This window comes from Pseudomonas sp. TE3644 (assembly GCF_056278815.1).
The window spans coordinates 3764570-3989733 of the sequence record NZ_JBWBQF010000001.1 but is presented as its reverse complement, the minus strand read 5'-3'; the positions used below and the strand labels follow the sequence as shown (position 1 = coordinate 3989733).

The window sequence follows — 225164 nt, the reverse complement described above, 5'->3', positions numbered from 1 at the left end:
TGACCGCGTCCCTGGCCACGCTGAGCAAGCTGGCCGCCGTGCCGGCCAACCGCGACAGCGCCGAGGCGTTGCTGGCGGCGGCCAAGGCTGTGAATGAAGGCGACGCCGCGCTGGCCCTGGTGGCGGCCTGGTTCAAGGGCACCGTGGGCCACGGCCAGCAAGCGGTGCTGATCACTTACAAGGATGCGCTGATGTACCGCCCCGCCAGTGACGGTTTGATCGTGCCCACCTATTGCGGCAATGGCCCACTGTGGTGGACCGCTGCAGTACCCGATGCCAGTGCATCCATCTATGGCCCGAGGAATGCCGCATGAGAAAGCCCGTATTTGACGCCAATGGCGATGTGACCGCAGACGTGGTCGTGGTAGGTTCCGGCGTGGCCGGGGCGTTGATCGCCAATCAGCTGGTGGCCGAAGGGCACTCGGTGCTGATCCTGGAAGCGGGCCTGCGCATCCAGCGTGCCCAGGCCGTGGAGAACTGGCGCAACATGCCGTTCGACAACCGCATCGGCTCCGACTTCCAAGGGCTGTACCCGCAGGCCGAGCACGCGCCGGCGCCGCTGTACTTCCCCAAGAACAATTACGTGGGCCTCAGCGGGCCCAGCGGCAGCAGCTTCCAGCAAGGCTATTTGCGCACCCTGGGCGGCACCACCTGGCACTGGGCGGCGTCGTGCTGGCGCCACTTGCCGGTGGACATGCGCATGCAGTCCGAATACGGCGTGGGTCGCGACTGGCCCATCAGCTATGACGAGCTAGAACCCTATTACTGCCGCGCCGAAGAAGCCATGGGCGTGGCCGGGCCCAGCGACCCGGACATGCAGAGCCCGCGCGAGCGCAGCCAGCCATACCCCATGGACATGGTGCCGTGGGGCTACGGCGACAAGCGTTTCGCCGAGGTGGTCAACGCCCACGGCTACAAGCACATCCCCATCCCTCAGGGCCGCAGCACGCGCCCGTGGAAGGGCCGGCCAACCTGCTGTGGCAACAACAACTGCCAACCGATCTGCCCGATCGGCGCCATGTACAACGCTATCCACACCATCGAGGAAGCCGAGCGCAATGGCGCCCTGGCGCTGACCGAAGCGGTGGTCTACAAGATCGACACCGACGAGGGCAATCGCGTCACGGCCGTGCACTGGTTGAGCCCCGATGGCACGTCGCACAAGGCCAGCGGCAAGGTCTTCGCCCTGGCCTGCAACGCCCTGGAAACCCCGCGCCTGTTGCTGCTGGCGGCGAATGAGCGCAACCCCCACGGCATTGCCAACTCCTCCGACCAGGTGGGGCGCAACATGATGGACCACTCCGGTTTCCACTGCTCGTTCATCGCCAACGAGCCGCTGTGGATCGGCCGTGGCCCGGCCCAGAGCAGCTGCATCGTCGGCCCGCGTGACGGCGAGTTCCGCGCCAAGTACTCGGCCAACAAGATGATCCTCAACAACATCACCCAGGTTGCCAAGGCCACCGAACAAGCCCTGGCCCTGGGCCTGGTGGGCAAGGCGCTGGAAGCCGAGATCCGCCGTCGTTCCACCCATGGGGTCGACCTGTCGATCAGCCTGGAGCCGTTGCCCGACCCCAACAACCGCCTGACCCTGAGCACCACCCGCAGGGACCCGCACGGCCTGGCCTGCCCGGACATCCACTACGACGTCGGTGACTACGTACGCAAGGGCGCGGAAGCGGCGCATGCGCAGCTGGAGCACATCGGCAGCCTGTTCGGCGCCACCGAGTTCAACATCACCACCAGCCTCAACGCCAACAACCACATCATGGGCGGCACCATCATGGGCAAAGACCCGCGCGACTCGGTGGTAAACGGCGACTGCCGCACCCACGACCACGCCAACCTGTGGCTGCCGGGCGGCGGCGCCATGGCCTCGGCCAGTGTCGTCAACACCACCCTGACCATGGCGGCGCTGGCGATCAAGGCCGCCGACGACATGAGCAAAGCACTGGCGCGGGGTTGAGCGAATGACCTTCTCGATCAAAGCCCACCTGCTGGTGGCACTGCTGGCGGCAACGGGCGCAGCCCATGCCGAAGAAACCGTGCCCGCGCCTGCGGTCACGCCCGTGGGCGGCGTGCTGTCCCAGGAAGAACAGGGCCGCCGCCTGGCGGTAGCCGGCGACTGCATGGCCTGCCATACCGTGCCCGACAGCGGTAAATCCTTTGCCGGCGGTTATGCGATCAACTCGCCGTTCGGGTCGATCTACTCCACCAACATCACCCCGTCGAAAACCGCCGGTATCGGCCACTACACCGAGGCGCAGTTCGCCCACGCGGTGCGTGACGGCGTGCGCGCCGACGGCAGCTACCTGTACCCAGCCATGCCGTACACCTCGTACGTGCACATGAGCGACAGTGACGTGGCGGCGCTGTATGCCTATTTCATGCACGCGGTGCAGCCGGTGGACACCCCGGCGCCGACCACGGCGCTGAACTTCCCGTTCAACATTCGGCTGTCCATGGCCGGCTGGAACCTGCTGTTCCTCGACAGCCGCACCGCCACGCCGGCGTCCATGCCCACCCCGGAACTGGTGCGCGGCGAGTACCTGACTAACACCCTGGAACACTGCGGCGCCTGCCACACCCCGCGTAACCCGCTGATGGCCGAGATCAAGGACAAGGCCCTGAGTGGCGGCATGGTGGGGCCGTGGTTTGCGCCCAACATCACCTCCGACAAGGTCAGCGGTATTGGCGGCTGGAGCAACGATGAGCTGGTGCAGTACCTGCGCACCGGCCACGCCGAGGGCAAGAACCAGGCGGCGGGCGGCATGGCGGAAGCGGTGCAGAACAGCCTGCAGTTTTTGCCGGACAGTGACCTGGCAGCCATTGCCGCTTACCTGAAAAGCACCGCCCCCGTGCGCAGCGAAGGTGAAGTACGCCCCGCCTACGAATACGGCGCCCAGCACAGCGGCGAAGACCAGGTGCGCGGCATGGCCCCGTCCAACGCCCACGACAGCGTGAAGACCGGCGCGCAGCTGTACAGCGGCTACTGCGCCAGCTGTCACCAGCCGGGCGGGCAGGGCAGTGCCAACCAGGCGTACCCCTCGCTGTTCCACAACACCGCGACGGGCATGGCCAACTCGGCCAACCTGGTGGCGGCGATTCTGTACGGGGTGGACCGCCAGGAGGCGGGGCATCATGTGCTGATGCCGCGGTTTGATGAGGTGAGCTATGTGGCGCAGTTGGACGATCAGCAGATTGCCGACATTGCCAACTACGTGCTGCGCAATTTCGGCAATCCGTCCCACCCGATCACCGCACATGATGTGAGGGTGGCGCGGCAGGGCGGGGAGAAGCCGTTGCTGGCGGTGGTGCAGCCTTACATCATTCCGGCAATGGGCGTGGGGGTGCTGATGCTGTTGGGGTTGATATTCCTCTGGCGCCGCCGCCGCTAACCTGTAGCAGCTGCCGCCAGGCGGCGTCCGGCCCCGCCACGGTGTCAGTCCCCTGCGCGGTGCCCTTGACGCGGCCTTGCGGCCGCTGCTACAGGTGAGCGTGGCCTGCTGATGGAATGACACCGTGGACTACTTCGCCGCACTCACCGCCTTCGTCGAGGCCGCCGACGGCAACAACTTCAGCCGCGCCGCCGAGCGCCTGAATATCAAGGCCTCGACGGTGTCGCGCTACATCAAGGAACTGGAGCACGACCTGGGCATCGCCCTGTTCAACCGCTCCACCCGCACTTTGCATTTGACCGAGGGTGGCCAGACCTTCCTGCACCACGCCCGCCGCGTATTGGCGGAACTGGAGCAGGCGCGCGCCGCCACCTCCGCGCTCAACCAACAACCGCGCGGCCTGCTGAAGGTCAGCGTGCCACCGGCCTTCTCCCGCCACCATGTGCTGCCGTGGCTGGGCGACTTCCTGCAAACCTACCCGGACATCCGCGTCGAGCTGGTGCTGGATGAGGCACGGGTCAACCTGATCGACGCCGGCATGGACCTGGCGATTCGCATCGGCACCTTGCCCGACTCTGGCCTCAAGGCGCGCAGGATCGCTGATCAGCAGTGGATGCTGTGCGCGGCCAGGGATTTTGCCAATCTCCCGAAGGGTCCGGACGCGCTGAGTAACTACCCGGCGATACTGGGCAGCAGCGATGAAGTGGTGCTGCGCAAGGGTGACCAGCAAGTGACGGTCACCCTGCAAGGCGCGCTACGCCTCAACGATCTCGATGCCCAGCGCCTGGCCGCCGAGCAGGGCCTGGGTGTGGCCCTGCTGCCGCGGTGGCTGGCCGCCGACGGCCTGCGCAGCGGCCGCCTGCAACGCTGGCTGCCAGACTGGGACATCCCCGGCGGCGAGGCGGCGCTGTGGTTTGTCTACCCGCCCAAGCGCATCGTGTCGTCGAAGGTGCGCAGCTTTATCGACTTCATGCTCGAACGCATCGGCACGCCGCCCTACTGGCTTAACTGAAGCGGATGTCCAGGGCGCGCAGGTGGGTTTGCAGGCCGGCATCCTGGATCGGGATCAGGTAGGCCTCGCGGTCCGACTCGTTGTAGTGCGCGTGCCAGTAGCCGGGTGGGGTGACGAAGGCCAGGCCAGGGGTCCAGTCCACCCGGGTGGGGTTGCGGATCTGCCCGTGTTCGTCCAGTTCAGTGCCCACAAGGGTGTAGCAACCGGCGGGCGCGTCGATGATGAAGTCCAGGGCGATGGACTGATGGCGGTGGGGCTTTTGCACCGAGCCTGGCGGCAGTATCCCGTACATGGCCCACAGCACGTGGGTGACGGTGCGGGTCTGCGGAAAATGCCGGTTACCCAGCAGGATGCTGATGCGGCTGCGGTCCTGGGCGCGCGGGTCGTCGGCGGCTTCGCGCAGCTTGGCGTTGGCGACTTGGGCGGGGTACAGGGTAGCGCTGAAGCGGTCCTCGGCGGGCCGGACGCCCAGGTAGCGCAGCAAGGGCTCGTCGTGCACGTAGTAGAAGCGCGCGTCGGTGCTGGCGGTCAAGTGCGTGGCCTGCAGGCCGGGCAGGGCGATGAAGCAGCCCGGGTGCCAGTCGAAGCGCTGTTCGCCCTGTCGCAGGTGGCCGGTGCCGGCGATCACGTAAAGCACCTGTGACGTGGCGTTGGGCGCCAGTTGCAGGGAGTCGCCGGCGTTCAGGCGAATGAAGTTGGCGCACAGGCCGGGGCCGGTGGCGGGGCCTTCGCAGCCCAGGGCGTGGCTGAGGTCCAGGGGCACCACCCGCGATTCGCCATCCGCGCACAGGGCGGCGGGGAAGCTCTGGTAGGGAATGCGGCTGATCAGGTTGGCGCTGATGGGGTTGGCGGCCTTGCTGTACTCGAAGTACTCGGCGTCCAGGGTGGCATCGGGCTTGACGGCGCTGTTCATGGGGAAGGCTCTTGTTGTGGGGGATGGGCCCACTATACGAACGGGCGCGGCACCGATTAACCACCCGGGCGGCACAGCAGTTATGCGAAAAACGGCAGTTCCTTGCCCATTGGGGTAAGCCTTGTAGCCGCTGCCGCCAGGCGGCGCTGGCCGGTGTGAACCCTGCACATTTTCAGCGTGGTTCAGGGCCAGCGCAGCCTGGCGGCAGCGGCTACGGGGTGTTCAGGCCTTCCAGGCCGAGCCGCGGATCACCTCGCAGAAGTTGCCGCGCACAAAGCGCGGGTCCTTGTCCGCCAGCACGTCGGCCTTGACGTTGCCGAAGGTGCTTTCGGGCTTGTGCTGGATGCCGTCATAGAACGCCTGAATGATGTCTTCCTTGAACTGTGCGCTGCGCGGGTGGGCGCTGACGATGGCCTCGCGCTCGGCGTCGCTGTACTGCGGGTAGGTCAGGCCCAGCACGTCCATCTCCACGCCGGCAGTCACCAGCGCCACCACCGGGTGCATGTGCTGCGGGATGCCCGGTGTGGTGTGCAGGGCGATGGCGGTCCACACGGTGTCGATGTCGTGCGGGTTGACGCTGTGGCCCTTGAGGAAGTCGCGGGCGGCGTTGGCACCGTCGACTTCGAAGCGCTCGCAAGCGCTGCTGCAGCGGTGGGTCAGGCCCATGTCGTGGAACATGCAGCCGGCGTACAGCAGCTCGGCGTCGTACTTCAGCCCGCGCTTCTGCCCGGCCAGCGCGGCGAAATAGTAGACGCGGCTGGAGTGGTGAAACAGCAGGTCGGTGGTGGTGTCGCGCACCAGTTCGGTGATTTCCCGGGCCATGGCGGTGTCGGGGATGCGGATGCTGTCGAGGCTGAAGGTCATGGGGTGTCTCCGGGGGCTTGAGGGGGTAAAGCCAGTATCAGCTCGTCGGTGTCTGTCCTCAATTGGCGTAATACGTCATATACTGCCATTTCCCTTCTGCAGCGGACGTGACCATGACACCCGTACGCACCATCGCCGTGGTGGCCTTGCCCAACGTGCAGTTGCTCGACGTCAGCGGCCCGCTGGACGTGTTCGCCGAAGCCAACCGCGAGGCTGGGCGTGAGCGCTACCGGCTGATGCTGGTGGGCTGTGGCAGTGGCCCGGTGACCAGTTCGTCGGGCACCCGGCTGTTGCCCGAGGCCACCACCGATCAGCCCCTGACCGGCATCGACACCTTGCTGGTGGCGGGTGCGCCCAGCGCGCCCCACGCCCACTTCAGCCAGGCGCTGTTGGACTGGCTGCGGGTGCACGCGCCCCAGTCTCGGCGCTTCGGCTCGGTGTGCACCGGGGCCTTCGCCCTGGCGGCGGCGGGATTATTGGATGGTCGGCGGGTGACCACCCACTGGGTGGCCGCCGACACCCTGGCCCAGCGCTACCCGCAGGTGCAGGTGGACGCCGACGCCATTCACGTGCGCGACGGCAAGCTGCGCACGGCGGCCGGGGTGACGGCCGGGCTGGACCTGGCACTGGCCCTGGTGGAAGAGGACCTGGGCCAGGATATCGCCCGGCGCGTGGCCAGCCAGCTGGTGATGTTCTTCAAGCGCCCGGGTGGGCAATTGCAGTTCAGCCGCAAGGGCGAGTCGCTGCCCACGGGCCGTTCGGCGTTGCAGCAAGTGCAGCGCTATGTGGCGGCGCATCCGGGGGAGGATCACAGCATCAAGGCGCTGGCCGAACGTGCCGGGCTGAGCCCGCGGCATTTCGCCCGGCTGTTTCATCAGGAAGTGGGCGAGACGCCGGCCACCTGGGTGGAGCAGGCCCGCGTGCAGGCGGCGCGCGAGCGGCTGGAGCGGGGCCATGAAACGCCCAAGCAGGTGGCGGCCCAGTGCGGCTTTGCCAATGCCGATACCTTGCGCCGCGCGTTCAGCAAGGCCATGGGCGTAAGCCCCGCCGAATACCGCAAGCGCTTCGCCGTGCGCGACTGACCCCAGTAGCCGCTGCCGAAGGCTGCGCTGGCCCCATGCCTCGCTGGAAATCTCCAGGGTTTACATGGGCCAGCGCAGCCTGGCGGCAGCGACTACAGGCTGCAAGAATTTTGTGCGATGGGCGGCGCCAGCCTATGATGACCCACTGCGCGCGCTGATCGACAGTGAACCTCTGCTGGCCGGCAAGGCCGAAGTCACTGTCCCTTACACCACCGCTGCCTACTGCGCAGTGAAAACGGAGACTCCATGATCAAACGAATGGCCCTTGCGTTGCTGCTGGTGTCGGGCCTGGCCCACGGCGCCGACCCTGTTCTGCAAACCGACCTGCCGCTCAGCTACCTGGAACAGGCCCCGGCGGTGACCCGCGACAAGCCGCTGGTGATCTTCCTTCACGGTTACGGCAGTAACGAAAGCGACCTGTTCCAGCTGCGCGACCAGTTGCCCGACGGCGATACCTACCTGTCGGTTCGCGCCCCGCAGACGCTGGAGGCGGGCAGCTACCAGTGGTTCCACAAACAGGGCGACGGGGCTTACGACGGCGTTACCGCAGACCTGGCCAGCAGCCGGCAGACCCTGCACGACTTCATCGCCAAGGCCATTGCCAAATACCACACCGATAAGTCGAAGGTGGTGCTGGTGGGCTTCAGCCAGGGCGCGATCATGAGTTATGAGCTGGGCTTGCGTGAGCCGCAGTCGATTCGTGGGATTGCGGTGTTGAGTGGCAAGATCTTGCCGGTGCTGCACAGCGAACTGAAGCCGAGCCCCGCGTTGGGCTCGCTGGCGATCTTCATTGGCCATGGGGTGGATGATCAGCGTTTGCCGTTCGCCGATGCCAGCGAGGCGCAGCGGATTCTCCATGAGCTGGGACTGACCCCGGACTTTCATGCGTATGCGGATTTGGGGCATTCGATCAGCAAGACTGAGATCGAGGACCTCAGCGCCTGGTTGGGCGACGTACTGGCGCCCAATTCATAACCTGTAGCCGCTGCCGCCAGGCTGCGCTGGCCGGTGTGACCCCGGAAATCTTCAGGGGGCATAGGGCCAGCGCAGCCTGGCGGCAGCGGCTACAGGGTATCAGTGGCGCACCGGGATAGCGTGATGATGCGCCGTTACCGCCTCATTGGCCTTCGCCACTTCCCACGCATCACGCGGCTCATCCAGGTCGCGGTTCAACGTCTCCGGCGTCTTGAACGTGGTGTACAAGGTCGTCACCGTCAACAACGCCAGGTAGCACGCAATCGGCACCCAGGCACCAATTCCGGCATTCACCTCACCCTCATGGGTGGCCATCACCACGGCAATGATCCCGGCGCCAATCATCGGTGCAATCCCGCCAGCGATCACCGCCGACACTTCCCGCGCAATCGACACGCCCATGTAGCGGTGACGTGAGCCGAACAGCTCCGGCATCAACGCCGCCTGGGTACCGAACATGCCCCAGGTACCAATACCCAGCGCAATGGAAATGGCCACGATGCTGGCGGCGATATTGCCCTGGCTCAGCACCCACCACACCGGGAAGGCCAGGGCCAGTTGCAGCAACGCGAAGGCGCGGTACACCTTGACGCGGCCGAAGCGGTCGCTGAGTTTGCCGGCGATGGGCACGGTGATTGCGCCCAGGCTGGCGGCGCAGATCAGGGTCAGCACGCCCACCGGGCCCTTGAGGCCGACCACGCCGACGATGTAGCTCACCGCCAGCGCCTGGTAGATGGACGAACCGCCGTTCTCGGCCAGGCGCAGGCCAATGCCCAGCAGCAGGGTGGGTTTGGAGTGGGTCATGGCGCTTTTCAGCGGGTTGGCGCATTCACGCTTCAGTGCCTTGAGGCGAATGAAGGTAGGCGACTCCTTGAGCTTGAGGCGCATGTACAGGCCCAGGGCGACGATGACCACGCTCATGAAAAACGGCACGCGCCACAGGTCAGTCTGGGTGATGTTGTCGTTGCCGCTGACCACCAGGAAGTACACCAGCGCCGCCAGAATCGTGCCCAGCTGAATACCCAGGAACGGCAGCGCCGCGTAAAAGCCGCGTCGGCCCTTGGGCGCGTACTCGGTCATCATCACCGCCGCCCCCGCCTGTTCGGCGCCGGCGCCCAGGCCTTGCAGCAGGCGCAGCACCACCAGCAGCACCGGTGCCAGGTAGCCCACTTGATGGAAGGTGGGCAGGGCGCCGATCAGGGTGCTGGAAATGCCCATCAGCAGCACCGTGGCCGAGAGCACGAACTTGCGCCCCACGCGGTCGCCGATCATGCCGAACAGCACCCCGCCCAGCGGCCGGATGGCAAAGCCCAGGAAGTAGGTGCCGAAGCTGGCGATCAGGCTCATGGCGCGGGTCTGTTCGGGGAAAAACAGCGGGCCGAAGATCAGCGCCGAGGCCAGGGTGTACAGGGCGAAGTCGTAGTACTCAAGCGCGCTTCCCAGGGAACAGGCCCAGGCGGCACGGTGCAGGTCTTTCTTCACCTGCGGGTCAACGGGTTCAGCGGCTTCGGACGGCGAGTGGGCGAGGGTCATGTGCTTCCTCCAGGCGCCTTCATGGCGTCTTGTTATGGATAGGCAACCGGGTGGGTTACAGGTTCAACCGCTGGATTTCCTGGAGCATGGCCTGCTCCATCACATCGATGGGCGCGTCGTGCCCGGTGTACAACTCGATCTGCCGACAGGCCTGGTGCACCAGCATGCGCGTGCCTGCCACGGTGCCGCAACCCAGGGCGCGGGCCTGGCGCAGCAGGGCGGTCTGCACGGGCATGAAGGCCACGTCCATGACGATCAGGTGGCTTTGCAGGCGGCCGTCCAGCGGGTTGCTGTCGGGTTGCTTGAAGCCTACCGAGGTGGCGTTGATGACGATGTCGTAGGCTTTGGCGTCGAAGCGCTCGATGCTGCCGCCCCAGCGTGCGTCCAGGGATTGGGCCAGTTCGCTGCCGCGCTCGGCGCTGCGGTTGAATACCGTCACCTGGGCGCCGGCCTTGCGGCAGCCGTACACCACGGCACGGGCGGCGCCACCGGCACCGATCACGGCGATGCGTTTGTCGGTCAGGCGGGTGACTTCCTGCAGGGCGCGCACGGCGCCCAGGTAATCGGTGTTGTAGCCGGTCAGCACGCCGCCCACGTTATTGATGGTGTTGACCGCGCCGATGATCTGCGCTGCCTCGTCGATGGCGTCCAGGTGCGGCATCACCGCCTGCTTGTAGGGCATCGACACGTTCATGCCGCGCACGCCCAGGGTGCGGATCGCGCCCACGGCGGCCACCGGGTCTTCCACGCCGAAGCAGACAAAGGTGTAGTCCAGGCCCAGGGCCGCGTAGGCGGCATTGTGGATCTTGGCCGAGAGGGAAAACGGCGAGCCCATGATGGAACCGCACAGGATAGGCAGGGATTGAGGCATGGAAGGCATCCTTGTTTAAAGTGATTCAGACGACGCTGGTCAGGCCGCCGTCGACGAACAGGGTCTGGCCATTGATGAAGTCGGCGGCGCTGGAGGCGAGGAACACGGCGGCGCCGCACAGCTCCTCCACCTTGCCCCAGCGCCCGGCCGGGGTGCGCTTGACTAGCCAGTCGTCGAAGGCCGGGTCGTCGGCCAGGGCCTGGTTGAGTTCGGTACGAAAGTAGCCGGGGGCCAGGGCATTGATCTGCAGGCCGTGGCCAGCCCAGTCGGCGCACATGCCACGGGTCAGCATGCGTACGGCGCCCTTGCTGGCGGCGTAGGGGGCGATGGAGGGGCGGGCCAGTTCGCTTTGCACCGAGGCGATGTTGATGATTTTGCCGCGCTTGCGGGCGATCATGTGCCGGGCCACGGCCTTGGAGACGTTGAACACGCCGTCCAGGTTGGTGCTCATCAGGCGGTGCCAGTCCTCCGCACTGAAGTCCTGCAACGGTTGGCGGTGTTGCAGGCCGGCGTTGTTGATCAGGATGTCGAGCGGGCCGAGGCGGGCTTCCAAAGCGTCGATGGCCTGGGCCACGCCGGTATGGTCGGCCACGTCGAACACAACGTATTCGGCGTCCAGGCCTTCGTCGCGCAGCAGGGCGCAGGCGGCCTGGGCGCGTTCGCTGTCACGGCCGTTGAGTACCACCTGCGCGCCGGCCTGGGCCAACCCGCGGGCCAGGGCCAGACCGATGCCGCGAACGGAACCGGTGATCAGCGCCCTTCGGCCATTGAGGCGAAAGCTGTCGATCATGTGAGTCTCCCGGTATTGGATTTATGAGTAAGGGATGAGCCTACTGTCCACCCCTGGCACCGGGGCGCGCCAATCGTATATGGTGATGGGGTGATCACCGTTGGTGATCACCAGACAGGGAGTGGTCCATGGAACTCAAACACTTGCGCGCCTTCGCCGCCGTCGCCGAAGAACTGCACTTTGGCCGCGCGGCGGAGCGCCTGCACATCGTCCAGCCGGCCTTGAGCGCGCAGATACGGGCGCTGGAGGAGGACGTGGGCGCGCAGTTGTTCGAGCGTGATCGCCATGGCGTGGAGCTGACCGAGGAGGGCGCGCTGTTCCTGCCCGAGGCCCTGGCCACCCTGCGCCAGGCCGGGCGCGCGCGCGAGGTGCTGCAACAGGCGGCAGCCGGTGAGGTGGGCGTATTGCGGCTGGCCTTCGTGTCATCGGTGCTGTCGCAGTTATTGCCGGACCTGGTGCGGCAGATGGAGCAGCGTTACCCGCGTATCGAGCTGGAGCTCAAGGACATGCCGTCACTGCTGCAGGCCCGGGCGTTGCAGGACAATGCCCTGGACTTCGGCCTGGTGCGGTTGCCGTTGAGCGTGCCGGGCGTACATACGCGCATGCTGTTTGAAGAGTCGCTGGTGGTGGCGCTGCACGAAGGGGACCCGCTGTGTGCCCTGCGTCGGGTGCAGCCTCAGGATCTGGCCGGGCGGCCGGCGCTGGTGCTGGCGCGCAAGTTCGCGCCGGGGCTGCATGATCAGATGCTGGTGGGGTTCCACCGGCGCAAGGTGACGTTGACCATTGCCCGGGAGATGGGCGAGTTCACCACCTTGCTGGCGTTGGTGGCGGCGGGGTTGGGGGTGGGGATCGTGCCGGCGGGGGCGGCCTCGGCGTTGCCGGCCGGCGTGGTCACCCGGCCGCTGGCGCTGGCCATGAGCGGCGCGGGCATCGGCGTGGCCTGGACGGGGCTGGAGAGCCCGCGCAAGCGGGCGTTGATGCAGGTGTTGGATGAGCTGTATCCCTGATTTGGCCCCGCTGCCCAACACCCCACGCCCATACCTAACGCCCCACGCCCACCCCGTAGCCGCTGCCGCCAGGCTGCGCTGGCCTCATGCCTCACTGCACATCTCCAGGGTTCACACGGGCCAGCGCAGCCTGCGGCAGCGGCTACGGGGTGGGGGTGAAATTCATCGCTACGCCGTTCATGCAATAACGCAACCCCGTCGGCGCCGGCCCATCATCAAACACATGCCCCAAATGCCCGCCACATCGATGGCAATGCACCTCGTTGCGCTCCATCCCCAGCGAGCTGTCGCGGCTGGTGTCCACTGCCCCCGCCAACGGCGCGGTAAAGCTGGGCCATCCCGTCCCGCTGTCAAACTTGGCTTCAGAAGCGAACAACGGCAACTGGCACCCCGCACAGGCAAACCGCCCGCGGCGGTGCTCATTATTAAGCGGGCTGCTGAACGGCCGCTCCGTACCCTCACGCCGCAACACATCAAACTGCTCATCGGTCAGCAACTGATGCCACTGCGCATCGCTGTGCTGCACTTCGAACGTCTGCGCCGGCGCCGCCATGGCCAGGCGCTGACGCCCCACCACCAGGCCCACGGCGGCCAGTGAACCCAGGGCGGCGGCCTGGAACAAGAAACCTCTTCGCGACTGCATGCTGGCTCTCCTGCTGGGCCATTGGATAGCCAAAGTGTCGGCCTGGGCGTTTCCCCAAGTCCTCACGCAGGGTTAAACGTTTTGTGACACCTTTCGCATTTCCCCTGCATTTCGTCAGGAAACAGTGGGCGGTAGACGTAAATCCGCAGTCACAGTCCTAGAATCTGAACATCCAGGGATCAAGGAGGCCGTCATGGACATGTCAGCCGAGCAACTTGCCAGTGTGGTGACGCTCAAATCGTCCGCGCCCACGGGCAGCGGATGCATCGACAAGGTATTACGGGCGCTGCGTACCCATCTGGGGATGGATGTAGCCTTTGTCTCGCAGTTTCGAACCAGCGATCGGGTGTTCGTCAACGTCGACACCGACGGTGAAGGCCCGATCAAGCCAGGCGACACCCTGTCCCTGGACGTGGGCTACTGCCTCAAGGTGGTAGAGGGCGACCTCCCCGAGCTGATCGCCGACACCGCCGAATTCCCCGTGGCCATGGCCCTGCCGGAGACCCTGGCATTGCCGATCGGCTCGCACATGAGCGTGCCCATCCACCTCAGCGACGGCCGCCTTTACGGCACCTTCTGCTGTTTCGGCTACAGCGCCGACAACACCCTGGGCCACCGTGACCTGCTGGTGATGAAGGTGTTCGCCGAACTGATCGCCGACCGCATCGAGGGCGACCTGACCCTGGTCCGCGACCGCGTGGCCAAGCATCGGCGCATCTCGGCGGTATTGGCGGGCAACCAGCCGGCCATTGTCTACCAGCCGATCTTCGACTTTCAGGGCATGACCATCTGCGGCTGGGAATGCCTGTCGCGTTTCAACGTCGAGCCCATCCGCAGCCCGGACCAGTGGTTCAACGAAGCCGCCGACGCCGGCCTGGGCGTGGAACTGGAATGCCACGCCATCGCAGCTGCGCTGAAAAACATGGACGCGCTGCCCTCGGGCACCTACCTGACCCTCAACTGCTCGCCGCAGCTGATCACCAGTGGCCGCCTGATCGAACTGCTGGGCCTGTGCCCGGCCAGCCGCATCGTGCTGGAAGTCACCGAGCACGCCATCGTCAACGACTACCGCACCTTGTTGCTGGCCCTCAAACCCCTGCGCCAGATTGGCGTACGCATCGCCATCGACGACGCCGGCGCCGGCTACGCCAGCATGCGCCACATCCTGCAACTGCGCCCGGACATGATCAAACTGGACATCAGCCTGACCCAGGGCATCGACCACGACCCACAGAAACGCGCCATGGCCTCGGCGTTGATCGCCTTTGCCCGCGAGACCGGCAGCACCATCGTCGCCGAGGGGGTGGAGACCCGCTCGGAGCTTGAGGCGTTGCGGTTGTTGGGGGCCAACAAGGTGCAGGGGTACCTGCTGGGGCGGCCGTTGACGTTGCAGGATGCGTTGGCGTTGGTGGAGCGGGTGGCGGTTAATTGCCTGGATAGTCCCATCGCCAGCTCAGCCTGAACTGATCACCCGTAGCCGCTGCCGAAAGGCTGCGCTGGCCGGTGTGAACCCTGGAGATCTCCAGCGGGCCACAGCGCCAGCGCAGCCTGCGGCGGCTACGTGCGGGTGTAGGTAGGGCATTTAGCACGAGCTTGTAGGAAACATCTGTTATTGCTTCGGTGCCTTGTTTCCAGGGGAAACTCTCCTTACCCTCCTTGCTGTCGCTGAATACTCAGCGATCGGGTTTGGTAGCCCGATTCAGATCAAGGCGCTCAAGGATACTTTTCATATGGATAAGCTGACGCCTGTTTCACCCGCTGCAACCCTCCAATCCCTTCTTACCGCAAGCTGCGCATTCGGCGCCCACGACGAAAGCGGCGAACCCCTGTTCCAGGTACGGGCAGGCGTCGACGCCGAAACGGCGTTGTCGCAGGTGGCGCTGCTGCTCAAGTGCGCTCATGAAACGGCTTATGAATTGACTGACAACGGCTGCGAAAATCCCGGGCTGGTCTGGTCAGTGGTTCAGTCACTCGAGAGTGCGCAGGCGCTGGTGGATTCGGTGCTGAAGGGCACGCCACGGTTGGCGTGATCTTGTCGCCTTCGGCAGTGGCGACGGTGTGGTTCGGATGTGGGATTTACAGATGTCTAAGTGTTCTTCTGATCGTGACGTGACTCTGGAAACTCAACGGGCGGATGATGGCATGAAGGTGTTGAAGGCTTTGCCAGATAAGCCTGGTCATGCTTTGGCAGATTTGTTGCGACAATGCAATTTGAGGGCGTCTGAGCCTGAAGAGCTGGCCCTGTGGCACGCTATCCGTCCGGTGGGGCTGGAGGTCTGGTAGATACGCACCGTGGCAAATTCAGGCTGCAATGTATTGCCCCCGCACTCCCACAAAGCCGTGTAGCTGCTGTCTTGAAACCGCGTTGCCTGCATCGCGACTAAAGTCGGCTCCTACGCGGATGGCGTAGGAGCCGGCCTTGGCCGCGATGCAGGCGACACCGTCCGTAGCAGCAACTGTCTTGTGGAGGTCACCACTGTGGGAGATTCTACGGTTTTGGGCAAACATTGAGTTCAACCTAGCACCCTGTAGGAGCGGCCTGTGGCCGCGAAGGCCCCACCGCGAACTGCCTGACATACGGCGGCGCCCGCTCCTACAGGTGCCAGGCTAAACCCGATTTGGGGCCTTGCACTGTGGGAGAAAGGGGGGCGCCTAGCCCTTGCTCGCGATGGCGCCAGTGAGTGCCCCTCGCGAGCAAGCTTTGCGCCCACAGGGTGACTTTCAGGCCATGAAGGCCGCTTCCAGCAGCTGTTGGGTGTAGGGATGCTGCGGGTCGGCAAACACCCGCGCCGCCGGGCCTTGCTCCAGCACCTGGCCCGATTTGATCACCACCAGTTGATGGCTCAACGCCTTGACCACCGCCAGGTCATGGCTGATGAACAGGTACGTCAGGTTGTACTTGAGCTGCAACGAGCGCAACAACTCCACCACCTGCCGCTGCACGGTGCGGTCCAGCGCTGAGGTCGGTTCATCCAGCAAAATCAACGCCGGTTTGAGCACCAGCGCCCGGGCGATGGCGATGCGCTGACGCTGACCACCGGAGAACTCATGGGGGTAGCGGTGGCGGCTGTCGGGGTCCAGGCCCACTTCCTTGAGGGCTTCGATGATGGCCTGTTCCTGCTCTGCAGGCGTGCCGATGCCGTGTATGCGCAAGCCCTCGCCAACGATCTGCGCCACGCTCATGCGCGGGCTGAGGCTGCCGAACGGGTCCTGGAAGACGACTTGCATCTGCCGCCGGAACGGGCGCACTTGTTCGCGGCTGAGGCCGTCCAAGGGCTGGCCGTGGAAGCGGATGGCGCCCTGGCTTGAGATCAGCCGCAGGATGGCCAGGCCCAGGGTGGATTTGCCCGAGCCGCTTTCGCCAACGATGCCCAGGGTTTGCCCGCGTGGCAGGCTGAACTGGATGCCGTCCACCGCCTTGACGTGGCCCACGGTGTGTTTGAAGAAGCCCTTCTTGATGGGGAACCAGACCTTGAGGTCGTCAACCTCCAGCATCGGCTCGCCCGCCACGGTGGCGGCGGGTTCGCCGCGTGGTTCGGCGCCCAGCAGTTCGCGGGTATAGGGGTGTTGCGGGTTGCTGAACAGCTGTTCGCAGTCGCCCTGTTCGACGATGCAGCCTTGCTTCATCACGCACACGCGCTGGGCCACGCGCTTGACCAAGTTGAGGTCGTGGGTGATCAACAGCAGGGCCATGCCCAGTTTCTGTTGCAGGGACTTGAGCAGCTCCAGAATCTTTAACTGTACGGTGACGTCGAGCGCCGTGGTGGGCTCGTCGGCGATCAGCAGTTGCGGCTCGTTGGCCAGGGCCATGGCGATCATCACGCGCTGGCGCTGGCCGCCGGACAGTTCGTGCGGCAGGGCCTTGAGGCGCTGGCGCGGGTCGGGGATGCCGACCATTTCCAGCAGTTCCAGGGTGCGCGCGGTGGCGGCCTTGCCGGTCAGGCCCTTGTGCAGGCCCAGCACTTCGTTGATCTGCTTTTCGATGCAGTGCAGCGGATTGAGCGAGGTCATGGGCTCCTGGAAGATCATGGCAATGTCGTTGCCACGGATCTGGCGCAGGGGCTTTTCGTCCATGTGCAGCAGGTCCTGGCCATTGAACATCACCGTGCCGCTGGGGTGGGTGGCGATGGGGTAGGGCAACAGGCGCAGGATGGAGTGCGCGGTCACCGATTTGCCCGAGCCGCTTTCGCCCACCAAAGCCAGGGTTTCGCCACGGCGGATGTCGAAGCTGATGCCTTCCACCACGCGCGCCGAACGCTGGTCGTTGTCGAATTGGACCGACAGGTCGCGGATTTCGATCAGGTTGTCAGGGTGCATGTCATTTCCTTGGATCGAACGCGTCGCGGGCGGCTTCGCCGATGAACACCAGCAAACTCAACATCAGCGCCAGCACGGCGAAAGCGCTGATGCCCAGCCAGGGCGCCTGCAGGTTGGACTTGCCCTGGGACACCAACTCACCCAGCGACGGCGAGCCGGCCGGCAGGCCGAAGCCCAGGAAGTCCAGGGCGGTGAGGGTGCCGATGGCGCCGGTGAGGATGAAGGGCATGAAGGTCATGGTTGAGACCATGGCGTTGGGCAGGATGTGCTGGAACATGATGCTGCCATCGCGCATACCCAGGGCGCGGGCGGCGCGCACGTATTCCAGGTTGCGGCCGCGCAGGAACTCGGCGCGCACCACGTCCACCAGGCTCATCCACGAGAACAGCAGCATGATGCCCAGCAGCCACCAGAAGTTGGGCTGCACGAAACTGGCGAGGATGATCAGCAGGTAGAGCACCGGCAGGCCCGACCACACTTCCAGGAAGCGCTGGCCGGCCAGGTCCACCCAACCGCCGTAGAAGCCCTGCAAGGCGCCGGCGATGACGCCGACGATGGAGCTGAGCACGGTCAGGGTCAGGGCGAACAGCACCGAGATGCGGAAGCCGTAGATCACCCGCGCCAGCACGTCGCGGCCCTGGTCGTCGGTGCCCAGCCAGTTCTGCGCCGAGGGCGGCGCGGGGGCGGGCACTTTCAGGTCGTAGTTGATGCTCTGGTAGCTGAACGGGATGGGCGCCCACAGGGTCCAGCTGTCCTTGGCCTTGAGCAGTTGCTGCAGGTACGGGCTTTTGTAGTTGGCTTCCAGCGGGAACTCGCCGCCGAAGGTGGTTTCCGGGTAGCGCTCGAACGCCGGGAAGTACCACGCGCCGTCGTAGTGCAGGGCCAGGGGTTTATCGTTGGCGATCAGCTCGGCGCCAAGGCTGGCCACGAACAGGAACAGGAACAGCCACAACGACCACCAGCCGCGCTTGTTGGCCTTGAACCGTTGCAGGCGGCGACGGTTGATAGGGGATAGGGTCATCTCAGTGCTCCCTGCGTTCGAAGTCGATGCGTGGGTCGACAACGCTGTAGGTCAGGTCGCCGATCAGTTTCACCAGCAGCCCCAGCAGGGTGAAGATGAACAGGGTGCCGAACACCACCGGGTAGTCGCGGTTGACCGCGGCCTCGAAGCTCATCAGGCCCAGGCCGTCGAGGGAGAAGATCACTTCCACCAGCAGGGAGCCTGTGAAGAAGATGCCGATAAACGCCGACGGGAAACCGGCGATCACCAGCAGCATGGCGTTGCGGAACACATGGCCGTACAGCACGCGGTTGTTGCTCAGGCCCTTGGCCTTGGCGGTGATGACGTATTGCTTGCCGATCTCGTCGAGGAAGCTGTTTTTGGTCAGGAAGGTCATGGTCGCGAAGTTGCCGATCACCAGCGCCGTCACCGGCAGCGCCAGGTGCCAGAAGTAGTCCAGTACCTTGCCGCCCAGGCTCAGCTGGTCGAAGTTGTTGGAGGTCAGGCCGCGCAGCGGGAACCAGTCCAGGTAGCTGCCGCCGGCGAACACCACGATCAGCAAAATGGCGAACAGGAACGCCGGGATGGCGTAGCCGACGATGATCGCCGAGCTGGTCCACACGTCGAAGTGGCTGCCGTGGCGGGTGGCCTTGGCGATGCCCAGGGGGATGGACACCAGGTACATGATCAGCGTGCTCCACAGGCCCAGCGACACGGATACCGGCATTTTCTCCAGGATCAGGTCGGTGACCTTGGCGTCGCGGAAGAAGCTGTTGCCGAAGTCGAAGTGGGCGTAGTTCTTGATCATCAGCCACAGGCGTTCGGGCGCCGACTTGTCGAAGCCGTACTGCTGCTCGATTTCCTTGATCAGCGCCGGGTCCAGGCCCTGGGCGCCGCGGTAGCTGGAGCCGCCCATGGACACTTCCGAGCCGCCGCCGCTGAAGCGGCTGGTGGCGCCTTCAAAGCCTTCGATCTTGGCGATGGCCTGTTCCACCGGACCACCGGGGGCGGCCTGGATGATGATGAAGTTGATGATCAGGATGCCGAACAGGGTCGGAATGATCAGCAGCAGGCGCTTGAAAATATAGGCCAGCATCTCAGCGCTCCTTGCCAGGCGAATCGGTGGCGGCAGGCGTTGGCACCACCGGGGTCACGTCGGGCTTGGCCCACCAGGTGGTGGTGCCCACGTCATAGCGCGGCGACACGGCCGGGTGGCCCAGGTGGTTCCAGTAGGCCACGCGCCAGGTCTTGATGTGCCAGTTGGGCACCAGGTAGTAGTTTTGCAGCAGCACCCGGTCCAGGGCGTGGGCGTGGGTGATCAGGCTTTTGCGCGTGTCGGCGTTGATCAGGCTTTCGGTCAGCGCGTCGACGGCCGGGTCCTTGATGCCGATCCAGTTGTAGCTGCCGCTGCGGTCGGCGCTGCTCGACTCCCAGTATTCGCGCTGCTCGTTGCCGGGCGATTCGGACTGCGGGAAGCTGGACACCATCATGTCGAAGTCGCGCGAGCGGCGGCGGGTGACGTACTGCGAGGCGTCGACGCGGCGCAGCACCAGTTCGATGCCAAGGTCGGCGAGGTTGCGCTTGTAGGGCAGCAGCACGCGTTCGAACTCGGGTTGGGCCAGCAGGAACTCGATGCTGACGGGCTTGCCGGTGGCGTCGACCATGCGGTCGTTGACCACGTGCCAGCCGGCGTCCAGCAGCAGCTTGTAGGCCTGGCGCTGCTGGTCGCGGATCATGCCGCTGCCGTCGCTGACCGGGTTCTTGAAGGGCGTGGTGAACACCCCGTCGGGGATCTTGCCGCGCAGGGGCTCCAGTATTTTCAGCTCATCGGCGTCAGGCAGGCCGGAGGAGGCCAGGTCCGAGTTCTCGAAGAAGCTGTCGGTGCGCGTGTAGGCGCCGTTGAACAGCTGGCGGTTGCTCCACTCGAAGTCGAACAGCAAGCCCAGCGCCTGGCGCACGCGCACGTCCTGGAACAGCGGGCGGCGCAGGTTGAAGATAAAGCCCTGCATGCCCACCGGGTTACCGTTGGGCAGCTCTTCCTTGATCAGGCGCTTTTCACGCACGGCCGGGGTGTCGTAGGCGGTGGCCCAGTTTTTCGCGGTCATTTCCAGCCAGTAGTCGAAGGCGCCGGCCTTCAGGGCTTCCAAGGCCACGTTGTTGTCGCGGTAGTAGTCGGTGGTCAGCACGTCGAAGTTGTACTGGCCGCGGTTGATGGGCAGGTCCTTGGCCCAGTAGTCCTTCACGCGCTCGTAGCGGATCGAGCGGCCGGCGTTGACCGCGGCCACTTTGTACGGGCCGCTGCCCAGCGGGAATTCGAGGTTGGCGCGGGTGAAGTCGCGGGTGGCCCAGTAGTGCTTGGGCAGTACCGGCAATTGGCCGAGGATCAGCGGCAATTCGCGGCTGTCGCGGGTCTTGAAGTTGAAGCGCACGTGCAACGGGTCTTCGGCCACCACGTCGGCCACGGCGGCGTAGTAGGTGCGGTACACCGGCGAGCCGTCTTTCATCAAAGTATTGAAGGTGAACACCACGTCTTCGGCGCGTATCGGGTGGCCGTCGTTGAAGCGCGCCTCGGGGCGCAGGGTGAAGCGCACCCAGCTGTTGTCCGGGGCTTTCTCGATGGTCTTGGCGATCAGGCCGTATTCGGTCAGCGGCTCGTCCAGGCTCTGGCGGGTCAGGGTGTCGTAGATCATGCCGATGTTGCCTTCGGGCACACCCTTGCTGATGAACGGGTTGAGGCTGTCGAAACCGCCGGAGCCTGCGGTGCGGAAGGTGCCGCCCTTGGGCGCGTCGGGGTTGACGTAATCGAAGTGCTGGAAGGTGGCCGGGTATTTGGGGGCTTCGTTGTACAGGGTGGCGGCGTGCTCGGGGGCGGCGCAGGCCAGCCCCGACAACAGCAGGCCGCAGGCTGTTGGCAGCAGGGCGCGTAGGCGCGTCATGGGTGACTCTCCACAGGCTTTGCCCACCACGTGTTCAGCCCCAGGGTGTAGGGCGGCGTGGTGACGAAAGCGAAACGGTTGCGATAGGCCAGACGATGGGCGTCCAGGTACCAATTGGGGATCATGTAGTGGTTGAACAGCAGCACGCGGTCCAGGGCGCGGGTGGCGGCTACCTGGTCATCGCGGGTCTGTGCGGCCAGCAGGTCATCGAGCAGGTGGTCTACCACCGGGTCGTGAATGCCGGCGTAGTTCTTGCTGCCCTTGACGCTGGCCTGGCTTGAGTGGAAGTACTGCCACTGTTCAAGGCCGGGGCTCAGGGTCTGGTTGAGGGTCATCAGAATCATGTCGAAGTCGAATTGGTCCAGCCGCTGCTTATACTGGGCGCGGTCCACGGTGCGCAAGCGCGCATCGACGCCGATGGCGAGGAGGTTTTCGACATAAGGTTGCAGGATCCTTTCCAGCCCCGGGTTGACCAGCAGCAACTCCAGGCGCAGCGGCTGCCCCTGGGCGTTGCGCAGGCGCTGGCCGTCTAGCTTCCAGCCGGCGTCGGCCAATAGACCCAGGGCGCGGCGCAGGGTTTCACGCTCGATGCCACGGCCTTGGGTGGTGGGCACGCTGAAGGGCTGGGCGAACAGCGCGGCAGGCAGTTGTTGGCGGTAGGGCGCCAGCAGCAGGAACTCCTTGCCGGCGGGCAGGCCGGTGGCGCTGAACTCGCTGTTGGGGTAGTAGCTGGTAGCGCGCCGGTAGGCGCCGTTGAACAGCGCGCTGTTGGTCCATTCGAAGTCCAGCAGCAGGCCGAGGGCTTCGCGCACGCGCACGTCGGCGAGGGCCGGGCGGCGGGTGTTCATGAACAGGCCCTGGGTTTGCGTGGGGATCTGGTGTTTGATCTGCGACTTGATCACGTTACCGCGCAGCACGGCCGGGTAGTGGTAGCCATTGGCCCAGTTCTTGGCCTGGTGCTCCAGGTAAATGTCGAACTCGCCGGCCTTGAAGGCTTCGAAGGCCACGTCGTTGTCGCGGTAGAACTCCACCTCCACCCGGTCGAAATTGTACTTGCCGCGGTTCACGGCCAGGTCCTGGCCCCACCAGTCCTTCAAGTGCTCGAACACCAGGCGCCGCCCGGGCATCACTTGGGTGATGCGGTAGGGGCCGCTGGTGACGGGGGGCTCGAAGGTGGTGGCCTGGAAGTCGCGGTCTTTCCAGTAATGCTCGGGCAGCACCGGCAGTTCGCCCATGCGCAGGATCAGCAGCGGGTTGGCGCTGCGCTTGAACACAAAGCGGATGCGCTGGGGGCCGAGCACGTCGACGCGCTGCACTTCCTGCAGGCTGGTGCGGTACAGCGGGTGGCCCTGCTTGAGCAGCGTGCGGTAGGAGAAGGCCACGTCGCGGGCGGTGATGGGCACGCCGTCGTTGAAGCGCGCTTCGGGGCGCAGGTTGAACACCACCCAACTGCGGTCGTCGCTGTATTCGACGCTTTTGGCGATCAGGCCGTAGCTGGACGTGGGCTCGTCGCCGGACGGGTCGTACTGGCCGGTGCCCACCATCAGGGTTTCGTTGAGCTCGCTGACGCCGTACTGGATGAAGTTGGGCGTGCTGACCGGGCTGGTGCCCTTGAAGGTGTAGGGGTTAAGCGTGTCGAAGGTGCCGAACGCCATCACCCGCAGGGTGCCGCCCTTGGGCGCCTGGGGGTTGGTCCAGTCGAAATGGCTGAAGCTGGCGGGGTACTTGAGGGTACCGAACTGGGCGTAGCCATGGCTTTGGAACACCGTCGCGCCAGCGTGACAGCTCAAGACCAGTCCAAGTGTGAGCAGCAGGGGCGAACGCATCAAGTCAGAGATCCGGTTTGTTACCGGTACAGTAACAGTTTGTCTCTGCTTGAAGAAGGGTTCGCCGGCTTTACTCGCTGGCGGCCGGAGGTTGGGTAATGGCCTTGACCTTGGCTTCGATGTCCAGGCGTTCTTCCTGGCTGAGCACACCGCGGTCCCACAGCTCCATGGCCGCGGACAGAACCCAGCCGTGGTAGAAGGCGCGGGACACGTCGCGGGTCTCGGCGCTCAGGGCTTCGAGGACGGCGTCCAGGTGGGCCAGTTTGCGGGCTTTGAGGGCTTCTGGGGTTTCATCGGTCATGATCAGGCCTTGTAAGGTCTGTAGCCGCTGCCGCCAGACTGCGCTGGCCCCCGAGTACACTGCAGATGTTCAGTGAAAGTCAGGGCCAGCGCAGCCTGGCGGCAGCGGCTACGGGATGGTGGGGTTCAGCGGTCGCGGTACACCACCAGGGTCTGGCCTGGCTTCAGCGCGCGAGCGGTGTTGGGGTTCCAGCGCTTGAGGTGGTTAACCTCGACGTTGAAACGCTGGGCCACCACGTACAGCGAGTCACCCTTGCGGATCTTGTAGCGGGTCGCCACTTGGCGGTTCTTGGCGCTGCTGCTGGCGCTGGCCACGGCGGTGGACTTGCCACGGCCCTTGGACACGCTGCGGGTGTTGTCCTGCATCACCAGGGTCTGGCCGACCTTCAGGTGCATGCCCGACAGCTTGTTCCAGCGCTGCAGCTCCTTGACGTCAACCTTGTTGGCCTTGGCGATCAGGCTCAGGTTGTCGCCACGCTTGACCTTGTAGCTGCGGCGTCGAGCGGGCAGCTCGGTGCGCGCCACATCCTCGACCAGCTTGCGCTTGGGCGCCAGGGTCAGCAGCTCTTCGGGGCCCATCTTGGCCAGGCTCTCGGTCAGCAGGTGGGCCTTGGCGGTAGGCACCAGCAATTGCTGGGGGCCGTCCACGGTGACGCGCTGCTTGAGGGCCGGGTTGAGCTGGAACAGCTCGTCCTCGTCGATGTTGGCCAGTGCCGCGACGCGGCCCAGGTCCATCTGCTGATTGACTTCCACCACCTCGAAATACGGCTGGTTGGCGATGGGGTTGAGGTTCACGCCGTAGGCCTCGGGCGACATCACCAGCTCCGACAGTGCCAGCAGCTTGGGCACGTAGTCGCGGGTTTCCTGAGGCAGGGGCAGGTTCCAGTAGTCAGTCGGCAGGCCCAGTTTCTCGTTGCGCTCGATGGCGCGGCTGACCGTGCCTTCACCGGCGTTGTAGGCCGCCAGTGCCAGCAGCCAGTCGCCGTTGAACATGTCGTGCAGACGGCTGAGGTAGTCCAGCGCGGCGGCGGTGGACGCCGTCACGTCGCGACGACCGTCGTAGAAACGGGTTTGACGCAGGTTGAAGTAGCGGCCTGTGGACGGAATGAACTGCCACAGCCCCGAGGCATCGCTGCGCGAATAGGCCATGGGGTTGTAGGCGCTTTCGATCACCGGCAACAGCGCCAGCTCCAGCGGCATGTTGCGTTCCTGCAGGCGCTCGACGATGTAGTGCATGTACAGGCTGCCACGGTCGCTGGCGTTTTCCAGGAACGAGGGGTTGCTGACGAACCACAGGCGCTGCTGCTCTACCCGCGGGTTCACGGCGATGCCGTCCTGCAGCTGGAAGCCCTGGCGCATGCGTGCCCATACATCCTGGGGCGCCTGCTGCTGGGCTTGCTGCTGGTTCTCGAACAGGGGTTTTTGCTTGATGCGTGCGTTCAGGCTGTGCAGCCTGACGCTTTCGGCATCCGGCACCTGGCTCGTGCTTTGGCACCCCACCAGAACCACAGGCAGGGTCAGCGCGATGGCTTGGGCCAAACGCGTCAATGCGTCGCAATTGAAGGGCTTTCGAGTGGTGGACGACATTGGCTGGGAAGGTGATCCGGGCAAAAATGTCGGGCGATTCTAGAAACTGCCCACCCCCGGGTCAACCTTTCAGAATTTTTTGACGTAAGCCGCGAGGCTTTAGAACTTATCTTTCCATGCCCTCAAGGCAGCAAAAACGGACTCGGGAGAAGGGTTTACAGCGCCTGTCCGTTCGTCTGCTTTTTCTTTGACGGCCGGTTCAAGCACCCTCAGGAAGGGGTTGGTGAGCCGTTCCAGGCCGATTGATGATGGCAACGTGATGCGATTTTCGTCGCGCAGGCGGGTAACGTCAGCGAAACGCTGGGCAAGGTGTTGGTTTTCGGGTTCCACCGCGCGGGCAAAGCGCAGGTTGCTCAAGGTATATTCGTGGGCGCAATAGACCGCCGTGGCTTCGGGCAGGCTGGCCAGGCGTTGGAGCGAATGATGCATCTGCGCGGGTGTGCCTTCGAACAGGCGGCCGCAACCGCCGGCGAACAAAGTGTCGCCGCTGAACAGCAGCGGCGCGTTGCCGGCGTGGTAATAGGCGATGTGGCCCAGGGTGTGCCCGGGCACGGCGAACACCTGGAAGTCCAGGCCCAGCACCTGCAGCGTGGCGTTGTCGTCCAGCGCCACGTCGCGGGCCGGAATGTTCTCGTGCGCCGGGCCGTAGACGGTGGCGCCGGTCAATTGCTTGAGCTCGGCGACGCCGCCCACATGGTCGTTGTGGTGGTGGGTGACCAGGATGTCGGTCAACTGCCAGTCCGGGTGCTGCGTCAGCCAGGCGCGCACGGGCGCCGCGTCGCCCGGATCGACCACCGCGCAGCGTTTGCTTGCAGTGTCTTGTAACAACCACAGGTAGTTATCGGTGAAGGCGGGCAGTGCGTCGATCTGTATCATGGCGCGATTCGCTAAGCGTTGAATAATGGTGCATCTTAGAACCTGTTGGGGCTATTGGTGAACCTCTTCGGTGGGAGATGGCAATGACCGATAAAGCTTTTGCGCAGGCCGACCCGGAATGGCTGGCGTTGATTGGCCAGGCCCGGGACTGGTTCGAGGGGCCGTTGGGCCAGTTCCTGCTCAAGGAAGAACAGACCCTGCTGGAGGAAGAACTGGGCCGCTTTTTCGGCGGCTACCTGGTGCATTACGGGCCCAGCGCCCAAGTGCCGCCCCAGGCACCCCAGGTGCAGCGCAACGTGCGCCTGGGCGCGCCGTTGCCGGGGGTGGAGATTGTCTGCGAAGAGCAGGCCTGGCCCCTGAGCGAACACGCCGCCGATGTGGTGGTGCTGCAACACGGCCTGGATTTCAGCCTGTCGCCCCATGGCCTGCTGCGCGAGGCGGCCAGCGCCGTGCGCCCTGGCGGCCACCTGATCATCGTCGGCATCAACCCCTGGAGCGCCTGGGGCCTGCGCCGCGCGTTCGCCCATGACGCCCTGCGCAAGGCGCGCTGCTTTTCCGCGTCCAGGGTGGGCGACTGGCTGAACCTGCTGGGCTTTGCGCTGGAGAAACGCCGGTTCGGGTGCTATCGTCCGCCGCTTGCGTCACCGGCCTGGCAAGCACGCCTGTCAGGCTGGGAGCGCCGCGCCGGGCAGTGGCAGAGTGCCGGTGGCGGCTTCTATATATTGGTCGCGCGCAAACTGGTGGTGGGCCTGCGCCCGCTGCGCCAGGTGCGTCGCGAACCCATGGGCAAGCTGATCCCGTTGCCGATGGCCAAGGTCAATCGGCGCAACAGCGAACCCTGACATCGACGGATAGGTAGTAATGAGCGATAGCGTTGAAATCTTCACCGACGGCGCCTGCAAGGGCAACCCGGGCGTCGGTGGCTGGGGCGCCCTGCTGGTGTGCAAGGGCGTGGAAAAGGAACTGTGGGGCGGCGAGGCGGCCACCACCAACAACCGCATGGAGCTGATGGCGGCCATCCGCGGCCTGGAAGAACTCAAGCGCCCCTGCGAAGTGCTGCTGGTGACCGACTCCGAGTACGTGATGAAGGGCATCAACGAATGGATGGTCAACTGGAAGAAGCGCGGCTGGAAGACGGCCGCCAAGCAGCCGGTGAAAAACGCCGACCTGTGGCAGATGCTGGATGAGCAGGTGGGGCGGCACACAGTGAAGTGGAAGTGGGTGCGCGGGCATACCGGGCATCATGGCAACGAGCGGGCAGACCAATTGGCGAATCGTGGGGTGGATGAGGTGCGGGCGCTCAAGCGCTGATCTTGTAGCCGCACCTGTCCTGAAACCGCGTTGCCTGCATCGCGACTAGAGTCGGCTCCTACACAGATCGTGGTAGGAGCCGGCCTTGGCCGCGATGCAGACGACGCGCTCGACAAAGATACACCCGCCCCCGTAGCCGCTGCCGCCAGGCTGCGCTGGCCAGTGTGAAGCCTGAAGATATTCAGCGAGGCCCAGGGCCCGCGCAGCCTGGCGGCAGCGGCTACAGAGCCCGTTCTGCTGCAGCCACTGTCTTGAAACCGCGTTGCCTGCATCGCGACTAAAGTCGGCTCCTACGCCGATCGTGGTAGGAGCCGGCCTTGGCCGCGATGCAGGCGACGCGGTCGACAAGGATACACCCGCCCCCGTAGCCGCTGCCGCCAGGCTGCGCTGGCCAGTGTGAACCCTGAAAATATTCAGCGAGGCCCAGGGCCCGCGCAGCCTGGCGGCGGCTAGCAGCCACTGTCTTGAAACCGCGTTGCCTGCATCGCGACTAAAGTCGGCTCCTACACAGGGCTAGCGTGCCTTCAGGGCGCGCTCCATCCGTGCGATGCCTTCCTCCAGCAGGGTCCGTGGGCAGCCGAAGTTCAGGCGCACGAACTGGCCGCCCGCTTCATCATCAAAATCAGTGCCTGGGCTCAGCCCTACCTTTGCCTCTTTCAGGAAGAAGGCATGAGGGTCACTCAGCCCCAGTGCGCTGCAATCCAGCCACGCCAGGTACGTCCCCTGCGGCAAGGTCATGCTCACCCCCGGCAAGCGCGTGGCCACGGCATCGGCCAGGTAGTCGCGGTTGGCCTGCAGGTAGGCGATGGCCTCGGCCAGCCATTGCGCGCCGTGGTTGTAGGCCGCCTCGGTCGCCACCAACCCCAGGGTGCTGACGCTGTCCACCATGCCCAGGCGCGCCACGTTGAAACGATGGCGCAACGCTGGGTTTTTGATCACTGCAAAGGCATTTTTCATGCCGGCGATGTTGAACGCCTTGGTGGCCGACATCAGGGTGATGGTGCGTTGCGCGATCTCGTCGTTGAGGCTGGCAATAGGGATGTGCTGGCGGCCATCGAAGAGGATCTGCGCGTGGATCTCGTCGCTGATCAGCAACGTGTCGTGGGCCACGCAGGCATCGGCGATGGCCTGCAGTTCGACGCGGTCGAACACCTTGCCCATCGGGTTGTGCGGGTTGCTGAGGATCATCGCCCCGGCCTGGCCGAGGGCCTTGTCCAGTGCCGCCAGGTCGGTGGGGTACTGGCCGCTGGCGTCCACGTGGAACGGCAGGTCGATGCGCGGCAGCTTCCAGTGCCCGGCGGCGTTGAGCAGCGGACGGTAGTTGGGCGTCTGCACCACCACGCCGGTACCAGGGGCCAGCAGGCCATTGAGCGCCATGTTCACACCACCTTCAACGCCCGGCAGGAACACCAATTCCTCGGGCGCCACCTCCCAGTCGAACACCTCGCGCAGGGCCTTGACCAGGGTGGCGCGCAGGCTGTCCTGGGCCACGCTGTAGCCCAGCATCGGGTGCATCAGGCGGTCCTGCAGGGCCTGGATGATGCCGGGGGCGACGGCGAAGTCCATGTCGGCCACCCACATGGGCAGCACGTCGGCGGGGAAGCGGCTCCATTTGGTGCTGCCGGTGTTGTGGCGGTCGTGGACGGTGTCGAAATTGAAGGTGTTGGCCACGAGGGTCTCCATGGGGCAGTGGCGGGGCAGGGCGATAATATGCGGTATTTGCGGCGGTGGTGCACGTTTGTCGAGCCTGTACGGCGGGCATCGCGGCCAAGGCCGGTTCCTACACGGACGGCGTAGGAGCCGACCTTGGTCGCGATGCAGACGACGCCATATCAAGTCAGTTGCTGCTACATCGGTTGCAACGCCTGCTCGGGATTGGGTGTTCGGGGCCCATGCCAGCCATCTCGCCTCCACTTATGCTAAAGTGCGCGGCTGTCCCCGCTGTTGAAATGACGAGAGTGTTGCACCCATGGCCACGAGATACGTAGTCCTCGATACCGAAACCACCGGCATGCCGGTGACCGATGGTCACCGCATCATCGAGATCGGTTGTGTCGAAGTCATCGGCCGGCGCCTGACTGGGCGCAACTTCCATGTGTACCTGCAGCCGGATCGCTCAAGCGACGAGGGCGCGATCGGGGTGCACGGCATCACCGACCAGTTCCTGATCGGCAAGCCGCGCTTTGCCGAGGTGGCCGAGGAGTTCTTCGAGTTCATCAAGGGCGCCGAGCTGATCATCCACAACGCGCCGTTCGACGTTGGCTTCATCAACAACGAATTCGCCTTGATGGGCCAGCAGGACCGTGTCGATGTCACCACGTATTGCACGGTGCTCGACACCCTGGCCATGGCCCGTGAGCGCCACCCCGGCCAGCGCAACAGCCTCGACGCCCTGTGCAAACGCTATGGCGTAGACAACTCGGGCCGTGAGCTGCACGGCGCGTTGCTCGACTCCGAGATTCTGGCCGACGTGTACCTGGCCATGACCGGTGGCCAGACCAGCCTGTCGCTGGCGGGCAACGCCAGTGATGGCGCCGAAGGCGGCAGCAACCAGGGCAGCGAAATCCGTCGCCTGCCGGCGGATCGTCGCCGTGCGCCGGTGATCGTTGCCAGCGAGGCCGAGTTGGCCGAGCACGAAGCGCGTCTGGCGATCATCGCCAAGTCTGCCGGTGCGCCGGCGCTGTGGAGCCAGCTGGTGGAAGCCGAGCAGGGCGCCACAGCCTGATGGCCGATTGCCCGCGATTGTGCGCGGGCGACCTTTTGTTACAAGCTCGTGCCCTCCCGGCTGACGCACCCGCCGGTCAGCTTCTACCCTGAGACCATGGGCCGCCTTTTGCGGCCGTCTCGGGGCTGCCTGTGATGTACAAAGACCTCAAGTTTCCCGTGCTGATCGTGCACCGCGACGTCAAGGCCGATACCGTGGCCGGCGCACGGGTGCGCGGCATCGCCCAAGAGCTGGAGCAGGAAGGCTTCAGTATCCTGCTGGCCACCGACGACGCCGAGGCGCGGCTGGTGGCGGCCACCCATCACGGTCTGGCCTGCATGCTGATTGCCGCCGAAGGCGCGGGCGAGCATACCCATCTGTTGAAGAACATGGTGACGTTGATCCGCCTGGCGCGGGGGCGGGCGCCGAACCTGCCGATCTTTGCGCTGGGCGAGCAGGTGACCCTGGAGAACGCCTCCGCCGATGCCTTGAGCGAACTGAACCAGTTGCGCGGCATCCTTTATCTGTTCGAGGACACCGTGCCGTTTCTGGCCCGCCAGGTGGCCCGGGCGGCGCGCAATTACCTGGACGGGCTGCTGCCGCCCTTCTTCAAGGCGCTGGTGCAGCACACGGCGCAGTCCAACTATTCCTGGCACACGCCGGGCCATGGCGGTGGCGTGGCCTATCGCAAGAGCCCGGTGGGGCAGGCGTTCCATCAGTTCTTTGGCGAAAACACTTTGCGTTCGGACTTGTCAGTGTCGGTACCGGAGCTGGGCTCGCTGCTGGACCATACCGGCCCGCTGGCCGAAGCCGAAGCACGGGCTGCGCGCAATTTCGGCGCTGATCACACCTTTTTCGTCATCAATGGCACCTCTACCGCCAACAAGATCGTTTGGCACGCCACCGTGGCGCGGGGCGACCTGGTGCTGGTGGATCGCAACTGCCACAAGTCGGTGCTCCATGCGATCATCATGACCGGCGCCATCCCGCTGTACCTGGCGCCGGAGCGTAATGAGCTGGGCATCATCGGCCCCATTCCCCTCAGCGAATTCAGCGAGGCGTCAATCCAGGCCAAGATCGACGCCAACCCGCTGGCCCGCGGGCGGCGGCCCAAGGTCAAGCTGGCGGTGGTCACCAACTCCACCTATGACGGCCTGTGCTACAACGCCGAGCTGATCAAGCACACCCTGGGCACCAGCGTGGAGGTGCTGCATTTCGACGAAGCCTGGTACGCCTATGCGGCCTTTCACGAGTTTTTTGCCGGCCGCTACGGCATGGGCACCACGCGGGGCGCGGACAGCCCGCTGGTGTTCAGCACCCACTCCACCCACAAGCTGATGGCGGCCTTCAGCCAGGCCTCGATGATCCACGTGCAGGACGGCGGCGTGCGGCAGCTGGATCGCGACCGTTTCAATGAAGCCTTCATGATGCACATCTCCACCTCGCCGCAGTACAGCATCATTGCGTCGCTGGACGTGGCTTCGGCGATGATGGAAGGCACGGCCGGGCGCTCGCTGTTGCAGGAGATGTTCGACGAGGCGTTGAGCTTTCGCCGCGCCCTGGCCAATCTGCGGCAGTCGTTCGCGGCCGAGGACTGGTGGTTCAGCATCTGGCAGCCGCCGGGCGTGGAGGGTACCGAGAAGGTCGCCACCGAGGACTGGCTGCTCGCGCCCCAGGCTGACTGGCACGGCTTTGGCGAAGTGGCGGAAGACTACGTGCTGCTGGACCCGATCAAGGTCACCCTGGTGATGCCAGGCCTGACCGCGTCGGGTGCCTTGAGCGACCGGGGCATTCCGGCGGCGGTGGTCAGCAAGTTCCTGTGGGAGCGCGGCCTGGTCGTCGAGAAAACCGGGTTGTATTCTTTCCTGGTGCTGTTTTCCATGGGCATCACCAAGGGCAAGTGGAGCACCTTGCTGACCGAGTTGCTGGAGTTCAAGCGCAGCTACGACGCCAATGTCGAACTGCTGCAATGCCTGCCCTGCGTGGCCCGGCTGGATCCGGTGCGGTATCAGGGCATGGGCCTGCGCGACCTGTGCGACCAGTTGCACGCCTGTTACCGCAGCAACGCCACGGCCAAGCACCTCAAGCGCATGTACACGGTGCTGCCCGAAACCGCCATGACTCCGGCCGACGCCTACGACGCGCTGGTGCGCGGCGAAGTGGAAGCGGTGCCCATCGATGAGTTGCCCGGACGCATCGCAGCGGTCATGCTGGTGCCTTATCCGCCAGGCATCCCGCTGATCATGCCAGGGGAGCGCTTCAGCGAATCGACGCGTTCGGTGATCGACTACCTGGCCTTTGCCAGGGCATTCGACCAGGGTTTCCCCGGCTTTGTCGCCGATGTGCACGGCTTGCAACACGAACACGGCCCTTACACGGTCGATTGCATCAAGGAGACCGAGCAGTCATGAGTACGGTCAACCCGGCCATTTCGGTGCGCCTGGCCGATGAGGCCTTCGCACCTTATGTGCTGGACAGTGAATACGGCTTTCAGGTGCAGGGGTATGCCTGCCCGCAGATCGGCCTGCCGGTGGCCAAATGGCCGGTGCAACCGGTGGCGCCGTACCAGAAATGCTATGGCATCGATCCGGACGAGTTCAGCAGCTACCGCGACAAGGACGACAGCGCCATTTTCGTCGCCTGGCTGGACGGGCGGGCGGTGGGGCATGTGGTGGTCAGCACCAACTGGAATGGCCTGGCCCATGTGGACGAGCTGGCGGTGCACGCCCCGGCGCGGCGCCACGGGGTGGCGCGGGCGTTGCTTGATGTGGCCAAGTGGTGGGCGCGCAAGAAGCGCTTGCCGGGCATCATGCTGGAGACCCAGAACAACAATCTGGCGGCGTGCCGGTTGTATGAGGGGTATGGGTTTGAGCTGGGTGGGCTGGATCATTTGCGCTATCGGGGGATTGATCCGCAGACCAGCGAGGTGGCGATGTTCTGGTATCTGATGTTCTGAGCACCACCTTCTATCCCAAACCCGAACGCCATCCGTAGCCGCTGCCGTAGGCTGCGCTGGCCCTATGCCTCACTGGAGATCTTCAGGGTTCATGCGGGCCAGCGCAGCCTGGCGGCAGCGGCTACAGGATGACTTGGGCTTTTTGGGTCACGATTTCCAGCAGTGCCTTGGCCGCAGCGCTGGGCTCGCTGCCTTTCAGCACCAACGCATGATTGATCCGCAGACCCGTGAGGTGGCGATGTTCTGGTATCTGATGTTCTGAACACCCCCTTCTATCCCAAACCCGAACGCCATCCGTAGCCGCTGCCGTAGGCTGCGCTGGCCCTATGCCTCACTGGAGATCTTGAGGGTTCATGCGGGCCAGCGCAGCCTGGCGGCAGCGGCTACAGGATGGCCTGGGCTTTTTGGGTCACGATTGCCAACAGCGCCTTGGCCGCAGCGCTGGGTTCGCTGCCTTTCAGCACCAACGCATGATTGATCCGCAGACCAGTGAGGTGGCGATGTTCTGGTATCTGATGTTCTGAACACCACCTTCTATCCCAAACCCGAGCGCCATCCGTAGCCGCTGCCGTAGGCTGCGCTGGCCCTATGCCTCACTGGAGATCTTGAGGGTTCATGCGGGCCAGCGCAGCCTGGCGGCAGCGGCTACAGGATGACTTGGGCTTTTTGAGTCACGATTTCCAACAGCGCCTTGGCCGCAGCGCTGGGCTCGCTGCCTTTCAGCACCAATGCATGATTGATCCGCAGACCAGCGAGGTGGCGATGTTCTGGTATCTGATGTTCTGAACACCACCTTCTATCCCAAACCCGAACGCCATCCGTAGCCGCTGCCGTAGTCTGCGCTGGCCCTATGCCTCACTGGAGATCTTGAGGGTTCATGCGGGCCAGCGCAGCCTGGCGGCAGCGGCTACAGGATGACTTGGGCTTTTTGGGTCACGATTTCCAACAGCGCCTTGGCCGGAGCGCTGGGCTCGCTGCCTTTCAGCACCAACGCATAATTGATCCGCAGAGCCGTGAGGTGGCGATGTTCTGGTATCTGATGTTCTGAACACCACCTTCTATCCCAAACCCGAACGCCATCCGTAGCCGCTGCCGTAGGCTGCGCTGGCCCTATGCCTCACTGGAGATCTTCTGAATTCATGCGGGCCAGCGCAGCCTGGCGGCAGCGGCTACAGGATGACTTGGGCTTTTTGGGTCACGATTTCCAACAGCGCCTTGGCAGCAGCGCTGGGCTCGCTGCCTTTCAGCACCAACGCATGATTGATCCGCAGACCCGTGAGGTGGCGATGTTCTGGTATCTGATGTTCTGAACACCCCCTTCTATCCCAAACCCGAACGCCATCCGTAGCCGCTGCCGTAGGCTGCGCTGGCCCTATGCCTCACTGGAGATCTTCTGAATTCATGCGGGCCAGCGCAGCCTGGCGGCAGCGGCTACAGGATGACTTGGGCTTTTTGGGTCACGATTTCCAACAGCGCCTTGGCCGGAGCGCTGGGCTCGCTGCCTTTCAGCACCAACGCATAATTGATCCGCAGACCCGTGAGGTGGCGATGTTCTGGTATCTGATGTTCTGAACACCCCCTTCTATCCCAAACCCGAACGCCATCCGTAGCCGCTGCCGTAGGCTGCGCTGGCCCTATGCCTCACTGGAGATCTTCTGAATTCATGCGGGCCAGCGCAGCCTGGCGGCAGCGGCTACAGGATGACTTGGGCTTTTTGGGTCACGATTTCCAACAGCGCCTTGGCCGCAGCGCTGGGCTCGCTGCCTTTCAGTGTCAACGCATAGAGCGTCACCGGCACCGCCGGCGAAATCGGGCACACATCCAGCCCCGCCTCGCGCGCACCCGCCGCGGTAAACGGATCCACCACCGCCAACCCTTCACCGGCTTCCACCATGCTGCGCATCATCTGGTAATTCTGCACCCGCATCTGCACCTTGGGCGCCGGGCGCAGCGCTTCGAGCTTGGCATCCAACCGCAGGCTGATCGGGTCCTGGCCTTCCAGGCCAATCATCGCCTGGCCCGCCAGCTCCTGAATGCCGATGTATTTATGCTTGGGCGACAGCCAGCCATGGGGCGCCAGCAGTTGCAGCTTGCCTTCGATCAGCGCCGTGCAGTCGATGTCGGGATGATTGGGGTGGTGCAGGCTCAACCCCAGTTCACCTTCACGCAGCAACAGGCTGCGGACGATGGCCGCCGTGGGCTGGCTGAGCAACTGGCAGGGGGTGTCCTGGAAGCGTCGACGTAGGGCGGCCAGGCTTTGCGGTAGCAAACGATGGGCCAGGGCTTCAGTACAGATCACCCGCAAGGGCGTTTCCTGATGCAGCCGCAATTCAGCCGCCAGGCGGCGAATCTGTTCCAGCGGGCCGTCCAGCTGGTCCAGGCCATGGGCCAGCGCCAACGCTTCATCCGTGGGCTGCAGACGCCCGCGCACCCGGGCGAACAGCAGCAGGCCGCTCTGGGTCTCGGCCTCTTGCAAGGCGGCGCTGATGGTGTCCTGGGGGAGTTGCAACAATTCGGCGGCAGCGCTGAGGCTGCCACCGTGCATAAGCGCCTGAATCACTTCAATGTGGCGTAGTCGCATGAGTGGAGTCCGTGCCCGGGGAGGGGAGCGTGCATGCTCGAACGGCCATTATGCCGGGCGATCCGCGCCCACCGCCAGCGGCGCGGGTGCAGCTCAAGGGATGCGCACGATCTCGACGCCGCTCTGCACCAGCTCGAAGCGGTCTTCGCCCAGGTGGTTGACGCGATCGCCAATGGCCAGGCGATAGGTGACCTTGGGCGCCGAACCGCCGCTGCCATCAGCCTCCAGTGTGGCTTCCTGGAACTCATGCACCGGGTAGATCCGACCTTCGGCATCCCGCGCATGAAACTGTCCAACGAGTACTGCAGCCATTGAATTACAACCTCTGAATATATCCACGTGTGAAACTTGCGCCCTGTAGACCACTGTTTTACCTGGGAAGTTTTACCGTCGATGAAAAAAAACCATCTCCCGGAACACAACGCGGCAAAGCCCGCCAGGCTCATCTATACCTACACCTCCTGTTAGCGGAAATGTTGGAGCAGTCATGAGCAAGGTGTACTCCGTCGCCGTTCTGGTCGGCAGCTTGAGAAAAGCATCCATCAATCGCAAGGTGGCCAACGCCTTGATTAGTCTGGCGCCGCCGAGTCTTTCGTTGAAGATCCTCGAAATTGGCGACTTGCCGCTTTATAACGAGGACATTGATGGTACACCACCGGCGGCCTATAGCACCTTCCGCAATGCGCTCGGTTCGTCGGATGCCGTGCTGTTTGTCACGCCCGAGTACAACCGCTCGGTGCCGGCGCCGCTCAAGAACGCCATCGACGTGGGCTCGCGGCCTTACGGCAAGAGCTCCTGGGGCGGCAAGCCGGGGGCGGTGATCAGTGTGTCGCCGGGGGCGATTGGCGGGTTTGGCGCCAACCACCATTTGCGTCAGTCGCTGGTGTTCCTGGATGTGCCGTGCCTGCAGCAGCCGGAGGCCTATCTGGGCAATGCCGGGTCGCTGTTCGATGACAGCGGGGCGTTGTCGGAGAAGAGCAAGCCGTTTTTGCAGGGCTTTATCGATGCCTACGCCAAGTGGGTGGAGCAGTACCACAAAGCGTAGCGACGTCGCCTGGCGGCAGCGGCTACAACAACACAGGGGCTGTGCTGCATGGTGGCTGGCGTATAAACTGGCGCGATGCGCTGATCGATACCGGTATCGGCGCCAGAGAAAGAGAGTTGAAATGGGCGCACAGTGGAAAGCTAAACACAGAGAAGCAGCAGCCAACGCCAAAGGGCGCATTTTCGGCAAGCTGTCCAAGGAAATTTCGATTGCCGCGCGGGCCGGTACTGACCCCGACACCAACGCGCGCCTGCGCCTGGTGATCGAGCAGGCCAAGAAAGCCTCCATGACCCGCGAAACCCTGGAGCGCGCCATCAAGAAAGGCGCGGGCATCGGCGGCGACGCGGTGCACTACACCCTGGTCAAATACGAAGGCTTCGCCCCGCACCAGGTGCCGGTGATCGTCGAGTGCCTGACTGACAACGTCAACCGTACCGTCTCGCAGATCCGCGTGCTGTTCCGCAAGGGCACCCTGGGCGCCGAAGGTTCGGTATCGTGGGACTTCAACCACGTGGGCATGATTGAAGCCACCCCGGCCAGCGCCGACGCTGACCCGGAAATGGCGGCCATCGAAGCTGGCGCGCAGGATTTCGAAGCAGGCGAGGAAGAGGGTTCGACCCTGTTCGTCACCGACTTCGCCGACCTGGACGCCGTGTGCAAGGCCCTGCCAGAGCAGGGCTTTACCGTGGTATCGGCGAAAATCGGCTACATGCCGAAGAACCCGGTGTCGGGCCTGAGCGATGAGCACATGGCCGAAGTCGAAGCCTTCCTGGAAGCCATCGACGAGAACGACGACGTTCAGAACGTGTACGTAGGCCTGGCAGGCTAATCCTGCTTTGCTTTTGTGGGACCGGGCGAAGCTCGGGAAGGCCACGCCGCCGATTGCGCGGTGTACTTTTCCCAAGCTTCGCCCAGTCCCACAAGGGGGGGTGTCAGTGTGTCAGGGCCTGGGCGATCGCGTTGAAGTCCGGGCGCGCCAGCACGTCCGGCTGTACGCACGCCTGCTGCAATTCAACCCAACGCTGTTCCACCCCCTCGCACCGCTCGATCAATTCCCCCAGCCAGATTCCGAACGCCCGCACTTCAATGCGCTGCAGCGCCGCCGCCACGTGGCTGCCATCCAGCGGGTAGAACGACGCCGCGCCGAAATCCCCCAGCAGGCAATCGCCCTGCGCGTTGTACATCGTGTTGTGCCCGTACAGGTCGCCATGGTTGATGCCATGACGATGCAGATGCGCGGCCACCGATGCCATGCCACGGGCCATGATGTGCAAGGTCTGCGGCGTGAAGCGCGTGTTTTTGTCGTACACGTCACGGCTGCAGCTGTCCAGGCTTGGCAGCGCTGCCAGATTGCTGAAGTCCGGACCGATCAGGTCCATTACCAGCCCTGCCACACCCTGAGGATGATCCTTGAGCTTGCCCTCGATGCGGATCAGGTTCGGGTGCAGGCCGGCGGCAATGCAGGCGTTCATCTCGTTGAGCGGCGTGCCGTCGCTGGTGATGTCGCCCTTGTACAGCTTGACCGCCACCGGCTTGTCGCCCCATTGGGCCTGGTGAATGACGCCCGAGGCCCCTTCGCCCAGCTTCTGCTCCAGCTGCAACTGTTCCCAGGCGATGTTGGCAGTGATGCCGTCTTCGTCATGGGGCGTGGTGAAGTCCGCGGTCATGGGGTTGCCGGCCCAAGCCAGCCAGGCAAGGCTAGGCAGGGTCAGTAGCCAGTCGGGCAGGGCGGTGAGGCGGTTGGCCGACAGGCGCAGCAGTTCCAGCCTGTGCAGCTTGGCCATGCTGGCGGGCAGGGCGCTCAGGCGGTTGCCCGACAGCATGAATTTCTGCATCAGGTGGCAGTCGCCGATGGCGTCCGGCAGCGTCTGCAGGCAGTTGTCCGTCAGGATCAGCCAGCGCAGTTTGGGCCCCAGCGCCTCGGCCGGTACCTGCGCGATGCGGTTACCCCGGAAGCCCACCATGCTCAGGTTGGCGCACTGGCCGATGCAGGCCGGCAGCTCGGTGAATTGGTTGTTGGAGCAGAACAGAATCTTCAGCCGCGTCAGGCGATGCAAGTCCTCGGGCAGGCTGCTCAGGGCGTTGCCCGTCAGGTCCAGCACCTCCAGGGTGTCGGCCAGCTCGAAGATCTCGCGGGGGAACTCGGTCAGGCCGCAGGCCAGGTTCAAGCGGGTGCTGCCGGCCAATTGGCCAGCCTTCAGCAGGGCAAGGGTATCCATAGGGCTCATCTTGAAAATTCGCGATGCCCATCATAGCGGCCATACTCAGGTTTCGCCCGTCCCATAACAACAATCCAGGACAGGATTCATGAACTATCAGTCATGCTACGAGCAGTCGCTGGCGCAGCCGGCGGCGTTCTGGGCCGAACAGGCCCGCCGGGTGGCCTGGTACCGCGCGCCCACGCAGATCCTCACCCCACTGGCCGATGGCACCCATGAATGGTTTGCCGATGGCCGCCTGAACACCAGTTACCTGGCCCTTGATCACCAGATAGAACAGGACCGTGGCGAGCAGACGGCGCTGGCCTATGACTCGCCCGTCAGCGGCAGCCAACAGCGTTTCAGTTTCCGCCAACTGCGCGACGAAGTGGCGCGGCTGGCCGGCTGGATGCGCAGCCTGGGGGTGGAGAAGGGCGACCGGGTGATCCTGTACCTGCCGATGATCCCCCAGGCGGCCATGGCCATGCTGGCCTGCGCGCGGTTGGGGGCGGTGCATTCGGTGGTATTCGGCGGTTTTGCCGCCAACGAACTGGCGCTGCGCATCGACGATGCCCAGCCGGCGCTGATCCTCACCGCCAGTTGCGGGCTGGAGTTCGATCGGGTGGTGCCCTACAAGCCGTTGCTGGACAAGGCCCTGGAACTGGCCCGGCATAAGCCGGCCCATGTGGGTGTGTGGCAGCGGCCGCAATTGGCCGCCAGCCTGGTGCCGGGCCGCGACCTGGACTGGCAGCGTGAGGTGGTCGACGCCCAGCCGGTGGCCCCGGTGGAACTGGCCAGCGGCGATGCCCTGTACATCATGTACACCTCGGGCACCACCGGCCGGCCCAAGGGTATCGTGCGTGACAATGGCGGCCATGCGGTGGCCATGCGCTTCGCCCTGGAGCAGGTCTACGGCATGCAACCCGGGGATGTATGGTGGGGCATTTCCGATGTCGGCTGGGTGGTGGGCCATTCGCTGATCGTCTACGGCCCGCTGATGGCCGGTTGTACCAGTGTGATGTATGAAGGCAAGCCGGTGCGCACGCCGGATGCCGGCAGCTACTGGCGCATCATTGAGCAGTACAAGGTGAACGCGCTGTTCTGCGCACCCACGGCCATGCGCGCGATCCGCAAGGAAGACCCCGACGGCGTGCTGTTGCGCCGCCATGACCTGGGTTCGCTGCGCTGCCTGTACCTGGCCGGCGAGAAGCTGGACTCCAGCACCCACGCCTGGCTCCAGGACATGACCGGCAAACCGGTGCACGACCACTGGTGGCAGACCGAGACCGGGTGGCCGGTGACCGCGCCCTGCGCCCAACTTGAAGGCTCGGGCGCCCGCGCCGGTTCCAGCAACCGTGCCGTGCCCGGCTATGCCGTGCGAGTGATGGACGAGGAGGGGCGGCCACAGGGCGCCGGGCAGCAGGGCGACATCGTCATCGCCCTGCCATTGCCGCCTGGCTGCTGCCAGACCTTGTGGCGCGATCATGAGCGTTATCTGCAAGCGTACCTGCGCACTTACCCCGGTTATTACCAAACCGGGGATGGCGGCTACCTGGACGATGATGGCTTCGTTTACATCATGGGCCGCACGGACGATGTGATTAACGTCGCTGGCCACCGGCTGTCCACCGGCGAGATGGAAGACCTGGTGGCCGCCCACCCGGCGGTCGCCGAGTGTGCAGTATTTGGCGTGCACGACGAGATCAAGGGGCAGGTACCGTTGGCGCTGGTGGTGGTCAAGGACGATGCTCGTATCGAGGCGGCGCAATTGCAAGGTGAGCTGGTGGCCCAGGTGCGTGAGCACATCGGTGCGCTGGCTTGCCTGCGCCGGGTGGAAGTGGTCAAGCGCCTGCCCAAGACGCGCTCGGGCAAGATCCTGCGCGCGGTGCTGCGCAAGATCGCCGACCACGAGGTGTTCGCGCCGCCGTCGACCCTGGACGACCCGGCCATCCTCGACGAGATCGCCCAGGTGCTACACGTGCGTTGACAGGTTGAAGCCTTCCTGCGCCGTTGGCGTGCTGAAGTAACGGCTGATCAGCTCGAACTGCTCGTCGCTGGCGGCAAACGCATGCTCGCCAGCGGCGTTGCGTGCCCGAAGGCGGGCCTTGCACACCTCATCAGGCACGTTGAGCACGTGCATGACATGGTCGACGCCTGCGGCCTGGAACAGGCTGCGCATCCAATCACGGTTGGCAGGGGTATTGGCGGGGAAGTCCAGCACCACGTTGATCCCCAGTGTCAGCAACTGTTGCACGTGGGTGCCGATGGCGTCGCGCAGCAGGGCGGCGCAGCGTACGTAGTCGCTGACGCTGTGCATCTGGTCTTTGTATAAACGCGCCAGCCAGATGTCCTCGCTCAGGCGCACGGTGTTGGGCGCCTCGGCCAGGCGCGTGGCCAGGGTGGATTTACCGGAAGCGATCTTGCCGCAGAGCAGGTGCAGGGTGGCCATCAGCATTCATCCGTGAGTAGTGCAATCGCGTAGCCGCTGCCGAAGGCTGCGCTGGCCCTGCGCCTGGCTGGAGATCTCCAGGGTTTACACCGGCCAGCGCAGCCTAGCGGCAGCGGCTACGGTCTGGGTATGCAGCGGGTTAGAGGTGATGCTCCTGAAGCTGCCCCAACCGGCTGCGCGTGCGCGCCAGGTCAATGGCCTGGCCGGCCAGGCTTTCGGCCAGCGGCCGGTCGCTGATCAGCATCAGGCGCTTGTCCTGATCGTACAACACATCGATCAGGTTGATGAACCGCTGTTGCACGGCAATCGAGCAATCATCCAGCAACGGCAGGTGATCGATGATCCAGGTGTCGAAGCGTCCGCTCAGGTCCAGGTAATCCATCACCGCGGTGGGCTGTTCGCAGATGTCATCGAAGGTGAAGTGAATGGTGCGTTCGTGGCTCATGCGCGCGCGCAACTCACGCTTGCCCACCGCCAGCGCAAAGGGTGGCAGATCACCGGCCGGCAGGTTCAACGCCTCGCGCTGCTGCGCGGTGCCCGGCCATACGTAATGGCCCAGGGTGAACTGCTGTTCGCTGGCGGCGCTGGGCAGTTCGCGATAGTCCTGCGCGCCACCCACTTCCATCACCTGCATCTGCGCGTTGATCAGGCGGATCACCGGCAAAAAGCGCTCGTGATAAAGCGGGTTGGGCAGCAGGCCTTCGGGCGGATAGTTGGATGTCACCACCAGGAAAATCCCGCGGGCATCCAGCGCCTTGAACAGGCGTGTGATCAGCATCGCGTCGCCGATATCGTGCACGTGGAACTCGTCGAAACACAGCAGCCGGCAGTCGCTGAGCAGTTCGTCCAGCGTGGTCTCCAGCGCATCGGGCTGCAGGCGGTTGCGGAACATGCCTTCGTGCAGGCGCGCGAAGAAGTCGTGAAAGTGCAGACGGCGCTTATGGGCCATCGGCATGGCCTGGTAGAAACCATCCAGCAGCCAGCTTTTGCCGCGCCCCACCGACCCGTACAGGTACAAACTGCGCGGTTGCGCCGCCTCTTCCTGCAGCAACGGCTCCACGCGTTCGGCCATGGTGTCGATGACCTGCTGCTGACCGTGGCTGAGGGTGAAGCCCTGCTGCTGGGCCTTGTGCTGGAAGTACTCGGTAATCTGCGCCCCACGGCCCAGAGGGCGACGGCCCAGGGCGTTGCCCAGGCGGGACTTGAACCAGGATTTCTTTGGCGGTAACGCGGCCAAGGGGCATTCCTCATGCAGAACGGAAAGGCCCACGGTGGGCCGTGGCGGGTATTTAAGCAAATGGGGCGGGGTGGGGGCTAGCGGGGGGGGGGAAGGGGTGGGCGGTTGTCGGACACCCTGTAGCCGCTGCCGAGAGGCTGCGCTGGTCCTCAACCTCGCTGAAGATCAACAGGGTTCCTACTGCCCAGCGCAGCCTGGCGGCAGCGGCTACGGTCTGCTAGGAATAAACCGGCAGTAGGTGGTATCCCACAACGGGTAATGGCGACGCGTCGTTGCTGATATGCCAGATATAGACCACCGATACCTGGGTTATTTTGTCTGCTGGCCGGAGCGCAAGCGTGTCAGACGATAGCCTGAAAAAGTCGTGCGCGATTTGATGAACCGTTCCCCCGCCACCCAGATCGAAATTCATCCTTCCAAGTGCAGCGGTCAGATAGTTGAATCGTGCAGTCGAAACGATACCTGCGAGGATGGAGATGCGAGTGGCATCGTTAAACAAGAGCATCTTGTTCCAGTCCTCTGCCAACTGCTCGACACTGGCGCCTGTGCCTTTGAGCTCAATGGCAAAGTCGATTGGACAGTTCACGGGCCCCACGGTAAGGTCCATGCGGCGCCTGCTGTTGGGGTATCGTTTTTCCTTGGCTGAGATAAATGAAGTCGAGAGCAGGTCAATCAGTACTTCGCGAAGTGCCTGTCGAATGACAAATTCATCGACGACGTGATCGTCATCGGCGCCGGAATCGAAATGTACCGCCATGACCTTGGCAGCCAGCCGTGTCGCCACCTTTCGCCATTTCAATTCCAGTTTCGCAAGGGGCGCGAGAGCCTGCGTTTCAATCGAGTTCATCGTGATACCCCCATGCGAGTAGCTCAGGCGCCAGCCCGCAGATAGTTGCCACGCGCTGCCATGAAATCCGCGCATCGTGGCCGGGGCGTCCCTGAGGGCAGAAGAACACCTGATTGACGGTGTAGTTGTCGATCCATGTGTCGGTCCCGTGGGGGTAATGTTCGAACCACAGCAGTGGCCCCTGAAGGTCAAGTGCCCGGATCACCGCATCACGAATATCCGCTACCCCAAGAGTGATGGATCTGCCGTAGTTGTCTGCCCGCTCACTACAGACCACGCAAGCCGCCCCGTCGGATTTCCTCAGTGCAACAAGCACGCAGCAGGTGGACACGATGAGGGGGTGAGGCCGCTTGAATTCGAAGTGTCTGCATTCCTTGCACCACTCCACGTTGTCGAACGGCATGTCGATGGTTTCAAAGTGGTTATCGAAGAGATTCACGTTGATATCCTGTCTCGGTGACTAGGATACAAGGGTATCGTTGATGGCTCTGATTACCCATGCCGACAGGGTCTGAAATGTTTGTAGGAATTGTTTCCCTAGCGTCGGTATTACGTATCTCTACAGTAAGTTGCACTTTGTGTAACTTACTGTAGAGATACGGGATGCGCCAGGCCCCGTAGCCGCTGCCGCCAGGCTGCGCTGGCCCTCAGCCTCGCTGAAAATCTGCAGCGCTCATACTGCCCAGCACAGCCTGGCGGCAGCAGCTACAACTGCGTCAACCCCGTCAGCGTATCGGCAATCTTCTTGGTGCGCTGCGACGTCCCCTCAGTCATGCGGCTGGAATTCTCCAGGTCCCCCAGCAGCTGCTTCAGCGTACCCACCGAGCTGGACTGCTCCTCGATCTGCGACGCCACCTTCTGAATCGCCCCCGACAGCGCATCGATGTCCACGCCAATCTCGCCGGCATTTTTGCGGGTGATTTCCGCCAGTTTGCGCACCTCGTCGGCCACCACGGCAAAGCCACGCCCTGTTTCGCCGGCGCGCGCTGCTTCGATGGCGGCGTTGAGGGCCAGCAGGTTGGTTTGCCCGGCGATTTGCTGGATGACCTGGACGATGGACTGGATGCGCAGGCTCGACTGCGCCAGGTCGCGGGCGCTGCCGACGACCTCGTCGGCGTGGCTGGACAGGCCGCTGACGGTGGTGCCGGCCTGGGCGGTGACGCTGTTCTGGTGGTCGATGGTGCCGGCCAGGTCGTCCATGGACAGGTGCAGCTCACTGGAATAGTGCTGCAACTGCCGGGCGATTTCTTCCTGCTGGTGGGTGGCCTGGGACAGCACGGTGCCCAGGTCGGCCAGGCCGTTGAACACCGGCAGCACGTTGGCGTCCAGGCCCTGGATGTCGAGGGTGCTGGTGTAGTGGTGGTCCTTGAATGCTTCGATCTGCTTGACCACCACGCGGTTCAAACCGGCCAGTTTCTGGATCTGGCGGCGCAGGAAGAAGGCCTTGAATTCGCCGTAGTGGCTGGCGAAACGGTCGATGTAGTCGTCGCTGAAGCGGGCGCCCTTGGCCACTTTGAAAAAGAAGATGGCCGTCAGGGTCTGGTTGAGGTTCAGGCCCAGGATTTCACCGAAGGTGGAGAAACCGGCCACGGGCACGTTGCCGAACACGCCGGTCATTTCCCCCAGTTTGCCGGCGTTGTTGGCGCGGCGCAGGATGCAGTCGTTGAGCAGGCCCACCAGCGGCTGGCCGCCCTTGCCCTGCAGGAAACGCTGGAAATCACGCTGGGTGGCATCGCGCAAAGAGGTGCGCTTGACCATCACCAGTTCTTCGCCCGGCGCCACGTCGCAGAACAGGTGCACGGTCTCGCGGGCGTAGTCGATGCGGGCGATGGAGCGCACGAACAGTTCCTCGCCCACGCGGATGGCAAACGAGTATTCGGCCAGGTATTTCTCCAGTTGCGCGGGGGCGCATTTGAAGGCGTCGCACAGGGCTTGGACCATGGTCTTGATATTGCCGGCGGCATCGAACACCTGGTGGATAAAGCGTTCTTCCAACGAGGCGGTCAGCACGCTGAACGACAGCTGCGTGGGCTCGAAATTCTGGCTCTTGAACACGCCGAACCGCACCTGCGGCGCGCATTTGAGAAACACGATCTGCGCATGGTTCTGGTAGCTGCGCTGGCCGTCGTGCAGCAGGGTTTTCTGGAAGTCGTCCTTGCCGCCGGCCGAGCCACCCACGAACAGGCAGGGGAAACGCCCCGACTCGTACAACGCTTCCATGAAGAACGATTCGGATGCCGACAGGCCGTCGAACAGCACGTAGGCCAGGGTGTCGCGGCTGTCGATGGGCATGTTCAGGCGGGTGCGCTTGAGTTCGCCCACCAGCTTGTCGATGCGTTCGCGCATGGGCAGGCGCTTGCCGCTGCCACGGATGTCTTCGCTGAGCAGCGGCACGCTGACCAGTTCCGCGCCGGCGATGACGCTGGCGTCGAACAGTTGCAGCACGATGCGATCCCAGTTGCCCTGGGCGCTGCAGTACAGGCTGTCCCCCGCGCTGCACAGCTCGCCTGAGGTGGTGCACAGGCTCAGGGTGGCCTGGGGGAAGCGCTGACGCAGCTGCCGCGCCACGGCGTCCAGGTCCAGGTGCGGCGAGACGAAACCGGCGATGAAGGTAGGCACAAGGTGCACCCCCTGCAGGTTTTGGCTCAGCGCGCTGAAGGTGCTCAGCACGGTGGCCGTCCCAAGGGTAGTCGATGCGGCCTGGCGGAAAATTCGGAAAGGGTTCATCGGGTTCGGGACCTTGGGGGCGGCAGGTTTAAGAAGGTACGCCTGATCAGTGCATCGACCTGTTCGGCCCGGACTTGATGGGAGCAGTACCAAGGTATGACAGGCGGCGGCTGAATCGTTTCATTTGGCTGATCATGACGTTAATGGTCACGCGCAAGTCACGCATCAGCTCTGATACGAAAAGGGTTGGAATGCTGGCTGCTCAAGGTGTGCGCACGTATCAATATGCTGACCAAAGTGGCAACTTCCGTCTCGAATGCTAGCCTGCAATTCACGGATGAACACCTCGAAAGGACTGAGGACGTGAAGGGACAAGCGATCGCCGCCCTGATCAGCCTGATGCTGAGTGGGGCGACACTGGCCACGGAACTGCAGGTACAGGTGCGCGTCAACGTGCAGCATGGCTGCGTGTTGCTGGGCCAGACCCGAGACGCCGGTCCGCAGCAACTGGGCGTGCTCGATTTCGGCAGCGCGGCGCGCTTGGACGATCCGGCGGGCCCATTGTCGGCGCAACTGCCAGGTAGCCGCTTGCCACGCCTGGAGTGCAACCCCGACACCGCCTATCAGGTGCAGGTGGACGGCGGCCAGCATGGCGGCGTGGGTGATGTGCGCTACCTGGCCGCCGAGGGCGCCAACCTCATCCCTTATCGAATTTACAGTGACCCGGCGCGCCGCGTGCCCTTTGTGGTCAATCAGCCCCTGAGCGGCCGCGTACCGGCCACCGGTACCATCGAACTGCCGCTGTATGCGCGCATCGAGCCGCTGGCCCAAGTCCCCAGGGCCGGTCAATACACCGATTTGCTAAAAGTGACGGTGACCTGGTGAAGTGGCTATGGATCGTGCTGGCCGCGTTGTGGATGGACGACGCGATGGCGGCCATGACCGGCCAGATCCAGGCCAGCCTGGTGATCACCGCCGGCTGCCAGGTCAACAGCGCCGGCAGCACGTTGCCCAGCGGGCAGGTCGGCACCCTGGACTTCGGCGACCAGGGCCCCACCTGGACCGCGCCCATCGGCGCCAGTGTCAGCAACGACAGCAACGCGTTGCAGGTGGCCTGCAACCCTTCGGTGACCGGCTTCAGCGTGACCATTGACGGCGGCGCCAACGGCGATGGCACCACGCGGCGCTTGAGCAACGGCAGCCGCACCATCCCCTATCAGCTGTATCAGAACGCCGCAGGCACCGAGCGCTACAGCATCGGCGAGCAAAAAACGTTCGCCGTCAGCAGTGGCGGGCAGATCCCCATCCCGATTTTCGGCGCCGTGGTAGCCAACACCAGCGCACTGCCGGCCGGCACCTACAGCGACACCCTGCGAGTGACTTTGGACTGGTAACACAAGGAGTGAATCATGCACGCACAGGCATCACGTACGGCCCTCATGTTGCCCGCCCTGGCCTTGCTGGCGGCGCTGACCCCATCGGCACAGGCCGCCACCACCGTGACCGGCCAGGTCACCGCCAGCCTGGTGCTGACCAGCAGTTGCCTGGTCAACGGCGTGGCGGGCAGCACCAACATCAACTTCGGTAGCCTGAACTTCGGCACCACCAGCAGCCTGTTCACCCAGGCCAGCAGCCAGGTGCTGGGTGGCGGCGGCGGGGCCATGTCGATCCTCTGCTCGGCGGGCACGGTGCCGGTGGTCAAAGTGCGCGCCGGCAGCCATGACGGGCAGGCTACCGGCGGCGCCCGGGCGCTGGCCGACGGCGCCGGGCATTTCGTGCCGTATGACTTCTTCACCGACACCGGCTTCGCCAACCTGCTGGCCATCGACGGCACCATCAGCCTGGCCACCAGCACCGGCGTGGCGCAGACGGTCAACCTGTACGGCCGGGCGATCGGGGTGGCGGGGCTGCCGGCGGGCACTTACACGGACACGGTCGCCGTCGAACTGACGTTCTAGCCGTGCGTACGGCAGCGGCTGTGCTGGCGGCGCTGGCACTGGCGGCCCCCTGGCCGCTGGACGCCGCCACCTCCAGCATTTTCCAGGTCAATGCCACGGTCAGCAGCGGCTGCCTGGTGGTGGGCGGGGGCAGCAATTACGGCACCCTGAATTTTGGTACTTGGTCGGCCTTGTCGACCAGCACGGCATCGGCGGCGCTGCCGGGCAATGGCGTGACCTTGCAGTGCACGCCGGGGGTCACCCTGAACATGAAGGTGGACGGCGGCCAGAACAGCGGCGCCTCGCGCAACCTCAAGGCCGGCAGCTCGCTGGTGGCCTACCAGCTGTTCCGCGACGCGGCCTACAGCCAGAGCCTGGGCATCGGCCAGACGGTGACCGTGGCCTACAGCAATTCAACCAACATCAGCCTGCCGATCTACGGCCGGTTGAGCCTGCCGGGCAACGTGCCGGCGGGCAGCTACAGCGATGTCTTGCAAGTGGAGTTGTCCTGGTAAGCGGGGCAGCCGTCGATTTTTGCCTGTGGAGTGCGTGTATGTGGCGTCGGTGGGGGAGTGCGGTGTGTGCGATGGTGTTGCCGTTGACGGTGCAGGCGGCCAGTTCGGTGTTGATCTGGCCGATCGACCCGGTGCTGGAAGCCGATCAACAGGCCAGCGCGCTGTGGCTGGAGAACCGCGGCACGGAAGCGGCCAACCTGCAGATTCGCGTGTTTGGCTGGAGCCAGACCGGCTTTGATGATCAGTACCAGAACCAGCGCGACGTGATCGGCAGCCCGCCGGTGGCGCACATCGAGCCTGGGCAGAAGCAACTGGTGCGCCTGACCCGCACCCGGGAAATCCCGCCGGGCCAGGAGATGGCCTACCGCATCATCATCGACGAAATTCCCGCCGCGCAGCCGCCGGGCGACGCGCAGGGCAAGACTGCGGCGGCCATTCGTTTCCAGATGCGCTATTCGGTGCCGTTGTTCGCTTATGGCGCGGGGTTGTGGAGCAAGCCCGACCCCAGCCGCGAGCGCGACCCCAAGGGCGCGGGCACCCCGGCGCTCAGCTGGCGCAAGGTGAGCGAGGACGGCAAGCAGTTCGTCGAGATCCGCAACCAGGGCCCGGTGCACGCGCGGCTGACCGATGTGGCGGTGCAGCAGGGCAGCCAGAATCGCCCGTTGGGTGAAGGGTTGCTGGGCTATGTGCTACCGGGCGCCAGCATGCGCTGGCCGTTGCCCGAGCCCGCCGCCCAGGTGTCGGTGTTGCAGGGCCGGGTCAATGGCAGCGACAAGCCCCAGAGCTTGGCGCCTGCACACTGAGTGCGTGCGTTTGACAGCGGAGGTCGTCCATCTTTATTCGGACTGGCGCAGGAGCGCACCCGACACGCACCTGGCTGGGTTTGGGCTGGCTGCTTTATCCCTTCGCGTGCCTTGCAGGGGAATTACCGCCGCCGCCCAGCGGCATGGAGGCCGTGCCCGATGCAGCCTTGTACCTTGAGCTGGTGGTCAACCGCATGAGCACCGGCCGCGTGGTGCAGGTGCAGCAGCGCGCCGGGCAGTTGTACCTGCCCCTGGCCGACTTGCAGGCAGCTGGCTTGAAACTGCCTGGCATTACGGGGCCGGAGGTGGCGCTGGAACAGGTGCAGGGCCTGCACAGCGACTACGACAGCCAGGCCCAGCGCCTGCTGCTGGACGTGCCGCCCGACTGGCTGCCGGCCCAGCGCATCGGCAGCAGCCAGGCCTACCCGCGCACCCAGGCCATGAGCAGTTTCGGCGCCTTGCTCAACTATGACCTGTACCTCAACGATACCGATCAACAGGGCCGCTACCTGGCGGCCTACAACGAACTGCGGGTATTCGATACCTGGGGCACGCTGTCGAGCACCGGGCAGTTTCGCGAAAGCCTGTCGGGCGATGCCTACGCCAATACCAGCCGCTTCCGCCGTTATGACACCACGTGGCGCTACAGCGATGATGAGCGCCTGCTGACCGTGGAGGCCGGCGACCTGGTCAGCGGCTCGCTGCCCTGGAGCAATTCAGTGCGCCTGGGCGGGGTACAGCTGTCGCGCGATTTCTCCGTGCGCCCCGACCTGGTCACCTACCCGCTGCCAGCGTTTGCCGGGGAGGCGGCGGTGCCGTCCTCGGTGGATCTGTTCATCAACGGCTACAAAAGCACCAGCGCCGAGTTGCAGCCGGGGCCTTACACCCTGACCAACATCCCTTACATCAACGGTGCCGGGGAGGCGGTTGTGGTGACCACCGATGCGCTGGGCCGGCAGGTGTCCACCACCTTGCCGTTCTACGTCACCAGCACGTTATTGCAGAAGGGCCTGATGGATTTTTCGGTGGCGGCGGGCAGCGTGCGCCGCGACTACGGCCTGAAGGATTTCGCCTACGGGCCGGGGGCGTCAACGGGCAGTGTGCGCTACGGCCTCAGCGACATTTTCACCCTGGAAGCGCACGCCGAGGCGGCGCAGTCCCTGACCCTGGGCGGCGTGGGCGGCAACCTGCGACTGGGCAATCTGGGCGTGCTCAACAGCGCGATCAGCCAGAGCCGCTTCGATGGTCTCAGTGGCCAGCAATACAGCCTGGGCTACCAGTACAACAGCCCACGGCTGAGCTTCAACTATCAGCGCCTGCAACGCCGTGACGACTACGCCGACCTGACCCTGGTGGACGCACCCTACACGCGCATGAGCCAGCGCAGCCAGCAGGTCACGCTCAGCCTGAATCTGGAGCGCTACGGCAGCCTGGGCGCCGGTTTTTTCGACGTACGCGCCGGTGACGATTCCCGCACCCGCCTGCTCAACCTGACCTGGAGCAAATCGCTGTGGGGCAGCAGCAGTGTCTACCTGTCGGCCAACCACGAGATCGGTGCCAGCAGCTGGGCGGTGCAGGCCCAGGTGGTCATCCCCATCGACCTGCGTGGCAACCTCAGCCTTGGGATGGAGCGTAACCAGCAGGGCCAGACGCAGCAGCGGGTCAACTACAGCCACGCCGTACCCACCGAAGGCGGGCTGGGCTACAACCTGGGTTATTCAAGGGGCGATCAGCAGACCTATCGTCAGGCCGACCTGACCTGGCGCCTGCAATCGGTGCAACTGCAAGCGGGCGCTTATGGCACCAGCGAGCAGACCACGCGATGGGCGGACGCCAGTGGATCGCTGGTGTGGATGGACGGCGGGGTGTTTGCGGCCAATCGCATCGACGATGCCTTCGTGCTGGTGAGCACCGATGGCTTTGCCGGCGTGCCGGTGCAATATGAAAACCAGCGGGTAGGCAGCACCGACCGTGGCGGCCATCTGCTGGTGCCCTGGACCAGCGGCTATTACCGCGGCAAATACGAGATCGACCCGCTGAACCTGCCGGCCAATGTGCGCAGTGCGTCGGTGGAGCAGCGCGTGGCGGTGCGTCGTGGCAGCGGGTATCTGGTCGAGTTCCCGCTTGTGCCCGTGGTGGCGGCCAGCCTGGTGCTGGTCGATGCCGGGCAACAGCACCTGGCGCTGGGCAGCACCGTGGTCGATGAGCACAGCGGCAGCCGCACGGTGGTGGGCTGGGATGGACTGGTGTATCTGGAGAACCTGCAGGCACACAACCGGCTTACCGTGTCCCTGGCCGATGGCGGTCAATGCCAGGTGCAGTTCGATCTGGACATCCATCAGCAGGGCGATGTGCCCTTGCTCGGGCCGTTGGTGTGCCAATGAAAGCCTGCCTGGCCGCTGTGCTGGCGCTGTTGTGCGCCAGCGGCGCCAAAGCGGCGTGTTCGGTGACCACGCCTGCGGCGCCCACCTTTGGCCAGGTCAGTTCGGTGCTGGTGCGCACCACGGTGCAATCGACCTCCACCAACAACGCGGCACTGACCTGCACGGGCTCGCTGCTGTCGCTGCTGGGCAGCGGCGATCATTTTTACCTCACCGTCAGCTCCAACCAAACCGGTTTGCAGGTCGGCGGCAGCGGGCCGGTGATCGGCTACACGCTGTACGCCAACAACAGCACCAGCTACCCGATCGCCCGTGGCGCCCAATTCGATTTCGCCCGCAATTCGCTGATTGACCTGTTGGGCCTGCTGGCCGGCTCAACGCCCAAATCCGTACCGTTGTACTTGCAGACCATCGTCGGCAGCAACGTGCCCGCCGGCCTTTATACCGAGACACTGACCCTGGCCTGGAGCTGGAACTACTGTTCAGGCATCGGCATTGGCGCCATCTGCCTGGGGCGCGACATTGGTTCCGGCTCGATGAACATGGTGGTCAACCTGCAAGTCACCAACGACTGCCAGATCACCGCCCCCAGCATCAACTTCGGCAGCGCGCCGCTGGTGATTGGCTTTGGTACGGTCAACAGCACGGTCAGCGTGTCCTGCACCCTGGGCAGTGCCTACACGGTGGGCCTGAGCGATGGCGGCCAACCGATCAGCGCCGGTGGGCGGCGGCGCATGCTGTCCGGTACCAATTACCTGGCCTACGACCTGTTCAAAAGCGCCGGCAGCGTGCGCTGGGGCAACACCGGCGCAGCGCGGCGCAACAGCAGCGACGCCGAGGTGAACCCCGGCAATGGCACGGGCACGGGCAGCCAGGTGTTCAATTTCAACGGCAAGGTGTACACCGACCAGGTTACGCCGCCGGTGGGGGCGTATGTGGACAATGTGACGGTGGATGTGGCGTTCTAGCGCTGTAGCCGCTGCCGACAGGCTGCGCTGGCCGGTATGAACCCGGCAGATTTTCAGCGGGGCTGAGGGCCAGCGCAGCCTGGCGGCAGCGGCTACGTATTATTCGACAAATAGGTTTACATAATTACCATCAAAAACAGGGTGTTGGAACTGGGTAAACGGGCTGTTCCGCTTTTAGGCATGACACAATCAGACGCCTCTAAGAAGTGTTTTACCCCACCTGTCGATGGGCCTTCATTTGTCTGAACTGTTAAGCCTCAAAGAAAATGCCTTGGTCCCTCATCCCGCTGGAATGCTTAGTTTCGGAACGGTGCCAGACATGCCGAGTTTCGCGCTGCCGGGTGGGGAAATTTATCTACGCGTGGGTGTGCACCGGGCAGAAAACCGCGGCTATGGTGTGCGACACATCTGGGAGGCTCATTGCTCGGACCTCAAACGGTACGGATGCACCAGCATTGAAGGCGTTGCCGCACATGTTTCTCGGATGATCGTGGTGGGGGCACCCCTGTTCTGTGAGTTTCGAGAGATGAAAGGCAACCATCGGTTGGCGGTCATGAAAACGCCAGCGGGCTCCCTGGTATTGGAGCCTCGACATGAGCGGCGAGGGTTTGGCTATTACGTGGTTACCTGGTATCCGAAGCGGCGATTGGACGGCACTTTGGTTGGCCGAATCTCGAGGGCATCCGGTCAGGCATAAAAAAAGCGTCCCGAGGGACGCTTTTGGATTTGAGAGGAGTAGTCGCAGCGATTCTTTAGCTCCTGGTCGTAATCGACCGTGGGGTCAGGATCCGATGAGAAGACTCATCGTCACTACTTCAGAGAGTGCCAGTATCTCTGCTGCCAGAATTCTGGGGGGGCGTTACTGGAGCCCATGCCCAGAGATGCGCAATTGCAGTCCTCAAATCGTATTTTCAACCCACATGATCTTAGAGTCAATCACTCAACCGTTTCCAACTGTAGCCGCTGCCGACAGGCTGCGCTGGCCGGTATGAACACGGCAGATTTTCAGCGGGACTGAGGGCCAGCGCAGCCTGGCGGCAGCGGCTACAGATTCTGCATTTTCGGGGCAATGGTGATGGGCGCCACCATGGCGTAGTTGTACCCCGGCCCCGACCAGTAGTCGGCCTGCAACTGCCCTTCACGCCGCGTACCGCGCGGCAGCAGGTTGTTGTTGGGCCCAGGTGGGCGGATGTAGAAGGTGACCTTGGCGCCCGCAGCATCCTGGTACAGCACCATGGCCGCAGGCCCCTGGTCGGTGCTCAGCAGGCGGGCGCCCACGGCCTTGAAGCCTGCGCCACTGAGGTCGGGCAGGCGTTTGGCGTTGCTGAAGTAGCGGTCCAGCCATGGCTGCAAGGTGTCAACGTCGCTGACCTTGAAGTCGGCCGGCATCACATCTTTTTCAGCAAACAGGCGGTAAGCCTGCAGGGCATCGCTCATGGGCGCGACGGCCGGGTGGCGCGCCTGATGGGCTTGCCAGCCGCCCAGGCCACCCAGGCCCACGGCCAGCACCAGCACGGCAGCGCGGGCGAAGTGTTGCTGGTAGCGATGGCGGCGGCGCTGGCGCAGGTTGGCCGGGTCCAGCGCCGGGTTGTCAGCCAGCGGCGCGCTGCCCAGTACCGAGCGCAGCAGGCGCGCATCGTGCTGCCAGCCCTTGACCTCGCGGGCCACCTCCGGGTGGCTGGCCAGCCAGGTTTCCAGGCGTTGGCGGTCGGCGGGGTCCAGGCGCAGGTCCACGTAGGCATGCAGGTCGTGTTCGGTGGGGGGCAGAGTGATCATTTCAATATCCGCAGGGCAGGGCGATGAATCTCGCCTTCGGTGAGCAGGCGCAAGGCCTGGCGCGCACGGGACAGGCGCGACATGACCGTGCCGATGGGCACTTGCAGCACGGTGGCCGCGTCCTTGTAGCTCAGGCCTTCGACCGCCACGGCGTGCAGCAGTGCGCGTTGTTCATCCGTGAGGCGATCAAAGCCTTGCAAGGCTGACTGGGCCATGACCGTGCGCTCCACCGAGGGCTGATGATCTTCGCGACCGGTGAAAAACTCCAGCAGGCGTGCATAGCGGCGGCTGCGCCGGTGGTTGTCGACAAACTGGCGGTACAGAATCTGAAACAGCCAGGCGCGCAGCTCGCCCTCGGCGTGCTTGTCGCCTCGCCGGCTCAGGGCTTTTTCCAGGCAGCTTTGCACCAAATCGTCAGCGCTGCTGGGGTCGCGGGTCAGCGACAGGGCGAAGCGTCGCAGGCGCGGCAGCAGGGGACGCAGTTGTTCATCGAAGTCGTTCATGTAAGGCCTGCAGCAGGGGGCGCTGTCTCAAGACTAGGCTCTGTATGAAATGTATTCCAGCGAAGGCCAGGCAAGGCGAAAACAGGCGAGGAAGCGGAGTTTACGGGTTGTAAATGAGCATTCCGAGCCTGTTTTCAACGCAGCATGGGCGAGCTGGGATGCATTTCGTACAGAGGCTAGCAAGACGAATGACGCGGCGTTTTATTCCACGGCACCTAACCTCAATTTATTCCGCAGCGCAGTGGGAATAAAACGCGCTGGGTTTCGTCTCATAGCACCCCACCTATTCGGAGTCGCTCATGCCTGACCCAACGCCCCCACCTTTGACCCTGTTCGACAAGGCCGTGCGCCTGCTGGGCATCGGCGTCATCCTGGCCGTGGCCGTGGCCGCTTTCGCGTACGTCAGCGGCCGCCTTGACCCTGACCGCCTCAAGCCGCGCGACCTGGTCAACGCCCTGCAGACCAACAACGGCGTGCACCCCGGTTACCGGCGCAACCACGCCAAGGGCGTGTGCGTGATCGGCTACTTTGAAGGCAACGGGCAGTTGCAGGGGCTGTCCAGCAGCCCGGTGTTTGCCCAAGGTCGCACGCCGGTGGTGGGGCGCTTTGCCTTGCCCAGCGGCAGCCCCTATACACCGGACACCGGCGTGCCGCTGCGCAGTTTTGCCCTGCGCTTCAGCCTCGCCAACGGCCAGCAATGGCGCACTGGCATGAACAGCATGCCGGTGTTCCCGGTGGGCACCCCCCAGGCGTTCTACGCCATGCTCAAGGCCGGCACGCCGGACCCGGCCACCGGCAAGCCCAAGCCCGATGCCATGCCGGCCTTCTTCGCCTCGCACCCCGAGACCGGCCCATTCCTGGCCTGGGTCAAGGGCGCCAAGCCCTCGGCCAGCTACGCCACCGAGACCTACAACAGCATCAATGCCTTCTACCTGAGCAACGCCGACGGCCAGCGCCAGGCCGTGCGCTGGGCCGTGGTGCCCGAGGCGACCGACAGCACACCGGCAGGCGCCGACGCCGGTGCCGACTTCCTGCAGACCGACCTGGCCCAGCGCCTGGCCGGTGGCCCGTTGCGCTGGACCCTGCGCATGACCCTGGCCGAACCCGGTGACCCCGTGGACGACGCCAGCAAGGCCTGGCCCGCCGGACGCAAGACGGTCGACGCCGGTACCCTGGTGGTTGAACGCATGCAGCCGCAGATCACCGGCCAGTGCCGTGACATCAATTACGACCCCACTATCTTGCCCAGTGGCATCGAAGCCTCCAACGATCCGCTGCTGGCAGCGCGCTCGGCGGCCTACGCCAGCTCCTACCTGCGCCGTACTTCGGAAGTCGATCAACTCAGCGCCAGCGCGCCTGCCGGGGAGGCCAAGCCATGAAAGCCCGTCCTGAACATTTCGCCCCGGCTGCCCGGGTGTTGCACTGGTTGATGGCGATCATGCTGATTGCCATGCTGTTTATCGGCGTGGGCATGGTCAGCAGCGTGTCCGAGCGGCATGAGTGGTTGCTGCACCTGCACAAGCCGCTGGGTATTGCGATTCTGGCGTTGGTGATTGTGCGGCTACTGGTGCGCTGGTGCACCCGCCAGCCGCCGCTGCCGGCGGATTTGCCCGCCATCCAGAAACTGGCGGCCAAGCTGTCGCACTGGTTGCTGTATGCCTTGATGTTCCTGCTGCCGCTGGTGGGCTGGGCGATGATTTCGGCAGCCGGAGACCCGGTGATGCTGGGCGCTTCGTTGCACCTGCCGCCGATTCTGCCGGCTGAGCCGCACACCTATGCGCTGCTGCGCAAGGCCCATGGGCTGTTGGCGTATCTGCTGTTTGTGACGGTGCTGGCGCACTTGGGGGCGGCGCTGTATCACGGCTGGATACGGCGCGATGGGGTGTTGCAGAGCATGACATCGGGCGATAAGCCTTAGGGTCGCTGGCTTCGTAGCCGCTGCCGTCAGGCTGCGCTGGCCCTCAAGTACACCCGAGGAAGCCGGGTTTGCAATACGGGCCAGCGCAGCCTGGCGGCAGCGGCTACGGGGTGTCAGCGCAGCTCGTGCACCAGCTTGCCGATCACGCTCAGCACATCCTTGCCCAACTGCGCCGAGCGCTTGCCCGACCAGCCGGTGACGGCATCCGGGTTGTCGTCATGATCCTTGAACGGCATCTCCAGGGTCAGCGACAGGCAGTCGAACCGCGCGCCCACGGCGTTGCAGGCCAGGGTCATGTTGGCCTGGCCCGGTTCGTCGCGGGTGTAGCCGTGCACCTGCTGGAAGTCTGCGGTCTGCTCGCACAGCAGGTCGCGGAAACGCTGCTCCAACCCGGCAATGCGCGGGGTGTACTGCGGGTTGCCTTCGCAGGCCGCGGTGAATACGTGGGGGATTTCCTCGTCACCATGCGCATCGATGAACAGGTCCACGCCGAATTTCTGCATCTGCTGCAGGGCAAAGAACACTTCGGGGCTGAACTCGGCGCTGGCGTCCTGCCAGGCCCGATTGAGGTCCTTGCCCATGGCGTTGGTGCGCAGGTGGCCGTGGAACGCGCCGTCGGGGTTCATGTGCGGGATCAGGTACAGGTCGGCTTCGGCCAGCAGGGCGTTGAGCTCGGCGTCATCGTTGTTCTTCAGGCGCTCGATGATGCCTTCCATGAACCATTCGGCCATGTGCTCGCCAGGGTGCTGCTGGGCAATCAACCAGACCTTTTTCTTGCTGGCGGCGCCATCGCCCTTGCGCAGCAATTGCAGGTCGCGACCCTCGACGCTCTTGCCCACGGCCAGCAGTTGCAGGCCTGCGTGGGTGATGGCCTGGTTGATCAGCCAGTCGTGCCGCTCGCGGCTGTAGGGTTCGAAATAGGCGAACCAGGCCTGGGGCTGCTCGGGTTCGAAGCTGAAGTTCAGGGCCTGGCCGTCGAACTGGCTGGGCACGCGGAACCAGGTGACGTGGTCGTAGGAGGCAACCACGTTGTAGCCAGCCCAGGCATTGCGGTACGACGACTGCCCGGCGTTGGTCAGGCTAAAGCCATGAACCTGCCCGGGCACCAGGCCGTCGACCTTGAAATGAAACCATTGGAAATGGTCGCTGCGGGTATCGGCGCGTATCGCCAGGCGAGCCTGAGTGGCATCGCTGGCGTCGATCACCTGAATATTGCCGCTGTCGAAATCGGCGCTGAAGGTCAGGGGGGCCTCGGCCATGTTCGCTTCCTTATTAGAGTCTGGTACGGCCAGTACTCTACACCCTCAGCCCCGATGCGTCAGATCCAGGCGGCCAGCCCGCCGATCAGCAGCGCGCCCAGCACTGCCATCGCCCAACCCAGCCCGCCGTGACCACGGCGCTGCTGGTGCCAGTCGCCCAGGCCCAGGTGGCGCGCGGCCGGCAGCAATTGCCGCCAGCGCAGCTCGGTGCCGTGGAAGGCCTGCAGGTGCGTGGCGTCGGCGTCCAGCCAGCGGCGGAAATCGATGCGTTCACTCGCGGTGGTTTGCGGGTTCTGCAGCTTGACGTACCAGGCGCTGGCCGCCTGGCTGCCGACCTGGCTGCGGCATTGTTCCAGCACTTGCAGCATGGCCTTTTCCACCTGCGCCTGGCTGATGTCCAGGTGCAGGGCGATGGCCGGGTAGGGCAGGTCATCCAGGCGGCTGAGCAGGAACACCTGCTGCACGCGGCGCGGCAGTTTTTTCAGGCGCAGGTAAAGTGCGTCCTGGCCTTGATCGACCGGCTGGTGCTGGAAAAGATTGTGCAGAGGCGAGAGCAGATGAGTCATCGAAACGTCCTCCTGGCCGCCAAGGGCCTGGTCGATTGCGGGCTGCGAGTGCATCCGTGAGGGGGCGTCTTCCCTGACGCTGGCCGCAGCTTAATGTCTTTGAGAGTCATTCTCAAGTGTAAAGTTCCATCTGTTACGCTAAATCGCTGATTTGCTAGCTGAAAATTAGCGATGGGCGCTTTTCACCAGCAAGAGTCCTTTGCTATCATGCGCGCCATCGAATTCAAGCAACACCCGTCTTCATTAGCCTGAAGAAACCAAAAAAAAGACCCGGCAAAAAGCCGGGTCAAAAACCGTGATTAGCCTGATGAGGAGATAATTCGAAAGTCCGACCTAAGGCCTTTCGGATTACCCAACCGATCTCGCGATCAGTTGGCTCAATAATAATCGTTATCATTTGCAAGTCAAATGATTTCTCGCTGTGCTGTCGAATTTTTTCTCGTTCAGTCCAGCGGCAGTTCGGTGGTGCGTTTCACTTCGCTCATGGCGATGTTGGAATGCGCTTCCTGCACATGCGGCTTCTGCAACAGATGGTCGCGCAGGAAACGTTCATAGGCCGCGATGTCCTGGGCCACCACCTTGAGCATGTAATCCATCCCGCCCGCCATGGTGTAGCACTCCAGTACCTCCGGGTAGCCGGTGATCGCTTCTTCGAACTCGGCCAGATAGCGCCGGCCATGCCCCGACAGCTTGACGTTGACGAACACCGTCATGCTCAGCCCCAGCTTTTGCGGGTTGAGCAGGGCCACCTTGCGCTCGATTACACCTTCTTCCTGCATGCGATGAATGCGCCGCCAGCACGGTGACTGCGACAGCTCCACCCGCTCGGCGATATCGGCGGCCGACAGGTCGGCGTCGTGCTGGATCAGGCGCAAAATCCGGCGGTCGAGGGCGCTTAGCTTGGACTGCATGATCAATTCCCTTTTCTTGTTTTTAGCGAAACGTTCATGCGCCATAACAGCAGAAACGCCCGAATTTAGAAAGAAAAAGCCGCACGCCTGAAGGCATATTTTTAGCCACTGACTGATGAGTCTATGGCCACCATAAAAATAACAGGAGTGCCGCATGTCCCTAGCCGACGTCCGCCTGGACGACAAGTACCGTCTTGCCACCGGGCACCTGTACCTCACCGGTACCCAGGCGCTGACGCGCCTGCCCATGCTGCAAAAGCAGCGTGACGAGGCCTTGGGCCTCAACACCGCCGGGTTCATTTCCGGCTATCGCGGCTCACCCTTGGGTAATCTGGATAAAAGCCTGTGGGAAGCGCGTGACTATCTGCAGAAGAACGCCATCCATTTTCAGCCGGGCATCAACGAAGAGTTGGGTGCCACGGCCGTTTGGGGCAGCCAGCAGGTCAACCTGTTTCCCCAGGGCAAATACGATGGCGTATTTGCCCTGTGGTACGGCAAGGCACCGGGCGTCGACCGTTGCGGCGACGTGTTCAAGCACGGCAACTCGGCCGGCGTGGCGCCCAAGGGCGGCGTGCTGGTGCTGGCCGGTGACGACCACGGTTGCAAATCATCGACCATCGCCAGTCAGAGCGAGCACGCCTTCATCGCGGCGATGATCCCGGTGCTCAACCCCAGCAACGTTCAAGAGATGCTCGACTACGGCATCATCGGCTGGGAACTGTCGCGCTACAGCGGCTGCTGGGTGGCAATGAAGACCATTGCCGAGAACGTCGACTCCTCGGCGGTGGTGGAGGTCGACCCGCTGCGGGTGCAGACCTGCATCCCCGAGGACTTCGAACTGCCCGAGGGCGGGCTGCACATTCGCTGGCCCGATCCGCCGCTGGCCCAGGAGGCGCGCCTCAATACCTACAAGATCTACGCCGCACGGGCCTTTGCCCGCGTCAATCAGCTCAACAAGGTGGTGCTCGATTCGCCGCAGCCACGGTTGGGCATCATCACCACCGGCAAGTCTTACCTTGACGTGCGGCAGGCCTTGATCGAATTGGGCCTGGACGAGGAGCTGTGCGCTCAGGTTGGCATCCGCCTGCTAAAAGTCGGCATGAGTTGGCCGCTGGAGCCGGTGTCGGTGCATGACTTTGCCCAGGGCCTGGACGAGATCCTGGTGGTGGAGGAGAAGCGCAGCGTCATCGAAGACCAGCTTACCGGCCAGCTCTACAACTGGCCGGTGGACAAGCGCCCGCGCGTGGTGGGCGAGTTCGACGAGCAGGGCCGTTCATTGCTGCCCAACCTCAGCGAGCTGACTCCGGCGATGATCGCCCGGGTCATCGCCAAGCGCCTGGCGCCAATCTACAGCAGCCCGCAGATCGAAGCGCGCCTGCGTTTCCTGCAGGACAAGGAGCAGGCCTTGCAGGCGCCGTTGCACAACGTGCAGCGCACCCCGCATTTCTGTTCCGGCTGCCCGCATACCAGCTCCACCAAGGTACCCGAGGGCAGCCGCGCCCTGGCCGGCATCGGCTGCCACTACATGACCATCTGGATGGACCGCGAGACCGATACCTTCACCCAGATGGGTGGCGAGGGCGTCACCTGGATCGGCCAGGCGCCCTTCACTGAAACTGCCCACGTGTTCCAGAACCTGGGCGACGGCACCTACTTCCACTCTGGCCACCTGGCCGTGCGTGCGGCGGTCGCTTCCGGGGTCAATATCACTTACAAAATTCTCTACAACGATGCAGTGGCCATGACTGGCGGGCAGCCTATCGACGGTATCTTGCGGGTCGATCAGCTGAGTCGTCAGGTGTTCGATGAAGGCGTGCAGCGCATTGCCCTGGTCAGCGACGAGCCGGACAAATATCCCAGCCGGGCGGGCTTCGCACCGATCACTACGTTCCACCATCGCCGTGATCTGGACGCGGTGATGCGTGAATTGCGCGAGTTCAAAGGCGTGTCGGTGATCATCTACGACCAGACCTGCGCCACGGAGAAACGCCGTCGGCGCAAACGCGGCACCCTGCCCGAACTCAATAAGCGCGCCCTGATCAACCCGGCGGTGTGCGAAGGCTGTGGCGACTGCGGGGTGAAGTCGGGGTGCCTGTCGGTGCTGCCGCTGGAAACCGCCCAAGGGCGCAAGCGCGAGATCGACCAGAGTGCCTGCAACAAGGATTTCAGCTGCGTGGAAGGCTTCTGTCCCAGCTTCGTCACCGTGCATGGCGGCCAGCTGCGCAAGCCGCGGTTGCCCAGCCGTGACCAAGCCTTTGCTGCGCTACCGGAGCCCACTTTGCCGCGCCTGGACAAGCCCTTCAACATCCTGCTGCCTGGCGTTGGCGGCACCGGCGTGACCACCGTGGGCGCCTTGCTGGGCCTGGCGGCCAACTTGGAAGGCAAGGGCTGCAGCGTGCTGGACCAGGCGGGCTTGGCGCAGAAATTCGGGCCCGTGGTCACCCACATTCGAGTCGCGGCGTGCCAGGACGATCTGTTTGCGGTGCGCATTGCCGCAGGTGATGCTGACCTGCTGCTGGGCTGCGACCTGCTGGTGGCCTCTGGGCCGGATGCCTTGGCCAAGCTAAGCCTGGACAAGTCCCACGCCGTCATCAACAGCCAGCAAACCCCGACGGCGGCGTTCACCCGTGACCCCGATGCGCAATTCCCGGCGGCGGCCATGACCCAGGCGATCAGCGATGCGGTGGGCGCCGACAAGACGCACTTTGTCGATGCCACACGCTTGGCGGTAGGGCTGCTGGGCGACAGCATCGCCAGCAACCTGTTCATGCTCGGCTATGCCTACCAGCTGGGCCTGATCCCGCTGACGGCTGAGGCGATCAACAAGGCGATCGAGCTCAATGCCGTGGCGGTGGGTCTCAATCAGCAGGCGTTTATGTGGGGGCGCAGGGCGGCCCATGATGTGCAGGCAGTGGAGGCCGTGCTCAAACCTGCGGTTCAGGTGCCCGTGGAGCTTTCCCTCGATGAGCGCCTGGCAGCCAACGCCGCGACCTTGCGTGACTACCAAAACCAAGGCTATGCCGATCGGTACCTGGCGCTGGTTAAGCAAGTGCGTGAAGCGGAGAGCCGTCAGGTTCCTGGCCAGCCCCTGGCATTGACGGAAGCCGTGGCACGTTACGCGTTCAAACTGATGGCCTACAAAGACGAATACGAAGTGGCGCGGTTGTACAGCAACGGTGAGTTCACCCGTCAGTTGCAGGGGCAATTCGAAGGCGATTACCGCCTGGAATTTCACCTGGCGCCGTCGTGGCTGGGCAAGAAGGGCAAACGCAGTTTTGGGCCGTGGATGCTCAAGGCATTCGGGCTGCTGGCGCCGTTCAAATTCCTGCGCGGCACCGTATTGGACCCGTTTGGCCACAGCCAGGAGCGGCGCCAGGAGCGGGCGTTGATCGAGGGGTACAAGGCTGATATTGCCCTGATCCTCGAACACCTGACCCCAGCCAACCGCCACACAGCGCTGAGCCTGGCGCGTTTGCCGGAGCAGATTCGTGGGTATGGGCATGTGAAGGACAAAGCAGCGGCGGCCGCCGAGCAAGAGGCCCAGCGCTTGCGCCAATGCTTGCACGATGGCGAGCCTGCAGTAGTCAAACTCTACGAAGTAGCGGCATGACCGTAGCCGCTGCCGCCAGGCTGCGCTGGCCCTTGTGTACGCTGTAGATCCTCAGCGGGGCATAGGGCCAGCGCCGCCTGCGGCAGCGGCTACAGGGTTGCGGCAGTCATGCTAATGTGGGGCTGAGCGAAGGTTGTAGCCGCTGCCGCCAGGCTGCGCTGGGCCTTGTGTGCGCTGTGGATCTTCAGCGGGGCATAGGTCCAACGCAGCCTGCGGCAGCGGCTACAGGGTTGCGGTAGTCATCCTAATGTGGGGCTGAGCGACGGTTGTAGCCGCTGCCGCCAGGCTGCGCTGGGCCTTGTGTGCGCTGTAGATCCTCAGCGGGGCATAGGGCCAGCGCAGCCTGCGGCAGCGGCTACAGGGTTGCGGTAGTCATCCTAATGTGGAACTGGGCGAAGGTTGTAGCCGCTGCCGCCAGGCTGCGCTGGGCCTTGTGTGCGCTGTGGATCTTCAGCGGGGCATAGGTCCAACGCAGCCTGCGGCAGCGGCTACAGGGTTGCGGTAGTCATTCTAATGTGGGGCTGAGCGAAGGTTGTAGCCGCTGCCGCCAGGCTGCGCTGGGCCTTGTGTGCGCTGTGGATCTTCAGCGGGGCATAGGTCCAACGCAGCCTGCGGCAGCGGCTACAGGGTTGCGGTAGTCATCCTAATGTGGGGCTGAGCGAAGGTTGTAGCCGCTGCCGCCAGGCTGCGCTGGGCCTTGTTTACGCTGTGGATCTTCAGCGGGGCACGGGGCCAGCGCAGCCTGCGGCAGCGGCTACAGGGGTACGGGAGTCATCTTGCTGTGGGACCGGGCGAAGCTCGGGAAGGGTGCGACGCGATTTTGCTGGTTTGCCCCTTCCCGAGCTGCACCCGGTCCCACAGCGGCTACGGGGCCGCCATCTCCGCCAGCACGCTGCCTTCGGTCACCATCTCGCCTTCCTGGCAATGCACGGCGCCGATAATGCCCGCGTGCGGTGCACGAATGCTGTGTTCCATTTTCATGGCTTCCAGCACGATCAGCGGCGTACCGGCCTCCACCTGTTCACCCACACTCACCAGCACCCGCACGATGCTGCCGTTCATGGGCGCGTTGAGGCTGCCCTGGTGACCGTGGTCGGCGTCAGCTTCGGCGATGGGGTCGAACAAGCTGACCGGGTGGACGTCGCTGCCCCACCGCACGAACAGGGTATCGCCCCGGCGCCAGCTCGGTGCGCCGGCTTGGCATTGCACATGGACCACCTGGCGCTGATTGCGGCAACGCAGATGCACCACTGTTTCGGCCGGCAACCCCAGGCGCAGGCCCCGAGATGACGACCATGGATCACCGTCACCAAGCGGCAACCAGGCGGTGGCAGCGGCCTGCCAGAACGCCTCGGGCAGTGAGGAGGGCGGCGGTAGCAGATCAGCCTGATGCCGCGGGATAAACCCGGTATCCAGCTCGGCCGCCGCAAACGCCGGATGGCCGATGATGCGCCGCAAAAACGCCAGGTTGGTACGCACGCCGCCCACCGCAAACTCGTCCAGCATGCTCAGCAAACGCAGCCGTGCCTGCTCACGGGTTTCGCCCCAGGCAATCAGTTTGCCCAGCATGGGGTCGTAGAACGGCGACACGCTGTCGCCTTCAGCAACCCCGCTGTCCACCCGCCGCCCAAGGCCTGGCGCAGATTCTTCATACAGCGCCAGTGTGCCGGTGGCCGGCAGAAACTCGTTGTCAGGGTCTTCGGCATACAGCCTGACTTCAATCGCGTGACCCACTAGGGGCACTTGGGCTTGGGTGATCGGCAGCGGCTCACCCTGGGCCACGCGGATCTGCCAGGCCACCAGGTCCAGGCCGGTAATGGCTTCAGTGACCGGATGCTCTACCTGCAGTCGCGTATTCATTTCCATGAAGAAGAATTCGCCACGGGCATCCAGCAAAAACTCCACCGTGCCCGCGCCCACATAACCGATCGCCAGCGCGGCCTTCACCGCCGCCTCGCCCATGGCCTGGCGCAGTTCAGCGCTGAGGCCTGGGGCAGGGGCCTCCTCGACCACTTTCTGATGGCGGCGCTGGATCGAACAGTCGCGCTCGTTGAGGTACAGGCAATGGCCGTGCTGATCGGCAAACACCTGGATTTCCACGTGCCGAGGTTGCAGCACGTACTTCTCCACCAGCATGCGCGCATCGCCAAAGGACGATTGCGCCTCACGTTGCGCCGAAGCCAGGGCGTCGGCCAGTTCGGCCTCGCGCTCCACCACTTTCATGCCCTTGCCGCCGCCCCCAGCCGTGGCCTTGAGCAGCACCGGGTAGCCAATGCGCTGGGCGGCGGCGCGGAACGTCTCCAGGTCCTGAGCCTGCCCGTGGTAGCCGGGCACCAGCGGCACGCCAGCGGTTTCCATCAGCGCCTTGGCGGCAGACTTGCTGCCCATGGCGTCGATGGCGCTGGCCGGAGGGCCGAGAAAGATCAACCCGGCGTTCTCGATGGCGCGCGCAAACGCCGCATTCTCGGACAGGAAGCCATAGCCGGGATGGATCGCCTGGGCACCGCTGCCCAGCGCCGCTGCAACGATCTTGTCGATATCCAGATAGCTCTCACTGGCCTTGCTACCCCCCAGGTCCACGCGCCGGTCGGCCTCGCGGCTGTGGCGGGCGTCGCGGTCAATGGTGCTGTGCACGGCCACGGTGGTCAGGCCCATGGCCTTGGCGGTGCGCATCACCCGGCAGGCGATTTCGCCGCGGTTGGCCACCAGCAGGGTGTCGATTGAACGGATGCTCATGGGCGCGGCTCCTGTGCTTGCCAGGCGGGCGGGCGTTTTTCCAGGAAGGCGCGCAGGCCCTCCTGGCCTTCGCCACTGACGCGGATGCGAGCGATGGCGTTCTCGCAATAGCGGCGCACGGCAGCGGTGGTTTCACCGTGTGCGACCTCGCGCAGCAGTTCCTTGCAGGCACGCATCGCCTGCGGACTGTTGAGCAGCAGGGTGTCGATCCAATGCGCCACACGCTGCTCCAGATCCTGGGCAGCAAAAGTCTCGGCCAGCAGCCCCAGTTCGCGGGCGCGCCGGCCGTCGAAGCGCTCGGCGCTCAAAGCGTATTGACGGGTGGCACGCTCGCCGATGGCCTTGACCACGAACGGGCTGATCACCGCAGGGGTCAGGCCGATGCGCACTTCCGACAGGCAGAACTGCGTATCCTCAGCGCCGATGGCCAGGTCGCAGCAACTGATCAACCCCAGGCCGCCGCCAAAGGCCGCCCCCTGGACCACCGCCAGCGTCGGCAGCTTGAGCTTGCCCAGGCTGTACATCAGCTCGGCCAGCTCACGGGCATCGTCCAGGTTGGTGTTGAAATCCAGCTGCGCCGCCTGTTGCATCCAGGCAAGGTCGGCGCCGGCACAGAAGTGCTTGCCGCGCGCGCGGATCAGCAGAAACCGCAGGGTGCCGTCGCTGGCCACCGCATCCAGAGCCACGATCAGCTCGCGAATCATCTGCGCGTTGAAGGCGTTGTTTTTCTCCGGGCGCGCCAGCCACAGGGTGGCGAAGCCGCGCGGGTCGTGCTGCAGTTCGAGGGTGCTGAAATCGTTCATGATCACATCCGGAAAATGCCGAAACGGCTGGCTTCGATGGGCGCGTTCAGCGCGGCCGACAGGGCCAGGGCGAGGATGTCGCGGGTCTGGGCCGGGTCGATGACGCCGTCGTCCCACAGCCGGGCGCTGGAATAGAAGGGGTGGGCCTGGCGCTCGTACTGTTCGAGGATGGGCTGCTTGAGCGCCGCTTCCTCCTCGGCGCTGAAGCGGCCACCGGCGCGTTCGCTCTGCTCACGCTTGACCTGCACCAGCACGCCTGCAGCCTGTTCGGCGCCCATCACGCCGATGCGTGCGTTGGGCCACATCCACAGCAGGCGCGGGTCGTAGGCGCGGCCGCACATGCCGTAGTTGCCGGCGCCGAAGCTGCCGCCGATGATCACCGTGAACTTGGGCACCTTGGCGCAGGCCACGGCCGTCACCAGCTTGGCACCGTGCTTGGCGATACCGCCGGCTTCGTATTTCTGGCCCACCATGAAGCCGGTGATGTTCTGCAGGAACAGCAAGGGAATGCCGCGCTGGCAGGCCAGCTCAATGAAGTGCGCGCCTTTCTGCGCCGCTTCTGCGAAGAGAATGCCGTTGTTGGCCAGAATCGCGATCGGCATGCCGTGCAGGTGAGCAAAACCGCACACCAGCGTGGTGCCGAACAGCGCCTTGAATTCATCGAACACCGAGCCATCGACCAGGCGGGCCATCACTTCGCGCACATCGAATGGCTGCTTGGCGTCCGCCGGAATCACCCCGTACAGCTCATCGGCCGGGTACAGCGGGGCGCTCGGCGTCTGGCACTGCAACTGGCCCTGCTTGCGCCAGTTGAGGTTGGCCACGCAGCGGCGGGCGATGGCCAGCGCGTGTTCATCGTCGTTGGCAAAGTGGTCGGCCACCCCCGAGACTTTGCAGTGCACGTCGGCACCGCCCAGTGCCTCGGCAGTCACCACCTCGCCGGTGGCAGCCTTGACCAGCGGCGGGCCGGCAAGAAAGATGGTCGCCTGTTCGCGGACCATGATGGTTTCGTCCGACATGGCCGGCACGTAGGCGCCGCCTGCGGTGCACGAACCCATCACCACGGCGATCTGTGGAATGCCTTGGGCGCTCATGGTGGCCTGGTTGAAAAAGATGCGGCCGAAGTGTTCGCGGTCCGGGAACACCTCGTCCTGACGCGGCAGGTTGGCACCGCCCGAGTCCACCAGGTACACGCACGGCAGGCGGTTTTCCTGGGCGATGGCCTGGGCGCGCAGGTGTTTTTTCACCGTCAGCGGGTAGTAGCTGCCGCCTTTGACCGTGGCGTCGTTGGCGATGATCATGCATTCCACGCCTTCGATGCGACCGATGCCGGCGATCACGCCCGCAGCCGGCACGGCTTCGTCGTACACCTGGTGAGCGGCCAGTTGGCCGATTTCCAGGAAGGGCGAGCCGCTGTCGAGCAGGCGATTGATGCGCTCGCGCGGCAGCAGCTTGCCGCGCGCGGTGTGGCGCGCCTGGGCCTTGGCGCCGCCGCCTTCGTGGACCTGGGTCAGCAGGCTGCGCAGGGCCTGGACCTGTTCGAGCATGGCCGCCTGGTTGGCGATGAAGTCGGCGGCGCGAGGCGATAGCCGGGTGTGCAGAATAGCCATGGGGCGCGCTCCGTCAGCGGGTTTCGTTGAACAGTTCACGGCCAATCAGCATGCGCCGGATTTCGCTGGTGCCGGCACCGATCTCGTAGAGCTTGGCGTCGCGCAGCAGGCGGCCGGCGGGGAATTCGTTGATGTAGCCGTTGCCGCCTAATATCTGAATGGCCTCCAGGGCCATCTGCGTGGCGCGCTCGGCGCTGTACAGGATCACCCCGGCAGCGTCCTTGCGCGTGGTTTCGCCGCGCTCGCAGGCCTGGGCCACGGCATACAGGTAGGCGCGGCTGGCGTTGAGCTGGGTGTACATGTCGGCGACCTTGCCCTGGATCAGCTGGAACTCGCCGATGCTCTGGCCGAACTGCTTGCGGTCATGGATGTAGGGCACCACCAGGTCCATGCAGGCTTGCATGATGCCGGTGGGGCCGCCGGACAGCACCACGCGCTCGTAATCCAGGCCGCTCATCAGCACCTTCACGCCGCCGTTGAGCACGCCGAGGATGTTTTCCTCTGGCACCTGCACGTCGTCGAAAAACAACTCGCAGGTGTTGGAGCCGCGCATGCCCAGCTTGTCGAATTTCGGGCTGCGGGTGAAACCGGCCCAGTCGCGTTCCACGATGAAGGCGGTAATGCCGTGGGCACCCTTGTCCAGGTCGGTCTTGGCGTAGATCACGTAGGTGTTGGCGTCGGGGCCGTTGGTGATCCAGGTCTTGCTGCCATTGAGCACGTAGTGATCGCCGCGCTTGTCGGCGCGCAGTTTCATTGACACCACGTCAGAGCCGGCGTTGGGCTCGCTCATGGCCAGGGCGCCGACGTGCTCGCCGCTGATCAGCCTGGGCAGGTACTTGAGCTTCTGTTCATGGCTGCCGTTGCGGTTGATCTGGTTGACGCACAGGTTGGAATGCGCGCCGTAGGACAGGGCCACCGAGGCCGAGGCGCGGCTGATTTCTTCCATGGCCACCACGTGGGCCAGGTAGCCCAGGCCGGCGCCGCCGTACTCCTCCGGTACCGTGATGCCCAGCAGGCCCATGTCGCCCAACTGGCGCCACAGGTCGGCGGGGAACAGGTTGTCGCGGTCGATTTGCGCAGCGCGAGGGGCGATCTTGTCGGCGGCGAACGCCTGCACCTGGTCACGCAGCATGTCGATGGTTTCGCCCAGGGCGAAATTCAGGGTCGGATAGCGCATGGGTGGCCTTTGTCGTTGATTGTTCTTGTGGGTTTTGTGCTTACCTTTACGTTAACGTAAGCCTGCGGTCGAAAACTGTCAACTCAGTGGCAAGCTGTACGGAAGTCGCCCCTGTAGCAGCTGCCGAAGGCTGCGTCACGGACGCCGCGCAGTGGCTGACACACCGCGCCGCCTGCGACGCAGCCTTCGGCAGCTGCTACAAAGACGCCGATGCGATCTTGAAATCGGTCAGATCCCTTCGAAAAACTGCTCGATCTGCTTACGCTCCAACAGCCCAAGGTGCGCGGGCCGCCAGCGCGGCTGCTGATCCTTGTCGATCAGCAGCGCCCGCACGCCTTCCAGCAGATCACCGTGGGCAAACCATTGGCGGTCCAGGTGCATCTCCATGGCAAAACAATCCTCAAGGCTCATGTGGCGGCCGCGGCGCAGCATCTCCAGGGTAACGGACATGGCCAGCGGCGAGCGCTGTTTCATCAGTTGCGCCGTGGCGTCGGCCCACAGGTGGCTGTCGGCAACCGTGACCTGGTGCAACTGCTCGACCATGCTGGCGATGTCGGGCAGGGCGAAGAAGTGGTCGATGGCTGGGCGCAGGCGGTCCAGCGGGGCATCGGGTAGGGTCTGCACACCCAGTTTGGCCAAGGTGCCCTGCAGGTCCTTGAGCGGGTTGTCGCTCCAGCTGATTTTGTCCAGGCGTTCGTCCAGGGTGGCCAGCTTGGCGCTGTCCACGTACCAGTCGGCCAAGCCGCAGTACAGGGCGTCGGCAGCCTGGATCTGGCTGCCGGTGACACCCAGGTAAATGCCCAGCTCGCCTGGGATGCGCGGCAGGAAGTAGCTGCCGCCCACGTCCGGGAAATAGCCGATGGCAACTTCGGGCATGCCGATGCGGCTGCGCTCGGTGACGATGCGCAGGTCGGCGCCCTGGGCCAGGCCCATGCCGCCGCCCAGGGTGTAGCCGTCCATCAGCACCACCACCGGCTTGCGGTAGTAGTGCAGGCACAGGTCCAGGGCGTATTCCTCGGTGAAGAAGGTTTCGTGGCACTGGGTGCCGTCGATGTAGGTGTCGTACAGCCAGCGGATATCGCCGCCGGCGCAGAAGCCACGGCCGCTGCCGCGCAGCATCACGGCGTGGATGTGCGGGTCGCTGGCGTAGGCGTCGAGGTAGGCGCGCAGGGTGCGGACCATGTCCAGGTTGAGCGCGTTGAGATCGTTCGGGCGATTGAGGGTGAGGTGACCTATATGGTTGCGTACCTCACCGATGACCTGCTGATCCAAAGTGCCGAACGTCGGATTGCGGGTGCCAAACACCGATGCGGTCATCGCGTACTCCCTGTTATTGTCATGAATTCCAATGGCTTGCGCGGGCTGAAGGCCGCCGGTTTCGGGGTGCCCTTGCACAGCATAGACGTGATCCCGACAGTGCGTCAGGGATGTTGGGCGCAGCGGCCCAAGGCGTGGATAAATAACGAGAACAGCTGCGGCCGTGAGCGGTTTCCAGAGCGGCGCAGCCATGGCGGCTGCACCTGATGAAGCCACAGCAATACCGTAGCCGCTGCCGCCAGGCTGCGCTGGCCGGTGAGAATCCTGAAAATCTCCGGCGTGGCACAGGGCCGGCGCAGCCTTCGGCAGCGGCTACGGTGTTGCGTCAGGGTTACTTGAGCAACTGCGCGAAGCGGTCGATGGCCAGGGTGTAGCCCTGGGTACCGAAGCCTGCGATCACGCCCACGGCCACCAGCGACACGTACGAGTGGTGGCGGAACGATTCGCGCTTGTGCACGTTGGAGATGTGCACTTCCAGCACCGGCACTTCACAGGCGATCAGCGCGTCATGGATGGCCACCGAGGTGTGGGTCCAGGCGCCAGGGTTGATGACGATGCCGGCGACGCGACCACGGGCCTGATGAATCCAGTCGATCATCACGCCTTCGTGGTTGGTCTGTTTGCATTCCACGGCAAAGCCGTGCTCTTCACCGCGGCGGGTGGCCATGGCTTCGACGTCGGCCAGGGTCTCGTGGCCGTACACGGTCGGCTCGCGCAGGCCGAGCATGTTCAGGTTGGGGCCATTGAGTACCAGGATGATCTTGGACATTGTGTGTTCCTTGTAATGGGCAGGCGAGGTTGCATACAGCAGGTGCAGGCGCAGCGCGCGAACGGCGCTCAGGATAACGGGAAACGCACGGCAATACGAACCGTCGGAGGGATGACAGATTTTTCATCTGGGAGGGCGAAAGATGTTATATCATAACCAGCATTGCCCGCCGACACTGTCCCAGACCATGCCATTGCCCGTCACCTTTTCCCCGTTTGTCACAGGGGGCCGCCCTTGATCACCTGCCAACACCTGCAATGGGGCCCGGCCGCGCGCCCGCTGACCCCGCCGTTGGACGTGCACCTGCCCACCGGCAGCCTGACCGCCGTGATCGGTGGCAATGGCTGCGGCAAAAGCAGCCTGCTCAAGTGCATCGCCGGCTTGCAGCGGCCCTTGGCAGGTAGCCTGAAGGTAGAAGCACGCACCGGTGGCATCGGCTACCTGGTGCAGCAACAGGCCATCGACCGCCAGTTCCCGATCAGCCTGGGCGAATTGGTCAGTGGTGGTTTCTGGGGCAGCCGCCTGTCCCGCGTCGAGCGCCGTGTGCGCCTGGGCCGGGCCCTGGATGACTGGCGCCTGGACGGCCTGGAAAGCCGCCACCTGCAAGCGCTGTCGGGCGGCGAACTGCAGCGGGCACTGCTGGCGCGTTTGAGTTTGACCGAGGCGCCGTTGCTGTTGCTGGACGAACCCGATGCCAGCCTTGACGAGGCCAGCCAGACCTTGCTGTGGCAGCAGATGCTGCAATGGCACCACCAGGGCCGCACGCTGGTGCTGGTGTGTCATGACCTGGCGGCGGTGCGTGAGCGCATCGACCAATGCCTGCTGATCGCCCCCGAAGGCTGCCGCCTGGACCAGAGCACCCACCTGATCGCCGGCGCCAGCCTGCGCAAGGTGGCCTGATGCTCGCGCACCTGTGGCAACCCTTCGTTGAATTCGCCTTTATGCGCCGTGCCCTGTTCGGCGGCCTGCTGCTGGCGGCCAGCGCCGCGCCCCTGGGCGTGTTCCTGGTACTGCGACGCATGAGCCTGATCGGCGACGCCATCGCCCACGGCATTCTGCCGGGCGCCGCCACCGGTTTCTGGATCGCCGGCCTGTCGCTGCCGGCCCTGACCCTGGGCGGCCTCACGGCGGGGCTCGCCGTGGCCGGCCTGGCGGCGTGGATCAGCCGCAACACCGGCCTGCGTGAAGACGCCAGCCTTGCGGCCATCTACCCGATTTCCCTGGCCTCGGGGGTGTTGATCCTGGGCCTGGCCGGCAAGCGCCTGGACCTGCTGGGCCTGCTGTTCGGCTCGGCGCTGGCGGTGGACAAAACCACCCTGGACGCCATGGTCTGGGTGGCCATCGGCAGCCTGGCCGTGCTGGCGCTGATCTACAAGGCGCTGGTGCTCGACAGCCTCGACCCCTTGTTTTTGCGCAGCGTCAGCCGTTTCGGCCCGCTGGCCCACGGCCTGTTCCTGGGCCTGGTGGTACTGAACCTGGTGGTGGGCTTCCAGGCCATCGGCGCGTTGATGATGGTCGGCCTGATGATGCTGCCGGCCACTGCCGCGCGCTTCTGGAGCCGCCGCCTGCCGGTGCTGCTGCTGTGCGCCGCGCTGATCGGCTCGGTGTCGGTGTGGCTGGGCCTGCTGGTCTCTTATTACCTGTCGCTGCCCAGTGGCCCGGCGATTGTCGTGGTGGCCGGTGCCGGCTACCTGTTGTCCGTGCTGTTCGGCCCGGTGCATGGCGTGCTGCGCCGTGACGGTTCGCCCATTCCTCAGTGAGTCAGACCATGCGTGCGTTGATTGTCCTGTTGTCCATCCTGCTGCCCGTGTTCGCCCAGGCCGCCGACAAAGTCCGGGTGGTGACCAGTTTCAGCATCCTGGCCGACATGACCCGGCAGATCGGCGGCGATTACATCCAGGTCGAGAACGTGGTGGGCCCCGACCAGGACGCCCACGTCTACGAAACCTCGCCCGATGACGCCCGCCATGTGCAGCAGGCCGACCTGATCATCGAGAACGGCCTGTCGTTCGAGCCGTGGCTGGACCGCCTGGTGACCAGCAGCGAAACCACCGCCAAGGTCATCAAGGCCAGCCAGGGCGTGCTGCCGCGTACCCTGGACGAAGAAGGCCAGACCGTGCCCGACCCGCACGCCTGGAACAGCCTGGCCAACGCCGAGGTGTACGCCGGCAATATCCTGCGCGGCCTGACCCAGGTCGACCCGGCCCATGCCGCCCAATACCAGCGCAACCATGACCTGTACGTGGCGCAGATCCGCGCCTTGCTGGCCGTGGCCAAGCAGACCTTCGACAGCCTGCCCGAGGGCAACCGCCGCATCGTCACCTCCCATGATGCCTTTGGTTACCTGGGCCAGGCCTACGGCATCCAGTTCCTGGCGCCGCAGGGGTTGAACACCGAGCGCGAACCATCGGCCGGTGAAGTGGCGACCCTGATTCGGCAGATTCGCGCCGATCACATCAAGGCGGTGTTTATCGAGAACATCGAGGATGCGCGGTTGCTCAAGCAGATTGCCGAGGAGAGTGGGGCACGCATTGGCGGCACCTTGTATTCCGATGCCTTGACCGCCACGGGCCCGGCCAGCACCTACCTGGGCTTCTACCGCGCCAACATCGAGACCCTGGGCAAAGCCCTGAAGGACTGACCCCTGTAGCCGCTGCCGCCAGGCTGCGCTGGCCCCATGCCGCGCTGAAGATCTCCAGGGTTCACACTGGCCAGCGCAGCCTGCGGCAGCGGCTACAGGCGCACGCTACACCAGCTTGGCGTGGATCTGCTGGGTCAGCATTTCCACCCGCTCGGTCAATTGGCGGGTGGTCTCGGTCAGCTGGGTGTTCTGGTCCATCAGCTGCAACAGCAGCGCCGTGTTCTTCTCCGCCCGTTCCTGACGCTCGACATTGGCCTTGGCCAAATCCTCTCGATGCAGCGCATCCGCCTCCGACTGCGCCTTGTCGCGCGCCGCCTGGCGGGTCTGCGCCAGCAGAATCAACGGCGCCGCATACGCCGACTGCAAACTGAACGCCAGGTTCAGCAGGATGAACGGGTACACGTCGAACGTGGTCAGCCCCGTGACGTTGGCCAACACCCACAACGCCACCACCAATGTCTGAGCCCCCAGAAACGTCGGCGTGCCGAAGAAGCGCGCGAACGCTTCGGCCTTCAGCGCGAAGGTGTCATTGCCGAACGTGGTGTTGAGGTGGGCGTGCTCGCGATGGAATCGCAGGTGGTCTTTGAGGGAGGAAGACATGGGGGCTCCAGCAGCTAAAGGGCTCAAACCCCATCTAAGCACAGCCCCGGCGCGGGCATCATGAAGCCGTGAGTGATGCATTACGCCTGCCGCCTGCAAGGCCGATCATGCAGTTTGCATGACGCTTTCTTAGTCCCCGTTAGTAAGTGCTTGAATTAAAAGACAACAAATTTCCGTCGCCGCTGGCATGCCAGGTGCACTACTCCTAGTGCATGACTTACTGACTGTTTGCCAGGAGCACCACAATAATGAACACCAACGCTGAACTTGCTACTGCCGCCGAGGGGTCAAACCACTCGGGCGTTTCATGGGCAGCGATATTCGCCGGGGCCGCCGCCGCCGCCGCGTTATCGCTGATTCTGGTCGTGCTGGGCTTCGGCCTGGGCTTTTCCGCCGTGTCACCGTGGGCCGGGGAGGGCGCCAGCGCCAAGGCGCTGGGCGTAGGCGCCATCGTGTGGTTGGCGCTGACGCAGATCATTGCTTCCGGCATGGGCGGCTATCTGGCCGGGCGCTTGCGGGTCAAATGGGCCACCGTGCATACCGATGAAGTGTACTTTCGTGATACCGCCCATGGCTTCCTGGCATGGGCAGTTGCCACCCTGGTAACGGCCACATTGGTCGTCGGTTCGGTCAGCAGCGTGGTCAGTGGCGGCGTTCAAGCCGGTGCCAGCGTGGCCTCCGGTGCCGTGACCGCCGCCAGCGCGTCGGCCGGTGCCCAGGCCTCAGGCAACAACGATTACTTTGGCTATTTCGTCGACACCCTGTTCCGTGACGACCGTCCTGTTGCCGTCACCGATGACGCTGCGCATGCCCAGGTAACCCGCGTGTTCGCCCGTACCATCGGCAACGGTGGCCAATTGAGCGCCGAAGACCGTGCCTACCTGGCCCAACTGGTCGCTCAGCGTACCAACCTGACCCCCGAGCAAGCCCAGCAGCGCGTCGATCAGGTCTACGGTCAGGCTCGCCAAGCCGTTGAAGACGCCAAGGTCGCTGCGCAGAAAGCTGCCGACGCTGCCAGCAAGGCCGCGGCCTACGCCTCGCTGTGGATGTTCATCACGCTGCTCATCGGTGCCTTCTTCGCCAGCCTGGCTGCGACCTACGGTGGCCGTCGTCGTGACGCCGTGATCATCGTCCAGCCGGTGCCTTACACCGCCACGGCCCCCATCCGTTAATTCAGGAGAATCACCATGCGCTCATTACTGCTGTTTTTCCTCGGTGTGCCGATTCCGGTCATTATCCTGATCGCGCTGTTCATGCACTGATCGCCGTCCGCCGCACCCAACCGCCCCCTGCCCATGGCACGGGGCGGTTTTTCATGCCGCAACCTGGCGGCAGCGGGTACGGGACGGGCGTACCATTTATTTTTGTGGGGATATTGAGCTTTGCGGCAGTCTTGGCTAGGATCAGCCCAGGGTGTTGGCACTTTGATATCACTTGCCATCCTGACGAATAACAATACATCAATGACACGACGCTGCAGTGGCCCCAGGGGCCAGCGCTCGACATGTACGTCTGTCTGCTCAAGGTCGAGCATTATCCTCAACCTTGCGCACACGAGATGCTGACCATGTTCTTCAACTCAAACCTGCGGCAGGCCAATGCCGACCTGGAACACCGTCTGGCTCAACAGGACAGCCTGCTGGCCGCCATCGAGCGCTCCATGGCGGTAGTGGAATTTGACCTGGAAGGCGTGGTGCTGCGCGCCAACGACAACTTCCTCAAGACCCTGGGTTACCGCGCCGATCAGGTGCTGGGCCAGCACCACCGCCTGTTCTGCAGCCCCGAGTATGTGCGCAGCGCCGAATACCGGCAGCTGTGGTCGCGCCTCAAGGCCGGTGAGTTCATCGCCGAAACCTTCCAGCGGGTCGATGCCCACGGGCGGATGATTTGGCTGGAGGCCAGTTATAACGCCGTGCGCGACACCGAGGGGCGGGTGGTGAAGGTGGTCAAGTACGCCACCGACGTGACGGCGCGGGTGCAGTGCGAGAACGAGTCCCAGGGCAAGCTGCATGCCATCGACCGTGCCATGGCGGTGATCGAGTTCGAGCCCGATGGCCGCATCCTCAGCGCCAACGACAATTTCCTGCGCCTGACCGGCTACACCCTGGCCGAGATCAAAGGCAAGCACCACTCCCTGTTCTGCCCGCCCGGCCAGGCCAATGACAAGGCCTATCACGACTTTTGGCGGCGCCTGAACCAGGGCGAGTTCTTCAGCGGCCAGTTCGAGCGCGTGGGCAAGCGCGGCCAGGTGCTGTGGCTGGAGGCCACCTACAACCCGGTGTACGATGCCAACGGCAAACTCGGCAAGGTGGTCAAGTTTGCCTCTGACATCACCGCGCGTATCCTCAAGCAGACCGAAGACGGCCAGAGCGCCGCCCGCGCCTACCACATTTCCCGCGACACCCGGCGCGTGGCAGAGCAGGGCACCGAGGTGATTCACCAGGCGGCCGGGCAGATGCGCGAGATCGCCAGCAACATCGACCATTCCTCGCAGATCCTCGGGCACCTGGGCGAGCGCTCCGAGCAGATCAGCACCATCGTCAACACCATTCGCGGCATTGCCGACCAGACCAATTTGCTGGCCTTGAACGCCGCCATCGAAGCGGCGCGGGCCGGGGACATGGGGCGCGGTTTTGCCGTGGTGGCCGATGAAGTGCGGCAACTGGCGGGGCGCACCAGCGGCTCCACGGCCGAGATTTCGGCGATGATCGAGCGTATCCAGCAGGAGACGCGCTCGGCGATTGCCAGCATGGATGCCACCCGGCATCAGGCTGGGCGCAGCGTGGAGTTGGCGGATCAGGCGGGGGAGGTGATTGTGCAGATTTGCGATGGGGCCAGCCGTGCGGTCGAGGCGGTGAGTGTGTTTGCCGGGGATCAGGGTTGATACCGCGTCGCCTGCATCGCGCCCAAGGGCGGCTCCTACGCCGAGCTGTGTAGGAGCCGCCCTTGGGCGCGATGCAGACGACGCCGTATCAGGAGGCCGCCACCAACGGCTGCACATACTGCGCAAACCTTACGTTACCACTCTGATCCACCAGCTTCTTCAACCGCTCGTTGAACGCCCGGTTCACCCCATACTGCCCGCCGGAAATGGTGCGGAACTGCGCGGTCAGCGATATCCCGTTGAGGTTCATGCTGTCCACCCCAAACACCTGCAACGGCCCCTGCAGGTTGTGCTTGAGCACAATGTCCTCGCTGATTGAACGCCCGGCTTCGCGGATCAGCTCCAGCGCGGTGTCGATGTCGCTGTCATAGCTCACCTGCACCGAGAAAAACGCATAGGCAAACTGCCGTGACTGGTTGGTGACCGCCTTGATCTGCCCGAACGGCACCGAGTGCACGAAGCCCTTGCCATCGCGCAGGCGCAGGGTGCGGATGGTCAGGCTTTCCACGGTGCCGGCGTGGCCGGAGTCCAGCACCACCCAGTCGCCGATGGCGATGGTGTCTTCGATCAGGATGAACAGGCCGGTGATCACGTCCTGCACCAGTTGCTGAGAGCCGAACCCGATGGCCAGGCCCACCACCCCGGCACCGGCCAGCAGCGGCGCAACGTTGATGCCCAGGTTGGCCATGGTGGTGATGGCGCAGATCACCACCAGGACGATCTTGGTGGCGTTGCGCAGCATGGGCAGGATGGTCTTGACCCGGGTGCTGGGCTCACGGCTGGCGCGCTTGCCTACCGCCGGTTTCAGGGCTTCCTGGATGGCGGTGTCGATCACCACCCACAGCAACCAGGTCACCAACAGGATCAGGCCGATGCTGCTCAGTGAGTCACTGATGGCCCGACCCACGCTGTTTTGCGCGGCGAAGGTGAGGATCGATACGCCCCAGATGCGCCCCAGCAACTCGATGAACGCCACCGCCATGACGATGCGCGACAGGGCGTGGGCCAGGTTGCGCAGCAATTCCACATAGGGCCGCAGGCGTTGGCGCGGCGCGTCCTCGGCGGGGCGGAACAGGTGCTGCAGCAAGGTGCTGAGGAACACCGTGCCCACCAGCAGCAGGGTGGTCAGCAGGGCGCTTTGCAGGGCGCGCTGGCTTTCGGCCCCCGCGCCGATCAGGTGCACCATGGACACCAGGATCATCAGCAGGATAGGCAGGTACCAAAGCCCGGAGAAAATCCGCAGCGATTCTTGCACGGCGCGGTGCTCCAGGCGCTGCTTGAGCGAGCGGTCGCGGATCAGGTGCGCCACCGGGCGGCGCATGCGGATCACCAGCACGGCGAAGGCCAGGGTGGCCAGCAGGCCGCACACCACCGCCAGGGTCGAGGTGATGTTGCCGCCCAGCTGGCGGGCGATCTGCGGGCTGTTGAGGGCATCGCCCAACGCCGCCAGGAAGCCGATCACGAACAGCCGCCGTGGCCCGCGTCGACGCAGGATGCGCACCGCGGTGCGTCGGTGGCCGGCGTCGAACAGCACGATCAGGCACAGGATCACCGAGCTGGACACCAGGCCGCTGCTGGTGGCGTAGGCCAGGCACAGGGCCAGGGCGCGGGCCACCGAGCCGTCCAGGTTGTGGCTGATGGTGAGGGTCAGCGGCAGGCTGATCAGCGCCGGTACGGTGTAGGGCAGCAGGTATTCCAGCAGCCCTTGCACCCGAGGGCGCTGGTGGATGAAGCGCTGGCGCGCGGCGCGTCGGGCAATCAGCCGGCCCAGCACGCTCAGCACCCCGAAAATGCCCACCCAGCACAGGGTCAGCAGGGCGAAGTCGCCGACAAGGCTTGCGGCCGAGCGGGCCGAATGCTGACTGACCAGGTCGCCCACCTCATCGGCGGCGCGGTCGGCGCGCAGGCGCCAGTTGTCCACCAGGTGGCCGTCCAGGTCCAGGCTGTCCTGCACATCATCAATGCCCGAGGACAGGGTGCTGAGCAGGCCACCCTGCACCAGCACCTCCGGTTTCGCCGGCGCGGGTGCCGCGGCCGGTGCGGTGGCCGCCGTGGCGAGCCCCAGATTGACACTGAGCACAAGGCCCAGAACCCATAGCAGAATTGACTTGGCCTTCATGGATAGCACCCGGTTTCTCCTTGCTTGCCGACAGGGGTCTTAGGAACTGATCAATAAAAGCCGCGCAAGTTCGCCTGCCATGCGACCGCGTCGTCTTCATCGCGGCCAAGGCCGGCTCCTACCACGGACGGCGTAGGAGCCGACCTTGGTCGCGATGCAGACGACGCGGTTTCAAGACAGTTGCTGCTACGCAGGCCCCTGTAGCAGCTGCCGAAGGCGGCGTCACAGGCAACGCGGCCGCAGGGCTTGCATTTTTCCGGGACGGCCACCAAGGTAAAGGGCACCTACTGTCCCCGCGAGATAAGGCCATCTCCAATGTCTTCCAGCACTACCGCACTTCAGGCGGAGCCTGACAAGCAGGCGTTCTTCTCCACCCGCGTCGCCTTCTTCATCGCCGGTTTCACCATGTCAGCCTGGGCCCCGTTGGTGCCTTTGGCGAAAATCCGCGCCGGTCTGGACGACGGTATGCTCGGCTTGCTGCTGCTATGCCTGGGCCTGGGTTCGATCCTGACCATGCCCGTGGCCGGCTACCTGACCGCCCGCGTGGGCTGCCGCCGGGTGATCCTGACCGGCGGCGCCGTGGTGTGCCTGGTGATGCCATTGCTGGCCACGGTGGCCAATCCCTGGCTGCTGATGGCCGCGATTTTCTGCTTCGGCGCCGGTATCGGCGCCGTGGACTGCGCGATGAACATCCAGGCCGTGCTGGTGGAACGCGCCAGCGGCCGGGCGATGATGTCGGGCTTCCATGGCCTGTTCAGCGTCGGCGGCATCGCCGGGGCGGCAGGCATGACCGGCCTGCTCAGCCTTGGCCTGGGCGCCTTGCCGGCGGTGTTGTGCGTGGTGGCGCTGACGGTGGTGTCGCTGTGGGCCGCCGGTCCGCACCTGTTGACTCACGGCAATGGCGAGCCCGGCCCGTTACTGGCGCGGCCACGGGGCATCGTGCTGTTTTTGGGCGTACTGTGCTTTATCGTGTTCCAGGCCGAAGGCGCGGTGCTGGACTGGAGCGCGGTGTTCCTGGTGGCTGACCACGGCATGGACCCACGCTACGCCGGCCTGGGCTATGCGGCCTTCGCCACCACCATGACCCTGGGCCGCCTGACCGGCGATATCATCGTCACCCGACTGGGCGGTGCGCGGGTGGTGATCATCGGGGGCGCGGTGGCAGCCGCTGGCCTGGCCCTGTCGATTCTGGCGCCGTCGTGGCCGCTGGCGCTGATCGGCTACGCGCTGGTGGGTGCGGGCTGTTCCAACATCGTGCCAGTGCTGTTCACCGCCGTGGGCCGCCAGAAAACCATGCCCCAGAGCGTGGCCATCCCGGCCATGACCTCGCTGGGCTACGCCGGCATCCTGATCGGCCCGGCAGCCATCGGCTTCATCGCCCACGCCAGCAGCCTGTCGGTGGCGCTGGGGGGCATGGTGCTGTTGCTGGCATTCGTCGCCGCCAGCGGCCGGGTGCTGCGCACGGTGTGAACGGTGGCGGTGCCCCGGTGGTCTAGAGTCCTGACACCCATCCACCGGGGAGATCCGCCATGTTGCTCGAAGGCTCCTGCCATTGCCGCGCCGTCACCTTTACCCTTGAAAGCCAGCACCCGTACCCCTATCAGCGCTGCTACTGCTCGATCTGCCGCAAAACCCAGGGCGGTGGCGGCTATGCCATCAACCTGGGCGGCGATGCCGAGTCGTTGAAGGTCAAGGGGCGCAAGCACATCAGCATCTATCACGCGCGCCTGAACGAGACGGACGTCAGCAGCGCCGAGCGGCATTTCTGCAGTCAGTGCGGCAGTGGGTTGTGGTTGTTCAGCCCCGAGTGGCCGGAGCTGATTCATCCGTTCGCCAGTGCCATTGACACGCCGTTGCCGGTGCCGCCGGAGCATACGCATTTGCTGCTGGATTCGAAGGCTGCGTGGGTGGAGGTGCAGGTGAAGAAGGGCGACCAGCAGTTTGAAGGGTACCCGCAGGAGTCGATTGCCCAGTGGCATGAGCGGTTGGGGCTGGTTGCGGATTGATGCAGGATTTGTGGTGGGGTTGATGGCCTCATCGCGAGCAAGCTTTGCTCCCACAGGTTGTACGCCTCAAGTGCGTTGTCTGCTGTGGGAGCAAAGCTTGCTCGCGATGAGGCCCGAAAGAGCGATCAATTCACCGAATTCTGCCGCCACTGGCGCGGGCTTACCCCGAACCAGCGCTTGAAGGCCCGGGAGAAGGCACTGGTCTCGGAATAGCCCAGCAACGGCGCCAATTCCGAAATCGACAGGTTCTGCTGGCGCAAGTACTGCTGCGCCAGCGCCTGCCGGGTCTGATCAACCAACTGGCTGAAGCTCAAGCCATACTCGCGCAGGCGCCGCTGCAGCCCCGAATCGCTCAACTCCAACTGTTCGGCAATCAACTCCAGCACCGGCTCACCTTGATGCAGCACCGTGCGAATCACCTGCCGCGCCTGCTCCAGCACGTCCGGCCCCTGGTCGGCATCGCCCAGTTGGCGGATGGCGTCCTTGACCAGCATCAGCAGCACCGGGTCATGCCCGGGCATCAGCTGGCCTTGCAGTTCACGCTTGGGAATCAGGATGCCATTGCAGGCCTGGTCGAAACGCACCGGGGCATCGAACACTTCACGGTGCTCTTGCCAGTCCATGGGGCGGGCATGTTCAAACAGCACTTCGCGAGGTGCCCACTGGGGCCCCAGCACATGGCGCACCAGGTTCATGGCCATGCCCATGGTCAGTTCAGCGTCCTGACGCTTTTCCAGGATGGCGCCGTGGCGCACCTGATAGTCGAAACGGTAACACTCGCCCTGGTCCACCAGCTGGATCAGGGTGCTGTGCTGGTGGAAGGGGAAGGCCTGGGCAAAGTTGATCAGGGCCTCTTCCAGGGTGGCCGAACACAGGCCGACGTAACCGAGCAAACCCAAGGCCTGGGGCTTGAATTGCTCGCCGTAGCGCAGGCCGAAATTGTCGCAACCGGTTTGCCGCGCGGCTTCTTCAAGCACCTGGCAATAGTTGGGCAACGCCAGGCTGAGCGTGGGGTGGCGCAGTTGTTCGGCGTCGATGCCCGCGCGGCCGAACACGCGGTCCAGGTCGCCGCCGTGGTGGGTGATGAACTGGTCCAGGCCATTGGCCGCCGCCGACAGCACTCCACGGTTGTTCGCCCGGGAGCCTGGGTGGGCGGCGGGGGAAAACAGGGAAGGGGTCATGGTGGTTACCTTTTCAGCGGGGGCATCATGAAGAAACTTCAAGCAAGAGTTGTTCCGGGTTCATGTTCCCGCGGGTCTAGAGCGCTTCCCGGTCGTTAATCAGCGCAAGCTGGCCAGCTAGATGGGAAGTCTGGTAACCACCCCTGTAGCAGCTGCCGAAGGCTGCGTCCGGCCCCCACGCGGCGTGTCTGACGTATCGCGGGGTTGGTGACGCGGCCTGGCGGCCGCTGCTACATGGTGCACGCAATGCGGGCCGTGCCCCGCCTTCGCGCACCATCGCCCAAACTTGACCGCAGGGCACAAAACCCGGTTTTACCGGTCAAGTCTTGTAAGCAAATGCTTCGATATGCTGGCTGCCAGGCATCCTCTCGAAGGTACGACACAATGAGCAGCACGCAACTCAAACCGACATTGGGCACCCTGCATCTGTGGGGCATCGCCGTGGGCCTGGTGATTTCCGGCGAGTACTTCGGCTGGAGCTACGGCTGGGGCACCGCCGGCACCCTGGGCTTTCTGGTCACCACGTTGATGGTGGCGGTGATGTACACCTGCTTCATCTTCAGCTTCACCGAACTGACCACCGCCATCCCCAACGCCGGCGGCCCGTTCGCCTACAGCCTGCGTGCGTTCGGCGTGGGCGGCGGGATGATCGCCGGCATGGCCACGCTGATCGAGTTCGTGTTCGCGCCACCGGCCATCGCCATGGCCATCGGCGCCTACCTGAACGTGCAGTTCCCGGGGCTTGATCCCAAGTGGGCCGCCGCGGGCGCCTACGTGGTGTTCATGACCCTGAACATTGTCGGCGTCAACATCGCCGCCACCTTCGAGCTGGTCGTCACCGTGCTGGCTGTGCTGGAACTGCTGGTGTTCATGGGCGTGGTAGCGCCGGGCTTCAGCTTCAGCAACTTCGTGCTGGGCGGCTGGGCCGGCAGCGACACCTTCAGCTTCGGCGCGCTGTCCGGCGTGTTCGCGGCCATCCCGTTTGCGATCTGGTTCTTCCTGGCCATCGAAGGCGCCGCCATGGCCGCCGAAGAAGCCAAGGACCCGAAGAAGACCATCCCGCGTGCCTACATCAGCGGCATCCTGACCCTGGTGGTACTGGCCATCGGCACCATGATCTTTGCCGGCGGCGTGGGCGACTGGAAGGCCCTGTCCAACCTCAACGACCCGCTGCCACAGGCGATGAAAACCGTGGTGGGCAACAACTCCAACTGGATGCACATGCTGGTGTGGATCGGTCTGTTCGGCCTGGTGGCCAGCTTCCACGGCATCATCATGGGCTACTCGCGCCAGTTCTTCGCCCTGGCCCGTGCCGGCTTCCTGCCAGCCGGCCTGGCCAAGCTGTCGCGCTTCCAAACCCCGCACCGCGCCATCCTGGCCGGCGGCGTGGTGGGCATCGCTGCCATCTTCAGCGACGGCCTGGTCAACCTGCAGGGCATGAGCCTGACCGCCGCGATGATCACCATGTCGGTGTTCGGCGCTATCGTGATGTACATCATCAGCCTGCTGAGCCTGTTCCGCCTGCGCAAAATCGAGCCCAACCTTGAGCGCAGCTTCCGCGCCCCGGGGTATCCTGTGGTACCGGGCATTGCCCTGGTGCTGGCGCTGGTGTGCCTGGTGGCCATGGTGTGGTTCAACGGCCAGATCGCCTGTGTGTTTGCCGGCCTGATGATTGCAGGCGCGGTGTTCTGCAAGATCTCGCTGGGCCGTAGTGCTTCCCGTGCTGCCCTGGCCGGCAATGCTTGAGAAAGGAGTCGTGACATGAGTGGATTCGTGCATACCGTGGGTGGCCAGGTCTGGCGCTTCGACAGCCTCAAGGAGTTGATGGCCAAGGCCAGCCCCGCACGGTCCGGTGACTACCTGGCCGAAGTCGCCGCCGGCAGCGATGCCGAGCGTGCGGCGGCGCAGATGGCCCTGGCGGACGTGCCGCTCAAGCGCTTCCTCAACGAGGCGCTGATCCCTTACGAAAGCGATGAAGTGACCCGGCTGATCATCGACAGCCACGACGCTGCAGCCTTTGCCCCGGTCAGCCACCTGACCGTGGGCGGCTTTCGCGATTGGCTGCTGGGCGATACGGCCGACGAGGCCGCCTTGCGCGCCCTGGCCCCGGGGCTGACCCCGGAGATGGCCGCCGCGGTGTCGAAGATCATGCGCGTGCAGGACCTGGTGCTGGTGGCGCAGAAGATTCGCGTGGTCACCCGCTTCCGCAACACCGTGGGCCTGCGCGGGCGCCTGTCGACCCGCCTGCAGCCCAACCACCCCACCGATGACCCGGCCGGCATCGCCGCCAGCGTGCTCGATGGGCTGCTGTACGGCAACGGCGACGCCATGATCGGCATCAACCCGGCCACCGACAGCCTCAGCGCCATCAGCGACCTGCTGAAGATGCTCGACGGGGTGATTCAACGTTACGAGATTCCCACCCAATCCTGCGTGCTGACCCACGTCACCTCGTCCATCGCCGCCATCGAACGCGGCGTGCCCTTGGACCTGGTGTTCCAGTCCATCGCCGGCACCGAGGCAGCCAACGCCAGCTTCGGCATCAGCCTGGAACTGCTGCGCGAAGGCTACGAGGCCGGCCTGAGCCTGAAACGCGGTACCGTGGGCCAGAACCTGATGTACTTCGAGACCGGGCAGGGCAGCGCGCTGTCGGCCAACGCCCACCACGGCGTCGACCAGCAAACCTGCGAAACCCGTGCCTACGCCGTGGCCCGGCATTTCAAGCCGTTCCTGGTCAACACCGTGGTCGGCTTCATCGGCCCCGAATACCTGTACAACGGTAAGCAGATCATTCGCGCAGGCCTGGAAGACCACTTCTGCGGCAAGTTGCTGGGCGTGCCCATGGGTTGCGACATCTGCTACACCAACCATGCCGAGGCCGACCAGGATGACATGGACATGCTGCTGACCCTGCTGGGTGTGGCGGGCATCAACTTCATCATGGGCATCCCCGGCTCCGACGACATCATGCTCAACTACCAGACCACCTCGTTTCACGACGCGCTGTACGCGCGCAAGACCCTGGGCCTGCGCCCGGCGCCGGAGTACGAAGACTGGCTGGCACGCATGCAGATCATGACCCAGGGCGACGGCACGTTGCAGTTGGGCAAAGGCCTGCCGCCGGCGTTCCGCCAGGCGCTGGCGCAGTTGCACTGAGGAGTGTTCATGACGGACGAACGCCACACACCGGCCCAGGCCGACCCCTGGCAGCAACTACGCAGCCTGACCTCGGCGCGCATTGCGCTGGGCCGTGCGGGCACTAGCCTGCCGACGGCTGCGCAACTGGACTTCCAATACGCCCACGCCCAGGCGCGGGATGCCGTGCACACGCCGTTCGACCGCCAGGCCCTGGCCGCCAGCCTCAATGGCCAGGCCTTGCTGCTGCACAGCGGCGCGGGCGACCGACACGTCTATTTGCAGCGTCCGGACCTGGGGCGGCGTCTGGATGCGCCGTCGGCTGCCTTGCTGGATGAACACCGCCAGCTCAATCCCGATGGCTACGACCTGGCCGTGGTCATCGCCGACGGCCTCTCATCCCTGGCCGTGCACCGCCACAGCGTACCCATGCTGCAGCGCATCGACGAACTGGCTGCCGCCGAAGGCTGGCGCCAGGCACCGGTGAGCCTGGTGGAGCAGGGGCGGGTGGCGGTGGCCGATGAGATCGGCGAGCGCCTGGGCGCGCGCATGGTGGTGATGTTGATCGGCGAGCGCCCGGGCTTGAGTTCGCCGGACAGTCTGGGGTTGTACTTCACCTACGCGCCGCGCGCGGGCCTCAATGATGCAGCGCGCAACTGCATTTCCAATGTGCGGCTGGAGGGCATGAGTTATGCGATGGCGGCGCACAAGCTGCTGTACCTGATGCGCGAGGCGTGGCGGCGGCAGTTGTCGGGGGTCAATTTGAAGGATGAGGCGGTGGTGCCGGTGATTGAAGGGCAGCAGGGGCCTGGGAATTTTCTGTTGGGCCCAACCCTGTAGCCGCTGCCGCCAGGCTGCGCTGGCCCTGTGCCCCGCTGAAAATCTACAGGGTTTACACTGGCCAGCGCAGCCTGGCGGCAGCGGCTACAGGTCAACGACCGTAGCGGCGCACCACACTGGTATTCCCCAGAATATGCCCCTTGATCCGCCCCAGCAGATCATCACGCGTCAACCCCGCCGGCAACGCATCCGCCGCCAGGTCCAGCGCATAAATCTGGATCACGTAATGATGCGGGTTCTCTCCCACCGGCGGGCAGGGCCCGCTGTAGGTGGTCATGCCCTTGCTGTTGGTGCCGCCCACCCCTTCGAGCTTGCCCTTCAGGCTGGCATCGGCGCCCAGGTCATGGGTAGTTGCCTTCAGACCGTAATGCACCCAATGATCCACCCCCAGCCCTTTCTGGCCATCGGGGTCATGAATAACCACCGCGAAGCTTTGCGTACCTTGGGGCACGTTGCTCCAGCTCAGCGCCGGCGAGACATTCTCGCCGCCGCAATCCCCGGTGTTGGCCGCGTTGGCCTGGCGCAGCAGGGCGTTGTCGTCGCCGTCCGGGGTCTTGAGGGTGAAGGGCGCGGCCTGGGCCAGCATCGGCAGGCACAGGCACACGGCTAGCGTGATCGAGCGAGGCAGCATGGGCAGTTCTCCTGATAAGCACTGCCTGCCAGTTTAGTCAGCCTGAGCGAAAGCCTTCAGCGAATCGCCCGCCAGGCGGTAGCGAATCCACTCCGGCTGCGCCGCCGCGCCAATGGATTCATAGAACTTGATCGCCGGTTCGTTCCAGTCCAGCACGCTCCATTCCAGGCGGCCGCAACCGCTGTCCTGGGCGATCTGCGCCAGGTGCTTGAGCAGTGCCTTGCCGGCGCCCACGCCACGATGCTTGGAAGATACGTACAGGTCTTCCAGGTAAAGGCCCTTGCGGCCCAGCCAGGTGGAGTAGCTGAGGAAGTACAGGGCAAAGCCCACCGGTTCGTCGTCCAGCGAGCAGACCAGGGCACGGGCGTAGCCTTCCGGGTCTTCCAGGCTGCGGCGGATGTCGTCGACGTTGGCGATGACTTCGTGCTCGGCTTTCTCGTAGATGGCAAGCTCGGTGATGAAGCCCAGGATCAGTTCGGCATCGGCAGGCGTGGCGGGGCGAATGTGCAGGGTCAAGGGTCCGTTCCTCAGGGCGGTGGCAGGTAGCCGGCCATTATGCCCGATTCTGCCGCCGTCAGCGGGCGCATGGTCCGCATCGCGGCGCCGATCGTGGTAGGAGCCGACCTTGGTCGCGATGCAGACGCCGCTGTACAAAATCATGTATGGCAGCAACCTTTGCTGGCTGCACCGTCATACTCGTCATGCAGCTTCACCCAATCCATGATCTGCACCTCATTACGCCCCTTGGGCGTCAGGTCCAGCAGGTTGTAGGCGCCCACCAGCATGTCCAGGCCGCGGGCGTAGGTGGAGTAGGTGTGGAACACCTGGCCATGCTCGTCCTTGTAGAACACGCTCAGGCCCGGCATCTCGCTGGTGGCCTCGAAGGGTTCGTAGTTGTAGATCATCTGCCCGTCGACTTTCTGCTCGGCGCTGGCGGCTACCTGGTAATCCTCGTCGAAGTCGTTGCCCAGCGATGACACCCAATCGAAGTGCCAGCCCATGCGCGCCCGGTAGGCTTGCAGTTGCGCCAGGGGCGCGTGGGACACGGCGACCACCGCCACATCGTGATGCGCCAGGTGCAGGTTGGGGCCGTCCAGGTGGTCGGACAGCAGTGAGCAGCCGGTGCAACCCTGGTCCCATTCCGGCGCGTACATGAAGTGATAAACGATCAACTGGCTGTGTTCGCCGAACAGCTCGGCAAGGCCCAGAGCACCTTCGGGGCCCTGGAAGGTGTAGCGCTTGTCGACAAGCACCCACGGCAGCTCGCGGCGCTCTTGCGCCAGACGATCGCGCTCGTGGGTCAGGGCTTTTTCGTGTTCCAGGTGGGCGAGGCGGGCAGTCAGCCATTGCTGGCGCGAGACCACGGGGTGAGGGGCAGTTTTCATGGGGCGTACTCCTGATTGTCGCGGAAAACAGAGACGCAATGCCCAGTTATAACAGCCCCCAGGTGCAGCGGCGGATCAGCCGACGAGCGCAGTGGCGTTGTCATCATTCTGTAACTGATTTGCCATATACATCGCGGTGCGTTTATCCCTGTCATGAGTACCCCCCGATGGTCGTGCGAAAATCCCTGAAAGCCCAAATGCTGACCCTGATCGGCGGCAGCCTGCTGGCCATGCTGCTGATCGCGCTGTCCTGCTTTCACTTGTTGGCCAATGGTGTAAGGGACTATCACCAACTGATCGAAGGCCCGTTGCGCACTTCGCAACTGATCGACGAAGCCAACCTGCAATTCAAGATCCAGGTGCAGGAATGGAAAAACGTGCTGCTGCGCGGCAAGCAGCCCACGGACCTTGCGCAGTACTGGGGCCAGTTCCAGGACCGCCAGCGCGAAGTGCAGGACATCCTCGGCCGCCTCGCCGCCCAGCCGGGCATTGATGCCGGGCTTAAAACCGATATCCAGCGCTTGCGCGACGAACACCGTGCCCTGGGCGATGCCTACCAGCGCGGTCGTGATGCCTTCGTGGCGGCCGGTGGCGATGCCGCCACGGGTGACACGGCGGTGAAGGGCGTGGACCGCGCCGTCAGCGAGCAGATGAGTGCCCTGGTCAGCCAGATCCGCAAGGCCGGTGAGCAGCAGGCCGGCGCCATTCGTGATTCGGCCGACACCACGGTGTGGGGCGGCTTGCTGGTGCTGGTGGTGTCCGGCCTGTTGATCGGCCTGCTGAGCCTGGTGCTGGTCAGCCGTTACCTGGTGGTGCCCATCCAGCAACTGATCGAGTACGTGGCTGACCTCAGCCGCGGCCAGTTCAACCAGCGTGTCGACAGCCGTCGTCAGGACGAACTGGGCCGCCTGGCCGTGGCCGCCAATACCCTGCGCGACTTCCTCGCCGAGACCTTCACCGGCCTCAAGCGCAACGCCGGTGACCTGGATGGCGCCAGCGCTGACCTGCATGGCATTGCCGGGCAGATGTCGCAAGGCACCCATGACCAGTTCAACCGCACCGACCAAGTGGCCACGGCGATGAACGAGATGTCGGCCACCGCTCAGGAAGTGGCCCGGCACGCCGTCGACGCTGCCCAGGCGGCCGACCAGGCCGATGCCTCAGCCCACCAGGGTGAGCAAGTGATGCGCGCCACCATCGAGACCATCACCCACATGCGCAGTGAAATCACCACCACCGCGCAGGTGATCGGCAACCTGGAAAACGACAGCGCGCGCATCGGCAAGGTGCTGGAAGTGATTCGCGGCATCGCCGAGCAGACCAACCTGCTGGCCCTCAACGCCGCCATCGAGGCGGCCCGGGCCGGTGAAGCGGGGCGCGGCTTTGCCGTGGTCGCCGACGAGGTGCGCAGCCTGGCCCAGCGCACGGCGGCGTCGATCATCGAGATCAACCAGATCATCAATGCCGTGCAGGCGGGCGCCAGCGACGCGGTGAAGGCAATCCAGAGCGGCCAGTCGCGCAGCGAAGAGGGCGTGGCCCAGGTGACCCAGGCCGGCGACATGCTGCGCCAGATCACCTCGGCCGTGGAAGCGATCCGCGACATGAACCGGCAGATCGCCACGGCGGCGGAAGAGCAGACCTCGGTGGCCGAGGACATCTCGCGCAACCTGACCGACATTACTCAGATCGCCAGCACCAACCAGGACAACGTGCAGCGCACCGAAGTGGCCAGCCGCCGCCTGCATGACCTCTCGCGTCAGCTCAACGAGGTGACGGCGCGGCTGGGGGCGTAACCCTCAACGGGCGGCTTGCAACTCGGCGATGGCCTGCCACAGGCGTTCATCGTTGAAGTCGTCGATCACCAGGTGGGCCCCGGCTGCCAGCAGCGCTTCGCGGCTCTGGCTGGTGGTCAGGCCGACGCTGAAGATGCCGGCCTTGACCGCCGCGGTCAGGCCCGGTACCGAGTCTTCGAAGGCCATGGCGTCGGCGGCGCGGGCGCCCAGGCGCTCGAGGCCGGTGAGGTAGGGCAGCGGGTCGGGCTTGGCGCGCGGCAGTTCCTCGGCCACCACCACACTGTGGAAACGCTCGACCACCGCCAACGCCCCCAGCATATGGTCGGCGTTGGCGCGCGGTGCGTTGGTCACTACCACCTTGCCAATCCCCTGTGCTTCGGCGAATTCCAGTAAACGCAGCAAGCCCGGCAGCGGCGCCAATTGCGGTGACAGCTCGCGGAAGCGCGCCTCTTTGCGGTCGGCGAACTGCTGGTGTTCGGCCACCGAACGCTCGGGGAACAGGTTACGGCACATGGCCGGGTTGGCCTGGCCGCTGCACAGTTGTTCGAAATCTTCTTCGCTGAAGTCGCGGCCTTCTTCGGCCAGCAACTGCTGGATGGCCAGCAGGTGCAGCTTGTCGGTGTCAGTCAGGGTGCCATCGAGGTCAAACAGCAAGGCGGTGAGCATCGCGATATCCATTCAGGGGTGGCTGAAAGCTTTAAGCCGGTCATCGTACCAGTTGATTTCCCTAACGTCAGGGCAAAGCCTGCCGATAGCCCTTTGTCGCAGATCAGTTTTTAGCGATGTTAATTCGCTATTATGCGCTCGACCGTTCGTTGCCTGACCGGCCCTGCAGGAGTGACACATGCTTCAACACCCTTACGCACAGCCTTCGGCGGCAAAGCGTCTGGACCCGATCAGCGGGTTGCCGGATCGCGAACAGTTCGCCACCGACCTGGGCGTACTCGCCAGCCAGTGCCCGGGCCAGCCGCGCACCCTGGTGCTGATCGACGCGCTGGACATGAAATGGGCCCACGACATGACCCTGGCCATGGGCCTGGCGCCGTTCGAAGGCATTATCCGTTGCATTGCCCGACGGTTGAGTGAACAGCTGGAAGGTATGGCACGGCCGTACCATATTGGCGTCAAGCGCTTCGCCTTCATCATCGCCCCGGGCGTCGACGACTTCGTCAGCTTCATCGAAGGCCTGGTCGATACCCTGCGTCAACCCGCTTCCCTGGACAACCTGCCCATCCGCCCGACCGTGCGTGCCGGCAGCGTGGATTTCATGCTGGACCCCGAAGCCCTGCGCGACGTGCTGCGCAAGGCCATGTACGCCACCGAGCAGGCACTGCTGGCCGGCCAGCGTTGGGCCCCCTATGACGCAGTGCGCGACGCGGCCTACCGACGGGCGTTCTACCTGACGGCGGACATTGGTGAAGCCTTGGCCGGCGGGCAGTTGAGTCTGCGTTTCCAGCCGCGCTTCGCGATTGCCGACGGCGCCCAGGTCAGCGCCGAAGTGCTGCTGCGCTGGGACCATCCACGATTGGGCCGGGTGTCACCGGGCGAGTTCATTCCGGTGCTGGAGCGCAACGGCATGATCCATGAGGTGACCCGCTGGGTCATCAACAACGCACTGAGTCGACTGGCCCAGTGGCAGGAGCAGAACCTCAGCCAGCTGTCGATCAACCTGTCGCCGATGGATTTCGACGGCCATGACGTCAGTGGCACCTTGCGCCGACTGTGCCATGCCCATGGCATCGACCCGCAGCGGCTGGAAGTGGAAATCACCGAGGGCGAGTGGCTACGCTCCAACCCGCGTGTGCTGGGCGAGCTGGAGCAGATTCGCGGGCTGGGCGTGGACGTGGCGATTGACGATTTCGGCTCGGGGTACAGCAACTTCTCTTACCTGCACGAGATCCCGGCCAACGTGGTCAAGCTTGATCAGTCGATGGTCACCGGGATCGAGGACAACCCGCGTTGCCAGAAAATCGCCCGCTCGATTCTCAAGCTGGCGCGCGAGCTGGGGTATCGCACGGTGGCGGAGGGGGTGGAGACGTTCCGCTGCCTGCAACTGGTGCGTGAATATGGCTGTGACGAGGCCCAGGGGTATTTCTTCGCCCGGCCGATGGATGAAGCGCAGTTTCTGGCGTGGAGCCAGAGCGGCGAATTCCCGCTGGCGTATTGAATGTAGCCGCTGCCGCCAGGCTGCGCTGGCCTGTGTGAACCCTGGATATCTCCAGTGGGGCGTAGGGCCAGCGCAGCCTGGCGGCAGCGGCTACAGGGCGGCGCGGTATTTGCTCAGCGGCGCAGGTAGGCGCCGAAATCGATTTCGCCAGCGCTCAGGATCGCCTGCACGCGGTTATGCACGTTCAACTTGCGCAGAATTGCCGATACATGCGCCTTCACCGTGGTCTCGGCAATCTCCAGATGCCAGGCGATCTGCTTGTTCGACTCACCCTTGGTCATGCGCTCCAGCACCTGCAATTGCTTGCGGGTCAGCGCCTCCAGCAACGCCACTGACAGCCCGGGCGTCGGCGTGCCCGGCTGGGCCACACGGCTGGCGCCGCTGCGAATGATGTCGGCGGGCAGGTACACGTCGCCGTCCAGCACCTGAGTAATGGCGCTGGTCATCTGCGCGCGTGGGGAGGACTTGGTGATGAAACCGGCCGCGCCATAGGTGATGGCCTGCAACACCACCTGCTTGTCCTGCTCGGCCGACACCACCACCACGGGGATGGTCGGCGCTTGGTTGCGCAGGTTGATCAGGCCGGCCAAGCCGTGCATGCCGGGCATGTTCAGGTCCAGCAGGATCAGGTCCAGGTCCTCATGGGCCTGGGTCAGCGTCAGGGTGCTGTCCAGGTCGGCGGTTTCCAGCACTTCGCAGCCGTCGAAGGCGTCAAGCAACACCCGCGCCATGGCTTCGCGAAACAACGGATGATCGTCGGCAATCAGGAATCGGTACATGGGCGTCGGCTGTTCTTGTTGTGGGCAAAGGGCCTGGAGCAGGGTATCACAGGGTGCGCACGAGTTTGCCGGGGGGGCCGGATGTCGAGGTGCCGGCGTGGGCGAGGTTGGCAACGAACAGGCCGAGGGCCAGCCCGATCAGGGCCTGGCAGAGCAGGGAGGCAAGCAAGCGGATCATGATGGGCAGGCTCTTTCTAGTTATGCCCGCATTACAGGCGCCAGGGCCCTGTTTGCAAATACTGCTTTGGGCGCACAGTACCAGTACCAAAGTAGTAGTGAGGCGCGCGCAGGCGGGCTGCGCTTTGCCCCGGCAATGCTTTACCCTGACCCGAACTGTCCCTGCCAGAAGAACAGCCCATGACCCCCGCGATCAGTCAGTTGCGCAAATTCGTCTCCCCGGAAATCATCTTCGGCGCCGGCTGCCGCCATCACGTCGCCAATTACGCGAAGAACTTCGGCGCCCGCAAGGTGCTGCTGGTCAGCGACCCCGGCGTGGTCGCCGCAGGCTGGGTAGCGGATGTGGAAGCCAGCCTGGCCGGGGAGGGGATCGATTACTGCCTGTACAGCAAGGTATCGCCCAACCCGCGGGTAGAAGAAGTGATGGCCGGCGCCGAACACTATCGCGCCGAGCACTGCGACGTCATCGTGGCGGTGGGCGGCGGCAGCCCCATGGACTGCGCCAAGGCCATCGGCATTGTCGCCGCCCACGGCCGGCATATCCTGGAGTTCGAAGGCGTCGACACCCTTCGCGTGCCCAGCCCGCCGTTGATCCTGATCCCCACCACGGCCGGCACTTCGGCAGACGTGTCGCAGTTCGTGATCCTGTCCAACCAGGAACGGCGCATGAAGATCTCCATCGTCAGCAAGGGCGCGGTGCCCGACGTGGCATTGATCGACCCGGAAACCACCCTGAGCATGGACCCGTTCCTGTCGGCCTGCACCGGCATCGATGCGCTGGTGCATGCCATCGAGGCGTTCGTGTCCACTGGCCACGGGCCGCTGACCGATCCTCATGCCCTGGAAGCCATCCGCCTGATCAACGGCCACCTGGTGCAGATGATCGCCAACCCCCACGACCTGGCCCTGCGCGAAAAGGTCATGCTGGGCAGCATGCAGGCCGGCCTGGCGTTTTCCAACGCGATCCTGGGGGCGGTGCACGCCATGTCCCATAGCCTGGGCGGCTTTCTCGACCTGCCCCACGGGCTGTGCAACGCGGTGCTGGTGGAGCACGTGGTGGCCTTCAATTACAGCGCCGCGCCCGAGCGTTTCCAGGTGATTGCCCAAACCTGCGGCATCGACTGCCGTGGCCTGAACCACGCGCAGATCCGTCAGCGCTTGGTGGACCACCTGATCGCCCTCAAGCACGCCATCGGCTTCCACGAAACCCTGGGCCTGCACGGCGTGCGCGTGGCGGACATTCCGTTCCTGTCGCACCATGCCATGCACGACCCGTGCATCCTCACCAACCCGCGCCACTCCAGCCAGCGCGACGTCGAGGTGGTGTTTGGCGAAGCCCTCTGACCCGCGCCAGCAAGCCCTGGCCGGGCTGCTGGGGCTCACCAACCACTCGGTGCGCAAAAGCCACTACCCGGAACTGGCCGCGCGGCTGCAAGAGCTGGAAACCGAGCGCAATCGCTACCAGGCCCTGTCCCTGCGCCTGCAGCAACTCAATGACGAGCTGGAACGGCGCGTTAGCGAGCGCACCGAAGAACTGCGCGAAGCCCGCGACGCCGCCCAGGCCGCCAACCTCAGCAAGGACAAGTACCTGGCGGCGGCCAGCCATGACCTGCTGCAACCGCTGAACGCCGCGCGGCTGTTGATCTCCACCTTGCGCGAACGCGATCTACCCAGCGCCGAGCAGGGCCTGGTGGAGCGCACCCATCAGGCCTTGGAAGGCGCTGAAGACTTGCTCACCGACCTGCTGGACATCTCGCGGCTGGACCAGGCGGCCATCAAACCCGACTTCGATGTTTACCGGCTGGAAGAGGTGCTGGCGCCGCTGGCTTCCGAGTTCCAGCCGGTGGCCGAAGCGGCCGGGCTGGGGCTGAGCCTGCGCTGTGGGCGCTTTGCCGTGCGCACCGACCTGCGCCTGTTAACCCGCATTTTGCGCAACCTGCTCAGCAACGCTTGCCGCTACACCGAGCAGGGGCGGGTGCTGTTGGGCGCCCGCCGCCGTGGCCAGCATTTGCGTATCGAGGTATGGGACACCGGGCGCGGCATTGCCGCTGACCAGTTGCAGGCGATCTTTCTGGAGTTCAACCAACTGGAAGTGGGCCGCGCTGCCGAGCGCAAAGGCGTGGGGCTTGGGCTGGCGATTGTCGAGCGTATTGCACACATTCTCGACAGCAGCGTGCAGGTGCGCTCAACGCCGGGGCGTGGTTCGGTGTTCAGCATCCTGGTGCCGCTGGCCGAGCGACCGCCGGCGCCCAGCCCGGTGCCGCAGCAGCGTTTGGGAAACCCGCTGCCGGGGCGGCGCTTGCTGGTGCTGGATAACGAGCCGGATATCTTGCGCAGCATGGCGGATTTGCTGGGGCAATGGGGATGCACCGTGGTTACGGCCACCGATGAAACCGCGGCCTTGGCGGGGTTGGGCGGCCAGGCCCCGGAACTGATCATCGCCGACTACCACCTGGACCATGGCGTGACCGGGTGCGAAGTGGCCAAGCGCTTGCGCGAACACTACGGCCAGGGGATCCCCGTGGTGGTGATTACCGCAGAACGCAGCGACCAGTGCCGCCGGCAGTTGCAGCGGCTGGGCGCGCCGTTGCTGAACAAACCGGTGAAGGCCGGGAAGTTGCGGGCGGTGTTAAGCCAGTTACTAGGCTAAATCCAACCCGTAGCCGCTGCCGCCAGGCTGCGCTGGCCTGTGTGGCCCCTGAAAATCTCGGCTGAGACACGCGCCCCGTAGCCGCTGCCGCCAGGCTGCGCTGGCCTGTGTGGCCCCTGAAAATCTCGGCTGAGACACGCGCCCCGTAGCCGCTGCCGCCAGGCTGCGCTGGCCTGTGTGAACCCTGGAAATCTCCAGTGAGGCATCGGGCCAGCGCAGCCTGCGGCAGCGGCTACGTGAAGGGTGGCGGTTATCGGGTGTAGATACCGGAGCCCGCCAACCGCGCGCGGTCATGCGCCACCGTGAAATCCTGCAGCGGCCCCTTCGGCACCACCCCCGTCGGGTTGATGGTGGCATGGCTGGCATAGTAGTGATGCTTGATATGCTCGAAATCCACCGTCTGCGCCACGCCCGGCCACTGGTACAACTCGCGCAGCCAGTTCGACAGGTTCGGGTAGTCGGCAATCCGTCGCAGATTGCATTTGAAATGCCCGTGGTACACCGCATCAAAGCGAATGACGGTGGTAAACAGCCGCACATCCGCCTCGGTCAGGTATTCACCGGCCAGGTAGCGTCGCTCGCCCAACAGACTTTCCAGCTCGTCCAGCTTGGCAAACACCTCGTCGAACGCCTGCTCATACGCCCCTTGGGAGGTGGCAAAACCTGCGCGATACACGCCATTGTTCACCGCCGGATAAATAGCATCGTTCAATGCATCAATGGTCGGCCGCAACGCTTCTGGGTACAGGTCCAGCGTATTGCCTGTCAGCTCATTGAAGGCGCTGTTGAACATGCGGATGATCTCCGCCGATTCATTACTGACGATGCGGTTGAGCTTCTTGTCCCACAGCACTGGCACTGTGACGCGGCCAGTGTAGTCGGCGGTCTCGGAGGTATAGCGCTGGTGCATGAACTGCAGCCCATCGAGCGCGTCGCCCGTGGAGCCAGTGGCCTTGTCGAAGGTCCAGCCGTTCTCGCGCATCAGCCAGCTGACCACCGACACGTCGATCAGGCTTTCCAGGCCCTTGAGCTGACGCACGATCAGCGTGCGGTGTGCCCATGGGCAGGCCAGGGACACATACAGGTGGTAGCGGCCGGCTTCGGCCTTGAAGCCGCCTTCACCGCTGGGGCCAGGGCGGCCGTCGGCGGTCACCCAGTTGCGGCGTTTGGCGGCTTCGCGCTGGAAGGCACCGTCTTTGCTGCTTTCGTACCACTGGTCGTGCCAGCGCCCTTCGATCAACAGGCCCATGTGCTGGACTCCTCGCAAGACTTGATAAGCGTTGGAGTCCAGTTTACGGGCAACCGTTCGAATGAATAGCGCAAAACACCGGCAGTTTCTATCGACTAAATCGATCTGTCGCGTGCGTCCCAGTACTGACGGGCCTGTTCAAAGGCTTCGTCGCGGGTTTTGCCCAGCCCGCGCAACGCCAACGCCATGGTCGAGATCAGCGCCACTTCGCCGTAGCTGTCCTGCGCCTCGCCACGCCACACCGCCAGCATGTGTTCCGGCTCCAGGCTGGCCGGCTTCACATGGCGTTGAGCCGACAACTGCGGCCATTCCTCGTCCCAGCTCTGTCCGGCGGTGGTGCCGTACAGATGGCTGGGGCTGTCCGGATTGACTTCGATCTCGCCGCCATCGCCCTTGATGACGATGGCATGGTCGCCCAGCAGGCCGCTGGCATCGCGGTGCACCGCCTGGTAGCCGGGGTGGAAAATGCTCTGCAAGCCGCAGCGCGCCCCCAGCGGGTTGAGGATGCGCGCCAGTGAGTGGATCGGCGAGCGCAGGCCCAGGGTGTTGCGCAAGTCGATCATGCGCTGCAGTTGCGGCGCCCAGTCCACCAGCGGCGCGAAGGCCACGCCGTGGTTGTCCAACGCCGTGCCCACCGCGTCCCAGCCGCGGGCCAACGGGATGCCCAGCGTGCCCAGCAACTGCTCGGTGTACAGGCGCCCGGCGGTGTGCGCACCGCCGCCATGCATCAGGATGCGCAGGCCATTGCCAGCCAGGCACTTGGCCGCCAGCAGGTACCAGGGCAGGTGGCGCTTCTTGCCGGCGTAGCTGGGCCAGTCGATATCCACGTTCAGGGCCGGGGCCTTGAGCCGGGCGCGCAGGGCTTCGGTGAAGCCGGCCAGCTCCTCGGCGCTTTCCTCTTTGTGGCGCAGCAGCATCAGGAAGGCGCCCAGCTGGGTGTCCTCGACCTGCTCATCCAGCAGCAGGCCCATGGCCTCGCGCGCTTCTTCGCGGGTGAGGTTGCGCGCGCCACGCTTGCCCTTGCCCAAAGCGCGGACGAACTGGGCAAAAGGGTGCTCGGCAGGGGTTTCCAGCAACAGGGCAGGGTAGTCGGTCATATGCAATTGGTCGGCTTGGGCAGGCCCGCCAGCTTGGCGGCAAGTTTGGCGGGAGTGCCGTTGAACAGGCGGTTCAGGTGCGGGCTGTTGCCTTTGTCCACGCCCAGCTTCAGCGCGGTGTACTTGATCAGCGGGCGCGTGGCCGGCGACAGCTGGAACTCCTGGTAGAACTGGCGCAACACCTCCAGCACCTCCCAGTGCTCAGGGGTCAGTGCGATGCTTTCCCGCGCGGCCAGGGCCTCGGCAACGGGTTTGGACCACTCGGTCAAATCTTCCAGAAAGCCGTTCTGATCCAGCGCGATGCTGCGGCCTTCGACAATCAGTTCACTCATAGCCAGGTGTTGACCTTGTCGAAATCAATGGAAAGCTGCACAAAGCCCGGATAGTCCACCACCTGCGCCTGGGTGCTGATGGCGCGGGCGCGCACGTCTTCATCCAGCGCAAACAGCCGGCTGCCCAAGTGCGCCAGGTCGTCGTTCAACAGTGCGTACACCGCATCACCGGTCAGCAGCACGCCGTCCTCAGCACCCAGCAGCCGTAGGCAACTGGCCAGGCGGCTGTCGGTAAACGGCGAGTGGGACAACACATGCAAAGTAGCCATCAGAGGGTAATCACCTGATCAAAACGGTCGACAAGGGCGGCCAGGGCATCGTCTTCCAACACCTCGGCTTCCAGGCTCAAGGCTGCCGCGCCAAGGCCGCGCTCGCGCAGGCTGCTGCCCGCCACGAACAACTCCTCGACGCCGAACATCGGCAGCGCCTGCAGGTTGGCGGTCAGGTCCTTCTGCTGCACCTGCCCCGGCGCCTGGCCCGGCAACAGCTGAAACACGCCGTCATCGAGAAACAGCATGCCCAGTGGCAGATCAAACGCGCCGCCCGCCAAGGCGATATCCAGCGCTTCACGCGGGCCCGGGCCCGACCAGGGCGCCTGGCGGCTGATAATCAACAAGGATTTGGCCATGTCATACCCCTCCAAAGGTCACGAGGCGATCGGCCAACTGCGCGGCTTCATGCAACTGCCCCAGCCCCGACAGCTCCCACGGCGCCGGCAGGTTGGCGGCCGGGCGGTTCCAGCGCTGGGCTTCCTCGGCATTGAGCACACCACGGCGCAGCGCAGCGGCAATGCACACCACGGCGTCCAGCTTGTGCTCGGTAACAAAGGTGCGCCACTGGGCGGCCACGTCCACCTCGTCCTGCGGGGCAACCACGTTGCCCGAGGCGCTGTGCACCCCGTCCTGATAAAAGAACAGACGGACAATCTCATGGCCGCCCGCCAGCGCCGCCTCGGCAAACCGCAGGGCGCGGCGCGAGGAGGGCGCATGGGCGGGGGAAAAAACAGCAATGGCGAACTTCATGGCGCGGCTCTATCAGCAAATCTGCCGGAATGATAAAGCCTGGGCGCCAAAAAAGCCCGCCGCACGCGCCTCAGCGGGCGGTGTTGTCACGCAGTTCAGGCAGGAACCAGTTCAGCACCAGGGCGCAGATGCCCCCGGTGGCCACGCCCGACTCCAGCACATTGCGCAGCGCCGACGGCATGTGCGCCAGAAACTCCGGCACCTGAGCAACGCCCAGGCCCAACGCCAGCGACACGGCAATGATCAGCAGCGCACGACGATCCAGATGGATGCTGGCCAGGATATTGATCCCCGAAGCCGCCACCGCACCAAACATCACCATCGCTGCACCGCCCAACACCGGCTCCGGCACCGCTTGAATCACACCGGCCACCGACGGGAACAGCCCCAGAATCACCAGCATCCCGGCAATCCACACGCCAATGTGGCGGCTGGCAATACCGGTCAACTGAATCACGCCATTGTTCTGGGCAAAGATCGAGCTGGGGAAGGTATTGAACACACCCGCCAGCAGCGAGTTGGCACCGTTCACCAGCACGCCACCCTTGATGCGCTGCATCCACACCGGGCCTTCCACGGGCTGCTTCGACACCTTGCTGGTGGCCGTCACGTCACCGATGGACTCCAGCGACGTCACCAGGTAAATCACCAACATCGGGATAAACAGCGCCCACGAAAAACCCAAGCCAAAGTGCAGCGGCACCGGCACCTGAAACACCGCCGCTTCATGCATGCCGGTGAAATTCAGGCGGCCCATGTAACCGGCCAGGGCATAGCCCACCGCCAGCGCGATCACGATCGCGCAGCTGCGCATCCACACCACCGGCACGCGGTTCAGCACCACGATAATCGCCAGCACCACACCCGACAGCAGCAGGTTGTCGCCATTGGCAAAGGTGCCATTAGCCATCGCCGAGAAACCACCGCCCATGCTGATCAGACCGACCTTGATCAGCGTCAGGCCAATCATCAGCACCACAATGCCCGTCACCAGCGGCGTGATCAGCCGCTTCACAAACGGCAGAATCCGCGAAATACCCATCTCCACGAACGACCCGGCAATCACCACACCGAAAATCGCCGCCATCACGCCCTCAACCGGCGTGCCTTGCTTCACCATCAGCGCGCCACCGGCAATCAGCGGCCCGACAAAGTTGAAACTGGTGCCCTGCACAATCAACAGTCCCGCGCCAAACGGCCCGAAACGCTTGCACTGCACAAAGGTGGCAATACCGGAAATCACCAACGACATCGACACAATCAGGTTGGTGTCATGGGGCGACACCCCCAGCGCCTGGCAAATCAGCAGCCCCGGCGTAACGATGGGCACGATGATCGCCAACAAATGCTGCAGCGCGGCCAACAACGCAATCAACGGGCGGGGACGGTCTTCCAGGCCCAGCACCAAATCTTGGCTGGCGGGCGGGGAGGGCTGTTGCTGAACAGTCATGGCAGGGCCTTGCGAAAAAAAGAGCGCAATTCTACGGATAAGCATCCCACAAGGCCACTACCGCTGCGCGGGGTGCTTATCCTCGTAGCCGCTGCCGCCAGGCTGCGCGGGCCCCAAGCCACGCTAAACATCGCCAGGGTTCACACCGGCCAGCGCAGCCTGACGGCAGCGGCTACAGGCGAACCCGCACCCACAAAAAAGCCCGCCGAAGCGGGCTTTTTCAACTCAACCACTCAATCAGTCATCACGGCTCATCAGGCCGAACAACTGCAGCAAGCTGACAAACAGGTTGTAGATCGACACATACAGGCTGATGGTCGCCATGATGTAGTTACGCTCGCCACCCTGAATGATCGCGCTGGTCTGGAACAGAATGCACACCGACGAGAACAGCACGAAGCCTGCGCTGATCGCCAGCTGCAGCCCGCTGATCTGGAAGAACAGGCTGGCCACGGTCGCACCCAGCAGCACGAAGAAGCCTGCGGTAATGAAACCACCCAGGAAGCTCATGTCCTTGCGGGTGATCAGCACGTAGGCCGACAGACCGCCAAACACCAGCGCCGTCATGGCAAACGCCGAACTCACCACCTCGGCGCCGCCCTGCATGTGCAGGTAACGGTTGAGGATAGGGCCCAGCAGGTAACCCATGAAACCGGTCAGGGCAAAGGTGGACACCAGGCCCCAGGCCGAGTCACGCAGCTTGGTGGTGAGGAAGAACAGCCCGTAGAAGCCGATCAGCACCACGAAAATGTTCGGGTAGCCCACGTGCATCTGCTGCGACACGTAAGCCGTCACGGCACTGAAGGCCAGGGTCAAGGCCAGCAAACCGTAGGTGTTGCGCAGGACCTTGCTGACCTCTAGCTGGTCGGCCTGCTGCCTGCTATTGACTGCGTAATCCTGTTCGCGCATGGCGAGACTCCTTTGGGTTGAAACCGCGTTTGAAACGTTCAGATGCAAAGATCATAACAGACATGTGGAAAGGGGAAATGAAGAGAGTTTGACAGTGTGTTTCAATCGGGTATTATGCACGCCGCAACAGAGCTGGAAGCGTGGCCGAGTGGTTTAAGGCAACGGTCTTGAAAACCGTCGATGGGCAACTATCCTAGAGTTCGAATCTCTACGCTTCCGCCACACATTTCTCGTTAAAGCCCCGATTATTCGGGGCTTTTTCGTTTCTGGGGCAAGGCTTCGGACCTTTCTGAACCTCAAGTGTTCCAGAACTAAAAGCAATGTGTTCCACAACTATGCCTATTTTGACGGCTTGGCCGTGGTTCCCACGCGTCGATAGACCTTCTTCGTGATTTCGCTTTTCGTATGTCCCAGCAGCAGGCTCGCGTCCTCGAGGTTCTTGATTTCGGATGCTGCCTTGGGCCGAATATCTCTGAACTGAAAGGCTCCGATCCTGGTAGCTAGCAGGGCGTCGCCGTCCGCTTCGGCCGCCAACCGTGCCTGTTCCCGAGCTTCGTCCCAGCGCCGGCGCAACATCGGTGCTGACATCCGTTTACCGTGCTTGCTGATCAGCATGTACTGCGATGGATGGTGGGCATTGCGCTCGGTTATTAGTTGGATGAGCACACCTAAGGTATTTGGGGTTCCGTCTTCGCCCTGCATTACGATTCTCAATTTCTGACTGGTTTTGTTCTGCTGTACCAGAAGGTATGGGGCTTCAACGTCATCCTTGCGCATTAACAGCACGTCTGCTGGCCGCTGGCCTGTCAGATAAGCGAGGTCCATCGCCTCCTGCAGCTCAGGCGCTGCCTTGTCATATACAGCAGCCCAAACGGCATCGTTGGCGTAGTAGTCCCGCGGGGTCTCCTTGTTCTTGCGCACGCCCTGGCATGGGTTCTCCTTTACAGTGAGGCCCCATTCACGTGCCATGTTGAACACATGAGATAGGGTGGCAATCTCCCGGTTGGCGCGGACCTTGGCTGTCCGTGCATCCCGGTATTGGGCGATCATCGAGGGCGTGATGCCATCGATCGGTGCCTTGTCGAAACCCGCACGTAGGTGCTTGAGCTCCGCCAGGTTATCTTTCTGGGTGCGTGGGGCCTTCTTGGGAATGATGTCTCGCACATACCGATCAAAGATTGCCTTCATTATTTTGAGGTCAGCAGGTTTCTAGGTTGCTTCCAGCTCCGCCCATTTCATCCGGGCGAGGTCCAGGTCTTTACCCAGTGGAATATCCCGGCCAGTGGCATCTCGGTAGTAGTAGGACGTCCAAATCTTGCCGTTCTTGCGTTTTCTGGACCGTTGGTACATCCGGGGCGGTAGGTGTCGGTGTTCTGAATTACGTGGTCGCATCAATTGATCCGGGAAAAGTCAGGGACCCAGGCCGGTTCGGTTGCAGGCCCGGGCGCTTCAAAATAGGAAGGCGGAATGATGCCGAGCTTCATGCGGGCATAATGTCGCCCTACCAGGGGACGTTTGCCTCGGCTCTCGACGTAGAGCCACTGGCGATCATCAAGCCAGCGGCGCTGCCAGCCGCGCGCTTTGTAGCCCGTAATCTCGTACAGCTCCTCGTCCGACAGGATTTCAGATGCCATTTGTATGCTCCATGCCGCCGTCGGCGGCAGGTTGTGGTGATTGGCTGTCTCCAACGCACGGCTGGTGAACCTAGGTGAGTAAGGTGTTCACCTTCATCTGCGCCGGGTACGTGGATCAAAGTGGGCAATGTGGTGGAGGCTGTCAGCGTCGTCGCCCACGACAATGCGTTCCATTCCGTCCGTAATTACCTCGAGGGTCTTGAGTGGGATCGAGTGCCCCGGCTTGATACCTGGCTCACGGATATTTTCGGGTTGGCTACGACTGACTACAGCACCAAGGTAAGTAAGCGCTGGATGATCTCGGCCGTGGGCCGGGTGATGAAGCCAGGCTGCAAGGCGGACTCCGTGTTGATCCTTGAGGGGGTTCAGGGGGCTGGCAAATCCACAGCCATGCACGTGTTGGGCGTTCATGGACACCCCGATCGCGTTGGGCGACAAGGACTGCTTTCAGGCGATCCGTGGCAAGTGGATCGTCGAGCTGGGTGAGCTGGATAGCTTCAATAAGGCTGAGTCAACGAAGGCCAAGCAATTTTTTTTCGGCGTCGATCGATACCTACCGCGAAAGCTATGGCCGAAGAACAATGGATGTGCCACGCCAGTGTGTTTTCGTGGGTACGACCAACTAGGACGAGTACCTGAAGGATGCCACGGGCAACCGACGTTATTGGCCGGTGGCGTGCACGAAGGTCGACCTGGATGCGGTTCGCGAAATCCGTGATCAGTTGTGGGCCGAGGCGATGTATTGCTATCAGGCCGGCGACATCTGGTGGGTCAACCGGGATGAGGCGCCGATGTTCACCGAAGCCCAGGAGGAACGCTTCGTAGTGGATGAGTGGGAGGGGCCGGTTCTACGATGGCTTGAAGAGTCGGAGATCGGCGAGACAGCTACAGGCACGGACATACTGTCTGGGGCGCTGAAGCTCAACTTCGGTCACTGGGGCAAGCCTGAGCAGATGCGCGTCGGCGCGATAATGCGCCGGTTGGGATGGCGTAAGGTTCGACTGCCGGCGCTCCCCAGGAGCGGGGTGCGGCCTTGGGCTTACAAAAAAGCCGGTGGACTGGGGCAGCGACACAGCCTTGGTACAGGACCGATTTGAGGAGCCCTGTATCGATGATTAAGCGGATCGACGCAATGCTTAACTGGGCCGAAGATTCATAGCGAACATCCTGCAGGTTCGGATGTTGGGGGCGGGAACATGATTGCCATGTTGATAGCGTGTAAGGGGGAGCTGATTCGCGGCACGCGCGGCAATCGCGTGCTGCTGGACGAGTCTGCGGATATCGAGCTGATCGTCAACAAGCACATGCCGCCCAGGCTCGCCCTGGCGGTGAACGAGCATAACTGCAACCACGAAAGCTTCCTGATGCAAAAGCTGGTGCACTGCGCCTGCAGCGCCAAGACGTATTACCTGCGGCTGCATGAGGCGCATGACTTCATCGAAGGGATGCTGATGGGGAAGGCGGCGTGAAGGGCCTGCCATCTGCGCGTGGTGCGGTCCAACCGCCTTGCGGTGTCCCACGTCGGTCGGATGAAGCGGGACAGGTGCAGGCCGCGCGGGTGGTGGGCTGTCCGACTGTCCTGCCTCCCCGAGCGTGATGCGCATACGAGCCTCCGCGCGCGTTTCTTAATATTCTCTCTCTACGGGGGAATAGATTTAAAAGGTAGGACGGTGGGGCAGGGCCCCAGAATCAGGGCGCTTTAACTGTCCCACCTTGATCTTAAAGGTGGGACAGCCCAGACAGTGCCGCAGGCGCAATAGCCGGAATGGACTTATTCGCCGATATTGGCCAGACGTTCACCCTGTATTCCTCGGGTGGCAGTGTCGGGGGGGCTGCCAGTAAAATCGACCTGTAAAAAGTAGTGATCTTCGATAGGTGCGACTGCGGTAACCAGTAGCGATAGTTCGGTTTACACGGAGATCTTCGGAAGCCGCTTCTTGCTCTGCGAATCCATCTGCCTCCAGTGGCGAAACATGAGCGCCGCAGTGAACGCAAACACGATCACACCCACCACGTTCATGATCATCAGAAATACGCTGGCTTGAGTCACCGGTGGATTATCACGTATAGCCTGGATGATCTCGCTGCATGCTTTGGCAATCAGCACCGCAAGCGACAGATACATCCATATCCGGAATAGCTTGTTTCCTAGCTTTGACATTTTTCCTTGCCATGCTATCGCGATTGAACCCAGCTCATGACGTCGCTCCTCTGGTAGCGCCAAGTATTTGAACAGCAGGTCGATCAGCTTTACGCAGAGCCCAAGTACAGCGATAACCAATCCGATTGTTGCCATATTTTAACGTCCAAGTGATTGAGGCGAATTCAGATTATGGCACTCGCGTTATTGATTACAAATCAAAATGCCAATGCAATCTTAAACTCTGGTTTAACTTTACATCGAGCCATCTAATCGTTTGGGGAGTGAAATTGACGGATTCGCAACAAGCACTGAGCGAGATGCCCCTCTGGATGGTCATCGTTCTGTCCCTCGTCGGCGGGATCTCAGGGGAAGCGTGGAGAGCTGATAAGGCGGGAGCTGGCGGGTGGGCACGCATGGGTTGGCTGCGGGTTATCCACCGTGATGTTGTTACACGCGGCTGGGGTTTCACTGTTCGTGGCGGGTAGCCTAGGCTGCTTGACTGCGATGGCCGGGGCCGACGTCGCCATTGGGCTATCCATCCCAGCAAATCTCCGGCCGAGCACGCCGCGAAGGCGAGGCTCGCCGCTTTCAATCGCTCAACGGCTGACGTGCGCCTGGAAGTGCCCGGCCGTACTGACTTGTTTACCGAGCAGGAGATTAATGCGCAGGCGTTCAAGGAAGGGTTGGACGGCACCTATCTCGTCGACTCAGTCGAGCAGGTTTACACCCAGGCAGGCTGGTCAACTGCTGTCGAATGCAACGGCGGTAAGCAGGGGAAGGCAACCGCTGCGGGCAAGAAAGGTAAGAAACCAGGAGAGACCAAAGTCTTGGCTCTCTGAACACCCCCAACTTCAACGAAGCGCCGCCGAGCGGTTTTTTTTCGTCTGGAGAAAGGCAATGCACTTGACGGCAACTCGCGGAGTCCGAAATTTCAACCCTGGGAATATCGACTACAACCCTCGCAACTCATGGGAAGGGCAACTCGGTTTAGAGATCGGTGTACCCAACCCACGCTTCGGGCGCTTTGACAATGCAGAGAATGGCATGCGGGCCCTGTGCAAGCTGTTGCTCAACTATCGAGGCAAAGATGGCATGCCCGGTGTCGGTGGCCCAGGCATCGATACAGTGCGCGAAACCATCACACCCTGGGCTCCAGGAAACGAAAACACACCGGGGCTTATGTTGCGGCCGTTGCCCGTCGCCTCTGCGTCAATCCCGACGACATCATCGACATTTGGCGCCCGGCCACTCTGAACAACGTTATGCTCGGGATCATCATCCATGAGAATGGCGTTAACCCGTACCCACCGGCCGTGCTCACGGAAGGGCTCAGCAGGCCCTTGAAATGACCTCAGAACACGGGAGCGCCACCGGCATCGCAATCCTGGCGCTGATGCTGATGGGCTTTAGCGGCACTACAGCTTGGGTCTGGCAGGCCAACAGATACGAGAAGCAGTTAGCAGTTCAGCGCGTGAACTACGAGTTTGATCTTTCCTCCATCTCCAGTGCCGGCGCGGCAATGCTGCAGGCCGAGCAGGTGAAGCGGCTTGCGCTGGAGAGCGAGCTGGCGGCTAACGACCAGGAACACCATAAGGACTTGCGCAATGCTCCACAAATGCAGGCTCGCCTGCGTGATTGCCTCGCTACTTCTGATTTGCGGCTGTCACTCATCCTCTACCCGGCCGCAACCATTGGTGGCCGTAGCGCACAGTCCGGTGCCCTGCCGGCAGTTTGGTTCATGGAACCACAAGAGCCGAACTTGCCCCAGCGCATGCTCAACGAATTGTTGGTATTACCGGAGATGGCGATCGAGGATTGATAGCTCTGGTGGCATGTCAGGACTACGCTCGCTTAGTATCTGAGTTTACTCGATGAAGGGGTAGCAAGTGTTTAAACTCACCAATGGGCATTAAATGTTTTCAAGATTTGCTGGAGTAAGCGAGTAAGTTCAATGGCGAGAATTAACCAAAGCCGTGCCATGGATGCTCCGTTAGATTTTAGTTGGTTCTGGAGAAGGGTGGTTGCGAGCTTAAGGTAATCGTCGATATCGGCTTTGGTCAAGCTATTTTTATGTGGTGCTAGGTCGGGCGTCAAAAGATGTCTCCTGGTATCAATTGATAGCAGTTTCTCGCCGGTATCTAAAGGGTACCTAATGGGTATCTAATGGATGTCTAATGGGTATCTGATGGGTATCTGATGGGTATCTAATGGGTATCTAATGGATATCTGAGGGGTGTCTAATGAATCCTCGTAACATATCTGTCCGGAACTCAAGTCTATTGGGTGACAGGAGCAGGTTTTGGGCACGTCGGAACGTATGCTGCCGGAAGAAAAAAATAGGCTGGCCGGGCGTCGATCCTGTGAGGGGAGTGCTCCTGAGAAAAAGTTCAAGGCCGGCTGCCAGTACGTGCCAATATCTTGCATGGCCTTTGCTCGCGTAGATGATGCCTGTACGTCCGGCTTACGCGCTGTGCGAAATGCATCCCAGCTCGCCCATGCTGCATTGAAAACAGGCTCGGAATGCTCATTTGCAACCCGTAAACTCCGCTTCCTCGCCTGTTTTAGTCTTGCCTGGCCTTCGCTGGAATACATTTCATACTGACGCTAGCACATAGCTTTACAGTGATTAGGAAACACCAACGATAGTCGCATCATCCGAATTGAAGTCGATGTAATGCCAGCCGTTGTAGATAGTGCTGCAGCTGTATTTCATTTTGGTAGCGTCTTCGAAGTCAAAGCTCCAGCCTTTGGTGTTCTTGAAATTGATTCGGTAATTGTAAATCGTCCCTCGATCATAGCTGACATACCCTTCAGCTATACCTAGGTTCTGTACCTGCTTGGAAGGCGTGACCGGAGACGCCCCGGGTACCCAGTTCACAGGTAGAAATGCCTCCGAAAGCCCCGCCGCCAGAGCGTTGGCGTGCTCGACAACTTCATGCTCAGTGTATCCAGCATCAATGGGGTAACCAATTTCATACTTTCGACCCGCTGCAGAAGCGAGTTCAACGACGAGGTGCTGCTCGGTAGTGCGAACTTGAATGGACATATATCCTCCTTAATATAAAACCATGCCTTCGCGGCGAATGGAGAATAGTCACCTGATCGATAACTGTCAAAATAGGATTTTAAAGGGCCAGCCGGGCCCTCGTGGGGTGCGCATTTGCGAGTATGGGTAAGGCTCGGAGGTATCCGGTTGGTAAAGATCGAGAGCGCAGCAATATCGACGCTGGTTTGTTGAATCGCTACCAGACGATCGTGAATTGAGGCGGTGAGGTGAGTCGTAGAGAGATTGTGATCGCTGCGTTCATCGGTGAATTGTATGTAAGCGATTACACTATAAGGTTTGGGAGAACGTCCCACAGTCAAGGTCGTCGTGTGAAGCTGGACGCGACACCCCCGCCTTCCTGTGGGAGCCCATTCGTAATAATGCGTCCAGGCGCAAGTACCTAACAGCTTCGTGAAAAACTACCGCCCAAGCGCCTCCCTGATCTGCAGCAAACCCTCACGCCAATCCCCATATTCAGCGCTTTCCTGCCAAAGCTCCGAAAGCTCTGAATCAGCCGCTAACACACGATCAATCGCCGCCTGCGCTTTCTTCAGCAGCGCTGCATCGGGTTTGCCTGGCCGACTTGCAATCCATTCATCGAGCGACTCTTCCGAGAGACCGGGGATTCTGGTTGCTGAGCAACACCAAAGCCGCCGCTGCGGCTATGCCGCGATCTGCATCCGGTGCTTCCAGGTATTCATCTGCTGCAATCACGCCTTACAGGGCGGACTCAATCAGTTGAAAATCTTGCGTCTCGTTGAGTTCAATCGCGAAGTCGGCTGTTTCGTCATTGCCAAATGCATGAATAGACCACGTACCCATCGATATTGGGACTCCGCGGCCGAACAGGATTGACAGGGTTTCGCCTGCCGAAGCCAAATGCAGCTCAAGTTGGTCTGAGCAGCAACGTTCCGGGGAACACACCATGTCCGTCACCGAAGTCGCCAAGCACCTGAAAAAGGCCAGGCACGTCGTCATCTTCACCGGTGCCGGCGCATCCGCCGAAAGCGGTATCCCCACCTTCCGCGATGCCCTGACGGGGCTCTGGGAACACTTCGAAGCCTCCACACTCGCCACCGCCGAAGCCTTCCGCGCAGACCCCAGCCTGTGCTGGGGATGGTACGAATGGCGTCGGCACAAGGTCATCCAGGCGCGGCCAAACGCGGCACACGTTGCCATCGCAGAGCTCGCCAGACACGTGCCCAGGCTCACCGTCGTCACGCAGAACGTCGACAATCTTCACGAGCGCGCAGGTAGTCAGGCAGTGATTCATCTGCATGGCAGCCTGCACTCGCCACGATGCATCGACTGTGGTGTTGCGCACGAAGCTCCATTGTCTGTCGACGTTCTGCCAGAGGCAGGTGTTCGTATTGAGCCGCCACGATGCACTATGTGCGATGGCTTGGTGAGGCCAGGTGTGGTGTGGTTCGGCGAAATGCTCCCAGAACGTCCTTGGGCAGATGCTCTTGCCGCTGCAGAAGCGTGCGACCTCTTTGTATCTATTGGTACTTCGGGGGTTGTCTATCCGGCGGCAGAGTTGCCACTTCGCGCCCACGGCAGGGGCGCGACGGTTGTGCACGTCAATCCTGACCGTGTAGAGGTCCGCAATCAGGAGTTCTTCCTGGAAGGGAAGGCGTCAGATGTCATGACGGCGCTGGTTAATGAAGCTTTTGGAGCGCTGCTTTTCCCTCGACCATGACGATGTGCGTGCACGACGCGTTCACTGCAAGTAGGTGCTTGATCCTTTGATCTCGCCAGCCGCCCACTTCCTGTCGAACTCTTGCTTGGCCGAGTTTTTGTGGTCTACGCATGCAACCATCTGTGTGTCTGTACGCCAGTTGTCGCAACCTGGAGGGTCTTGGTAGAAGGCATACCAGGCCTGTTGCCTGGCCTGTTCGGCTTCGCCGCGCAGTCGGGCTTCCCTGATGTATGCATCGTTGGCTGCCTGCGTCGCTCGAGCCGCAGCTATCCTGTTTTGCCGGGCAGCTTCCACGATACGGGCCTGCTCGATTTGAGCGTGTTGGTTGATGGCCTCGATGCTCGCAATTTGCTGTTTTGCAGCGTCCTGGACAACGTGCATCACGGCGTAATAGCCCACGATTGCGATCAGCATCGGGGCAAGGATCTTGAGCATCAGCAGCTCTGGGACGATCGATCGGCGTCGTGCCATGGTTGAATTCCCTGAGAAAGGTGGCGCAATGCTACCTAGCTAGGGGAGGCGATGCCAAGCCCTGTATCTCTAACATCCGGGACGGGGTCAGGTGCGTACAACTCAATGGGTTTCAGGCGAATCGGATTGTTCAAGCGCTACCGCCAGGTAGCCTTTGTACTGGCGCCGTGGTGTTGAATCATCCAGTTTCTGATAATCCAGGTCTTCCTTGTCAAGCCCGTCCAAGCCTTGAATGCCGCCAATTAGCCCAGGCCAATTTTCGCGACCGACGGAGTCAACCACATGCGGGAGAAGGTATGCATCCAGTGGCTTGAGCGTTGGGTCGAGGATTTCGGCACTGAGCGCGCTGAGGTAGCCGTCTTTGGTAGTCTGGCCCCAGTTAATGCTGAAACCGGCCCGATGACTCAGCTCTGTGTAGATGAGAAGAATAGTCCTACCGTTACCATCCAGGAATGGGTGTGCCAAAGCAAGTGTTCCCATGACCTCGCCGGGGCGATCTCGAAAGCGCTCGGGCCTTCCAGCAAGGTAAATGGCGTACTCGGCTGCGCGAACAATGTCCGGCGAGTCTGCAAACTCGGTATACCCTGGCTCACCTTTACGGCCCTTTGTGATTCGCAGGTCTGGGGTGAGCACGGTTCTGTCCTGGCCGGCCCAAGGGTAGATATCGGAGAAGAGAATCCCGTGGACCCTTAGTATAGCCTGGTAGTCGATGGTTCCGAGGTCGGCCAGGTAAGCTAAAGCGGATTCGATATTAGATTCGAACGAAGAGTGCTCAAGTCGTTTGACCACATTTAGATCGGTGAGCTTGAAGCGGTTGCGAAGGTACCCTGCAGTTTCAAAGTCGCCGAAAGGGTCGAAAATCACGCTTGGAGATTCCTCGTGGCTTTGCGCTTGTCGGCTTCTTTTTCAGAGAGGTAGCGTACCTGCAGAGCGAGTACATCTGAGGTACTCATTACGCCTTTGCGTTTCAGGTTGACGAGCAATTGCTCTACCGTATCCAGGACGACAGTGTCGCCAGACAGTGAAGTGATACAGGTGGCCATCTGGCTGATGTCGTCTCGGATCGCGGACACCTTGTGGGCTTTAGCCAGCTTATGGACTTCACGGGCAACGCTTCTGGGGGCTGGTTTGGTCATGGACGGCGCTCCTGTTCGGTACAATTTCATTGTACCGTACTACAAGATCTTTGTATTTCTGCAGGTCGCGACCCACTGTACGGCGGTGCTACCGTGCGTCCGGTGAGCGGATGGTGGCTAGGGTGTCCCCCGGCGCCCCGAGTCACTCAGCAACAGCCGCCCCGAGCCGCCCGCGCTTGGCCAGAGACTCCTTACTCACCATGCAATACAAAGCCCCCGCCAGCACCAGCCCCACCACCCAACTCACATCCGCCCCCAACCAACTCGCCACAAACCCGCTGTAAAACGAGAACTTCATAAACGGAATCGTGCCGATAATCGAAACCGCATACACCCCCAGCGTCCGCCGATTAAACCCCCCGTACTGCCCCTTGGCGTCATACAACTCACCCACCTCATAGTGCCCGCGCCGCACCCAGTAATAGTCGGCCAAATTGATCGCACTCCAGGGAATCAGCAAATAAAGCTGCCCAATCAAAATGTCCGCGAAAAACGTGTCGAAGCGGTACTGCGTTGCAATGGCAATCAACGTCGCCGCCACGCCCAACCCAGCCATCACCAACGCCTTTGACGCAGCCGTGACAGACCGCAACCGACCAAAGGCCCCGAAGATCGTCACCGAAGACATGTAGGCGCTGTACAGGCACAGCACGTTGTACTGAATCACCCCCAGCGCAATCACGCCCAACGCCACAGGTGCCCACGGCCCGAACAGCACGGCAATGGCCGTGGCCGGATCACCCCCCAGCGCGGCAGGAATGGCAACCGCCAGCAATGCGCCGAGCGCCATCATCGCGAACGACCCCAGTGCGCAGCCGCAGTAAGTGGTCCAGAAGGTGGCGCGGGTATTGACGTTGGCCGGCAGGTAGCGCGAATAGTCCGCCACGTAGGGGCCGTAGCCCAGCGTCCAGGAGGCCGCCTGGGCGATGACCAGGTTGAAGGCGGTCAACGAAAAGGCCTTGCCGGTGACCGTGGCGGTCGCGGCGTCGCTGGGGTGCAGCAGGATCAACACCAGCGCAGCGCCAAACACCAGGGTGGAGATCAGACTCATCCACGCTCCCAGCCGGTGGATCAGTTCATAGCCGACAAAGCCGATAACCAGGGTCAGGACGCCGACCACCACGATCGCCTGGTTGTCGCTGATGTGCAGCAGGGCCTTCAAGGCATCGCGCATCAGCACGCCACTGGCGGCCAGGAACAGCACTGCGGCGACTACCATCACCAGCAACGGAATGGCAGCGCCATAGACACCAAATTGCGCGCGGCTTTGAATCATTTGCGGCACGCCCAGGTGGGGCCCCTGGGCGGAGTGGGCGGCCATGAAGATGGTGCCGACGAGGTTGCCAATCAGCAGGCCCAGTATCGTCCAGGCCAGGCTCAGGCCCGAGGCGATGCCCAGGGTGCCGACCATCAGGGCGGTGATCTGGAAGTTGGAGCTGAACCAGATGGTGAACAATCGAGCTGGCGTGCCGTAGCGCTCAGCGTGAGGGACGAACTCGATACTGCGTTTTTCCAACTGCACGACCGCCTCCTGATCCATTTTTTTGATTATGCGCAAACGGGCAGGAGGGCGTCGGCCTGACGACGAACACTTCGTAGTTAGTAACGACGATGCCGTTAAGCATTTCAGCGGGGCGGGCAGGGACGGTGATGTTGGACGTGGCGGCACGGATCTGCGGCGCTAGCCCGGCCCTGGCCGGGCTAGCGCCGCTAAAGCGGATTACTCACAAGTGCCGCCCTTGTGATGCGACCCGGTGCCGCCAACCGGATGGGTGCCCGCAGGGCATGCTGATGCAGACAGCGAAACGAGTGACAACAGAGCCACCAAACCAGCGATTGCAAATTTTTTCATACAGCCTCCTTGCACTGCGACATGCAGTAAAAGGCTATCGGCTAAACGGATTTGATCTTGATTGGGCAGGCGCGTGTTGCGTGCACCTGGGAGTGTATCGGCCACATCGCGATTATATCCCTGGACTGGCGGCGCAAAAAAAGACGGACCGGATATCTGCCTTTGGCGCGAAACCGTGTAGCCGCTGCCGCCAGGCTGCGCTGGCCAGCGTGAACCCTGAGGACTTTCAGCGCGGCTCAGGACCAGCGCAGCCTATCGGCTGCGGCTACGTGACCCCACAGCGGTCACAGTCTTTTGTGGATTGAGCGTTGCCCACGACAAGGACGCCGCAGTATGTGATCAGGGCCGGGTTATCTTCTCCGCAGGTAGAACCTGCATCACCAGTTTTGCGAACGACAGAACACCAAGGCGTACGCGCTCGCGTCACGGCCACACAATGCCAGCCGATGCTGTTTTGCCGGCCTTGAGATCGAGCGCCGCCTGGCGGCAGCTACATCTGTTGCGCCGTGCAATGGCCGTCGAGATCCGCGTTGCCAACCTTATGTGCTCGACATCCCCGCTAAGTGACGGGCATTCATTCCCCAAAACGGGTCTTGTCCTGATGAGTTACTGTGAATATTGGTTACAAATCCCGCGCTAGCCCCTACAGACCACTCGCGCTTGCGCGACTATCCTGTATACCTCGCACTTATCTGTTGGCCTCACCATGCTCAAACGCTGCACTCTCCTTGACCACGCCCAATGGCTAGGCCTGCGCGCTGAGCTTTGGCCTGACTGCGGGCCAACCAACGACCGCGACAAACACGTCATGCTCAGTGCGCCGCAGCGGTATGCAGTGCTGATTTTCACTGACAGCCATGGAGTTACCCACGGATTTGCCGAGGCCTCAATGAGGGCAGATTACGTCAACGGCACCGGCTGCTCACCTGTGGCCTTTCTCGAGGGTCTGTACGTTCTACCGGCCAGCAGGGGCCGGGGGATAGCACGTGAACTTGTGGGCGGTATTCAGCAATGGGCAGAGGAAATGGGCTGCTCGGAGTTAGCGTCAGACGCGCTGCTGGAAAATCAGGGAAGCCATGCGATGCACGAGGCTTTGGGGTTTGTGGAGACGGAGAGGGTAGTTTACTTTTTGAAGAAGCTGGGGAGTGGTTGAGGTACTGGCAACCGATTGGGCCCCGGGGCGCGATCGGGCGGGAAGTGCGGGACAGGTTGGCCTTTATTGCGTCGCGCCGGCCTTGTCAGCATCATTCGCCCCCATCGGGCAATTTGTTACCCGCAAACCACCCAACCCACTGAAAATTAAAATAATTGTTAGCAATCCCCCGAACTTTTTCATCTGGCGCGGTCTATTTGATCAGCTACTTGTCGAAATTGACACACTTGGATTCATGGTCACCAGACCGATCCAGATCCAACTGCTAATCAGAGACCTGCCAGATCATGAAATCCTACAGACTGCCGTTGGTGCTTGCCGCCTTGCTCTCGTTGGGTACAGCGGGTGCCGCATCCGCCACACAAATGAACGCGCCACTGTCACCGCCGGCCGCCCAGGCGCCTGCGGCGAATACTCAACCTGCCAACCCTTGGCCGAATCTGCTCAGCATGGGCGGGCAGCAGCCCGCCACGCTGCTGGCCCATGACGACCACTATCGTCACGACCGCCACTGGCAATCGCGTCGCGAAGAAGCGCGGCGCGCGCAGTGGCGCCGTGAGCAGGCCCGTCGGGAAGCTGAGCGCCGTCGCGAGTGGGAGCGCCGTCATCATCATCGTTGGGGCTGACAGTTACGGCACCCCGTAGCCGCAGCCTTCGGCAGCGGCTACAGGTTACGCAAGGGCCGGGTTGGTGTTGTGGGGCAACCACACTTGCGCCACCAACCCGGCCCCCTGCACATTTTTCAGCTCCAACCCCCCACCATGAATCTCCGCGATGCGCCGGGCGATACTCAGCCCCAGGCCGTAACTGCCTGACGCCGGATTGTCCTGCCGCGCCCCGCGCAACGAGGCTTGGCCGATGTGCTGTAGCACCGGTTCCGCAATGCCGGGCCCTTGATCCTTGATCAAGATTCGCACTCCCGACTCATCCCGCGCCAGCGATACCTCAACCTTGCAGGCATAACGCAACCCATTCACCAGCAGGTTCTGCAGGCACCGCTGTATCAGCACCTCGTTGGCGAATATCACGCCGCCACGTCCGTCCACCGGCAATGGCTCGATGGCGGTCCTGAGGTCGGCACACAACCGCGCCACCAGCCCATCCAGGTCCACAAACTGGCAAGGTTGCTGCTCCGCAGTCTTCAGATAGTCCAGCACCTGCCCGATCATCCGGTCCATCTGCACGATGTTGTGCTTCAACCGCTCGCGCTGCTGACCTTCCGGCAAGGTCTCCACCCGCAGACGCATGCGCGTCAGCGGCGTGCGCAGGTCGTGGGACACCGCGGCCAGGAAGTAACTCTGGTCCTGGATCATGGCGCTCAGGCGCTGCTGCATGGCGTTGAAGGTGCGGGCCGCGCGGCGAACCTCCACCGGTCCTTCAATCTCCAGCGGCGGCTGATCAAGGTTTTCCCCCAGGCCACGGGCGGCTTCGCTCATGCGCTCCAGCGGGCGCAGGCACAGGCGCACGGCCAGCCAGCAGACGCCCAGTACGGCCAGGATGCGCAGCAGGTAGACGCGCAGTGCGTAGTCGGCGATCAGCGTCCAGGCCGATTCGCCGCTCCAGCCTTGCAGTTCTTCGGCGTCCACCTGCAGCCAGCCACCTTCGGCCAGCGGCACCACGAACAGCACGTGGGCGATGGCGGTGCGCAGGCCGAACAGGCTGCGCCACACCACGGGCTGGCCTTGCTGGTCGGTGAGGTGCACGTCCAGGACCTGTACGGGCTGCGGTCGCCCCAGTTCATGATGCAGCGATTGCTCCAGCAACAATTGAGTACGGCGGCGTGCGCGGTGATCACCGCTGACGCGATCGCTGGGGGTTGCCAGACAGGTGACCTGGTAGCCCGTGGGCAGGCGCATCGCTTCAAGCGCCGGGCACTGCGGCGCGTCAAGCAGCGCAGCGGTGCGGCTGGCCATCAGGCGCACGGGGGCTTCCAGCACTTGGGCGAAGCGCACGTCGAACCAGATGCTGCTGGACAGCAACTGGATGGCCAACGTGCCGCTGACCATGATCACCAACAACCGGCCGAAGAGGGTTTTGGGCCACAGCCGATACAGGCCCGCGCGCAGCGGCACTTACAGGTGCTCGCTGTCGGGCGTGACGCTGAACAGGTAACCCTCGTTGCGTATCGTCAGGATCTGCACCACATCACCATCGCCCTGCCTGAAGTGCTGGCGCAGACGGCTGATGCACATGTCCACGGAGCGGTCTTCGGGCTGGTAGTCGCGCCCCAGCGCGCTGCGGGTCAGTTGGTCGCGTGACACCACCTGGTTGTGGGCGCCGAGCAGCTCGCGCAACACACGATAGTCCGAGCGCGGCAGGGTAAGGGCAGGGCCCTGGGGTGGCAGCAACTGGCGTTTCACCGGGTCCAGCCGGTAACCGGCGAACGACTCCAGTGTAGTGGCGGCCTTGATCGATGCCGCGACCTTGCCGGGCCGGCGCATTACGGCCTTGATGCGGGCCACCAGTTCGCGCGGTTCGAACGGCTTGGCCAGGTAGTCGTCGGCACCCACCTCAAGGCCGATGATGCGGTCGAACGCCGAGCCCTTGGCGGACAGCATGATCACACCCAGCTGCGAAGAGCTCTGCAACTGGCGGCACAGGCTCAGGCCGTCCTCGCCGGGCAGGGTCACGTCCAGCACCACCAGGCTGACTGGGTGTGCAGCCAGCAACGCCCACATTTCCCGGCCATCGGCCGCTGCCAGGACGTGGTAACCGGCCTCGCTCAGGTATTCGCACAACAGCTCGCGAATTTCATCGTCGTCATCCACCACTAGCAGCGTCTTGAGCCTCACAGGCACGGTCGGGGTTGGGGCAGTCCACTGCTCATTACATTCCATTACATATCCATACACATCGAAGGTAGAGCTGAAAGTCGATTTGCCTAAAATCGTATCAAAAATCATACGCATCTGCGACGCATTACCAAATAACACCTGGGGCAACATGACTGACTTCTCTTGCTTTACCTCGGCGGGCGCGCCTTCCCGGCGGCGTGCCTTGATCATGGCGATGGGGCTTGGCGCGATCAGCGTGCAGGCCTGGGCGGCAGGCCCTTCGGCGCTCGAACTGCAGGCCACCACTATCCAGGACAGCGAGCTGCCGGCCGCCGACGGCGCTGACCAGTTGGGCTACACGGTGAAGACCACCACCAGCTCCACCGGCATGAAGCTCACCCCACGGCAGACGCCGCAGTCGGTCAGCACCATCACCCAGCAGCAGATGGCCGATCAGCAGATCACCAACATCGAGCAGGCGCTGGACACTGCGCCGGGCGTCAGCATGAGCAAGTCCGAGGTGGGCGGGCGTACCGAGTACCGCGCCCGTGGCTATGGCATCAGTAACTGGAAGGTCGATGGCCTGCAGTTCCCCGGCGGATCGGACTTCAGTGGCGGCGGCAACGCCATGAACATGGACATGTACGAGCGCATCGACGTGGTGCGCGGCGCCAACGGATTGCTGGGCGGCACTGGCGACCCTTCGGCCACCATCAACCTGATCCGCAAGCGGCCGGGCACCGAGTTCGGTGGCAAGGTCTACGCCACCTATGGCAGCTGGGACAAGCGTCGCCTGGGTGCGGACCTGAACGTGCCGCTGTCGGCCGACGGGCGTTTGCGCTCGCGCTTCGTGGTTACCCAGCAGGACGCCAACTCCTTCCGCGACCAGCAGTCGGATCGCTCCCGCGCCGCCTTGGCCAACTTCGAATTCGACCTCAGCGACGCCACCACCCTGGGCGCCGGCTACCAGTACGAGTATTACAAAATCGTCGGCGGCGGCTGGGGGGCCAACATCCCGATCTGGTACGGCGATGGCTCCAAGACTGACCTGCCGCGCAGCACCAACGTGGTGCCCAGCTGGAGCTTCGGCGAGTACACCACGCGTACCACCTTCGGCTCGCTGCAGCATCGTTTCGACAATGACTGGACCCTGGACGTACGTGCCGCGCAGAGCACCACCGACGTGCTCAACCATCGCGGCCTGGCCAAGGTCAACTCGGCGGGCGGCGGTACCTATGGCGGATATTGGAACCAGGACGGCAGCGGGGCGGTGCTCAATGGCCTGCACAGCTCCACCGACACCACCCAGCAGTCGGCACAGTTCGACCTGACCGGTCCGTTCCAGCTGTTTGGTCGCACCCACCAGGCGATGTTCGGCTACAACGACAGCCGCACCGTGGCCTGGTCGCCGCAATACCGTTGCAACATGGTCAGTGGCAGCCGCACCAGCGCCAGTTCCCTGGGCTGTCAGTTCCGCGCCAACAACGGCTTCCCGATCTCCAATTGGCTCAATGGCGTCGACGACGATTACGCCATCAATGCCTACAAGACCGGCTTGCACAGCAAGACCACCACGCGCCTGCAGGGCATGTACGCCGCCACGCGGGTGAGCATCAATGATCCGCTGTCGGTGATCGTCGGCGCCCGTACCAGCACCTACTCGGCCACCACCCTGAGCACCGCGGGCGTGCGCAGCAACCAGCAGAACCATGGCGTGGTCACACCGTACCTGGGCGCGGTCTACGACCTCAACGAGACCTACTCGCTGTACGCCAGCTACACCGACATCTTCACGCCGCAGAGCGAGGAAAGCGAAAGCGGCAACAAGATCGAGCCCATTCGCGGCCAAAGCTACGAGGCCGGCATCAAGGGCGAATGGTTCGACGGTGCACTGAACGGCCAACTGGCGTACTTCCGCACCAACCAGCAGAACAAAGCGGTGAGCGACGGCGCCAACCTGACGCCTACCGGCGCCCAGGCGTACAAGACCGGCACCGGCGTCGAGACCGACGGCATCGACCTGGAACTGGCCGGTGCGCTGACCCCGAACTGGAACGTCTACGGCGGCTACACCTACCTGCATTTCCGCCGCACCAACGCCGATGGTCTGAGCGATCCGTCGCACCTGTTCAAGGCTTCGACCACCTATCACCTGTCTGGCCCGCTCGACCGCCTGACCGTGGGCGCCGGCGTGACGGCACAAACCAACATCCGCGCCACTTCGACGCCTGCTGGCGTGCCCACCAACGGCGTGAGCCGCAGCGCCTCGGACGTCAACTGGTCGGGCTACGCCCTCTGGAACGCCATGGCGCGGTACGACATCAACCAGGACGTGAGCCTGACGCTGAACGTCGACAACCTGTTCGACAAGACCTATTACACCCGCTACGGCTTCTATGCCGGCGCGATCTACGGCGACCCGCGCAGCCTGTCGCTGACCCTGAGTTCTGCGTTCTGACCTTCTGTATTCCACCTTCCCCAAGCTGGCATGAGCAATGAACGCATGACCGAAGCCCGCCTTGTGCGGGCTTTGTTTTGATACGGGCGCAGGCGTAGCCGCTGCCACCAGGCTGCGCCGGCCCTGAGCCTCGCTGAACATCTTTAGGGTTCACACCGGCCAGCGCCGCCTGGCGGCAGCGGCTACAAGGCAAATGGCAGCACAAAGCCCCATCCCGCTACCACGCAACCCCCACCGGATGCTTCGTACTTTCGGGCAGTATCCCTACCCAATGGGAAGAAGGCATAATGCCACTGCCGTTGCTGTGCCCCGCAATCCCCGCTCGCTCAACAATGCCCCCCAGTTTTCCGCGTGAGGTCCGCACTACATGCAGTTCAACGACGCCTCGGATGCCATGTACCGCCTGCTCGTGCAGAGCGTGGTTGACTACGCCATCTACATGCTCGACCCCGCGGGGCACGTGATCAACTGGAACGCCGGCGCCGAGCGGGCCAAGGGCTACAAGGAACACGAGATCGTGGGCCGGCACTTTTCGGTGTTCTACACCGCCGAGGACCAGGCCGCAGGGCTGCCCGCCCAGGGGCTTGAAACGGCGCGCAGGGAAGGGCGCTTCCATGCCGAGGGCGTGCGTCAGCGCAAGGATGGCTCGCACTTCTGGACCAGCGTGGTGATTGACGCCATTCACGATGACGATGGGCACATGGTCGGTTTCGCCAAGGTAACGCGCGATATCACCGAGCGCCGCCATAATGAGTTGCAGTTGATGGAGGCCAAGGTGCTGGCCGAGCAGTACAGCGCCGAGATGGCATCGCTGTCGCAGTTCCTGGATTCGGTGATCTCCAATATCCCTGCCAGTGTGATCGTCAAGGACGTGCAGACCGACCGCATCCTGCTGGCCAACCACCAGGCCGAGGCGCTGTTCGTGCCCAACGGGGCAAGCATGGTGGGCCGGTTGATGAGTGAGGCGCTGTCGCCGGAAACGGCCGCCTACATCGAGCAGCAGATGGGCCAGGAGCTGAGCATCGGCGCCATCAAGACCGTCGAAACGCAAGTCACCACTAACCGCGGGCCGAGGACACTGCGAAGCCGCACGGTGTTGAATCAAGACCCGGGCAATGCTTCGGAGTACGTGTTGTTCGTGGCCGAGGATGTCACCGTCGAGTTGGCCGCCAACGCCAAGATCCGCCACATGGCCCACCACGATGCCCTGACCGGCCTGCCCAACCGCGTGTTGTTCCACGAAAAGCTCAAGGAAGCGCTGCTGCAGGCCGAGAGCACCGGCAGGATCACCGGCACCCTGTGCCTGGACCTGGACGATTTCAAGAACGTCAACGACTCGCTCGGCCATGGCATCGGCGACAAGTTGCTGCGCGCGCTGAGCGGCCGTCTGCAGGGTGAGTTGCGCGACGGCGACACCTTGGCGCGGTTGGGCGGCGATGAGTACGCCGTCATCCTGCCAGAGCTTGAAACCGCCGAAGCGGCCGAGCTTTGCGCCCAACGGTTGGTGCACGCCGTGCGGCCGCCGTTCCTGATCGAGGGGCACAGTTGCTCGGTAGGCGTGAGCATCGGCATCGCGCTGTCCCCCCATGACCACGACAGCCCGGAGCAACTGATGGGCTACGCCGACATGGCGCTGTACGAAGCCAAACGCAACGGCCGCAATCGTTTTGAACGCTTCAAGTTCCAACTCGACGAGGCAGCGCGCCATCGTCGCACCATGGAGACTGACCTGCGCACGGCCCTGCACCTGGGGCAATTGCAGTTGCATTACCAGCCTATCGTGACCCACGGTGGCGACGAGATTTCCGGCTACGAAGCGCTGCTGCGTTGGCGCCACCCCACCAAGGGCACCATCATGCCAATGGACTTCATCGCCATGGCCGAAGAGACCGGGCTGATCCACGAGGTGGGCAACCGCGCGCTCAACCTGGCGTGCCAGGAGGCCGCCAGTTGGGGTACCCAGCAGACTGTGGCGGTGAACCTGTCGCCGGTGCAGTTCAAGAACCCGGGGTTGGCCGATACCGTGGCGCTTGCGCTGAGCGACTCGGGGTTGGACCCGGCGCGCCTTGAACTGGAGATCACCGAGTCGGTGTTGCTGGAAGACAGTGAAGGCAATATCGACACCTTGCGGGCCATCAAGGCGCTGGGCGTGGCCATTTCCCTGGATGACTTCGGCACCGGTTATTCGTCGCTGGGGTACCTGCGTTCGTTCCCGTTCGACCGCATCAAGATCGATATGTCGTTCGTGCGGGAAATGGCTGACAGCAAAGAGGCGCTGGCGATCATCCGGGCCATTACCGGGATGAGCAACAGCCTGCTGATCAAGACCACGGCCGAAGGCGTGGAGACGGTGGAGCAGATGGAGCAGTTGATCAGCGAAGGCTGTTCGCACTTCCAGGGCTATTACTTTGGCCGCCCGGTGCCTGCGGACGAACGCCGCAAAGCCGCCGCATAACGTGTAGCCGCTGCCGCAGGCTGCGCTGGCCGGCGTAAACCCTGCAGATCTTGGGTGGGGCAGAGGGCCAGCGCAGCCTGGCGGCAGCGGCTACGCAAACCTGTAAACCGCGTTGGCTGCATCGCGGCCAAGGCCGGCTCCTACGCGGTCCGTGGTAGGAGCCGGCCTTGGCCGCGATGCAGGCAACGCGATCTACAGCCCGTAGCTGCTACCGCAGGCGGCGTCGCTTTGAACACGGTGATCTACGCTTGCACCGTCTGGGTGCCGAAATGCTCGGCGATTTTCACCGCGCTCATCGGCCTGCCCAGCAAATAGCCCTGCAACACGTCGCAGCCCAGGTCCGTGAGCATCTCGCGTTGCTCGGCGGTTTCCACCCCTTCGGCGACAATCTTCAACCCCAGCGTCTTGCCCAGTGCCACGATCGCCGAGACGATGGCCTCGTCTTCGTTGCCTTGCGACAGCTCGGTCACAAAACCTCGGTCGATCTTCAGCTCGTTGGCAGGCAAGCGCTTGAGGTACAGCAGGCTCGAATACCCGGTGCCAAAATCGTCGATGGAAATGCCCACGCCCAACGCGGCCAGTTGGTCGAGCACGATCAGCGCGGCTTCGGCGTCGCGCATAGCCGTGGTTTCGGTGATTTCCAGGGTCAGGGAGTGCGCAGGCAGGCCGTTGCGTTGCAGCGCCGTGCGTACCACCTCAACCAACTCCGAATGGGCCAGTTGCACGGTGGACAGGTTGACCGCGATGCTCCAGTCGCGCTTGCCCTGCGAATGCCATTCGGCCATTTGCCGACAGGCCTCGTTGATCACCCAATTGCCGATCGGCACAATCAGCCCGGTACGCTCGGCCAGGGGCAGGAAGCGGTCAGGCGGCACCATGCCCATGTCCGGCTTGTTCCAGCGCAGCAGGGCTTCGACGCCGGTCATCGGCCCGGCCGGGGCGATGATCTTGGGTTGGTAGAACAGCACGAACTCGTTCCTGGCCAGCGCCTTGCGCAGGTCTTGCTGCATCTGCAATTGCTGGTGGGCATTGGCGTTCATGGCCTTCTCGAAGAAGCAGTAGCCGTCGCGCCCCTGTTCCTTGGCGTGGTACATGGCGGCGTCGGCATTGACCATCAGTTCATGCCCGCTGCCGCCATCGGCGGGGAATACCGCAATGCCGATGCTGACCGACAGGTGCACCGTGTGCTGCCCCAGCCGGTAGGGCTGCTTGATGTCCTCCACCAGGCTCTGGGCCAGTACCGCTGCATCTTCCGGATCGCAGTGGTCGGTCAGCAGCACGAACTCGTCGCCCCCCAGGCGCGCCACGGTGGCTTCGTCGTGCTTGGCGGCGAGCAGGCGGTTACCCACTTCAATCAACAACTGATCGCCGGTGTGGTGGCCATAGGTATCATTGATCGCCTTGAACCCGTCCAGGTCCATGAACAGCATGGCGAACTCGCTGCGTTGCCGGGTGGCTTTGTGGATAGCCTGTTCCAAGCGATCGTTGAGCAGGATGCGGTTGGGCAGGTGAGTGAGGCTGTCGTGCAGGGCCAGCTTCACCAGTTCGCTGTTGGCCCGGTCCAGCGAGCGGGCCAGCAGGCTGGTGCGGATGTCGAGCATCGAGACCACCAGCGCAATGGCGCACACGGCCAGGGTGATCACGATCACCACCACCACCAGCCATTTGCTGTCCAGCCCGCCATTGACGGCGCCACACACGCTGCCCACCGGGAATTGCGCAGCCGCCATGCCGGTGTAGTGCATGCCGACGATGGCGCAGCCCATGATCAGCGAGGCCCCGAGCCGCGCACGGTTGACGTGCCGACCCTCCTTGAGCAGACGGATTGCGATCCACAGCGCCGCCCCTGACGCCAGGATGGCGATGAGCACCGACAGAATGAACAACGAGGGGATGTACTGGACTTCGGGGTTCATCAGCAGCGCTGCCATGCCGGTGTAATGCATGGCGGCAATGCCGATACCCATCAGCACCGCCCCCAGCAGCAGACGCGGCAGGGGCATTTGCTTCTGGCAGGCCAGCCACAGGGCGAACGCCGAGGAGGCGACGGCGATCAGCAGTGACAGCCCCGTGAGCTTGAGGTCGTAGCCCAGTTCGATGGGCAGTTGGAAGGCCAGCATGCCGATGAAATGCATCGACCAGATGCCCGTGCCCATGGCGAACGAGCCACCGGCCAGCCATAGGGCTGCGGCACGGCCTTTGGCGCGTGCCACGCGCCCGGTCATGTTCAGTGCGGTATAGGACGCCAGGATTGCCACAATCAGGGAAAACAGGACGTACAGGTTGTTGTAGCTGCTTACGTACATTGGCGCTCCCTGTGCGTAATCCACTCAATGTGCTATCGGCGGCACGGCGCGGTTCTGAACCAACCGGTGGGCAGGTCAGTCGGGTTTTTTCTGCTTCAGCGCGTCGCGGTTTTCTTCCCGGAACCTGGCGCACAGGATACGCATCATCAGGTTGGCGCGCTCGACTCCCTCCGGGCCTTCCAGCGCGCGCCTGGCTTCGTGGGCGAGGTTGCTGAGCGAGCGGTATTCACTGTTTGGGCGGGGCATGGGTCACCTTGGAGGTTGTGCAGTTACCCGGAGCACGGCGATCGAATGCTCGATGGCGTTTACGCTAGCACTTGGTGGGGGGGATTGCATTATTGGGGTATGCAGTTTGTGAAGGTGCCCTCAAGCACACCGCAAACCGCTGTTGCTTCCGTGAGGCCTTTGATCTTGATTGTATGCCCCGTTAGAGCCCAGGTCCGACCGGAGACGTCGATCAAGCGGACGACGGCCCGGAATAGAGGCGTCTCCGGTTCCGTCTCCTTCAGCTACGCTGAAGGCCGCTTGATCGACGCCTTCGGTCGGCCCTTGGCTCTAACGGGGCCTAAGATCAAAAGCAAGAGCAAGAGCAAGAGCAAGAGCAAAAGCAAAAGCGGGCGGCACCCCATGTAGCCGCTGCCGAAGGCTGCGCTGGCCTGTGTGAACTCATCAGATCTTCAGTGGGGCACAGGGCCAGCGCAGCCTGGCGGCTATAGGGTGTCAACTGCCCGGCGAGCAGTTCAAGCCGCCGTTGTTAGTGGCCAGCACCTCGGTGTGGCGGCGCAGTTGCAGGCTGACCTTGTCTCCGATGCGCTGCTCATGGATGTTATAGACCTCACCATCCTGAAAGTTCGCGTAGCTGATATTGGCATAGCAATACTGCATTTTTCCGTTGGTCTCACGGCGCTGCACAATCACCACCACGTCATGGGACCCGGCCGGGATCTTGAAGGTCCTGCCGTCTTCCGTGGTCTTGCCGTCCAGTTTCTGGCCGAGCACATCGTCCTGGTTATCGTGGCTGAACCGCACTACCGAAAAATCCGGACCGGGCGGTGGTGGCGGGGCGGCGCAGGCACACAGTGCCAAGGTAATACCGCAAAGGGCTGTTTTTAGAGTGTGGCTGGCTATCGACATGGGCACTTCCTTCCCGGGGCTGGGGTTGCTCAGTGAATGTTAGCCTTAAACGCCATCATTGCTCGACACAACGGCACGTGAACTATGGATTCAGGCCAGCCAGTCCAGCGTCATGAACAGACGCGCGGTGCCGGCGGGCACCGCAGGCGAGCGGTGGATGATGCCGCGGCCCTCGTTGCCCTCCCAGCGTTCGCCCTTGAACAGCGCGACGCTGCCGGTGTGCAGTTGCCGAGGCGCGATGATGGGTTCAGCCGCCGGATCCCCCAGCTGCTCGCGCGCCATGGCGCCTTCCTCCAACCACTGACTGCCAACGCCTGCGTAGGTGGTGATCAACCGCAACGACACCCAGTCCACGTGGTAGCGCGGGCACATGGCCTTATCCAGGGTGCGAACGCGCAGCCCCACGCGCCGCGCGCCTGTCAGGCAGGTGAACGCGTGGGTCAGCCAGGCCACGTCGGCGACGAATCCCGCGTGCCCTTCGATATCGCGCAGGCCGGCCGCCAGGTCGTCAAGCAGGGGCGGGTGGTCGTCGTTCACGGTCAGTACGTGGGATTCGCTGATGGGCATGCCGTTGGCGATGACGCTGTCGGCAAAGCCCGCTATGTGCAGGGGCAGTTGTCGCTCCCAGATGGCCAGATTGACGTCGTCCTCCAGCACCTGGGTCAGAACGGACAGCTCGGGACTGTTGAGTTGTCGTGGCATATGTGTACGATCCAAAGGTTATAACGTTGCGTTAAGGGTGGGCAGCGGTAGCTGCCCACTCGACGCTTATCAGAAGGTAGTGCGCAACCCGACTTCAAAGCTGCGCCCCGGGGCCGGCGCAATGTCGCGCAGGATGGAGCTGGCGTAGCGCACGGTCTGGTTGGTGAGGTTTTCACCCTTCACGAACGCCAGCCACTGGCTTTGCCCGACACTGAAGTGGTAGCCGGCACTGGCGCCCAACGTGGTGTAGCCGTCGGTGCTGGTCTCGTTGGCCGGCACGTGGTGCTGGGCGCTGGCGTGCTGGATATCCACGCGTGCCTGCCATTGGTCCTTCTCCCACAGCAGGCCGCTGTTCAGGCGCAGCGGGGCGATGCGGGGCAGGTCCTCGCCGGTGTCCAGGTTCTTGGCCCGGGTGTAGTCGCCGGACAGTTCCAGCGCCCATTTGCCGTAGGCATTTTCGCCCAGCGTCCAGTGATCCTGGGCCTCGACACCGGCAAAGCGCGCACGCACGCCCGAGTAGGTGTATTCGGGGATGCCGCTGGCGTCTTCCTGGCCTTCGTCATTAAGGGTGCGACCAGTGCCCAGCAGGCCGATGTAGTTGGAGAAGTGGCTGTAGAACACGCCGACGCTGCCCTTGTGCACGCCGTTGTCAAACCGCAGGGCCAGGTCGCTGGACACCGCTTTCTCCTTGGACAGGCTGGCGTCGCCCACCTCATAGGTGCCGGTGGCCACGTGGGCACCGTTGGCGTACAGCTCGTAAAAGGTCGGGGCGCGTTCGGTGTAGGCCAGGGTGGCCGCCAGCGACCAGATCGAGGTCAGCTTGTACACCGCGCCGGAGGACAGGCTGCCGGCGGTAAAATCGCTGCTGTGGTCGGCGGCTTCGAAGCGCTCGTTGCCCTGGGCGTCGGGGGACACGCGGGTGTGCTCCAGGCGTCCACCCAGGTTCAGCTTCAGGCGGTCGGTGGCCTGCCAGTCTTCGAGCAGGAACAGCGCGGTGGCGTCTGTGTCGGTCTGCGGCACGAAGGCTTCTTCGCCCAGGGCCTGGAACTCGCTGCGGTTGACCTGCACGCCGACCACGCCCTCCACCGGGCCGATGGGTTGATGCCGGGCCTCGATGCGCGCCTCGTAGCCCTTGTTCTTGAAGGTGGTGCCAACCTCGCCGTCCTCGATCTCCATGTGCTTGTAGTCGGTGTAGCCGGCGTTGACCTTCACCGAGCTGAACGGCCCGTCCAAGTCGCGCACTTCAGACGCGAAGGCGTAGTGGTCCTGCTGCATGCGAATGCGCACGTCTTGCTCGGCCGGTGAGCCGTAGTTGCCATCGTAGGTGCTGTAGGACACCCCCGCATAGCCATGCTCCCACGTGTAGGAGCCGCCGATGGCGCCGCCGTCCTGGCGGCCGTCGCTGTTGCCCAGGTGGTGCTTGCCGCCGTTGTCGTCGGCGTCTTCGCTGGCGCGCTGGCTGGCGCTGTGGGCGTAGCCGGGGATGCTCAGGTCGTTGAAGCTGCGCGCGCTGGCGTCCACGTGCAAGGCGAAGGTGCCATTGCCCACTTCCAGCTTGCCGGCGCTGCTGCGCGTGGTGTCGGCACCGCCGTAGCGCAGCTCGCCGGCGCCGTGGATGCCCTCGATGGCTTCGGTGGGGATGCGATTGTCGAAGGTGTTGACCACGCCGCCGATGGCGCTCCCGCCATACAGCAAGGCGGCCGGGCCGCGGATGATTTCCACGCGGTCGACGTTGATCGGGTCCTGCGGCACGGCGTGGTCGTAGGACAGCGACGAGGCATCCAGCGCGCCCACGCCGTTCTGCAGCAGGCGGATGCGATCACCGTCCTGGCCGCGAATGATCGGGCGGCTGGCACCTGGACCGAAGTAGGACGAGGACACGCCCGGCTGGCCATTGAGGGTTTCGCCCAGGCTGCCTTTTTGCGCCAGCGTCAGGCTGTCACCTTCCAGCACGGTGCTGGGGGCGGCCAGTTCGGTGCTGCCCAAGGGGTTGGCGGTGATGACCTGCGATTGCAGTTCGATCGCCTGCACCGGGGCGGCGATGAACAGGGCGGCGGCTAGAGGGGTAAGGCGCAGGTACGGAGTGTTTCGTGGGGAACGGTGCATCAAGGAAGGCTCTGTCAGCTATTTATGTATATGTTATATCATAACATTTTGTTCAGGCTGAAACTTTTCCTTCACCCATGGGTTGCCCGGCCTGATGCTCTAGGCCGGGCTTCTTGCGCCTTGGTTAATGCGCGGTCAGCGCATCGGCTTTCTTCACTTCTACTTCGACCTCGACCTTGCCAGCCTTCTCGAACTGCAGGGTCATGGGGAAGTGCTCACCGGCCTTCAGCGGGTGTTCGACCCCGCTCAGCATCACGTGGTTGGCACCGGGTTTGAAGGCCACCTCACCGTGGGCCGGGATCTCCACGGCGCCCATGTCCTTCATGTCGGCGGGGCTGCTGCCTGCTGCCTGGAAGTGCAGATCGGCCTTGTGCGCACGGGGCGTGCTGACTGACAGCAGGCGGTCTGGCTGGCTGCCATGGTTGTGAATGGTGAAGTAGGCCGCAGCGCCCTGCAGGTCCACGGGCAGTTCCCGGGACCAAGGGTGGTCGACGGACAACTCCCCGGCCTTGAAGTCGTGGGCAACGGCGGGGAGGGCGAGGGCGAGCAGCGTGGCGAGACCTAGCGTGCGTATCGACATAGTGAATTCCCTGTTCTGGTGGGCCATGCGGGTGATGGTTCCAACAAAACTAGGCGGCAAACGGCGTCTGGGCAAACGCCACCCGCGAAAATCCTGCGCGCCTGTAGCCGCTGCCGCCAGGCTGCGCTGGCCCTCGCGTGCCTGGAGATCTTGAAGGTGCACACCGGCCGGCGCAGCCTGACGGCAGCGGCTACCGGGCGGCGTCAGAACCTTCCTGTCAGCGGGTACTCCACCGCCAGGCGAATCTGATCGCCATCGAGCTCCGCCTGCGCCGTGTTGCCCCGGTGCACATTGTGCTGCAGTGACACGCGCATGCCCTTGGCCACGCCGTCCTGCACCACATAGCGTGCCTCCAGGTCCCGTTCCCAGTGCCTGCCGTGGTCGCCGTAGCCCAGGTAGGCATAGCCGCCGTCAGGATCGACGTGGCTGCCATCGATATGATCGCCGCGCAGGTAGGCGGCGCTCAGTGTCAGGCCCGGCGCCAGCAGCAAGGCATAGCGCGCTTGCCAGGACCGTTCGTTGGGCGCGTTGAAGTCCGACATCTGCACCGCGTTGGTGAGGTAAATCGCCCCGCTGGTGACGTAGTCGAACGGCGTGTTGCCGTGCACCTGCTGATACCCCAGGCTGACACTGTGGGGCCCGTGGGCGTAGGTGGACATCAGGCTCCACGTGGTGTTGTCGATCTGCCCCGACAATGCCTTGCCCTGGTCGGTGGTGCGGTACAGGTTGAGGTTCCAGGCCAGCGAGCTGTTGCTGTCGATGACCTGCGTGACCGTCCCGCCCAGGTAATGCTGGTCCCAGGTGTCCTCATAGCGCGAGGTGAACAGGCTGGCGCGCAGGGTATCGCTTGGCGTGTAGACCACACCCGCCAGGTCAAGCGCATTACCCTGCCTGGCGCCGGAGTAGTTGACCACAAAGCCCTGGTCATGACTGCTGGCGTTGCGCGCGGTGCTTTCGGTGAAATGACCGGCGACGATCTTCACCTGCTCCAATTCCTGGCTGCTCAGGAACAGTCCCGTCGCCGTCTCGGGCAGCAGGCGGCTGTCGGATGAACTGAACACCGGCGTGCTCACCCGCTGCTCGCCGTAGGACAGCACCGTGGAGGACACGCGCAGCTTGAGGGCCGCGCCGCCGCGGCTGAATTCATCCTTGGGGTGGCCGTCATTGTCCACGGCCAGCAGGCGCGCCTTGCCGGCGCGGCCGCCGCCGCTGTCCAGCTGCCGGGCGTAGTAGGCATGGGCGTCTACCCCCACACCGATCACCCCCTGGGTGAACCCGGATTGCAGCGTGCCCATCAGCCCATAGCCCCATTCCTCGGCGTAGCCGTTGCGCTGTGCGCGGGGCTTGTAGGCATTGCGGGCCGCGCCATTGCTGGCGCCGTGACGGTATTCGCGGTTGTCGTAGACGGTGCGGTTGAGCAGGCTCCAGGTGCTGTCCTCGATGAAACCGTTGGCTTGCGACTGGGCAGAGTCGCCGAAGGCGAACGGGCTGGCGAGGGCCAGCAGGGAAGCGAGGCGGGGCAGCATGATGCAATCTCCATTTGAACGGTACACGGGCAGGGTGTACCGCCGGGAAACACATCAACGCGCCTTGGGAAAAGCACGGCACGGCCGTGTGCGGCGCCAGCGCAGACGGCAGGGGATGTCCTTCCCGGACACCCCGCCGGTCAGTGATGTTGCGTTGGCCGGCAGGTCTCCTGACTGATGCGTCATGGCCCGGCCCCGCCTTCCCGGGTAGGCCCAGTGGCATGAATGGAGCGGGCTCGGCATCTACAGTTGCGGGGGCAGTTTCGGTTGGCGCCAGCTGCGGCGCCGCGAATTCCCTATTAATCCCATTTGGAAACCGGCGGCGCGATGGTAGGGGATCAACGGCTTGGGATAAACCGCTAATGGCGTGCGCAAGGCAGATTGGCCCTTTGCAAGGGGGGCTTTATTATTTCAAAACATTTCACCGGCTGAGCTTAGGCGCCGGGGTAGGGCGCCAGTAGTCGTTTTACCGTCAGCGCCAAGGGCACAGTGAAGACGAAGTGCGACATGAACCCACCAATGATGGTCGCGGGGTCGAAGTAGTCCGGATGGTTGTCCGAGGCGATCGAGATGGCCACGTGCATGGCAACCCAGGCGATGATGGCGTAGAACAGCGCAATGAACGTCGCTTCATAGCCACGACGACGGAAGTACGGCCACACCGCGGCAAACAGAACGCCCCAACCGATGGCGAACGCGAAGTGAATGACTGTGCCCAGTGCGTAAGCCCAGATACCCAGCCCTTCCTGCACGCCCTTGCCGAACACCAGCCCCGTGGCATTGCGCGGGATACCGGCAAGCGGCATCAAGTGCTGCACGCCCACCCAGACCAGTGCTTCGTAAATCCAGATGCACACCGCCCCGGTAAGCCCGCCGATGGCGCCGGCGCGGATCAGTGTGGCAAGGGGGTATCGTTCGGTGCTCGACAGCGAGGCCGTGTGCTGACCGTTCAAGCGCAAGCTCGTCTCTTGACTCATGGATTTCACCTTCTTTGTTTTTGTAGAATTGGGGAAAGGCGTGGAGAAAGGTGACTGTATGCTTGCGTCTGCCACTGCGCGTGTGGGAAACGCTTAACGAGGCATCTGTTTTGCTTATGCTGCTGCACGCTGCGGCGATGCGATTGCCAGGCAGTTGTCGCGCGCCGGAGGCTGGCGAATCAGGTAGACTCCCCGCCCCCCATCCAGCTTAGGAACCCCCATGAAACAACGTATCGTGGACGAGATCGCCCAACACCGCCGTGACGGCGAAAAAGTGGTGGAATTGCACCTGTGGTCCAAGGCGGCCGTGGACGCCGTGACTCGCGCCAAGGAATACGTGGACGGGGAATTCATGGGCATCCCGGTAAAATTGCCGGAAGCCGCCGGCCAGATCGCCGGTATGGACTACATCGTTATCGTCGAAGGCTGATCGGCAACCCTGATAACTGCCTGTGGGACCGGGCGACGCTCGGGAAGCGGCCAGCAGGATTAGCCGGCCGTTCGCTTCCAAAGCTTCGCCCGGTCCCACAGGCATATGTTCCAGCGCACCTCTTCATCAAGGCACAGCGCCCGCGCAGCCCCGCCTTGCATTCCCCCGCCAATCCCGTCACCATTGCGAATAGTTGTCATTAGCAAGGGCGATATCCGCAGTGGATACCAGTCTCACCCCGCATTTCCAAGCCCGTCAGCAAATGCTGCATCGCCTGTTCGGCGATCACCACGGCTGGCTGTTTGAGCGGTTGCGCCTGCGGTTGCATTGCCGTGAAGACGCGGCTGACCTGGCGGCCGAGACCTTCGCCCAAGTGGTTGCGCTGCCCGATCCGTTGGCGATCCGTGAACCGCGGGCGTTGTTGAGCACCATTGGCAAGCGGCTGATCTTCGCCCGATGGCGCCGCAACGACATCGAGCGGGCTTACTTGGAGTCCCTCGCTGCCTTGCCGGAGGCCTGCGCACCGTCGCCCCAGGAGCACTGGCTGGTCATGGAAGCGCTAATGGAAATCGACCGTCTGCTCGATGGTCTGTCGTCCAGGGCGCGGGCCGCTTTTCTCTACAGCCAGATTGATGGCCTGACCTATGCGCGCATTGCCGAAGAACTCGGGGTGTCGGTCACCCGCGTGCACCAGTACGTGGTTCAGGGCCTCACAGCCTGCTACCGGGCAGCGCCATGAAACCGCTGCCGCCGGGCGCCGCGCAGGCTATCGAATGGTATGCCCGGCTGGCCTCGGGCGCGGCGGACGAGCAGGCGCAGCATCAGTTTCAAGCCTGGCTTGCCGCCGATGTCCAGCATGCGCACGCCTGGCAGACCTTGCAGCAGCAGTTGAACCGTACCCTGGCGCCATTGGCCCAGCAGGAGGGCGTGGTACAGGCGCTGCGGGGCGCCGGGGTGGGCCGTCGACGCCTGCTGCGCGGCGCGTTGGGCGTGGGCGGCATGGCCTTGGGCGGGCAGTTGCTGACCGTGCGCGGCGGCCCACTGCATGCGCGTCTGGGCGCCGACTTGCGCACGGCCACGGCCGAGCGTCGCAGCTTTACCCTGCAGGATGGTTCGACGTTGCTGCTCAACGCTCAAAGCGCCGTGGACGTTGATTTCGGTCCCGGGCAACGGCGCGTGCAGGTACTGCGTGGTGCGGTGCAGGCGCAAATCAGCCGTGCCCCGGGGCGGCCCTTCGTGCTGGCCTGCGCGTTCGGCGAAGCCTGGCTGGACGGTGGACGCTGCCTGTTGGCGCTGCAGCAACGCCAGGCGCAACTGTGGTCGCTGGACACCACCCTGCAATTACGCAGCCCGGGCCACACCCAGACTCTGACGGCTGGACAGGGCCTGGCGTACGACGGGCACGCCTGGCAACCGATTGCGGCGCAGCACACTGATGAGCGCCGCTGGCCCCACGGTCTGCTGGAAGTGCATGACCAGTCCCTGGGCAGCGTCATCGACCACCTGCGGCCCTACCACCACGGCATATTGCAGGTATCGACGGCTGCCGCCGCCCTGCGTATCTCCGGGGTATTCACCTTGCAGGACAGCAAAGGCGCGCTGGAGGCCCTGGGCGAGGTGCTGCCGCTGCGCATGGCCACTTACCTGTCGGTGTGGACACGAATAGACCTGGCCTGAATTTATTTCACGGTTGCCCTGAAAAAAGCCGACACCTGGGTCACACACCCCATAGACACGCGCAAAACGCGTACCCGTATGGCCCATCATCGAGTTCATCCATGCATTCCAAAGCCCTATACGCCCTGCTGATCGGCAGCGGCCTGGCCCCCTTTACCGTCCAGGCCGCCGAAGCGCTGTACGACTTCAACCTGCCGGCCGCAACGGTGTCCACCACCCTGATTGCCATCGGCCAGGTCAGTGGCCAGCAGGTGCTGTTCATCCCCGGTGACGTACAGGGCCGCCAGGCGCAACCGGTACAGGGCCGCCTGGGCGCCAGTGCGGCCGTACGGCAAAGCCTGCGCGGCACCGGCCTGACGATGTTGGTCACCCCCAGCGGGGCGCTCAGCGTGCAACCGCTGAGCCGCGACAGCCTGACCCTGGACGCCACCAACATTGATGCCAGCGGCCAGGGCAGGGGCGATGATGACGGCAACGGCTACGTGGCACGTCGCTCCAGCGTGGGCACCAAGACCCCTACCGCGCTGGTGAAAATCCCCCAGTCGGTGTCGGTGGTCACTCGGGATGAACTGAACGATCGCAAAAGCGATAACCTCTCCGACGCGCTCAAATACACGCCGGGCTTCAGCAGCCAACCCAGCAGCTTCAGCCGCACGGCTGATGACTACACCCTGCGCGGCTTCAACGTCGGTGCCGGTACCGGTGGCATTCTGCGCGATGGCATGAAGCTGCAGTCCAACCCCTACGACGGCAGCGTCGAGGCCTATGGCCTGGAACGGGTGGAAGTCCTCAAAGGCGCCTCGTCGGTACTGTACGGGCAATTGTCGCCGGGCGGCATGATCAACACCGTCAGCAAGCGTCCCACTGACACGCCGCTGCATGAAGTTGGCCTGGAGGTGGGCAATTACGACCGTCGCCAGTACACCGTCGACCTGGGCGGCCCGCTGGATGACCAGGGCCAGTTCAGCTATCGCCTGACCGGCCTGTGGCGCGACAGCGGCACCCAGGTGGACCACGTAGGCGACGACCGCCGCTACATTGCCCCGGCGTTCACCTGGAAACCCGACGAGGACACCTCGCTGACCGTGCTGGCCAGCCATCAGGACAGCTACACCGGGTTTTCCCCGCCCATGAGCTACGCCCTCAGCACTTACAGCAATACCCCCGGTTACAAGATCGGTCGGGACCAGTTCGTGGGCGAGCCGGGCTATGACCATTTCAACAACCGCATGGACACCCTGGGTTACCTGTTCGAGCACCAGATCAACGACCACCTGAGCATCAGCCACAGCCTGCGGTATTTCCAGGCCAACACCAACTGGGACTACCTGATTCCGGTGTCGGTCAGCGGTAGTCAACTGCTACGCCGCTACAGTGCCCGTGAAGAGCGCTCCACCGGCTGGACCACCGACAACAACCTCAACTTCACCTTCCAGCAGGGGCGCTGGCAGCATGACCTGTTGGTGGGCGTGGACTATTACCACAAGACCTACGACTCACACCGCTTCATCAGCGCCAGCGTCGCCCAACTGGCGCCTTCGTTGAACCTGGCCAACCCGCAGTACACCGGCGTGGGCGCCAACACCGCAGCCGACAGCGGTTCGGACCTGCACAGCAGCCAGATGGGCCTCTACCTGCAGGACCAGATTACCTTCGACGGCAAGTGGTTGCTGTTGCTGGGCGGCCGCCAGGACTGGGCCGACAGCGTTACCACCACCTTCGCCACCGACGCCCGCGCCACCCGTGGCGACAAGAAAGCCACGGGCCGCGTAGGGCTGGTGTACCTGGCCGACAACGGCCTGGCGCCCTACGTCAGCTACAGCCAGTCGTTCCAGCCGGCCAGCGTCAGCAACCCGGCCTACGGCAATGCCTTCGCGCCGCTGGAGGGCGAGCAGTACGAACTGGGCCTGCGTTACCAGCCGCCCGGCAGCGACAGCATGATCAGCGCCGCGGTCTACCAATTGGACCAGGACAATTCGTTGAGTCTGGACAGCAGCATCAACACCTACGTGCAGTACGGCAAGACCCGCTCCAAGGGCGTGGAGCTGGAAGCCAAGAGCAAGTGGGGGGACAACCTGGACCTCAGCGTCGGCTATGCCTACACCGACACACACGTGCTGCAGGACCAGACTGCCAGCAACGTCGGCAAGCGGATCGAAGGCGTGCCGTATAACAGCGCCAGCCTGTGGGCCAGCTATCGCCTGGCCGCGGTGGGCCTGGACCAGGTGCGCATAGGCGGCGGCGCTCGTTACATCGGCACCACTCGCACCACGCCCAGCGTCTATGACGGCAAGATCCCGGCCTACACCCTGGTGGATGCGCTGATCAGCTACGAGGTGGATAGCCACTGGCAGTTGCAGGCCAAGGCGCAGAACCTGTTTGACAAAAAATACCTGTACTGCAATACCACCTGCCGCTATGGCGACGAGCGCAGCGTGATCGGCAGCGTGACCTATCGCTGGTAAAGGGGCACTACGGGGTGGCAAGTCTATCGCGGCGCCTGTGACGCGGGGTGTCGGCCGCCGCCGTAGCCGCTGCCGCCAGGCTGCGCTGGCCCTATGCCTCGCTGTAAATCTTCAGGGTTCACGCCGGCCAGCGCAGCCTGTCGGCAGCGGCTACAGCTGCAGCAAGCCCTGGAGGGTGGCGAGTTCCCATGTCGACAGCAGCGCCATGGGGTCGTAGCGATCGCCGCTAGCCAGTGTCCATTGCCTGCCGTCAGGGCTGATCGCGCCGGTGCAGTGGCACAGTGCGGCACCAGTGTGCATCAGGCTGATCCGCCAGCCCTCTACCTCGATCAGCAGCAGGCCTGGAGTGCCCTGAGGAGTGCCCTGAGTGTCAGCCCGCACCATGGCATGGCGGCCAAAGGTGATCTCGCGCAATGCCTGCGTGACCTCGCGAACCGTGAGCCGCCCCTGAATATCGACAGTGTGGCGGTGGCCTGTCACCGGTTATCCCTTGATCAGTGATTACCCGTGAGAGGATACACGACGCGCCAGCGCATTTTCATACATGCGCGTGCGCCGGTGCCCTTGGGCGTAACCACCGCGTGCCGACACCGTGCCGCCCTGGATGTGGTCCAGGTACTTGAACAGGCGCCGTGGTGACAGTGTGGCGATGGAGAAGCCAGCTTCCACCATGCGGTCCTGCAGGGTGTACCCAGGTACCCGGTCATCCATGCAGAAGTGCAGGCCTTGCTGTTTCATGGCCTTGGCATTCCACAAGGTGCAGAAGCTTTTCAAATGCACTTCCTTCCACGCCTTGGGTTCACGGCTTGGCAAGTGCAAGGATTGCAGCAGGCGGCGATAATGATGTTTGCAATAGCGTGAACCGAATCGCCATGCGGTGCGCACCAGACCCCGATCAAGTTGCTCGACACAGCCAACGGCAGCCACGTCAGGCGATTCACACATTTTCAGCATAAGATCGAAGACTTCATTGTTATAAATGAAGGTGTCGGTATGCATTAAAAGAATATAGTCGGTATCAATGCGTTCAAGTACAAGATCCAGTGCCTTGCCGTGGGCAACATGCCCCGGCTCGCCTGCAGGCTGTACCCGCTCGATCAGGTTGATCCAGTCCAGGCCCCGCAAATACTGGGTGCTCTCGTCGGCCGAGTTGTTGTCCACTACCCATACTGGCACATTGCGCCCGGCCAATTGTTGTTTCAGTAATTCAAGGCAGGCCTGCGTCATTTCGCAGGTTTTGTAGTTCACCATGGCAATGCTGAAACGGGGCGCTGTATGTATCGGTTGAGTATGCATATGTTATCGCCTTGATACATCGCTGCTATCGATGTGTCTGAAGGAATGACCTGGCGGACTTGCTCGCGTCGTTGGGCAAGAATGAGGTCATTTGGAGTGAGATAACTATCGCGACTGCAACGTGAAAATTTTGTCATGCTCAGGGCAAGAATATGTGAGTGTGGCAGAAGTTACGTAACATTATGTAAATATATGTTTCAAAGTTAGTCCAAGTAGCCGCCCCACGGGGCGGCTGCACCCTTACAGCTCCTTCTTCATGTGCTTTTCAATCTGCTCAAGCGACTTGCCCCGGGTTTCCGGCAGGCACAGGAACACAAACGCCAGCGACCCCACATTGATCACCGCAAACGCAAAGAACGTCGGGTTGCCCAAGGTGCTGATGGCTATGGGGAACACAAACGCCACCGCCGCATTGAACAGCCACTGCAACGACACCGCCACCCCGGTCAGCAGCCCGCGTACCTGCATGGGGAACAGCTCCGACATCAGCAGCCAGTACACCGGCGCGATGCACATCTGCATGAACAGCAAAAACACCAGAATACAGCCCAGCGCCGCGTAGCTTTGCACCAGGTTCTGCGGCATGAACTGCAGTACACAGCCCAGGGCGGCCTGGGCCACGATGACCACCACAAGCCCGGTCATCAGCAGGTGCCTGCGGCCGTAGCGGCCGATCGCCCAGATGCCCAGCAAGGTGGCAATCACCGAGACCACGCCGTTGCCGATGGTGGCGGTCAGCGCGGCGTTGGTGCCCATGCCGGTATGTTGCAGGATGATGGGCGTGTAATACATGAACGCATTGACCCCGGTGAACTGGGCGGTAAAGCCCAGCCCCACGCCAATCAGCAGCAGCTTGAGCACCCAGGGTTGGCGCAGCAGCTCGCGGGCCGTCGCGTGGCGGCCGGACTGTTTGTCGTGGGCCTTCATGTCGTCGACTTCACGCTTGGCTTCGGACGGGGTGTCGCGCAATTGCTCCAGCACGGCGCGGGCTTCGTCGAAACGGCCCTTGGACGCCAGCCAGCGCGGCGAGGCGGGCACAAAGAAAGTGCCCACCAGCAACAGCAGCCCGGGTACGGTGGCAATTGCCAGCATGTAGCGCCAAATGCCGGGCGCATGCAGCAGGGCGGCCATCGCCGCGCTCAGCACATAGGCCAGCAGTTGGCCGCTGACGATCATCAACTCGTTGCGGCTCACCAGCCGGCCACGTCGCGACGGCCCGGCGATTTCCGCGATGAACACCGGCACCGTGGCCGAGCCACCACCCACGGCGATGCCCAACACCAGGCGCGCGCCGATCATGAACGCAATCGAAGGGGCCAGCGCCGTGCCCAGGGCGCCGACGATGAACAGCACCGACAGCAGGCGCAGGGTCAGCCGTCGGCCGAAGCGATCGGAGATGTAACCGCTGGCCAGTGAGCCGAAGGCGGCGCCCACGATCAGCGATGAGGTGATCAACCCTTCGCTGAACGGGTTCAGGCCCAGCCCGCCCTGGGCGGGCGCCAAGGTCATGAAGGGCAGGGCGCCGGCGATGATGCCCGTGTCATAACCGAACGCGAGTGCGCCCATGGTGGCCACCAGCACACAGATCATGACCAGGCGGTGCGGCGCAGGCCGCTGTTCGGCGGCTTCGCCCGTGGTGGGTGACGCAAGGGTGGAAGACATGAACGGCGAACCTCTCTGCAAACGACGGGGTGTCAGGGATGCTGACCTGCTTGTTAGGGCCGTCGCAGAGCGGTTGGTTCCTTTTTTGTAGCCACTGCCGCCAGGCTGCGCTCGCCTGTGCCAGGCCTGGATGTCTTCAGTGAGGCCTAGGCCAGCGCAGCCTGGCGGCAGCGGCTACAGGACCGCGGCGTCTGCATCGCGGCCAAGGCCGGCTCCTACCACGCGCGGCGTAGGAGCCGACTTTAGTCACGATGCAGATGACGCCATTCCAAGACGGCTTGCAGCACGGGCTCTGTAGCAGCGGCCGCGAGGCCGCGTCATAGGCGCCGTGGTCAATCAGGCACACCGCGTCAGGCCGGACGCAGCCTGGGGCAGCGTGGGAGCGGGTTCTACCCGCGAAAACCACGCCGCGGTGGTTCAGTCACCCCGCGTTAACTTCTTCGCGGGTAGAACCCGCTCCCACAAAGGCAGTTGCGGATATAGCGGGCTGTTACTTGCGCATCACCAAATCCAGCACCGCGTCGCGGTCCTTGATTTTCTGCAGCACGATTTCCGAGCGAATATCGGTCACCCCGGCCGTGCGATTGAGCGTGTTGACGATGAAACTGGAGAAGTGCTTGAGGTCGCGCGCCTGTACGCGCAAGGCATAGTTGCTGGCGCCGGTGATCACGTAGGCCGCCACCACTTCGGGCCACAGTTGCACCTTGGTGATGAAGGTCTCGTGCCAATCTTCCACGTCCTGGCGCAACGACACGTGCACGATGGCCTCGAACTCCACCCCCAGTTTTTCCGCATTCAATACCGCCTGGTAGCCGCTGATCACGCCGTCCTCTTCCAGCAGGCGCAGTCGTCTCAGACAGGCCGAAGGGGACAGGGCCACTTTCTCCGCCAGGTCCTGGTTGCTGATACGGCCGTCCTGTTGCAGCACGTGAAGAATTCGCAGGTCTGTCGCGTCTAGAGTCATTGTTGAAATTATTCTGTGTCTTGGCTGGGAATTGTCGAATTTACTGCGACATGTTCCGCGATTTGCCCTGCGCTTTGCACGAAAATTCTCCGGTGGTTGGGGCACTATTTTGCCAACACTAGGAGCCCACCATGACCCCTGCACCGCGCTATTGGGACATCAGTCCGGTACTCGACCCGTCCACCCCGGTGTGGCCCGGGGATACACCGTTTCAGGAGACGCGCGGGGCTGTCATCAGCGACCAGTGCCCGGTCAATGTCGCGCGCATCACCCTGTCGCCGCACACCGGCGCCCACGTCGACGCGCCGTTCCATTTCATGGCCCAGGGCGCTGCCATCGGCCAGGTTGACCTGGACTTGTACATGGGCCCCTGCCGGGTGATCCATTGCATGGGCGCCGGTCCCCTGGTGACGCCCGAGCATCTGGCCGGCCACCTCGATAACCTGCCGCCGCGCGTGCTGTTGCGCACCTATGCCCAAGCCCCACAACACCAGTGGGACGAGCAGTTCTGCGCCGTGGCGCCGCACACCGTGGAGGTGCTGGGCAGCCTGGGTGTGCGCCTGCTGGGCATCGACAGCGCGTCGATGGACCCCCAGCACTCCAAAACCCTGGACGCCCATCACGCCACGGCGCGCCACCGCATGGCGATTCTCGAAGGCGTGGTGCTGGACGATGTCGCCCCCGGTGACTACGAACTGATTGCCCTGCCGCTGCGCTTCGCCAACCTGGACGCCAGCCCCGTGCGCGCGATTCTGCGGGCGCTGCCCCACATGCACTACCCTCACAAGGACCTCCCATGACCCACCGCGATACCTGCCTGGCGCTTGACCAGGACGATGCCCTGGCGCACCTGCGTGACCAGTTTGCCTTGCCCGAAGGGGTGATCTACCTGGACGGCAACTCCCTCGGTGCACGCCCCGTGGCCGCCGCTGCACGGGCCCAGCAGTTGATCAGCGAAGAATGGGGCAACGGCCTGATTCGCAGTTGGAACAGCGCCGGCTGGCGTGACCTGCCCGAGCGTCTGGGTAACCAGCTGGCCGACCTTATCGGCGCCGGCGAAGGTGAGGTGGTGGTCACTGATACCACCTCCATCAACCTGTTCAAGGTACTCAGCGCCGCCTTGCGGGTGCAGGCCGGTCGTGCCCCGCAGCGCAAGGTGATTGTCAGCGAAGCCAGCAACTTCCCGACCGACCTGTACATCGCCGAAGGCCTGGCCCAATTGCTGCAGCAGGGCTACAGCCTGCGCCTGGTCAATAGCCCGCAGGAGCTCGCCGAGGCCATCGACCAGGACACCGCCGTGGCCATGCTCACCCACGTCAATTACAAGACTGGCTACCTGCACGACATGACCGCGCTGACCGCGCTGATCCACCAACGTGGCGCCCTGAGCATCTGGGACCTTGCGCACTCGGCTGGCGCCTTGCCCATCGACCTGCATCAGGCCGGCGCCGATTACGCCATCGGCTGCACCTACAAATACCTCAACGGCGGCCCCGGTGCCCAGGCGTTCGTGTGGGTGTCGCCGGCGCTGTGCAACCTGGTCAACCAGCCGCTGTCCGGCTGGTTTGGCCACGCGCGGCAGTTCGACATGGCCACCCACTATGAGCCGCGCCAGGGCATCGCCCGTTACCTGTGCGGCACCCAGCCGCTGGCCTCGCTGGCGATGGTGGAGTGCGGCCTGGCCGTGTTCGCCCAGACCAGCATGGCGGCATTGCGCAAAAAATCCCTGGCCCTGACCGACCTGTTCATCGAGCTGGTCGAACAGCGCTGCGCCGCTCACGGCCTGGTGCTGATCACCCCCCGTGAGCACGACCGGCGCGGCAGCCACGTCAGCTTCGAACACCCCGAAGGCTATGCCGTGATCCAGGCCTTGATCGAGCGTGGCGTGATCGGCGACTACCGCGAACCGCGCATCATGCGCTTCGGCTTCACCCCGCTGTATACGCGCTTCTGCGACGTGTGGGACGCCGTGCAGATCCTGGGCGAAATCCTTGACCAGCGCACCTGGGCCGAGCCGCGTTTCCAGGTACGCCACAGCGTGACCTGATACATCGAACCACCCACACCACCCCCGAAGGCGAGGGGTGGACGGGAGTGCTTGAACTTGAACATCTGCCAATAATAATCACACCGGAACATTCAAGAATGAAGTCGACGCTCCCCCCTTTCAGGCCGGCATTAGCCCTGGCCCTGGCGAGTTGCATCAGCCCGGTTTTGCAGGCTGAGGAAAACCCAGGTTTCATTGAGGACAGCCACCTGACCCTCAACACCATCAACTTCCTGTTCTACCGCAACAACCTCAACAACAGCGGCGGCCAGAACTACCGCAAGGAATGGGCCGAAGGCCTGACCCTGAACTTCGCCTCCGGCTACACCCAGGGGCTGGTCGGCTTCGGCCTGGATGCCTACGCCCAGTTGGGCCTGCGCCTGGACAGCGGCAAGGGCACCGCGGGCACCGGGCTGCTGCCCATTGGCGACGATGGTCGTGCCCAAGGCGATTATTCCGAGGCGGGCGGGGCGCTGAAAATGCGCATCTCCCACACCGAGCTCAAATACGGCAACCTCACGCCGCTCAACCCGGTGTTCGGCACCGGCAGCGCGCGGCTGTTCACCATGCAGGCCAACGGCTTTCAACTGACCAGTGACGAACTGGCCAGCCTGCACCTGGACATGGGCCACTTTACCTCTGGCAACGACGGTGCCTCGACCAACGACAGCGGTGCCCTGAAGGCGTTGTACGCCGGGGTTGAAACGCTCAGCGTGGATTACCTGGGTGGGCGCTACAACGCCACCGACCGGCTTAGCCTGAGCCTGTACGGCTCGGTGTTCGCCGACATCTGGCGCCAGTACTACGGCAACCTCGACTACACCTGGCCGCTGGCCGACAACCAGAGCCTGAACCTGGACTTCAACCTCTACCGCACCACGGACGAAGGCCGACGCCTGGCCGGTGACATCGACAACACCACCTGGTCGCTGTCGAGCAGCTACCGCCTGGGACCGCAGCGCTTCACCCTCGCGTACCAGCAGGTCGACGGCAACGAGCCGTTCGATTACCTGGGCTTCGACCAGCAAAGTGGCACCTCGATTTTCCTCGCCAACTCCGTGCAGATCGTCGACTTCAACGCCCCCAACGAGCGATCCTGGCAGGTGCGCTACGACCTGGACATGGCCGCCTTCGGCGTGCCGGGGTTGACCTTCATGTCGCGCTACGTCAGCGGCGACCACATCGATGACAGCCACTACCAGGGTGGGCAGAACGCCGCCTACGGCCGTTACGGCAGCGACGGCAAGCGCTGGGAGCGCGATATCGAGGCGCGTTACGTGGTGCAGTCAGGCAAGGCCAAGGACTTGTCGCTGCGCCTGCGCCAGGCGTCGTTGCGCTCCACCACGCAAGTGGCCCGCGCCGACACCACCGACAACGACGAAGTGCGCCTGATCATCGAATACCCGTTGAGTATTTTCTGACCCGCCCCCACTCGCGCCCACCCCCTTCACCCAAGCAAGAGAAAGAACCATGACGCAAGCACGTGGCTTCGAAACGATATCCAACCGCGAGCAAGGCCTGCACCGCCAGCTCAGCGCCGGGCAGATGAGCATGATCGCCATTGGCGGCGCCATCGGCACCGGGTTGTTCATGGGCAGCGCCTTCGCCATCGGCTACGCCGGGCCCAGCGTATTGCTGAGTTACGCCATCGGTGCCTTCATCACCCTGTTGCTGATGGGCTGCCTGGCGGAAATGACCGTCGCCCATTCCACCTCCGGCTCGTTCGGCGCCTACGCCGAGTTCTACATCAGCCCGCTGGCCGGGTTCCTGGTGCGCTACGCCTATTGGGCGGCCATTGTGCTGGCGGTGGGCACCGAGGTCACGGCCATTGCCCTGTACATGAAGTACTGGTTTGCCAACGTGCCGGAATGGGTATGGATACTGTCCTTCTCCAGTGTGCTGGTGCTGCTCAACGCCATCAGCGTGAAAACCTTCGGCACCGCCGAATACTGGTTCTCCACGGTCAAACTCACCGCCATTGTGGGCTTTATCCTGCTGGCGGCGTACGTGGTGTTCGGCAGCGGCAACCCGGCGTACGGCGTGCACAATTACACCGACCATGGCGGCTTTTTCCCCCACGGGTTCAGCGGCATGTGGGTGGCGGTCATCATCTCCATCTTCAGCTTCCTGAGCGTGGAAATGATCGCCGTGGCCGCCGGTGAAGCCCAGGACCCCAAGCGCGCGGTCAAGCAGGCGTTCCGCGCCACCATCGCGCGGCTGGTGATTTTCTACCTGCTGACCCTGGCGCTGATGCTCGCCATCGTGCCGTGGAGCGACGCCGGCAACAGCCAAAGCCCATTCGTGACGGTGATGCAGAGCATCGGCATTCCGGGCGCCACCGGGGTGATGAACTTCGTGATCCTGATCGCGGCGCTGTCGGCCATGAACAGCCAGCTCTACATCACCACCCGCATGATGTTCAGCCTGTCGCGGGCCGGCCATGCGCCCAAGGGCCTGGGGCGCTTGAGCAAGTCCGGGGTGCCGCTCAATGCCCTGTTGCTGTCGTGCGCAGGCATTGCCCTGGCCACGCTGATGAGCGTGTTCTACCCGGAGGACTCGTTCAGCCTGATGATGGCCATCTCCATGTTCGGCGCCATCTTCACCTGGTTCATGATCTTCCTCACCCACTACTGTTTCCGTCGCTACCACGACCGCAAGGGCGGCGAGCCGCTGGCCTTCCGCATGCGCCTGTTCCCCTACAGCACGGGCGCGGGACTGGTGCTGATGGGGCTGGTGATGGTCACCACCTTCTTCACCGACGCGTTCCGCATGACGCTGGTGTTTGGCGTGCCGTTCCTGCTGTTGTTGACGGTGGCGTACGCGGTATTCGTCAAGAAGGGCCGCGCCGCCGGTGCCGTCGAGTTCAGAGGTACTTCAGCCAAGTGATGTCCCGGCGTCGCGCCTTTACCTGTGCGAACCATCGCACCGCCGGGTACAGCGCGACCGCCAGCAGCACCGAGGTCAGCCACACGGCCTGGACATGGTCAAAGCCAAAGTGGCTGCCCTGGTTCAGGCCCAGCAGCGCCACGCTGATCAGGTACAGCGCCTTGAGCACATACAGGTGCAGCAGATAGAAAAACATCGGCGCCGCCCCGAACACCGCCAGCATCGCGGTCCAGCGACGCTGCCCGGCCCGCTCGAACCCTCGCAACAGCAACAGCCCCACACCCAAGGTCAATGCCAGGAACAGCAGCGAAGGCGGGTATTTGGTGATGTTGAAAAAGCTCATCACCGTCTGCACATCGCTGGCGCCCGACACCCACGGTGCCTCGCCATAACCATTGAGCCAACGCAGGGCGACGAACCCCAGCAATGCCCCGACGCCGGTCAGCAGCAGGTTGCGCTGACGCCGGGCGGGCAGGGTGTCCGGGCTGAACCATGGCCCCAGGCAATAGCCGATGGCGATCACGCCAATCCACGGCAGCACTGGGTACGAGGTGCGCAGCCGCAGGCTCTCGGACACCTCGATCCAGCCACGATCATGCAGGATTGCCCACGGCACATGCATCGCCGAGCCAACCGGGAAGTGCAGGGTATCGAGCAGGTTGTGGCCAGCGACAACCGCCAGCCCCAGGCCCAGCATGACCGGGCGTGGCAGCCACACCAGCCCTGCCAGGCAGATCATGCTGACGCCGATGGCCCAGATCACCTGCAGGTAGATCACGCTGGGCGGCAACTGGAACGTCCACGCCAGGTTCACCAGGGTGAACTCCAGCACCACCAGAAACAGCCCCCGCTTGAACAGGAAGGCCGAGGTGTCGCGCCGGCCCTGATGCTTCTCGCCATACAGGTAGGCCGACAGCCCGGTCAGCAACACGAACACCGGGGCGCACAGGTGCGCCAGGGTGCGGCTGAAAAACAGCGCAGGCTCTGTGGTGTCAACGTTCATGGGGTCGCTGACCTGGCGGTGCAAGAAGAACGTTTCGCGCACGTGGTCCAGCAGCATGAACAGAATCACCAGGCCGCGCAGGGCGTCGATGGAGGTAAGACGTTGGCGTAGGGTGGGGGCAGGAGGGGACATGAAGGGCAACGATCCGGCTCAAATGGGAATGTTATCATATATCTTTATGGCCTAACGATCACCCCACACTTGTAGCCGCTGCCGAAGGCTGCGCTGGCCCTCTGCCTCGCTGCAGATCCAAAGTGGTCACCCAGGCCAGCGCAGCCTGACGGCAGCGGCTACAGGGCGCCGCCATTCGCCCTTCCGTGGGGCGAACGCGCCCGTGATGCTCCCCAATGTGGCATATTTTTTCCTTCGCGGCGGCTCTACACCGCGGTTTATGGCGGCCACCACAGACTGGCAAGCAATATGCAATAGCTGACCAATCGATCAGTTTTTTGCGAGTGTGTTGCCATGTCCACGTCCACCCCACGCCCCCTCGACATCGTCATCATCGGCGCCGGCATCGGCGGCTTGTCCGCCGGTATCGCCTTGCAGCGCGGCGGCCACCGCGTGCGGCTATTTGATCGGGTGCCGCAACTGACCCCGGCGGGCGCTGCCATCTCCATCTGGCCCAATGGCGTGAACGTTCTGGAAAAACTGGGGCTGGGTGACGCCATCAAGGCCGCCAGTGGTGAAATGGACGCCATGAGTTACAGCACCTCGGCCGGCGAGTTGCTGACGCGCTTCAGCCTGCAGCCGCTGTACCAGGCCGTTGAACAACGCGCCTGCCCGATCGCACGCACCGCGTTGCAGGGCATCTTGCTGCAGGCCTGTGGGCCCGAGCATGTGACGTTGGGCGTGACCTGCGAAGGTGTTGAACCGTTGGCCGATGGCGTGCGCGTCAGCTTCAGCGACGGCCAGCAGATCGACGCCGACTTGGTGGTGGCCGCCGACGGCACTCACTCGCGCCTGCGCAACTACGTGGTGGGCCGCGAGGTGCAGCGTGAGTACTGCGGTTACGTGAACTGGAACGGACGCATCGACGCCGCCGAAGACCTGGCCGCCAACGGGGAATGGACGCAATTTGTCGGTGAGCACAAGCGCGTGTCGTTGATGCCCATGGGCAACGGCCAGCTGTACTTCTTCTTCGACGTGCCGTTGCCGGCCGGCACCCCCAACCAGCGCGACGCCTACCGTGACGAACTGGGCGCGCATTTCAGCGGCTGGGCCGCGCCGGTGCAGCGCCTGATCGAGCGCATGGACACCGCCATCGTCAGCCGCGTGGAAATCCACGACATGCCGCCGGTGCCCAGCTTCGTCAAAGGGCGCGTGGTATTGGTGGGCGATTCCGCGCACCCCATGGCCCCCGACCTGGGGCAGGGCGGCTGCCAGGCGCTGGAAGACGCCTGGGTGCTGGCGCGCTGCCTGGCGGCCGACACCCCCGACGCCGCCCTGTCCCAGTACGACGCCGCCCGCGCCGAACGCACCGCGCAGATCATGCTGCGGGCGCGCGAGCGGTGTGACGTGACCCATGGTCGGGACGCCGCGAAAACCCAGGCCTGGTACGAAGAGTTGGCGCAGGAAACCGGCGAGCGAGTGATTGCCGGCCTGGCCAAGACCGCCGCAGGCGGCGGGGAATGGCTGGCCTAGCACACTACTGAGGGCCGAACAGTGTGGGACCGGGCGAAGCTCGGGAAGGGGCCCGTCCGGGGTACCGCGTTGCCTGCTTCCCGAGCTTGCGCCCGGTCCCACAGTGTTCGCCGCCCCTCTGTAGAACCGCGTCGTCTGCATCGCGACTGAAGTCGGCTCCTACGCGGTCGGTGGTAGGAGCCGGCCTTGGCCGCGATGCAGGCGACGCGGTAGCAACAACTGTCTAGCAGCAGCCGTCAGACTACGGCTACATCAGGGTCGATTCCGTGCCCATGGCCGGGACGCCGCGAAAACCCAGGCCTGGTACGAAGAGTTGGCGCAGGAAACCGGCGAGCGAGTGATTGCCGGCCTGGCCAAGACCGCCGCAGGCGGCGGGGAATGGCTGGCCTAGCACACCACTGAGGGCCGAACAGTGTGGGACCGGGCGAAGCTCGGGAAGGGGCCCGTCAGGGGTACCGCGTTGCCTGCTTCCCGGGCTTGCGCCCGGTCCCACAGTGTTCGCCGCCCCCCGGTAGAACCGCGTCGTCTGCATCGCGACTAAAGTCGGCTCCTACGCGGTCGGTGGTAGGAGCCGGCCTTGGCCGCGATGCAGGCGACGCGGTACCAGCAACTGTCTAGTAGCAGCCGTCAGACTACGGCTACGCAAGGGTCGTGTTCAGGCGGCCAGCAGCCTGGCGATACCAAACGTCGTGGCGCTGGCGAGTGTGGTCATGGCGAAGGCCGTGCCGATCAACCATTTGATCAGGGTCGATTCCGTGCCGGACAGGTCGGCCTTGGTGGCCCCATGTTTTTCGATTGAATCGGTTTTGCCTTCCAATCGAGTCAGCTTTTCGCGAATGTCAGGCAATGCGTCTTCCAGTTTTCCAACGCGCTTTTCCATGGCATCTCCTCTCGGTGGCTGGCCACCGCGGCGTTTGTGGCTGCCGAGGGTGTCACGCTCGCTGCCCAGGGCGTCGAGCTCTTTGATCAGCAACCGGTAGTCTGTGTGTCCATTCATGTGGGGGGGCGTCCTTGTTGCCTCTCGCAGGCTGGGGGAAAGCGTACGGCTGCCCGGCTGGGCTAAGCAATACCACAGGTGAAAACCAGAAGCGTCCTACGCTGAGTCCTACGGAAACGTATCCACTCCATCACACTATTTTCACATTCGCTGCGATAGGGTAATCCTGCTCCGGTAAGAAATGAAAAAGCCCGCTCCCCCCCATCGCGGGCTTTTTCATGCCTGCAGAAAAGTCAGGCCTCGGGTTTGGGCACCGGCAGCATCCCCTGGCCCTCATTGATCAGCAGCATGCTCTGCGGCGCGCTCAGGGTCACGCCCATGTCGCGCAGGCGCCCCAGGATGGTGAACAACAGGTCGCTGCGCGCACCCGACACCGAGCGCGGGCTGCCCACGTAACCGGTAGCGCTGATGATCAGGCCATTGCTGGTCAAATCCTTGAACGACACCGACGGCGCCGGCGCATCCAGAATCGCTTCGTGCTCGTTGAGCGCTGCCAGCAGTAGCTCGCGAATCTTCAGCACGTCAGTATCCAGCGGCAAGGTCAGGGTAATGCCCACCACGCCCAGGGCGTTGCCCATGGTCACGTTGCGCACGTTTTGGGTGATGAACTGCGAGTTGGGCACGATCACCGTCGAACGGTCGGACATCTGGATCTCGGTGGCGCGCACGTTGATGCGGCGGATATCGCCTTCAACGCCGGCCAGGCTCACCCAGTCACCCACCTTCACCGGGCGCTCGGTCAGCAGGATCAGGCCCGAAATGAAGTTCTGCACGATGGCTTGCAGGCCGAAACCGATACCCACCGACAGCGCACTGACCACCCAGGTCAGGTTGGTCAGGCTGATGCTCAGCGTGGACATCACCACGATCGCCAGCAGCACATAGCCCAGGTAACCCACCAGGGTCACCAGCGAGGCACGCATGCCGGCGTCCATGTTGGTTTCCGGCAGCAGGCGTTCGGCCAGCCAGTTCTTGACGATGCGGATGCTGACCAGGCCGCCTACCGCGATGGCCAGGGCCAGCAGGATGTCGCTGGGCACCACTTTCAGGCCACCCAGGGATTTGCTGCCCAGGTCCAGCAGGCTGATGCTTTCCAGCAGCTCGCTGGGGTTGGAACCCGATGGCATCAAGGCGAACAGCAGCGCGGTAAACACCAGCAAGGTGCGGCCCACGCCCGCCAGCAAGGTGGCGGCCTGTGCCTGGTGGCGCTCCGACAGGCCCAGCGCCGAGGCCAGTGCCAGGCCGCCCGGTTGGCGCGGCGACAACAGGGTTTCGCACAGGTCGCCGAAGAAGGCCACCAGCAGGTAGGCGGCGGTGCCCACCACGCTCATCCACAGCAGCTTGACGGTGAGGAAGTACGCCAGCGTCAGGTAGCCGCTGACCAGCGCCAGCAGCGCCAGGCCCACCCAGGTGCCGATGATCAGCGGGATCAGGGCGACGAAGCCGGTCGGGCGTTCCAGGTCGAAACGGCTGTGGGAGCGGTGGTAGCGCACCAGCGCAAAGAACGCAGTCAGCGAAACCACCAGCGCGGTCAGGCCATTGACCGCCACGGTCAGCGCCAGGCTGCTGGCGATCACGCTGTTGATGCGTTCCTGGGTGCCGATGATCATCAGCGCCAGGGCCAGGATTTTCGGGAACGGGCCCAGGGCGGCGGCCAGATCATCCGGCAGGTTCGGCAGGCGCCACGACGGGCGGCGCACCATCAGCATGGCGCGGCCCAGGCCGACGATAAAGGCGCAGAACACCACCAGGGTCATCACCTGGTCCAGCAGGTTCAGCACGTTGGCGCTCAGTTGGGCCGTGTTGGTCACGCCCCAGCGCAGCACCGAGGCCGACGCAGCGATGGTCACCACGGTGGCCAGCCCCACGGTCAGTGCCAGGGCGCTGCGGCGCAGGCGGCCTTCAGGCAGCCAGCGGATCATCGCCCAGGCCAGGAAACGCTCCAGCAGGCGGCGGCCCACTACCCAGATCAGTACCGACAGCACCAAAGCACCGAGGAAGAACCAGCGCGCGCCGGGCGCCATCACGGCCGCACCGGCGCTGCCCACGTCCTGCGCCAGGGTGTTCAGGCGGCGCAGGTCATCATCGGTAGGGCGGATCAGGCTGGACCAGAACGCCGGGCTCAGCGGGCTGGCCGAACGGGTGCTGATCTGCGAGTTGAACAGGCTGCGACGCAGGTTGACGATCTGCGAGGCCAGGTCGCGGGCCGACTGGCTCAGGGTGCTGAGCTGATGCTCGTCATCCACCAGATCGTTGCGCTTGGCCGACAACGCCTGGCGCTGCTTGGTCAGCTCGGGCGCCTCGTCCGCCTGCGCCGGGCCAATCACTTTCAACTGATCGTCCAGGTGCTCGACGCTCACCGTGCGCTCGGCCGACAGGTCATCGGCCTGCTTCTGCACTTGCTGCGCAGCCTGGCGCAAGGTGGACAGCAAATCGTCGTTGGCGCTGACGGTGACGCGCTGGCGGATCAGGTCCAGCTGATCGTTCAGGGCATCCAGCGTGGCGCCGTCGGCCAGCGTCGGCAACGGGCCGGCGGCTGCGGGCGTGGCGGGCGCGGCCTGGGCGGCGAAGGGCAGGGCCACGCTCAATAGCAGGGTGAAAACTAGGGCAGTAAAACGGTTGAACCTGGGGTGCTGCATGGATGGTGCCTCGTGTTCGGTGTGCGGCCAGACGTGCATTGACCACGGTTGACAGCTGGAAATTCCCGGGGGGCTACTGTGTCATTTTCGCGCGCTGGGCAGAAGCCGTTCGCGATCAGGGGTGCTCGATCACCATCACCGCCGTGGTGTCGGGTTCGAGCGCTTCAAACAGGTGTGGTACGTTGGCCGAATAGCTCATGTAATCGCCGGCATTCAAGCGCACCGGGTCGTGGGCCGGGCCTACGTTGGCGCTGCCCGTGCACAGCAGCACGTGTTCCAGGGTGCCGGGCGGGTGCGGTTTGGACAGCTTGGCGTCACCCGGCTGCACCTTCAGGCGGTACAGGTCGCGCTGCACGCCTGCCGGGCAGTCGGCCAGCAGCGTTGCTGCGTAGCGGCCGCTTTCGTTGTGCACGGTGTCGCCTTCATCCGCGCGAATCACCCGCAAGTGCTGCTGCGGTTGCTCGAAGAAACGCGTCACTTGCAAGCCCATGGCCGTGGCCAGTGCCCACAGCGTTTCAATGCTCGGGTTGCCGATGCCGGTCTCCAGTTGTGACAGGGTGGATTTGGCCACGCCTGCGCGCTTGGCTAGTTCGGTGACGGACAATCCGGCCTGTTGGCGCTCTCGTTTAATCGCCGAGGCCAGCAGGTCGAGACGGCTTGAGTTGTTCGGTATATCGGTCATTCGTTCTTTAAATCATCCTGAAAGGCATTGACGCCCCGATCGCGGGTTGTTCATTATGCCGCCCCTTTGTTCGATATACCAATCGATCGGACGACGTGTTTCCAGGAGGACGTGCATAAATGAAGTCGCAAACCCGTGGTGTGCTGGAAATGACCTCGGCCATGGTGATCTCCGGCACCGTGGGCTGGTTCGTGCTGATGTCCGGGCAGGCGGCATTGGATGTGGTGTTTTGGCGTTGTCTGTTTGGGGCGTTGGCCATGTTGGCGGTGTGCGGGGCGCTTGGGGTGTTTGGACGCTATCGGCCCAGCGGTCGGCAGGTGGGCCTTGCGTGCCTGGGCGGGGTGGCGCTGATTCTGAATTGGGTGCTGCTGTTCCGGGCTTATGGGCACTCGTCCATTGCTATCGCTACCGTCGTTTATCACACCCAGCCGTTCATGTTGGTGGGGTTGGGGGCGGTGTTCCTGCGCGAGCGGGTTTCCGGTACGGCGTTGGTGTGGTTGTTGGTGGCCTTTGTCGGGTTGCTGTTGATCGTGTTTGGCGGCGGCGCCGGGGCGGTTGGTTCCAATTATCTGTATGGCGTCGCGTTGGCCTTGGGCTCGGCGTTTTTCTATGGGGTGGCGGCGTTGATTGCCAAGGGGCTGAAGGGCATGCCGGCGCCGTTGCTGGTGTTGATTCAGATGGTGGTGGGGGTGGTGATCCTGGCACCGTTCGTGACGGTATCGGCGGTTGGGCAGGGGGCGTGGGGGTATCTGGTGGTGATCGGCGTGGTGCATACCGGGGTGATGTCGACGTTGCTGTATGGGGCTATCCAGCGGATTCCGACGGCGTTGGTGGGGGCGTTGTCGTTTGTTTATCCGGTGGTGGCGATTGCGGTGGATTGGTTGGGGTTTGGGCATGCGTTGGGGGCAGTGCAGTTGCTGGGGGCGTTTGGGATTTTGCTGGCGGCGGCGGGGATGATGGTGTTTCAGGGGCGCGTGCGTACATATGAGGAAATAAAGATGTCGGAAATTTCCTAGGAAAACTCTTACAAGATCGGCGATAATCGAATAATTCGCTTACATCTTCTCGGTTGCGCCTGCCTTTTGTGCTGACTAACCTGCCTGCGCCGCCGATTCGTCAGCGGTCGGGTTTGGTCACCCGTAGTCGATAAGTGAATCCGCATTGCCATGTTATGGCAGTGGTGCGCGGGGCATCTTAGGATGCGCCGGGTTTGCTTATCGTCTCGGTTGACCAACCCTCGCACTGCTGCCACCCCTTTGTTTGGTCACATTGACTGGCAGCTCCGTCAACACGATAAGAGCTCAATCATGGTCAAACCCACCCCCGATCCACCCGCCCACCCGGCACACAGCTTTGATGTGAACACACAAGGCTGGCAACGCCGATCTCACAGGCCATGGTGCGTTGCAACAAAAATGTGGGACCGGGCTTGCTCGGGAAGCGCCGCGCGGGCGGCGCTCGATCTCCAGCGCGACAAAAAAACCAAGGCATGCACCTATAAGCCACACTGCGATCCCACGACAGGTCTATCGGGTGTTCTTCGAAGCGGCCGGCTGGAGGTTGCGTCATGGCCACCAGGTGCCAGCCGATGTTGTTCTGTCGCCCTTGAGATCGAGCGCCGCCCGCGCGGCGCTTCGCGGGTAGAACCCGCTCCCACATTTGTTGCAACGTACCATGGCCTGTGGGAGCGGCGTTGTCAGCCTTGTTTGCCCGCTTTAGATTTTGTTTCCAATAAAAGGATTTTGACCATGAACGACCTCCTGCAAACCCGCGCCTTGCCATTCGGCATGCGCGACTCCCAGCAGCAACCCTTCTTCAGCGTAAACCCGGGCATCAGCCTGGAGGATGCGCTGGGCCACCTGTCGCACCTGTTGCTGTGTGCACACCAATCGGCCTACGAACTCACCGACGGTGAAAGCCCGGAAAAAGGCCTGGTGTGGTCCACGCTGCACCACATCGAAGGCGCACGCGGGTTGGTGGATGCGTTGATAGCGGTGAGGTAACCCTCTGCGCAACCAGTGCCGCCCGCTGCGGCAGGCCTTGGATTGGATTGGGGGCTGACAGGTGCATGCCGATGGTTTTCCAGCGCCCATGAGATCGCGCGCCGCCCGCGCGGCGCGCGATCTGTGCCGACGTGGCCAGGCGTGATTTGTGCCTAGGTGGTTACAGCATCGCGCTCCGGTACCAACCGGACTTCGACCCGTTGCCCAAGTGCCCGCGCGGCATTAGCCAAAGTGGCGAGCGTCATGCCAGCATCATTTTGATCCAGTGCCCGATCCACAGCAGGCCTACTGGTGTGCATGCGCTCTGCCAGTGCCTTCTTGGTGCTTTTTTCAATCGCCAAACTGGGTACTTGGCAACCCTCGAGCGCAAGGCTTTAAGGCATGCGCAGTTCTGTGGGGAAGGCGACTCGATAAAACCGGCCGTTGTGCGATGCCATAGGGAGAGAGTGTTCTAAGCTGATGCCCGTAGCGGGTTGGTTTAACAGTGTCTGAGCTGACGGCCTCACCGACCAAACGGTAAGCTGACTGCGGTGGCTGCACAAGGCAATTGGCCTAGCAGGAGTGAATTTCAGAAATGTCCTACTCGTGGTACGTGTGGGGCCGGTGAAGCATGGGAGAAGCCCAGCAGGGAGGCCGCCGGCCCTTTATGTGGATAGTTGAGTCCAGGATGGTATCCTCAAGCATCAGCTGGGTAATTATTCCCCCACACACGCAAGGAGCGGCAGCGATGAAATTGACAATCAGTGAACGGGATCTCCGAATAGCCAAGCTGTTCGTGTTGGCGGTCCTGATGGCAGGCGTGGCCGTTGGCGTCGTCAATGCTCAGCCCCAGGCCATTCTGGCCAGTACCAGCGGTTTGTTCTTTTTCGGGCTGCTGCTCTACGCCCGCAAGCGCCGGGCCGCATAGCCCGTAGCCGGTGCCGCCAAGCTGCGGCCACGGTGATGCCAATGCCCACACAGCGCCACGAATGGCTAACCGCAAAGGCATAAGCTTATTCCCCTTTGACTGTTGTTTTTCCTCACTTTTTCCCCTGAAATCAGCCCCTTTTCACAAGGACCACAGCTGATGACGGAACGCTTCGAATCGCTGGTCCTCGGGCTCGGCGCCATGGGCGCCGCTACCGTGTACCAACTGGCAAAACAAGGCGTCAAGGTGGCCGGCATCGACCGCCATCACCCACCCCACACCCAAGGCTCCAGCCACGGCGACACGCGCATTACGCGGCTGTCGGTGGGCGAGGGCGCGCAGTATGTGCCCATCGTGCGCCGCTCCCATGCCATCTGGCGCGAGCTGGAAGCGCTGTCGGGCCAGGCGCTGTTCGAGCAGTCCGGCGTGCTGGTGCTCACCTCCAGCCCCGACTTCGACCCCGCCGACAAGACCGACTTCACCCTGCGTACCATCGGCCTGGCGAAGACTTACGGCATCGAGCACGAATTGCTCAACGCCGAGCAGATTCGCCAGCGCTTCCCGCAGTTCGCCCACGTGCGCGATGACGCCATCGGCTACTTCGAGCCTGAGGGCGGGTTTGTACGCCCCGAGCGCTGCATTGATGTTCAGCTCAAGTTGGCCGAACAGCATGGCGCCACGCTGTATAAAGGCGAAACCGTTACGGCCATTGCGTCGGATGCGCAGGGCGTCACCGTCACCACCAACCAGCGCACGCTGCAGGCCGACAAGCTGGTGATCAGCGCCGGCAACTGGACCGGTGGCCTGCTGGGCGATCCGTTCCAAGGGCTGCTCAGCGTTTATCGCCAGCAGCTGTTCTGGTTCGAAGTGCAGGAAGGGGCCGGGCTGGAAGGCGCATCGCCAACCTTCATCCTTACCCACGGCCGTGGCGACAACAAGGTCAATTACGGCTTCCCGGCACTGCCCGGCGAAGGCACGTTGAAGATTGCCACCGCCCAGTACCACACCGCCTCGCAGCCCGAAACCATGGACCGCACCGTGTCCGACAGCGAAGCGCACAGCATGTACGAGCACCAGGTGCACGGCCGCATCGCCGGGGTCAACGCGCGGGTGGTGAAGTCCGCCGTGTGCGCCTACACCGTCACCCCGGACCGCCATTTCATCATCGACCAGCACCCCACGCTGCAGCACACCCTGGTGGTGTCGGCGTGCTCGGGCCATGGCTTCAAGCATTCCGCAGCGCTGGGCGAAGCGTTCGCGCAGTGGTGCATGCGCGGTACCAGTGACCTTGATCTGTCGTCTTTCTCCCTGAAACGCTTCGAAGGAAAACCATCGTGAAACGCTTCGTTCTGTCTGCGGCACTGTTGATGGCGGCCATGGGTTCGGCCTATGCCGAAACCCTCAAGATCGCGGTAGTACCCATCCCCCATGCCGAGATCCTGGAGTTCCTCAAGCCGGAGCTGGCCAAGGAAGGCGTGACGCTGGACGTGAAGGTGTTCGCCGACTACGTGCAGCCCGATCGCCAGGTGGACGAAGGCGCGCTGGATGCCAACTACTTCCAAAGCAAGCCTTACTACGAGGCTTACAAAAAGGACCGTCCCGAGAGTGACCAGGTACCGATCGTGGCGGTGCACATCGAACCGTTTGGGGCCTACTCGAAGAAGATCAAGTCGATTGCCGAGCTGAAGGACGGCGCCACCATCGCCATCCCCAACGACCCCACCAACTCGGGCCGCGCGCTGCTGCTGATCGCCAAGCAGGGCCTGATCACCCTGAAAGACCCCAGCAACATCATGGCCACCCGCAAGGACATCGTCAGCAACCCCAAGCACCTGAAGTTCCAGGAGCTGGAAGCGGCCATGCTGCCACGCGTGCTGAACCAGGTGGACCTGGCGTTGATCAACGCCAACTACGCGCTGGAAGCCAAGCTTGAGCCGCACAAGGATGCGCTGTTCATTGAAAGCTCGGACTCGCCGTACGCCAACTACCTGTACGTGCGCCGCGACAAGGCCAATGACCCGGCGGTGCAGAAACTGGGCAAGCTGCTCAACTCGCCGCAGGTGAAGCAGTTCATCCTGGAGCGCTACCACGGTGATGTAGTGCCGGCGTTCTAACCTCTGCACCGCGTCGCCTGCATCGCGACCAAGGTCGGCTCCTACCACGCACCGTGTCCACGACGCGGTATCGTGACCGTCAACCCGTAGGAGCCGACCTTGGTCGCGATGCAGGCGATGCGGTCTCGCCATTTTCCACGCGTACCCGCACGAACGACACCCACCCCCGCCTGCGGTTAGCCTCCCACCCATCGTTCGATGACAGGAGGCTTCAATGAAGTCGTGGGGTGAAATCAGTCTGTGGATGGACCAGCTCCAGCAGCCGCCCACCGCGCGCCCGGCGCTGGCGGCGCAGGTGCAGGCCGACGTGGCGATTATCGGCGCAGGCTACACGGGGCTGTGGACGGCCTACTACCTCAAGCGCCTGGCGCCGCAATTGCGCGTGGTGATGGTGGAGGCCGAGGTGGCCGGCTTTGGCGCCTCGGGCCGCAACGGCGGTTGGCTGATGGGCAACCTGCTGGGTGAGGACCGCATGCTGGCGCCGCTGCCGGCCGCGCAACGCCGCCAGTCCTTCGACCTGCTGCACGGCATCCCCGACGAAGTCGCCCAAGTGGTGGCCCGCGAAGGCATCGACTGCGACCTGCGCAAGGGCGGCGTGCTGTACTGCGCCGCCCGCTACCCCGAGCAACTGACCAGCCTGCGCAGCTACCTGCAACACCTGCGCGAGCTGGGCCTGGGCGAGGATGACTACCGCTGGCTGGACGCGGGCGAACTGGCCGGCCAGGTGCGCATGGTCAACGCCTACGGCGCCGTCTACAGCCCGCACTGCGCCACCATCCACCCCGCCAAACTGGCCCGTGGCCTGGCCCGCGTCGTCGAAGCCATGGGCGTCCAGATTTACGAAGGCACCCGCGCGCTGGACTGGCAACCGGGCCTGGTCACCACCGCTCACGGCAGCGTGCGCGCCGACTGGGTGGTACCCGCCGTGGAAGGCTACGCCGCCGAGCTTCCGCCCCTGGGCCGCCACCAGCTGCCGGTGCAAAGCCTGATGGTGGCCACCGAACCGCTGCCGGCTTCGGTGTGGGAGCAGATCGGCCTGAACCAGGGCCAGGCCTTCAGCGAGTTCAGCCGCCAGGTCACTTATGGCCAACGCACACAGGATGATCGCCTGGTATTCGGCGCCCGCGGTGGCTACCGCTTCGGTGGCCGGCTGCGCACCGATTTCACTCTCAACCAGGAGGAGCGCGGCCTGCGCCAGTTGCTGATGGGCGACCTGTTTCCGGCATTGCGCAAGGTACGCCTTACCCACGCCTGGGGCGGCAACCTGGGCATGGCCCGGCGCTTCCGGCCGCATATGCTGCGCGACGCCCGCAACCGTATCGCCCTGGCCGGCGGCTACGGCGGGGAAGGGGTGGGCGCCAGCAACCTGGCCGGGCGCACCCTGGCCGACCTGATCCTGGGTCAGGACAGCGCCTTGTTGCAGCAGCCCTGGGTGTTCACCGATTCACCGATCAGCAGCCTGCGCAGTTGGGAGCCCGAGCCCTGCCGCTGGCTGGGCTACAACGCGATCATCCGCAGCTTCACCAGCGAAGACGCATTGTTGGCCAACCCTCACACCCCCGCCTGGCGCCGTCGCCTGGCCCAAGCCCTGGCCAACCGCATGGAAGGCCTGATGGCCTGGAAAGTCGGTTGACCGCTGAAATGGAGCGCCGCATGACCATCACGCATTTGAACAACACCCACACCGTGGCCCTGGCAGAAAGCTTCCCGGTGGCCGTGCCCCTGGGCGAGCCGGTGGCCACTGTCTCGGTCACCAGCATCGAACGCAGCGACGGCGTGGAAACCGGTGTGTGGGAATGCACGCCGGGCCGCTGGCGCCGGCAGATCGCGCAACAGGAGTTCTGCCACTTCACCACGGGGCGCTGCACCTTCACCCCGGACGGCGGCGAGACGATGCAAATCGTGGCCGGCGACGCCCTGATGATGCCCGCCAACACCCATGGCATCTGGGATGTACAAGAAACAGTAAGAAAAACGTACGTGCTTATCTTCTGAACTGCCGTCCCCCTTTAGGTCTGGTAAATCGAGGTGCTCATGCTCAAGACACTGTTGCCGCTGATGTTCGTGGCCTGTACCACGCAAGCCGCTGAAGTCGTGCACATCTACAACTGGGGCGAGTACATCGCCCCCGATACGCTGCAGAATTTTCAAGGCACCACCGGGATTGGCACCCAGTACGATGTGTACGACAGCAATGAGACCCTGGACGCCAAGTTGGCGGCCGGCCATTCGGGTTACGACGTGGTGTTCCCGTCGGCCCACTTCATGGCCAACCAGATCAAGAGTGGCGCGCTGAAAACCCTGGACCGCAGCAAGCTGCCGAACTGGAAAAACCTCAACCCCCTGCTGATGAAGGCCCTGGAAGCCGATGACCCCGGCAACCTGCACGGCGTGCCGTACCTGTGGGGCACCACGGGCATCGGCTACAACGTGGACAAGGTGCGGGCGGCGCTGGGCAAGGACATCCCCATGAACACCTGGGACGTGCTGTTCAAACCCGAGATCCTGGCCAAGCTGCACGGCTGCGGCGTGGCGGTGCTGGACAACGGCCCGGAGCTGCTGCCCATCGCCCTGCGCTACCTGGGCCTGCCGCCGCACAGCAAGAACCCGGCGGACTACAAGAAGGCCGAGGCGCTGTTGATTCAGATGCGCAAGAACGTCACCTACTTCCACAGCGCCAAGTACATCGGCGACCTGGCCAATGGCGACGTCTGCCTGGCCGTGGGCTGGTCGGGCGACGTGATGCAGGCGGCCAACCGCGCGGTGGAGGCGGGCAATGGCGTGAAGGTGAAATACGAGATTCCCAAGGAAGGCGCGCCGTTCTGGATCGACCTGATGACCATGCCGGTGGACGCGCCCAACGAGGCGGCGGGCTATGCCTTCATCAATTACATGATGGAGCCCAAGGTGGCGGCCAGCATCAGTAACGCGGTGCGCTATGCCAACGGCAATGCTGCGGCCGACAGCCTGGTTGATCCCAAGCTCAAGGCCGACCCGGCGGCCTACCCGCCGCAGGAAGTGATGGACAGGATGTTCATCCTCGAGGCCATGCCCCTGGACATCGACCGCCTGCGTACGCGTATCTGGAGCAAGGTCAAGAACGGGGTGTAACACTGGCCTGCTTGGTGGTGCTTGCTCTGACGCCATCGCGGCCAAGGCCGGCTCCTACACGGACGGTGTAGGAGCCGGCCTTGGCCGCGATGCAGGCGACGCGATTAGAAGGCCTTAAACCTTAAACCTTGAACTTGAGCACCACCTGGTTCAGCTGCACCGCCAACCGCGACAGCTCGCCACTGGCCGCCGACGTCTGGTTGGCCCCCGCCGAGGTCTGAATCGACAGATCACGAATACTGGTCAGGTTACGGTCCACTTCCCGCGCCACCTGCGCCTGCTCCTCGGTCGCCGACGCAATGCTCACGTTGCGTTCATTGATCTGCACGATCGCCGCCGTGATCTGCGTCAGCGCATCCCCCGCGCTTTGCGCCACATCCAGGCTGGCCCGCGCTCGCTCGCTGCTCAGGCCCATGGAGGTCACCGCCTTGCCGGCACCGGCCTGAATCGAGGCAATCATCTGCTCGATCTCGGCGGTGGACTGCTGGGTACGATGGGCCAAGGCACGCACCTCATCGGCTACCACGGCAAAGCCACGCCCGGCATCACCGGCACGCGCCGCTTCAATGGCCGCGTTGAGGGCCAGCAGGTTGGTCTGCTCGGCCACGCCACGGATCACGTCCAGCACGCCGCTGATGTCCTTGAGCTGCACCGCCAGGCCGTCGATTTCCACGGCGGTGGCACCGACCGACTCGTACAGCGCGTTGATCACGCCCAGGGTTTCATCGACACGCTGGCGGCCATGCTCGGCCGACTGGCTGGAGTCCCGTGCGGCAGTGGAGGCCAGGGCCGCGTTGCGCGCCACCTCTTCCACGGCGGCGCTCATCTGGTTGATGGCAGTGGCGGCCTGGTTGATTTCGTCGTTCTGGCGCTGGATGCCGTGCAGGGCGTCTTCGGTGACCGCGGCCATTTCTTCCGAGGTGGACGCCAGGTGGTTGGACGAGTTGCCCAGATCGCTCAGGGTTTTCTGCAGGTTGCGCTGCATCACCGCCAGGGCGGCCAGCAGGCGGCCCGGCTCGTCGCGGCCGGTCACCGGGATGGGCTGGCTCAGGTCGTTGGCGGCAATCTGCTCGGCCACGGCCAATGCCTGGGCGACCGGGCTGACCAGGCTGCGGGTGAACACGGCCGCCAGCGCCAGGGTGGCAGCCAGGGCCACCAGGATGGCGGCAATGGTGACCGTGCGCGCCTGGGAGTAGGCGTTGGTGGCGACCACGTCAGACTCGGCCATCTTCAGGTTGGCCTGGCGCGCCAGTTCATCGATGTCGCTACTGAACTGGTTGCCGGCCACGGTCTGCTCGCCGTTGGGCTGGCTGAGGGCGGTGGCCAGATCATTGTTCTTTTGCGCCAGGGCTTGCAGGAAGCGGGCGTGCACGTCCAGGTACTTGGCCATCGCCGTTTCCAGGTTGGCGTAGGCCTGCTGGGCGTCTGCGCTTTGCAGCATGCCCTTGAGTTTGCTGACGTCGGCCTGCAGGGCATCACGGCCGCGGTTGACGTTGCTGCGGGCCGCTTCAGCGGACTGGGCATCCGTCGCGATGCGCAGGTTGGTGTTGGCCAGGCGAATGGTCAGCAGGTCGCTCTTGACCCGGCCGATGGTTTGCACGGCCGGCAGCACCTGGTCCTGCAGGGTTGAGCGCGAGCTTTTCAGCTCGGCGAACTGCAGCAGCGAAAACAGCCCCAGGGCGGTGATCAGCAACGCGAAAAAGCCGAAGCACAACAAGGAGCGGGGGGCGATGTTGAGGTTTCTAAGGTTCATGGCGCGGACTCAGGATGATGGCAAATAGATATTACGCTATTCGCATGAATCGATTTAGCCTGAACCTGCGGTTTAGAGCCCTTGACGCCGTGTTTACGCCGCCAAAACCTCGACATGCGACCCAATGCCGCATCCATGTGCCTTGTGGTGGCATCCATCTCTTTGTGGGAGTGGGCTCTGCCCGCGAAAAGAGCAGCACAGTTAACCCGTTACTTCGCGGTGTCTTTTTCGCGGGCAGAGCCCGCTCCCACTGGATAGATGTAGCCGCAGCTTCCATCAAGGCCGGCTCCTACCCCGACCGGCGTAGGAGCCGACTTTAGTCGCGATGCAGACCACGCGGTTTCAAGCCAGTTGCCGGTACAAAGAGGGGAGGTCAGGGGCAGGACAACTCGGTGCCATCATCCCTGAAGTAGCAATACCGTCCGCGGTCCTTGCTGAAGTGATAATTATCGCCAATCGGCTGGCTGGCCCGATCGCGCAGCACCTGGTTCAGTTTTTCGCACGAAGGCGTGCCATTGTTGGCCCTGAACATCGAGGCCTGCTCCTTGTCGCATTTGGCCCGCAGGTCTTGAGTGATGGCCAAGGTGCGCGCCTCGTAGTCGCTGTACAGCTTGGCCAGGCGATCACAGGTCTTGGTGCCCTCATTGTCGCGAAACATCGAGGCTTTTTCCTTCTCGCACTTTTGCTGCATCTCTTCCAGCCGGGTGGGCGGTTCGGCCAGTGCGAGGGTCGGTAATAACAGTGCCGTGGCCAGCCATACAACTTTCATGCAAACGTGACTCCTGTCGAAGAACAAGGCGAAGGTCAACCACTGTGGGCCTGTCGCCAAGTGTCCCACAGCCGGCTGTCTGCCAGCCATGAAAAAGCCCGGCTTCAGGGCCGGGCTTCCTGTGCGCATCCATCAACTTTGCCGCGGCGGCTCGTCCTGCGGCTCCGAATGGTGCGCGGGGTTGTCGATGGGTGGTGGGTGAGGGGGATCGGTCTGCGGGTCTTCGACATCCGGCGAGTCGGGATCAAAGCCCAGGTCGTCGTCTTTGCCACCGGCCGTCTGGGCGTATCTGCGGGGGTCGTGCGTCATTTGAACTCTCCATGGCCGGGCGCGGAAGGCGCCCTTTGTGGATGTGAAGGTCCACGCTCGCGCAAGTGCCCGCGATCGGACAAGCGGCGCGCTATCGCTGTTGCGAACATGGCCAAACCTATTAGGATGATGGCTATGTGATATCGATTTCTTCACGAGGATGTGGCCATGAACACCCGCACGCGCAAATCCTTCCAGATTGCCCCCGGTATCAAATTGGACTTTGCCAGCGCGGACCTGGGCTCCGGCATGCTGACGGTGCTGATTTTTGGCGGCATTCTGTGGGCGATTTTTCAGTAATACTGCCCGCGTCACCCGGGTTTCTGCACCCTGACCGCCCAAGGGCGGTTTTTTATTGGCAGGGCACTGCGGCGATACGCTTCTGGAGCTATTGCGTTTTCCATGGCAAGGTACGCGCCGAAGTCGGGGTTGCCTGACTCCCAGGTCAGCTTGAATGCCCTGGGAACACCCCGTGCATTGCCCTGAACAGACGTGGAAACCCGCATGCCAGACCCAACGGCCACCGCGCCGCACGCAGCCGAGCCTGCGCTAAAACGCAACCTGTCCAACCGCCATATCCAGCTGATTGCCATTGGCGGTGCCATCGGTACCGGCCTGTTCATGGGCTCGGGCAAAAGCATCAGCCTGGCTGGGCCGTCAATTCTGTTCGTGTACATGATCATCGGCTTCATGCTGTTTTTCGTGATGCGCGCCATGGGCGAGCTGCTGCTGTCGAACCTTGAGTACAAGTCGTTCATCGACTTTGCCAGCGACCTGCTGGGCCCCTGGGCCGGCTTTTTCACCGGCTGGACCTATTGGTTCTGCTGGATCGTGACCGGCATCGCCGACGTGATCGCGGTGTCCAGCTACGCGCATTTCTGGTTCCCGGACGCGCCGCAATGGGCTCCGGCGCTGGCCTGTGTGGGCTTGTTGCTGTCGCTGAACCTGATCACCGTGAAGCTGTTCGGCGAGATCGAATTCTGGTTCGCCATGATCAAGCTGGTGGCCATCGCGCTGCTGGTGATCACCGGTATCTACCTGGTGGCCAACGCGCCGGCTGCGGTGGCGGGCCACGGGCCAAGCCTGGCCAACCTGTGGAATGACGGCGGGTTACTGCCCCATGGCTGGATGGGCTTCTTCGCCGGCTTCCAGATCTCCATCTTTGCCTTCGTGGGCATCGAGCTGGTGGGCACCGCGGCGGCGGAAACCAAAGACCCGCGCCGTACCTTGCCACGGGCGATCAACTCGATCCCGGTGCGCATCATTCTGTTCTACGTGCTGGCGCTGGTGACCATCATGGCGGTCACGCCGTGGCGCGAAGTGGTGGCCGACAAGAGCCCGTTCGTGGAGCTGTTTTTGATCGCCGGCTTCCCGGCTGCGGCGGCGTGCATCAACTTTGTGGTGCTGTCGTCGGCGGCGTCGTCGGCCAACAGCGGCATTTTCTCCACCAGCCGCATGCTGTTCGGCCTGGCCCTGGAAGGGGATGCGCCACGCTCGTTCAAGCGCCTGTCCAAGCGCAGCGTGCCATCCAATGGCCTGCTGTTCTCGTGTGCCTGCCTGTTGCTGGGGGTGGTGGTGATTTACCTGGTGCCGGACCTGATGCATGCGTTCACGCTGGTCACCACCTTGTCGGCGCTGCTGTTCATGTTTGTTTGGACCATTATCCTGGCGTCGTACCTGGCCTACCGCAAACAGCGTCCGGCCCTGCATGCCGCTTCGGCCTACAAGATGCCCGGCGGCAAGCTGATGTGCTGGGTGACCCTGGCGTTTTTCGCTGTGGTGCTGGGGCTGCTGACGCTCAAGGACGACACGCGGCAGGCGCTGTGCTTCACGCCGTTGTGGTTTGTGATCCTGGGGGTGGCTTACCCGTTCGTGCGGCGCAAGGCGGTTGCGGGCGCGACAGAGGCCGCCTGACACGCAGATCCTGCGCTGACAGAGCCCGGCTATCGGTGCGAAATAGCCAGTCTATTAGCCCGATGGCCCACAGGCGTCTAGGCTGTTTCTACCGCCGTCATCGCATGTCGAGGCGGTGGGAACCTGATAAGGAGAACAAGATGAGCCAGACGCTTACCACCAACGCTCGCCCGACCGTGCGAGCGACCTGATTGCAACTGCCGGCACGCGCCGTCGTGATCCCCTGATTACGCCACGGGCTGCCCCCTATGCCACTGAATTTGCACTTGCCGCACGGGCCCCACGGCCTGCGCCGTTGCATGACCACGACCATAAGGTAGATCAATCATGGCAACCGAATCCAAATGCCCGTTCAACCACGCCGCCGGTGGGGGTACCACCAACCGTGACTGGTGGCCCAACCAGCTCAACCTCAAGATACTGCACCAGCACAGCGACAAGTCCGACCCGCTGGGCGGCGATTTCGACTATGCCAAGGCTTACCAGAGCCTGGACTTCAACGCAGTGAAACAAGACCTGCTGGCCGTGATGACCAATTCCCAGGACTGGTGGCCGGCCGACTTTGGCCACTACGGCCCGCTGTTCATTCGCATGGCCTGGCACAGCGCCGGCACCTACCGCACCGGCGACGGCCGCGGCGGCGCAGGGGCAGGGCAGCAACGCTTCGCACCGCTCAACAGCTGGCCCGACAACGTCAGCCTGGACAAGGCGCGGCGGCTGATCTGGCCGGTCAAGCAGAAGTACGGGCGGGCGATTTCCTGGGCCGACCTGATTGTGCTCACGGGCAACGTCGCGCTGGAGTCCATGGGCTTCAAGACCTTCGGTTTCTCGGGCGGGCGCCCGGACGTGTGGGAGCCCGACGAGGACGTGTACTGGGGCAACGAAAAAACCTGGCTGGGCGGCGACGTGCGCTACGGCAATGAAGGCGAGAAGGCCCAGCCCCCAGGCGATGGCACCCTGGTGGCCGAACCCGACCTGCACGGCAGCGAAAGCAGCCGCACCGACGGCGGCCGCCACCTGGAAAACCCTCTGGCCGCCGTGCAAATGGGCCTGATCTACGTTAACCCCGAAGGCCCGGACGGCCACCCTGATCCGGTCAAGTCGGGTTCCGACATCCGCGAAACCTTTGGCCGTATGGCCATGAACGACGAAGAAACCGTGGCGCTGATCGCGGGCGGCCATGCCTTCGGCAAGACCCACGGCGCAGGGCCTGCCGACAACGTCGGCGCCGAGCCCGAAGCGGCCGGCCTGGAAGCCCAGGGCTTTGGATGGAGCAACAGCTTCGGCAGTGGCAAGGGCGCCGACACCATCACCAGCGGTCTGGAAGTGACCTGGACCTCCACGCCTACGAAGTGGAGCAACGAGTACCTGGAGAACTTGTTCGGCTTTGATTGGGAACTGACCAAGAGCCCGGCCGGCGCCCACCAGTGGACACCCAAAAATGGCGCCGGTGCCGGCAAGATCCCCGATGCCCATGACCCCGGCAAGCGCCGCGCGCCGACCATGCTGACCTCGGACCTGGCCCTGCGCTTCGACCCGATCTACGAACCCATCGCCCGGCGGTTCCTGGCCAACCCGGATCAGCTGTCGGATGCGTTTGCGCGGGCCTGGTTCAAGCTTACCCACCGCGACATGGGCCCGCTGGCCCGTTACCTGGGCCCGGAAACCCCGACCGAAGAGCTGCTGTGGCAAGACCCGCTGCCCAAGCTGGACCACGCGCTGGTGGACGACAACGACGTCGCCGCGCTCAAGGCCAAGCTGCTGAACTCCGGCCTCAGCGTGGCGCAGTTGGTGTCCACCGCGTGGGCGGCGGCTTCGACCTTCCGCGGTTCCGACAAGCGCGGCGGTGCCAACGGCGGGCGTCTGCGCCTGGCCCCGCAGAAAGACTGGGAAGCCAACCAGCCGGCACAACTGGCCAAGGTGCTGAGTACCCTTGAAGGTATCCAGCAAGGCTTCAACAGTGCCCAGGCGGGGGGCAAGAAAATCTCCCTGGCGGACCTGATCGTGCTGGCGGGCAATGCGGGTGTCGAGCAGGCGGCGAAAAATGCCGGACACAGCGTGACGGTGCCGTTCAAGCCGGGCAGGGTGGATGCCTCGCAGGCGCAGACAGACGTTGAGTCGTTCGCCTTCCTGGAGCCCATCGCCGATGGTTTCCGCAACTACCTCAAGGGCAAGTACACCGTAGCCGCCGAGCATCTGCTGGTGGACAAGGCGCAGTTGCTGACCCTCACCGGCCCGGAACTGACCGTGCTGATTGGTGGACTGCGGGTGCTGGGGGCCAATGTCGGTGAAAGCCGTCATGGCGTGTTCACCCAGCGGCCGGGCACGCTGACCAATGACTTCTTCGTCAATTTGCTGGACATGGGCGTGGAGTGGCGGCCGCTGAGCGCGGACAACGATACCTTCGAAGCCCGAGATCGCAGCAATGGTGCGGTGAAGTGGACGGGGACGCGGGTGGACCTGGTGTTCGGTTCCCATGCGCAGTTGCGCGCCTACTCGGAAGTCTACGGCAGCGCCGATGCGCAGCAGCAGTTCGTCGACGACTTCGTGGCCGCTTGGGACAAAGTCATGAACCTGGACCGTTTCGACCTGCGTTGACACCTCTGTGGGACCGAGCGCGCTGTAGCCGCTGCCGCCAGGCTGCGCTGGCCTGTGTGAACCCTGACCATCGTCAGCGAGGCACAGGGCCAGCGCAGCCTGCGGCAGCGGCTACGGTCGCCCCCTTTCCTGTGGGACCGAGCGCAGCTCGGGAAGCGGCCAACCCGCCCTCTGCGCCGAACCCTTCCCGAGCTTCGCCCGGTCCCACAGAGAATGCGCGCTGTAGCCGCTGCCGCCAAGCTGCGCTGGCCGGTGTGAACCCTGAAGATCTTCAGCGGGCACACGCCCAGCGCAGCCTGCGGCAGCGGCTACGGCTACCCCCTTTCCTGTGGGACCGAGCGCAGCTCGGGAAGCGGTCAACCCACACCTCGCGCCGTACCCTTCCCGAGCTGCGCTCGGTCCCACATAGGATGCGCGCTGTGGCCGCTGCCGCCAGGCTGCGCTGGCCTGTGTGAACCCTGGATATCTTCAGCGGGGCACAGGGCCAGCGCACTACGGTTGCCCCCTTTCCTGTGGGACCGAGCGCAGCTCGGGAAGCGGCCAGCACGGCCATTGCGCCGGACCCTTCCCGAGCTGCGCTCGGTCCCACAACTCATCCGCGCTGTAGCCGCTGCCGCCAGGCTGCGCTGGCCTGTGTGAACCCTGAAGATCTTCAGCGGGCACACGCCCAGCGCAGCCTGCGGCAGCGGCTACGGCTACCCCCTTTCCTGTGGGACCGAGCGCAGCTCGGGAAGCGGTCAACCCACACCTCGCGCCGTACCCTTCCCGAGCTGCGCTCGGTCCCACATAGCATCCGCGCTGTAGCCGCTGCCGCCAGGCTGCGCTGGCCGGTGTGAACCCTGGATATCTTCAGCGGGGCACAGGGCCAGCGCAGCCTGCGGCAGCGGCTACGGTCGCCCCCTTTCCTGTGGGACCGGGCGCAGCTCGGGAAGCGGCCAACCCACACCTCGCGCCGAACCCTTCCCGAGCTGCGCTCGGTCCCACATAGGATGCGCGCTGTAGCCGCTGCCGCCAGGCTGCGCTGGCCTGTGTGAACCCTGGATATCTTCAGCGGGGCACAGGGCCAGCGCAGCCTGCGGCAGCGGCTACGGTCGCCCCCTTTCCTGTGGGACCGGGCGCAGCTCGGGAAGCGGCCAACCCACACCTCGCGCCGAACCCTTCCCGAGCTGCGCTCGGTCCCACATAGGATGCGCGCTGTAGCCGCTGCCGCCAGGCTGCGCTGGCCGGTGTGAACCCTGAATATGCTCATTGGGCCGCCGGCGTATTGCATCTGATACCCACCCCCGTGCACCCCGCATCCCCTCGCTGCCCATCCCCTCAACAATGTAACAAACAAGAAAAACTCCCAATTGCGTTTGCGATTGTTATTGAGAGTAATTACCATCAACGCGCCGCAGCACGTTATGCCTCGTTGCACAGCGCTGTAATAGCGCGGGTATTCGCACCTCGACGCCTTGCCCAACCGTCTCGCTCACGCCTGCAACAGCCTGGCCGGCAGACAATTACCCTTGAAAAGTGGTGGGGGCCACTGGCAGGGGCGGAAAGGGGTGAATGCCTTGAGGCCGCATGAAGCGGCGAATCACTCAAAGGCTGCGCCCGGAGCGCAGGACAAAAGACATCTGTCCAACAGATCTTGCAAAGGAAGTGGTATGAACGGAAGTAAACGTAGTGGTGCCCTGCGACGCACACAGGGCCTGATTCTGGTTGGCCTGCTGGCCCCGTTCCCGCTCAGCGCCTTGGCTGAGACCGTGGCCCAGACCCAAACCCAGGCCGCCGCGCCGCTGGAACTGGACACCCTGACCATCGAGGGCAACAAGCTCTACGACATGCCCCCGTCCGAACAGACCGGCGGCTACACCGTGCAGGGCGCCACCGTGGGCACCAAGACCCCGGCACCACTCAAGGACATTCCGCAGTCCATTTCCACCTTCACCAGCGAGTACATCAAGGACCGCAAGTTCGTCCACCTGGATGACCTGGCCAAGTACACCGCCGGCCTGCGCGTGCTGACCAACGACAGCGGTCGTTCGTCCATCTACTCGCGCGGTTATGAGTACGACGAATTCCAGATCGACGGCCTGCCAGCGCCGATGACCAGTATCTTCGGCACCGTGCCGTCGCTGGTCGCCTACGACCGCGTTGAGGTGATGCGTGGCCCGTCGGGCCTGTTCAGCAGCACCAGCGAGCTGGGCGGCATCGTCAACATGGTGCGCAAGCGCCCAACTTCCGAGTTCCAGGGCAGCGTCGAGGCCAGCTACGGCACCTTCGACACCAACCACGAACAGGTCGACGTCTCCGGCCCGCTGGACTCCGAAGGCCGCGTGCGCGGTCGCTTCATCGCCTCGCGTGACGCCAGCAACGGCATGGTGGACTACAACGCCAGCGACAGTGAAACCTACTACGGCGCGCTGGACATCGACCTGGACGACGCCACCCAGCTGTCGTTCGGCCTGAACCATGAAGTGAAGAACATCACGCCAAACAACGGTTACCCGACCGACCTCAACGGCAACCTGCTGAACTTCAGCCACTCCAAGTTCCTGGGCGCCGATTGGAACTACTTCGACGGCAAGACCACTGACTTCACTGCCGAATTGACCCACCAGTTCGACAATGGTGGTAACGGTCGCATCGCCATGCGTACCTCGGACCGCGATACCGATTACCTGTATGCGTTCACCCGTGCCGGGGTCTCCAGCGCCGGCACTGCCACCGAAGGCTACACCGGTCGCGAATTCACCGAGAACACCGTTTCCCTGGACGCCAGCTACAGCCAGCCGTTCGAAGCCATGGGCAACGTCAGCGAGTTTGTGGTGGGTACCGACTACAAGAACTATCACAACTACTACAAGAACGCCGCCGGGGTGCTGGGCACGATCAACGTCAACAGTTATGACCCGACGTCGTTCGCCAAGCCGAGCAACATCTACGCCACCAGCACGGCCACCCAGGTTGGCACCCAGTCCGAAGAATATGGCCTGTACTCCAAGCTGACGTTCCGCCCCATCGCCGACCTGGCGCTGATCGGCGGCGCACGGTTGAGCTACTACAAGGGCAGCGGCTATACCACTACCCTCAGAACCGGTGCGCAGACCGACTACGACCAGACCATCAGTGCCCACGTGACCCCGTACGGTGGCGCGGTCTACGACCTGGACGCAAACAACTCGCTGTACTTCAGCTACTCCCAGGTGTTCAAGCCGCAGACCGAGACCAACCAGGCAGGCAACGTGCTCAAGCCGCGCACGGGCGAGCAGTATGAAGCCGGTATCAAGGGCAGCTACTTCGGTGGCGACCTGAACACCCGCGTGTCGGTGTTCCAGCTGACCGACAAGAATCGTGCGACCAGCCCTGAAGATGACCCTACCGCCACCTATGACGTGGCGTCCGGCAAGACCCGCATCCGCGGTGCCGAGTTTGAAATCAGCGGCAAGCTGCTGCCTAACTGGGACGTCATGGCCGGCTACACCTACATGGACACCAAGGTGCTCAGCGGCGATACAGTCACCACCTTCCAGACCATGCCCAAGCACTCGGCGTCGTTGTGGAACAAGTACACCGTCGCCAGTGGCCCGCTGGAAGGCCTGGCCATCGGCAGCGGCGTGACCGCCATGAGCGATTTCTACATGACCACCAGCACCTACACCGTCGCCGCCCCTGGCTATGCTACCGTCGACGCCAAACTGTCCTACCCGATCACCAAAAAGCTGACCGCCACCCTGGACGGTACCAACCTGCTCAACCGCGACTACTACTCGCGCGTAGGTTCGGCGGCCACCTTCAACTTCCTCGGCCAGTCCCGCGCGTTCAGCGTCGGTGCCCGGTACGAGTTCTAAGAGGAACCCATGGACAAGCTCCTGGTACGCAAGGACCTGGGCTGCGAGTCGTGGTGGCAGGCGCTGGCCGAGCAGGGTACCCCCCTGGTCGGTCCGGCGCACGCCGGGGAGCACGTCGTGACATTCGTCTGGCGTGACCCCCGCGGCACCGCGGACACTTCGCCAACCCGACGCGTCTGGATCAACATCACCGGTCTCACTGACCACCACCGCCAATGCGCCCCGCAGAGTTTGGCGCGCATCGACGGCACCGACATCTGGCTGTGGCAGACGCGCATCGACGCGAACTGGCGCGGCAGCTACAGCTTCATGCCCAGCGACGAGGACCGCGATTTCGACGGTATCGACGCTGACGGCACTCCCGATTTGAGCGCGTTGCGCCCCTGGTGGCGGGCCATGTTCCCGCGGGCGCAGCACGACCCCCTGAACCCCATGCGCCCCTGGACCGGCGGCCGCGGCCTGGGCGTGTCCGGCCTGCACATGCCCGGCGCGCCGGCGCACCCGGCCTGGCATGCGCTGGACCGTGGCCAGGCGGCCCCGGTTACCCTTGAAGAACACCCATGGCACAGCGCGCGCCTGGGCAACAGCCGCCGCGTGTGGCTGTTGAGCACCGGCCGTGACCATGATGCCAGTCGCCCGCTGGCCGTACTGCTGGACGGCGCCTTCTGGACCGCCAGCCTGCCGCTGGCCGGCCCCTTGCAGGCACTGACCGACGCGGGCGAACTGCCGCCGGCGGTGTACCTGCTGGTCGACAGCATCGACACCGCCCACCGCAGCAGCGAACTGGCTTGCAACGCCGACTTCTGGGAAGCCTTGCAGGACGAACTGCTGCCCCAGGTCATGACCTGGCAAGCCCATTCAAGCGACCCGGCCACCACCGTGGTGGCGGGGCAGAGCTTCGGTGGCCTGGCCGCCCTGTACGCAGGCTTGCAATGGCCCCGGCGCTTCGGCTGCGTGCTGGCCCAGTCCGGCTCGTTCTGGTGGCCGCGCGACAACCCCGCGCAGCAACTGCCCCAGCGCGTCGACGACGGTCTGGGCCACGGCCAGCCGCTGAAACTGTTTATCGAGGCCGGCCTGCGCGAGCCCGTGATCCATCGCGCCAACCAGCGCATGGTCCAGGCCCTGCGCGACGCCGGCCTTGCGACCCAGTACCGCGAGGTCAACGGCGGCCATGATGCCCTGTGCTGGCGTCAGGGCCTGCTCGATGGCCTGCGCGCCCTGTGGACCGATCTTCCGACAGCGGGCTAGCCCGCTGCGCACTCTCACGACAAGGAACACACCGTGGAGCAACTCAATCCCTTCGACGACCCGCAACAGGGCTGTCACGTGCTGATCAACGCCCAGGGGCAGCACAGCCTGTGGCCCGACTTCTGCGACGTGCCACCGGGCTGGACCATCGTCCATGGCCCGGCCAGCCGCCAGGACTGCGGGCAATGGCTGGAAGACAACTGGCGCGACCTGCGCCCTGCCTCCCTGCGCCGCGCCCTGGGCGCGGACGTTTCTTGAATTGGAGTCACGGATGAACCTGTCAAACCCCGAGCCTGTGACCGCCATGGCCGACGCTACCCAGCACGAAATGCCCCTGGTGGCCGCGCAGTCCGGCATCTGGATGGCCGACCAACTGTCGCCCCACCACAACGCCTACGCCGTGGCCCACTACGTGGAGCTCAACGGCGCGCTGGACAGCGACCTGCTGCTGCACGCCATCGAAGCGGGCCTGGCCGAAGTCGACACCCTGCACATGCAGGTGACCGAGCGCGACGGCCAACCTGTGCAGTGGTTCGACTTCAGCCGCGCCCCGGCACGTCCCACCTGCGCCGACCTGCGTGGGCAGGCCGACCCGGTTGCGGCCGCCACGGCCTGGATGCGCACCGACCTGCAGGGCGACCTGCGTGTGGCCAGCGGCGGTCTTGAGTGCATGAACCACCTGATGCAGGTGGGTGACAACCGCTGGTTCTGGTACCAGCGCTACCACCACCTGGCCGTGGACGGCTACAGCTTCGCCGCCATCACCCGCCGCATCGCCGAACACTACAACGCCTTGCGCCACGGCGAACCCGTGGCACCCACGCCCTTTACGCCGTTCCGCCAGGTGGTGGAGGAGTATCAGGCCTACCACCAGGGCGCCGTGTGCGAGCGCGACGCGAAATTCTGGCTGGAAAAAGGCCGCCAGTTGCCGCCGCCCGTGACCCTGTCCAGCGCGCCGCTGGGTGGCCAGACCGCCAGCAGCCGCGTGTCGCGCCACACCCTGAGCCTGGACACCCAGGCCTTCGACAAGCTGATGGCCGCCCAGGCGCCCACCGTCAGCCGTGCCGACATGGCCCTGGCGTTGGTCAACTTATGGCTGGCGCGCCTCAGCGGCCAGACCGATTTCACCGCCGGCTTTATCTTCATGCGCCGCATGGGCTCGGCCGCCGCCAGCACCAGCGGCGCGGTGATCAACGTGCTGCCCATGCAGGTGCAGGTCGCGCCGCACGCCACCCTGGCCGAACTGGCCCAGGGCATCGGCGCCGAACTCAAGCGCCTGCGCAAGCACCAGCGCTACGACGCCGAACAGATCCAGCGCGACCTGGGGCGCATCGGCGACGCCGAGCCGCTGTACGGCGCGGTGCTGAACCTCAAGCTGTTCGATTTCGCCCTGGACCTGGACGGCATTGCCGGCATCACCCACACCCTGGCCTCGGGGCCGGTGCGTGACGTGGAAATCGCCCTGTTCCTGAATGAACGCGGCGAAGTCTCGCTGGAGCTGCTGGCCAACAGCGAGCGTTACGACGACGCCACGCTGGTACGCCACCTGCGTCGTCTCAACCTGCTGTTGACCCAGTTCAGCGGCAACCCGGCGCTGACCTGCGAAGCCGCCAACCTGCTGGACATCCAGGACCTGGCACTGCTGGCGCGGGCCAATGCCACCGATCACCCGCTGACCGACGACACCCTGGTCAGCCTGATGGCCGCCCAGGCGCTGCTGACGCCCCATGCGCCGGCGCTGTCGGATGCCCAGTACCAGTTCGACTATCAACAAGTGCGCGAACAGGTGCAGGCCCTGGCCCAGCACCTGGTGGGGCAGGGCGTGGTGCCGGGCGATATCGTCGCCGTGGCGCTGCCGCGCTCGGTGTTTTTATCGCTGGCGCTGATGGCCATTTTGGAGGTGGGCGCCGCCTACCTGCCGCTGGACACCGGCTACCCGGACGACCGCCTGCAGCTGATGCTGGAGGATGCCGCGCCGCGCCTGCTGATCACCGACAGCGCCTGCCGTGAGCGTTTCGCTGCCGTCGCCAGTTGCCCGACGCTGATGCTGGAAGCGCCGCTGACCCTCGACCCGCACGGGCCATTGCAGTTTGAAGGCCCCACGCCGGAACACGCGGCCTACATCATCTACACCTCCGGTTCCACCGGCCGCCCCAAAGGCGTGATCGTCGGCCACGAAGCCATCGTCAACCGCCTGCTGTGGATGCAGCATGAATACCCGATCGGCAGCGAAGACGTGGTGCTGCAGAAAACCCCGTGCAGCTTCGACGTGTCGGTGTGGGAGTTCTTCTGGCCGCTGATCACCGGTGCACGCCTGCACATGGCACCGCCCGACGCGCACCGCGATCCCGAAGCGCTGCAACGGCTGTTCAGCGAACAACGCATCACCACCACGCACTTCGTGCCGTCGATGCTGGCCGCCTTCGTCAGCGCCTTGAACGATGACGCCGCCATTGCCCATTGCCGCACGTTGCGCCAGGTGTTCTGCAGCGGTGAAGCGCTGCCGACCGATCTGTCCAATCTGTGGCAGCGCCGCACCGGTGTGCCGTTGCACAACTTGTACGGCCCGACCGAAGCAGCGGTGGACGTCAGCTACTATCCGGCCCACGGTGACGCCTTGGCGGCGGTGCAGGGCGCCAGCGTGCCGATCGGCCTGCCGGTGTGGAACACCGGCTTGCGCATCCTCGACCGTCGCCTGCGCATGGTGCCGCCGGGCGTGGCCGGTGACCTTTACCTGACCGGCGTGCAACTGGCCCATGCCTACCTGGGCCGCGCCGACCTGACCGCCAGCCGCTTCGTCGCCGACCCTTACGGCAACGGCGGGCGCATGTACCGCACCGGCGACGTGGCGCGCTGGCTGGACAACGGCGCGGTGGAATACCTGGGCCGCAGCGACGACCAATTGAAAATCCGCGGCCAGCGCATCGAATTGAGCGAAATCGACCACGCGCTGCTGGCCCTGCCCGGCGTGGAACAGGCCGTCACCCATGCTCGCGTGCTGGGCGAAGTGCAGGCCGGCGGCGGTGACGCTCGCCAACTGGTGGGTTACCTGGTGGCCCAGCAAGGCCGCGAGCTGGACCTGGTGGCCCTGCGCACTGCGCTGATGGATCGCCTGCCGGCGCACATGGTGCCCGTGGCTTTGGTGCAGATGGACAGCTTCCCGCTGGGCGCCACCGGCAAACTCGATCGCAAGGCCTTGCCGTTGCCTCAGGCAAGCGCCCAGGCTCAGGGCCGTGCGCCGATGCCCGGCCTGGAAACACAGATTGCCGAAGCCTTCGCCGCTGTGCTGGAGCGCGACACGGTCAGCGCCGAGGACGACTTCTTCGCCCTGGGCGGGCATTCGCTGTTGGCCATGACCCTGGCCGCCACCCTGCGCCGCGAGTTGCAGCGCCCGGTGGCGGTAGGGCAGGTGATGATCGCCTCCACGGTGCAGCGCCTGGCGCAACTGTTGTCCACCGAACAGAGTGAAGACGAAACCCGCCGCGCCGGTTTCGAGACCGTACTGCCGCTGCGTCAAGGCAACGGCCCGACGCTGTTCTGCTTCCACCCGGCGTCCGGGTTCGCTTGGCAGTTCAGTGTGCTGCAGCGTTACATTGACCCGCACTGGTCGCTGGTAGGCATCCAGTCGCCACGGGGCAACGGGCCGTTGCACACCTGCGCCGACCTGGATGCAGCGTGTGATGCGCACCTGGTCTCGGTGCGTGCCTTGCAGCCTCACGGCCCGTACCACTTTGCCGGCTATTCCCTGGGCGGCACCCTGGCTCAGGGCGTGGCGGCGCGGTTGCAGGCCGAAGGTGAAGAAGTGGCCTTCCTGGGCCTGCTCGACACCTACCCACCGGAAACCCAGAACTGGGACGAGCGCCAGGGCCGCAACGTGCTTAAGCAGGAAGTGCTGGACGAAGTGAACCGCGAGCGCGAGTTGTTCCTGGCGGCGCAGCAGGGGTTGCAGGATGCGGCCATGGCGGCCGGTGGGGGTGGCATGTTCGATGATATCGAGGCCAACTACGCCGACTCGGTACGGTTGCTGGCGACGGCACGCAGTTCAGCGTTCAAGGGTGAGGCGACGTTGTTTGTGGCCGAGAAGACCTTGCCTGAGGGGATGGACGTGCAGCAGACCTGGGGGCCTTTCGTCGGCAGCCTGAAGGTGCATCGTTTGCCGTGCGCGCATGTGGATATTATTTCGCCGGCGTCGATGGGGCAGGTGGGGCCTTTGCTTAATCGGGTTTTGAAGGGGTTGTGATGTGTGGACGGCACCTGGGTTTGGGTGGGGTTGTGGCCGCCAGGTGCCAGTCGGGAGATTTTCGGCGGTCATGAGATCGAGCGCCGCCCGCGCGGCGCTTCGCGGGCAGAGCCCGCTCCCACGTTTGTTTCGGGCCAGTTATGCCTGCAAGATCACCTCGGCCGCCTTGTTTGCACCACCAAAAATCTGTAGTGAAAAAACAAAGCGGCCGTGGAGATGGCACAGACAAAACTGGCCCGAAACAAACTGTGGGAGCGGGCTCTGCCCGCGAAGCGCCGCGCGGGCGGCGCTCGATCTCAAGAGCGACAAAAAACCATCGACAGGCACCTGTAAGCCACACCACACCTCCCAAGCCGTTACCGCCCCAACGGCACAATCATCGGCGTGCCCGCCACCGGGTCCGCGATAATCACGCACTTCAACCCATACACCGCCTCAATCAACTCAGGCGTCACAATCTCCCCCGGCTTGCCGCTGGCAATCACCTTGCCCTCGCGCATGGCAATCAAATGCGTGGCGTACCGGCACGCATGATTCAGATCATGCAACACCACCACCAACGTATGCCCATGATCACGATTGAGCTCGCGCAGCAGTTCCAGCAGGTCAATCTGGTGGGTGATGTCCAGCCAGGTGGTGGGCTCGTCCATCAGCACCAACGGCGTCTGCTGCGCCAGCACCATGGCAATCCACACGCGCTGGCGCTGGCCGCCGGACAGGGTGTCCACGGCCTTGTCGGCCAACTGCGCCACGCCGGTGGCGGCCATGGCGGTCTGCACGGCCTGTTCATCCTCGCTGCTCCAGCGGCTGAACAGGCTTTGGTGCGGGTAGCGCCCGCGGGCCACCAGGTCGCGCACCAGGATGTCGCTGGGCGCGGTGGAGCTTTGCGGCAGCAGGCTCAGGCGCCGCGCCACCTCTTTGGTGGGGTAGTGGCCGATGGTCTGGCCGTCCAGCCACACCTGGCCTGCACGCGGTTGCAGCAGGCGGCTGAGGGTGCGCAGCAAGGTCGACTTGCCGCAGGCGTTGGGGCCGATGATCACGGTCAGTTCGCCGTCGGGGATGTGCACCGACAGGTCGCGGGCGACGATCTTGTCGTCGTAGCCCAGGGTCAGTTGCTCGGCCCAGAGGCGCGAAGGGCTGTTCACGGCAGTCATCGCTTGCGTGTTTCCCGAATCAGAAGGCCAATCAGGTAAAGCCCGCCCAGGCTGACGGTGATCAGCCCGACGTGCAGTTGGTAGGGCAGGAACAGCCGTTGTGCCGCCAGGTCCGCCGCCATCAGCAGCGCCGCGCCGGTCAGCCCGGCCAAAGGCAGGGTCAGCGGCTGCGCGGGGCTCAGGCGCCGGGCGATTTGCGGCGCAGCCAGGGCCACGAACGAGATCGGCCCGGCCACGGCGGTGGCCGAGGCGGTCAGCACCACGCCCAGCAGCAACAGCAGCAGGCGCGAGCGCTCCACCGGCACGCCCAGGGCGTTGGCGGTGTCGTCGCCCATTTCCAGCAGGCGCATGCGCAGGCTCAGCATCAGGCTGAACGCCAAGGCTGCAGCGATGCACAGCAGCGCCGGCACGGCCTTGGCCCAGGTCATGCCATTGAGGGTGCCGGCGTTCCACAGCCCGGCGGAGAGTGTGGCCTCCATCGAGCCATTGACCACCACCCAGGTGTTGAACGACACCAGCATGGCACGCACGCCCAGGGCGATGATGATCAGCCGCAGGGTGCTGATGCCGTCGCGCCAGGCCAGGCGATAGACCACCACGGCGGTCAGCAGGCCGCCGATCAAGGCGGCTGAGGCGGTGCCCAGGGTGCTGCCGTTGAACATCACCAGCGCCACCAGCACACCGCTGTAGGCACCGGTGTTGAAACCCATGATGTCGGGGCTGCCCAGTGGGTTGCGCATCAGTGACTGGAAGATCGCGCCGCTGACCCCCAGCGCCGCGCCCAGGCCCAAGGCGGCCACCACGCGGGGCAGGCGCCACTGCATCACGATCATCTGCGTCCCATGGGGCGCCTGGCCGGTGAGGGCGTCCACGACCTGGCCCAGGCTCAGCGCCAGGCCGCCGCTGGCCAGTGCCCAGGCCGCCAGCGCCACACACAGCACGGCCAGGCCGGCGGCAGTGAGCAGCGGGCGTTTGCTATGCAAGGTGCTCATCAGCTGGCCCCCAGGCGCTGACGCCGCGCCAGCCAGATCAGCACCGGCGCGCCGATGAAGGCGGTGACCACGGACACGCGCATCTCATTGGTGGCGATCACCCGGCCCAAGGTATCGGCGGCCAGCAGCAGGGTGGGCGTCAGCAGCAGGGTGAAGGGCAGTTGCCGGCCATGCGCAGGCCCCGCCAGCCAGCGCGCCAGGTGCGGCATCATCAGGCCGACGAACGCGATGGGGCCGACGGCGGCGGTGGCCGAGCCGCACAGCAGGGTGATCGCCAGCAGCCCGAGCAGTTGCGTGCGCAACACCCGCGTGCCCAGGGCGGCGGCCATGTCCAGGCCCATGCCGATGCTGTCCAGCGCCCGGCTCAAGGCCAGGGCCAGCACCACGCCCAGGCCGATGGGCAGGGCGGCGGCCTTGATCAGTTGCAGGCTGCGCACGTCCAGCGAGCCGGCCTGCCAGTAGCGCACCTGGTCGAACACCAGCGGGTTGAGCAGGGTGATGCCGCTGCCGATGCCTTCCAGCACGGCGGTCAGGGCCACGCCCATCAGCGTCAGGCGCATGGGGCTGACACGGCCGCCACCGGCGAAGCCGCCCAAGGTCACCAGCAGATTGGCCAGCAGCGCGCCCACCAGGGCGCACACCACGTATTGATCGGGGTCGTTGACGCCCAGCCAGGTCATGCCCACCACCAGCGCAAAGCTGGCGCCGGCGTTGATGCCCAGGATGCCGGGGTCGGCGAGGGGGTTGCGGGTCAGGGTTTGCATCAGCGCGCCGGCCACGCCCAATGCGGCGCCGGCCAGCAGCCCGGCCAGGGTGCGCGGCAGGCGGGCGTCGGTGATGATCACGCAGTCGGCGCTGGTGCAGGCGCCGCTCAGGGCATCGATGACCTGGGACAGCGGCGCCAGGTGGGCGCCCACCTGCAGGCTGGCCAGTATGGCAAGGATCAAGGCCAGCGCCGTGAGCGACAGGCGCAGGGAAGCCCTCATGAGCGGCCCTGCCAAAGAGGTGCGAACATCGTGAATCGCCTTAATGTATCGATACAAATACGAAGCATTCGTTTATACGCATGATTAGCGAATGCTATCATGCGCCCCGCCTGATAGGTAGTTCGCCTATCGATACAGGGGAGTTTCATGGCCAGACCGTCGCTGTTTATCAACCTTTCGTTACTCAAGACCCACGCCGCGTTTCGCAACGTGTTCCTCGCACGTTTGCTGTCGCTGATCTCGCTGGGGTTGCTGGCCATTGCCGTGCCCGTGCAGATTCAGGCACTGACGCATTCGCCTATCCAGGTGGGACTGGCCGTGACCCTGGCCGGCACCGGCATGTTCGTGGGGCTGATGTTCGGCGGGGTGCTGGCTGACCGCTACGAGCGTCGTCGGCTGATCCTGCTGGCGCGGTCCACCTGCGGCATTGCTTTCGTCGGCCTGTGCCTGAACGCGACCCTGGCCGACCCATCACTGCTGGCCATCTACGCGTTGTCGCTGTGGGACGGCTTCTTCGGCGCCATCGGCGTGACAGCGTTGCTGGCGGCTACCCCTGCGTTGGTAGGCCGTGAGCACATGGTGCAGGCGGGCGCCATCAGCATGCTGACCGTGCGCCTGGGCTCGATCCTGTCACCGCTGCTGGGTGGTTTGCTGATTGCCGCCGGTGGCGTGGCCTGGAACTACGGCCTGGCGGCCTTCGGCACGCTGATCACGGTGCTGTTGCTGCTGCGCCTGCCCGCCTTGCCACCGCCCCCGACGCCTCGCGAGCACCCGCTGCGTTCGCTGGTCAACGGCATCGGCTTTCTGTTCGAGAACCGCGTGGTCGGCACCGTGGCGCTGATCGGCGGCCTGCTGACCCTGGCCAGCGCCGTGCGCGTGTTGTACCCGGCGTTGGGCGTCGACTGGCACCTGAACGCCACCGAACTGGGCCTGGTGTACGCTGCCACGCCCCTGGGCGCGGCCATTGGCGCCATCACCAGCGGCCGCCTGGCGGCCACGGCGCGGCCGGGGCAGCGCATGATCGCCACCGCTGTGCTGGCCTTCGCCACCATTGCCTTGTTCAGTGTGGTGCCGTCGTTCTGGCTGGCGCTGCTGTGCCTGGCCGGTTTCGGCTACTTGAGTGCGGTGAATGCGCTGTTGCAGTACGCACTGATCCAGGCCCAGACCCCCGACCACCTGCTGGGCCGCGTCAACGGTCTGTGGACCGCCCAGAACGTCAGTGGTGACGCCCTGGGTGCAGCGTTGCTGGGTGGCCTGGGCTCGTGGCTGCTACCGGCCAATGCGGCGTTGGCCTTCGGCCTGGCCGCGGTGGCAGTAGGCTTGGTGCTGGCGCTGACCATGCGCCAGCTGCGTCACGTTCAGTTCGAGGCCGCAGCCGCCTGAACCTTGCCGCCGAACTGGGCCTGCAGGCGATCCAGCAAGTGGTTGGCGCTGTAGTAATCCAGGCGGAAGGTGTCGGCGCCCAGCGCGTACACGTGCTGGCCGTCGATGGCCGGCAGGTGGGCCAGCAGGGTGTTGCCTAGCAGTGCCTGGGTGTCGGCCGGTTCTGCGGCGAACATCAGGAATGACTTGCCCGTCAATGCATCGGCCATGTGCTCGCCACCGGCCTGGATGATGTCCTTGCGCTTGCCCATGCTCTGGCTGGTGGCCACGGCAGGGGATGGCTCCGCCAGTGTGAAGCCCAATTGCTCCAGCATCTGCCCCTGAGGCGAGGCGGCGGTCCAGATATTGGCCTGGCGCGCGGCCGGGTTGTAGACGAACGCTGACACCGGTTGCGGCGGCAGGGTCAGGCTTTTGCGCAGTTGCGCCTGACGCTCGGCAAACGCTTCGATCAGCTTGCCGGCCTGGGCTTCGTGACCGGTGGCCTGGCCCAACAGGGTTTCCAGCTGCTGCCAGCTTTTGTCGTCGTAATTGACCACCAGCGTTGGGGCGACGGCTGAAAGTTGGTCGTACAGGGCCATGGCCGAGTCACCGCCGGTGGCGCTGATCAGGATCAGGTCGGGGGCCTGGCTGGCCACGGCTTCGGCGTTGGCCTCACCGATGTACAGGCGCTTGACGTCACGGGCCTTGGCGATGGCGCCCCATTGACGCAGGTAGCCCTGGTCGTCGGCCACGCGGTTGTTCGGCGTGGTGGCACCGCTGGCAACCACGGGCGCGTCGATGGCCAGCAGGGCGCCGGTCAGGGTCACGCTGGTGGAGACGATGCGGGTGGGCGCGTGGTCCAGCACCACGCTGCCGTGCTCGCCGTTGATGGTGCGCGGCCAGCCGGCGTCGGCGCGGGCGGTGCCGATCAGCAGCGGCAGGCAGGCGGCCAGTACACACAGGCTGGCGCGCAGGGAAGGGCGGGGAAGTCGAATGGGCATGGGGCGGTACATCCCTGATGAAGAATAAATCTCATTTTTATCAATGAGGTAAGGGGGCGCAAGGGCGAGTGTGTCGGTGGCAGGTATCAAAAGAGATACATTTCGCGGCGCGCACTCTGTAGCCGCTGCCGCCAGGCTGCGCTGGCCTGTGTGAACCCTGGAGATCTGCAGTGAAGCGCAGGGTCAGCGCAGCGTGGCGGCAGCGGCTACAGGGTGATGGCAATCATGCTGGCCTGCGTATCCGCTGTGTAAATGTGGCCATTTGCCTTACTGCTAACGCTCAACACTCGTTTGACAACACCTCTCGCTATCCATAACCTTAACATGATTGATAGCAATTCTCATTAAGAGTCACGAGGCCATGGTCATGACGACACAGCACCTGGAAAACGAACGATACCGTACCCACAGCGATAGCCAGGACGCACGCTTCCTCTTCCGCTTCGGCACGCGCACCCTGCGCGGCCAGGGCATTTTCAGCAGCATCAGCACCGCCGCCGGCAGTGGCGGGGTCAGCTCCAGTGCGTTCCTTGCCGAAGTCGGCGCCGCATTGGCCCAGGCCCGCAAGGCCGGCATCGACAACCCCATTGTCATGGGCGCCATCCCCTTCGACACCACCCAGCCTTCCTGCCTGTACATCCCCCGCGAATGCGCGTGGGTAGAAGAACAGCAGCAGGCCGGCGTCGCCCAGGATGCCGCGCGCCCTGGCGTGCTGGCCCAGCGCAGCATTCCTGATGAAGCGGGCTTCAAGGCGGCGGTGAATCAGGCGATTGCCAACTTCCGTTCCAGCCCGATTCGCAAGGCGGTGCTGTCGCGTCAACTGGACGTGCAGTTGAATGCACCGGTGGATGTCGACCAGGTGCTGGCCAATCTGGCCGCACAGAACCCGTCGGGCTACCACTTCCGCGTGCCCATGGCCGACGGCGCCGAACTGATCGGCGTAAGCCCTGAACTGCTGGTGCGCAAGACCGACGACAAGGTGTTCACCAACCCCTTGGCCGGCTCCGCCAAGCGCCGCGCCGATGCCACCCAGGACCGTGAAGTGGGTGAGGCACTGCTGGTGTCCGAGAAAGATCAATACGAACACCGTCTGGTGATCGAAGACATCCGCCGCGTGCTGGAGCCGGTGTGCAGCCAGCTGGACGTGCCCGCCGGCCCGTCGCTGCTCAGCACCGCCGCCATGTGGCACCTGTCCACGGCCCTGCAAGGGCAGCTGCGCGACCCGGAAACCTCGGCGCTGCAACTGGCCTGCCAGATCCACCCTACGCCCGCCGTGTGCGGTGCGCCGACGCAACTGGCGCGCAAGCTGATCGACCTGGTGGAGCCGGTGGAACGCGGCCTGTTCAGCGGCATGGTCGGCTGGTGCGACAGCCACGGCAACGGCGAGTGGGTAGTGACCATCCGCTGCGGCACCGTGCAGCACGACCGCATCCGCCTGTTTGCCGGCGCTGGCATCGTCGAGGCCTCGTGCCCCGAGGCCGAATGGAAAGAAACCCAGGCCAAGCTGGGCACCATGCTGGCCGCCTGCGGCCTGGACGCTCAGGCGGGCTGCCAATGAGCATCGCCTTTTCGCCATGGCCCGCTGACCTGGCCGCCCATTACCGCGCCCAGGGCCACTGGCTCGACCGGCCCATGACCGACATCCTCGCCCAGCAGGTGCAGGCCCGCCCCGACGCGCCGGCGATCATCTGCGGCGAGCGCACCCTGAGCTACGCCGAGGTCGATCGGCAGTCCGACAACCTGGCCACCTACCTGCACGCCAGCGGCCTGCGCGCCCATGACACGGCGCTGGTGCAACTGCCCAACATCGCCGAGTTCTACGTCACCTTTTTTGCCCTGATGAAGCTGGGCGTGGCGCCGGTCAACGCGCTGTTCAGCCACCAGCGCCAGGAGCTGCTGGCCTATGCCCGGCAAATCCAGCCCAAGGCGCTGATCGCCTCCAGCCGCCATGGCCTGTTCGGCAACGATAACTTCCTCAACGAACTGCGTGACGTGGCGCCCGGCCTGGCCACCGTGTTACTCGACGGCGCCGACCTGCAGCACCATCTGCAAGCCCCGGCACGGGACTTCGTGGCCACGCCTACCGAAGGCGGCCAAGTGGCGTTCTTCCAGTTGTCCGGTGGCAGCACCGGCACGCCCAAGCTGATCCCGCGTACCCACAACGACTACTACTACAGCCTGCGCCGCAGCGTCGAACTGTGCGGCCTGACCCCGGCCACGCGCTTCCTCAGTGCCTTGCCGGCCGGCCACAACTACACCCTCAGCTCGCCGGGCGCGCTGGGTGTGTTCATCGCCGGTGGCTGCGTGGTAATGGCCAGCGACCCCGAGCCGCTGAACTGCTTTGCCCTGATCGAACGCCATGGCGTGGACTGGGTGCCGCTGGTGCCGCCGGCCGTGGCCCTGTGGCTGCGCGCCGCGCCCGAGCATCGCCAGCGCCTCAAGACCCTGGCTGTGCTGCAAGTGGGCGGCGCCAACTTCTCCGAAGCCCTGGCGCGCCGTGTGCCCCAGGAGCTGGGCTGCAAGCTGCAGCAGGTGTTCGGCATGGCTGAAGGCCTGGTCAACTACACCCGCCTGGACGATGACAGCGACCGGGTGTTTACCACCCAGGGCTGCCCGATGAGCGCCGACGACGAGATCCGCGTGCTCGACGAAGAGGGCCAGCCGGTGCCGCTGGGTGAGCCAGGCATGCTCGCCACCCGTGGCCCGTACACCTTCCGCGGCTACTACCTGGCGCCTGAGCACAACGCCCAGGTGTTCGACGCCGAAGGCTTCTACTACTCGGGCGATGTGGTGCAGCAGGACGCCGACGGCTACCTGAAAGTGGTCGGGCGGGTGAAGGACGTGATCAACCGCGGCGGCGAAAAGATCGCCGCCGAGGAAATCGAAAACCTGCTGCTGCATCACCAGGCCGTCACCCACGTGGCGCTGGTGGCCATCCCCGATGAGCTGATGGGCGAGAAAAGCTGCGCCTGCGTGGTGGCCAACGATGCCAGCCTCAAGCCCTCGGACCTGCGCAAGTACCTGCGCGCCCAGGGCGTGGCCGACTACAAGCTGCCCGACCGCTTCCAGTTCATGGCCGAACTGCCGCTGACCGCGGTGGGCAAAATCAACAAGAAGCAGCTGCGCGAAACCCTGCGCGCGGCCCTCGACAACGCATCCGCATAAGGCTTTACCCATGGCTATCCCGAAACTCGCCAGCTACCCCATGCCCACGGTCGCAAGCTTCCCGGCCAACAAGGTCAACTGGGCCCTGGACCCCTCGCGCGCGGTGCTGCTGATTCACGACATGCAGGAATACTTCCTGGACTTCTACGGCGAAGACAGCCCGCTGGTGGCGCAACTGGTCGCCAACGTGGTGGCCCTGCGCGCGTGGTGTCACGCCCAGGGTATCCCGGTGGTGTACACCGCGCAGCCGTCCGAGCAAAGCCCGGAAGACCGCGCCCTGCTCAACGACATGTGGGGCCCGGGCCTGACCACCGCCAGCCGCCAGGTGCAGCAGGTAGTGGCGCCGCTGCGCCCGCTGCCCCAGGACACCGTGCTGGTGAAATGGCGCTACAGCGCCTTCATCCGCTCGCCCCTGGAGCAGATGATCAAGGAAGGCGGTCGCGACCAGCTGATCATTTGTGGCGTTTACGCCCACATCGGCTGCATGGTCAGCGCCACCGAAGCGTTCATGCGGGACATCAAGCCGTTCTTCGTCGGCGATGCGCTGGCCGACTTCTCCGAAGAAGAACACCGCATGGCCCTGCGTTACGTAGCCACCCGTTCGGGCTACGTCACCGACGTGCAGAGCATCGTTGGCCAGCAGGCGCCGACCCTGGACCTGGCCTGGCTGCTGGGCCAGGTGCAACCGTTCCTGGACGCCGATGACGGCGAGCCCGAGGCTGACGATAACCTGATGGACTTCGGCCTGGACTCGGTGCAGGTCATGACCCTGATCGGCAACTGGCAGCGCCAGGGCCTGGACGTCAGCTTCGCTGACCTGGCCAGCAAACCGACCTTGGCCGGCTGGCTGGACGTGCTGCTGGCCAAACAGGCCGCCTGACCTTTCTTCAACACGCCGCCCCGGCATGGGGCGGCTCGCTGCGAGTGAATTCCATGGATTTTTCCAACAAGTGCGTATGGGTGACCGGCGCTGGCCAAGGCATCGGCCTGCAGGTGGCGCTGCGCTTCCAGGCGGCCGGTGCTGAAGTCATCGGCTTCGACCGTGCCTTCACCCAGGCCGAGTACCCGTTCCAGACCGTGGTACTGGACGTCACCGACGCTGTAGCGGTGGAGCAGGTGTGCCAGGAAATCCTCGGCCAGCACCCGCGCATCGACGTGCTGGTCAATGGCGCCGGCGTACTGCGCCTGGGCAACAGCGACGAGCTGTCGGTGGCCGACTGGCAGGCGTGCTTCGACGTCAACGTCTCCGGGCCGTTCTACCTGTTCCGCCAACTGGTGCCGGTGTTCAAGGCCCAGGGCAAGGGGGCGGTAGTCAGCATCGCCTCCAACGCCGCCCACGTGCCGCGCATGCAGATGGCCGCCTACTGTGCCTCCAAGGCAGCCATGGTAGCGCTCAACAACTGCATCGGCCTGGAACTGGCCGGCCATGGCGTGCGCTGCAACCTGGTGTCGCCAGGCTCCACCGACACGCCGATGCTGCGCGACATGGTCGGTGGCCCACAGGGTTTCCCGCGGTTGGTGGCGGGGTTGCCGGAGCATTACAAGCTGGGGATTCCGCTGAACAAGATTGCTACCACCGATGAGATTGCCAATGTGGTGTTGTTTTTGGCGTCGGATCTGGCCAGTCACGTCACCATGCAAGACCTGGTGGTAGACGGCGGCGCCACCCTCACTGCCTGAGGTTTGTGGGGGCTTCGGGCGCATGGCTTGGGGCTTTTTGGTGTTCATGAGATCGAGCGCCGCCCGCGCGGCGCATCGCGACCAAGGTCGGCTCCTACATCTGTTTCGGGCCAGTTATGTCTGTGGCATCACCTCGTCCGCTTTGTTTTTTCACTGCAGATTTGTGGTGATGCTAACAAGGCGGTCGAGGTGATCTCACAGGCAAAATTGGCCCGAAACAGATGTAGGAGCCGACCTTGGTCGCGATGCGCCGCGCGGGCGGCGCGCGATCTCATGAACGCCACAAAAACATCGGCTGGCGCCCGGTGAATCCTCCAAAAAACCAACGACTAGCGCCTGGAACCCCCACCCAACGCCTCACCCAACCCCTCCGGCACCACCGCCGCTTCCTGCTTGCGCTGCTCCCTGAACGGCTCCACGCACTGCGCCACATACCCCACCGGATAATCCGGCCGATCACCAATCCCCACATCATCCCCCAACCGATAATCGGGCAAGTACAGCGACGTCCCCAGCAACCGATCCCACACGCTGAAAAACAGCCCGAAGTTCACGTCCCCCACACGCCCGTACTTCAAATGGTGCAAGCGATGCACCGGCGCCCAGGCAAACACATGCCGCAACCCGCCGATGCGCATGTCGACATTGCTGTGCTGCAGCAACAGCTGAATGCCCACCGCAAACCCCAACAGTGCCGCCAACTGCGGCGACAGGCCCAGCAACAGCAACGGCAACACGCCGCCCAGTGCTTCCAGGGTCTGATGCAACGGGTGCTTCATCAAGCCGTTGAAGCCATACATGCGCTGCACGCTGTGGTGCACGCTGTGCAGGCGCCACAGCAGCGGGATGCGGTGGCTGGCGAAATGCACCAGGGTAATCCCCAGGTCGGCGATGGGCAGCGCCAACGCCAACTGCAGCCACAACGGCCAATGGCTGGGCCACAGCCCCGGGTTGGGCAGCAAAAAGGCCAGCAGCGGGATGGTGATCACCCCCAGGCCGTTGATGCCTTCGTTAACCACCGCGTGCAGCAGGTCGCGCGGCTCGTCGTTGTGGCTGGCGTTCCATTCCTGGCGGTAGGGCAGCAGGCGTTCGGCCAGGGTGGCGATCAACACCGCCACTGCCAGCAACCCCAGCAGCATGGGCAAGGGCCAGCCATCACCCACCAGCCAGAGGCCGGCGGCCAGGAAACCGAGAAAGAACAAGGGGGCATAAAGCCAGGAAAACAGCGTGCGCATAGAGGTACTCCGCATTTACCGATAAGGGCACACCCTAGGGTGTGCATCGTCCGTGGCGCTTGAACAAACGGCGCAAGCGGCGGACGTTAGCGGAGGGGCACAAGGCAAAGCTGTAGGAAATTTCCCAAAGATGAGGGACAACCCGTAGCCGCTGCCGCCAGGCTGCGCTGGCCCTCGGGTTCGCTGGAGATCTCCAGTGAGGCTTGGGGCCAGCGCAGCCTGCGGCAGCGGCTACGGGATTCACACGCGATTGTCTTTCATGGCCTGAGCGATGTAATCGGCCTGGCGGATGGCCAGGGTGACGATGGTCAAGGTCGGGTTTTCCGCCGCGCTGGTGGTGAACTGGCTGCCATCGCTGATGAACAGGTTGGCCACTTCATGGCTTTGGCCGAAGGCGTTGCACACGCCATCTTCCGGCTTTTTGCTCATGCGGCAGGTGCCCAGGTTGTGGGTGGAGGGGTAGGGCGGCACGCGGTGGGTCTTGAGCGCGCCCACGGCCGAGTACAGCGCCTGGCCCTGGGTGAAGGCGTGCTCGCGCATGGCCAGGTCGTTGGGGTGGTCGTCGTAGTGGACGTTGGCCACCGGCATGCCGAACTGATCCTTGACCTGGTCATTGACGGTGACGCGGTTGCTTTCGCGCGGCATGTCCTCCCCGACGATCCACAGGCCGGCCAGGTGCGTGTACTGCTCCATCACCCTTGTGAAATCCGGGCCCCAGGCGCCAGGGTTGAAGAAGGCGCCCAGGAAGGACGGGCCCAGGGAGATCGTCTCCATTTCATAGCCGCCGACAAAGCCGCGCTCGGGTTTGAACTTGACTTCGTCGCTGATGATGCCGGCCATGATGGTGCCGCGGTAGAAGTGCACCGGCTCGCTGAACTCGGCGAACACGGAGCCGGTGGTGTGGCGCATGTAGTGCTTGCCCACCATGCCTGCGCCATTGCCCAGGCCCTGGGGGAAGCGGCTGCTGCTGGAGTTGAGCAGCAGCCGTGGGGTTTCGATGGCGTTGCCGGCCACGGCCACCAGGCGGGCTTGCTGGCGCTGCAACTGGCCGGTGGCGTCGGCGTAGACCACGGCGCTGACCAGGCCCTTGTCGTTGTGTTCGATGCGCACTACTTGCGAGGACGGGCGCAGGTCGAGCTTGCCGGTGGCTTCGGCGGCGGGAATTTCGGTGTACAGGGTTGACCACTTCGCGCCCATCTTGCAGCCCTGGAAGCAGAAGCCCAGTTGCTGGCACGAGGCGCGGTTGGCGCGTGGGCGGCTGTTGATGGCCATGTGGCCGGTGGAGCACTCGGTGTAGCCCAGTTTCTGCGCGCCGTTGTACAGCACCTTGAAGTTGTTGTTGCCGGGCAGGCCGGGGATGTCGTTGGTGCGGGTCACGCCCATCTTGTCTTCAGCGCGGGCATAGTACGGCTCCAGTTCCGCCAGGGTCACGGGCCAGTCCAGCAGGTTGGCGTCCTTGATGGCGCCGTAGGTTTGCAGCGCGTGGAACTCGTGTTCCTGAATGCGCAGGCTGGCGCCGGCCCAGTGGGTGGTGGTGCCGCCCACGGTCTTGCAGATCCAGGCCGGCAGGTTGGGGAAGTCCTTGGCCACCCGCCAGGTGCCGGACGTGGTGCGGGTGTCGCCCCAGGCCAGTTGGGAGAACGACGGCCATTCGTCGTTGATGAACGTGCCCTGGTCCTGGCGGGCGCCGGCTTCAAGCAGCACCACGGGGATGCCTTTCTGGCACAGTTCGTTGGCCAGGGTACCGCCGCCTGCGCCGGAGCCGATGATGACCACCACCGAATCGTCGTCATGTTTGAAGTTAGCCATGTGCGTGCATCCTCAGGAGAAGGGATTGGGGCTCGCGGAGGGGGGCGGGTTGGGCAACCACGTCAGGTCGTTGAACCCGCGCATCAGGTAGCCGCCCTTGGGGAACGAGGCGCCTTCATAGCCGAAGTGCAGGTAGGCCAGTTCGTTGCTGTACAGGCTGTTGACCGCGTTGCCGCGCACCAGGGCGAAGAACGGCGTGTCCTGGATGTCCTGGAGGATGGCGAATTGGCGGGCGGCGTCGGCCTTGCGCCAGTCGCCGCCGGCTTTCTGGTCGAGGGTGGCGATGCCTTGCCTGAGGGTGTCGGCAACCCCGGGGTCGGTGCTGGCCTTCTGGTCCAGCGCCTTGACGGGGAAGGCGTAGACCGCGTCTTCCATGGTGTCGTGGGGGTAGATGCGCCTTACCATCAGCAGCAGCTTGTCGCCGCTGTCGCTGTCCAGCGTGGTCATGGGCAGGGCCCAGCTTTGGCTGGGGGCCATCAGGGCGATGGGCCCGGTGGTAAACAACAGGGTGCCCAGCAGCAGGCCGCCGCTGCCTTGAAGAAACCGGCGACGATCAAGAGTCAGGTTACTCATGGCGATGTCTCTCTTATTGTTGTTGTACGCCCCCATAGTAGTAACCCCAGCGGGGGCGGGGTAATAGGCGCCTACTACGTTGGAATAAGCTTAGAGCGTAGTAGGCGCCTATTACCCGACGCGGCCGCGAGCTTTCTAGAATGGGCCACCTCATTCGAGAACCCTGCCATGTCGTTCATCAGCGAAACCCAGCCGGGCGTATGCCTGACCCCGGATGCCGAAACCCAGGCCTACGTGTTCAACCACAGCATGATCCGGGTCAAGGACCCGCAGCGCTCGCTGGACTTTTACACCCGCGTGCTGGGCATGCGCCTGCTGCGCCAAGTGGATTTCCCCGAGGCGAGGTTTTCGCTGCTGTTCCTGGCCATGACGGCGGGTGAAGACGTGCCGGAAGAGCGCGGGGCGCGGCAGGTGTATACCTTCGGTCGGCAGTCGGTGCTGGAACTGACGCATAACTGGGGTACCGAGAGCGACGACTCGCAGTACCACAACGGCAACAAGGACCCGCGCGGGTTCGGGCATATCTGCTTCAGCGTGCCGGACATCGAGGCGGCGTGTGCGCGCTTCGATCGGTTGCAGATTCCCTTCGTCAAGCGCTTGGACAAGGGCATGAAGCATGTGGCGTTCATCAGTGACCCGGATGGGTACTGGATCGAGATTGTGCAGGCGGATTTGTTGGCGGATCTGGGGCAGTAAGGCCCGCGATGGCGCACTGTAGCCGCTGCCGAAGTCTGCGCTGGCCCGTGTCCTCACTGCAGATATCCAGTGTTCATCAGGGCCAGCGCAGCCTGACGGCAGCGGCTACAGGTTGCTCAGAACACCGACCAGTCGATCCGCTCGCTCAGCAGCTCCAGCGCCTTCATCCCCGCCAGCGAATTGCCCGCCGGGTTCAGCTCCGGCGACCACACGCACACCGTGAACTGCCCCGGCACCACGGCGATGATGCCGCCGCCCACGCCGCTCTTGCCCGGCAGCCCCACGCGGTAGGCGAAGTTGCCGGCTTCGTCATACAGCCCGCTGGTGGCCATGATCGAGTTCACCTGCTTGGTTTGCCGCGGTGTCAGGATCTGCTCGCCGCTGTGCTTGCAGAACCCCTCGTTGGCCAGGAAGCAGAACGCCTTGGCCAAATCCACGCAGTTCATCTGCAGCGCGCAGTGGCTGAAGTAGCTGCGCAGCACCGCTTCCACCTCGTTGTGGAAATTGCCGAACGATTGCATCAGGTAGGCCATGGCCGCGTTGCGCGAGCGGTGCTGGTACTCGGACTCGGCCACCTTGCCGTCCACCAGCACATGGGGGTTGCCCGACAGCCTGCGCGCAAAATCACGCATCGACAAAGCCGGGGCGGCGAAGCGCGACTGGTTGATGTCGCAGATCACCAGCGCCCCGGCGTTGATGAACGGGTTGCGCGGCCGCCCGCGTTCAAATTCCAGCTGCACCAGCGAATTGAACGGCTGCCCTGAAGGCTCATGGCCCAGGCGCTCCCAGATCGCCTCGCCGGAGTGTCCGATGGCCTGCACCAGGCTGAACACCTTTGAAATGCTCTGCACCGAGAACGGCACGTAGGCGTCGCCGGCGCAGTGCAGGCTGCCGTCGTTGCCGTACACGGCGATGGCCAGTTGGTTGGCCGGCACCTCGGCCAGCGCCGGGATGTAGTCGGCGACCTTGCCCTGGCCGATCAGGGGGCGCACTTCGTCGAGGATCTGGGTCAACAGCGTTTGCATGAAAGGGCCTGTCATGGATTGGGTGGCGCAGAGCAGACGCCGCCCGCGTGCGGCAAAGCACACCGTAGCCGCTGCCGCAGGCTACGCGGGCCCTATGCCCCACTACCGATCTTCAGGGTTCACGCCGGCCAGCGCAGCCTGGCGGCAGCGGCTACGGTATGATGGGTCATCTCCAACCAGAGCCTTCGCCCTCAATGCCCAGTATCACCCTGTTCCAGACCCCGCCGCCCGAGTCGTTCCACAGCCAGATCCAGCAACTGGTGATCGACAACCTCACCGCCATCAGCGCCGTGGCGCTGCCGGCCAGCAACGCGCTGTACCCGCTGTACCAGTACGGCGTGGGCTTCGAGGTGCACCAGTACCTGAAGGCCATGGACGGTTCGCTGGGTTTCCCGGTGGAAGTGGTGGCGGGGCTCGACGATGAAGATCCGTCCCAGCTGCTGGGCTTTGCCCTGTACCTGCCGCTGACCGGCGACCCCCAGGCCTGTTCGCTGCTGTACCTGGCGGTCAAGGACAGCCATCGCCGCCAGGGCATCGCCAAGGCCATGGTGCAGAAAATGCTCAGCCGCTACCCCCACGCCGAGCTGGGCTGTGTGGTCAGCCAGGTGGCGTGCGGGCAGGCGTTGGGGTTTCAGGTGGTAGGCACCCGCGGTTCGCAGGTGTTGATGAACACCCGCGATCATCAATCCGAAGGCTTGAAGCCAGTGCTGGACACCGACGCGATCTACCGCACGGTGGAAGTGCGGCAGATCCACGCCTACCTGCTCAAGCAGCATGGCGAGAAGGCCATGGTCAACGCCGAGAAGCAGCGTGACCGCCACCTTGACCAACTGGCCCGTGAAGCCCAGGCCTTCGTCAAGGTGCACCTGGGCCTTTAAAAGCGCGGCTTCACGGTTTTCCAGTCAGGCTTGTAGCGTTGCATCTGGCGCACGTCGTCACGCTGGCGGATGCCACAGCTCACGAACTGGTCGTGCAGCTTGCCCAACTGGTCGTGGTCCAGCTCCAGGCCCAGGCCCGGGGCGCGGGTGATCTTCACGCAGCCGTCGACGATGGGCAGCTTGCCGCCCTTGATCACTTCCTCGTCCGGTTCCTGCCAGGGGTAGTGGGTGTCGCAGGCGTAGTCCAGGTTTGGCACGGCGGCGGCGACGTGGGCCATGGCCATCAGGCTGATGCCCAGGTGCGAGTTGGAGTGCATGGACACGCCCAGGCCGAACACCTGGCACATCTTGGCCAGCGTCTGGGTGTCGCGCAGGCCGCCCCAGTAGTGATGGTCGGCCAGCACGATCTGCACGCTGTTCAAGGCCACGCTGCGGCGGAACTCGTCGAAATCGGTGACCACCATGTTGGTCGCCAGCGGCAGGCCGGTGCGCTTGTGCAGCTCACTCATGCCGTCCAGGCCCGGGGTCGGGTCTTCGTAGTACTGCAAATCATCGCCCAGCAGTTCGGCCATGCGAATGGCGGTTTCCAGTGACCAGTTGCCGTTGGGGTCGATGCGCAGCGGGTAGCCGGGGAAGGCCTTTTTCAGCGCCTTGATGCACGCCACCTCGTGCTCGGGCGGCAGGGTGCCGGCCTTCAGTTTGATGCTCTTGAAACCGTAAGCCTCGATCATGCGTCGCGCCTGGGCGACGATCTGCTGCTCGCTGAGGGCCTCGCCCCAGTTGTCGGGCTTGTAGGGCGAGTCGATGTGCTGGGCATACTTGAAGAACAGGTAGGCACTGAACGGCACTTCGTCCCGCAGGGCGCCGCCCAGCAGGTCCACCAGCGGCACGTTGAGGTAATGCGCCTGCAGGTCCAGAAACGCCACTTCGAACGCCGAGTAGGCATTGCTCACCGCCTTGCTGGCGTGGGAGCCGGGGGCCAGTTCGGCGCCGGCCAGGCTGCTGGTGCGGTTGGCCGCCACGGTGGCTTCCACCAACTGGCGCAGGTGGTTGAGGTTGAACGGGTCGAGGCCGATCAACTGGTCCTGCAGTTGTTGCTGGATCGCCAGCGCCGGGGCATCCCCGTAGCTTTCGCCCAGGCCGATGTAGCCGTTGTCGCTCTCGATCTCGATGATCGAGCGCAGGGCGAAGGGTTCGTGGATGCCGCTGGCGTTGAGCAGTGGCGGGTCGCGGAAGGCGATGGGAGTGACGGTCACGCGCTTGATTTTCAAAGGATGGCTCCTGACAGGTCGATTCACACCACCAGCGCCGCTGGCTTGCGATGGCCAGCGCGGGGCGCGCGGTGGGTGGGGGTAGTGCGGGCGAAGAAGATCACCACGGCGGCCACCAGCGAGGTCGCGGCCAGGCCGTACAGGCCGCCTTCGATGCTGCCGGTGGTCTGCTCCAGGAAGCCGAAGGTGGCCGGGGCGACGAAGCCGCCCAGGTTGCCGATGGAATTGACCAGGGCAATCACCGCCGCCGCGATGCGGGCGTCCAGGTAGCCTTGGGGAATGGGCCAGAACAGCGCCGAAGCGGCCTTGAAGCCGATGGCGGCGAAGCAGATGGAGACGAAGGCGAACACCGGCCCGCCAGTGGTGGACATGAACATGCCCACGGCGGCCACCACCAGGGTCACGGCCACCCAGGCCTGCTGGTGCTTCCACTTGGCCGCCAGGGCGGCAAAGCCGTACATGGCGACGATGGAGATCAGCCAGGGTACCGAGTTGAACAGGCCCACCTCGAAGTCGCCGAGGTTGCCCATTTTCTTGATCATGCTGGGCAGCCAGAAGGTGGCGCCGTAGATGGTCAGGGCGATGGAAAAATAGATGAAGCAGAACAGCGCGATCTGTCGGTCGGCCAGCAATTTGAACATCGACGGCTTGCTGACCTGTTGTGCCTCACGGGCGCGCTGCTCTTCGGCGATGGCGGTTTCCAGCGCGTGCTTTTCTTCATCGCTCAACCAGCGCGCTTCACGCGGGTGCGATTGCAGCCAGAACCACACAAAGCCGCACAGCACCAGCGAGGCGCCGCCCTCGATCAGGAACATCCACTGCCAGGCGTGCAGGCTCAGGGCGTTGATGCTCAGCAGCGCGCCGGACACCGGCCCCGAGATGACCGAGGCAATCGCCGAGCCGCTGAGGAAAACGGCCATGGCCTTGCCGCGTTCGGCGGCCGGCAGCCATTGGGTGAAGTAGTAGATGATGCCGGGGAAGAACCCGGCCTCGGCAGCCCCCAGCACAAAGCGCAGCACGTAGAAGCTGGTCTCGCCGCGCACGAAGGCCATGGCCATGGCCGCCGCGCCCCAGGTGAACATGATGCGCGTCAGCCAGGCACGGGCGCCGTAGCGTTGCAGCAGGATGTTGGAAGGCACCTCGAACAGCGCGTAGCCGATGAAGAACAGCCCGGCGCCCAGGCCATAGGCCGCAGCGCCAATGCCCAGGTCGGCTTCCATGTGGCTGCGCACGAAACCGATATTCACCCGGTCGATGTAGTTGACGATGAACATCACCACGAACAGCGGCAACACGTGGCGCTTCACCTTGGTGGCCGCGCGCTCGAGGACCGTACTGGCGGTGGCTGGCTGGAGGGTTTTCAAGGGCGACTCCCGGTATTGTTTTTGTGGGGACAGGCCGATGATGGACGCCTGGATTGTTCCCGTCTAATCTAACCTGGCACTTGATTGATACCAGGATTGAATCAATGTTCGAGCTGACCCAGTTGCGCTGCTTCACCACCGTGGCCACCGAGCTCAACTTCCGTCGCGCCGCCGAACGCCTGAACATGACCCAGCCGCCGCTGAGCCGGCAGATCCAGTTGCTGGAGCACCACCTGGGCGTCGAACTGTTTACCCGCAGCACCCGCAGCGTGGCCCTGACCGCCGCCGGCCGTGCGTTCTTCGTCGAAGCGCAGAACCTGCTGGAGCGCGCCCAGCAGGCTGCGGTGGCGGCGCGGCGGTTTGCCGAGGGCGATATTGGTTCAGTGGCGATCAGCTTCGTCGGCAGTGCGGTGTATGAGTTCCTGCCCAAGGTGATAGCCGAAGCGCGGCTCAAGCAGCCCCACGTCAAGATCGACTTGGCCGAGATGAACACCTACACCCAGCACGAAGCCCTGCGCGCCCGACGCATCGACCTGGGCATCGCCCGCGCGCCGCTGCTGGAGCCGGGCTACGCCACCGAATGCCTGGTGCGCGAGCCGTTCGTGTTGGCGGTGCCGCGCAGCCATGCCCTGGCCACGAGTGATGAAGTCCGGGTGCAGGACCTCGACGCTCAGCCGTTCCTGATGTACTCCCACGCCGCCTACCCGCCGTTCAACGAACTGCTCACGGGCATGCTGCGCTCGGCGCGGGTGTCGCCGGATTATGTGCAGTGGCTGGGCTCGTCGCTGACCATCCTGGCGCTGGTCAATGCCGGGCTGGGGTTGGCGCTGGTGCCGCGATGCGCCACGAGTGTGGTGTTCAAGAATGTGGTGTTCCGCGAGATTGATCTGGGGGAGGGCGTGCAGAGTGAACTGCACCTGATCTGGCGCGAGGACAATGACAACCCGGCGTTTGCGATGTTGTTGGAAGGCATACGCGGTGCCGCCGAAAACCTGCAAGCCGCCCCACCGGTGTAACGCCCTAAAATCAAAGGCGGACCAGGCAACCTCACAGACATAACTGGCCCGAAACAGATGTAGGAGCCGAGCTTGCTCGCGATGCGCCGTGCGGACGGCGCGCGATCTCAAGCGCGCCACAAACCTCAAGACATGCCCCTCTGATAGACAACACAGTCCTGTGGCCGCTGCCGCCAGGCTGCGCTGGCCCGATGCCTCGCTGAAAGTCTCCAGTGTTCACGCAGGCCAGCGCAGCCTGGCGGCAGCGGCTACGGGACTGTGGTGTGGCTTAAAGGTGCATGTCGTTGCATTTACGGCGGTCTTGAGATCGCGCGCCGCCCGCGCGGCGCTTCCCGGCCAGAGGCGGATGGCCGCCCCGCCGTTCCTACATCTGTTTCGGGCCAGTTATGTCTGTGAGGTTGCCTGGTCGCGCAAGGCTGAGCAGTGCCATCAGCGCCAGGCCGGCGATCAGTGCTGCCAACACCGTGATGCCGGTGTTCAACCCATGCAGGTCAATCAAGTGCCCTGCCACCACCGGCAGCGCCCCGGCCGGCACGTAGCCGCCCATATTGAACACGCCATTGGCCTCGGCGCGGCGGTTGGCCGGCACATACAGGGCGATCAGGCTCAAGCCACCCAGTTGTCCCAGGCCTTGCCCGGCGCCGGCCAGCAGTGCCGACATCACCAGCCACGGCACCGACACTTGCTGCAACGCCACCCACAGGCTGGCCATGGCCAGCACCGTGGCCACGCCGCTGAGCAGGAAGATGCGCGGCACCGCCAGGCGCTGCACGCTGAACTGTACGGCCACGCCAACCATGAACATGGCAAACGCAGTACCGCCAGCGATCAGTGGGCTGCCCACGTGGGCGAAGGCGGCGAACAGGCTAGGGCCCAGGCTGAGTACGAACGAGGTGGCGGTGATGCCCGGCCCGAAGAAGGCGATGCCGCGCAGCACATGGCCCAGGCTTTCACGCGGTACCGCTGGCAGGCGCAGCTTCAGGGGTTTGGCCGAGGGCTGGCGACGGGGCAGGGCCAGTACCACGGCCATGGCCAGGGCCAGCAACGCCAGTTCCAGGTTGAACACCACGGCCAGGGGATGCTGGCTGTAGTGGGCCATGACCCCGGCCAGCAACGGCCCGGTGCCGGCGCCCAGCACCATGGCCACGGAGGCCAGCAGCGAGGCCTGGCGTTTTTGCTGTTCGCCGGCGTGGTCGACGACATTGGCCATGCCGGCGGAAACGATGATGCCCACGGCAACGCCGGTCAGCAGTCGCGCGACCATCAGCAGGGCGACGCTGTCGGCCAGCTGGAACAGTACGGCGGCGACCATCGCCAGCAGCAGGGCTGGCACCAGCAGGGCTTTGCGGCCGAAGTGATCGGACAGTTGCCCGGCCACCAGCAGGGTGCCCAGCAGGCCGAGGATGTAGCAGGTGAAAATCGTCGCCAGGGTGCCGGCACCGAAGCCCATCTGCTGTTGCCAGTAGCCGTACAGCGGGGTGGCGGCGTTGGAGAGGATGAATACCGCAGTCACCACCCAGGCGGCGCGCAGCAGCCGGGTGGTGGAGGCGATGGGGGGCGCGGCGAGGGCGCAGGGGGAGGCGGTCATGGTTGCAGCACCGTTCAGGCTATCGAGGCTGCCGATGCTAGTGGTTAAGCGCTTGTGGTTAAATTCCCCAAGGCTGCGCCTGGCTTGTGCAAAAATTCACAAGGCATCCCGGTTGTCTGTACCGGCCTCTCGCGAGCAAGCTTTGCTCCCACAGTGTTGCACCCACCACCGTGGTTGGCTTGGCACTGTGGGAGCAAACTTTGCTCGCGATGGCGTCAGCAGGTCCCACCACGGGCTTCGACGCACTCCACGATAAAATCCATCACCGCACGGATTGGCGCCGCGTTGCGCACATCTTCATGCACCGCCAGCCACACCTCGCGGATCAGACAGGGCCCGTCCGGGTCCAGCGCCACCAATCTATGTTCCGCCGCCATGAACGAAGGCAACGCCACTACCCCGGCACCGCCCTCGGCGGCAATCGCCTGAATGCGCAGGTCGTTGCTGGTCAGCGTGACCGGGCGGCCCTTGGCCTGCTCCTGCATCCACTGCACGTACACCGAGCCTTCCATGCTCTCGTCATAGCCGATGAATACGTAGTCGCTGGTGCGCGCCAGGTAGTCGGGGCTGGCGTACAGGCGAAACTCCAACTGACCCAGCCGGCGCGCCACCAGGGTGGGTTCACTGGGGCGCATCAGGCTGATGGTGATGTCGGCTTCCCGCCGCGCCAGCGAGGCGCGCGCCTTGTCGCCCACCAGTCGCAGTTTCAACAACGGATGGCGCTGGCTGAGCTCGCCCACGCGCGGGGCGATCAGCGTGCCGATGAACGCCGGCGGCGAGGACACCACCACCTCGCCCTGCACCTGGTCCTGGCCGCCACCGGCAAAGCGCTCCAGGGCGAACGAGGCATGGTTCATCTGTTCGCCGAACTCGCTGACCCGCACGCCCTCGTCGGTCAGCACATAGGCCCGCTGCCGTCGATCCACCAGCTTGAGGCCCAGCGCGGCTTCCAGCGCGGCGATGCGCCGGGCTACCGTGGCGTGGTCCACGCGCAATAGCCGTGCGGCCGCGGACAAGGAGCCGGCGCGGGCAAACAGGCAGAAGTAACGAAGGTCTTCCCAGTCGAACATGACGGTTTCCACAATGAGCGAGGCGAAATCATAGGCCCTTGTGCCGCCAACACAAACCGTGGGTGCAGGTACAATGGCCCATCGTTCACTTTATTCAGGAAAGGTCCATGGCCTCGTATTCGCAACTCTTCGCCCTCGGCCTGCCGTTCGACACCTTCGTCGCGACCGGGCTGCCGGCGGAAATCGCCACGGTGACCCAGGCGCGCCAGTCATTCGCAGGCCTGGATGAACAACGCCTGGCGGCCATCAAGGATGACTACTACCTGCTGGCCGCTGGCGAGATGTGGTGCCCCGACTGCCAGCTCAACCTCACCGCGCTGCAGGCGCTGAGCCTGGCGCAGCCGCGCGTGCACCTGGGCATCATCAGCAAGTCCCGCGCCGAGCACGACCTGCGCGAACGCCTGGGGCTCGAGAAGGTGTCTATTCCGCTGGTGGTGGTGCTGGATAGCCACTTTGAACAGGTCGGTCTATTTGTCGAACGCCCCCGTCTGGTCGTTGAAGGCGACGACGAAGTCCTTGCCGCCTACAAGGCCGGCCAGCACCAGCAGGCCACCGCGGATGACGTGCTGGCGATCATCGAGGCCGCCCAGGCGCGCCGATAATCCGGCAAACGCGGGCTAAAAGCCGCCGAACGGTGCTTATCCCTTGAAAAAGCTGGCCGATACTCTCCTTACCACAAGGAGGTCCTCGGCCCATGTTCAACACCGCACTGAAAAAACAGCTTGCCGAACAAACTGCCGAATTGAACGAGCTGCGCCAGCTCGTCGACGGCCTGCAACGGGAAATGCTGACCCTGAGCGTCGATGCGCAACTGCGTATCGACGGCTGCAACGAAGGGTTCGCCAAGGCACTGGGTTATTCAGTGGGGCAACTGGTGGGGCGGCCCATGGCCGAGATCGTCCCGGCCTACGTCTCGAAGCTGCCGTGCTACCACGGCCTGATGGCGGCTATCGGCAATGGCACCTCGGTGACCGACAACTACCGCTTCCTGCGCGCCGATGGCTCGCTGGTGTGGATCCGGGCCCACTGGCAGCCGGTGACCGATGAGCGCGGCAACACCCTGCATGTGCGCTGCTTTGCCAATAACATCACCGCCAACATCGAAAAGTCGGCCGAGAGCACCTCGTTCATGGAAGCGCTGCTGCGTTCCACGGCCGTTATTGAATTCGACCTCAAGGGCACAGTGCTGTCGGCGAACGATCAGTTCCTGCGCGCCATGGGTTACACCCTCAGCCAGGTCAAGGGCCAGCATCACCGGCTGTTCTGCACCAGCGAAGAAACCAGCTCGCACAAGTACACCGAGTTCTGGGCCACTCTCAACCGCGGCGAGTTCGTGGCCGGGCGCTTCAAGCGTATTGATAGCCATGGCCATCCGGTGTGGTTGGAGGCCACGTATAACCCCGTGTACGACCCTGAGGGTAACCTCAGCAAAGTAGTGAAATTTGCCACCGTGGTCAGTGACCAGGTGGCCCGCGAAGAAGAGGTCAATGCGGCGGCCCACACCGCCTACGGCATCTCCCAGCAAACCGACGTCACCGCCCAGCGCGGTGCGGTGGTGGTCAACGATACCGTGCAGACCATGCGCAAACTGGCCGAGGACATGCAATCGGCGTCCACCGGCGTCGAGGCGCTGGGCAAACAGTCGCTGTTGATCAGCTCGATCATCCAGACCATCAGCAGCATTGCCCAGCAGACCAACTTGCTGGCGCTCAATGCGGCCATCGAAGCGGCGCGGGCCGGGGAGCAAGGGCGTGGGTTTGCTGTAGTGGCCGATGAGGTCCGGCAGTTGGCGGGGCGCACCAGTACTGCCACTGAGGAAATCGCCGCCGTGGTGCAGCAGAACCAGACCCTGGTGGAAGGCACCGTGCGGGAAATGGCCAACAGCAAGAGCCAGGCCGAGCAGGGCGTGCAGCTGGCCAGCCAGGCCGGCGAGGTGATTGTCGAAATCCAGGAAGGCGCGCGCAAGGTGGTGGATGCGGTGGGGCGCGTTTGCGCATCAGTTGAGCTGAAGCCCCCCGTAGCCGCTGCCGCAGGCTGCGCTGGCCCTGCGCCTCGCTGCAGATCTCTAGTGTATGGGATGGCCAGCGCAGCCTGGCGGCAGCGGCTACAAGCCGCCAAACCTGTAGCCGCTGCCGCAGGCTGCGCTGGCCCTGCGCCTCGCTGCAGATCTTCAGTGTATGGGGAGGCCAGCGCAGCCTGGCGGCAGCGGCTACAAACCGCCAAATCTGTAGCCGCTGCCGCAGGCTGCGCTGGCCCTGCGCCTCGCTGAAGATCTTCAGTGTATGGGGAGGCCAGCGCAGCCTGGCGGCAGCGGCTACAGGTGTTTTCAGCGGAAGTATTTATCGACGTACTTCTGGATTTCCCCGCGCATGAACCGCCCCGACTCATCGGCGCGCTCTTCCCAGCCGAACACGCACGCCGTGACGATCCCATCGAACCCAGTCTTGGCCAGCGCGCCGAAGAACACGTCCCAGTCAATCTCGCCCTGGTGCATGTCCATGTGCTGGTGCACCGTCACTTTCGCCCCCGGCGGGTTGACGATGTAGCGCAGCCCGGACGATGCCTTGTGGTTGTAGGTGTCGGCGATGTGCACGTGGGCGATCAAGTCACCGGCGTCGGCGATCATGCGCGCCATGTCGTCGCCGAAGTAGAAGGTGTGCGGCGCGCAGTAGAGGAATTTGACGTTGGGCGAGCCCACCGTCTTGATGATGTCCAGGGCCGGGTTGAGGGTTTCGCACCAGTCTTCGGGGTGCGGCTCAACGTTGAGGGTGATGCCTTCGCGCTCGAAGATCGGCGCCAACTCTTCCATCGAACGCCACCAAGCGGCTTCGCTGGACTCATGGCTGTGCACACCGCCGCAGCAACTGACGGTGTGCCCGCGGTCGGGCGACGGGCCTCGGCCAAACTCCGAGTTCATGGTGGGGCAGCCCAGTTCCACGGCGGCCTCGATGGCGCGCTTCCAATGCTCTACCGCCGTGCGCCGTTCGTCTTCATGGGGGCTGGCCCAGCGGTACATCGGCAGCAACGAGGCCAGTTGTACGCCATGGTCGCGCAGGGCCTTGCGCAGCTCGGCGATGCGCTCCTTGTGCGCGCGCGGGTGCACCCACCAGGGCAGCAGGTCGTCGCGGGGCGAGAGTTCGATGTACTCGTAGCCCAGCTCGGCAGTCTTGCGGCACAGTTCGGGCAGGCTGAGGTGGCGGTGCATGTAAGGGTCGAGGGCGATTTTCATTGTTGTTTTCCTTGAGATATCAGTAGGTGACCCAGGCAGCGTCCTGGTCGGCCGATTCCACGCAGCGCTGCACCCAGCGCACACCCTCGACACCAGCGTCGATGCCGGGGTAGCGCACGGGCGCCTGTGTCTCACCACGGTCGGCTGCGTCCATGGCCAGCGCGAACCGGGCATACAGGTTGGACCAGGCTTCGAACAGGCCCTCGGGGTGGCCGCCGCCGATGCGGTCCTCGTGCAGGGCCTGGGGGTGCAGGTAGTTCATGCCGCGTTCCAGCACCTGGGCGGGTTGGCCCTGGACTTCGAAGCGCAGCTGGTTGGGCTGCTCGTCCCACCATTCCAGGCTGGCGCGCGAGCCGATGACGCGGATCTTCTGGCCGTGCATGGAACCTGCGTTGACGGCGCTGGACCAGACCATGCCCATGGCGCCGCCCTCGTATTCCATCAGGGTGTAGGCGTTGTCTTCCAGCGGCGCGCGGCTGGCGACGAAGCTTTGCCGGCTGCACATCAGGCGCTTGATCTTCAGGTTGGGCAGCATCACTTCCGACAGGTACAGGGGGTGGGTGCCGACATCGCCGAGCACGTAGCTGGGCCCCGCCTGGCGTGGGTCCGTGCGCCATTTGGCGGCCGGATTGCTGGCTTCCTCGGCGGCGCAGTGGAAGCCGTGGGCGAACTGCATGTGCACCATGCGCACCTGGCCCAGTTCGCCGGCGGCGATCATCGCCCGGGCCTGTTCGATCAACTGGTGGCCGGCATAGCCGTAGGTCACGCCGACGATGCGCGAGCGAGCCGTGGCCAGGGCGCGCAGGCTCTCGGCTTCTTCCAGGGTAAAGCACAGCGGTTTTTCGCAGACCACGTGCAGGCCCGTTTCCAGCGCCGCCTTGGTGATGGCGTAGTGGGTGCCGTTGGGCGTGGCGATGGACACCGCCTGGATGCCGTCGCTGCGCTGGGCCTCCTGCTCGAACAGGCTCAGGTAGTCGGGGTAGCAGCGGTCGGGGTCCACGCCCAGTTGCTGGCCGAAGGTGCGGCCGCGCTCGGGGTCGATGTCAAACGCCCCGGCCAGCAGTTCGAAACTGTGGTCGCGCAACGCCGCCGAGCGGTGGATATAGCCGATCTGGCTTTGGGCGCCGCCGCCCACCATGGCCCAGCGGATCGGCTGGTCGATGCGTTTGCTGCCGTTGATCATGATCGTTGTCCTTGTTCAGAAACCGGTGCGGGCCAGGTAGGCGCGGCTGGCGGCGACGTCGTCCAGGCTGCTGCCGGCGTTGCGCGGGTCGCGTTCCTGTTCAATGGTGATGTAGCCGTGGTAGTCGATGTCTTCCAGGGCCGTGCGCAGGGCGGGGTAGTCGATAACGCCCTGGCCGATGGGGCACATCACGCCGCGGGCACAGGCGGCGAAGAAGGTGATGCGCTCGCCCAGCACCTGGTCGAATAGCTGCGCGTCGATGTCCTTGAAGTGCACGTAGTCCAGGCGCACGGCGTAGGTGCGCAGGGCCGCGACCGGGTCCATGCCGGCGTAGTACAGGTGGCCGGTGTCCAGGCACAGGCCGGCGACCTCGGCGGGAATGTCCTGCACCAGGCGCGCCAGTTCGTCGGCGAACTCCAGGTAGCCGCCGGCATGGGGATGGATCACGGCGCGGATGCCGTAGTGCTGCCAGGCCACTTCGGCAATCTGGCGGATGTGGCTCATCATCTGCTGCCATTGGCCGTCATCCAGCCGGGGCGCGCGGTCCGGGTGGCCGGCGCTGTAATCGCGGACCTCGTGGCCCCAGTCGATGATGACCAGGTAGGGGCCGGGGAAACGTTGGCCAGGTTGTACGGGCAGCGGCGGCAACTGCTTGAGCAGGGTGCAGATGTCGTGGGTCTGGCGCAGCAGTGAGGGCAGGTTGGCCGGGTCGACCAGGTTGTCGAAAATCGTGCCGGCGACCACGCTCAAGTGGTGTTCGGCCAGCGCGGCGCCGACCACTTCAGCGTCAAGCGGCAGGTAGCCGTAGGGTCCCAGTTCAATGCCCCGATAGCCGGCGGCCGCAGCTTCGCCGAGTACTTGGCGCCACGGTGGCAGGTGAGGGTTGCGTACATCGTCCACGCCCCAGCAGCAGGGCGCGGTACAGAGGTGGACCGGCATGGCAGCACTCCAGTGTTGTTGTTATGAGTCGCTTGAAACTGATCCTATGCGGCGCTGGTGAGGCGCGCCATGCCACCCTGAACTAATCTGTCAAAACCTTTCACGAACCCATTTGGGAATGTCAAAACATGTCAGACGTACAGCGCCGCCCCACCATGGCCGATGTGGCCCGCGAGGCAGGGGTCAGCCTGTCCACGGTGGACCGCGTGCTCAACCTGCGCGCGGACGTGCGCAGCGACACAGCCCAGCGCATCGCCGAGGCGGCGGCCCGCGTGGGTTTCCATGCCAAGGCGGTGATCGAACAGCGCCTGCTGACCAACCGCCCCACGGTGCGCCTGGGCTTTTTGCTGCACAAAAGTGGCGTGGCGTTCTATCAAGGGCTGGCGCAGGCCCTGTCCAGCGCGGCGGCCAACTGCGCCCATGCGCGCATCCGCGTGGTGATCGCCTACCTGGACGAACTGGATCCGGCCAAGGTGGCGCAGCGCATCCTGGCCTTGCGTGAGCAGGTGGATGGGTTGGGCGTGGTGGCGGTGGACCATCCGGCCATCCGCGAAGCCGTGGCGCTGCTGGGGGAGAGCGGGGTAGCGGTGGTGGCCATGGTGTCGGCGCTGTCGGCTTCGGCGGGGGCCGGTTACGTGGGGTCGGATAACCGTCGCATGGGGCGCACCGCGGGCTGGTTCATCTCACGCCTGGCACCCCGACCGGGGCCGGCCACCGTGGTGCTGAGCAGTCAGAGTTTCCAGTGCCAGGAATTGTGTGAGTTCAGTTTTCGCAGTTACCTGGCCGAGCATTCGCCGGAGTGGGAGCTGCTGGCCTCGCGTTTGACGCTTGAGGACGATGAGTTTGCCTACGGCAACACCCTCGACCTGCTGACTGGTGAGCCTGACCTGGCCGGCCTGTACGTGGCCGGTGGCGGGATTGCAGGTGTGGTGCGCGCACTGCGTGAACTCAAGGCGCGGCAGCTGCGCCTGCCGGTGGTGGTCTGCCATGACGTCACCGCGCTGACGCGCGATGCCTTGCGGGAGGGGTTGGTGCAGGCGGTGCTGTCGCACCCCGTGGTGGCACTGGCGGAGCGTAGCGTTGAGGTGCTGGTGCAGGCAGTGACCGGCGTCAACCCGGTGGCCGGGCAGGTGTATGGCGTGGCGATGCAGATCGATGTGGCCGAGAGCATCTGAGAGGCCACCTACAACTCAAGGCGAACAAACAAAGGCGGACGAGGTGATGCCCCAGACATAACTGGCCCGAAACAAATGTAGGACCGGGCTGTGCCCGGGAAGCGCCGCGCGGGCGGCGCGCGATCTCATAAACGCCACAAAACCCCAAGACATGCACTCCAACACCCACCACAATCCTGTAGCCGCTGCCGCCAGGCTGCGCTGGCCCTTTGCCTCGCTGAAAATCTCCAGTGTTCACGCAGGCCAGCGCAGCCTGGCGGCAGCGGCTACAGGATCGTGGTGTGGCATAGAGGTGCATGTCGAAGAGTTGATGGCGGCCTTGAGATCGAGCGCCGCCCGCGCGGCGCTTCCCGGCCAGAGGCCGGTCCTACATTTGTTTCGGGCCAGTTTTGTCTGGGGCATCACCTGGTTCGCCTTTGTTTTCAGGGCTTGGGCGCTGCCCCGCCCCCCCGATTATTACCATCCCCACAACAGTGTTTCTCCCACCTTCAAATGACAAGTTGTCGCAGGCACGTCATTTTTTGGTATGCTTACATTCAGTAACTAACTGATTAGTTAATTGCGTTTAAGTGGTCGTCGACGACATGCTGGTGAGTCGCATCGCCAACGTCGATGCGCAGACCTTGCAAGCCCCTGGTGAACATTGTCACGGATTCAGCTCCAAAAGCTGGGACCTCCACTATTCTTAAAACTCCCCGCAACGTTCATGCGTCAGTAGGATCATGTACATGACTAACACTCGAACTTCGGCAAACGTCGCTCGCTGGCCCCTCTGGGTCGTCGGCCTCGGCATGCTGGTCTTTGCTCTTCTCTACATAGGGTTGGGCGGTTACCTCGCGTCCGTCGGCGGCAGCTGGTACTTCGTACTGGCCGGTGTCGGCATGCTGGTATCGTCGGTATTGCTGTTCAAGCAACGCCTGGCCGGTGCCTGGCTGTTCGCCGCCGTCATGGTGGCCAGCGTTATCTGGGCCGTGGCTGATGCCGGCCTGAACTTCTGGCCGCAAATCTCGCGCCTGTTCGCCCTGGGCATCCTGAGCCTGCTGGTAGCGTTGGTTTACCCAACCCTGCGCAAGCTCAATGGCCTGGCTGGCGGCAACGGCGGCTACGCGCTGGGTGGCCTGCTGGCCATCGCCGTGGCCGGTGGTGCCTATGGCATGTTCATCCCGCACGATTCGGTATCGCCAACCGGCGACGGCCCGGGCCTGACCAAGGTCGACCCGGCGCACGCGCAGAAAGACTGGAAACACTACGGTAACGACGAAGGTGGCAGCCGCTTCGCCGCGCTGGACCAGATCAACCGCAGCAACGTTTCCAAGCTGACCCCGGCCTGGACCTACCACACCGGTGACGTGGCCATCAGCGATGGCAACGGCGCAGAAGACCAGGACACCCCGCTGCAAGTGGGCGACAAGGTGTTCATCTGCACCCCGCACAACAACATCATCGCCCTGGACGCCGACACCGGCAAAGAGCTGTGGAAGCGTGATGTGCATGCCCAGAGTAAGGTCTGGCAGCGCTGCCGTGGCCTGGCGTACTTCGACGCCACCACCGCTGTTGCCGCGCCTACCGATGGCAGCACCCCGGCCGCCGCCGTATCGGTTGCCCCAGGTGCCATGTGCCAGCGTCGTCTGCTGACCAACACCATCGACGCACGCCTGATCGCAGTGGACGCCGACACCGGCGAGTACTGCAAAGACTTCGGCAACAACGGTCAGATCGACCTGAAAGCCGGCCTGGGTGACGTACCTGACTCCTACTACCAACTGTCCTCGGCACCGCTGATGGCCGGTACCACTGTAGTAGTCGGCGGCCGTGTGGCCGACAACGTCCAGACCGACATGCCTGGCGGCGTGATCCGTGGTTTTGACGTGGTGACTGGCGCCATGCGCTGGGCCTTCGACCCGGGTAACCCGGAAGACAAGAAAGCCCCTGCCGACGGCAGCACTTATGTGCGCAGCACGCCGAACAGCTGGGCGCCGATGTCGTACGACCCAAGCATGAACACTGTGTTCCTGCCGATGGGCAGCTCGTCCACCGACATCTACGGTGTTGAGCGTACCGCCCTGAACCACAAGTACGGTGCTTCGGTACTGGCCTTGAACGCCACCACCGGCGAAGAGAAGTGGGTCTACCAGACCGTCCACAACGACCTGTGGGACTTCGACCTGCCGATGCAGCCTAGCCTGATCGACTTCGCCAAGCCTGACGGCACCAAGGTTCCGGCCGTGGTGATCGGCACCAAGGCTGGCCAGATCTACGTGCTGGACCGCCACACCGGCAAGCCGCTGACCAAGGTTGAAGAAGTACCGGTCAAGGCGTCCAACATCCCGAACGAACCGTACTCCCTGACTCAGCCTAAATCGGTTGGCATGCCGCAGATCGGCGCGCAAACCCTGACTGAATCGGACATGTGGGGTGCTACGCCGTTCGACCAGATGCTGTGCCGTATCCAGTTCAAGAAAATGCGTTACGACGGCCTGTACACAGCGCCGGGTACCGACATTTCCCTGAGCTTCCCAGGTTCGCTGGGTGGCATGAACTGGGGCAGCCTGTCGACTGACCCGGTGCACGGTTTCATCTTCGTCAACGACATGCGTCTGGGCCTGTGGAGCCAGATGGTGCCGCAGCAGAAAGACGCCAAGGCCTCGTCCGGCGGTGAAGCACTGAACACTGGCATGGGCGCTGTACCGCTCAAAGGCACCCCATACGCCGTGAACAAAAACCGCTTCCTGTCGGTAGCCGGCATCCCTTGCCAGGCACCGCCTTTCGGCACCCTGACCGCGATCGACATGAAGACTCAGAAGATCGCTTGGCAGGTTCCGGTCGGTACAGTGAAAGACACTGGCCCGATGGGTATCAAAATGGGCCTGTCGATGCCAATTGGCATGCCGACCCTGGGCGGCACCCTGTCCACCCAAGGTGGCCTGGTGTTCATCGCAGGTACCCAGGACTACTACCTGCGTGCGTTCAACTCGGCAACCGGCGAAGAAGCCTGGAAAGCCCGTCTGCCAGTCGGCAGCCAGGGTGGCCCGATGACCTTCGTGTCGCCGAAAACCGGCAAGCAGTACGTCGTCATCACCGCGGGTGGCGCACGCCAGTCGCCTGATCGCGGCGACTACGTGATCGCTTACGCGCTGCCAGACAGCAAGTAAGACGCTCCGCCAAAACCCGCTGTCGCCCTCAAGGCGGCAGCGGGTTTTTTCATGCCTGTAGCCGCTGCCGCCAGGCTGCGCTGACCCTGATGTTCGCCCCGGATCTTCAGCCAGGCATAGGGCCAGCGCAGCCTGGCGGCAGCGGCTACGGTATGATGGGCATCTGACATTGGCATTTTTCGCGAGGCATTCCATGACCAGCCGCACCGTCGCTGCGACCCATCCGGCCTACCGCGATGACATCGCCGACCTGATTACCCGTCGTCCACTGCCGGGCCCCGGCCTTGAGCAGGTCGACCCGTTCCTGTTCCTCAACCACCACGGCCCGCAGGTTTACGCGCCGAACAACAACGGCCTGCCGTTTGGCCCGCATCCGCACCGCGGTTTCGAAACGGTGACCTTCATACTTACCGGCAACCTGGCGCACTACGACACCGGCGGCCACGAAAGCGTGATCGAAGCCGGTGGCGTGCAATGGATGACCGCAGGCTCCGGCCTGATCCACGCCGAAGTCTCGCCGCCCAGCTTCAAGCAAAGCGGCGGGGCGCTGGAGATTCTGCAGCTGTGGGTCAACCTGCCGTCGCAGTTGAAAATGACCGCGCCGCGCTACAGCGGGGTGCAGGCCGATGGCATCCCGGCGCTGTCGATTGCCGATGGCAAGGGCGTGCTTAACCTGATTGCCGGCGAATTCGACGGCACCCAGGGGCCGATTCACTCGCTGACTGGCGTGTTCATGAGCACCGTGCGCCTGCAAGCCGGCGCACGCGTGGACCTGCCGGCACCGGCCAGGCGCAGCGTGTTCTTGTATGTGGTCAGTGGCCAGGTCAGCGTCGGTGGCACAGCCGTAAAACCCTGGCACCTGATTAGCCTGAACCACGATGCCGACAGCCTCACCCTGGAAGCCAGCGACGATGCCGTGCTGCTGTTCGGCCACGCCGACCCGATCGACGAGCCGGTGGTGGCCCATGGGCCGTTCGTGATGAACACCCGGGGCGAGATTGAACAGGCCATCCGTGACTACCAGGCCGGCAAGTTCAATGGCGATGGCAAGCTGTTGGAAGTGGGTGCCTGACTCACATCTACACCCATACCCGTAGCCGCTGCCGCCAGGCTGCGCTGGCCCTTTTTATCGCTGAAGATCTTCAGGGTTCACACCGACCAGCGCAGCCTTCGGCAGCGGCTACAGGTGTATCGACAGTTCCCGAGCTGTTGAACGCAGTGCGTCCACATTCATGAAACCCTTCTTCATCTGCGGCAAAAATCGCCTGCGCAGCCTGCTTTACGCCAGCTGGCCCGGCGCGAAAACACCTGGCTTTAAACCGCGCCGTCTGCATCGCGACTAAAGTCGGCTCCTACGCCGCCCGTGGTAGGAGCCGGCCTTGGCCGCGATGCAGGCGATGCGGTCTGTCAGGCAATGCGCGGCGCCCGTGACGCGGCCTGTCGGCCGCTGCTACAGGGAAAGGCTATCCTTTAGAGAACGCGTCCACCGGATCAGTCCCATGCCCTTGCCCGACCTGCCCACCTCGGCCTGCGACCTGATCGACGCCAGAATCAAGGAGCTGGCTGACTGGCGCGGCGAGGTGCTGGCGCAGGTGCGGTCCTTGATCAAGACCGCCGACCCGCAGGTGGAAGAAACCTGGAAATGGCGCGGCGTGCCGGTGTGGGAGCATGCCGGGATACTGTGTACGGGCGAAACGTACAAGCAGGTGGTCAAGCTCACCTTCGCCAAGGGCGCTGCGCTGCCTGACCCTTCGGGTCTGTTCAACGCCAGCCTTGAGGGCAATACGCGCCGGGCGATCGATATCCATCAGGGGCAGGCGTTTGATGAATCCGGGCTGATGGCACTGATACAGGCGGCGGTTGCGCTAAACGTCGGGAAGGCGCGGGTGCGAGCAAGTAAGAAGTATCCTGATACACTTTGAGTGCCCGTGTTACTTTTGTTCTGTTGCGCCTTTATTGAGCCGCCGATAGTATTTTTCGACGCTGGAAACAGGGCGGTGCGCTAACTCAGGTAGTGTGGTTTGAATGTGGTGCATGGATGAAGTCGCCAGGAAGGTGGCGTCACGCTGTCGGTAGGGTCTGTGGTATTCGCGATGAATACTGCAGTTTCATATCGGTGCCTGTCGCAATATTATCGTGAGCGAATTGAAGTGGGTGAGTGTAAGGGAATATCGGTAGTACTGCCGGTCTACAATGTCGTGGGTTTTATTGAGGAAGCGCTTGACTCACTCTTGCAGCAGACAGTGCTGCCTCATGAGATCATCGTCATCAATGATGGCTCAACCGACGGTACGCTGGAGTTGTTGCAGTCGAGGTACGCAGGATGTGATCTGTTGAAGATCCATAGCCAGAGTAACCAGGGTGTAGGGGCTGCAAGGCGCAAGGGCTTGAGCTTGGCCCAAGGCGACTTTGTCTATTTTTGCGATCCTGATGATGTTGTGCGCACGGACATGTTTGAAGGCTTTCAGCGGCAGTTGCTTATCGATGAAGGTCTCGAACTTTATTACTTCTCGATGAGGGCTTTTGTTGACGAGGGTGGGGGGCGCACATTTCTTCGAAGAAATACTGCTTCTGTCCGCCCCGGCTGGTTGGAATCGGGCAAGTGTCTGTTGCAGGATTTGGTTGTTTCGCAACAACACAGCGCGTCCACTTGTCAGTTTATTTTCAAGCGTTCAGTATGCCAGAAGTTTCCTGTCCGCTTTGTTGGTCGCGTTCACGAAGATCATTGGTTTAGCATGAATATCTATCTCTACAGCGGCAAGACATTTTCGCTGAGCGACAGTTTATATTATCAACGCGTGCGGCCGGGATCCCTCACACGTTGCACCAAGGACCAGGCGTATGTAATGGCCGCCAATGAAGCTTATAGAGACACACTCAGTGCCCTGAAGCTGCACGTGGATACGTTTTACAAGGGCAGGGAGGTTGCGCTGAGCTACATGGAGCAAAACGTGAAGACCATCCTGATGCTATGCGTGAAAAACGATGTGCCAGTGCCTGGCAGGTTTTTTTCGCTCACGCGCAGGGACGTCAAGGCGTGTGGTGTGAAGTTGCACAATCGTGCTGTGCTATTGCTGCCAGAGCTGTTCTACCACTATCAGAAGCTCAAGCACAGGGTTCGCCTGTTCAAGCGCGGGCTACGCAAATCCTGACGTCCATAACACCGTAGCCGCTGCCGCCAGGCTGCGCTGGACCTTTTTATCGCTGAAGATCTTCAGGGTTCACACCGACCAGCGCAGCCTTCGGCAGCGGCTACAGGTGTATCGACAGTTCTACGTCATCGGCAAACGGCAGCGACAGGTAACCGCCGTGCGCCGAGCGCACTCGCTCCAGATATTCAGGGCTGTGATTGGCGTTATCCGCGACGATCAGCGCGCCAGGTTTCAGGCGGCTCTGTAGCAGGTCCAGGATCGCCGGGTACAGGGGCTTGGCGCCGTCCAGCAACACCAGGTCAATCTGCTCGGGCAGGTCGCTACTCAGCGTCTGCAAGGCATCGCCGACGCGGATTTCCACCAGGTCCAACAGCCCGCCGGCCTGCAGGTTCTGCCGGGCGATGGCCACCTTCGATGGCTCAAACTCACAGGTAATCAAGCGGCCGCCACCGTTGTCGCGCAGCGCCGCCGCCAAGTGCAGGGTGGACAGGCCGAACGAGGTGCCGAACTCGACGATGGTCTTCGCCTGGCTGCTGCGTGCCAGCATGTACAACAGGCGGCCGGTCTCGGGCGATACCGGCAGGGCGAAATCCTTCAGGCGGCTGTACAGGTCCAGGTAGTCGGTCTTGCTGTGCATCAGGGTGTGCAGTTCGTCTGCAGGCAGGTCCGCAAGCTCCGGGCGCTTGGCCTCGGCTTCGGCAAACAGGCGGGCCAGGAGGGCAGGGAGCGGGGCGGTGGTCAGGGTGCTCATGGTGTCTCCGTATACAGGTGTCGAGAGGTGGGATTAGAATGCGACGAATTCATCACATTTTCTAATCGCATTCCCAGGCCCCCATGAGCGAACGCCCCGCACCCCCGATTTCACAGCGCAAACAGCCGCGTCAGGCCCGTTCTACAGAGCTGGTGGCGGTCATTCTGCAAGCCGCTACTCAGGTTTTGGCCCAGGAAGGCGCCCAGCGCTTCACCACCGCCCGGGTGGCGGAGAAGGCCGGGGTGAGCATTGGCTCGCTGTATCAGTACTTTCCCAACAAGGCGGCGATACTGTTTCGGTTGCAGAGTGAAGAGTGGCGGCAGACCAGTGATTTGCTGGCCGGGATACTGGCTGACACCCGCATGCCGCCGTTGCAGCGGTTGCGGCATCTGGTGCATGCGTTCATTCGCTCCGAGTGCGAGGAGGCCGCTATGCGAGGGGCCTTGGACGACGCCGCGCCGCTGTACCGTGACGCGCCTGAGGCACGGGAGGCGAGAGCGGCGGGTGAGCAAGCGTTCTATGGATTCGTCGCTGAAATGTTGCCGCAGGTGGATCAGGCGACGCATGAGTTGGTCAGCGACCTGATTACCTCGACCTTCAGTGTCGTGGGCAAGCGATTCTCCGAGGTGCCGCGCACGGAGCGGGAGATGGCACTGTATGCGGAGGGCATGGCAGACATGTTTTGTGCCTATTTGGTGAGTCTAGGGGCTGACCCTACCGAGGGATGAACTGTCGATGCTTGCAACATTCGCCAACAATTAAGTACTGCTGGGTGAATTCTGCTCCGCGTGCGATGAGGTCATCGCCGGCCTTGAGGAGTCCCAGCGAATCATGCAGGCAATGCTCGCCTTTAACAAACAGGTCAACGAGGCGACGTTCAATCCTGGTTTCATTACCAGTGTGCGCAAGAAGCTGGATCTTGGGCAGCGTGAGGCTGCAGAGTTGTTTGGCGGTGGCGTCAACGCGTTTTCCCGTTACGAAAATGGCAAAACCAAGCCGCCGGTTGCGTTGGTATTGCTCTTCCAGCTTTTGGATCGCCATCCCGAATTGCTCAAGGAAGTGCGTTCGTGAAACGTGCAGGCACATGAATGAATGGCGCTGCGCCTGCCTCAGAAACACCGTAGCCGCTGCCGCCAGGCTGCGCTGGCCCTGATATTCACTGCAAATCTTCAGTGTACTCAGGGGCCAGCGCAGCCTGGCGGCAGCGGCTACGCGTACAGCGGCAGCAGGATTACTTGATCAGCGGTACGCCGCTCAGTTTTTCCAGCTCTTGGAAGCTGATGTCCGCCACGATTTCGCGCACTTTCAGGCCGTCGGTGGTGACGTCCAGGATGGCCAGGTCGGTGTAGATGCGGCTCACGCAACCAATGCCGGTCAGCGGGTAGGTGCACTCGGGCACCAGCTTGCTTTCGCCGGTCTTGGTCAGGTGGTCCATCATCACGAACACTTCACGTGCGCCGGTGGCCAAATCCATGGCGCCGCCAACGGCCGGGATCGAGCCCTCGGCGCCGGTGTGCCAGTTGGCCAGGTCGCCCTTGACCGACACCTGGAAGGCACCCAGCACGGCGATGTCGATGTGGCCGCCGCGCATCATCGAGAACGAGTCAGCGTGGTGGAAGAACGCGCCACCGGTCAGCAGGGTGACGTGCTGTTTGCCGGCGTTGATCAGGTCGTCGTCTTCTTCGCCTTCGGCCGGGCTTGGGCCCATGCCCAGCACGCCGTTTTCGCTGTGCAGGAACACTTCCTTGTCGCCCAGGTAGTTGGCCACCAGGGTCGGTACGCCGATGCCCAGGTTGACGTAGGCGCCTTCTTTGATGTCTTCGGCCACGCGTTGGGCCATTTCGTTACGCGAGAGTTTTTTCATGGTCATGGCAGGCCTCAAACGGCTTTGGCGGACGAGGAAACAGGGTAGGTCGGCACGGCGACCACGCGCTGGACAAAGATGCCCGGCGTGATGATGTGCTCAGGGTCCAGTTCACCCAGTTCGACAATTTCGTTGACCTGCGCGATGGCGGTCTTGGCGGCCATGGCCATGATCGGGCCGAAGTTGCGTGCGGCCTTGCGATACACCAGGTTGCCCCAGCGGTCGCCCTTGTACGCCTTAATCAGCGCGATGTCGGCGTGCAACGGCATTTCCAGCACGTAGTTGCGGCCGTCGATGACGCGGGTTTCCTTGCCTTCGGCCAGCAGGGTGCCGTAGCCGGTTGGCGAGAAGAATGCGCCGATGCCCGAGCCTGCGGCGCGGATACGTTCAGCCAGGTTGCCCTGTGGTACCACTTCCAGTTCCACCTTGCCGGCGCGGTACAGCTCGTCGAACACATAAGAGTCGGACTGGCGCGGGAACGAGCAGATCACCTTGCGTACGCAACCGGCCTTGAGCAGCGCGGCCAGGCCAACTTCGCCGTTGCCGGCGTTGTTGCTGATGATGGTCAGGTCGCGGGCACCGGTGGCGATCACGCCATCGACCAGCTCCGAGGGCATGCCGGCGGTGCCGAAGCCACCGACCATGATGACCGACCCGTCGGCGATCCCTTCTACCGCGGCAGCCACGGACTCAAACGTTTTATTGATCAAAGCGAGCTCCTGGTTTTTCCTGGAGTGTGAATGAATCAAGGCACGGGCCAATGGCTTGGCCACGTCTTCTTGTTATCAATTTAGCCGAAGCGCTGTCGGCCGCGACGTCAGGCTGCCCGGTGGGCCATGCTTGCCGTCATGTCTATAGCGTGCCGCAAATCGGGGCTGGGGGAGAGCCCCTTAAGTTGAATTTGTGCGATTACCGGACCGTTGTGCGATATCTGACTGCTTTTGCCGCCCGATCAGCCCAGCGACAGCGCCCGACTGGCCGCAGACTGCGCCAGCCAATGCTCCAGTGCTTGCGGCGCCAGCGGCGGCGAGAACAGATACCCCTGACCTACCGGGTAGCCCTGTTCCTGCAGGCGCGCCCGTTGCGAGTGGGTTTCGATGCCCTCGGCCACCAGCGTCAGGTGCAGGCTTTGGCCCACGCCCAGGATCGCCTGGCTCAGCGCGCGGGCCGCTTCACTGTGGTCCAGGTCGGCGACAAAGCTGCGGTCCAGCTTGAGCTCGTGGAACGGCAGCCGGCGCAGGTAGCTCAGGCTGGAATAGCCGGTGCCGAAATCGTCCATGGACAGCCGGATACCGCGTGCCTGAATACGCTGGATGGTCTCCAGGGTACTGGGGTTGCTGTCCAGCAGGATGCTTTCGGTGAGTTCCAGGATCAGGTCCTGGGGCGTCAGGTGGTAGCGGTGCAGCAGGCTGTCCACCAAATGCACCAGGTCCAGCCGATGGAAGCTCACCGACGACAGGTTGACGGCCACCGACGGAATATCCAGGCCCCTGGCACGCCACGCAGCCAACTGCCGGCATGCCTCGTCCAGGGCCCAGCGTCCCAGTTCGTCGATCATCCCGCTTTCCTCGGCCAGGGGGATAAAACGCCCCGGCGAGATATCGCCCAGGTGCGGATGGCTCCAGCGCGCCAGGGCTTCCACGCCGTACAGCCTGCCGCTGGCCAGCTCCACCTGGGGTTGATAATGCAAGTGCAGTTGCTGGTTGGCCAGGGCTTGGGACAGCGCCGATTCCAGCGCCAGATGCTCGCGGGCAACGCTGTTCATTTCCTGGCTGAAGAAACGGAAGGTCCCGCGGCCGCTGCTCTTGGCCTGATGCATGGCGATGTCGGCGCGGTGCAGCAAGGTCTCCATGTGGGTGCCGTCCAAAGGGTAGACGGCGATGCCAACGCTGGCCGTGATCGTCAGCGGCGTCTGCGCGATGGAGGTGGGTTGGCTGAGCTGCGTCTGGATGCGTTCCACCGTCAGTGCGGCGCGCTCTGCGTCGCAGTGGCATAGCACGATCACGAACTCGTCGGCGGACAAGCGGGCCGCGATGTCGTCCTCGCTGACCTCCTGCTGCAGACGGGTGGCGACACGGCGCAGCAATTCGTCACCGGCCGGGTGCCCCAGGGAGTCGTTGACCTGGGTGAAGCGGTCAAGGTTGATGAACAGCACTGCCACCGGTTCTTCCCGGGACGCCAGGCCGGCAATGATCTGGTCGGCGCGGGTCTGCAGGAAGCTGCGGTTGGGCAGGCCGGTCAGGCCGTCATAGAACGCCAGCTGGCGAATGCGGTGGCGTGAGGCATCGCGTTCCAGCGCCAGGGCGCAGAGGTTGGCGCAGGCGTCCACCAGGCGCTGGTGGAAGGCTTCGGCGAACGCATTGCGCGGGGCATGGAAATAGAAGGCGAAGGTGCCGATGGGCACGCCCTGGCTGTTGCGAATCGGCGTCGACCAGCTGCCGATGATGCCCAGCGGCAACGCCAGGTAGAGGAAGTCCGCCCACAGCGGGTCTTCAGCAATATTGTCGACCCGCACCGCTTCGTTGCGCCAGGCGGCGGTGCCGCAGCTGCCCACCTTGGGGCCGATGTTCAGGCCGTTGAGCTGGCGGCAATATTCAGGGTCCAGGCTGGGGGCGGCCAGGGAGTGCAGTTGGCCCTGATCGTCCACCGCCAGGATCGAGGCGGTGACTTCCGGGGCGATGCGTTCCACCTCCAGGCAAATAAGCTCCAGTATCTGGTTAAGCGGCTGCTCGCGGGCCACGGCTTCCAGCACCTGATGCTGCAAGGCGCGGTGGATCTTGCTTTCGGTAATGTCGGTGAACAGCGTCACGGTGTGCAGCAGGCGGCCTGCGTCGTCCACAATCGGGTTGCTGGTCATGCGTGCCCAGTAGCGCTGGCCTTGCTTGCCGGTCACGATCGCCTCGCGGTGGCCGCCGTCCTCGGCGGTCGACTCATTGCGCGGCGCCAGCAACTGTACGGGGTCACAGCCCCATAGCTCGTGGTCTGCCCAGCCGAACATCTGTCGAAATCCGATATTGGTGTAAGTGATCAGGCCCTGGCGGTCGGTGATGACTGCGGCGGTGTCGCTGACCTCGGCAGCGATCGACAGCAACTTCAGGCGCTCCTGCTGCGCCCGTTCCTGCTCCAGGCGGGCAGTGATGTCGGTGGCGATCTTTAACACCTGCGCCACTTGTCCGGTTTCATCCAGCACCGGCAGATAAGTCGCCTCCAGCCAGCAGCTGCTACCGTCACGCCGCCGCCGTTCGGCAATTCCCGAACGGGTACCGCCTTCGCCCAGACGATGCCAGAAGGCCGCGTACTCGGCACTTTGCACCAAGGCCGGGGGGCAAAACGTGCTGTGGTGACGACCGCGCAGGTCGACACCTTCGTAGCCCAGCAGGGCCTGATAATTAGTATTGGCGTCGAGCAGCATGCCCTGGGGGCTGAAGCGGGCGATGGCCATCACCCGGTCAAGGGCGGCGAGCTGGGCGGCGGTGTCGGTCACGCTTTGGGCATTGGGCATCATGGTTCACAACCTGCTTGAGCCAAGAAGAAGACAGCCGGCCTCCATGCCATTTTGTGCAAAACCAGTATAGCGCCGGGTTAATGGACCTGTGCCGGGCCGCGCACATGCCATAATCGCCGCTCACTTTGACAGGGAGTAGAAGCATGAGTCGCCAAGCGTTCGAACTGTTCAACCCACCGGGGTTATACGACCCTTCCGGCAATGCCTACTCCCACGTCGCCGTCGTGCCAGCCCAGGCGCGGTGGGTGTACCTGGCCGGGCAGGGGGGCGAGGATGTGCATGGCCTGCTGTCGTCGGACTTCGCCACCCAGGCGCGCCAGGCGCTGGCCAACGTGCAGACCGCGCTGCAGTCCCAGGGCGCGGCGCTGACCGACATCTTCAAACTGACCCTGCTGATTGTCGATCACGACGAAGTCAAGCTGCGCGCCTGGGTTACCGAGGCCGATCGCGCCTGGGGCGGGGCGATGAAGCCTGCTTGCACCCTGATTCCCGTGCCGCGCCTGGCGCTGGAAGGCATGCAAATCGAGATCGAGGCCACCGCAGCGCTGGCATGATTGGCGCAATTGCCCATGGCAATCCCCAGCGCTTTTGTAAACAATAGCCCCCTGCAAAATCGCGGGCCTGATCGGGCCTGCGCCCTGGGTCATTGTTACCGGACACTCCATGCCTTCGATTTTCGCCCGCTGCGCGTCTTGTCCTTCTGCCTGGAAGGCCAAGCCATGAATGATTTCACTGTTGAACTGCTGCCCACCACCGTGGATCAGGCCCAACTGATCCGCAACCTTTACCAGTTCTACGCCTATGAGTCGTCGGACTGGGAGCAGGAAGACGTCGACGATGACGGCCGTTTCTACATCCACGACGACCACCTGATGCGCTACTGGAACGATCAGGACTGGAGCGCCAACCTGTTGCTGGTCAACGGTTGCGTGGCGGGCTTCCTGCTGGTGGAGCGTAGCGAACTGCCAGGCATCGATGCCCTGGAGCTGGCCGATTTGTTCATCCTCAAGCGCTACCGGCGCAAAGGCATCGGCAAGGCGCTGGTGACCCAGGTGCTGATGGGCGGGCATGAGAACTGGCTGGTGCGCTACTACCGCCAGGATGATGCGGCCGTGGCGTTCTGGGACTCGGTGCTTGAGGCGTTGCCGCGCCCGGCGCGGGCCATTGAGTTGGATGATGAGCCGGACTTGGCGAATTTTCTAATCACACGGGTAATGCACTGACACCCATGTCGGCGTCTGGCGAAATGCAGGCGCCGCCCATTGAGGTGGTCAGTATTCAAGTTGAATTTTCAATAAGCGACGGTGGTCGTTGTTGGTTCTTTTAACTGTGAAGTGGTGCGATGATCATTTTTGCCCCGCATCGCTTTCCGACAGCATTCCGCCATTCAAAGGTTACCTCGGCAGTAATCTCGATATTGTCAGGCAGATTGATCAATCGGAGGATTACCAGTTTTCCGATACCAAAATCACCTGTAACGCCATTGCCTAAGTCAGTACCGTAAATGGCTCTGGTAAGGCCGCTCTGAGTGATGTCGTATATTCCCTCCGCCCACAGCAGGTTGGATTCAATCATAAAGGCCGGGCTGCCAATTCCTTGATTTGAAACGCCATAGAACTGTGAATAATTACCAGGGATGGAAAGGAAGATTCTTCTGGCGGATCCTGTCCAGGCTAGATCGTGGCCATCTTCTGTGAAGTTGACTTGCACCTGATGCTCGACCGCGTGGGGAACACTATCCTGTTCGTCGCGCACTAAAAGTTTTAGATTGTTCATGTCAATGGCTCTGGTGGCGGTGTGTTCTGTACTTTAGGGCTGGTTTTATGGCGTCTGCAAGTGTCGTACGGAAAAAGTTAGTTGCTGTTGAGCTGTAATTAATTGTTTGTGGATCGATTATCGATAGGCATCGTGTTTATTCGCCTATGGTGAAGGGTAATAGGAGGACAAGTTGAAGCACGTCCTGCAATAGCGTAACTTCCGGCGAACGCAGGCAGCGCCAGCGCCCTCGGCGTGGGCATTGCATTGATGGGCCCCAGCCGCGCCGAACGGGGTTTGCCCTGACCAAGCTGGCCAGCCTCCTAGTTGCGCCGGAGCCGCGGCTGTTCTACTGATGGATGTGCGCGGCGAAGCCTGTCTGCTGCGCGGCGACGTCATCGCGCAAGGTCAGCTGCGGGATCTGATAATCACCGCCGTTCTGCGCCCGGAACGCAATGGGTGCGTCGGTCCATAGCCGGTCCAGGCGCTGGGCCAATTGCTGTTGCACGGTCGCGTAGCGGTCAGCGTCCATGCGGCTGGTGCGGTACACCACAAGCGGCGGCAGCACGTGAAAGCCGGGGTAGTGCAGCATGCCGTGCTGGATGGGGAACAGCACGTCATTGATCGGGCCATTGATGCCGCGTGCGCTGTAGTGCGACTCCCAGCCACCGGTGGTCACCAGCAACATGGCGCGCTTGCCCGTCAGCGTGCCTTCGCCGTAGCGGTTGCCCCAACGGGTGTCCGAATGCTCGCCCACGCCGTAGGCGAAACCGTACGCATACACCCGTTCGAACCAGCCTTTCATGATGGCCGGCATCGAGAACCACCACAGCGGGAATTGGAAAATCACCGCGTCGGCCCACAGCAGCTTACCCTGCTCGGCGGCGATGTCGTCACTTTGCAGGCCTTGCTCGAAGGCGTGGCGCGATTCGCGTGACGGGTCGAAGCGCGCTGATATCAGGCGCTCGCGGGTGTCGTCGCTGTCCAGCGGTGCTTTCCATTGCATGGCATACAGGTCGGATACCTGCACCTGGTGGCCTGCCCGTTGCAGGTGGGCAACGGCGAAGTCTTTCAGCGAGCCGTTCAGCGACTGGGGTTCGGGGTGCGCAAAGACGATCAGGATATTCATGGCCAGGTCCGGTGGGGGAGTGATGGGGCCATGCTGCGCGTTGCTGCGGTATAGTGGAAATGAATAGCCAATATTGCAGGTATTGCGGTGGTTAATTTAAGGCAGCTGGACCTCAATCTCCTGATGACGCTCGATGTGCTGTTGGCCGAGCAGAACGTGACTCGCGCAGCCCTGCGGCTCAATTATTCCCAGCCGTCGATCAGCGTGCACTTGGCCAAACTGCGCGACATCTTCGACGACCCCCTGTTGTTGCCGGGGCCGCGCGGCATGCGGCCGACGGCGCGGGCCGACGCCCTGCGCGAGCCCTTGCGCCAGGCGCTGGCCGCCCTGGAGTTGGCGGTGGGCGCCGACGCGCCCTTTGACCCCGCCCAGGCGCGCGACACCTGGCGGGTTGCGGCTTCCGACGCCAGCGGCGCCACCATCCTGCTGCCGGCTCTGGAAGGGCTGCGCGTGGCAGCGCCGCATACCCGGGTGGCCATGCTGCAACTGGTGCCGGCACGCCTGGCGCGGCAGGCAGAGGAGGGCGAGGTGGACCTGGCGTTTCATACCCGTGACGACTCGCCAGCCAACCTGCGCAGCCGTGTGCTGTTCGACGAGCGCTATGTGCTGGTGGGGCGTCACGACCATCCGCGCCTGCGGCGCAAGCCGACGCTGACGCAGTTCTGCACCCTTGAGCAGGTAGTGGTCTCGCCCGATGGCGGTGGGTTCAGCGGGGTGACGGACAGTGCCTTGGCGGCGTTGGGGTTGAGCCGTCGGGTAGTGCTGTCGGTGCCGCATTTTCTGCTGGTGGTGCAGACGCTGCTTGCCACCGACCTGGTGGCGCTGTTGCCCGAGCGCCTGGTGCGCGGCAACCCGCAATTGCGCGTGGTGGAGCCGCCGCTGGCGGTGCCTGGGTATCAGATGACCATGCTGTGGCCAGAGCGTTGTCATCGTGACCCGGCGCATCGCTGGTTGCGCGATTTCATCGCCACCGCACTGCCCACGTAACCGCAACTGTCTTGTGGAGGTGCATACTGTAGCGAAGGGACCTCACTGGCGCCATCGCGAGCAAGCTTTGCTCCCACAGTGCCAAGCCGTCCACCGTGGTTGGCTCAACACTGTGGGAGCAAAGCTTGCTCGCGATGGGGGCTACGCGGTCTTGTTGCTATGCCGCAGTCACGGCAGCCCCAGCAGGGGATACACACCGGTGGCGTTGATGCGCAGGTTGCCGGCGGGGCGGTTGCGTTGGTAAAGCTGCGTTCACTGCGGTGCCTGCATCGCGACGCGCATCAGTTGCCCACGCGCTTCTGCAAATGCGCCGGGTAACGATCGCCGACCACGGTGATGCCATCCAGCGCCACCTGGATCGCCGCCAGGTCATCGGCACTCAGCACCACGCTGGCCGCGCCGGTGTTTTCTTCCAAGCGATGCAACTTGGTGGTCCCGGGAATCGGCACAATCCAGGGCTGCTGCGCCAGCAACCACGCCAAGGCAATTTGCGCACGGGTCGCCTGCTTGCGCTCGGCAATCTGCCCCAGCACCTCCACCAGCACCGCGTTGGCCTTGCGGTTTGCCTCGCTGAAACGCGGCACCACATTGCGGAAATCGCTGGCGTCGAAGGTGGTGGAGTCGTTGATCGCGCCGGTCAGGAAGCCCTTGCCCAGCGGGCTGAACGGCACGAAGCCAATGCCCAGTTCCGCCAGTGTCGGCAGAATGTCGCGCTCCGGCTCGCGCCACCACATGGAGTATTCGCTTTGCAGCGCCGCCACGGGTTGCACCGCGTGGGCGCGACGAATCGTGCTGGCACCAGCCTCCGACAGCCCGAAATGCTTGACCTTGCCTTCTTGAATCAGTTGAGCCACGGCACCGGCCACGTCCTCGATGGGTACGTTCGGATCAACGCGATGTTGATAGAGCAGATCGATACGGTCGGTGCGCAGGCGCTTGAGCGACGCTTCTACCACGGTGCGGATGTGTTCGGGCTGGCTATTGAGCGGTTGCTTGGAATCGCCGTTCTCAAAGCCGAATTTGGTGGCGATGACGATCTGGTCGCGAAACGGCGCGACGGCCTCGCCTACCAGCTCTTCATTGGTGAACGGGCCGTAGCATTCGGCGGTGTCGAAAAAGGTCACGCCGTGTTCGAAGGCGGCGCGCAGCAGTTGCACGCCCGTGGTGCGGTCGACCGCCGGGCCGTAGCCGAAGCTCAGGCCCATGCAGCCCATGCCAAGGGCCGAAACTTCCAGGCCGCTGGTGCCAAGGTGGCGTTTTTGCATGGTGGGCATCTCCGTGTAGGTGAAGCCAGGCATGCTACAAGGCAGGGTGGCGAACGATAAGGGCGCACATCCGCATGGGCTTATGAACGTCCGTCATGAATGAAGCTGCTGGCGCAGGCTGTGGCTACGGCGGTACATGGGTGCCAACAGCACGTCATTGATCGGGGCATTGATGCCGCGTTTGTCTTGTGGAGGTGCACACTGGAGCGAAGGGTCCTCACTGGCGCCATCGCGAGCAAGCTTTGCCACAGTGTTGAGCCCAATACAGGTGTAGGGCTCAACACTGTGGGAGCAAAGCTTGCTCGCGATGAGGCCGGTGCAGGTTGGCCCACAACCATG

At 63.8% G+C, this 225164-nt stretch carries 194 protein-coding genes, 1 tRNA gene, 11 pseudogenes and 1 riboswitch (1 of these 207 cut by a window edge); of the genes and pseudogenes, 101 read left to right on the top strand and 105 right to left on the bottom strand.

Annotated features, from left to right (window positions below; all coding sequences use genetic code 11):
- From ACZ9GA_RS17510 to ACZ9GA_RS17495, 4 genes are all read left to right on the top strand, one after another.
- Positions 1-314 carry the 3' portion of a sugar dehydrogenase complex small subunit gene (locus ACZ9GA_RS17510; RefSeq protein WP_457361502.1) on the top strand. 268 nt of this gene lie to the left of the window's left edge, so only the last 314 of its 582 coding nucleotides appear in the window; the start codon falls outside the window, past its left edge; its stop codon occupies positions 312-314.
- Positions 311-1963, top strand: a complete 1653-nt coding sequence (locus ACZ9GA_RS17505; protein WP_457361503.1) for a GMC family oxidoreductase — start codon at positions 311-313, stop codon at positions 1961-1963. The genes ACZ9GA_RS17510 and ACZ9GA_RS17505 overlap by 4 nt, the downstream gene beginning before the upstream one ends.
- A 4-nt stretch (positions 1964-1967) precedes the next feature.
- On the top strand, positions 1968-3395 hold the full coding sequence (locus ACZ9GA_RS17500) for a c-type cytochrome (protein WP_457361504.1): 1428 nt from the start codon (positions 1968-1970) through the stop codon (positions 3393-3395).
- 124 nt (positions 3396-3519) lie between these two features.
- Complete coding sequence (locus ACZ9GA_RS17495; protein ID WP_457361505.1) at positions 3520-4407, top strand: LysR family transcriptional regulator; 888 nt, start codon at positions 3520-3522, stop codon at positions 4405-4407.
- On the opposite strand, the gene ACZ9GA_RS17490 is transcribed toward ACZ9GA_RS17495, so the two are convergent.
- Both ACZ9GA_RS17490 and ACZ9GA_RS17485 read right to left on the bottom strand, forming a co-directional pair.
- Entirely contained in the window at positions 4400-5320 is a 921-nt protein-coding gene (locus ACZ9GA_RS17490; protein WP_457361506.1) for a cupin domain-containing protein, read from the bottom strand. The genes ACZ9GA_RS17495 and ACZ9GA_RS17490 overlap by 8 nt on opposite strands.
- A 222-nt stretch (positions 5321-5542) precedes the next feature.
- Positions 5543-6184, bottom strand: coding sequence for an HD domain-containing protein (locus ACZ9GA_RS17485; protein WP_455925704.1), 642 nt, complete (start codon positions 6182-6184; stop codon positions 5543-5545).
- Positions 6185-6297: 113 nt separating this feature from the next.
- Between ACZ9GA_RS17485 and ACZ9GA_RS17480 the strand changes: the two genes are divergently transcribed.
- Together ACZ9GA_RS17480 and ACZ9GA_RS17475 are read left to right on the top strand one after the other, a co-directional pair.
- Entirely contained in the window at positions 6298-7266 is a 969-nt protein-coding gene (locus tag ACZ9GA_RS17480; protein WP_457361507.1) for a GlxA family transcriptional regulator, read from the top strand.
- A 246-nt stretch (positions 7267-7512) separates the two neighbouring features.
- Positions 7513-8241: an alpha/beta hydrolase gene (locus ACZ9GA_RS17475; RefSeq protein ID WP_457361508.1), complete on the top strand. Its 729-nt coding sequence runs from the start codon at positions 7513-7515 to the stop codon at positions 8239-8241.
- Positions 8242-8340: 99 nt separating this feature from the next.
- Here the strand turns inward: ACZ9GA_RS17475 and ACZ9GA_RS17470 are convergent, their stop codons facing one another.
- Genes ACZ9GA_RS17470 through ACZ9GA_RS17460 form a run of 3 tightly spaced genes read right to left on the bottom strand, consistent with a single transcriptional unit; the run spans position 8341 to position 11435 of the window.
- Positions 8341-9774, bottom strand: coding sequence for an MFS transporter (locus ACZ9GA_RS17470; RefSeq protein WP_457361509.1), 1434 nt, complete (start codon positions 9772-9774; stop codon positions 8341-8343).
- Between the two features lie 55 nt (positions 9775-9829).
- Positions 9830-10645: a shikimate dehydrogenase gene (aroE, locus tag ACZ9GA_RS17465; RefSeq protein ID WP_457361510.1), complete on the bottom strand. Its 816-nt coding sequence runs from the start codon at positions 10643-10645 to the stop codon at positions 9830-9832.
- A gap of 25 nt (positions 10646-10670) precedes the next feature.
- The gene (locus tag ACZ9GA_RS17460; RefSeq protein WP_457361511.1) at positions 10671-11435 is read right to left on the bottom strand and encodes an SDR family oxidoreductase; all 765 of its coding nucleotides are present in this window, start codon (positions 11433-11435) and stop codon (positions 10671-10673) included.
- 128 nt (positions 11436-11563) lie between these two features.
- Here ACZ9GA_RS17460 and ACZ9GA_RS17455 point away from each other — a divergent pair, with 128 nt between their 5' ends.
- Positions 11564-12442 (top strand): LysR substrate-binding domain-containing protein, encoded by an 879-nt coding sequence (locus tag ACZ9GA_RS17455; RefSeq protein ID WP_457361512.1) that lies wholly within the window; start codon positions 11564-11566, stop codon positions 12440-12442.
- A 142-nt stretch (positions 12443-12584) separates the two neighbouring features.
- On the opposite strand, the gene msrB is transcribed toward ACZ9GA_RS17455, so the two are convergent.
- Positions 12585-13085, bottom strand: a complete 501-nt coding sequence (gene msrB, locus ACZ9GA_RS17450; protein ID WP_457361513.1) for a peptide-methionine (R)-S-oxide reductase MsrB — start codon at positions 13083-13085, stop codon at positions 12585-12587.
- 193 nt (positions 13086-13278) lie between these two features.
- Between msrB and ACZ9GA_RS17445 the strand changes: the two genes are divergently transcribed.
- Together ACZ9GA_RS17445 and ACZ9GA_RS17440 are read left to right on the top strand one after the other, a co-directional pair.
- Complete coding sequence (locus ACZ9GA_RS17445; protein WP_457361514.1) at positions 13279-14547, top strand: sensor domain-containing phosphodiesterase; 1269 nt, start codon at positions 13279-13281, stop codon at positions 14545-14547.
- A 268-nt stretch (positions 14548-14815) separates the two neighbouring features.
- Positions 14816-15115 carry a DUF3077 domain-containing protein gene (locus ACZ9GA_RS17440; RefSeq protein WP_457361515.1) on the top strand — a complete coding sequence of 100 codons (300 nt, stop codon included), beginning with the start codon at positions 14816-14818 and terminating at the stop codon, positions 15113-15115.
- A 691-nt stretch (positions 15116-15806) separates the two neighbouring features.
- Here the strand turns inward: ACZ9GA_RS17440 and ACZ9GA_RS17435 are convergent.
- The 8 genes from ACZ9GA_RS17435 to gloB all read right to left on the bottom strand — a co-directional run bounded on the left by ACZ9GA_RS17435 (position 15807) and on the right by gloB (position 25927).
- On the bottom strand, positions 15807-17402 hold the full coding sequence (locus ACZ9GA_RS17435; protein ID WP_457361516.1) for an ABC transporter ATP-binding protein: 1596 nt from the start codon (positions 17400-17402) through the stop codon (positions 15807-15809).
- A gap of 1 nt (position 17403) precedes the next feature.
- A complete protein-coding gene (locus tag ACZ9GA_RS17430; protein ID WP_457361517.1) occupies positions 17404-18423 on the bottom strand; it encodes an ABC transporter permease in 1020 nt (339 codons plus the stop codon).
- A gap of 1 nt (position 18424) precedes the next feature.
- Positions 18425-19498, bottom strand: a complete 1074-nt coding sequence (locus ACZ9GA_RS17425; protein WP_457361518.1) for a microcin C ABC transporter permease YejB — start codon at positions 19496-19498, stop codon at positions 18425-18427.
- 1 nt (position 19499) lies between these two features.
- On the bottom strand, positions 19500-21338 hold the full coding sequence (locus ACZ9GA_RS17420; protein ID WP_457361519.1) for an extracellular solute-binding protein: 1839 nt from the start codon (positions 21336-21338) through the stop codon (positions 19500-19502).
- Positions 21335-23164: an extracellular solute-binding protein gene (locus ACZ9GA_RS17415; protein ID WP_457361520.1), complete on the bottom strand. Its 1830-nt coding sequence runs from the start codon at positions 23162-23164 to the stop codon at positions 21335-21337. The genes ACZ9GA_RS17420 and ACZ9GA_RS17415 overlap by 4 nt, the downstream gene beginning before the upstream one ends.
- A 70-nt stretch (positions 23165-23234) precedes the next feature.
- Positions 23235-23465, bottom strand: a complete 231-nt coding sequence (locus ACZ9GA_RS17410) for a hypothetical protein (protein ID WP_455925723.1) — start codon at positions 23463-23465, stop codon at positions 23235-23237.
- Positions 23466-23590: 125 nt separating this feature from the next.
- Positions 23591-25051 (bottom strand): transglycosylase SLT domain-containing protein, encoded by a 1461-nt coding sequence (locus tag ACZ9GA_RS17405; protein WP_457361521.1) that lies wholly within the window; start codon positions 25049-25051, stop codon positions 23591-23593.
- Between the two features lie 99 nt (positions 25052-25150).
- A complete protein-coding gene (gene gloB, locus ACZ9GA_RS17400) occupies positions 25151-25927 on the bottom strand; it encodes a hydroxyacylglutathione hydrolase (protein WP_457361522.1) in 777 nt (258 codons plus the stop codon).
- Between the two features lie 83 nt (positions 25928-26010).
- Here gloB and ACZ9GA_RS17395 point away from each other — a divergent pair, with 83 nt between their 5' ends.
- Positions 26011-26769, top strand: a complete 759-nt coding sequence (locus tag ACZ9GA_RS17395; protein WP_455925726.1) for a class I SAM-dependent methyltransferase — start codon at positions 26011-26013, stop codon at positions 26767-26769.
- 19 nt (positions 26770-26788) lie between these two features.
- Complete coding sequence (gene rnhA, locus ACZ9GA_RS17390; RefSeq protein WP_027978216.1) at positions 26789-27238, top strand: ribonuclease HI; 450 nt, start codon at positions 26789-26791, stop codon at positions 27236-27238.
- 513 nt (positions 27239-27751) lie between these two features.
- On the opposite strand, the gene ACZ9GA_RS17385 is transcribed toward rnhA, so the two are convergent.
- The gene (locus ACZ9GA_RS17385) at positions 27752-28921 is read right to left on the bottom strand and encodes a MalY/PatB family protein (RefSeq protein ID WP_457361523.1); all 1170 of its coding nucleotides are present in this window, start codon (positions 28919-28921) and stop codon (positions 27752-27754) included.
- A 286-nt stretch (positions 28922-29207) separates the two neighbouring features.
- Here ACZ9GA_RS17385 and dnaQ point away from each other — a divergent pair, with 286 nt between their 5' ends.
- The 3 genes from dnaQ to ACZ9GA_RS17370 all read left to right on the top strand — a co-directional run bounded on the left by dnaQ (position 29208) and on the right by ACZ9GA_RS17370 (position 32898).
- On the top strand, positions 29208-29963 hold the full coding sequence (gene dnaQ, locus ACZ9GA_RS17380; RefSeq protein WP_457361524.1) for a DNA polymerase III subunit epsilon: 756 nt from the start codon (positions 29208-29210) through the stop codon (positions 29961-29963).
- 134 nt (positions 29964-30097) lie between these two features.
- Complete coding sequence (locus ACZ9GA_RS17375) at positions 30098-32353, top strand: Orn/Lys/Arg family decarboxylase (RefSeq protein WP_457361525.1); 2256 nt, start codon at positions 30098-30100, stop codon at positions 32351-32353.
- Complete coding sequence (locus tag ACZ9GA_RS17370; protein ID WP_457361526.1) at positions 32350-32898, top strand: GNAT family N-acetyltransferase; 549 nt, start codon at positions 32350-32352, stop codon at positions 32896-32898. Before ACZ9GA_RS17375 ends, ACZ9GA_RS17370 begins: the two co-directional genes overlap by 4 nt.
- Positions 32899-34591: 1693 nt before the next feature.
- On the opposite strand, the gene ACZ9GA_RS17365 is transcribed toward ACZ9GA_RS17370, so the two are convergent.
- Positions 34592-35479, bottom strand: coding sequence for a LysR family transcriptional regulator (locus ACZ9GA_RS17365; RefSeq protein ID WP_457361527.1), 888 nt, complete (start codon positions 35477-35479; stop codon positions 34592-34594).
- A 93-nt stretch (positions 35480-35572) separates the two neighbouring features.
- A complete protein-coding gene (locus ACZ9GA_RS17360) occupies positions 35573-35791 on the bottom strand; it encodes a hypothetical protein (protein WP_457361528.1) in 219 nt (72 codons plus the stop codon).
- Between the two features lie 175 nt (positions 35792-35966).
- Here ACZ9GA_RS17360 and ACZ9GA_RS17355 point away from each other — a divergent pair, with 175 nt between their 5' ends.
- Together ACZ9GA_RS17355 and ACZ9GA_RS17350 are read left to right on the top strand one after the other, a co-directional pair.
- The gene (locus ACZ9GA_RS17355; protein ID WP_457361529.1) at positions 35967-36524 is read left to right on the top strand and encodes an NADPH-dependent FMN reductase; all 558 of its coding nucleotides are present in this window, start codon (positions 35967-35969) and stop codon (positions 36522-36524) included.
- Positions 36525-36645: 121 nt separating this feature from the next.
- Positions 36646-37353: a YebC/PmpR family DNA-binding transcriptional regulator gene (locus tag ACZ9GA_RS17350; RefSeq protein WP_455923108.1), complete on the top strand. Its 708-nt coding sequence runs from the start codon at positions 36646-36648 to the stop codon at positions 37351-37353.
- Between the two features lie 103 nt (positions 37354-37456).
- Here ACZ9GA_RS17350 and ACZ9GA_RS17345 read toward each other — a convergent pair whose 3' ends face one another.
- A complete protein-coding gene (locus ACZ9GA_RS17345; protein WP_457361530.1) occupies positions 37457-38743 on the bottom strand; it encodes a leucine-rich repeat-containing protein kinase family protein in 1287 nt (428 codons plus the stop codon).
- Between the two features lie 88 nt (positions 38744-38831).
- On the opposite strand from ACZ9GA_RS17345, the gene ACZ9GA_RS17340 reads away from it, so the two are divergent.
- Complete coding sequence (locus ACZ9GA_RS17340; RefSeq protein WP_457361531.1) at positions 38832-40709, top strand: AMP-binding protein; 1878 nt, start codon at positions 38832-38834, stop codon at positions 40707-40709.
- Here ACZ9GA_RS17340 and ACZ9GA_RS17335 read toward each other — a convergent pair.
- The 5 genes from ACZ9GA_RS17335 to ACZ9GA_RS17315 form a co-directional block, all read right to left on the bottom strand.
- Entirely contained in the window at positions 40695-41171 is a 477-nt protein-coding gene (locus ACZ9GA_RS17335) for a P-loop nucleotide/nucleoside kinase family protein (protein ID WP_457361532.1), read from the bottom strand. The genes ACZ9GA_RS17340 and ACZ9GA_RS17335 overlap by 15 nt on opposite strands.
- A 139-nt stretch (positions 41172-41310) precedes the next feature.
- Positions 41311-42408, bottom strand: a complete 1098-nt coding sequence (gene zapE, locus ACZ9GA_RS17330; RefSeq protein WP_457361533.1) for a cell division protein ZapE — start codon at positions 42406-42408, stop codon at positions 41311-41313.
- A 217-nt stretch (positions 42409-42625) separates the two neighbouring features.
- Positions 42626-43255 carry a hypothetical protein gene (locus ACZ9GA_RS17325; protein WP_457361534.1) on the bottom strand — a complete coding sequence of 210 codons (630 nt, stop codon included), beginning with the start codon at positions 43253-43255 and terminating at the stop codon, positions 42626-42628.
- The gene (locus tag ACZ9GA_RS17320; protein ID WP_457361535.1) at positions 43242-43694 is read right to left on the bottom strand and encodes a hypothetical protein; all 453 of its coding nucleotides are present in this window, start codon (positions 43692-43694) and stop codon (positions 43242-43244) included. The genes ACZ9GA_RS17325 and ACZ9GA_RS17320 overlap by 14 nt, the downstream gene beginning before the upstream one ends.
- A gap of 266 nt (positions 43695-43960) precedes the next feature.
- The gene (locus ACZ9GA_RS17315) at positions 43961-45982 is read right to left on the bottom strand and encodes a methyl-accepting chemotaxis protein (RefSeq protein ID WP_476226472.1); all 2022 of its coding nucleotides are present in this window, start codon (positions 45980-45982) and stop codon (positions 43961-43963) included.
- A 339-nt stretch (positions 45983-46321) separates the two neighbouring features.
- Here ACZ9GA_RS17315 and ACZ9GA_RS17310 point away from each other — a divergent pair, with 339 nt between their 5' ends.
- The 7 genes from ACZ9GA_RS17310 (at position 46322) to ACZ9GA_RS17280 (ending at position 52526) form a co-directional block, all read left to right on the top strand.
- Complete coding sequence (locus ACZ9GA_RS17310; RefSeq protein WP_457363700.1) at positions 46322-46807, top strand: Csu type fimbrial protein; 486 nt, start codon at positions 46322-46324, stop codon at positions 46805-46807.
- Positions 46808-46839: 32 nt separating this feature from the next.
- Positions 46840-47316, top strand: coding sequence for a Csu type fimbrial protein (locus ACZ9GA_RS17305; RefSeq protein WP_457363701.1), 477 nt, complete (start codon positions 46840-46842; stop codon positions 47314-47316).
- A gap of 15 nt (positions 47317-47331) precedes the next feature.
- Complete coding sequence (locus ACZ9GA_RS17300; protein WP_457361536.1) at positions 47332-47880, top strand: Csu type fimbrial protein; 549 nt, start codon at positions 47332-47334, stop codon at positions 47878-47880.
- A 2-nt stretch (positions 47881-47882) separates the two neighbouring features.
- Positions 47883-48374, top strand: a complete 492-nt coding sequence (locus tag ACZ9GA_RS17295) for a Csu type fimbrial protein (protein WP_027978194.1) — start codon at positions 47883-47885, stop codon at positions 48372-48374.
- 38 nt (positions 48375-48412) lie between these two features.
- A complete protein-coding gene (locus ACZ9GA_RS17290; protein ID WP_457361537.1) occupies positions 48413-49177 on the top strand; it encodes a fimbrial biogenesis chaperone in 765 nt (254 codons plus the stop codon).
- 143 nt (positions 49178-49320) lie between these two features.
- Positions 49321-51561: a fimbria/pilus outer membrane usher protein gene (locus ACZ9GA_RS17285; RefSeq protein ID WP_457361538.1), complete on the top strand. Its 2241-nt coding sequence runs from the start codon at positions 49321-49323 to the stop codon at positions 51559-51561.
- Complete coding sequence (locus ACZ9GA_RS17280; protein WP_457361539.1) at positions 51558-52526, top strand: Csu type fimbrial protein; 969 nt, start codon at positions 51558-51560, stop codon at positions 52524-52526. Before ACZ9GA_RS17285 ends, ACZ9GA_RS17280 begins: the two co-directional genes overlap by 4 nt.
- Positions 52527-53570: 1044 nt before the next feature.
- Here ACZ9GA_RS17280 and ACZ9GA_RS17275 read toward each other — a convergent pair.
- Positions 53571-54302, bottom strand: coding sequence for an anti-sigma factor family protein (locus ACZ9GA_RS17275; protein WP_457361540.1), 732 nt, complete (start codon positions 54300-54302; stop codon positions 53571-53573).
- The gene (locus ACZ9GA_RS17270; RefSeq protein WP_457361541.1) at positions 54299-54805 is read right to left on the bottom strand and encodes a sigma-70 family RNA polymerase sigma factor; all 507 of its coding nucleotides are present in this window, start codon (positions 54803-54805) and stop codon (positions 54299-54301) included. The genes ACZ9GA_RS17275 and ACZ9GA_RS17270 overlap by 4 nt, the downstream gene beginning before the upstream one ends.
- Before the next feature lie 299 nt (positions 54806-55104).
- Here ACZ9GA_RS17270 and ACZ9GA_RS17265 point away from each other — a divergent pair, with 299 nt between their 5' ends.
- Together ACZ9GA_RS17265 and ACZ9GA_RS17260 are read left to right on the top strand one after the other, a co-directional pair.
- The gene (locus ACZ9GA_RS17265) at positions 55105-56184 is read left to right on the top strand and encodes a catalase family peroxidase (RefSeq protein ID WP_457361542.1); all 1080 of its coding nucleotides are present in this window, start codon (positions 55105-55107) and stop codon (positions 56182-56184) included.
- Positions 56181-56723: a cytochrome b gene (locus tag ACZ9GA_RS17260; protein ID WP_457361543.1), complete on the top strand. Its 543-nt coding sequence runs from the start codon at positions 56181-56183 to the stop codon at positions 56721-56723. The genes ACZ9GA_RS17265 and ACZ9GA_RS17260 overlap by 4 nt, the downstream gene beginning before the upstream one ends.
- Positions 56724-56836: 113 nt before the next feature.
- Here ACZ9GA_RS17260 and ACZ9GA_RS17255 read toward each other — a convergent pair whose 3' ends face one another.
- The 3 genes from ACZ9GA_RS17255 to ACZ9GA_RS17245 form a co-directional block, all read right to left on the bottom strand.
- Positions 56837-57982 (bottom strand): M14 family metallopeptidase, encoded by a 1146-nt coding sequence (locus ACZ9GA_RS17255; protein WP_457361544.1) that lies wholly within the window; start codon positions 57980-57982, stop codon positions 56837-56839.
- Positions 57983-58041: 59 nt separating this feature from the next.
- Positions 58042-58548 (bottom strand): sigma factor-like helix-turn-helix DNA-binding protein, encoded by a 507-nt coding sequence (locus ACZ9GA_RS17250; protein ID WP_457361545.1) that lies wholly within the window; start codon positions 58546-58548, stop codon positions 58042-58044.
- A gap of 443 nt (positions 58549-58991) precedes the next feature.
- A complete protein-coding gene (locus ACZ9GA_RS17245) occupies positions 58992-59459 on the bottom strand; it encodes an Lrp/AsnC family transcriptional regulator (RefSeq protein ID WP_008368989.1) in 468 nt (155 codons plus the stop codon).
- Positions 59460-59613: 154 nt separating this feature from the next.
- Here ACZ9GA_RS17245 and ACZ9GA_RS17240 point away from each other — a divergent pair, with 154 nt between their 5' ends.
- Positions 59614-63069, top strand: a complete 3456-nt coding sequence (locus tag ACZ9GA_RS17240; protein WP_457361546.1) for an indolepyruvate ferredoxin oxidoreductase family protein — start codon at positions 59614-59616, stop codon at positions 63067-63069.
- A gap of 864 nt (positions 63070-63933) precedes the next feature.
- Here the strand turns inward: ACZ9GA_RS17240 and ACZ9GA_RS17235 are convergent.
- From ACZ9GA_RS17235 to aroQ, 6 genes are all read right to left on the bottom strand, one after another.
- Complete coding sequence (locus ACZ9GA_RS17235) at positions 63934-65805, bottom strand: acetyl/propionyl/methylcrotonyl-CoA carboxylase subunit alpha (RefSeq protein ID WP_457361547.1); 1872 nt, start codon at positions 65803-65805, stop codon at positions 63934-63936.
- Positions 65802-66608 carry a gamma-carboxygeranoyl-CoA hydratase gene (locus tag ACZ9GA_RS17230; protein ID WP_457361548.1) on the bottom strand — a complete coding sequence of 269 codons (807 nt, stop codon included), beginning with the start codon at positions 66606-66608 and terminating at the stop codon, positions 65802-65804. Before ACZ9GA_RS17230 ends, ACZ9GA_RS17235 begins: the two co-directional genes overlap by 4 nt.
- 2 nt (positions 66609-66610) lie before the next feature.
- Positions 66611-68218 (bottom strand): carboxyl transferase domain-containing protein, encoded by a 1608-nt coding sequence (locus ACZ9GA_RS17225; RefSeq protein WP_457361549.1) that lies wholly within the window; start codon positions 68216-68218, stop codon positions 66611-66613.
- 13 nt (positions 68219-68231) lie between these two features.
- Positions 68232-69395 (bottom strand): isovaleryl-CoA dehydrogenase, encoded by a 1164-nt coding sequence (locus ACZ9GA_RS17220; protein WP_457361550.1) that lies wholly within the window; start codon positions 69393-69395, stop codon positions 68232-68234.
- Positions 69396-69623: 228 nt separating this feature from the next.
- On the bottom strand, positions 69624-70712 hold the full coding sequence (locus ACZ9GA_RS17215) for an enoyl-CoA hydratase/isomerase family protein (RefSeq protein ID WP_457361551.1): 1089 nt from the start codon (positions 70710-70712) through the stop codon (positions 69624-69626).
- Between the two features lie 331 nt (positions 70713-71043).
- Entirely contained in the window at positions 71044-71481 is a 438-nt protein-coding gene (gene aroQ, locus ACZ9GA_RS17210; protein WP_455925728.1) for a type II 3-dehydroquinate dehydratase, read from the bottom strand.
- A 234-nt stretch (positions 71482-71715) separates the two neighbouring features.
- Here aroQ and ACZ9GA_RS17205 point away from each other — a divergent pair, with 234 nt between their 5' ends.
- The 3 genes from ACZ9GA_RS17205 to ACZ9GA_RS17195 are packed head-to-tail and all read left to right on the top strand — an operon-like array spanning position 71716 to position 74122.
- Complete coding sequence (locus tag ACZ9GA_RS17205) at positions 71716-72381, top strand: metal ABC transporter ATP-binding protein (protein ID WP_457361552.1); 666 nt, start codon at positions 71716-71718, stop codon at positions 72379-72381.
- A complete protein-coding gene (locus ACZ9GA_RS17200) occupies positions 72381-73241 on the top strand; it encodes a metal ABC transporter permease (RefSeq protein WP_455925730.1) in 861 nt (286 codons plus the stop codon). The genes ACZ9GA_RS17205 and ACZ9GA_RS17200 overlap by 1 nt, the downstream gene beginning before the upstream one ends.
- Positions 73242-73249: 8 nt before the next feature.
- On the top strand, positions 73250-74122 hold the full coding sequence (locus ACZ9GA_RS17195) for a metal ABC transporter substrate-binding protein (protein ID WP_457361553.1): 873 nt from the start codon (positions 73250-73252) through the stop codon (positions 74120-74122).
- 105 nt (positions 74123-74227) lie between these two features.
- Here ACZ9GA_RS17195 and ACZ9GA_RS17190 read toward each other — a convergent pair whose 3' ends face one another.
- The gene (locus ACZ9GA_RS17190) at positions 74228-74722 is read right to left on the bottom strand and encodes a DUF1003 domain-containing protein (protein ID WP_457361554.1); all 495 of its coding nucleotides are present in this window, start codon (positions 74720-74722) and stop codon (positions 74228-74230) included.
- A 248-nt stretch (positions 74723-74970) separates the two neighbouring features.
- On the opposite strand from ACZ9GA_RS17190, the gene ACZ9GA_RS17185 reads away from it, so the two are divergent.
- Positions 74971-75894: a hypothetical protein gene (locus ACZ9GA_RS17185; RefSeq protein WP_457361555.1), complete on the top strand. Its 924-nt coding sequence runs from the start codon at positions 74971-74973 to the stop codon at positions 75892-75894.
- On the opposite strand, the gene ACZ9GA_RS17180 is transcribed toward ACZ9GA_RS17185, so the two are convergent.
- Positions 75891-76256 (bottom strand): hypothetical protein, encoded by a 366-nt coding sequence (locus tag ACZ9GA_RS17180; protein WP_457361556.1) that lies wholly within the window; start codon positions 76254-76256, stop codon positions 75891-75893. The two genes, ACZ9GA_RS17185 and ACZ9GA_RS17180, sit on opposite strands and share 4 nt — an antisense overlap.
- On the opposite strand from ACZ9GA_RS17180, the pseudogene ACZ9GA_RS17175 reads away from it, so the two are divergent.
- Positions 76227-77054 (top strand): annotated as a pseudogene (locus tag ACZ9GA_RS17175) (PAS domain-containing protein); the annotation flags it as partial. The gene ACZ9GA_RS17180 and the pseudogene ACZ9GA_RS17175 overlap by 30 nt on opposite strands.
- Positions 77031-77606: a methyl-accepting chemotaxis protein gene (locus tag ACZ9GA_RS17170; RefSeq protein WP_476227639.1), complete on the top strand. Its 576-nt coding sequence runs from the start codon at positions 77031-77033 to the stop codon at positions 77604-77606. The pseudogene ACZ9GA_RS17175 and the gene ACZ9GA_RS17170, both read left to right, overlap by 24 nt.
- An 88-nt stretch (positions 77607-77694) precedes the next feature.
- Here ACZ9GA_RS17170 and ACZ9GA_RS17165 read toward each other — a convergent pair whose 3' ends face one another.
- A complete protein-coding gene (locus ACZ9GA_RS17165) occupies positions 77695-79725 on the bottom strand; it encodes a mechanosensitive ion channel family protein (RefSeq protein ID WP_457361557.1) in 2031 nt (676 codons plus the stop codon).
- Positions 79726-80040: 315 nt separating this feature from the next.
- Here ACZ9GA_RS17165 and ACZ9GA_RS17160 point away from each other — a divergent pair, with 315 nt between their 5' ends.
- Positions 80041-81195, top strand: coding sequence for an MFS transporter (locus ACZ9GA_RS17160; RefSeq protein ID WP_457361558.1), 1155 nt, complete (start codon positions 80041-80043; stop codon positions 81193-81195).
- Positions 81196-81254: 59 nt separating this feature from the next.
- Positions 81255-81731: a GFA family protein gene (locus ACZ9GA_RS17155; protein ID WP_457361559.1), complete on the top strand. Its 477-nt coding sequence runs from the start codon at positions 81255-81257 to the stop codon at positions 81729-81731.
- Positions 81732-81856: 125 nt separating this feature from the next.
- Here ACZ9GA_RS17155 and qhpR read toward each other — a convergent pair whose 3' ends face one another.
- Positions 81857-82912: an AraC-like transcriptional regulator QhpR gene (gene qhpR / locus ACZ9GA_RS17150; protein ID WP_457361560.1), complete on the bottom strand. Its 1056-nt coding sequence runs from the start codon at positions 82910-82912 to the stop codon at positions 81857-81859.
- Positions 82913-83296: 384 nt separating this feature from the next.
- Between qhpR and eat the strand changes: the two genes are divergently transcribed.
- The 3 genes from eat to eutC are packed head-to-tail and all read left to right on the top strand — an operon-like array spanning position 83297 to position 86887.
- Positions 83297-84658, top strand: coding sequence for an ethanolamine permease (gene eat, locus ACZ9GA_RS17145; protein ID WP_457361561.1), 1362 nt, complete (start codon positions 83297-83299; stop codon positions 84656-84658).
- A gap of 15 nt (positions 84659-84673) precedes the next feature.
- Positions 84674-86068: an ethanolamine ammonia-lyase subunit EutB gene (locus ACZ9GA_RS17140; RefSeq protein WP_457361562.1), complete on the top strand. Its 1395-nt coding sequence runs from the start codon at positions 84674-84676 to the stop codon at positions 86066-86068.
- A gap of 9 nt (positions 86069-86077) precedes the next feature.
- Positions 86078-86887 (top strand): ethanolamine ammonia-lyase subunit EutC, encoded by an 810-nt coding sequence (gene eutC / locus ACZ9GA_RS17135; RefSeq protein ID WP_457361563.1) that lies wholly within the window; start codon positions 86078-86080, stop codon positions 86885-86887.
- Between the two features lie 91 nt (positions 86888-86978).
- Here eutC and ACZ9GA_RS17130 read toward each other — a convergent pair whose 3' ends face one another.
- The 3 genes from ACZ9GA_RS17130 to ACZ9GA_RS17120 all read right to left on the bottom strand — a co-directional run bounded on the left by ACZ9GA_RS17130 (position 86979) and on the right by ACZ9GA_RS17120 (position 88903).
- A complete protein-coding gene (locus ACZ9GA_RS17130; protein WP_457361564.1) occupies positions 86979-87518 on the bottom strand; it encodes a YbhB/YbcL family Raf kinase inhibitor-like protein in 540 nt (179 codons plus the stop codon).
- A 33-nt stretch (positions 87519-87551) separates the two neighbouring features.
- Complete coding sequence (locus ACZ9GA_RS17125; protein ID WP_457361565.1) at positions 87552-88034, bottom strand: GNAT family N-acetyltransferase; 483 nt, start codon at positions 88032-88034, stop codon at positions 87552-87554.
- Between the two features lie 140 nt (positions 88035-88174).
- Positions 88175-88903, bottom strand: a complete 729-nt coding sequence (locus tag ACZ9GA_RS17120) for a DUF899 domain-containing protein (protein WP_457361566.1) — start codon at positions 88901-88903, stop codon at positions 88175-88177.
- 38 nt (positions 88904-88941) lie between these two features.
- Here ACZ9GA_RS17120 and ACZ9GA_RS17115 point away from each other — a divergent pair.
- A pseudogene (locus ACZ9GA_RS17115) lies at positions 88942-89763 on the top strand (hypothetical protein); the annotation flags it as partial.
- 165 nt (positions 89764-89928) lie between these two features.
- Positions 89929-90696 (top strand): methyl-accepting chemotaxis protein, encoded by a 768-nt coding sequence (locus ACZ9GA_RS17110; RefSeq protein WP_476227637.1) that lies wholly within the window; start codon positions 89929-89931, stop codon positions 90694-90696.
- A 3-nt stretch (positions 90697-90699) separates the two neighbouring features.
- Here the strand turns inward: ACZ9GA_RS17110 and ACZ9GA_RS17105 are convergent, their stop codons facing one another.
- Complete coding sequence (locus ACZ9GA_RS17105; protein ID WP_457361567.1) at positions 90700-91362, bottom strand: HAD family hydrolase; 663 nt, start codon at positions 91360-91362, stop codon at positions 90700-90702.
- 178 nt (positions 91363-91540) lie between these two features.
- Here ACZ9GA_RS17105 and ACZ9GA_RS17100 point away from each other — a divergent pair, with 178 nt between their 5' ends.
- Positions 91541-92863 carry a putative bifunctional diguanylate cyclase/phosphodiesterase gene (locus tag ACZ9GA_RS17100; RefSeq protein ID WP_457361568.1) on the top strand — a complete coding sequence of 441 codons (1323 nt, stop codon included), beginning with the start codon at positions 91541-91543 and terminating at the stop codon, positions 92861-92863.
- Between the two features lie 113 nt (positions 92864-92976).
- Here the strand turns inward: ACZ9GA_RS17100 and ACZ9GA_RS17095 are convergent, their stop codons facing one another.
- Positions 92977-93642, bottom strand: a complete 666-nt coding sequence (locus tag ACZ9GA_RS17095) for a response regulator (RefSeq protein ID WP_457361569.1) — start codon at positions 93640-93642, stop codon at positions 92977-92979.
- Positions 93643-93688: 46 nt separating this feature from the next.
- Complete coding sequence (locus ACZ9GA_RS17090; RefSeq protein WP_457361570.1) at positions 93689-93820, bottom strand: hypothetical protein; 132 nt, start codon at positions 93818-93820, stop codon at positions 93689-93691.
- Positions 93821-93999: 179 nt separating this feature from the next.
- Here ACZ9GA_RS17090 and ercA point away from each other — a divergent pair, with 179 nt between their 5' ends.
- The gene (gene ercA / locus ACZ9GA_RS17085) at positions 94000-95163 is read left to right on the top strand and encodes an alcohol dehydrogenase-like regulatory protein ErcA (protein WP_457361571.1); all 1164 of its coding nucleotides are present in this window, start codon (positions 94000-94002) and stop codon (positions 95161-95163) included.
- Positions 95147-96469 carry a hybrid sensor histidine kinase/response regulator gene (locus tag ACZ9GA_RS17080; RefSeq protein ID WP_457361572.1) on the top strand — a complete coding sequence of 441 codons (1323 nt, stop codon included), beginning with the start codon at positions 95147-95149 and terminating at the stop codon, positions 96467-96469. The genes ercA and ACZ9GA_RS17080 overlap by 17 nt, the downstream gene beginning before the upstream one ends.
- 250 nt (positions 96470-96719) lie before the next feature.
- Here the strand turns inward: ACZ9GA_RS17080 and ACZ9GA_RS17075 are convergent, their stop codons facing one another.
- From ACZ9GA_RS17075 to ACZ9GA_RS17040, 8 genes are all read right to left on the bottom strand, one after another.
- Complete coding sequence (locus ACZ9GA_RS17075) at positions 96720-97718, bottom strand: glutathione S-transferase family protein (RefSeq protein ID WP_457361573.1); 999 nt, start codon at positions 97716-97718, stop codon at positions 96720-96722.
- 95 nt (positions 97719-97813) lie between these two features.
- On the bottom strand, positions 97814-98815 hold the full coding sequence (locus tag ACZ9GA_RS17070) for a glycosyl transferase family protein (protein WP_457361574.1): 1002 nt from the start codon (positions 98813-98815) through the stop codon (positions 97814-97816).
- A complete protein-coding gene (locus tag ACZ9GA_RS17065) occupies positions 98812-99147 on the bottom strand; it encodes a TusE/DsrC/DsvC family sulfur relay protein (RefSeq protein ID WP_457361575.1) in 336 nt (111 codons plus the stop codon). The genes ACZ9GA_RS17070 and ACZ9GA_RS17065 overlap by 4 nt, the downstream gene beginning before the upstream one ends.
- Entirely contained in the window at positions 99144-99416 is a 273-nt protein-coding gene (tusB, locus tag ACZ9GA_RS17060) for a sulfurtransferase complex subunit TusB (RefSeq protein WP_457361576.1), read from the bottom strand. Before tusB ends, ACZ9GA_RS17065 begins: the two co-directional genes overlap by 4 nt.
- Positions 99416-99775, bottom strand: coding sequence for a sulfurtransferase complex subunit TusC (gene tusC, locus ACZ9GA_RS17055; protein ID WP_027978152.1), 360 nt, complete (start codon positions 99773-99775; stop codon positions 99416-99418). The genes tusB and tusC overlap by 1 nt, the downstream gene beginning before the upstream one ends.
- 1 nt (position 99776) lies before the next feature.
- Positions 99777-100169, bottom strand: a complete 393-nt coding sequence (gene tusD / locus ACZ9GA_RS17050; protein ID WP_457361577.1) for a sulfurtransferase complex subunit TusD — start codon at positions 100167-100169, stop codon at positions 99777-99779.
- Positions 100170-100239: 70 nt separating this feature from the next.
- On the bottom strand, positions 100240-101619 hold the full coding sequence (locus tag ACZ9GA_RS17045; RefSeq protein WP_457361578.1) for a nucleobase:cation symporter-2 family protein: 1380 nt from the start codon (positions 101617-101619) through the stop codon (positions 100240-100242).
- 237 nt (positions 101620-101856) lie between these two features.
- On the bottom strand, positions 101857-102528 hold the full coding sequence (locus tag ACZ9GA_RS17040) for a Bax inhibitor-1/YccA family protein (protein WP_027978149.1): 672 nt from the start codon (positions 102526-102528) through the stop codon (positions 101857-101859).
- A gap of 134 nt (positions 102529-102662) precedes the next feature.
- Between ACZ9GA_RS17040 and ACZ9GA_RS17035 the strand changes: the two genes are divergently transcribed.
- Positions 102663-102750: transfer RNA gene (locus tag ACZ9GA_RS17035), tRNA-Ser, on the top strand.
- A gap of 117 nt (positions 102751-102867) precedes the next feature.
- Here the strand turns inward: ACZ9GA_RS17035 and ACZ9GA_RS17030 are convergent.
- Positions 102868-103920, bottom strand: a pseudogene (locus ACZ9GA_RS17030) (tyrosine-type recombinase/integrase).
- The gene (locus ACZ9GA_RS17025) at positions 103920-104162 is read right to left on the bottom strand and encodes a DUF4224 domain-containing protein (RefSeq protein ID WP_457361579.1); all 243 of its coding nucleotides are present in this window, start codon (positions 104160-104162) and stop codon (positions 103920-103922) included. The pseudogene ACZ9GA_RS17030 and the gene ACZ9GA_RS17025 overlap by 1 nt, the downstream one beginning before the upstream one ends.
- A 126-nt stretch (positions 104163-104288) precedes the next feature.
- Here ACZ9GA_RS17025 and ACZ9GA_RS17020 point away from each other — a divergent pair.
- Together ACZ9GA_RS17020 and ACZ9GA_RS17015 are read left to right on the top strand one after the other, a co-directional pair.
- Positions 104289-105281: pseudogene (locus tag ACZ9GA_RS17020) on the top strand (virulence-associated E family protein); the annotation flags it as partial.
- Positions 105274-105631, top strand: a pseudogene (locus ACZ9GA_RS17015) (PA0613 family protein). The pseudogenes ACZ9GA_RS17020 and ACZ9GA_RS17015, both read left to right, overlap by 8 nt.
- 440 nt (positions 105632-106071) lie before the next feature.
- Here the strand turns inward: ACZ9GA_RS17015 and ACZ9GA_RS17010 are convergent.
- The gene (locus ACZ9GA_RS17010) at positions 106072-106458 is read right to left on the bottom strand and encodes a hypothetical protein (protein ID WP_457361580.1); all 387 of its coding nucleotides are present in this window, start codon (positions 106456-106458) and stop codon (positions 106072-106074) included.
- 134 nt (positions 106459-106592) lie between these two features.
- Between ACZ9GA_RS17010 and ACZ9GA_RS17005 the strand changes: the two are divergent.
- The 4 genes and pseudogenes from ACZ9GA_RS17005 to ACZ9GA_RS16990 all read left to right on the top strand — a co-directional run.
- Positions 106593-106839: pseudogene (locus tag ACZ9GA_RS17005) on the top strand (phage holin family protein); the annotation flags it as partial.
- A pseudogene (locus tag ACZ9GA_RS17000) lies at positions 106839-107144 on the top strand (phage late control D family protein); the annotation flags it as partial. The pseudogenes ACZ9GA_RS17005 and ACZ9GA_RS17000, both read left to right, overlap by 1 nt.
- 64 nt (positions 107145-107208) lie before the next feature.
- Positions 107209-107654 (top strand): annotated as a pseudogene (locus ACZ9GA_RS16995) (structural protein P5).
- Positions 107651-108124, top strand: a complete 474-nt coding sequence (locus ACZ9GA_RS16990) for a lysis protein (RefSeq protein ID WP_457361581.1) — start codon at positions 107651-107653, stop codon at positions 108122-108124. Before ACZ9GA_RS16995 ends, ACZ9GA_RS16990 begins: the two are co-directional and overlap by 4 nt.
- Before the next feature lie 807 nt (positions 108125-108931).
- Here ACZ9GA_RS16990 and ACZ9GA_RS16985 read toward each other — a convergent pair.
- Both ACZ9GA_RS16985 and ACZ9GA_RS16980 read right to left on the bottom strand, forming a co-directional pair.
- Positions 108932-109351, bottom strand: a complete 420-nt coding sequence (locus tag ACZ9GA_RS16985) for a hypothetical protein (RefSeq protein ID WP_457361582.1) — start codon at positions 109349-109351, stop codon at positions 108932-108934.
- Between the two features lie 419 nt (positions 109352-109770).
- Positions 109771-109977, bottom strand: coding sequence for a DUF4259 domain-containing protein (locus ACZ9GA_RS16980; protein WP_457363703.1), 207 nt, complete (start codon positions 109975-109977; stop codon positions 109771-109773).
- A gap of 299 nt (positions 109978-110276) precedes the next feature.
- Here ACZ9GA_RS16980 and ACZ9GA_RS16975 point away from each other — a divergent pair, with 299 nt between their 5' ends.
- Positions 110277-111050, top strand: coding sequence for an SIR2 family NAD-dependent protein deacylase (locus ACZ9GA_RS16975; protein WP_457361583.1), 774 nt, complete (start codon positions 110277-110279; stop codon positions 111048-111050).
- A gap of 21 nt (positions 111051-111071) precedes the next feature.
- On the opposite strand, the gene ACZ9GA_RS16970 is transcribed toward ACZ9GA_RS16975, so the two are convergent.
- The 4 genes from ACZ9GA_RS16970 to ACZ9GA_RS16955 all read right to left on the bottom strand — a co-directional run bounded on the left by ACZ9GA_RS16970 (position 111072) and on the right by ACZ9GA_RS16955 (position 114179).
- Positions 111072-111521: a hypothetical protein gene (locus ACZ9GA_RS16970; protein WP_457361584.1), complete on the bottom strand. Its 450-nt coding sequence runs from the start codon at positions 111519-111521 to the stop codon at positions 111072-111074.
- A gap of 102 nt (positions 111522-111623) precedes the next feature.
- Positions 111624-112385, bottom strand: a complete 762-nt coding sequence (locus ACZ9GA_RS16965; RefSeq protein WP_457361585.1) for a Fic/DOC family protein — start codon at positions 112383-112385, stop codon at positions 111624-111626.
- Entirely contained in the window at positions 112382-112657 is a 276-nt protein-coding gene (locus tag ACZ9GA_RS16960) for a hypothetical protein (protein WP_457361586.1), read from the bottom strand. The genes ACZ9GA_RS16965 and ACZ9GA_RS16960 overlap by 4 nt, the downstream gene beginning before the upstream one ends.
- A 142-nt stretch (positions 112658-112799) precedes the next feature.
- Entirely contained in the window at positions 112800-114179 is a 1380-nt protein-coding gene (locus tag ACZ9GA_RS16955; protein ID WP_457361587.1) for a purine-cytosine permease family protein, read from the bottom strand.
- 1036 nt (positions 114180-115215) lie between these two features.
- Between ACZ9GA_RS16955 and aac(6') the strand changes: the two genes are divergently transcribed.
- Together aac(6') and ACZ9GA_RS16945 are read left to right on the top strand one after the other, a co-directional pair.
- Positions 115216-115662, top strand: coding sequence for an aminoglycoside 6'-N-acetyltransferase (gene aac(6'), locus ACZ9GA_RS16950; protein ID WP_457361588.1), 447 nt, complete (start codon positions 115216-115218; stop codon positions 115660-115662).
- A gap of 287 nt (positions 115663-115949) precedes the next feature.
- Entirely contained in the window at positions 115950-116288 is a 339-nt protein-coding gene (locus ACZ9GA_RS16945; RefSeq protein WP_457361589.1) for a hypothetical protein, read from the top strand.
- A gap of 45 nt (positions 116289-116333) precedes the next feature.
- On the opposite strand, the gene ACZ9GA_RS16940 is transcribed toward ACZ9GA_RS16945, so the two are convergent.
- Both ACZ9GA_RS16940 and ACZ9GA_RS16935 read right to left on the bottom strand, forming a co-directional pair.
- The gene (locus ACZ9GA_RS16940) at positions 116334-117734 is read right to left on the bottom strand and encodes an ATP-binding protein (protein ID WP_457361590.1); all 1401 of its coding nucleotides are present in this window, start codon (positions 117732-117734) and stop codon (positions 116334-116336) included.
- Entirely contained in the window at positions 117735-118499 is a 765-nt protein-coding gene (locus ACZ9GA_RS16935; protein WP_457361591.1) for a response regulator, read from the bottom strand.
- A 166-nt stretch (positions 118500-118665) separates the two neighbouring features.
- Here ACZ9GA_RS16935 and ACZ9GA_RS16930 point away from each other — a divergent pair, with 166 nt between their 5' ends.
- Together ACZ9GA_RS16930 and ACZ9GA_RS16925 are read left to right on the top strand one after the other, a co-directional pair.
- A complete protein-coding gene (locus tag ACZ9GA_RS16930; RefSeq protein ID WP_457363704.1) occupies positions 118666-120894 on the top strand; it encodes a TonB-dependent siderophore receptor in 2229 nt (742 codons plus the stop codon).
- A 367-nt stretch (positions 120895-121261) separates the two neighbouring features.
- The gene (locus tag ACZ9GA_RS16925) at positions 121262-123349 is read left to right on the top strand and encodes a sensor domain-containing protein (RefSeq protein ID WP_457361592.1); all 2088 of its coding nucleotides are present in this window, start codon (positions 121262-121264) and stop codon (positions 123347-123349) included.
- 242 nt (positions 123350-123591) lie between these two features.
- Here ACZ9GA_RS16925 and ACZ9GA_RS16920 read toward each other — a convergent pair whose 3' ends face one another.
- The 8 genes from ACZ9GA_RS16920 to ACZ9GA_RS16885 all read right to left on the bottom strand — a co-directional run bounded on the left by ACZ9GA_RS16920 (position 123592) and on the right by ACZ9GA_RS16885 (position 132680).
- Positions 123592-125655: a putative bifunctional diguanylate cyclase/phosphodiesterase gene (locus ACZ9GA_RS16920; RefSeq protein ID WP_457361593.1), complete on the bottom strand. Its 2064-nt coding sequence runs from the start codon at positions 125653-125655 to the stop codon at positions 123592-123594.
- Between the two features lie 75 nt (positions 125656-125730).
- Positions 125731-125901, bottom strand: a complete 171-nt coding sequence (locus tag ACZ9GA_RS16915) for a hypothetical protein (protein WP_457361594.1) — start codon at positions 125899-125901, stop codon at positions 125731-125733.
- Between the two features lie 474 nt (positions 125902-126375).
- On the bottom strand, positions 126376-126789 hold the full coding sequence (locus tag ACZ9GA_RS16910) for a PA0061/PA0062 family lipoprotein (protein WP_457361595.1): 414 nt from the start codon (positions 126787-126789) through the stop codon (positions 126376-126378).
- Between the two features lie 90 nt (positions 126790-126879).
- Positions 126880-127491: a DUF1826 domain-containing protein gene (locus ACZ9GA_RS16905; protein ID WP_457361596.1), complete on the bottom strand. Its 612-nt coding sequence runs from the start codon at positions 127489-127491 to the stop codon at positions 126880-126882.
- A gap of 69 nt (positions 127492-127560) precedes the next feature.
- Positions 127561-129597: a TonB-dependent receptor gene (locus ACZ9GA_RS16900; protein ID WP_457361597.1), complete on the bottom strand. Its 2037-nt coding sequence runs from the start codon at positions 129595-129597 to the stop codon at positions 127561-127563.
- A gap of 124 nt (positions 129598-129721) precedes the next feature.
- A complete protein-coding gene (locus tag ACZ9GA_RS16895) occupies positions 129722-130177 on the bottom strand; it encodes a copper chaperone PCu(A)C (RefSeq protein ID WP_457361598.1) in 456 nt (151 codons plus the stop codon).
- A 203-nt stretch (positions 130178-130380) separates the two neighbouring features.
- A complete protein-coding gene (locus ACZ9GA_RS16890; protein ID WP_457361599.1) occupies positions 130381-131703 on the bottom strand; it encodes an OprD family porin in 1323 nt (440 codons plus the stop codon).
- Positions 131704-131846: 143 nt separating this feature from the next.
- Positions 131847-132039: riboswitch (cobalamin riboswitch) on the bottom strand.
- A gap of 98 nt (positions 132040-132137) precedes the next feature.
- Positions 132138-132680 carry a hypothetical protein gene (locus tag ACZ9GA_RS16885; RefSeq protein ID WP_457361600.1) on the bottom strand — a complete coding sequence of 181 codons (543 nt, stop codon included), beginning with the start codon at positions 132678-132680 and terminating at the stop codon, positions 132138-132140.
- A gap of 220 nt (positions 132681-132900) precedes the next feature.
- On the opposite strand from ACZ9GA_RS16885, the gene ACZ9GA_RS16880 reads away from it, so the two are divergent.
- The 4 genes from ACZ9GA_RS16880 to ACZ9GA_RS16865 all read left to right on the top strand — a co-directional run bounded on the left by ACZ9GA_RS16880 (position 132901) and on the right by ACZ9GA_RS16865 (position 137252).
- Positions 132901-133110 carry a hypothetical protein gene (locus ACZ9GA_RS16880; RefSeq protein ID WP_457361601.1) on the top strand — a complete coding sequence of 70 codons (210 nt, stop codon included), beginning with the start codon at positions 132901-132903 and terminating at the stop codon, positions 133108-133110.
- Between the two features lie 262 nt (positions 133111-133372).
- Positions 133373-133849, top strand: coding sequence for a sigma-70 family RNA polymerase sigma factor (locus ACZ9GA_RS16875; RefSeq protein ID WP_457363705.1), 477 nt, complete (start codon positions 133373-133375; stop codon positions 133847-133849).
- On the top strand, positions 133846-134787 hold the full coding sequence (locus tag ACZ9GA_RS16870) for a FecR domain-containing protein (protein WP_457361602.1): 942 nt from the start codon (positions 133846-133848) through the stop codon (positions 134785-134787). The genes ACZ9GA_RS16875 and ACZ9GA_RS16870 overlap by 4 nt, the downstream gene beginning before the upstream one ends.
- A gap of 101 nt (positions 134788-134888) precedes the next feature.
- A complete protein-coding gene (locus ACZ9GA_RS16865) occupies positions 134889-137252 on the top strand; it encodes a TonB-dependent siderophore receptor (protein WP_457361603.1) in 2364 nt (787 codons plus the stop codon).
- A 150-nt stretch (positions 137253-137402) separates the two neighbouring features.
- On the opposite strand, the gene ACZ9GA_RS16860 is transcribed toward ACZ9GA_RS16865, so the two are convergent.
- From ACZ9GA_RS16860 to ACZ9GA_RS16845, 4 genes are all read right to left on the bottom strand, one after another.
- On the bottom strand, positions 137403-137732 hold the full coding sequence (locus ACZ9GA_RS16860; protein ID WP_457361604.1) for a DUF7693 family protein: 330 nt from the start codon (positions 137730-137732) through the stop codon (positions 137403-137405).
- 21 nt (positions 137733-137753) lie between these two features.
- Positions 137754-138548 carry a glycosyltransferase gene (locus ACZ9GA_RS16855; RefSeq protein WP_457361605.1) on the bottom strand — a complete coding sequence of 265 codons (795 nt, stop codon included), beginning with the start codon at positions 138546-138548 and terminating at the stop codon, positions 137754-137756.
- 240 nt (positions 138549-138788) lie between these two features.
- Positions 138789-140210, bottom strand: a complete 1422-nt coding sequence (locus ACZ9GA_RS16850; protein WP_457361606.1) for a sugar porter family MFS transporter — start codon at positions 140208-140210, stop codon at positions 138789-138791.
- 490 nt (positions 140211-140700) lie between these two features.
- The gene (locus ACZ9GA_RS16845; RefSeq protein WP_457361607.1) at positions 140701-141174 is read right to left on the bottom strand and encodes an Lrp/AsnC family transcriptional regulator; all 474 of its coding nucleotides are present in this window, start codon (positions 141172-141174) and stop codon (positions 140701-140703) included.
- Positions 141175-141305: 131 nt separating this feature from the next.
- Between ACZ9GA_RS16845 and kynB the strand changes: the two genes are divergently transcribed.
- The 4 genes from kynB (at position 141306) to ACZ9GA_RS16825 (ending at position 146107) form a co-directional block, all read left to right on the top strand.
- Positions 141306-141974, top strand: a complete 669-nt coding sequence (kynB, locus tag ACZ9GA_RS16840; RefSeq protein WP_457361608.1) for an arylformamidase — start codon at positions 141306-141308, stop codon at positions 141972-141974.
- Complete coding sequence (kynU, locus tag ACZ9GA_RS16835; RefSeq protein ID WP_457361609.1) at positions 141971-143221, top strand: kynureninase; 1251 nt, start codon at positions 141971-141973, stop codon at positions 143219-143221. The genes kynB and kynU overlap by 4 nt, the downstream gene beginning before the upstream one ends.
- A 98-nt stretch (positions 143222-143319) precedes the next feature.
- Positions 143320-144642 carry an OprD family porin gene (locus ACZ9GA_RS16830; RefSeq protein ID WP_457361610.1) on the top strand — a complete coding sequence of 441 codons (1323 nt, stop codon included), beginning with the start codon at positions 143320-143322 and terminating at the stop codon, positions 144640-144642.
- Between the two features lie 49 nt (positions 144643-144691).
- Complete coding sequence (locus tag ACZ9GA_RS16825; RefSeq protein WP_457361611.1) at positions 144692-146107, top strand: amino acid permease; 1416 nt, start codon at positions 144692-144694, stop codon at positions 146105-146107.
- Here the strand turns inward: ACZ9GA_RS16825 and ACZ9GA_RS16820 are convergent.
- Entirely contained in the window at positions 146085-147242 is a 1158-nt protein-coding gene (locus ACZ9GA_RS16820; protein WP_457361612.1) for an acetyltransferase domain-containing protein, read from the bottom strand. The genes ACZ9GA_RS16825 and ACZ9GA_RS16820 overlap by 23 nt on opposite strands.
- A 333-nt stretch (positions 147243-147575) precedes the next feature.
- Between ACZ9GA_RS16820 and hpxO the strand changes: the two genes are divergently transcribed.
- Positions 147576-148754: an FAD-dependent urate hydroxylase HpxO gene (hpxO, locus tag ACZ9GA_RS16815; protein WP_457361613.1), complete on the top strand. Its 1179-nt coding sequence runs from the start codon at positions 147576-147578 to the stop codon at positions 148752-148754.
- 655 nt (positions 148755-149409) lie between these two features.
- Here hpxO and ACZ9GA_RS16810 read toward each other — a convergent pair.
- The 3 genes from ACZ9GA_RS16810 to ACZ9GA_RS16800 form a co-directional block, all read right to left on the bottom strand.
- The gene (locus ACZ9GA_RS16810; RefSeq protein WP_476226471.1) at positions 149410-149751 is read right to left on the bottom strand and encodes a hypothetical protein; all 342 of its coding nucleotides are present in this window, start codon (positions 149749-149751) and stop codon (positions 149410-149412) included.
- Positions 149752-149984: 233 nt separating this feature from the next.
- A complete protein-coding gene (locus ACZ9GA_RS16805; protein ID WP_457361615.1) occupies positions 149985-152390 on the bottom strand; it encodes a DUF3772 domain-containing protein in 2406 nt (801 codons plus the stop codon).
- Between the two features lie 115 nt (positions 152391-152505).
- Entirely contained in the window at positions 152506-153072 is a 567-nt protein-coding gene (locus ACZ9GA_RS16800) for a helix-turn-helix domain-containing protein (protein ID WP_457361616.1), read from the bottom strand.
- Positions 153073-153191: 119 nt separating this feature from the next.
- Between ACZ9GA_RS16800 and ACZ9GA_RS16795 the strand changes: the two genes are divergently transcribed.
- On the top strand, positions 153192-154088 hold the full coding sequence (locus ACZ9GA_RS16795) for a DMT family transporter (RefSeq protein WP_457361617.1): 897 nt from the start codon (positions 153192-153194) through the stop codon (positions 154086-154088).
- A 732-nt stretch (positions 154089-154820) separates the two neighbouring features.
- Positions 154821-155075: a DUF3077 domain-containing protein gene (locus ACZ9GA_RS16790; protein ID WP_457361618.1), complete on the top strand. Its 255-nt coding sequence runs from the start codon at positions 154821-154823 to the stop codon at positions 155073-155075.
- Positions 155076-155227: 152 nt separating this feature from the next.
- Here the strand turns inward: ACZ9GA_RS16790 and ACZ9GA_RS16785 are convergent.
- Positions 155228-155407: pseudogene (locus ACZ9GA_RS16785) on the bottom strand (Fis family transcriptional regulator); the annotation flags it as partial.
- 395 nt (positions 155408-155802) lie between these two features.
- On the opposite strand from ACZ9GA_RS16785, the gene ACZ9GA_RS16780 reads away from it, so the two are divergent.
- From ACZ9GA_RS16780 to ACZ9GA_RS16755, 6 genes are all read left to right on the top strand, one after another.
- Positions 155803-155982, top strand: coding sequence for a hypothetical protein (locus ACZ9GA_RS16780; protein ID WP_457361619.1), 180 nt, complete (start codon positions 155803-155805; stop codon positions 155980-155982).
- Between the two features lie 159 nt (positions 155983-156141).
- Positions 156142-157320: an N-methyl-L-tryptophan oxidase gene (gene solA / locus ACZ9GA_RS16775; protein WP_457361620.1), complete on the top strand. Its 1179-nt coding sequence runs from the start codon at positions 156142-156144 to the stop codon at positions 157318-157320.
- Positions 157317-158096 carry a MetQ/NlpA family ABC transporter substrate-binding protein gene (locus ACZ9GA_RS16770; RefSeq protein ID WP_457361621.1) on the top strand — a complete coding sequence of 260 codons (780 nt, stop codon included), beginning with the start codon at positions 157317-157319 and terminating at the stop codon, positions 158094-158096. Before solA ends, ACZ9GA_RS16770 begins: the two co-directional genes overlap by 4 nt.
- A 214-nt stretch (positions 158097-158310) precedes the next feature.
- Positions 158311-159729 carry an NAD(P)/FAD-dependent oxidoreductase gene (locus ACZ9GA_RS16765; RefSeq protein WP_457361622.1) on the top strand — a complete coding sequence of 473 codons (1419 nt, stop codon included), beginning with the start codon at positions 158311-158313 and terminating at the stop codon, positions 159727-159729.
- 20 nt (positions 159730-159749) lie between these two features.
- Complete coding sequence (locus tag ACZ9GA_RS16760; protein WP_457361623.1) at positions 159750-160091, top strand: cupin domain-containing protein; 342 nt, start codon at positions 159750-159752, stop codon at positions 160089-160091.
- Positions 160092-160130: 39 nt separating this feature from the next.
- Positions 160131-161207, top strand: a complete 1077-nt coding sequence (locus tag ACZ9GA_RS16755) for a polyamine ABC transporter substrate-binding protein (protein WP_457361624.1) — start codon at positions 160131-160133, stop codon at positions 161205-161207.
- A 121-nt stretch (positions 161208-161328) separates the two neighbouring features.
- Here the strand turns inward: ACZ9GA_RS16755 and ACZ9GA_RS16750 are convergent, their stop codons facing one another.
- The 3 genes from ACZ9GA_RS16750 to ACZ9GA_RS16740 form a co-directional block, all read right to left on the bottom strand.
- Positions 161329-162960 carry a methyl-accepting chemotaxis protein gene (locus tag ACZ9GA_RS16750; RefSeq protein WP_457361625.1) on the bottom strand — a complete coding sequence of 544 codons (1632 nt, stop codon included), beginning with the start codon at positions 162958-162960 and terminating at the stop codon, positions 161329-161331.
- 373 nt (positions 162961-163333) lie between these two features.
- Positions 163334-163729, bottom strand: a complete 396-nt coding sequence (locus tag ACZ9GA_RS16745; protein ID WP_457361626.1) for a hypothetical protein — start codon at positions 163727-163729, stop codon at positions 163334-163336.
- A 132-nt stretch (positions 163730-163861) separates the two neighbouring features.
- Positions 163862-164038, bottom strand: a complete 177-nt coding sequence (locus ACZ9GA_RS16740) for a DUF6021 family protein (RefSeq protein WP_457361627.1) — start codon at positions 164036-164038, stop codon at positions 163862-163864.
- A gap of 168 nt (positions 164039-164206) precedes the next feature.
- Here ACZ9GA_RS16740 and ACZ9GA_RS16735 point away from each other — a divergent pair, with 168 nt between their 5' ends.
- The 7 genes from ACZ9GA_RS16735 (at position 164207) to ACZ9GA_RS16705 (ending at position 177874) form a co-directional block, all read left to right on the top strand.
- Complete coding sequence (locus ACZ9GA_RS16735) at positions 164207-164338, top strand: hypothetical protein (RefSeq protein WP_457361628.1); 132 nt, start codon at positions 164207-164209, stop codon at positions 164336-164338.
- A 204-nt stretch (positions 164339-164542) separates the two neighbouring features.
- Positions 164543-165952 carry a D-serine/D-alanine/glycine transporter gene (cycA, locus tag ACZ9GA_RS16730; RefSeq protein WP_457361629.1) on the top strand — a complete coding sequence of 470 codons (1410 nt, stop codon included), beginning with the start codon at positions 164543-164545 and terminating at the stop codon, positions 165950-165952.
- 327 nt (positions 165953-166279) lie between these two features.
- Positions 166280-168550, top strand: a complete 2271-nt coding sequence (gene katG, locus ACZ9GA_RS16725) for a catalase/peroxidase HPI (protein WP_457361630.1) — start codon at positions 166280-166282, stop codon at positions 168548-168550.
- A gap of 1649 nt (positions 168551-170199) precedes the next feature.
- Positions 170200-172386 (top strand): TonB-dependent siderophore receptor, encoded by a 2187-nt coding sequence (locus ACZ9GA_RS16720; protein WP_457361631.1) that lies wholly within the window; start codon positions 170200-170202, stop codon positions 172384-172386.
- A 9-nt stretch (positions 172387-172395) separates the two neighbouring features.
- On the top strand, positions 172396-173634 hold the full coding sequence (fes, locus tag ACZ9GA_RS16715; protein ID WP_457361632.1) for an enterochelin esterase: 1239 nt from the start codon (positions 172396-172398) through the stop codon (positions 173632-173634).
- 33 nt (positions 173635-173667) lie between these two features.
- Positions 173668-173892 carry an MbtH family protein gene (locus ACZ9GA_RS16710; RefSeq protein WP_027980406.1) on the top strand — a complete coding sequence of 75 codons (225 nt, stop codon included), beginning with the start codon at positions 173668-173670 and terminating at the stop codon, positions 173890-173892.
- Positions 173893-173905: 13 nt separating this feature from the next.
- Complete coding sequence (locus tag ACZ9GA_RS16705) at positions 173906-177874, top strand: enterobactin synthase subunit F (RefSeq protein ID WP_457361633.1); 3969 nt, start codon at positions 173906-173908, stop codon at positions 177872-177874.
- A 356-nt stretch (positions 177875-178230) separates the two neighbouring features.
- Here the strand turns inward: ACZ9GA_RS16705 and ACZ9GA_RS16700 are convergent, their stop codons facing one another.
- From ACZ9GA_RS16700 to fepD, 3 genes are read right to left on the bottom strand one after another with little or no spacing between them, the layout of a single operon-like run.
- A complete protein-coding gene (locus ACZ9GA_RS16700; RefSeq protein WP_457361634.1) occupies positions 178231-179028 on the bottom strand; it encodes an ATP-binding cassette domain-containing protein in 798 nt (265 codons plus the stop codon).
- Positions 179025-180020: an iron-enterobactin ABC transporter permease gene (gene fepG / locus ACZ9GA_RS16695; protein ID WP_457361635.1), complete on the bottom strand. Its 996-nt coding sequence runs from the start codon at positions 180018-180020 to the stop codon at positions 179025-179027. The genes ACZ9GA_RS16700 and fepG overlap by 4 nt, the downstream gene beginning before the upstream one ends.
- Entirely contained in the window at positions 180020-181006 is a 987-nt protein-coding gene (gene fepD / locus ACZ9GA_RS16690) for a Fe(3+)-siderophore ABC transporter permease (RefSeq protein WP_457361636.1), read from the bottom strand. The genes fepG and fepD overlap by 1 nt, the downstream gene beginning before the upstream one ends.
- Before the next feature lie 147 nt (positions 181007-181153).
- Between fepD and entS the strand changes: the two genes are divergently transcribed.
- On the top strand, positions 181154-182389 hold the full coding sequence (entS, locus tag ACZ9GA_RS16685; RefSeq protein ID WP_457361637.1) for an enterobactin transporter EntS: 1236 nt from the start codon (positions 181154-181156) through the stop codon (positions 182387-182389).
- On the opposite strand, the gene fepB is transcribed toward entS, so the two are convergent.
- Positions 182365-183369 carry a Fe2+-enterobactin ABC transporter substrate-binding protein gene (gene fepB / locus ACZ9GA_RS16680; protein ID WP_457361638.1) on the bottom strand — a complete coding sequence of 335 codons (1005 nt, stop codon included), beginning with the start codon at positions 183367-183369 and terminating at the stop codon, positions 182365-182367. The genes entS and fepB overlap by 25 nt on opposite strands.
- A gap of 367 nt (positions 183370-183736) precedes the next feature.
- On the opposite strand from fepB, the gene ACZ9GA_RS16675 reads away from it, so the two are divergent.
- Genes ACZ9GA_RS16675 through dhbA form a run of 4 tightly spaced genes read left to right on the top strand, consistent with a single transcriptional unit; the run spans position 183737 to position 188214 of the window.
- Positions 183737-184927 carry an isochorismate synthase gene (locus ACZ9GA_RS16675; RefSeq protein WP_457361639.1) on the top strand — a complete coding sequence of 397 codons (1191 nt, stop codon included), beginning with the start codon at positions 183737-183739 and terminating at the stop codon, positions 184925-184927.
- Complete coding sequence (locus ACZ9GA_RS16670) at positions 184924-186534, top strand: (2,3-dihydroxybenzoyl)adenylate synthase (protein ID WP_457361640.1); 1611 nt, start codon at positions 184924-184926, stop codon at positions 186532-186534. The genes ACZ9GA_RS16675 and ACZ9GA_RS16670 overlap by 4 nt, the downstream gene beginning before the upstream one ends.
- A gap of 10 nt (positions 186535-186544) precedes the next feature.
- Positions 186545-187414, top strand: coding sequence for an isochorismatase (locus tag ACZ9GA_RS16665; protein ID WP_457361641.1), 870 nt, complete (start codon positions 186545-186547; stop codon positions 187412-187414).
- Positions 187415-187467: 53 nt separating this feature from the next.
- The gene (gene dhbA / locus ACZ9GA_RS16660) at positions 187468-188214 is read left to right on the top strand and encodes a 2,3-dihydro-2,3-dihydroxybenzoate dehydrogenase (RefSeq protein WP_457361642.1); all 747 of its coding nucleotides are present in this window, start codon (positions 187468-187470) and stop codon (positions 188212-188214) included.
- Between the two features lie 329 nt (positions 188215-188543).
- On the opposite strand, the gene ACZ9GA_RS16655 is transcribed toward dhbA, so the two are convergent.
- From ACZ9GA_RS16655 to ACZ9GA_RS16645, 3 genes are all read right to left on the bottom strand, one after another.
- A complete protein-coding gene (locus ACZ9GA_RS16655; RefSeq protein ID WP_457361643.1) occupies positions 188544-189449 on the bottom strand; it encodes a sterol desaturase family protein in 906 nt (301 codons plus the stop codon).
- Between the two features lie 240 nt (positions 189450-189689).
- Positions 189690-191258: a GMC family oxidoreductase gene (locus ACZ9GA_RS16650; protein WP_457361644.1), complete on the bottom strand. Its 1569-nt coding sequence runs from the start codon at positions 191256-191258 to the stop codon at positions 189690-189692.
- Between the two features lie 12 nt (positions 191259-191270).
- Positions 191271-191831 (bottom strand): tat (twin-arginine translocation) pathway signal sequence, encoded by a 561-nt coding sequence (locus tag ACZ9GA_RS16645; RefSeq protein ID WP_457361645.1) that lies wholly within the window; start codon positions 191829-191831, stop codon positions 191271-191273.
- A 168-nt stretch (positions 191832-191999) separates the two neighbouring features.
- Here ACZ9GA_RS16645 and gloA point away from each other — a divergent pair, with 168 nt between their 5' ends.
- Positions 192000-192527 carry a lactoylglutathione lyase gene (gene gloA / locus ACZ9GA_RS16640; protein ID WP_457361646.1) on the top strand — a complete coding sequence of 176 codons (528 nt, stop codon included), beginning with the start codon at positions 192000-192002 and terminating at the stop codon, positions 192525-192527.
- Positions 192528-192643: 116 nt separating this feature from the next.
- On the opposite strand, the gene glsB is transcribed toward gloA, so the two are convergent.
- Positions 192644-193552, bottom strand: coding sequence for a glutaminase B (gene glsB, locus ACZ9GA_RS16635; RefSeq protein WP_457361647.1), 909 nt, complete (start codon positions 193550-193552; stop codon positions 192644-192646).
- 194 nt (positions 193553-193746) lie between these two features.
- Between glsB and ACZ9GA_RS16630 the strand changes: the two genes are divergently transcribed.
- Complete coding sequence (locus ACZ9GA_RS16630; RefSeq protein ID WP_457361648.1) at positions 193747-194430, top strand: GNAT family N-acetyltransferase; 684 nt, start codon at positions 193747-193749, stop codon at positions 194428-194430.
- On the opposite strand, the gene ACZ9GA_RS16625 is transcribed toward ACZ9GA_RS16630, so the two are convergent.
- Entirely contained in the window at positions 194427-195701 is a 1275-nt protein-coding gene (locus ACZ9GA_RS16625; RefSeq protein ID WP_457361649.1) for a glucarate dehydratase family protein, read from the bottom strand. The genes ACZ9GA_RS16630 and ACZ9GA_RS16625 overlap by 4 nt on opposite strands.
- A gap of 23 nt (positions 195702-195724) precedes the next feature.
- Complete coding sequence (locus tag ACZ9GA_RS16620) at positions 195725-197065, bottom strand: MFS transporter (RefSeq protein ID WP_457361650.1); 1341 nt, start codon at positions 197063-197065, stop codon at positions 195725-195727.
- A gap of 104 nt (positions 197066-197169) precedes the next feature.
- Between ACZ9GA_RS16620 and ACZ9GA_RS16615 the strand changes: the two genes are divergently transcribed.
- Positions 197170-198081, top strand: coding sequence for a LysR family transcriptional regulator (locus ACZ9GA_RS16615; protein ID WP_457361651.1), 912 nt, complete (start codon positions 197170-197172; stop codon positions 198079-198081).
- Positions 198082-198445: 364 nt separating this feature from the next.
- Here ACZ9GA_RS16615 and ACZ9GA_RS16610 read toward each other — a convergent pair whose 3' ends face one another.
- On the bottom strand, positions 198446-199669 hold the full coding sequence (locus ACZ9GA_RS16610; RefSeq protein ID WP_457361652.1) for an MFS transporter: 1224 nt from the start codon (positions 199667-199669) through the stop codon (positions 198446-198448).
- A gap of 215 nt (positions 199670-199884) precedes the next feature.
- Positions 199885-200739, bottom strand: coding sequence for a LysR family transcriptional regulator (locus ACZ9GA_RS16605; RefSeq protein WP_457361653.1), 855 nt, complete (start codon positions 200737-200739; stop codon positions 199885-199887).
- 107 nt (positions 200740-200846) lie between these two features.
- Between ACZ9GA_RS16605 and ACZ9GA_RS16600 the strand changes: the two genes are divergently transcribed.
- The 3 genes and pseudogenes from ACZ9GA_RS16600 (at position 200847) to ACZ9GA_RS16590 (ending at position 203008) form a co-directional block, all read left to right on the top strand.
- Complete coding sequence (locus ACZ9GA_RS16600; protein ID WP_457361654.1) at positions 200847-201341, top strand: thioredoxin family protein; 495 nt, start codon at positions 200847-200849, stop codon at positions 201339-201341.
- Positions 201342-201433: 92 nt separating this feature from the next.
- Positions 201434-202162, top strand: a pseudogene (locus tag ACZ9GA_RS16595) (PAS domain-containing protein); the annotation flags it as partial.
- Positions 202142-203008, top strand: coding sequence for a methyl-accepting chemotaxis protein (locus ACZ9GA_RS16590; RefSeq protein ID WP_476227634.1), 867 nt, complete (start codon positions 202142-202144; stop codon positions 203006-203008). The pseudogene ACZ9GA_RS16595 and the gene ACZ9GA_RS16590, both read left to right, overlap by 21 nt.
- A gap of 57 nt (positions 203009-203065) precedes the next feature.
- Here ACZ9GA_RS16590 and ACZ9GA_RS16585 read toward each other — a convergent pair whose 3' ends face one another.
- Genes ACZ9GA_RS16585 through ACZ9GA_RS16575 form a run of 3 tightly spaced genes read right to left on the bottom strand, consistent with a single transcriptional unit; the run spans position 203066 to position 206090 of the window.
- The gene (locus ACZ9GA_RS16585; RefSeq protein WP_457361655.1) at positions 203066-203968 is read right to left on the bottom strand and encodes a sugar phosphate isomerase/epimerase family protein; all 903 of its coding nucleotides are present in this window, start codon (positions 203966-203968) and stop codon (positions 203066-203068) included.
- A gap of 19 nt (positions 203969-203987) precedes the next feature.
- Positions 203988-205151, bottom strand: a complete 1164-nt coding sequence (locus tag ACZ9GA_RS16580; RefSeq protein WP_457361656.1) for a Gfo/Idh/MocA family protein — start codon at positions 205149-205151, stop codon at positions 203988-203990.
- 15 nt (positions 205152-205166) lie between these two features.
- The gene (locus ACZ9GA_RS16575; RefSeq protein WP_457361657.1) at positions 205167-206090 is read right to left on the bottom strand and encodes a sugar phosphate isomerase/epimerase family protein; all 924 of its coding nucleotides are present in this window, start codon (positions 206088-206090) and stop codon (positions 205167-205169) included.
- A gap of 128 nt (positions 206091-206218) precedes the next feature.
- On the opposite strand from ACZ9GA_RS16575, the gene ACZ9GA_RS16570 reads away from it, so the two are divergent.
- The 6 genes from ACZ9GA_RS16570 to ACZ9GA_RS16545 all read left to right on the top strand — a co-directional run bounded on the left by ACZ9GA_RS16570 (position 206219) and on the right by ACZ9GA_RS16545 (position 213569).
- Positions 206219-207265, top strand: a complete 1047-nt coding sequence (locus ACZ9GA_RS16570) for a LacI family DNA-binding transcriptional regulator (RefSeq protein WP_457361658.1) — start codon at positions 206219-206221, stop codon at positions 207263-207265.
- A gap of 151 nt (positions 207266-207416) precedes the next feature.
- A complete protein-coding gene (locus ACZ9GA_RS16565; RefSeq protein WP_457361659.1) occupies positions 207417-207761 on the top strand; it encodes a hypothetical protein in 345 nt (114 codons plus the stop codon).
- A 232-nt stretch (positions 207762-207993) separates the two neighbouring features.
- Entirely contained in the window at positions 207994-210417 is a 2424-nt protein-coding gene (locus tag ACZ9GA_RS16560; protein ID WP_457361660.1) for a glucose/quinate/shikimate family membrane-bound PQQ-dependent dehydrogenase, read from the top strand.
- 193 nt (positions 210418-210610) lie between these two features.
- Positions 210611-211489, top strand: a complete 879-nt coding sequence (locus tag ACZ9GA_RS16555) for a pirin family protein (protein WP_457361661.1) — start codon at positions 210611-210613, stop codon at positions 211487-211489.
- Between the two features lie 427 nt (positions 211490-211916).
- Positions 211917-212339 carry a DUF1801 domain-containing protein gene (locus ACZ9GA_RS16550; protein ID WP_457361662.1) on the top strand — a complete coding sequence of 141 codons (423 nt, stop codon included), beginning with the start codon at positions 211917-211919 and terminating at the stop codon, positions 212337-212339.
- A 171-nt stretch (positions 212340-212510) separates the two neighbouring features.
- Positions 212511-213569 (top strand): glycosyltransferase family 2 protein, encoded by a 1059-nt coding sequence (locus ACZ9GA_RS16545; protein ID WP_457361663.1) that lies wholly within the window; start codon positions 212511-212513, stop codon positions 213567-213569.
- A 100-nt stretch (positions 213570-213669) separates the two neighbouring features.
- Here the strand turns inward: ACZ9GA_RS16545 and ACZ9GA_RS16540 are convergent, their stop codons facing one another.
- A complete protein-coding gene (locus ACZ9GA_RS16540) occupies positions 213670-214320 on the bottom strand; it encodes an O-methyltransferase (protein WP_457361664.1) in 651 nt (216 codons plus the stop codon).
- Positions 214321-214403: 83 nt separating this feature from the next.
- Between ACZ9GA_RS16540 and ACZ9GA_RS16535 the strand changes: the two genes are divergently transcribed.
- Together ACZ9GA_RS16535 and ACZ9GA_RS16530 are read left to right on the top strand one after the other, a co-directional pair.
- A complete protein-coding gene (locus ACZ9GA_RS16535; protein WP_457361665.1) occupies positions 214404-215048 on the top strand; it encodes a TetR/AcrR family transcriptional regulator in 645 nt (214 codons plus the stop codon).
- A gap of 43 nt (positions 215049-215091) precedes the next feature.
- Positions 215092-215391 (top strand): annotated as a pseudogene (locus tag ACZ9GA_RS16530) (type II TA system antitoxin MqsA family protein); the annotation flags it as partial.
- Between the two features lie 160 nt (positions 215392-215551).
- Here the strand turns inward: ACZ9GA_RS16530 and ACZ9GA_RS16525 are convergent.
- The 3 genes from ACZ9GA_RS16525 to ACZ9GA_RS16515 all read right to left on the bottom strand — a co-directional run bounded on the left by ACZ9GA_RS16525 (position 215552) and on the right by ACZ9GA_RS16515 (position 219689).
- Positions 215552-216190 carry a 3-oxoacid CoA-transferase subunit B gene (locus tag ACZ9GA_RS16525; protein WP_457361666.1) on the bottom strand — a complete coding sequence of 213 codons (639 nt, stop codon included), beginning with the start codon at positions 216188-216190 and terminating at the stop codon, positions 215552-215554.
- A gap of 8 nt (positions 216191-216198) precedes the next feature.
- Positions 216199-216894 (bottom strand): 3-oxoacid CoA-transferase subunit A, encoded by a 696-nt coding sequence (locus ACZ9GA_RS16520; RefSeq protein ID WP_455924094.1) that lies wholly within the window; start codon positions 216892-216894, stop codon positions 216199-216201.
- A 242-nt stretch (positions 216895-217136) separates the two neighbouring features.
- Complete coding sequence (locus tag ACZ9GA_RS16515) at positions 217137-219689, bottom strand: sensor domain-containing protein (protein WP_457361667.1); 2553 nt, start codon at positions 219687-219689, stop codon at positions 217137-217139.
- A 143-nt stretch (positions 219690-219832) separates the two neighbouring features.
- Between ACZ9GA_RS16515 and ACZ9GA_RS16510 the strand changes: the two genes are divergently transcribed.
- Positions 219833-220243, top strand: a complete 411-nt coding sequence (locus ACZ9GA_RS16510; protein ID WP_457361668.1) for a RidA family protein — start codon at positions 219833-219835, stop codon at positions 220241-220243.
- Positions 220244-220408: 165 nt separating this feature from the next.
- Positions 220409-220912 (top strand): GNAT family N-acetyltransferase, encoded by a 504-nt coding sequence (locus ACZ9GA_RS16505; protein ID WP_457361669.1) that lies wholly within the window; start codon positions 220409-220411, stop codon positions 220910-220912.
- A 100-nt stretch (positions 220913-221012) separates the two neighbouring features.
- Here the strand turns inward: ACZ9GA_RS16505 and ACZ9GA_RS16500 are convergent, their stop codons facing one another.
- Entirely contained in the window at positions 221013-221465 is a 453-nt protein-coding gene (locus ACZ9GA_RS16500; RefSeq protein ID WP_457361670.1) for a hypothetical protein, read from the bottom strand.
- Positions 221466-221793: 328 nt separating this feature from the next.
- Positions 221794-222573: an NAD(P)H-dependent oxidoreductase gene (locus tag ACZ9GA_RS16495; RefSeq protein WP_457361671.1), complete on the bottom strand. Its 780-nt coding sequence runs from the start codon at positions 222571-222573 to the stop codon at positions 221794-221796.
- An 87-nt stretch (positions 222574-222660) separates the two neighbouring features.
- Between ACZ9GA_RS16495 and ACZ9GA_RS16490 the strand changes: the two genes are divergently transcribed.
- Positions 222661-223560, top strand: coding sequence for a LysR family transcriptional regulator (locus ACZ9GA_RS16490; protein WP_457361672.1), 900 nt, complete (start codon positions 222661-222663; stop codon positions 223558-223560).
- Positions 223561-223841: 281 nt separating this feature from the next.
- On the opposite strand, the gene ACZ9GA_RS16485 is transcribed toward ACZ9GA_RS16490, so the two are convergent.
- Positions 223842-224825, bottom strand: coding sequence for an aldo/keto reductase (locus tag ACZ9GA_RS16485; protein WP_457361673.1), 984 nt, complete (start codon positions 224823-224825; stop codon positions 223842-223844).
- Positions 224826-225164: the final 339 nt, after the last annotated feature.

Excerpts from the sequence above, each read along its gene's own strand:
- ACZ9GA_RS16505 (WP_457361669.1), top strand. The coding sequence starts at position 220,409 with ATGAATGATTTCACTGTTGAACTGCTGCCCACCACCGTGGATCAGGCC.
- eutC (WP_457361563.1), top strand. The coding sequence starts at position 86,078 with ATGACGGACGAACGCCACACACCGGCCCAGGCCGACCCCTGGCAGCAA.
- ACZ9GA_RS16550 (WP_457361662.1), top strand. The coding sequence starts at position 211,917 with ATGCCCTTGCCCGACCTGCCCACCTCGGCCTGCGACCTGATCGACGCC.
- ACZ9GA_RS16525 (WP_457361666.1), bottom strand. The coding sequence starts at position 216,190 with ATGACCATGAAAAAACTCTCGCGTAACGAAATGGCCCAACGCGTGGCC.
- ACZ9GA_RS16555 (WP_457361661.1), top strand. The coding sequence starts at position 210,611 with ATGACCAGCCGCACCGTCGCTGCGACCCATCCGGCCTACCGCGATGAC.
- ACZ9GA_RS16560 (WP_457361660.1), top strand. The coding sequence starts at position 207,994 with ATGACTAACACTCGAACTTCGGCAAACGTCGCTCGCTGGCCCCTCTGG.
- qhpR (WP_457361560.1), bottom strand. The coding sequence starts at position 82,912 with ATGACCCCTTCCCTGTTTTCCCCCGCCGCCCACCCAGGCTCCCGGGCG.
- ACZ9GA_RS17340 (WP_457361531.1), top strand. The coding sequence starts at position 38,832 with ATGAACTATCAGTCATGCTACGAGCAGTCGCTGGCGCAGCCGGCGGCG.
- ercA (WP_457361571.1), top strand. The coding sequence starts at position 94,000 with ATGACCCCCGCGATCAGTCAGTTGCGCAAATTCGTCTCCCCGGAAATC.
- ACZ9GA_RS17130 (WP_457361564.1), bottom strand. The coding sequence starts at position 87,518 with ATGCTGCCTCGCTCGATCACGCTAGCCGTGTGCCTGTGCCTGCCGATG.
- ACZ9GA_RS17300 (WP_457361536.1), top strand. The coding sequence starts at position 47,332 with ATGCACGCACAGGCATCACGTACGGCCCTCATGTTGCCCGCCCTGGCC.
- ACZ9GA_RS17100 (WP_457361568.1), top strand. The coding sequence starts at position 91,541 with ATGCTTCAACACCCTTACGCACAGCCTTCGGCGGCAAAGCGTCTGGAC.
- ACZ9GA_RS17500 (WP_457361504.1), top strand. The coding sequence starts at position 1,968 with ATGACCTTCTCGATCAAAGCCCACCTGCTGGTGGCACTGCTGGCGGCA.
- ACZ9GA_RS16800 (WP_457361616.1), bottom strand. The coding sequence starts at position 153,072 with ATGACCGATATACCGAACAACTCAAGCCGTCTCGACCTGCTGGCCTCG.
- ACZ9GA_RS17195 (WP_457361553.1), top strand. The coding sequence starts at position 73,250 with ATGCGTGCGTTGATTGTCCTGTTGTCCATCCTGCTGCCCGTGTTCGCC.
- ACZ9GA_RS16615 (WP_457361651.1), top strand. The coding sequence starts at position 197,170 with ATGTTCGAGCTGACCCAGTTGCGCTGCTTCACCACCGTGGCCACCGAG.
- ACZ9GA_RS16585 (WP_457361655.1), bottom strand. The coding sequence starts at position 203,968 with ATGAAAATCGCCCTCGACCCTTACATGCACCGCCACCTCAGCCTGCCC.
- ACZ9GA_RS17345 (WP_457361530.1), bottom strand. The coding sequence starts at position 38,743 with ATGGATACCCTTGCCCTGCTGAAGGCTGGCCAATTGGCCGGCAGCACC.
- ACZ9GA_RS17445 (WP_457361514.1), top strand. The coding sequence starts at position 13,279 with ATGGACATGTCAGCCGAGCAACTTGCCAGTGTGGTGACGCTCAAATCG.
- ACZ9GA_RS17010 (WP_457361580.1), bottom strand. The coding sequence starts at position 106,458 with ATGGCAACAATCGGATTGGTTATCGCTGTACTTGGGCTCTGCGTAAAG.
- ACZ9GA_RS16900 (WP_457361597.1), bottom strand. The coding sequence starts at position 129,597 with ATGCACCGTTCCCCACGAAACACTCCGTACCTGCGCCTTACCCCTCTA.
- ACZ9GA_RS16960 (WP_457361586.1), bottom strand. The coding sequence starts at position 112,657 with ATGACCAAACCAGCCCCCAGAAGCGTTGCCCGTGAAGTCCATAAGCTG.
- tusB (WP_457361576.1), bottom strand. The coding sequence starts at position 99,416 with ATGGCTACTTTGCATGTGTTGTCCCACTCGCCGTTTACCGACAGCCGC.
- ACZ9GA_RS17455 (WP_457361512.1), top strand. The coding sequence starts at position 11,564 with ATGGAACTCAAACACTTGCGCGCCTTCGCCGCCGTCGCCGAAGAACTG.
- ACZ9GA_RS16645 (WP_457361645.1), bottom strand. The coding sequence starts at position 191,831 with ATGAGTAACCTGACTCTTGATCGTCGCCGGTTTCTTCAAGGCAGCGGC.
- ACZ9GA_RS16675 (WP_457361639.1), top strand. The coding sequence starts at position 183,737 with ATGACGACACAGCACCTGGAAAACGAACGATACCGTACCCACAGCGAT.
- fepB (WP_457361638.1), bottom strand. The coding sequence starts at position 183,369 with ATGCCCATTCGACTTCCCCGCCCTTCCCTGCGCGCCAGCCTGTGTGTA.
- ACZ9GA_RS16870 (WP_457361602.1), top strand. The coding sequence starts at position 133,846 with ATGAAACCGCTGCCGCCGGGCGCCGCGCAGGCTATCGAATGGTATGCC.
- ACZ9GA_RS16570 (WP_457361658.1), top strand. The coding sequence starts at position 206,219 with ATGTCAGACGTACAGCGCCGCCCCACCATGGCCGATGTGGCCCGCGAG.
- ACZ9GA_RS17105 (WP_457361567.1), bottom strand. The coding sequence starts at position 91,362 with ATGCTCACCGCCTTGCTGTTTGACCTCGATGGCACCCTGACTGACACC.
- ACZ9GA_RS17325 (WP_457361534.1), bottom strand. The coding sequence starts at position 43,255 with ATGAACTCGATTGAAACGCAGGCTCTCGCGCCCCTTGCGAAACTGGAA.
- ACZ9GA_RS16575 (WP_457361657.1), bottom strand. The coding sequence starts at position 206,090 with ATGCCGGTCCACCTCTGTACCGCGCCCTGCTGCTGGGGCGTGGACGAT.
- ACZ9GA_RS17280 (WP_457361539.1), top strand. The coding sequence starts at position 51,558 with ATGAAAGCCTGCCTGGCCGCTGTGCTGGCGCTGTTGTGCGCCAGCGGC.
- ACZ9GA_RS17235 (WP_457361547.1), bottom strand. The coding sequence starts at position 65,805 with ATGAGCATCCGTTCAATCGACACCCTGCTGGTGGCCAACCGCGGCGAA.
- ACZ9GA_RS16600 (WP_457361654.1), top strand. The coding sequence starts at position 200,847 with ATGGCCTCGTATTCGCAACTCTTCGCCCTCGGCCTGCCGTTCGACACC.
- ACZ9GA_RS16975 (WP_457361583.1), top strand. The coding sequence starts at position 110,277 with ATGTCCGTCACCGAAGTCGCCAAGCACCTGAAAAAGGCCAGGCACGTC.
- ACZ9GA_RS17180 (WP_457361556.1), bottom strand. The coding sequence starts at position 76,256 with ATGCTCGACCTTGAGCAGACAGACGTACATGTCGAGCGCTGGCCCCTG.
- ACZ9GA_RS16905 (WP_457361596.1), bottom strand. The coding sequence starts at position 127,491 with ATGCCACGACAACTCAACAGTCCCGAGCTGTCCGTTCTGACCCAGGTG.
- ACZ9GA_RS17350 (WP_455923108.1), top strand. The coding sequence starts at position 36,646 with ATGGGCGCACAGTGGAAAGCTAAACACAGAGAAGCAGCAGCCAACGCC.
- ACZ9GA_RS17240 (WP_457361546.1), top strand. The coding sequence starts at position 59,614 with ATGTCCCTAGCCGACGTCCGCCTGGACGACAAGTACCGTCTTGCCACC.
- ACZ9GA_RS17070 (WP_457361574.1), bottom strand. The coding sequence starts at position 98,815 with ATGACCGACTACCCTGCCCTGTTGCTGGAAACCCCTGCCGAGCACCCT.
- rnhA (WP_027978216.1), top strand. The coding sequence starts at position 26,789 with ATGAGCGATAGCGTTGAAATCTTCACCGACGGCGCCTGCAAGGGCAAC.
- dnaQ (WP_457361524.1), top strand. The coding sequence starts at position 29,208 with ATGGCCACGAGATACGTAGTCCTCGATACCGAAACCACCGGCATGCCG.
- ACZ9GA_RS16565 (WP_457361659.1), top strand. The coding sequence starts at position 207,417 with ATGCACTCCAACACCCACCACAATCCTGTAGCCGCTGCCGCCAGGCTG.
- tusD (WP_457361577.1), bottom strand. The coding sequence starts at position 100,169 with ATGAAGTTCGCCATTGCTGTTTTTTCCCCCGCCCATGCGCCCTCCTCG.
- ACZ9GA_RS16650 (WP_457361644.1), bottom strand. The coding sequence starts at position 191,258 with ATGGCTAACTTCAAACATGACGACGATTCGGTGGTGGTCATCATCGGC.
- ACZ9GA_RS16760 (WP_457361623.1), top strand. The coding sequence starts at position 159,750 with ATGACCATCACGCATTTGAACAACACCCACACCGTGGCCCTGGCAGAA.
- ACZ9GA_RS17260 (WP_457361543.1), top strand. The coding sequence starts at position 56,181 with ATGAAAGCCCGTCCTGAACATTTCGCCCCGGCTGCCCGGGTGTTGCAC.
- gloB (WP_457361522.1), bottom strand. The coding sequence starts at position 25,927 with ATGATACAGATCGACGCACTGCCCGCCTTCACCGATAACTACCTGTGG.
- ACZ9GA_RS16790 (WP_457361618.1), top strand. The coding sequence starts at position 154,821 with ATGAACGACCTCCTGCAAACCCGCGCCTTGCCATTCGGCATGCGCGAC.
- ACZ9GA_RS17225 (WP_457361549.1), bottom strand. The coding sequence starts at position 68,218 with ATGGCTATTCTGCACACCCGGCTATCGCCTCGCGCCGCCGACTTCATC.
- eat (WP_457361561.1), top strand. The coding sequence starts at position 83,297 with ATGAGCAGCACGCAACTCAAACCGACATTGGGCACCCTGCATCTGTGG.
- ACZ9GA_RS17095 (WP_457361569.1), bottom strand. The coding sequence starts at position 93,642 with ATGTACCGATTCCTGATTGCCGACGATCATCCGTTGTTTCGCGAAGCC.
- ACZ9GA_RS16515 (WP_457361667.1), bottom strand. The coding sequence starts at position 219,689 with ATGATGCCCAATGCCCAAAGCGTGACCGACACCGCCGCCCAGCTCGCC.
- aroQ (WP_455925728.1), bottom strand. The coding sequence starts at position 71,481 with ATGTCCAAGATCATCCTGGTACTCAATGGCCCCAACCTGAACATGCTC.
- ACZ9GA_RS17315 (WP_476226472.1), bottom strand. The coding sequence starts at position 45,982 with ATGAACCCTTTCCGAATTTTCCGCCAGGCCGCATCGACTACCCTTGGG.
- ACZ9GA_RS17065 (WP_457361575.1), bottom strand. The coding sequence starts at position 99,147 with ATGAGTGAACTGATTGTCGAAGGCCGCAGCATCGCGCTGGATCAGAAC.
- ACZ9GA_RS17435 (WP_457361516.1), bottom strand. The coding sequence starts at position 17,402 with ATGCACCCTGACAACCTGATCGAAATCCGCGACCTGTCGGTCCAATTC.
- ACZ9GA_RS17360 (WP_457361528.1), bottom strand. The coding sequence starts at position 35,791 with ATGGCTGCAGTACTCGTTGGACAGTTTCATGCGCGGGATGCCGAAGGT.
- ACZ9GA_RS16855 (WP_457361605.1), bottom strand. The coding sequence starts at position 138,548 with ATGCATACTCAACCGATACATACAGCGCCCCGTTTCAGCATTGCCATG.
- ACZ9GA_RS17460 (WP_457361511.1), bottom strand. The coding sequence starts at position 11,435 with ATGATCGACAGCTTTCGCCTCAATGGCCGAAGGGCGCTGATCACCGGT.
- ACZ9GA_RS17480 (WP_457361507.1), top strand. The coding sequence starts at position 6,298 with ATGACACCCGTACGCACCATCGCCGTGGTGGCCTTGCCCAACGTGCAG.
- ACZ9GA_RS17165 (WP_457361557.1), bottom strand. The coding sequence starts at position 79,725 with ATGAAGGCCAAGTCAATTCTGCTATGGGTTCTGGGCCTTGTGCTCAGT.
- ACZ9GA_RS17200 (WP_455925730.1), top strand. The coding sequence starts at position 72,381 with ATGCTCGCGCACCTGTGGCAACCCTTCGTTGAATTCGCCTTTATGCGC.
- msrB (WP_457361513.1), bottom strand. The coding sequence starts at position 13,085 with ATGCAGTCGCGAAGAGGTTTCTTGTTCCAGGCCGCCGCCCTGGGTTCA.
- kynU (WP_457361609.1), top strand. The coding sequence starts at position 141,971 with ATGACCCACCGCGATACCTGCCTGGCGCTTGACCAGGACGATGCCCTG.
- ACZ9GA_RS16545 (WP_457361663.1), top strand. The coding sequence starts at position 212,511 with ATGAATACTGCAGTTTCATATCGGTGCCTGTCGCAATATTATCGTGAG.
- ACZ9GA_RS16875 (WP_457363705.1), top strand. The coding sequence starts at position 133,373 with ATGCTGCATCGCCTGTTCGGCGATCACCACGGCTGGCTGTTTGAGCGG.
- fes (WP_457361632.1), top strand. The coding sequence starts at position 172,396 with ATGGACAAGCTCCTGGTACGCAAGGACCTGGGCTGCGAGTCGTGGTGG.
- ACZ9GA_RS17310 (WP_457363700.1), top strand. The coding sequence starts at position 46,322 with ATGCTGAGTGGGGCGACACTGGCCACGGAACTGCAGGTACAGGTGCGC.
- ACZ9GA_RS16655 (WP_457361643.1), bottom strand. The coding sequence starts at position 189,449 with ATGCGCACGCTGTTTTCCTGGCTTTATGCCCCCTTGTTCTTTCTCGGT.
- ACZ9GA_RS17025 (WP_457361579.1), bottom strand. The coding sequence starts at position 104,162 with ATGGCATCTGAAATCCTGTCGGACGAGGAGCTGTACGAGATTACGGGC.
- ACZ9GA_RS17475 (WP_457361508.1), top strand. The coding sequence starts at position 7,513 with ATGATCAAACGAATGGCCCTTGCGTTGCTGCTGGTGTCGGGCCTGGCC.
- ACZ9GA_RS17470 (WP_457361509.1), bottom strand. The coding sequence starts at position 9,774 with ATGACCCTCGCCCACTCGCCGTCCGAAGCCGCTGAACCCGTTGACCCG.
- ACZ9GA_RS17290 (WP_457361537.1), top strand. The coding sequence starts at position 48,413 with ATGTGGCGTCGGTGGGGGAGTGCGGTGTGTGCGATGGTGTTGCCGTTG.
- ACZ9GA_RS17250 (WP_457361545.1), bottom strand. The coding sequence starts at position 58,548 with ATGACTCATCTGCTCTCGCCTCTGCACAATCTTTTCCAGCACCAGCCG.
- fepG (WP_457361635.1), bottom strand. The coding sequence starts at position 180,020 with ATGAGCACCTTGCATAGCAAACGCCCGCTGCTCACTGCCGCCGGCCTG.
- ACZ9GA_RS16880 (WP_457361601.1), top strand. The coding sequence starts at position 132,901 with ATGAAACAACGTATCGTGGACGAGATCGCCCAACACCGCCGTGACGGC.
- dhbA (WP_457361642.1), top strand. The coding sequence starts at position 187,468 with ATGGATTTTTCCAACAAGTGCGTATGGGTGACCGGCGCTGGCCAAGGC.
- ACZ9GA_RS16915 (WP_457361594.1), bottom strand. The coding sequence starts at position 125,901 with ATGCCCCGCCCAAACAGTGAATACCGCTCGCTCAGCAACCTCGCCCAC.
- ACZ9GA_RS16970 (WP_457361584.1), bottom strand. The coding sequence starts at position 111,521 with ATGGCACGACGCCGATCGATCGTCCCAGAGCTGCTGATGCTCAAGATC.
- ACZ9GA_RS16990 (WP_457361581.1), top strand. The coding sequence starts at position 107,651 with ATGACCTCAGAACACGGGAGCGCCACCGGCATCGCAATCCTGGCGCTG.
- ACZ9GA_RS16580 (WP_457361656.1), bottom strand. The coding sequence starts at position 205,151 with ATGATCAACGGCAGCAAACGCATCGACCAGCCGATCCGCTGGGCCATG.
- ACZ9GA_RS16830 (WP_457361610.1), top strand. The coding sequence starts at position 143,320 with ATGAAGTCGACGCTCCCCCCTTTCAGGCCGGCATTAGCCCTGGCCCTG.
- ACZ9GA_RS16540 (WP_457361664.1), bottom strand. The coding sequence starts at position 214,320 with ATGAGCACCCTGACCACCGCCCCGCTCCCTGCCCTCCTGGCCCGCCTG.
- ACZ9GA_RS17140 (WP_457361562.1), top strand. The coding sequence starts at position 84,674 with ATGAGTGGATTCGTGCATACCGTGGGTGGCCAGGTCTGGCGCTTCGAC.
- ACZ9GA_RS17405 (WP_457361521.1), bottom strand. The coding sequence starts at position 25,051 with ATGTCGTCCACCACTCGAAAGCCCTTCAATTGCGACGCATTGACGCGT.
- ACZ9GA_RS16825 (WP_457361611.1), top strand. The coding sequence starts at position 144,692 with ATGACGCAAGCACGTGGCTTCGAAACGATATCCAACCGCGAGCAAGGC.
- ACZ9GA_RS17335 (WP_457361532.1), bottom strand. The coding sequence starts at position 41,171 with ATGGCCACCCTGCACCTGCTCTGCGGCAAGATCGCTTCCGGTAAATCC.
- ACZ9GA_RS16630 (WP_457361648.1), top strand. The coding sequence starts at position 193,747 with ATGCCCAGTATCACCCTGTTCCAGACCCCGCCGCCCGAGTCGTTCCAC.
- ACZ9GA_RS17440 (WP_457361515.1), top strand. The coding sequence starts at position 14,816 with ATGGATAAGCTGACGCCTGTTTCACCCGCTGCAACCCTCCAATCCCTT.
- ACZ9GA_RS17270 (WP_457361541.1), bottom strand. The coding sequence starts at position 54,805 with ATGAACGACTTCGATGAACAACTGCGTCCCCTGCTGCCGCGCCTGCGA.
- fepD (WP_457361636.1), bottom strand. The coding sequence starts at position 181,006 with ATGAGGGCTTCCCTGCGCCTGTCGCTCACGGCGCTGGCCTTGATCCTT.
- ACZ9GA_RS17305 (WP_457363701.1), top strand. The coding sequence starts at position 46,840 with ATGGACGACGCGATGGCGGCCATGACCGGCCAGATCCAGGCCAGCCTG.
- ACZ9GA_RS17490 (WP_457361506.1), bottom strand. The coding sequence starts at position 5,320 with ATGAACAGCGCCGTCAAGCCCGATGCCACCCTGGACGCCGAGTACTTC.
- ACZ9GA_RS16985 (WP_457361582.1), bottom strand. The coding sequence starts at position 109,351 with ATGTCCATTCAAGTTCGCACTACCGAGCAGCACCTCGTCGTTGAACTC.
- ACZ9GA_RS16935 (WP_457361591.1), bottom strand. The coding sequence starts at position 118,499 with ATGGAATGTAATGAGCAGTGGACTGCCCCAACCCCGACCGTGCCTGTG.
- ACZ9GA_RS16700 (WP_457361634.1), bottom strand. The coding sequence starts at position 179,028 with ATGACTGCCGTGAACAGCCCTTCGCGCCTCTGGGCCGAGCAACTGACC.
- ACZ9GA_RS16925 (WP_457361592.1), top strand. The coding sequence starts at position 121,262 with ATGCAGTTCAACGACGCCTCGGATGCCATGTACCGCCTGCTCGTGCAG.
- ACZ9GA_RS17090 (WP_457361570.1), bottom strand. The coding sequence starts at position 93,820 with ATGATCCGCTTGCTTGCCTCCCTGCTCTGCCAGGCCCTGATCGGGCTG.
- ACZ9GA_RS17190 (WP_457361554.1), bottom strand. The coding sequence starts at position 74,722 with ATGTCTTCCTCCCTCAAAGACCACCTGCGATTCCATCGCGAGCACGCC.
- ACZ9GA_RS17265 (WP_457361542.1), top strand. The coding sequence starts at position 55,105 with ATGCCTGACCCAACGCCCCCACCTTTGACCCTGTTCGACAAGGCCGTG.
- ACZ9GA_RS17285 (WP_457361538.1), top strand. The coding sequence starts at position 49,321 with ATGGAGGCCGTGCCCGATGCAGCCTTGTACCTTGAGCTGGTGGTCAAC.
- ACZ9GA_RS16605 (WP_457361653.1), bottom strand. The coding sequence starts at position 200,739 with ATGTTCGACTGGGAAGACCTTCGTTACTTCTGCCTGTTTGCCCGCGCC.
- ACZ9GA_RS17155 (WP_457361559.1), top strand. The coding sequence starts at position 81,255 with ATGTTGCTCGAAGGCTCCTGCCATTGCCGCGCCGTCACCTTTACCCTT.
- hpxO (WP_457361613.1), top strand. The coding sequence starts at position 147,576 with ATGTCCACGTCCACCCCACGCCCCCTCGACATCGTCATCATCGGCGCC.
- ACZ9GA_RS16535 (WP_457361665.1), top strand. The coding sequence starts at position 214,404 with ATGAGCGAACGCCCCGCACCCCCGATTTCACAGCGCAAACAGCCGCGT.
- katG (WP_457361630.1), top strand. The coding sequence starts at position 166,280 with ATGGCAACCGAATCCAAATGCCCGTTCAACCACGCCGCCGGTGGGGGT.
- ACZ9GA_RS17420 (WP_457361519.1), bottom strand. The coding sequence starts at position 21,338 with ATGACGCGCCTACGCGCCCTGCTGCCAACAGCCTGCGGCCTGCTGTTG.
- ACZ9GA_RS16805 (WP_457361615.1), bottom strand. The coding sequence starts at position 152,390 with ATGCAGCACCCCAGGTTCAACCGTTTTACTGCCCTAGTTTTCACCCTG.
- tusC (WP_027978152.1), bottom strand. The coding sequence starts at position 99,775 with ATGGCCAAATCCTTGTTGATTATCAGCCGCCAGGCGCCCTGGTCGGGC.
- ACZ9GA_RS17040 (WP_027978149.1), bottom strand. The coding sequence starts at position 102,528 with ATGCGCGAACAGGATTACGCAGTCAATAGCAGGCAGCAGGCCGACCAG.
- ACZ9GA_RS17505 (WP_457361503.1), top strand. The coding sequence starts at position 311 with ATGAGAAAGCCCGTATTTGACGCCAATGGCGATGTGACCGCAGACGTG.
- ACZ9GA_RS17355 (WP_457361529.1), top strand. The coding sequence starts at position 35,967 with ATGAGCAAGGTGTACTCCGTCGCCGTTCTGGTCGGCAGCTTGAGAAAA.
- ACZ9GA_RS17425 (WP_457361518.1), bottom strand. The coding sequence starts at position 19,498 with ATGCTGGCCTATATTTTCAAGCGCCTGCTGCTGATCATTCCGACCCTG.
- ACZ9GA_RS17415 (WP_457361520.1), bottom strand. The coding sequence starts at position 23,164 with ATGCGTTCGCCCCTGCTGCTCACACTTGGACTGGTCTTGAGCTGTCAC.
- ACZ9GA_RS17255 (WP_457361544.1), bottom strand. The coding sequence starts at position 57,982 with ATGGCCGAGGCCCCCCTGACCTTCAGCGCCGATTTCGACAGCGGCAAT.
- ACZ9GA_RS16910 (WP_457361595.1), bottom strand. The coding sequence starts at position 126,789 with ATGTCGATAGCCAGCCACACTCTAAAAACAGCCCTTTGCGGTATTACC.
- ACZ9GA_RS16750 (WP_457361625.1), bottom strand. The coding sequence starts at position 162,960 with ATGAACCTTAGAAACCTCAACATCGCCCCCCGCTCCTTGTTGTGCTTC.
- ACZ9GA_RS16500 (WP_457361670.1), bottom strand. The coding sequence starts at position 221,465 with ATGAACAATCTAAAACTTTTAGTGCGCGACGAACAGGATAGTGTTCCC.
- ACZ9GA_RS16845 (WP_457361607.1), bottom strand. The coding sequence starts at position 141,174 with ATGACTCTAGACGCGACAGACCTGCGAATTCTTCACGTGCTGCAACAG.
- ACZ9GA_RS17245 (WP_008368989.1), bottom strand. The coding sequence starts at position 59,459 with ATGCAGTCCAAGCTAAGCGCCCTCGACCGCCGGATTTTGCGCCTGATC.
- ACZ9GA_RS17365 (WP_457361527.1), bottom strand. The coding sequence starts at position 35,479 with ATGCGACTACGCCACATTGAAGTGATTCAGGCGCTTATGCACGGTGGC.
- ACZ9GA_RS16780 (WP_457361619.1), top strand. The coding sequence starts at position 155,803 with ATGAAATTGACAATCAGTGAACGGGATCTCCGAATAGCCAAGCTGTTC.
- ACZ9GA_RS17220 (WP_457361550.1), bottom strand. The coding sequence starts at position 69,395 with ATGCGCTATCCGACCCTGAATTTCGCCCTGGGCGAAACCATCGACATG.
- ACZ9GA_RS16610 (WP_457361652.1), bottom strand. The coding sequence starts at position 199,669 with ATGACCGCCTCCCCCTGCGCCCTCGCCGCGCCCCCCATCGCCTCCACC.
- cycA (WP_457361629.1), top strand. The coding sequence starts at position 164,543 with ATGCCAGACCCAACGGCCACCGCGCCGCACGCAGCCGAGCCTGCGCTA.
- ACZ9GA_RS16485 (WP_457361673.1), bottom strand. The coding sequence starts at position 224,825 with ATGCAAAAACGCCACCTTGGCACCAGCGGCCTGGAAGTTTCGGCCCTT.
- ACZ9GA_RS17075 (WP_457361573.1), bottom strand. The coding sequence starts at position 97,718 with ATGGGCCTGTTGATCGAAGGGCGCTGGCACGACCAGTGGTACGAAAGC.
- ACZ9GA_RS16665 (WP_457361641.1), top strand. The coding sequence starts at position 186,545 with ATGGCTATCCCGAAACTCGCCAGCTACCCCATGCCCACGGTCGCAAGC.
- ACZ9GA_RS16745 (WP_457361626.1), bottom strand. The coding sequence starts at position 163,729 with ATGAAAGTTGTATGGCTGGCCACGGCACTGTTATTACCGACCCTCGCA.
- ACZ9GA_RS17410 (WP_455925723.1), bottom strand. The coding sequence starts at position 23,465 with ATGACCGATGAAACCCCAGAAGCCCTCAAAGCCCGCAAACTGGCCCAC.
- ACZ9GA_RS16865 (WP_457361603.1), top strand. The coding sequence starts at position 134,889 with ATGCATTCCAAAGCCCTATACGCCCTGCTGATCGGCAGCGGCCTGGCC.
- ACZ9GA_RS17230 (WP_457361548.1), bottom strand. The coding sequence starts at position 66,608 with ATGAACGATTTCAGCACCCTCGAACTGCAGCACGACCCGCGCGGCTTC.
- ACZ9GA_RS17395 (WP_455925726.1), top strand. The coding sequence starts at position 26,011 with ATGACCGATAAAGCTTTTGCGCAGGCCGACCCGGAATGGCTGGCGTTG.
- ACZ9GA_RS16945 (WP_457361589.1), top strand. The coding sequence starts at position 115,950 with ATGAAATCCTACAGACTGCCGTTGGTGCTTGCCGCCTTGCTCTCGTTG.
- ACZ9GA_RS17370 (WP_457361526.1), top strand. The coding sequence starts at position 32,350 with ATGAGTACGGTCAACCCGGCCATTTCGGTGCGCCTGGCCGATGAGGCC.
- ACZ9GA_RS17110 (WP_476227637.1), top strand. The coding sequence starts at position 89,929 with ATGTCGCAAGGCACCCATGACCAGTTCAACCGCACCGACCAAGTGGCC.
- ACZ9GA_RS16895 (WP_457361598.1), bottom strand. The coding sequence starts at position 130,177 with ATGTCGATACGCACGCTAGGTCTCGCCACGCTGCTCGCCCTCGCCCTC.
- ACZ9GA_RS16820 (WP_457361612.1), bottom strand. The coding sequence starts at position 147,242 with ATGTCCCCTCCTGCCCCCACCCTACGCCAACGTCTTACCTCCATCGAC.
- entS (WP_457361637.1), top strand. The coding sequence starts at position 181,154 with ATGGCCAGACCGTCGCTGTTTATCAACCTTTCGTTACTCAAGACCCAC.
- ACZ9GA_RS16670 (WP_457361640.1), top strand. The coding sequence starts at position 184,924 with ATGAGCATCGCCTTTTCGCCATGGCCCGCTGACCTGGCCGCCCATTAC.
- ACZ9GA_RS17430 (WP_457361517.1), bottom strand. The coding sequence starts at position 18,423 with ATGACCCTATCCCCTATCAACCGTCGCCGCCTGCAACGGTTCAAGGCC.
- ACZ9GA_RS17045 (WP_457361578.1), bottom strand. The coding sequence starts at position 101,619 with ATGACTGTTCAGCAACAGCCCTCCCCGCCCGCCAGCCAAGATTTGGTG.
- aroE (WP_457361510.1), bottom strand. The coding sequence starts at position 10,645 with ATGCCTCAATCCCTGCCTATCCTGTGCGGTTCCATCATGGGCTCGCCG.
- ACZ9GA_RS16720 (WP_457361631.1), top strand. The coding sequence starts at position 170,200 with ATGAACGGAAGTAAACGTAGTGGTGCCCTGCGACGCACACAGGGCCTG.
- glsB (WP_457361647.1), bottom strand. The coding sequence starts at position 193,552 with ATGCAAACGCTGTTGACCCAGATCCTCGACGAAGTGCGCCCCCTGATC.
- ACZ9GA_RS16920 (WP_457361593.1), bottom strand. The coding sequence starts at position 125,655 with ATGTACGTAAGCAGCTACAACAACCTGTACGTCCTGTTTTCCCTGATT.
- ACZ9GA_RS17160 (WP_457361558.1), top strand. The coding sequence starts at position 80,041 with ATGTCTTCCAGCACTACCGCACTTCAGGCGGAGCCTGACAAGCAGGCG.
- ACZ9GA_RS16740 (WP_457361627.1), bottom strand. The coding sequence starts at position 164,038 with ATGACGCACGACCCCCGCAGATACGCCCAGACGGCCGGTGGCAAAGAC.
- gloA (WP_457361646.1), top strand. The coding sequence starts at position 192,000 with ATGTCGTTCATCAGCGAAACCCAGCCGGGCGTATGCCTGACCCCGGAT.
- ACZ9GA_RS16795 (WP_457361617.1), top strand. The coding sequence starts at position 153,192 with ATGAAGTCGCAAACCCGTGGTGTGCTGGAAATGACCTCGGCCATGGTG.
- ACZ9GA_RS16765 (WP_457361622.1), top strand. The coding sequence starts at position 158,311 with ATGAAGTCGTGGGGTGAAATCAGTCTGTGGATGGACCAGCTCCAGCAG.
- ACZ9GA_RS16930 (WP_457363704.1), top strand. The coding sequence starts at position 118,666 with ATGGCGATGGGGCTTGGCGCGATCAGCGTGCAGGCCTGGGCGGCAGGC.
- ACZ9GA_RS17385 (WP_457361523.1), bottom strand. The coding sequence starts at position 28,921 with ATGGAGACCCTCGTGGCCAACACCTTCAATTTCGACACCGTCCACGAC.
- kynB (WP_457361608.1), top strand. The coding sequence starts at position 141,306 with ATGACCCCTGCACCGCGCTATTGGGACATCAGTCCGGTACTCGACCCG.
- ACZ9GA_RS16495 (WP_457361671.1), bottom strand. The coding sequence starts at position 222,573 with ATGAATATCCTGATCGTCTTTGCGCACCCCGAACCCCAGTCGCTGAAC.
- ACZ9GA_RS17485 (WP_455925704.1), bottom strand. The coding sequence starts at position 6,184 with ATGACCTTCAGCCTCGACAGCATCCGCATCCCCGACACCGCCATGGCC.
- ACZ9GA_RS16510 (WP_457361668.1), top strand. The coding sequence starts at position 219,833 with ATGAGTCGCCAAGCGTTCGAACTGTTCAACCCACCGGGGTTATACGAC.
- ACZ9GA_RS16735 (WP_457361628.1), top strand. The coding sequence starts at position 164,207 with ATGAACACCCGCACGCGCAAATCCTTCCAGATTGCCCCCGGTATCAAA.
- solA (WP_457361620.1), top strand. The coding sequence starts at position 156,142 with ATGACGGAACGCTTCGAATCGCTGGTCCTCGGGCTCGGCGCCATGGGC.
- ACZ9GA_RS16810 (WP_476226471.1), bottom strand. The coding sequence starts at position 149,751 with ATGAATGGACACACAGACTACCGGTTGCTGATCAAAGAGCTCGACGCC.
- ACZ9GA_RS16705 (WP_457361633.1), top strand. The coding sequence starts at position 173,906 with ATGAACCTGTCAAACCCCGAGCCTGTGACCGCCATGGCCGACGCTACC.
- ACZ9GA_RS17185 (WP_457361555.1), top strand. The coding sequence starts at position 74,971 with ATGAACACCAACGCTGAACTTGCTACTGCCGCCGAGGGGTCAAACCAC.
- ACZ9GA_RS17375 (WP_457361525.1), top strand. The coding sequence starts at position 30,098 with ATGTACAAAGACCTCAAGTTTCCCGTGCTGATCGTGCACCGCGACGTC.
- ACZ9GA_RS16885 (WP_457361600.1), bottom strand. The coding sequence starts at position 132,680 with ATGAGTCAAGAGACGAGCTTGCGCTTGAACGGTCAGCACACGGCCTCG.
- ACZ9GA_RS17120 (WP_457361566.1), bottom strand. The coding sequence starts at position 88,903 with ATGAAAACTGCCCCTCACCCCGTGGTCTCGCGCCAGCAATGGCTGACT.
- ACZ9GA_RS16890 (WP_457361599.1), bottom strand. The coding sequence starts at position 131,703 with ATGCTGCCCCGCCTCGCTTCCCTGCTGGCCCTCGCCAGCCCGTTCGCC.
- ACZ9GA_RS17275 (WP_457361540.1), bottom strand. The coding sequence starts at position 54,302 with ATGATCACTCTGCCCCCCACCGAACACGACCTGCATGCCTACGTGGAC.
- ACZ9GA_RS17215 (WP_457361551.1), bottom strand. The coding sequence starts at position 70,712 with ATGACCGCATCGGTGTTTGGCACCCGCAATCCGACGTTCGGCACTTTG.
- ACZ9GA_RS16755 (WP_457361624.1), top strand. The coding sequence starts at position 160,131 with ATGCTCAAGACACTGTTGCCGCTGATGTTCGTGGCCTGTACCACGCAA.
- ACZ9GA_RS16850 (WP_457361606.1), bottom strand. The coding sequence starts at position 140,210 with ATGTCTTCCACCCTTGCGTCACCCACCACGGGCGAAGCCGCCGAACAG.